This is a genomic window from Streptomyces sp. NPDC047880 (assembly GCF_040706515.1).
Classification (GTDB): Bacteria; Actinomycetota; Actinomycetes; order Streptomycetales; family Streptomycetaceae; genus Streptomyces.
In genome coordinates this window covers 169473-380350 of record NZ_JBEZOK010000003.1, presented here as the reverse complement: position 1 = coordinate 380350, position 210878 = coordinate 169473, and the positions used below count along the sequence as shown (strand labels likewise).

Below are 210878 nucleotides of genomic sequence, written 5' to 3'. Positions count from 1 at the left end.
AAGTACCAGCTCAGGCACCGCGACTGGGAGAACGCCGAACGTGAGGGCCGCACCATCGTCCCGCTGCTGACCCGGCTCAACACCATCCGGCGCGAACATCCCGCGCTGCACCACCTCAGGAACCTCCGCTTCCACCACACCGACAACGACACGCTCCTCGCGTACAGCAAACGCAGCGGATCCGATGTGGTCCTGGTGGTCGCCAACCTCGACCCGCACCGCACCCAGGAGGCCACGGTCTCGCTGGACATGCCGCAACTCGGCCTGGACTGGCACGAGTCGGTGCCGGTGCGCGACGAGCTCACCGGCGAGACCTACCACTGGAGCAGGAACAACTACGTGCGGTTGGAGCCGGGGCGGGCTCCCGCGCACGTCTTTCACGTCCAGTCCCCGCCCGCCGCGCACGCGAACGGAGGGGCAGGAACGTCATGACCGTGAACGAGCCCGTGCTGGACACCTTCGAGGACACTCCCGCGAGGGACCGGGACCCGGATTGGTTCAAGCGCGCCGTCTTCTACGAGGTGCTCGTCCGCTCCTTCCAGGACAGCGACGGCGACGGTGTCGGGGACCTGAAGGGCCTCACCTCCAAGCTGGACTACCTCCAGTGGCTGGGCGTCGACTGCCTGTGGCTGCCGCCGTTCTTCAAGTCGCCGCTGCGCGACGGCGGTTACGACGTCGCGGACTACACGGCCGTCCTGCCGGAGTTCGGCGACCTGGCCGACTTCGTGGAGTTCGTCGACGCCGCCCACCAGCGGGGCATGCGCGTGATCATCGACTTCGTCATGAACCACACCAGCGACCAGCACCCGTGGTTCCAGGAGTCGCGCAAGGACCCCGACGGGCCCTACGGCGACTACTACATGTGGGCCGACGACGACAAGGGCTACCCGGACGCCCGGATCATCTTCGTCGACACCGAGACCTCGAACTGGACCTTCGACCCGGTGCGCGGCCAGTACTTCTTCCACCGCTTCTTCTCCCACCAGCCCGACCTCAACTACGAGAACCCGCGCGTCCAGGAGGAGATCCTTGCCGCGCTGAAGTTCTGGCTGGACCTGGGCATCGACGGCTTCCGGCTGGACGCGGTGCCCTATCTCTACGCGGCCGAGGACACCAACTGCGAGAACCTGCCCGCCACGCACGCGTTCCTCAAGCGCGTCCGCCGCGAGATCGACGCCCAGTACCCGGACACCGTGCTGCTGGCGGAGGCCAACCAGTGGCCCGAGGACGTCGTCGACTACTTCGGCGACTACGCCGGCGGCGGCGACGAGTGCCACATGGCGTTCCACTTCCCGGTCATGCCGCGCATCTTCATGGCCGTACGCCGGGAATCGCGCTACCCCGTCTCCGAAATCCTCGCCAAGACCCCGGCCATCCCCTCGGGCTGCCAGTGGGGAATGTTCCTGCGCAACCATGACGAGCTCACGCTGGAGATGGTCACCGACGAAGAGCGCGACTACATGTGGGCCGAGTACGCCAAGGACCCCCGCATGCGCGCCAACATCGGCATCCGCCGCAGGCTCGCCCCGCTGCTCGACAACGACCGGCACACCATCGAACTGTTCACCGCGCTGCTGCTGGCCCTCCCCGGTTCGCCGATCCTGTACTACGGCGACGAGATCGGCATGGGCGACAACATCTGGCTCGGCGACCGCGACGCGGTGCGCACGCCGATGCAGTGGACGCCCGACCGCAACGCCGGCTTCTCCACCTCCGACCCCGGCCGCCTCTTCCTGCCGGCGATCATGGACCCGGTCTACGGCCACCAGGTGACCAACGTCGAGGCGTCCATGTCGTCGCCGTCGTCGCTGCTGCACTGGACCCGCCGCATGATCGAGATCCGCAAGCAGAACCCGGCCTTCGGACTCGGCTCGTACACCGAACTTCCCTCCTCCAACCCCGCGGTGCTGGCGTTCCTGCGGGAGTACGAGGACGACCTGGTGCTGTGCGTCAACAACTTCGCGCGGTTCGCACAGCCCACCGAACTCGACCTGCGTGAATTCGCGGGGCGGCACCCGGTGGAACTGTTCGGCGGGGTCCGCTTCCCCGCCATCGGCGAACTGCCGTACCTGCTGACCCTCGGGGGCCACGGCTTCTACTGGTTCCGGCTCACTCGAGTCGCATCCCGCATCGGCCGGCGACTGTGAGCCTGCGCCGAGACAAGGAGGCGTGACCATGCCGAAGACCGCATCCCTGCGCCCGGACCTCCCGCGCCTGGCCGAGCCCATGGAGTCGCTCGGCGGGCTGCTGCGCGACTGGCTGCCCCGGCAGCGCTGGTTCGCGGGCAAGGACCGGCCCGTCACCGAGCTCGGTCTGCTGTCGATGACCGAACTCTTCCCGGGCTGTCTGCATCTGCTGGTCTACGCCGGTCACGCCGGCCACACGGGGGTGCCCTCGCCCGGCGGGACTCCCCCAGCCGGCGACTGCTACCAGCTCCTGCTCGGCGTACGGGAGCGGCCGGCGCCGCGACTGGGGCGGGCCCTCATCGGGCGGGTGCAGGACGGGCCGCTGGCCGGTCTGACGGTCTACGACGCGCTGCACGACCCCCGCTCGGCCCAGCTTCTGCTGGACCGGCTGCGCCTTCCGGGCACCGCCGGGCCCCTGCGCTTCGACTGCGACCCGGACCAGCGGGTGCCCGCCGGACTGGTGCCGCGGCTGCTGGACGCCGAGCAGTCCAACTCCTCGCTGGTGTACGGCGACGAGTACATCCTGAAGGTCTTCCGGCGCATCCAGCCGGGCGTCAACCCGGACCTGGAGGTGCCGGGCGCGCTGGCCCGTCAGGGCTGTCACCGCGTGCCCGCGCCCGTGGCCTGGTTCCAGACGAACCATCCGTTCAAGGCCACCCTAGGCGTGCTCCAGCCGTATCTGCGGGACGCCTCCGACGGCTGGACGCTGGGGCTGAACGCGCTGGCCGCGGGGGACGACTTCACGGTCCAGGCCCGGGCGCTGGGCGCGGCCACGGCGGAGGTGCACCTCGCGCTGGCGTCGGCGTTCCCCGTCGGCGGGCCCGGGGAGAACGGGCGGACGGCGGCGGCGATGACCGAACGGCTGGACGCCGCGGCGCACTGCGTGCCCGCCCTGCAACCGTTCGTGCCGGGATTGCGGACCGCGTTCGCGGCCCTCACCGGCTGCGACCCCGGACCGCCCGCCCAGCGCATCCACGGTGACCTGCACCTCGGTCAGGTGCTGCGGGCCGGGCGCGAGTGGTTCGTCATCGACTTCGAGGGCGAGCCGTCCCGGCCGCTCTCCGAACGGCGCAGCGCCCACTCCCCCCTGCGGGACATCGCGGGGATGCTGCGCTCCTTCGACTACGCCGCCCGGCAGCGCCGCCCCTGGCGCCCGGAGTGGGCCCGCCGCTGCCGCGAGGCCTACTGCGCGGGCTACGCCGCCCGCGCCGGCTGGGACCCCCGCAAGAAGCACGGTCTGCTCCGCGCCTATGAGACGGACCGGGCCGTGTACGAGGTGCTGTACGAGGCACGGCACCGCCCCGACTGGCTGCCCGTACCGATGGCGGCGATCGAGCGCCTCGCCGTGAGAGGAGACTGAGCCGTGGCCCTGCGAGACACCTCAATCCCGGAGCCGTCCGGGCCGGTCCCGAGCACGACGGCGCCCGCCCTGAGCCCGGAGGACCGCGGGCGCCTGCTGGCGGGCGCCCACCACGATCCGCACGCGCTGCTGGGCGCCCATCCCGTACCCGGCGGCGTCGTGTTCCGGGCACTGCGCCCCTTCGCCCGCGCGGTGAGCGTGGTGATCGGCGGCAGGCGCACCGCCCTCGTCTCGGAGGGCGACGGCCTCTTCACGGGCGTGCTGCCGCTGGAGGCGATCCCCGCGTACACGCTGCACGTGGCGTACGAGGAGGGCGAGCAGGAGACGCACGACCCGTACCGCTTCCTGCCCGCGCTGGGCGAGCTCGACCTGCACCTGATCCGCGAGGGCCGCCACGAGCAGCTGTGGCAGGCGCTCGGCGCGCAGCCCATGACCCACGAGGGCGTGACCGGCACCCGGTTCACGGTGTGGGCGCCGAACGCGCAGGGCGTGCGGGTCGCCACGGACTTCACCCACTGGGACGGCACGCAGTTCCCGATGCGGTCCCTGGGCGCCTCGGGCGTGTGGGAGCTGTTCCTGCCGGGTGTCGGCGAGGGCACCGCGTACAAGTTCGAGATCCACTCCCGCTACGGGCACCGCTTCCTCAAGGCCGACCCGATGGCCCGCCGCTGCGAGGAGCCGCCCAACACGGCGTCGGTCGTGACGGCCTCCCACTACGAGTGGGGCGACGCCGCATGGATGGCGCACCGCGCCGACACGCCCGTGCGGGAGGCGCCGTTCTCGGTGTACGAGGTGCACCTGGCGTCGTGGCGGCCGGGACTGACCTACCGGCAGCTCGCCGAGGAACTCCCGGCATACGTCAAGGACCTGGGCTTCACGCACGTGGAGCTGATGCCGGTCGCCGAGCACCCCTTCCACGGGTCCTGGGGCTACCAGGTCACCGGGTTCTACGCACCGACGGCCCGGCTGGGCACGCCGGACGACTTCCGGTTCTTCGTCGACGCCTGCCACCGGGCCGGTATCGGCGTGATCATGGACTGGGTTCCGGCACACTTCCCGAAGGACGACTGGGCACTGGCCCGGTTCGACGGTGAGCCGCTGTACGAGCCCGGGGACGACCGGCGCGCGGAGCACCCCGACTGGGGCACCTACGAGTTCGACTTCGGCCGTACCGAGGTGCGCAACTTCCTGGTCGCGAACGCCGTGTACTGGTGCGAGGAGTTCCACATCGACGGGCTGCGCGTGGACGCGGTCGCCTCGATGCTGTACCTGGACTACTCGCGCGAGGACGGCCAGTGGGAGCCCAACGCCTACGGCGGCCGGGAGGACCTGGCGGCCATGCGGTTCCTCCAGGAGATGAACGCGACCGTGTACCGGCGCTCCCCCGGGGTGGTGACCATCGCCGAGGAGTCCACCGCCTGGGGCGGGGTGACCCGGCCCACCGACACGGGCGGGCTGGGCTTCGGCCTGAAGTGGAACATGGGCTGGATGCACGACTCGCTGGAGTACATCGCCCACGAGCCGGTGCACCGCAAGTACCACCACCACGAGATGACGTTCTCGATGGTGTACGCCTACAGCGAGAACTACGTCCTGCCCATCTCCCACGACGAGGTCGTGCACGGCAAGCAGGCCCTGGTGTCGAAGATGCCCGGGGACTGGTGGCAGCGGCGCGCCACCCACCGGGCCTACCTCGGCTTCATGTGGGGCCATCCCGGCAAGCAGCTGCTCTTCATGGGGCAGGAGTTCGCGCAGGGAGCCGAGTGGTCGGTGGAGCACGGCCCGGAGTGGTGGCTCCTCGACGACGGGTACCACTCCGCCGGCGACCACCGGGGCGTGCTCGACCTGGTCCGTGACCTGAACGCCGCGTACCGGGCGACGCCGGCGCTGTGGCAGTGCGACACCCGCCCGGAGGGCTTCCGGTGGGTCGCGGTGGACTCGGCCGACGACAACGTCTTCGCGTTCCTCCGGCACGACGCCGAGGGGAATCCGCTGCTGGCGGTGTCGAACTTCTCCCCTGTCGTCCGGCAGGACTACGGCCTGTGGGTGCCGGGTGACGCCGTCGCCTGGGAGGAACGCCTCAACACCGACGACACGCGCTACGGCGGCAGCGGCGTCACCAACCCGGATCCGGTCAAGCCGGAGGACGGATGTGTCCGGATCACGCTGCCTCCCCTCGCCACGGTGTGGCTGACGCCGACCGCCGTGTGAAGTCCCGTGGCCCCACCAGGTGTCCTGCCCGCCTGGAGGGGCACTGGGGGTCGTACCACCGGGAGCACCCGGTGGTGGGACGCGGCAGGGCACAGAAGGGCGGGCATCAGGTGCGCACCGTGGGTGTGGAGGAGGAACTCCTCCTGGTCGATCCGGAGACCGGGGAACCGCGGGCGCTGTCCGCAGCGGTGCTCGCCCGGGCCGAGAAGGACGACGCGGATCAGGACGTCTTCGAGAAGGAACTCCACGACCAGATGCTGGAGTTCGCCACCCATCCGCAGTCGTCCATGGAGAGCCTGCGCGAGGAGATCGTCCGCTGCCGCAAGGAGGCCGCCCGCCACGCGGGGGAGATCGGCTGCACCGTTGCGGCGCTCGCCACCTCACCGCTGCCGGTCAGCCCATCCGTAGGCGTCAACCGGCGCTACCAATGGATGGCGGACCAGTACGGCATCGCCACGCGGGAGCAGCTCGTCATGGGCTGCCACGTGCACGTGTCGGTCGAGTCCGACGACGAGGGCGTCGCGGTCGTCGACCGGCTGCGTCCGTGGCTGCCGGTGCTGCGGGCGCTCAGCGCGAACTCGCCGTTCTGGCAGGGCGAGGACACGGGGTACAGCAGCTACCGCAGCCGGGTGTGGCTGCGCTGGCCGTCGGCGGGGCCGACCGAGATCTTCGGCTCGCCCGAGCGGTACCACCGGCTGATCGCGGACATGGTGGCCACCGGCGCCCTGCTCGACGAGGGGATGATCTACTTCGACGCGCGGCTGTCCCCGCGGTACCCGACGGTGGAGCTGCGCGTCGCGGACGTGTGTCTGCAGTCCGGCACGGCCGTGCTGGTCGCCACACTCGTCCGCGGGCTGGTCGAGACCGCCGCGCGCGAGTGGCGGGCCGGCCGCGAGCCGCTCGGCCACAGCGTGAGCCTGCTGCGGCTGGCCGACTGGCAGGCCGCCCGGTCCGGGCTCTCGGGCGAGCTGCTGCACCCCGCGACCATGCGGCGCATGCCGGCCGAGGCAGTCGTACGTGCCCTGCTGGAGCACGTCGAGGAGGCCCTCGACGGCATCGGGGACCTGGAGCGGGCCCGCGCCGCCTGCGAAGAGCTGCTGCGGGAGGGCAATGGCGCTCAGGTGCAGCGCGCCCTGCTGGAGCGCACGGGCAGCCTGCGGGACGTCGTCACCGAGTGCGTCCGCCGCACACAGGCGTGAGGCGCCCCGGTATCGGGCCGGGGTTCAGAGGATCAGGACGAGGGCGTAGGCCAGGGAGAACGCCGCGATCAGCACCACGAGGACGATGATCACGGTCATCGGGCCCTTGGACCAGCCCTTGGCCGGACTGTGCGTCTCCCGGGGCAGCGTCTCGGGCATGCTGCTCTCGGCGGGCGGGGTCTCCCCCGGCGTACGCCGCCGCCGGGTTCCAGACCGGGGGTGCGTTCGGGTTCGGGATCGGGACTGATGTGAGCCATGCCCTCCGGGTCCCCCGATCACGGCGAGGTCACCAGGGTGTCGACTTCCGTATTTTCCGACCCCGAAGGGTTCCGACTCGACTACATTCGAGCACCGCCGATGACGGTACCCGTCGGCAATGTCACACCCCGTACATGTCAGGAGCAGTGCATGCGCGACCTCGCCCTCGCTCCCCCGGCCGTGGCGCCCCTGACCGGCGGGCTCGCCGACAGCGTCTTCGAGACGGCGGACCGCGAACCGACCAGGCTGCTGCTCGCCCGGCGGGCCGACCCTGCCTCCTCGGCGTGGGAGGAGGTGACGGCGATCGAGCTGCGTGACGAGGTGGTGGACGTGGCCAAGGGGCTGATCGCCTCGGGGATCGCGCCGGGCCACCGGGTGGCGATCATGGCCCGCACCCGGTTCGAGTGGACGATCCTGTGCTACGCGCTGTGGGCCGTGGGCGCCGAGGTCGTCCCGGTCTACCCGACGGCCTCGCGCGACCAGGTGGAGTGGATCCTGCGGGACGCCGGGTGCGTGGCCGTGGTCGTCGAGGACGAGCAGGGCGTCATGACCGTCGGCTCGGTGTGCGCCCAGCTGCCGTTGCTGCGCCACGTCTGGCAGCTGGACGCGGGCGCCCTCGCGGAGCTGACCGTGCGGGGGGAACTCGTCCCGATCGCCACGGTCGACTCGATGCGCCGCATCGTGCTGCCGGACTCCACGGCGGTCATCGCCTACACCTCGGGCACGTCCGGCCACGCCATGGGCTGCGCGCTCAGCCACCGCAACCTGGCCGCCCCCTGCGACACCCTGCTCGAGGGCTGGGGGCACACCGCGGCGCCGCGCGGGGAGCAGGGCTCCGTGCTCGCCTTCCTGCCCTTCTCCCACGTCTACGGGCTGATGATCCAGGGGCTGTGCGTGCGCGGCGGGCTGCTGATGGGCCACCAGGCCGATCTGGGCGGGGAGGCGCTGGCGTCGGCGCTGCGCTCGTTCCGGCCCACGCACCTCTACGTGGTCCCCTCGGTCCTGGAGAAGATCTACAAGAACTTCCTGCGCACGGCGCAGCAGGCGGGTCACGGCGCGCTGTTCGAACGGGCCGCCGGCACCGCCCGGGACTTCGCCGCGGCCCTGGAGCGCCAGCGGCTGGGCCGCGGCCGCGGACCCGGCTTCGACCTGCGGCTCCAGCACGCCCTGTACGAGCGCACGGTGTACCGCAGGCTGCGGGCGGCTCTGGGCGGACGGGTGCATCGGGCGACGTCCGGCGGCTCCCCCCTCAGCCGTGACCTCTCCCTGTTCTACGAGGGCATCGGCATCTACGTGCACGACGGCTACGGCCTGACGGAGACCGCCGGCGGGGTGACGATGCAGCCGCTGGGCCGGGAGAAGTCAGGGACAGTGGGTCAGGCGCTGCCGGGGACGGAGATCCAGGTGGCCGAGGACGGGGAGATCCTCGTGCGCGGACCGTCGGTGTTCCAGGGGTACGTGGGCGACCAGGCCGCCACCCGGGCCGCGCTGCGGGGCGGGTGGCTCGCCACCGGGGACCTCGGGCGGCTGGACTCGGAGGGCTACCTGACGATCACCGGCCGCAAGAAGGACATCATCATCACCAGCAGCGGCAAGAGCGTCGCCCCACTGGCCCTGGAGCAGCGGCTGCGGATGCATCCGCTCATCCACCAGGCGGTGGTCGTGGGGGACAACCGGCCCTGTGTCGGAGCCCTGATCACGCTGGATCCGGACTTCCTCGCCCACTGGCGGGCCGGGCTGGCGCTGCAGGGCGAGATGCGGGAGGCGCGGGAGGAGAACGCGCTGCGCGAGGAGGTCGCGCGGGCCGTGGCCGCGGCCAACAGCGTGGTGTCGCCCTCGGAGTCGATCCGGGTGTTCCGGGTCCTGCCGGAGGCGTTCGACGTGACCAACGGTCTGCTGACACCGTCGATGAAGCTGCGCCGGGACGAGATCGTGCGGCACTACGCTTCCGAGATCGACGCGATGTACCAGTCCCGTAGGCGTCCCGGGCGGCCGAGCCCTCAGGACGAACCGTCGAGCTGGGAGGATTCCGACAATGTGTTCCGCTGAGCGTGCGGCCGGACGCGTAGGCCACGTCCCCTCGGGAACACGCAACAGTGGCGACGCAAGAGAAAGGACGACAGCCCTGACGACAGCCCTAGCTGACGCCCGGGCCGGAAAGGCGATATGTCAACCGAGCCGCGTGGGGACGACGCCCTGACCTCCGAGGAGATCCCGAGCCGCACGAACAGCTTCGTGGGCGAGCCGCATGACGTAACTGGTGCGCGCTTGGCCGCGGAGGAGTTCCTGCGCGATCTGGCACGCTCCTCCCCGCCCTCTGCCCCCGAGTACTGGGACGACATCCTGCTGGTGGTGACGGAACTGGCCGCCAACGCGGTCCAGTACGCCCCGGGTCCGTTCGCGCTGCGGATGCGCCGGACCTTCGACGGGGTGCATGTGGTGCTGCGCGACACCAGCACCGCCGAGCCCGCCCCTCGCCCCTTCGATCCGCGCAGCGGTGGCGGGGGCATCGGCTGGCACCTGATCCACACACTGTGCGACCAGGTCAGCGTGGTGGCGGACGCCCGGGGCAAGGACGTACACGTGTTCATGCCCTGGTGAGCCGGGAGCGGCACGGGCGCGTCGCGCGCCCGTGACCGGCTCAGACCGTGGCCGTCTCGCGAGGCGGCAGCCGGTCGTAGTAGTAGTCACCCACGGCCCGGAGGTACTCCCGGTCCCTCGTCTCACTGTCGGTCTGGAAGCGGGGGGCCTCCTTGGCATCCGCCCTGCTGCAGGCCAGTGTGACCTTCCTCCCCTGTGTGTCGATACCGGTGACGACTCCGGCCGGCACCAGGACGCTGCGGCCGAACACCCACACGCCGGTGTCGACGACCAGGTGCCGCATGTCGTGCGGGGCGGCCTCCCGGTCCACGTGCCCGATCGTGCCGTCGGTCGCGGCGACCGCGAACCCGGTCAGGTCCTGCCCTTCGCTGTGACCGCTGTCCGGCGCGTACGACCAGATGCTGTCGATGGCCACGCTGTCCCATCCTCCCTGGCGATGTGCTGATCGCGATTCCTCCGGCGGACGCCCGTGCCCGCCCCGTTCCACAGCAGCAATTACCCTGCTGCCGCAAGCGCATTCGGCGCACACACCTGCTACCGCACGGGACTTCCGGCGGCCGGTCCCCGGTGAAGTTCGGACGAGGGTGCATGGAGGGTGGTTTCCGGGGTAATCGCGGGGGCGCGGTGACATCCGAAGCCCGTCAGCGAAGGGAGGCGCATGAGAAACGGCATTCGAGTCCGGAGAACGACCGGGACCCCCTCGCACCGCGGTCATCCCCAGAGGTGACCAGCCCAGGCCGTAGCACTTGTTGGAGGTATCCGTGCCCCTCGCCCAGAACCCGCTGTCCGTGGAAGTCGAACTGCCCCGGGAGGACGTGGCCCTGATCACGGTCGACGGCTACCTGGACGTCGACACCGCGACCGAGTTCCAGGCCCATCTGGCCAACCAACTCCACCACGGCCGACGGCACTTCCTGCTCGACCTCTCGTCCGTGCCCTTCATGGACTCGTCCGGGATGAACATCATTCTGCGGGTGTACCAGGAGACCCGTAAGACCGAGGGCAGTGTGCACGTCATCAATCCGACGCCGGCCGTGCGGCGCATCCTCGACCTGACCGGCGTCAGCATCACCGTGCCCATATCGGAGAGTGTCGACGAGGCCCTGGCCCGTGCCGACCAGGGGCCGGAGTACCCCGGGGAGCCGGGGGAACAGAGCGTCTGACCGTCACAGCGTCCCCCCGGGCCCGGCGCCGTAGATGCCCGGCGGCGCGGTCCCCCGCTCCGCCCTGCCCGAAACGACGGCTCACCCCTCGCACACCGGCGACGGCGGCGCCAACCGCCGTTGTCCCCGGACCGGATCGCTTGCGCCGGAGCCGGTGTCGTACGAGGTCGGCGCATGGTTAGAGTTGTCGCCCGGCAAGTGTCACATCGCCGTCTCGTTGCCAGAAGCGGGCTCGGTCGACGCAACGCGGATGAGGAGAGAACCAGGTGCCGGAGCACGAAGCGGACGGACAGCTCGCGACGCCCACCCACGAGGTCAGGGACTTCCTGCACCGCCGGCGTGAGCAGATCGCCCAGCGGTGGGCGGACGAGCCCCTGTTCCGCACCGTGTTCACCGTCTCGCGCGACGAGGCGGTGGAAGCGGGCAAGGCCGTCGTGGACGCGCTGGCCCAGGTGGCCGACTCGGATCAGGTGGAGGATCCCGACGCCGCGGGGTTCAGCACCGTGCGCGAGCAGCTGGGCCGGATGGGCGCGGCCCGTTCCCGTGCCGGGCTGAGCAACACTCAGGTCTCCAGCGAGCTGGCCGCCCTGCGCCCGCCCGTGGACAACCTGCTGGCCGCCGATCTGACGCAGGCGACGCCCGAGCACCTGCGGGCGTGTTCGACCGCGCTGACCGTGCTGATGGGAACCCTGCGGCTGGTGGCCATGCAGACGGCGCTCAGCGAGTGGCAGGCGCTCAGCGACCGGCAGCGGCTGCAGCTGATGGAGGTGGCCACGCCCGTCATCCGGCTGTGGGACGGCATCGTGGCCGTGCCGCTCATCGGCACGCTCGACAGCGCCCGCAGCCAGATCGTGATGGAGACGCTGCTGAACGCCGTCGTCGAGCAGCACGCGCGGTTCGCGATCCTCGACATCACCGGCGTCCCGACGGTCGACTCGCTGGTGGCGCAGCACCTGATGAAGACGGTCGCCGCGGCCCGCCTCATGGGCGCGGAATGCATCGTCTCCGGCATCCGCCCCGCCATCGCGCAGACCATCGTGCACCTGGGCCTGGACCTGGACGTGATCACCCGCGCGAGCCTCTCCGACGCGCTGGGGTACGCACTGCACCAGCTCGGCGCGGACATCGTCACCCCGGGTGCGGGTCAGCGGTGAACGACGCTCATCCCCGACCCGTGACCGGCCACGTGCCGGTGCTCCGGCTCGGCGACGTCCTGCTGGTCACGCTCCAGGGGGACCTGCACGACAGCACGGCGCAGCAGCTCCAGCAGGACCTCGCCGAGACCATCTCCCGTACCGGGGTGCGCGGGGTCCTCATCGACATCTCCGGTGTGGAGATCGTCGACTCCTTCCTCGGCCGGGTGCTGGCCGAGATCGCCACCCAGGCCAAGCTGCTGGCCGCGCGCACCGTGGTGGCCGGCATGCGCCCGGCGGTCGCCATCACGCTGGTCGAACTGGGGCTGACGCTGCCGGGGCTGAGCACCGCGCTCAGTACCGAGGCGGGGATGGAGCTACTCACGCAGCGGACCCCGGCGGCCCGTTACGGCAGCCCGCGTCAGGAGAGTCCGTGATGCACACCGCCTCGGGCGTGGAGGCCTGCCTGCCCATCCGGTCGGACATGGACCTGGTATGGGTGCGACAACACGTACGGCAGGCCGCTGCCCGGCTCGGCTTCGGACTGGTGGACCAGACCAAGCTCGTCACCGCGGCCAGCGAGCTGGCCCGCAACACCCTGGTGCACGGCGGTGGCGGACAGATGGAGGCGACTCAGGTCGGCAGTGCCGGTGCACGGGGGCTGCGGCTGGCCTTCACGGACGAGGGGCCGGGCATCGCCGACCTGGATCAGGCGCTGAGCGACGGCTACACCTCCGGTGGTGGTCTGGGGATGGGGCTGAGCGGTGCGCGGCGCCTGGTGCACGACTTCGACATCGACACCACGCCGGGCTCGGGCACCACGGTGCGGGTGACGTGCTGGGTGGGCCGGCCGCCGCGTCCGCGCGAGGAGGTCTGATGCCACGCGTGTGGGACGTGCCGGTGCGCGACTCGACCCGGGTGCGCGATGCGCGGGTCGCGGCGGAGGACGCCGCGGCGCTGGCCGGGCTGGACGAGCGGCGTACCGCGGCGGCCGCGCTGATCGCGACCGAGCTCGCCACGAACCTGCTGAAGCACGCCGAGGGCGGTCAGGTGCTCATCGATGTCGTCGCGGCGCCGGTGCCGCGGGAGGACCGGGCCGACGCACGGGTGGTGCAGATCGCCGCGGTCGACCACGGCCCGGGCATCCCCGACGTGCCCGCGGCGCTGCGCGACGGCTTCTCCACCTCCCGTTCCCTGGGCGCGGGCCTCGGCACGTGTCAGCGCCTCTCCGACGACTTCGCCCTGCACAGCGTCCCCGGCCGCGGCACGGTCGCGGTCGCCCGGGTGAGCTCGACGCCGCGCGGCATCGAAGGGCCGGCCGGACCCGGAGGCCGTGTCACCGCCGGGGGACAGTGGCCGGGCGGCGCACCGCCGTTCGGCACGGTGGCATGCGGCGGTCTGACGGGCCACGCGGCGGCTTCGGGCGGTGCGGCGGGCTCGGCCGGACATGCCCCGGGGGCTCCTGGCGGCCCCGCACATCCGGCTGGCGGTACGCAGGGGACCGATCACGGGCCCTACGGAGCGCCCGGCTACGGCCTCCCGGCCACCGTCGCACCGGCAGCACCGGCGACGCCGGGGGCACCGGTGAACGGCCCCGCGCACCCCGGGGCCCCGGAGAACGAGTCCGCCCACCGGACGGCACCGGCCCACGGTCCCGTCGATGCCGGCGCACCGTCGCACGATCCGGCTCGTGCGACGGAACCGGAGCGCCGTGCCGCGGACGGCGAGGTCGCGGACGGCGGCCCGCGGACCGGCCTGTGGGATCACCGCGGGACGCCGGTCCGCGGTCTCCCGGCCTCCGGAGCCACCGCGCAGAACCGTGCCTCGACCCTGTCCGGTGTGCGGGCCGGTGGGGTGAACATCCCCTACGGCGGAGCCGAGTACTCGGGGGACGCCTGGGCGTGGGTCCGGGCCGGGGACCGGGTGACGCTGATGCTGGCGGACGGTCTCGGGCACGGGCCGGAGGCCGCCCGTGCCTCGTCGGCCGCGGTCACGGCCCTGTACCGCTGGGCCGGCCTCTCCCCCGCCGAGTCGCTGCGGCGGCTGCACGACGCGCTGCAGGGCACGCGGGGCGCGGCCGTCGCCCTGGCCCAGCTCGACCTGACGGCCGGGCGGCTGCGGTTCGCCGGCATCGGCAACGTCGGGGCGCGGCTGCGCACCGACGGCACCTGGCGCCCTTTGCTGTCGCGGCCCGGCATCGTCGGGGTCCACCGGCCCGGCACCCTCCGGGAGGAGGAGGCCGCCTGGGTGGGCGACCCGGTGCTGATCCTGCACACCGACGGTCTGCCCAGCCGCTGGACGCCGCCGTCCGACCCCGGTCTGCACGCGGCCGACCCGGCCGTGACGGCCGCCGTGGCGATACGTGACGCCAGCAGTCCCGCCCGACCGGTGCGGGACGACACCGCCGTGGCCGTGCTGACCTCGAACCCGCCGGAACGCCCATGATGCGCACTTGGCAGATCACCACCGTCACCGACGCGGCCCGCGCCCGCATCTCGCTCGCGCGCCTGGCCGCCGCGTACGGTGTGCCTACCGTCGAACGGACCCGGCTCGCCGCCGGCCTCAGCGCCCACCTGCGGCAGTGCCTCACCAAGGGCGGGACCTGGCGGCTCACCATGGACCTGGCCGGCTCCCCCGTGGAGGAGGGTCTGCTGCACGTCACGGTGACCCCCTCGCCGGAGGCCTGCGCCGCCGGCGAGCCGCTCTGGGAGGTCACGGTCCCCTGCCCGGAGTCGGCCGAGGCCACCGAGGACGGCACCGTCGCCGACGACCCCGCCGCCCTGTCGGAGGCGCTGCTCGGCGCCGACGAGGACACGGCCGTCGTGCTGGACAAACTCGCCGAGCAGGAGGATCTGGTCCTCTTCCACCGTGAGGAGCTGCACCAGACCAACCAGGGCGTCCTGGCGCTGCACGCCGAGCTGGACGCGGCCGGACGGGCCCAGCGGGAGGCCTTCGCCGCCGAGCGCAGTGCCCGCAACGAGGCGGAGAGCGCCCGGCGCAGGCTGACGTTCCTCGCGGACGCGAGCGCCGTGCTGACGGCGTCGCTGAACCACGAGGAGATCGTGCGCCGGCTGCCGGACCTGCTGGTGCCGGAGTACGCGCGCAGCGTCGACGTCTGGCTGTTCGACCACGAGGAGGAGGAGCACCGGCCGGCGCATCCGGCGGCGGCTGTGGTCGCGGCCCGTACCGGGCGGCCCCAGTACGCCGCCGACCATCCGGGCAACCTGCCCGGCGTCGAGGACCAGCCGCCGTCGGCCCTGGACCCGGGACGGCCGCTGCTGTGCGTGCCGCTGCCGACGCGCCGGGCTCCGCTGGGGGTCCTGACGCTGTCACCGCCCGGGGAGCGCTGGGACCCGGACGACGCGGTGATGCTGATCGAGCTCACCCGGCGGGCCAGCATCGCGATCGACAACGCCCGGCGCTTCGAGCACAACCGGGACATCGCCGAGACGCTCCAGCGCGCCCTGCTGACGGATCTGCCGACCACGCCCGGCCTCAGTCTGGCGGCACGGTACCTTCCGGCCACCCACGGACTGAACATCGGCGGTGACTGGTACGACGCGTTCCCCCAGCGGGACGGCGGGCTCATCACCGTCATCGGCGACGTGACCGGCCACGGGCTGCACGCGGCGGTCATGATGAGCCAGCTGCGCACCGCGCTGCGGGCGTACGCCGTCGACGGCGACAGCCCGGGCCGGCTGCTGACGCGTCTGCACCGGTTCCTGCACCATCTCCAGCCGGACCTGTACGCCACCGCCGTCATCGCCCGGTTCCACCCGGACGAGCCCACGCTGACGTGGGCCGCCGCGGGGCATCCGCCGCCGGTGCTGCGCCTGCCCGACGGCACCGTGCGCACCCTCGACGCCAAACCGGGTGCGATGCTCGGCATCCCGCTCACCCAGGAGATCGCCGACCACACGGAGGAGCTGGAGCCCGGCTCGACCCTGGCGCTGTACACGGACGGGCTGGTGGAGCGGCGTGCGCAGGGCATAGACCCGGGCATCGGGCGGCTGGCATCGGCGCTCGGCGGGTTCCGGTCGGCGGAGCTGGACGCGGACCTGGAGGGGTCGGCGGACCGGCTGCTGCACCCGCTGCTCAGCGATTCCGAGCGGGACGACGACGTGTGTCTGTTGCTGTGTCATTTCCAAGGCCGCGTGGAGTCCTGACGGCGGATCCGGCCGGCCCGGTGTGCACGCGTTCTTCACTCCCGCCCGGTGCTTTTCGGCCACGGTGCGGGCATGGTGGTGATCGACGCGTTCGTCTGCCTGCCGCGTCCGGCTGGCGCGCCGGCCGGACACCCGCTGGGATCGAAAGGGTGCGAACCAGCGATCCAGGGGCAGTCGGAAGGCGTTCGAGGCAGACCGCCTGGAGCCGCAGAAAGGGATGAACACCGTGACACGACCCAGGATCCTGGTGGTTGGCGCAGGCTTCGCCGGCGTGGAGTGCGTCCGCCGTCTGGAACGGAAACTCTCCCCGGACGAGGCCGACGTCACTCTGGTGACGCCGTTCGCCTACCAGCTCTACCTGCCGCTGCTCCCCCAGGTCGCCTCCGGCGTGCTGACGCCGCAGTCGATCGCGGTCTCCCTGCGGCGCAGCAAGAAGTACCGCACGCGGATCATTCCGGGCGGCGCCATCGGCGTGGACCTGAAGTCCAAGGTCTGCGTGATCCGCACGATCACCGACGAAATCGTCAACGAGCCGTACGACTACATCGTGCTGGCGCCCGGCAGCATCACCCGGACCTTCGACATCCCGGGGCTGACGGACCACGCGTTCGGGATGAAGACGCTCGCCGAGGCGGCGTACATCCGGGACCACGTCATCTCGCAGCTGGACCTGGCCGACGCGAGCCAGGACCCCGTGGAGCGGGCCTCGCGGCTGCAGTTCGTGGTGGTCGGCGGCGGTTACGCGGGCACCGAGACCGCGGCGTGCCTGCAGCGGCTGACGCACGCGGCGGTCAAGCGCTACCCGCGCCTGGACCCGGGTCTGATCAAGTGGCATCTGATCGACATCGCGCCGAAGCTGATGCCGGAGCTCGGCGAGAAGCTCGGCAGCAGCGCGCAGGAGATCCTGCGCCGCCGGGGCATCGAGATCTCGCTGGGCACCTCCATCGCGAAGGCCGGCCCCGAGGAGGTCACCTTCACCGACGGGCGGGTCATCCCGACCCGCACGCTCATCTGGACGGCCGGTGTCGTCGCCAGCCCGCTGATCGCCACGCTCGGCGCGGAGACGGTCAAGGGGCGCCTCGCCGTCGCTCCCCAGATGAATCTGCCGGGCGAGGACGGGGTGTTCGCCCTCGGCGACTCGGCCGCGGTGCCCGATCTGGCCAAGGGCGACGGGGCCATGTGCCCGCCCACCGCGCAGCACGCCCTGCGGCAGGGCAGGCACGTCGCCGACAACGTCATCGCGTCGCTGCGCGGCCGGACGATGAAGCCGTACGTCCACAAGGACCTCGGGCTCGTCGTCGACCTCGGCGGCACCGACGCGGTCTCCAAGCCGCTCGGCATCGAACTGCGCGGCCTGCCCGCCCAGGCCGTGGCCCGTGGCTACCACTGGTCGGCGCTGCGCACCAACGTGGCCAAGACGCGGGTGATGACGAACTGGCTGCTCAACGCGGTCGCCGGTGACGACTTCGTACGGACGGGGTTCCAGGCCCGCAAGGCCGCGCGGCTGAAGGACTTCGAGTACACCGACGCCTATCTGACGCCGGAGCAGGTGCGGGCGCAGGTCGGGGGGTCCGGCGGGCCGGAGTAGGAACGGGCCGGACGGGAGCGTCCGCCCGGCGCATGTCATGCTGAGATACGGATCTTGGTGTGAGTCGGAAGAGAGTGCGGCGGCGTGAGGGCAGCGGGACGCGCGGTGCGGGCACGGCTGCGGGACCGGATCGCGGCGTCCGACCCCGGACTGCTGCGTCTGACGGCCGGGTTGCGGACGGTGGGCGCGATCGTCCTCACGCTGGCCGTGCTCTCCCTGCTGCGGGCCGATGTGCATCTGCTGGTGGCGGGGGCCATGGCGGCGATGGTCGCCACGTTCGCCATCCGGGAGAAGCAGCTCGGCGCGCAGGCGGTGACGCTCGCGCTGGGACTGCCGGTGGCCCTGGCCTCGGTGTCCCTGGGCGCGGTCCTCAACTCACGGCTCGTCGTCGGTGACGCGTTCTTCGTCGTCCTGATCTTCTGCGCGGTCTACGGCCGCCGGTTCGGCGACCGGGGCACGGCCCTCGGGCTGATCGGTTTCCAGATCTACTTCCTGTCCCTGTTCGTCGGCGCCACCGTCGACACCCTGCCGGAGCTGTGCGGTGCCATGGCGCTGGCGTTCTGCTCCAGCGCCCTGATGCGCTTCGCGGTCGTGCCCGCGACGCCCACGGGTGTGCTGATGCGGCTGCGTCTGGCCTTCCGGGCCCGGCTGGCCCAGCTGGTGTCCGCGCAGCTCGAACTCCTCGACGCCCGCGCGGACGAGATGGACAAGGCGCTGGAGGCCGTGCGCGAGGGGACCGCCCGGCTCCACGAGACGGCGATGATGATCCAGGGACGGCTGGAGGAGGGCACTCCGGACGAGTCGGCGGCGCGGCTGGTGCAGCGCAGGATCGCGGACGCCGAGATCGCCGCGGAGCGGCTCGGCCTGCTGCTGCTGACCGCCCGCACCGCCGAGCGGGCCGACACGCTGACCCTGCACCTGCCGGGCGCGCCCGCCCCGTCGCTCGCCGGGCCGCAGATGCCCGACGAGGCGGGCGCCACGCTGCGCCGCGATCTGCGGGCGCTGCACGCCCTGGTGCTGAGGGCCGGCAGCGGCGACACGGGCACCGGCCTGGCCCATGTGCGCAACCGGCTCCTCGGCTACCGGGACGAGGAGAACCTGCCGCCCGCGTCGGCCGCCCTCCAGGACGTCTTCCGCGGCATCGGCGAGTCCGCCCGTGCCGTGCTGGGGCTGCGGATCGCCCTGGACGGCCCGCAGGACGAGTCGGACGACACCCCCGCCACGGCCCGCTCCCGCGAGGAACTGGACGCCGAGGACGCCGCGATCGACGGCGGCGAGGACGCGGCGCAGGAGGAGCAGACCGGTCTGCGGCGGCCCACCACGCGTGCGGCCGTGCAGGTCGCCGTGGGCTCCTCGCTGGCCATCGTCGGGGGCGAGCTGCTGTCCACGCAGCGCTGGTACTGGGCCGTGCTGACGTGCTGGATCGTTTTCCTCAACACCGCGTCGACGGGCGAGATCCTGGTCAAGGGCTACCGGCGGCTGCTGGGCACGGTGTTCGGCGTGGTGGCCGGAATCGTCCTGGCGGGGCTGGTCGGCAAGCACACCTGGACGGCGTTCGCCCTGGTCCTGGTGCTGATCTTCGCGATGTTCTATACGGCGCCGCTGTCGTACACGCTGATGTCGTTCTTCGTCACCGCGATGCTCGGGCTGCTGTACACGCTGCTGCACACGTACAGCCTCGACGTGCTCGTGCTGCGCATCGAGGAGACGGCGCTCGGCGCGGCCTGCGGAGTGGTCGCGGCGGCGCTCGTCCTGCCGGTGCAGACGGACCGCCGTACGAACGAGCTGCTGGGGACCGTGCTGGACCGGCTGGCCGAGGTCACCGAGGCGGCGGTCGGTCAGCTCAGTGGCGGGCCGGCGGACGAGCTGCTGGACCGGGCGCGCGACCTGGACCAGGCGCTGGCCGATCTGCGGGCCGCCACGCAGCCGCTGATCCACCCGGTCACACCGCTGCGGACGCGGCGGCACACGGCCCGGTACGTGGTGGCGCTGCTGGAGACGTGCGCGTACCACGCGCGGACGCTGGCGGCGACCGCCGAGTTGCTGCCCACGCACCCCTCGATCGCGGCGGACCCGCGACTGCGCGGGGCCGCCGGGCGCACCGTTCGCAATATCGAGGCCATCGCCGCCCGGGTCGCCGACGAGCACGCGGGCGCGCGGGTCGAGACCGGGCCGAGCATCGCCTCGCTGCTGGGCTCCGACGCCGGCACGCCGCGCTACGGACGCATCACCGACCGCGTGCTGCGGCATCTGGAGCGGCTGGACGAGGCTGTCGTCGGCCTCGCCCGGCCGCTGGACGTGCCGGTGGCGGCGCCCAAGGGGTGAAACTCCCCGGGGACCGGGGAGCCACGTCCCCGTCCGGCCCGTCCGGTCCCCGGGCCTGGCAGCCGCTGCCCGTCAGAAGTCCGTGGGCAGTCCGCTCACCTCGGCGATGCCCCGGAGCTCCTCGGTCTGCTTGTGCCGGTCCCGGATGTAGTCGGCGATCTCGCCGAGGCGGACCGGGTCGGACGCGGTGGTGGCGTCCGTGACGATCCGGACCGGGCCGGTGTCGTCGACGTCTAGTTCGACCACTTCGTTGTCCAGGCGGCCGGTGACGGCGGTCGCGATGACGAGGGCCACCTCGTCACGGACCTCCTGGGGCAGTTCGTCGTCGGTCCCGGAGTCGAGCGCGAAGTCGAGGCTGGACAGGCGTTCCTCTTCGATTGCCTCGAGGACCGGTTCCACCGCGCGCATCAGGAGGCGGTAGTCCTCGGTGTCCATCCGGATGCGCAGGAGGTCCAGGTACATGTCCACGGGCCGGCCATCGCCATGCGGAATCTCGGAATCGCTCATTGGCATCGTGTTCCCCGCAGAACGCGGCTCAGACGCGCCGCCACCGGGCCATGGCGAAGGAAAACACTCCGAAGAGCACCAGTCCGGCGGCGACGCACACCAGCAGCCAGGGGCCGAGCGGGGTGTCGGCGAACGTCCGCAGGGTGTCGTCCAGGCCCTTGGCCTTGTCGGGTTCGTAGTCGACGGCCGCCCGGACGGCGAAGACACCGGCCACGGCGAACACCAGCCCGCGGGCCGCTCCGCCGGCCACGCCGGTGACGTCCACCAGCTGGCGCGTCCGGTGGCTCATCTGCCCCAGCCGGAGCTTGTCGTGGTACTTGCGCAGCACCGCGCGCACGGCGATCCAGCCGCCGGCCACGACGATGCCGATCCCCGCGGCGCCCACCAGCCACTGGCCGCCGGTTATCTCCAGGGCCCTGGCCGTGGCGTCCCGGGACTGCTGATCGCTGGATCCGCCACTCTGGTGGCGGCTGGCCGCGAACGTCAGCACCGAGTAGGCGACGAAGACGTAGAACGCGAAGCGGACCGTAGCCATCAGCCGCTTGCGTGCGCTGCGGCCGTCCTTGCCGATCGAGCCGAAGAGGGCTTCGGACAGCCGCCACAGGGCCATGCCGACGAGCCCGATGCCCAGCGCCCACAGCAGCACGGCGCCGAACGGCTTCTGCGCCAGTTCCTGCAGCGCTCCCCCGCGGTCGGCCTGCCGGCCGGTGTCGCCGAAGGCGATCTGCAGGGCCAGCGCTCCGACGAGCAGATAGATCACGCCCCGGGCGGCGAAGCCCGCCCGTGCCGCCCCCTCGGTCACCGAACCCTGCGCCATCCGCCGGGTCCGGAACCGACCGCCCTGTGCCATCGCACTCGTGTTCATGTCGACCTCCCGGCAATCCGGATGCCCCCGGGGGGCGTCCACACACCCGCGCAGTCCCCGGACCAGGGGATTCCGCTTGCAGTACCCTGCTCCTGGCGTCAGGACCACCGGAGCCCCGGCCCACCTTCCGTGGGCTCAGGACCACCCAGGCCCCGGCGGCTCCTCCGGGAGGTCAGGACCGCCGGAGCCGTGCTCCACGGCGGGCGCGGCCGAGGGCGTGCAGGTGCTCCAGGGCGTCCAGGACGACCGTCCGGTCGTGCCACGCGAGCCAGCGGCCCGCCTCGCCTCCCAGGGTGTCGAGGGCCTTGGTCTGGGCTGCCGTCAGCCCGCTCAGAGGCCGGTCCACATGGGCCGAGACCATGCCGACGCACAGACCGGACGCCGTCGTCAGGGGCACGCTGTGGCACCCCCGGCTGCCCGCCGCGAGGATGGCCCGCCGGGCCGGTTCGGTGAACACCGGATCGCTCTCCACATCACGCACGGTGACCTGGGCGAGGTCCCGGGCGGCCTGCGCGCAGGCCGTGCCGTCCTCGCCGACGTGGGCGAAGAAGTCGACGAAGTCGGCCGTGAGGCCGGTGTGCTCCTCGATGTTCAGCCCGCCCCGCGCCCGGTCCGTCAGCTGCACGTTGCCCATGTCGGTGCCGACCACCGTCAGAGTGGAGCCCAGGACGGCCTTCAGGACGGCACCGCGGCTGCCGGACCCGGACCGGTGCGCCCGGGTGAAGGTCAGGTCGGGCTCCGGCCCGCGCACGCGGCCGGGGAACCACGGGGCGTCCCGCGCCTCGGGGCGCGGCGCCGTCACCACCATCTCTGCCAGCGTGCGCAGCTTGACGTTGTACCGCTGGGACGCCCGCTGCATCAGTGCGAAGGCGCTCTCGGCGTCCTGCAGCGCGTACCGCTCCTGCAGGACGCCCTGCGCCTGCGAGATCAACGGGCGCACACGGGCGCGGGCCCGCAGTTCACGCACTTCGGCGCGCAGGCGTTCCAGCTCGCCGTCGGCGGCGGCCGCCTCCTGCCCCGTCGTGGACATGGAACTCCCTGGGTGTCGGTGCAGTGGCGCGAAGGGGCCCGGCCGCGGCTCGCGCCGTCGGCCGGGCCCTCGTTCGGCCTCGTCCTCCCCGCCGCTCAGCGGCGCGCGGGGGCTAGGCGGGTTCCGTGACCGCCATGCGGTGCCCCGCCGCCGGCACGGCGGGTCCGCGAACCGGTGCGGGTGCGGTCGCGAGCCACTGGTGAGCGGCCTCGAGGGCGCGCTCGACGCTCCGGGTGCCGGTGGACACGCACAGCGTGTACGCCAGGTCGCGGACCCGGGGGTTCTGCTCCGCCGGTCCGCCGGTGGCTTCGGCGGCGGCCAGGGCCTCGTATTCGTCGACGAGCCGGCGCAGCGCGGCGGGGTGGGGCCTCAGCATGGTGGGTTTCGCTCCTTGTGATGTCGGGTGGTCAGGCCGTCGTGGAGGGGCCGCCGGTGCCCCGGTTGCCCGTCCGCTGCCCCAGGACCTCGTCGCGCACCCGGGCGCAGCTGCGGCTGATGAGGCGGGAGACGTGCATCTGTGAGATGCCGAGGTGGTCGGCGATGCGGCTTTGGGTCATGTCCTCGAAGAAGCGCATGTAGAGGATGGCCCGTTCGCGCTCCGGCAGGCGGCGCAGCCCTTCCTTGGCGGACTCGCGGTCCACGACGACGTCGTAGGACGAGTCGGCCGCGCCGAGGGTGTCCGCGAGGCTGTAGCCGTCGTCGTCGGTGGAGAGTTCGGCGTCCAGCGACAGGGTGCTGAAGCTGTCGAGGGCCTCGAGCCCGGCGTTGACCTCTTCCTCGGTGAGGCCGGTGTGGCGGGCGAGATCCGCCACGGACGGCTCGGGGCTGCCCGGGTTCTGGGTGAGTTCGCGGCGTGCCACCCGCACCTTGTTGCGCAGTTCCTGCACACGGCGGGGCACTCGCAGGGCCCACATACGGTCCCGGAAGTGCCGCTTGACCTCGCCCGTGATGGTCGGGACGGCGTAACTCTCGAAGGCACCCCGGCTCGGGTCGAACCGGTCGATGGCCTTGACCAGGCCCAGGGCGGCGACCTGCCGGAGGTCCTCGATCGACTCTCCGCGGTCGCGGAAGCGGCCGGCGATGCGGTGGGCCATGGGCAGCCACAGGGTGACCAGTTCGTCGCGGACGGCCTCCCGCTCGGGGCCCTCCTCCAGTTCCGCCATACGGGCGAAGAGGGCGGCGGTGTCGGGGGCGTCGTCGTGACGCCGCCGGGAGGCGGGGGGCGTCTTTTCGGGCGTGCCGGGACGATGGGTGGGCGTTTCGATGAGCATGCGGATTCGCTCCTGAACGGTGGTATCAGGGACTGACCGCGGGAAGGACGCCGCCCGGATCCACTGGAGGCCTCCGGGGCGGTCATACCGCTCCCGCTGGGGCGCCTCCGGTCCGAAGCACGAAACTGCGTCTGCCCTGACCCCGGGGGAACAAACTCCGCTTTGCACTGCAATGTGTCCGGCGCCGGCTCACGGGTGTTCAGGACAGGGGTACGACAGCGGTGATGCACTTGCCCCCGGTGGGCAGGTCCGACACCCGCACGTCGCGGGCGAGCCGGCAGACGATGGGCCAGCCGTGGCCGCCGTGCCGCAGTCGTCCGTGCGGGTCGGTGCGGGGCACGGTCACGGGCAGGGCGTCACTGCGGTCGCTGACCGACACGCGGACGCCGGGGGCGTCGACGTCGACCTGGAAGTCGGTGACACCGCCACCGTGCAGTATCGCGTTGGTCGTCAGCTCCGAGGCGACGAGCAGTGCGTCGGACAGGGCGTCCGTGTCGCACGGGGTGTGGGTGGCCCGGCAGCGTTCGGCCACGGCGCGCTCCACCGCCCGGCGCGCCTCGGCGGGTTTGCACGGCCGGGCCCGGTGAGCACCGAGCGGCTCGCCTACGAATTCGATCATGTGCTCCTCGCACATTCTGCAGCTCCCTGTCGGCACGGACGGAAAGACCGGGTCCGGACCGGGTACCGTGGCCGCCCGCAGGGGCTGCCCGGGTCCTCGGACCCACTGCTCGCAACGCGCTCGCGGCGTTCGGGGCGCGCAACGCGTGACGCCGCGGTCTCCTTGTTCGGCTCACCTCTCCCCGCACCTGCAAACCTCCGGTCCGGCCGCAGGATCGGAAAACACCCCGAATGGCCGGGTGCCGGTGCCATCTCCGCGCGTTCGGCGGGTACGCGGTCTGCATGACGGATGTGGTGGATTCGGACGAGCTGCTGCGGCGCATCCAGCGTGCGAGGGAGTGCGCGGTGCAGGAGGAGCGGACGTGGCGGGCCAGGAGCGAGGAGCTGGACGCGACCGACCCGCAAGGGGCCCGGGACGCGACCGTGCGGCGGATGTCCTACGAGGCGGTGCTGCGGGTGCTGGACGAGATCGTGACTCCGGGCAGGCACGCATCGAAGGGCTGACCGGGCGGCCGGTGCGGGTACGGGCGGGTCCCGGTTTGCGCGGGCACACGCCGGCCGCCGGGCGGGTCGCCGCCGAGATGATCACGCCGTATCCGCCCGGCATCCCCGCCGTCCTTCCCGGCGAGCGCCTCACCGAGCCGGTGCTGGCGTACCTGCGGACGGGGCTGGACGCGGGCATGCACCTGCCCGACCCCGAGGACCCGGAGCTGGAGACGGTGCGGGTGCTCGCGCAGTGAGCCGGGAGTGAAACGGGTCACGCAACCCGGGCTCCGAGTGCGCGCCCGCCCCTCGAATGGTTTACCGTTCATTCATACGTGGTGACGGAGTCGACTCCTGGTCCTCCGTACATCACCGTGTGACGGCCCTGGCTGGTCTCCCCCGTCCAGCCAGGGCTTTTTCATGCCCGGGCGGCCTGTCGGAAGAAGTCGCGCACGCCGAGGTGCCCAAGGCCCCGGCAGCGGCTGAAATGGGTGAGGGACAGCACCGCAGTCGACCGCCCGGCGAGGAGCTCCGCGTCATGACCAAAGCGATCAAACTCCTGACCGCCCTGCCTCCGCCCCAGCGGCAGCGCCTGATGACGCTCGCCAGGGAGGTGTCCTTCCCCGAGGACGCCCGCATCTTCGAGGCGGACGGCAGGGCCGACCGCTTCTGGGTCATCCGCTCCGGCGCCGTCTCCCTGGACCAGCAGGTGAACTCCCTGCAACGGGTGACCGTGGCCAGCCTCGGCGCGGGCGACCTGCTCGGCTGGTCGTGGCTGTTCCCGCCGTACACCTGGGACTTCGGCGCGGTGGCGTTCAGCCCGGTGCGGGCCTACGAGTTCGATGCGGAGGCCGTGCTGCGGCTGTGCGGGGAGGACCCGGAGCTCGGCATGATGCTGGTGCGCAACGTCGCCGAGGTGCTCGCACACCGGCTGGAGATGACCCGCGGCAAGCTGATGGAGCAGTACACGCTGCACCGGCGCGGCGCCCTGTGAACCCTTCGGGCCCTCAGACGCGGTAGCGCCGTAGCGCCGGCACGGCGGCGGCGAGCACCAGCATCACCGCGACGACCAGCAGTCCGCCGCCCGCGACGGCGGTGCGGGGGCCGAAGGCGGATCCGGCGGTGCCGTGCAGCACGTCCGCCAGGCGCGGCCCGCCCGCCACGACGACCGTGAAGACGCCCTGCATGCGGCCGCGCATCTCGTCGGTCGCGGCGGACAGCAGGATCGCCCCGCGGAAGACCGTGGAGACCATGTCGGCCACGCCGGCGAGGGCGAGGAAGACCACCGCGACCCAGAGGTTGCCGCTCAGCCCGAAACCCGTGATGGCCACGCCCCAGACGACCACCGCCCCGATGACCATCAGGCCGTGCCGCCGGGCCCGGGAGAAGGTGCCCGAGAACAGTCCGCCCAGCACGGCACCGACGGGGATCGCCGCGAACAGCAGGCCCAGCGCGAGCCCTTCGCCGTACGGTGCGTAGGTCTGGGAGGCGAGCTGCGGGAACAGGGCGCGGGGCATGCCGAGGACCATGGCGACGATGTCGGCGAGGAAGGACAGCAGCAGCACGGTGTGCCCGGAGATGTAGCGGAAACCGGCGGCGATCTCCTTCACGCCCGCGCGTCGCACCGCCGTGCCGCCCAGGGGCGGCAGCGAGGGCAGCCGGTACACGGCCCACACCGTCACGCACAGCGCCAGCGCGTCGATGAGGTACAGCTCGGGCAGCCCGATGACGGGGATGAGGGCACCGGCGAGCAGCGGGCCGGCCACCTGGCCGGTCTGCATCACGGTCGAGCCGAGGGCGTTCGCGGCGGGCAGCTCGTCATCGGGGACCAGCCGCGCTGTGGAGGCGTTGCGGGCCGGGGCGTTCAGGCCCCAAAAGGCCTGCTGCACGGCGAGCAGCAGCATCAGCGTGGCCACCGACTCCAGGCCCGCGAAGGCCTGGAGCCAGAACAGCAGCGAGGTGACGGCGATGCCGCTGTTGGTGATCAGCAGCAGCTTGCGCCGGTCCATGGTGTCGGCGATCGCCCCGCCCCACAGCGCGAACACGATCAGGGGCACGAGGCCGGCCAGGCTCGCGGCGCCCACCCAGGCCGAGGAGCCCGTGATGTCGTAGATCTGCTTGGGGACGGCGACGGCGGTGAGCTGGCTGCCGACGGCCGTGACGGCGGTCGAGCCCCACAGCCGCCGGTAGGCGGGGCGGCGCAGGGGGCGGGTGTCCATGGCCCAGCGCCGCCGGCCACGCCGCCGGGGCGCCTCGGGTTCGCGTTCCCGCTCTGTGCCTGTGCTCTCGCTCGTGTCCACGCGCCGCTTCCTGGATGCTCGTTACATCTTTCGGGCGAGGATCACTATCGCACCGGCCCGGCGGCGGCCCGCGGCCGAAGGGTCAGCTGCCGGCGACGAGCACGGCACCGAGCACGATCATGGTGGCGGCGACCAGGCCGTCCAGCACGCGCCAGGCGGCGGGCCTGGCGAGGAAACGGCCCAGCAGGCGGGCACCGAACCCGAGGGCGGTGAACCAGCACAGGCTGGCCAGGACGGCGCCGAGGCCGAAGGTCCAGCGCAGCGGACCGTGGTCGGCGGCGACGGAGCCCAGCAGGAACACGGTGTCGAGGTAGACGTGCGGGTTGAGCCAGGTCATGGCCAGGCAAGTGAGCACGGCCCGGCGCGCCGATCCGGCCGCCTCCCCCTCGGTGCGCAGCGCGCCGCCGTCCTTCCGGAAGACCCGCCGGGCGGCCAGGGCCCCGTAGCACAGCAGGAACGCGCCGCCGATCCAGCCGACCACCGTCAGGGCACCCGGCCACTTCACCACCACCGCGCCGACACCGCCGACGCCGAGCGCGATGAGCGCGGCGTCGGACAGGGCGCAGATCCCGACGACGGCGATGACGGCCTGGCGGCGGATCCCCTGGCGCAGGACGAAGGCGTTCTGGGCGCCGATGGCGACGATGAGGGACAGTCCGGTGCCGAAACCGGCGGCGCCGGCGGTGAAGGTGCTGGTCATGGGCCCGACGCTACGGATGGCCACCGTACCGGGTCCAGCTAATGATTCTTACCTATCATTAGCTCACGTGATGATGAAGGATCTCCCCCTGGACCAGGTGCGGACCCTGCTCGCCGTCGTGGACGAGGGGACGTTCGACGCGGCGGCGGCCGCGTTGCACGTGACGCCGTCGGCGATCAGCCAGCGCGTGAAGGCGCTGGAGCAGCGCACGGGGCGGGTACTGCTGCTGCGGACCAAACCGGTGCGGCCGACGGAGTCGGGCGAGGTGCTGGTGCGGCTGGCCCGTCAGGTGGCCCGGCTGGAGCACGACGCCTGCGCGGAGCTCGGCCTGAGCGGTGCCGGGGAGCCGACCCGGGTGTCGGTGGCGGTGAACGCGGACTCGCTGGCCACCTGGTTCCTCCCGGTGCTCACCCGCGTTCCGCGGGAGCTGCGGCTCTGCTTCGAGCTGCGCCGCGAGGACGAGGACCACACGGCGGCCCTGCTGCGCGAGGGCGCCGTGATGGCCGCGGTGACCTCGTCGCCCGACCCCGTGCCGGGCTGCTCCGTGCGGTCGCTCGGGCGGATGCGCTACCTCCCCGTGGCCGCGCCGGACTTCGCCGGGCGCCACCTCGGCGGGCCCCTGGCGGAGGCGCTCGCGCGGGCGCCGGTGGTGGTCTTCGACCGGCGCGACGACTTCCAGGACGGTTTCGTCCGCGGGCTCACCCGGGGGCGCGTCGGCGCGAGCGCGCTGCGGCACTACGTGCCGACCTCGGAGGGCTTCGCCGAGGCCGTCGCCGCGGGGCTGGGCTGGGGCCTGGTGCCGGAAGCCCAGGCGGACCCTCTGCTGCGCGACGGCAGGCTCGTCGGCATCGCCCCGCGCCGCACGGTCGACGTGCCGCTGTACTGGCAGCAGTGGAAGCTCGACTCGCCGGCGCTCGCGCAGGTGGCGGAGACGGTGACCGCGACCGCGGCTGAGGCGCTGCGGGTCTGAGGCCTCAGTCCCGCACGGACTCCAGCCGGGCCGCCGCGCTGTCCAGCAGCATCTCCAGTGCCGTCGGGTAGGCGCTGGTCAGCATGCGGGTGGCGAGCTGGGGCGCCGCCTCGGCGATGCGGGGGTGGGTGGTGGCGGGCAGGCGGGCGTACGTCGATCGCCACATGTCCTCGTCGGCGTGCAGCGAGTCGCTGGGCAGGGCCAGCGAAGCGGCGTCCAGTGCGGCGAAGGCCAGGGTCTGGTCGATGAAGGCGTGATAGATGCGCACGGTGTCGGGCAGCGGGAATCCGGCCGTGCGCAGGACGTCCAGAACGGCTTCGTCGGCGGCCAGCTCGTGCGCCCGGCCCGTGACCCGGTTCGTGGTCAGCAGCGCGGCCTGCGGATGGGCGAGGTACGCGGCGTGGACGCGCAGCCCGAAGGCCCTGAGGTCCGCCCGCCACTCCCCCGTGCGCCGCCAGCCCTGGAGCGCCTGGCCGATGAGGGCGTCGCCGATGGCGAGGGTCAGGTCGTCCATGCCGCGGAAATACCGGTACAGCGTGCTCGGGTCGGCGTCCAGGGCGAGGCCCAGCCGGCGGGCGGTCAGTCCGGCGCTTCCGTGTTCGCGCAGCATGCGCAGCGCGGTCTCGACGATCAGTTCCTCGGACAGCACGGTGCCGCTCTTGGTGGGCCTGCGCCGGCGGCGTTTCCCCTCGGGCACCACGGGCTTGGGCACGGCGGGCTCCCTCCTTATGCCAACGCCATTGACCTTAAGGCACCGGGCGGCGTTTCATCACTGCAAGGGCGCGTCACGTTCTTCGCATATAGGGAGTTTTTGTCATGCGTGTACTGCTCGTGGGTGCTGGTGGTGTCGGTGGGGCGATCACCCGGATCGCGGCCCGGCGGCCGTTCTTCGAGGCCATGGTGGTGGCCGACTACGACCCGGACCGTGCGGAGGCCGCCGTCGGGGCGCTCGGCGGCGACGCGCGCTTCACCGCGGAGCAGGTCGACGCCGGCGACGAGAGCGCCGTGGCCCGCCTGCTCGACCGGCACCGCTGCGACGTCCTGCTCAACGCCACCGATCCCCGCTTCGTGATGCCGCTGTTCCGCGCGGCCCGCACCGCGGGCGCCACCTATCTCGACATGGCGATGTCGCTGTCCCGTCCGCATGCCGAGCGGCCGTACGAGGAGTGCGGGGTCAAGCTGGGTGACGAGCAGTTCGCCCAGGCCGCGGACTGGGAGAAGGAGGGGTTGCTGGCCGTCGTCGGCATGGGTGTGGAGCCGGGTCTTTCGGATGTGTTCGCGCGCTACGCCGCCGACGAACTCTTCGACGAGATCGAGGAGATCGGCATTCGCGACGGCGCGAACCTGGCCGTCGACGGCTATGACTTCGCGCCCTCGTTCAGCATCTGGACCACCATCGAGGAGTGCCTCAACCCGCCGGTCGTCTACGAGAGCGGGAAGGGCTGGTTCACCACCGAGCCGTTCAGCGAGCCCGAAGTCTTCGACTTTCCCGACGGCATCGGCCCGGTCGAGTGCGTGAACGTGGAGCACGAGGAGGTGCTGCTCGTCCCGCGCTGGGTCGACGCCCGCCGGGTGACCTTCAAGTACGGCCTGGGCCGGGAGTTCGTCGAGACGCTGCGGACGCTGCACCTGCTGGGCCTGGACCGCACCGACCCGGTGACCGTGCCGGGGCCGGACGGCCCGGTGAAGGTGTCGCCCCGGGACGTGGTCGCCGCGTGCCTGCCCGACCCGGCGAGGCTGGGCGAGCGGATGCACGGCAAGACCTGTGCCGGCACCTGGGTACGGGGCGTGAAGGACGGCGAGCCGCGCGAGGTGTACCTGTACCACGTGGTCGACAACCAGTGGTCGATGGCCGAGTACGGCTCCCAGGCCGTGGTGTGGCAGACGGCGATCAACCCCGTCGTCGCGCTCGAACTCATCGCGACGGGCGCCTGGTCCGGTGCCGGCGTGCTCGGGCCCGAGGCCTTCCCCGCCCGGCCGTTCCTGGACCTGCTGACGGACTACGGCTCGCCCTGGGGCATGCGGGAGCAGTGAACGGCTGTCTGGAACGGTCTGTTTCACCGGGCATCGACAGGTCACCCGAAAAGGAGTAAGCATCCGAGAGAGCACGCTTCTACTGCGATGCAGGTGACTTCGATGGACAACTGGCGAGACCACGCTGCCTGTCGGCACGAGGACCCCGAGCTCTTCTTCCCGATCGGCACCTCCGGACCGGCCCTGTTGCAGACGGAACAGGCCAAGGGGGTGTGCCGACGGCGCTGCCCTGTGCAGGAGCAGTGTCTGCAATGGGCCCTGGAGACGGGTCAGTCCATCGGCGTGTGGGGCGGGACGAGCGAGAACGAACGGCGTGCGCTGAAGCGCCGCGCCGCCGCCCGCCGCCGTTCCGGCTGACAACCGGCCACCACCCCTGGGGTCTCAGCTGCGTCGCAGCGGTCCCCAGGGGTTCGCCTGCCGGGCCACCTCCGCTCTCGCCTCGTCGATCACCCGCTGGTCGAGCCGGCACAGCGGGCGGACGTCGGTGACCAGCGGTTCGTTGTCGGGTCCGCGGGCGGCCTCCGTGCCGGTGAGCACCCAGGGGCGCACGCCCGGCCCCTTGTCGTGCGTAAGGTGCGCGTAGTCGTGCAGCCGGCGGGCCACCCACACCCGCACCGGCCGGTCCTCCCACCAGTCCTCGACGCCGAGCGGGCTGGCCGGCAGCCCCGGCAGGGACACACCTGTCAGGTCGTCGGTGCTGGACACCTCGCGGAGATCGGTCTCCGGGCCCCGCGACCAGCGGACGTACAGGCCCCGGTGCCGCTCGACGAGCCCGACGAGTTCGTCGAGGGTCCGCACGACCCGCAGACCGCCCTGTGCACTCATGTCATGACCCCCTTCCTCCTCCACCTGGTCAGGCGGACGGAGTACCCGCCCGGCCCGAGCGGAACCGGCCGTTCGGCGCCGGGCGGTGCGGGCATCCGGCCGGGGTTAGGCTCGCGGCACGCCCCTGTCGCCGCGAGGAGGAGCCGACCATGAGCGTGCGCCTGCGCCGTGTCTACGAGCCCGCCGAGCCCGAAGACGGTGCGCGGGTCCTGGTCGACCGGCTGTGGCCGCGCGGGCTGGCGAAGGAGGCGGCGCGGGTGGACGAGTGGCCGAAGGCCCTCACCCCGTCGACGGAGCTGCGGCGCTGGTACCACGCGGGCGAGGGCTCGTACGAGGAGTTCTCCGAGCGGTACGAGGCGGAACTCGCCTCCGAGGATGCGTCCGAGGCGCTCGACCATGTGCGCGAGCTGGTCCGTCGGGGCGACGTGACCCTGCTGACCGCGTCGAAGACGCCCGAGCAGAGCCACGCCGCGGTACTGGCCCGCCTCCTCGAAGCCTGAAGGCACCACCCGTCGCCGTCGGTCAGGCCGTCTGCTTCGCCGCCGCCCGGCCCGCCGCCCGGCCCGAGAAGAGGCACCCGCCGAGGAAGGTGCCTTCCAGGGCGTTGTAGCCGTGGACGCCGCCGCCGCCGAACCCGGCGACCTCGCCTGCCGCGTACAGCCCGTCGACCGGCTTGCCGTCGGTCCCGAGGGCGCGGGAGTCCAGGTCGGTCTGGATGCCGCCGAGGGTCTTGCGGGTGAGGATGTGCAGCTTGACGCCGATCAGCGGCCCGGCCGCCGGGTCGAGGATGCGGTGCGGGGTGGCCACCCGGCCGAGGCGGTCGCCGATGTAGCGGCGGGCGTTGCGGATGCCCTGCACCTGGGCGTCCTTGGCGTAGGGGTTGGCGATCTGCAGGTCGCGGGCCTCGATCTGGCGCTTGATCCCGTCCGAGTCGAGCAGCGGCTTGTCGGTGAGTTCGTTCATCTTCGCGACGAGCTGTTCGATGCCGGACGCGGTCACGAAGTCGGCGCCCTTGCGCAGGAACGCGTCGACCGGCCCCGGAGCGCCCTTGCCGAGGATGCGCTCCTTGAGGAAGCCGGCGCGGTCCTTGGCGGTGATGTCGGGGTTCTGCTCGGAGCCCGACAGGGCGAACTCCTTCTCGATGATCTTCTGCGTGAGGATGAACCAGGAGTGGCCGTACCCGGCGATGTCCTCGGTGGTGCGCAGGTGCTTCAGGGTGCCGAGGGTGTCGTAGCCGGGCAGGTACGGGCCGGGCAGGCGGCGGCCGAGGGCGTCGAACCACAGGGAGGACGGGCCGGGCAGGATGCGGATGCCGTGGCCGGGCCAGATGGGGTCCCAGTTCCGCAGGCCTTCGGTGTAGTGCCACATGCGGTCGCGGTTGACCAGCCGTACGCCGGCCTCGGCGCTGATGTCGAGCATCCGCCCGTCGACGTAGGCGGGGACGCCGGTGACCATCTCGCGGGGCGGGGTGCCGAGGCGTTCGGGCCAGTAGCGGCGGACGATGTCGTGGTTGGCGCCGATGCCGCCGCTGGTGATGACGACGGCCTGGGCGGTGAGTTCGAAATCGCCGATCGCCTCGCGGCTGGAGGCGACGCCCCGGGGCGCCGGGTCCTCGGCCAGGACCGTGCCGCGCACGCCCCGGGCGGTGCCGCCCTCGACGACGAGGGCGTCGACGCGGTGGCGGTGGTGGAAGGTGAGCAGGCCGTCGCGGGCGGCCTGTTTGACGTAGCGGACGAACGGTTCGACGACGCCGGTGCCGGTGCCCCAGGCGACGTGGAAGCGGGGCACGCTGTTGCCGTGCCCGTGCGCCGTGAGGTCGCCGCGCTCGGCCCAGCCGACGGTGGGCAGGAAGGTGATGCCGTGTCCGTCCAGCCAGGACCGCTTCTCCCCCGCGGCGAACTCGACGTAGGCGCGCGCCCAGCGCACGGCCCAGGAGTCCTCGTCCTCCAGCCGGTCGAAGCCCGCGCTGCCCCGCCAGTCGCTCCAGGCGAGCTCGAAGGAGTCCTTGATCCCCAGGCGCCGCTGCTCCGGCGAGCCGACGAGGAAGAGTCCACCGAAGGACCAGAAGGCCTGGCCGCCCAGGTTGTTGGCATTCTCCTGGTCGACGAGTGCGACCCGCCGGCCCCTGCTGGTCAGTTCGTGCGCCGCGACCAGTCCGGCGAGGCCCGCTCCGACGACGATGACATCGGCATCCATGGCGACCGTTCCCTTCTTCAGTTCTTCGAGTGAACGAGGGTGCCGCTGCCGTCGGTCAGCAGGGCCGTGAGCAGTTGCTTCAGCCAGGCGCGGGCGTGGTCCAGGTCCCGGTCCAGCAGCAGTTGCGTGGTGACGCCGTCGTACGCGGCGACCACCGCGTGGGCGGCGCCGTCGGCGTCACCCAGTACGGCGGGCAGCGCGGTGTGCCCGCGGGCCCGGGCGAGCCGGTCGGCGACGGCCCGCCGCAGCCGCGCGCGGTGTTCGAGCAGGCTGCGCGCCACCTCCGGGTCGCGGGCGGCGTGCACGAGGAAGTCCGTCTTCACCAGCAGCCAGTCGCGGTCGAGGAGCAGGACGTCGGTGACGCGGTCCACGGCGGCGGGCACGTCGAGGTCGGGACCGTCGAGAGCGAGGGCTCCGGAGACCTGCTCGGCGATCAGGTCGGCGCGCTCGCGGTAGAGGGCGAAGAACAGTTCGTCGAGGCTGGAGAAGTTGGAGTAGAAGGCGCCCCTGCTGTAGCCGGCGGCCTCGCAGACCTCCTCGATCGAGACGTGCCCGAAGCCCTTGGCCGCGAACACGGAGAACGCCGCTTCGAGGAGGTTGGCCCGCGTGTGGACCCGGCGCCTGGTCACACGCCCGGTGCTGCCTTCGACCGCCATGCCCGGCCTCCCTTCGAGCCTTTCGATACGTGACTGTATTGGATACACCGATGTATCGAAAGGCTGCCTGAGGCCCCCGTAGACATGAGACCCCCTTAGATACATGGAACATATTTTCGATCAAGGGGTACGCTGGCGGCATGCACCTCCAGGGCTCCCTCTTCGACCAGGCCGACGAACTGCGCCTCGGCCCGCTGGACGGGATCGGCCGTACCGGGCTCGGCTTCGGCGCCTGGCTCGACACGCTGCCCGGGTGGCTCAGCGGCTCGGACGATCTGTTCGAACGACTGGCGTCCGAGGTCCCCTGGCGGGCGGAGCGGCGCACGATGTACGACCACGTGGTCGACGTCCCCCGCCTGCTCGCGTTCTACGGCGTGGACGATCCGCTCCCGCACCCCGTGCTGGCCCAGGCGCGGGACGCGCTCAGCGCCCACTACGGCGAGGAACTGGGTGAGCCGTTCACCACGGCCGGGCTGTGCTACTACCGGGACGGCAGGGACAGCGTGGCCTGGCACGGCGACCGGATCGGACGCGGGGCGCGCGAGGACACCATGGTCGCGATCCTGTCGGTGGGAGCGCCCAGGGACCTCCTGCTGCGCCCGCTGCGCGGCGGCCGGGACACCGTGCGCCGCCCCCTGGGCCACGGCGACCTCGTCGTGATGGGCGGTTCCTGCCAGCGCACCTGGGAGCACGCGATCCCCAAGAGCACGCGGGCGGCGGGGCCGCGCATCAGCATCCAGTTCCGTCCGCACGGCGTGCGCTGAGTCGCCGCGAACGGCCCGGGCACACCCGCCCGTTGGGCCGGACCCCGCGGTTCCGCCTGCTCCCGGTTCTGCTTTCCTTGTGCCGTCGGGCCGGGAGCGGGACCACACGAGGCGGGACGATCATGCGCGCAGACGTACACCAGGTCGCGGAGGGCACCTATCTGGTGCACGGATCCAGCACGAACTGGGTGATCCTCAAGGAGGGCGACGCCGTCACCCTGATCGACACCGGCTACCCGGGCGACCGGGAGCAGGTCCTCGCCTCCCTCACGGAGGTGGGGGGCTCCCCCGAGGCCGTCGCCGCCGTGCTGATCACCCACGCGCACAACGACCACCTGGGCTCCGCCGAGTACCTGCGCGCCGCGTACGGCACGCCCGTGTACCTGCACGAAGCCGAAGGACCGCACGCCCGGCGGGAGTTCCTGCACCAGGTGTCCCTCGGGACGGTGCTCGCCAACGGCTGGCGGCCGGGTGTGCTGCCGTGGGCGGTGCACGCGCTGCGCTCCGGCGGCACGACGCACAACCCGGTCACGGCCCCCGAGCCGTTCCCGCGGGCCGGCGCCCTGGACCTGCCGGGACGGCCGGTACCGGTGCACACGCCGGGCCACACCGACGGGCACTGCGCCTACCACCTGCCGGGCACCGGTGTGCTGGTCTCCGGCGACGCCCTGGTCAGCGGTCACCCCACCTCACGCGTCGAGGGACCGCAGCTGCTGCCGGACATGTTCCACCACGAGCGCCCGCGCGCCCTGGCCTCCCTGGACGTGCTCGCGGAGCTGGAGGGCGAGCTGCTGCTCCCCGGGCACGGGCCGGTCCACCGGGGGCCGGTGCGGGACGCCGCTCTCCGGGCCCGGGAGCGGGCCCTCTAATCTGATGGGACGATCGGCGGCGAGACAAGGACACCCGGCCCATGGCACTGCAGATCAGCGCGACCAATCCGGAGCACCCCGCGCTCCTGCTGGAACTGCCGTGGGACGTACCTCTGGAGGAGTGGCCGGAGGAGTACCTGGTACCGCTGCCGCGCGGCATCTCCCGGCACGTGGTGCGCTACTCCCGCGCGGGCGACGAGGTGATCGCCGTCAAGGAACTGGCCGAGCGGCCGGCCCGGCGCGAGTACGACATGCTGCGGGACCTGGACCGGATCGGCATCCCGTCGGTGGACCCGCTGGCCGTGGTCACCGGCCGCACCGACGCGAGCGGCGCCCCCCTGGAGAGCGTCCTGGTCACCCGGCACCTGGGCGGCTCGATGCCGTACCGCTCGATGTTCGAGACGACCATGCGCCCGGCCACCATGCACCGGCTGATGGACGCGCTCGCCGTGCTCCTGGTGCGGCTGCACCTGGCCGGCTTCGCCTGGGGCGACTGCTCCCTGTCCAACACCCTCTTCCGGCGCGACGCGGGCGCCTACGCCGCCTACCTGGTGGACGCCGAGACCGGTGACCTGCATCCGCAGCTCAGCACGGGACAGCGCGAGTACGACCTCGACCTCGCCCGCGTGAACATCAGCGGGGAACTGCTGGACCTGGAGGCGTCGGGGGCGCTGCACCCGTCCGTGGACCCGATCGAGTTCGGCATGGAGATCTGCGCCCGCTACCGCGGCCTGTGGGACGAGCTGACCCGGGCCTCCGTGTATCCGGCGGGCAAGTACCACTACATAGAACGCCGCATCCGCCGCCTGAACGACCTCGGGTTCGACGTCGCCGAGATGCAGATCGAGCACGCCTCGACCGGCGACACGGTCAGCTTCGTGCCCAAGGTCGTCGACGCGGGCCACCACCAGCGCCAACTGCTGCGCCTGACCGGGCTGGACACGGAGGAGAACCAGGCCAGGCGGCTGCTGAACGACCTGGAGAGCTGGATGGCGACCCAGGACGACTACGCCCCCGGCGACCCCCTGGGAGCACGCCCGGAGGTTCTCGCCCACCGCTGGGTGCGGGAGGTCTTCCGGCCGACCGTGCGGGCCGTGCCCGTCGAAATGCGCGGTGCGATGGACCCGGCGGAGATCTACCACCAGCTCCTCGAACACCGCTGGTACATGTCCGAGCGGGCCCAGCACGACATCGGCCTCGACGCCGTGGTCGAGGACTACATCCGGAACATCCTGCCCACGGCCCGCAAGACGCTGCAGCCGACGGCGGAGTGAGGGGCCGGCGCCCTCAGGCGTGCGGCACCACCGCCACCGGGCAGTCGGCGTGGTGGAGCATCCCGTGGGCCACCGAGCCGATGCGGGCCCCGACGGCCGTACGGTGGGCCCGGCGCCCGACGACCATCAGCTGGGCCGTCCCGGCCACCGACAGCAGAACCTGGCTCGCGCTGCCCATCTCCACGTGCTCCTCGACCGGCACGTCGGGGAACCGTTCCCGCAGCGGCCGGACCGCCGCGGCCAGGCTCTTCTGCTCGTACGGCTCCAGTCCCCCCGCCTCGTCGAGGAGCTTCAGCGAGCCCGGGCTGTAGGCGAAGACGGGCGGCAGGCTCCAGGCCCGTACGACCCGCACGGTCGCCCCCCGCGCGGCAGCCGTCTCGAAGGCGAAGCGCAGCGCGTCGGCGCTGTCCTCCGGGTCGCCCTGCTGGCCCACGACGATCTCCCGCCCGGCGGCCTCGGACGAGGACTGGTCCCCCGCCCGCACGAGCACCACGGGCCGGTCGGCCTCGGCGATCACCTGCTGGCCGACCGAGCCGACCAGGAACCCCACGATGCGGCCGTGCCCGCGCGAGCCGAGCACCAGCATCTCGGAGTCGGCAGCGGCGGCGACCAGGGTGTCGGCGACGGCCCCCTCGATGACGTCCGTGGTCACTTCGAGGTCCGGGTGCCGTTGGGTGACGGTCCCGACGGCCTCGGTCACCGCGCTGTGCACCCACTGTGCCTGGCTGTCCGCGTCCGTGGCGACCGCGCTCTCGATCACTTCCGGCGTCTGCACCCGCCAGGCGTGCACCACGCGCAGCGGCCGGTCGCGCCGCACCGCCTCCCGCGCCGCCCAGGCGAGAGCCGCGAGGCTCTCCTCCGATCCGTCGACTCCTGCGGTGATCGGGCGTGTCATCCGGCTGCCTCCCTGTGGAACGTCACTGTGCCGCCCAGTCTTCACCACCGCCGCCCCTTGGCCGCTCTCGGGAGCCGATCTCCGTATCGGAGCGCCGCGCGGCGATCGAACATACGATGGGCGGAGGTCGGCGCGGTGCCCCGGGGACGCCGTGCCGTGAGTCGACCGCCCGGCGTGGGGGACGTATGGCACAAGCCGCCGATTCGGCGCGGACCGTCATCATGACCGTGGACGACGACCCGGGTGTCTCCCGGGCCGTGGCCCGGGACCTGAGGCGCCGGTACGGCGCGTCGTACCGGATCGTGCGGGCGGAGTCCGGCGCGTCCGCGCTGGACGCGCTGCGGGAGTTGAAGCTGCGCGGTGATCTTGTGGCCGTGATCCTGGCCGACTACCGGATGCCGCAGATGAACGGCATCGAGTTCCTCGAACAGGCCCTGGACGTCTACCCCGGTGCGCGCCGGGTGCTGCTGACCGCGTACGCGGACACGAACGCCGCGATCGACGCGATCAACGTCGTCGACCTCGACCACTACCTGCTCAAACCGTGGGATCCGCCCGAGGAGAAGCTGTACCCGGTCCTCGACGATCTGCTCCAGGCGTGGCGGTCCAGCGACTTCCGGCCCGTGCCCAGCACCAAGGTCGTGGGACACCGCTGGTCGTCGCGTTCCTCGGACGTGCGGGAGTTCCTGGCCCGCAACCAGGTCCCCTACCGCTGGTACTCCGCCGACGAACCGGAGGGGCGGCGGCTGCTGGCCGCGGCCGGCGAGGACGGGATGCGGCTGCCGGTGGTCATCACGCCGGACGGGACGCCGCTGGTCGAGCCGGAGCACGTCGACCTCGCCGCCCGGGTCGGGCTGGCGACGGCTCCGACGGCCGACTTCTACGACCTGGTCGTCATCGGTGGCGGCCCGGCCGGGCTCGGCGCGGCCGTCTACGGCGCCTCCGAAGGGCTGCGGACGGTGCTGGTGGAGCGGTCGGCGACCGGCGGGCAGGCGGGTCAGAGCTCACGCATCGAGAACTACCTGGGATTCCCCGACGGCGTGTCGGGGGCCCAGCTCACCGACCGGGCGCGGCGGCAGGCGGCGAAGTTCGGCGCCGAGATCCTCACCGCGCGCGAGGTGACGGCCCTGGAGGTCAACGGCGCCGCGCGGATCGTCCGCTTCTCGGACGGCTCGGCGGTCGCCGCGCACAGCGTGATCCTGGCGACCGGGGTGTCCTACCGGCAGCTGGCTGCGCCCGGCTGCGAGGAACTGACCGGTTGCGGGGTGTACTACGGGTCGGCCCTCACGGAGGCGCCCTCCTGCCAGGACCAGGACGTGTACATCGTCGGCGGCGCCAACTCCGCCGGGCAGGCGGCGATGTACCTGTCCCGGGGCGCCAAGTCGGTGACGCTGCTGGTGCGCGGCGAGTCACTGGCCGCGTCGATGTCGCACTACCTGATCCAGCAGATCGAGGAGTCGCCCAACATCCAGGTCCGGGCCCGCACGGTCGTCGAGTCCGCGCACGGCGACGGCCGTCTGGAGCGGCTGACCCTGCGCGACGTGGACAGCGGGCACACCGAACAGGTCGACGCGCAGTGGGTGTTCGTGTTCATCGGCGCGGCCCCGCTGACCGACTGGCTGGACGGGACGGTGCTGCGGGACGAGCGCGGGTTCATCCTCGCCGGACCGGACCTTACCCCCGACGGACGTCCGCCGGAGGACTGGGAGCTGGACCGGCCGCCGTACCACCTGGAGACGAACGTGCCCGGCGTGTTCGTGGCGGGCGACGCCCGCTCGGAGTCCGCGAAGCGGGTCGCGTCCGCCGTCGGAGAGGGAGCCATGGCCGTGATGCTCGTCCACCGGTACCTGGAGCAGTCATGAGCGGACAGGCGGTGCCCTGCAACCCGCAGGAGATCGGCGCGCTGTTCCTGTTCGAGAAGCTCACGCCCGAGCAGCTCGGCCGGTTGTGCGCCGAGGGGCGGGTGGAGCGGTTCGAGCCCGGACCGGTCTACACCGAGGGCGAGCCCGCGACCTGCTTCTACGTGATGCTCGAGGGCACCGTGGTGCTGTACCGGCGGGTCGGCGGGGACGACGTGGAGGTGACCCGGACCTCGCAGCGCGGGGTGTACGCGGGGTCCATGCAGGCGTACCTGGGCGACCGGGTGCGGCAGGTCTACAACAACTCCATGCGCGTCACGGAACCGACGCGGTTCTTCGTGCTGCCCGCCGACACCTTCGCGGAGATCATGCAGGAGTGGTTCCCGATGGCGGTGCACCTGCTGGAGGGGTTGTTCTTCGGTTCGAAGAGCACCCAGCGGGCCATCGGACAGCGTGAACGGCTGCTGGCGCTCGGCTCGTTGTCCGCGGGTCTGACGCACGAGCTGAACAACCCGGCCGCGGCGGCCGTGCGGGCGACGGCCACCCTGCGGGAGCGGGTCGGCAAGATGCGCCACAAGCTGGCGATCATCGCGCAGGGTTCGTACTCGCCCGAGGTCATGGCGAACCTCATCGACATCCAGGAGCGCACGGCCGAACGGGTCGCCAAGGCCCCGGCCCTGAGTCCGCTGGAGGCGTCCGACCGTGAGGACGCCGTGACCGACTGGCTGGACGACCAGGGCATCCCGGAAGGCTGGCGGATCGCGCCCACCTTCGTCCAGGCCGGTCTCGACGTGGACTGGCTGGACCAGGTCGCGGCGGCGGTGGACGAGGACATCCTGCCGAGCGCCATCGGCTGGCTCAACTACACCGTCGAGACCGAGCTGCTGATGGACGAGATCAACGACTCGACCACGCGCATCTCCCACCTGGTGGACGCGGCCAAGCAGTACTCGCAGCTCGACCGGGCACCCTTCCAGAACGCCGACGTGCACGAACTCCTCGACTCCACCCTGCTGATGCTGTCCGGCAAGATCGGCGAGCAGATCGAGGTCGTCAAGGACTACGACCGTACGCTGCCGAAGATCCCGGCGTACCCCGCGGAGCTCAACCAGGTGTGGACGAACCTCATCGACAACGCGGTCGCGGCGATGAACGGCGCGGGCGGGGAAGGGACGCTGACCGTGCGGACGGCGGCGGAACACGACCGGCTGCTGGTGGAGTTCCGGGACACGGGCGTCGGCATCCCGGCACAGGACCGGGAGCGGATCTTCGATCCCTTCTTCACGACCAAACCGGTGGGCGAGGGGACCGGGCTCGGACTCGACATCTCCTGGCGGATCGTGGTCAACAAGCACCACGGCACGATCCGGGTGGAGTCGGAGCCGGGCGACACGCGTTTCCAGGTACTGCTTCCGCTGACAGCGGCCGAGGAGGAGTCTGCATGACGGGCGTGAACGGGATCGACACTAGTGTGCCGCCGAGCGGCAGCGGGTGTGCCGAGTGCGAGGCGGCGGGGGGATGGTGGTTCCACCTGCGGCGGTGCGCGCAGTGCGGACACGTGGGGTGCTGCGACAGCTCGCCGGCGAAGCACGCGACGGGGCACTTCCGGGAGACCGGGCACCCGTTCGTGCAGAGCTTCGAGCCGGGTGAGGACTGGTACTGGAACTATGAGACGAACGAGTTGTACGAGGGCGGGCCGGAGCTGACCGCGCCGGTGAGCCATCCGGTGGATCAGCCCACGCCGGGGCCGGCCGGGCGGGTGCCCGTCGACTGGGCGAAGGTCCTGCGCGCCTGAGCACGCGGGGTTGCTGTCCGGTGGCGGCCGCGGGTCGTGTGGGGTTGATCGCGCCCACGCGGCGGGGCCGCACCATGTCGGCCTCCCGAGCCCCTGAAAAAGAAAGTTGGTTCCGTGCAGCAGGCTTCATCGGTCACGCCCGTCGTCGGGCGGGACGCCGAACTCACGCGCCTGGCCCGCGTGCTGGAGCACGCGCGCGGCGGTGAGGCCCGGGCCGTGCTGATCGCCGGGGACGCCGGGGTCGGCAAGACCCGGGTGCTCGACGAGGCCGGCAGGCAAGCCGCCGCGACGGGCATGACCGTGCTCACCGGACACTGCGTGGACCTCGGCGACGTCGGGCTGCCGTACCTCCCGTTCACCGAGGTCCTCGGGATGCTGGCCGCCGATGAGCGGTTTTCCGGTGCTCTCGCCGCCCACCCCGTGGTCGAGCGGCTGCTGGGGTCGGGGACGGACTCCGTGCGGGACGTGGACGGGCGGCTGCGTCTGTTCGAGGGGATGGCGGGGCTGCTGGCCGACGCCGCGGAGGTCGCGCCGCTGCTGCTGGTGCTGGAGGACCTGCACTGGGCGGATCAGTCGTCGCGCGACCTGCTGCGGTTCCTGCTGGGCCGGGGCGTGCTCCGGCACCGGCTGGCGGTGTTCGCCTCGTACCGGGCCGACGATCTGCACCGACGGCATCCGCTGCGGCCGCTGCTGGCGGAGCTGGTACGGCTGCCGCTCGTCGAGCGGCTGGAACTGCGGCCGCTGGCCGACCCCGACGTGGACCGGCTGGTGCGGGCCCTGGAGCCCCGGCCGCTGCCGGACGCCACGGTCCGGCGGATCGTGGAGCGGGCCGAGGGGAACGCCTTCTACGCGGAGGAGTTGCTCGCCGCCACCGACACCGAGTCGGGCGGGGTGCCCAGCGGGCTCGCCGATGTGCTGCTGATCCGCTTCGAGCAGCTCTCCGAGACCGCGCAGCAGGTGCTGCGGACCGCCTCCGTCGCCGGACGCCGGGTGGAGCACGACCTGTTGCGGGAGGCGGCCGGGCTGCCGGAGGCGGAACTGGAGTCGGCGCTGCGCGAGGCGGTCGGGCGGCAACTGCTCGTGGCCGGGGCCGACGACACGTACTCCTTCCGGCACGCCCTCGCCCGCGAGGCCGTCTACGCCGACCTGCTGCCCGGGGAGCGGGCCAGGCTGCACGGCGCGTTCGCACGGCTGCTCGCCGGGCGCGGGCACCCTGCCGAGAGTGCCGCGGAGCGGGCCCACCACTACCGGGAGAGCCACGACCTCGCCGAGGCGCTGGCCGCGTCCCTGGAGGCCGCCGATCACGCCCAGCGGGTCGGAGCCCCGGCCGAGGAGCAGCGGCACCTCGAAGCGGCCCTGGACCTGTGGCCGGCGGTCGGCCCCGAGGCCCGGCCCTCGGGCGGGGGTGCCGACCGGGTGACGCTGACACTGCGGGCGTCGGCGGCGGCCGCGCACGCCGGGGAGCTGCACCGTGCGGTCTCGCTGACCCGGTCCGCGCTGGCCGGCCTCGGTCAGGACGCCGAGTCCGAGCTGGCCGCACGGGTCCGCTACACCCTCGCCGGGAACCTGCTGAGCGTGGACAGCCTGACGGCGGCTTTCGCCTACAGCAGCGAGGCCCTGGCGATGATCCCTGAGGAGCCTCCGTCCCGTACCTGGGTGTGGGCGGCCGCGACACATGTCCTGGCCGCACGACACGTCGGGGAGAACGAGACCGCGCTGCGGGTCGCCCGCCGGGCCCTGGGAGTGGCGGAACGGCTGCGGGTGACCGACGCCCAGGCGGACCTGCTGATCTCGCTGGCCGTCTTCGACGGCGAGGGGCGGCGCGGCGCGGAGGGCCGTCAGCGGCTGATCAAGGCCCGGGACCTGGCGCGGAGTTCGGGCAACGCGCCCGTGGAGCTGCGTGCCCTGTTCAACCTGGCCATGGGCAGTTACGAGTCCGGGGCCCTGTCGGACTGCGTGCCCTGGCTGACGGAGGGCCTGGACCGGGCCCGGCGCGCCGGGCTGCTGTCGTCGCCGTACCCGCTGGAGATGCGCTATCTGCGGCTGCTGGTGCTGAACGTGCTGGGCCGCTGGGACGAGTGTGTGCGTGCGGCGGCGGCCGACGCCGACGTGCTGCCGGCCGCCGGCGGGTACACGATGGGTCCCGCGCTGTACGTGACGCTCGCACGGGGTGACTTCACGGCCGCCGACCGGGCGCGGGCCCTGCTGGAGGGGCCGTTCGACTGGATGGCCACGCTGGTCGCGGGAATCGTGCTGACCGAGGCGGCGGCGCTGCGCGGGGATCCGCAGGACGCGGTGCGGTGGACTCGGTCGACGGTCACGGCCCTCACCGACGAGACGGGCACCCGCCCGGACGTCGCGGTGCGGCTCGCCGCGCTGGCGTTGTCGGCGGTGGCCGACGCGGCCGTCGGGCTGCGGTCGGCCGGTGACGAGGCCGGTGCCGGCCGCTGGACGGACACCGCGACCGAACTGGTGGAAGTGGCGCGGGCCATGGCCGTCCGCGACGACGGCACGCCGCAAGGTCCCGAGGGGCAGGCGTGGCTGGCCCGGGCCGAGGCCGAGTGGCTCAGGGCGGCGTCCGGGCCGGACCCGGTGGCCGCCTGGGCGAAGGTGGTGACGGCGTTCGGCTACGGCGACGTCTACGAGCGGGCGCGGTGCCGGCTGCGCTACGCGGAGGCCCTGGTGGCGGCCGGGTGCCGGGAGGAGGCCGCGTCCGAGGCGCGGGCGGTGCGGGAGACCGCGGTCCGGCTCGGCGCCACACCGCTGCGCGAACAGGTGGACGATCTGATCCGGCGCGGCCGGCTGTCGGACAGGCCGGGCGGCGGCGGGGACCGGGCCGCCGTCCTCACCGCCCGCGAGCAGGACGTGCTGCGGCTCCTCGCCCTCGGCCGCAGCAACCGGCAGGTCGGTGAGGAGCTGTTCATCAGCGGCAAGACCGCGAGCGTCCACGTCTCCAACATCCTGGCCAAGCTGGGCGCGTCGAGCCGCGGCGAGGCCGTGGCGATCGCCTACCGCGAGGGCCTGATCGCCCCGGAGCCGTCGACGTCCGGCTGACCGGCGCCCGCCCCGGGCTCACGCCTGTCCCCTACCCCGTGGTGTCCTGGCGGGTCCCGCAGTCGAGGTCGGCGAGATCGACGGCGTCGGCCATCGCCCGCATCCCCTTGTCGTTGGGGTGCAGATGGTCGCCGCCGTCGAAGGCGGGCAGGAGCCGCTCGGGGTCGCGGGGGCTGCGCAGGACGCGGTCGAAGTCGGTGACGGCGTCGAACGCGCCGCTGTCGCGGATGAAGGCGTTGACCTGCCGTCGTACCGCCTCCCCGGCGGGATCCCACTCCTGCCAGCCCTTGTAGGGGGCGATCGTGGCGCCGACGACGCACTTCCCGGCCGCGTGCGCCCGGTCGATCAGCCGGCGGTACCCGGCGATCAGCCCCGCGCTCGTGGCGGCGGGCTCGGCCTTGATGTCGTTGACGCCCTGGAAGAGGAACACCGTGCGCACGCCCGGCAGCGAGAGCGCGTCCCGCTGCAGACGGTTCAGGGCGCTCTGCCCGGGTCCGTCGAGAAGCACCTTGTTCCCGGCGATGCCCGCGTTGGCCACGCCCTCGACCGAGCCGGCGGACGCGCCCAGGCGACGGGCCAGGTAGTCGGGCCAGCGGCGGTTGTGGCCGGTGGTGGAGTGCCAGCCGTCGGTGATGGAGTCGCCGAGGGCGGCCACGGCGCCCGCTGCCCGGCGGGGCCGCACCGTGACGGCGTCGAGGTAGAACCACGAGCCGATCCGTTGCTTCCAGCGGGCCGCGCCCTCCTCCGCCGCGTGGTCGCCGCGAGTGGTGTACGAGGTCTGCATCGCCAGCCAGTGCCCGGTGAGCGCGCCGCCCGCCCGGGGGACGTACAGGCTGACGGCGAGGGTACGCCCGGCGGGCACGCTGCCGGGCAGCGGATCGCTGTAGACGACGCCCCCCGCGGGGACGGTGACGGAGCGTGCGCCGCGGAAGGTCAGGCGCCTGTTGCTGCCGGGGACGAGCGCGGCACCGTCCCGTCGCAGGCCGGCGTGGACGTTCCGGAACGTCACCGGCCGGTCGCCGAAGGCGTTGGACAGCCGCACCCTGAGGTCGCTGCCGCCGACGCTGGTGTGCACCATCAGCCGGTAGCCGCGGCCGTCGGCCGCCTCACCGACGTGGCCGGCGGAGGAGGCCCAGGTGACCACACCGTGCCCGGCCGCCGTCGGAGCGGGGTCGGCCGGAGGGGTCGGCCGGTCCCCCGCGGGCTCCGCCCCGGTCCCGCAGCCCAGCGCCACACAGCAGGTGAGGGCGGCCAGGGCGGCACGGCAGCGGGAACGTACGGTGCGGGACATCTGCGGCGCTCCTTCGGCCGGTAGGTCGGGTGCGGGCGCAGGTCGTCCCGGCGTACGACACGGTAACGGTGCGGCCGGCGACGCCGCACAGGCGGGTTTGCCGGGCGTGCCGTCCCCGGCGGTGGGTGAAGTGGCGTGAGTTTCGGGTGTGCGAAGCGACCGTCTGCCCGATCTTGGCGGAGGGAAACGCTCCGGGCGAGGATGCCGGTATGAAGGGTGATCTCTTTTCCAGTGAGCACATGGTTCAGCCGGCCGTGGCGCCGGGCATGACCGTCGAGAACGCCAAGTGCATCCGCTACACGGTGAACGGCGAGATGCTCGCCCGGCAGGGAGCGATGATCTCCTACCGCGGCAACCTCCAGTTCGAGCGCAAGGGCCAGGGTGTGGGCGGCATGCTCAAGCGCGCGGTCACCGGGGAGGGCCTGCCGCTGATGGCGGTGCGCGGGCAGGGCGAGGCCTGGTTCGCGCACGAGGCGCAGAACTGTTTCGTCGTCGATGTCGAGCCGGGCGACGAGTTCACGGTCAACGGCCGTAACGTCCTGTGTTTCGACGCCACGTTGTCGTACCGCATCGCCACCGTGAAGGGCGCCGGCATGACCGGCGGCGGTCTGTTCAACAGCGTCTTCACCGGGCACGGCAAGCTGGGCCTGGTGTGCGAGGGCAACCCGCTCGTCATCCCGGTCTCGCCGCAGTACCCGGTGTACGTCGACACGGACGCGATCGTCGGCTGGACGGCGGGCCTGCAGACCTCGCTGCACCGCTCGCAGTCCATCGGGTCGATGCTGCGCGGCGGTTCCGGCGAGGCGGTGCAACTGCTGCTCCAGGGCGAGGGATACGTCGTCGTCCGGCCGAGCGAGGCGACTCCCCACAAGGCGGGGCAGCACTGAAAGCCTGTCAGGTGACGTGCGTCTCAGAGGCAACCCGGTCCGTTCCGCCGACGTCTTGATCGGCAGCAGGCGATGCCCCGGCCCTCGCGGCCGGGGCATCCTTCCACCCTTCTATACACCCCATGTATACGCTCCGTGTATACATCGTGGCTCTCCCTCGGGGGTGTACGGACCGAAAGGCATCGATGTACGGCAAGGCATTCGCCCCGGAGTACCAGGGCGCGCTCACCACCCTGTCCGTCAACTCCTCGCTGACCGACGTCCTGGCTGCCGGCACCGAGCAGCTGCGGGCGGCCGAGCGCGCCGGACAGCCCGCGGAGGCGGCGCGTTCCGGACTCGCCGTGGCCGAGGCGCACCGCCGGCTGGGCCGGGTCGAGGAGGCGGACCGGGCCTGGAAGGCGAGTTACCGCGCGGCCCGGCAGGCCGGGGACCTCGGGGCGATGGCCTGGGCCCTGTGGAGCGGCGGCACGCTGGCCCGGCAGCGCGGCGCGCTCCCGCTGGCCCGCAGGCTGCTCCGGCTCGCCGCCGACCTGGGCGAACAGGGCGAGGACATCGTCGTCCGCGGCTACTCGCTGGCCGGACTGGCCGAGACCGGCCGTATCCAGGGCGACTACGAGGCCGTCGGCCGCCTGCACGAGCAGTTGCTCGCCGAGGCCCGGCGGCGCGGGGAGGCACGGCACACGGTGTGGGCGCTGGAGGGCATCGCGCAGATGCACCGCAACACCGGCCGTTACGACACGGCGTACGCGCTCTTCGAGGAGGCCGCCGAGATCGCCGCTCGTGCCGACGACCGCCGCGGCCACGCCTGGGCGCTGCGCGGGCTGGCCGACGTGGTGTCCGTCCGCGACCAGGACACCGAGCGGGCCTTGGAGTTGCTGAGCGAGGCGGAGACGACGTGCCGCGCGATGCGGCTGTCCAGCGCGCTCGCCTACAACCACAAGATGCGCGGCAACGTCCTGTACCGGGCGGGGCGTTACGCGCAGGCGCGGGAGCTGTACGAGCAGGCGCTCGCGGAGTTCCGCGAGATGAGCGAGCCGCGCGGGGAGGCGCTGTCACGGCTGGGTCTCGCCAAGTCGCTGGCCCGCCTGGGACGCGACCGTGACGAGACGGCGGCCGAACTGGCCGACCTCGCCGGCCTGCTGGAGCGCATCGGTCTGCAGCACGCCCGCCGGATGGTGGCCCGGGCCCACGAGGAACTCGGCATACCGTCCGCCGAGCGGGAGACGGGGGCGGCCCTGTGACGGCGCTGCCGACGGCGGCGAACGCGGCGCGGCCCGCCTCGACGTCCCCCGCGCCGGTCACGCAGACGCCGCAGCCCGGTGGAGCCGGGCAAGCGGCACACCGGGGCACGACGGGCCCGGCACCAGCACCGGCGGGGTCGCCCCGGCAGGTCACGGCGGCCGGCCCCGCCGCCACGGCTCGGGCGGTACGACGGGACGAGCCGTACGACCGCGCGGCCGGCACCGGTGACGTCCCCCGGGTTCTCGACCGCTGCCGTGCCCTGGTCCGCCCGGCCCTGGAGGAAGCCGTGGGGCGGCTGCACCCCTGGGTGGGCGAGATGGCCGCCTACTCCTTCGGCTGGTGCGAGGTCGGCGGGGCACCGGCCGTGGCCTGCGGCGGCAAGGGCGTGCGGCAGGCGCTCGCGGTGCTGGGGGCGGAGGCGGCCGGTGCGCCGGGCCGGGCCGGGGTGTCCGCGGCGGTCGCGGTGGAACTCGTGCACACCTTCTCCCTGCTGCACGACGACATCATGGACGGCGACACGGACCGGCGCCGCCGCCCGACCGTGTGGAAGGCCTACGGCACGGGGCCGGCGGTGCTCGCGGGTGACGCCCTGTTCGCCCTGGCCGTCGAGACGCTGGCGGCGCAGCCGGGTGGTGCGCGGGGCGTGCGGACGCTGTCCGTGGCGCTGGGTGACCTGGTGCGCGGACAGGCGGACGACCTGCTGTTCACCGACCGCCCGTGGACGGGGCCGGAGCGGGTGCGGCCGGACGAGTACCGGGCGATGGCCGAGCACAAGACGGGTGCGCTGCTGGGCTGCGCGGCCGCGCTCGGTGCCGTGCTCGGCGGTGCCGGTCCCGAGACGGCCGCCGCGCTGGACCGGGCCGGCCGGCATCTCGGGGTCGCGTTCCAGATCGTCGACGACGTGCTGGGCATCTGGGGTGACCCCGGTGTCACCGGCAAACCGGTCCACGGTGACCTGCGCGAGCGCAAGAGGACGTTCCCGGTGCTGGTGGCGCTCGACTCCCCGATGGGTGGCCGCATCGCCGCACACCTGGAGTCGGGCGAGGCGTCCGGTACGGCGGCCGCGCTGATCGAGGAGGCGGGCGGCCGTGCGGCCGCCATGGCGGAGGCACGCCGGCACCTCGCCGCCGTCGAGAGCTCCCTGGCCGGGGCCCCGCTGGCGGCGAACGCCGTCACCGACCTGCGGTCGCTGCTGGAGTACCTGGTGCGGCGCGACGTCTGAGCGTCCGGCGCCGGATGCGCCCCGGGGCACCGGCGCCCGCCGCGCAACACGTGCGGAGCGTGCGCGCCCGCCGCGCAACACGTGCGGAGCGTGCGCGCCCGCCGTGTAACGCTTTGACCTCGCCCCCTCGGCGCGACAGGGTTCGACACGGCGCGTTTCGCGACCCCGCGCCGGAAGGACCACTGCCATGATCGGCATTTCGGAGATCGAAGCGGCGGCCGGGCGCATCGCCGGGCACGTCGTGCGCACCCCGACGGTGGACAGCCCGGGGCTGTCGGCGCTGCTCGGTGCACCGGTGACCGCGAAGCTCGAGCTGCTGCAGCGCACCGGTTCGTTCAAGGCACGCGGGGCGACGGTGAAGCTGCTGTCGCTGGGCGAGGCAGAGCGGGCCGCCGGGGTCGTGGCGGTCAGCGGGGGCAACCACGGGATCGCCGTCGCCGTCATGGCCGCGGCCCTCGATGTGAAGGCCACGGTCGTGATGCCCCGCTCGGCGCCCGCCCGTGCCGTGGAGATCGCGGAGGCAGCCGGCGCGTCGGTGCGGCTGACCGACGACATGGACGGCGCGTTCGCGCTGATGACACGGCTCCAGCAGGAGGGCCTGACCCTGGTCCACCCCTTCGACGACCCGGCCGTGATCGCCGGGCAGGGCACGGTGGGGCTGGAGCTGGCGGCCGACGCCGGCGAGCTCACCGACGTGCTCGTGAGCATCGGCGGCGGTGGCCTGATCGCCGGAGTCGCCGCCGCGCTGCGGGCCCGCCGGCCCGGCGTGCGGGTGTGGGGGGTGGAGACCGAGGGCGCACAGGCCATGTCCGAGGCGCTGACGGCGGGCGGCCCGCTGCCGGTCGCGCTGTCGTCGATCGTCTCCACCCTCAGTGCCCCGTCCGTGTCGCAGCTGACGTACGACCATGTCTCCGCCCTGGTCACCGAGGTCCTCGTGGTTCCGGACCGGGAGGCCGTGCGGGGCTCGCTGGAGCTGGCCGACCACGCCAAGGTCTGGGCCGAACCGGCGGCCGGGTGCCTGCTGCCCGCGGCCCGGCGGGTCCTGGAACGGGTCGGCGACGGGGCCCGGATCGGCCTGGTGGTGTGCGGGGGCAACGCGACGACGGACGACGTGTTCGCCTGGTCGCGCCGCTTCGGGCTGCGCTGACGTCGCGGCCCCTCTTGACGAATCCACCGCTAAATTCATCGGAGGGCTCGGAGTTCAGACGTCGTACACGTCCGCATTTACCGCCGGTTACCAGCAGGCCGGGGCCGAAATAGCCAATCAGCCGGGCCGCGGCGATCGAATTCCGCGCGACCGTCGCGGCCCGGCTGCCGAGGTGAGCCACGCCCGGACCCCCGAAAGACCGCTTTTCCTCGCACACTTGATCCCTTCTCTTGAACAAAAGACAGGATTGGGGCCGGAGTTGCGATCCGATTGAACGCAAGCCGCCTCACCCCCCGTACTTCTGGAAAAGTGAGAGCCAGGTTTCCAGCGAGGGATGGCCATGGGCAGGGCGCACGTCTCCACACACCAGTTGGTCGCCGGCCGGTACCGGCTGCTCGAGATCCTCCATCGCGAGACCAACCGCATCTGCTGGTACGCCGAGGACACCGGGGCCGGCGAGTTCCCGCGCCCCTGCCTCGTGACCCAGGTCGGGCTTCCCGAGGACCCGGGCGGGGCCGAGCGCCGGGCCGCAGCCCGGCTGCTGCGCACGACCGAGAGCATGGCGCTGGTGTGCCCCGGCCGGATCGCCGCGGTCGTCGACGCCGTCGAGCAGGGCGGTGCCCTGTGGACGGTCAACGAGTGGATCGACGGCACACCGCTCGCTGAACTCCTCTCCGAGCAGGGCACGTTCAACTACGTGCGGGCGGCGCGGATCGGCCTGGCCCTGCTCGACGTGCTGGACGCCGCGCACACCGAGGGCATCACGCACGGCGAACTCAGCCCCGGCCAGGTGTTCGTGCGCGAGGACCACTCGATCGTGGTCACCGGCTTCGGCCTGGCCGGCGCGACGCTCGCGCCCCGGCTCACGGCACCGGCGTTCGCCTCCCCGGAGCAGGCCCGCGACCAGCGCATCGGCCCCGCCGCCGACCTGTGGGCGCTGGGCGCGATCCTGTACACGACGGTCGAGGGCCGCCCGCCCTTCCGGGACCGGGGGCGCCCGGAGAACACACTGAAGGGCGTGGACCGGCTGCCGCTGCGCACGCCGATGCGCGCCGGGCCGCTCACGCAGGTCGTCCAGGGGCTGCTCCGCAAGGACGCACGGGAGCGGCTGACCCGCCCGGTGGTTCGTGAGGCGCTGACCCGCGCGCTCAGCGAGGATCCCGAGGCCGCCCTGGCCGCGGCGCCGGTCCCGCGGCTGCGCGGCGCCTACGCGGCGGTGTGGACGGGGAGCCCCGCGTGGAGCAGACGGACCATGGTGGCGGGAACGGCCCTGGCCGTCGTCACCGTCGCGGTCGCCGTGCTCGCCGCGACCCAGGGGCTGCCCGGCACGGACGGCGGCAGCGACGCGGCCGAATCGCCGGCCCGCCCGCCGGCCTCCGCCGCCACGCCGGGCGAGGGCACCGGCGACGGCGGCCCCGAACCGTCCGGGGCGCCCAGCCCGACCGAGTCCCCCTCCCCCACGCCCTCCGCGTCGTCCCCGGCGGGCAAACCCGCCCCCGCACCCACCCCCACGCCCTCCTCGCCGAGCACGGCCCTGCCGGCCGGCTTCCAGCTCTACCGCGCGCCGGAGGGCTTCTCCGTCGCGCTTCCGAAGGGTTTCGAGCGGCTGGACACCGACCGCGACGCAGCCGCCTACCGGGTCGTCTTCGGCGCCGAGGGCGACGACCGCACGCTGGCCGTCACCTACAGCGAGCAGGCGGGCCCGGACCCGGTGGCCGTGTGGCGGGACGACGTCGAGCCCAACCTCAAACAGGCGGACGACTACGACCGGATCGGCGCGATCCGCGCGACGACGTACCAGGGGCGCAAGTCCGCCGACATGGAGTGGACCGCGGACGTCGGCGGTACCCGCCTGCACACCTACGGCCGCGGCGTCCTGCTCGGCGGGGGCCGGAGCTTCTCGCTGCGCTGGACGACCCCGGACGCGGATTGGGAGACCGCGGCCAACCAGCAGGCGTTGCGCACCTTCTTCAAGACCTTCCGGCCGGACTCGGACTAGCCGCGCGGGGCGCGCAAGGTGGTGAGGCGACCGCCGTGCAGCGGCGCGGTGCGCCAGTGCGCGGTGAGCGTCCGGTCCGCCAGGGAGCAGGTCAGCGCCAGACGGTGCGGGGTCTCCAGGAACGCCACGTCCACGGCCAGCGTGCCGTCCTCGGTCCAGCCGCCGCTCACCGCGGCCGGAACGGGGCCCTCGGTGACCGTCCAGCCCGCCCGTCCGATCCGCAGGTCGATCCGGTCGGGACGGTCCGGCCCGTCTCCCACTCCGGTGAGGGTCAGCGTCCAGCCGTCCGCGCCGCGGGCGAGCCCGGCCGAGCGGACCGGTCCGGCCTGCACGGAGGACGTGAACGCGCCGGTCGACCAGTCCCGCTCCCGCCCGGGGGGTGCGGGGGCGCCCGGTGCGGGCGGCAGCGCGAGCCGGCCGAGGCGCTCGCGCAGCTCCGCGTCGGCGCCCTCGCGGCCGGTCAGCGGCTCGGGTCCGAAGGCGGGCAGCAGATGCGCCCAGACCAGGTTCAGGTACTCCTGCATCCGCTCGGTCGCGGAGGTCGCCGCGATCACCACGTCGTGCTCCGGCAGCACCAGGCAGAACTGGCCGTACGCCCCGTCCCCCCGGTAACCGTGCCGGGACGTCCAGAACCGATAGCCGTAGCCCCGGTCCCAGTCCTGCCGGTCCACCTCTCCCATGGCGCCGGCGGTCGGTGTGCGGGGGTGCGAGGCGCGGGCCGCCCATCCCTCGGGCAGCAGCCGCTCGCCCGCCCAGAGGCCGTCGCGCAGGTACAGCTGTCCGAGCCGGGCGACGGCGTCGGTGGTGGCGTGCAGGCCACTGAAGCCGAGCTCGCGGCCGGTGCGGTCCGTCAGCCAGGACACGTCACCGATGCCCAGCGGAGCCAGCAGCCGGGGCCGCAGGTACGCGGTGAGCGGTTGCCCGGTCACCCGCTGGACGATCGCGGCGAGCGTGTAGGTGGCGGGCTGGTTGTAGGCGAACACGGTGCCCGGGTCGGCGTCCGGGGGCAGCAGCAGGAACTGCCGGACGGGCTCGGTGACGTCCGGCCCGAAGACCTCGTCCACGGTGTCCCGCCGGTGGCCGCTCGCCATGGATGCGACGTGCCGTACGAGCATGCCCCGGCTGCGCGGATCGGTGATGCCGGCCTCGAACTCCGGGAAGTACGAGATCACGGGGGCGTCGAAGGCGAGCAGCCCCTCGGCCTCGGCCAGGGCCGCGGCGGTGGCGGTGAAGCTCTTGCTGAGCGAGTACAGCAGGTGACGGCGTCCGGCGGTGTACGGCGCCCACCAGCCGGCCGCGACCAGGTACCCGTGCCGCATGATCATCAGACTGTGCGGCTCGATGTCGGGCGCCGCTTCCAGGGCATCGAGGAAGGCCTGCACTCCGGAGGCGTCGACACCTTGTGCGGCGGGGCCGGAGGACGGCAGGGCGGAGGCACTCATGCACGCATCCTGCACCTGCCGGCGTCCTTGATCGAGCCCGTTTTCAAGTCCCGTGTCAGGGGACTCGCCGGTTATGGTGCAAATCGGATACACGATGATGACCGAGCAGGCCGGCCCCCGAGAGCTCGTCGACCACGTGGTGCGGGCCGAGGAGGCGGGCTTCGACTTCTCGGTGACCTCCGACCACTACTTCCCGTGGTTGCGCTCGCAGGGCCATTCGCCCTACGCGTGGGCGGTGCTCGGCGCGGCCGCCCAGGCCACGTCACGTATCCCGCTCATGACGTATGTGACGTGCCCGACGTTCCGCTACCACCCGGCGGTGGTGGCGCAGAAGGCCGCGACGCTGCAACTGCTGTCCGAGGGCCGGTTCCGGCTGGGCCTGGGTTCGGGCGAGAACCTCAACGAGCACGTGGTGGGCGGCGGCTGGCCGTCCGTCGATGTGCGGCACGAGATGTTCGAGGAGGCCGTGGAGATCATCCGTGCCCTCTTCAAGGGCGGCCACGTCAACCACCGCGGCACGCACTTCGACGTGGAGTCGGCCCGGCTGTGGGACCTGCCGGACGAGGCGCCGCCCATCGGCATCGCCGTCTCCGGGGAGCGGTCCTGCGAACTCGCGGGCCGGCTCGGCGACCTGGTGATCGCCACCGAGCCCAAGGCCGGACTGCTGGAGGCGTTCGACCGGCACGGCGGCGAGGGCAAGCCCCGCGTCGGCCAGCTCCCGGTCTGCTACGACCCCGACCGGGACGCGGCCGTCAAGCGGGCGCACTCCCAGTTCCGCTGGTTCGGCAGCGGCTGGAAGGTCAACTCGGAGCTGCCGCACCCGGATTCCTTCGAGGCGGCGACCCAGTTCGTCACGCAGGACGACGTCGCCGAGGCCATCCCGTGCGGTGACGACCCGGACGCGTTCGTCGAGGCCGTCCGCCCGTACGCCGAGGCCGGGTTCACCGAGGTCGCCCTGGTCCAGATCGGCGGCGAGTCGCAGCCCGCGTACCTGGACTGGTCGGAGAAGACCCTGCTGCCCGCGCTGCGGGACGCGTTCGGCTGAGACTCCCGGCCAGTTCCCCCACCGTCCGTTCGGCCGGTCGAGCCCTCCGCCGCGGAGGGCTCTTCTTCGCATCCTCGCGCAGCGGTACCCCGGGCAGACAACGGTTTCGGGCGGGCCGTGGGGACGGTGAACGGCGAGGTCAGCGGCTGCCGCTAGGCTTCCGTCCGCACCTCGTGCAGTCCGTCTGCCCCGCCCCAGGAGAGTCGTCCGTGACCGTAGCCATGACCCCGCCCGAGACGTCCCCCGTCGTCCCGGCGCCCCTCTCCGACCTGGTCGCGCGGGACGCGCGCGAGTTCGGCGCGTACGCCCGGACCGGAGGGTGGGCGTTCGGTCTGAAGGTGGCGCGCAGCGTGCGGCCCGGCGGGCAGGGCGCGGACGAGACGCCGAAGGTGTCCGCCAAGGAGTTCGCGGAGCTCGCCGGCTGCTCCCCGGAACGGGTCATGCGCTACTACAAGGCGTGGGACCGGGCGGCGGACGACGGGATGGTCCCGCAGTTCGAGGCGCTGACGCCGGGTCAGGAGGTGGACCTGCCGGACGCCGACGTGTGGCTGAGCTACTACGTCTCCCGCAACAGCGCCACGTCCGAGCGCGGCACCGCCATCTCCGAGGCCGCCGAGGCGGAGGGCATCCGGCCCACGAAGGCGCTGGAGGTCGCGGAGAACCCCACCGCCCTGCGCGCCGCGATCCTCGCCGACCCCTCCACCGCCCGGGCGGCCCGCCAGGCCCTGCTCGACCGGGTCCGTGAGGACCCGGATCTGCAGTCGGAGCTGGCCCGCGACGTCGTGCGCACCGACGAGCTGAAGAAGGCCGTCGCCGGTGAGAGCAGGGCGGCCGACCGGATCGGGTACGTGCGGCAGATCGCCGAATCGGGGCAGATCAAGACGCCCGCCGGGCAGACCGTCGAGGCGCCCGCCGAGCTCCGGCAGGAGGCCGAGCGGCACCTCTCGCTCATCGACGAGCTGGACGAGGGCGAGGACGCCGGCGAGTGGGCCGGCGAGGCCTACGACACCATGCGGGCGCTCGTCGTGGAGGCCGTGGAGGCGGACCCGGGGCTGCGGGTGCAGGAGCGGCGCACGAAGTTCTACAGCAGTCTGCAGAAGGCGACGAAGGTGTTCGAGGAGCTGACCTTCGACGACGCCGGTGAGTTCTACGAGGACGACATGGTGCAGCGCCTGGAGGAGCTCCAGCGGGCTGTGGCCGTCTGCATCGAGTCGCTGCGCGGTGCTCGGGGGAATCACCCGGTCGGCTGAGCATTTCACAGCAATCGGGGGTACTAGAGGGCTCTACATCGGTTCTTCCCGGAGGCCCCCTCGTGAACTCGTTCGTCCACAAGACCCTGGTGGTGCAGCTCCAGGCGGGCGACTCGGACCGTTTCTCCGTGCTCGCCCACCTGAGCTACGACGCCGCGGACCCGTTCGCCGTCACCGTGGTCTTCAGCCATGACGGCCGCGTTCTCGCCCGGTGGCAGCTGGACCGGGAGATGCTCGGTGACGCGCTGCGGCGTCCGGTCGGGGTGGGCGACGTGCGGATGCGCCCTCAGGCGCGGGGGATGTGGCAGGAACTGCGCATGGAGTTCCTCGGCGACGCCCGCCCCGACGGCGGCCGGCACCACGCGGTGGTGTTCGGGTGGGCGCCGGGGTTCGCCGCGTTCCTGCGCGAGACCCACGCGGTGGTCCCGCCGGGCCGCGAGGAGGTCCGGGTCGACGACTTCCTGGAAGGGGTCCTGGCCGGGGGCTGAGACGGGGACCGGTGCCCGGGCCCCTCACCTCGCCGTGTGGCGGTGCCGGGTCCACAGCGGCAGCACGAACCAGCACAGCAGATACCAGCCCACCACGCCGGCGACCAGGTACGGCACGAAGCCGTCGTGCGTCGCCACGCGCAGGATCAGCAGCAGCGAGGCCGTCGTGGTGGCGAGCAGCAGCACGAGGCCGAACAGGGTGAGGCGGGAGGCCAGCCGCACCGCCTGGGGTTTGACACGCCGCCCGGCGACGATGCGGTGCAGGGCCACCGGTCCGATGAGCGCACCGGTGGCGCAGGCGCCCAGGACGACCGTCACCAGATAGATTGTCTGGTCGGTGTCGGAGAGGTCCGCGTACTTCTCGGTGAAGACCACGGTGAGCAGGAAACCGAACAGGATCTGGACGCCCATCTGGGCCACCCGGACCTCCTGGATGAGCTCCTGCCACATCCGGTCCGCGCGCTCCTCCTCCGTCTCGTTGCGCCCCCGGCGCATGCCCCCGCCCTCTGCCGCGTCCGCCACTGTTCCTCCAGATGTGAGATCCGGGCCCTCCTCTTTCCCGGGTTCCCCGGAAGCGGCTCCTCGTCCCGGGGCGGGTGGCGGTTTGAGCGATCAGGGGACGGTTACACGGACGGCGCGAATGACGCAGAGCACCGAGGAGGTCGTGGACGCATGTCCGGTACGCAGCTCACCGTGACGCTCAGCGGCGGAGGCACCGACGACGCGCGAACGGTCGTCCGGGCCCTGGAGGGCACGTTCGGGGCGCCGGACGAACGTCCCGCCGACGGTAACGCGACGGTGCACACGGCGACCTTCGACGCGGACGGCGACGCGGCGTCCACCGGCGGCGGGGCAACGGGTCCGGGGCGGCTGTCCGCGCCGGTGACCGTCACCGTGCAGGGCAGCCCGGAGGCCGTGCGACGGGCGAGCGACACCCTCACACGGGCCTTCACGGCACGCGACGACGGTGCCGCCTCCGGCGACCAGGAGCAGGAGAGGCAGTTGCTCCTGGAGCCTTGAGTGCCGCTCTCACCAGCGCGATTCGACCTGCTCGCTGATGCGCCGGTCGTACAGGTCGCGGATCGCCGCCGTCGTCTCGCCGGGCAGCTCCGGGAGGCGGGCGGCGGCCGCGTTGGCCCGGGCCTGCTCGGGTGAGCGCGCGCCGGGGATCACGGTCGTGACGCCGGGCTGCTCGACGATCCAGCGCAGCGCCAGCTGGGCCGGGGTGTACCCCTCGGGGGCGAGTGCCGCGAACTCGGCGGCCGCCTCGACGCCCGTGGCGTAGTCGACGCCGGAGAAGGTCTCGCCCTGGTCAAAGGCCTCGCCGTGCCGGTTGTAGGTGCGGTGGTCGTTGTCCGGGAAGACGGTGTCCCGGGTGTACTTGCCCGAGAGCAGGCCGGAGGCGAGCGGCACCCGGGCGATGATGCCGACGCCCGCCTCACGGGCGGCCGGGAGCACCTCGCGCAGGGGCTTCATGCGGAACGGGTTGAGGATGATCTGCACGCTCGCCACGTTGGGCCGGGCGATCGCGGTCAGTGCCTCCTCGCAGGTCTCGACGCTGACGCCGTAGGCGGCGACGCGCTCCTCCTCGACCAGGGTGTCGAGGGCGTCGAACACCTCGTCCGTGGAGTAGACGGGTGTCGGCGGGCAGTGCAGCTGGACCAGGTCGATCCGGTCGACGCCGAGGTTGCGCCGGGAACGGTCGTTCCAGTCGCGGAAGTTGTCGAGCACGTAGTTGCCGGGGATCTGGTCGACCCGGCGGCCCATCTTCGTGGCGACCATGACGTGCAGGTCCGGTCGGCCGCTGAGGAACGCGGCGATGGTCTGCTCGCTGCGGCCGTCGCCGTACACGTCGGCGGTGTCGAAGAAGGTCACCCCGGCCTCCGCCGCGGCCTCCAGGACCGTGAGGGCTTCCTTGTCGTCGACGTCACCCCAGTCGGCACCCAGCTGCCAGGTGCCCAGACCGATGACGGAGGCGTGCTGACCCGACCTGTCGAATGTGCGCTCGTCCATGGGCGTCAGTGTGTCATCTGTCACGGCACGGCGCGGAACGTGTCGCTCCGGCCCGCCGACCCCCGCACCATTCACCCACACGAGTGAATCGGATGCGACAGGAACACGACACGTGTCAACCGGCCCCTAGCGTGGCCTCCCGTGATCACCGGTTCCGCGCACAACGACCCGTCGAACGCCACGCCATGGACGCGCCGGGGCTTAATTCGCGGGAGGCCAGTGCCCGCGCGTGCACCGTCCGCGCGACCTTCGGCCCCAGCCAGCGTTTGAAGCGGCGCAGCGACTCCAGCTGCCCGGCCGCCCGGTCGAGCCGGTAGTACAGCTGGGGCGGGACATAGGGCAGCAGCGGTGAGTGCCGCTGGCCGAGCAGGGCGAACATGCGCTCCGGCGGCAGATGCATGTAGCGCGGCAGGTTCTCGTACCACTGGGCGCTGTAGCGGGCCGCGCTCTGGACGGGCAGGAGGGCCGCCTTGCGTACCCGCTCGTAGCGGGCCAGGGCCTGCGGGAGGTCCGGCTGTTCCCGCAGCGCCGCCGCCAGGGCGATCGCGTCCTCCAGGGCGAGGGTGGTGCCGGCGCCGATGGAGTAGTGCGTGGTGTGGGCCGCGTCGCCGAGCAGGACGAGATTGCCGTGGTGCCAGGTGTCGTTCGTGAGGGTGCGGAATGTCTGCCACGGGGTACCGCCCGGTCGGCCCAGCAGGGCGTGGCCGTCGAGGACGTCGGCGAAGAGCTTCTCCAGCAGAGCGCGCCCGTCGGCCTCGCTCGCGTGGTCGAGGCCGAGCCCGGTCCAGGTCTCGGGTGTGCATTCGACGACGCAGGTGCTGCGGTCGGGGCCGTAGCCGTACCCGTAGCACCAGATCCAGCCGTGGGCGGTCTCGACGAAGGCGAAGGTGAAGGCGTCGAAGACCTTGGCGGTGCCGAGCCAGACGTAGCGATTGCGCCCGGGAGTGAGCTGTGATCCGAAGTGCGCGCGGTGGCGGGTGCGCAGGGCGCTGCGGACGCCGTCGGCCGCCACGACCAGGTCGGCATCACGGGGCAGGTCGCCGGCGGCGATCTCGCGCTCGTACTCCAGGCGGACGCCGAGCTCGCGGGCCCGGGCGGCGAGGATCTCCAGCAGCCGGTGGCGGCCGATGCCGTGTCCCTGGTCGCCGCTGTGCCGGGTCGTGAGGTCCCGCACGTGGGCGACGCCGTCGCTCCACCGGACGGAGTGGGCGTCGAGGGCGCGCGCCGACTCGGGGTCCTGCTCGTGGAGCCGGTCGAACAGTCCCCGCCAGTACGTCACGCCCCAGCCGTAGGTGCGCCCCTCCGGGTCGCGTTCGTAGACGGTGACGTCGTGGGACGGGTCCTGCCGCTTGAGCAGGATCGAGAGATACAGACCGGCGGGCCCGCCGCCGACACAGGCGACCTTCACACACACCCCAATGGTGACCGAGAGCTGTCGATTGCGGACGCAGAGTAGCAGTGCCGGGGCATGACCCACCGACCGCCGGATCGCGCCAGTTTCGCGGCGTGACGCGCACCACGGGCAACGGAACGCACAGGCAGAAACATCCGCCACGGCACCCCGCACGGGCGGAATTTCCCCTTCCGCACTCACGCGAAGGGCCGCCACAGCAAGATCATCTTGGTTCAATCTTGCATGGCAAAGGGGGAATTGCCCGGATCACAGCCAACCGGCTCGCGTGGATTTCTCCCGTTGACGGCCCGGCCGGTAGGTATGCGGGGTCATCAGCCGAAAGCCATCCAGGAGGTCCGTATGCCGGAACTCAGCCGTCGCAGCGCGCTCACCGCCGCGGCCGTCCTCGCCACGAGCGCGGGGACGTTGTCAGTCATCACCCCGGCGTCGGCCGCCGGGCACCACGACTCCCCCGGGGCCTTCGACGAGGTCTACAAGGGGCGCCGGATACAGGGCCGGCCGGCCGACGGGTCCGGTCACCACGGCCACCACGGGGCCGGCTACGCCGTGTTCGTCGACGGGGTGGAGCTGCACATGATGCGTAACGCCGACGGCAGCTGGATCAGCGTGGTCAGCCACTACGACCCGGTGGCCACCCCGCGCGCCGCGGCCCGCGCCGCGGTGGACGAGCTGCAGGGCGCGCCACTTCTGCCGTTCCCCGCCAACTGACCCGACTCGCAAGGCATCTGGAGCACCCGCACATGGCTGTCCGCAAGAACCAGTCCACCCTGACCGCCGACGAGAAGCGGCGTTTCGTCGCCGCGCTGCTGGAGCTGAAGCGCAGCGGCCGCTACGACGAGTTCGTCACGACGCACAACGCGTTCATCGTCTCCGACACCGACAACGGCGAGCGGACCGGGCACCGCTCACCGTCCTTCCTGCCCTGGCACCGCAGATTCCTCCTGGAGTTCGAGCGGGCGCTGCAGTCGGTGGACGCGTCGGTGACGCTGCCCTACTGGGACTGGACGGTCGACCGCACGCCGCGGGCCTCACTGTGGGCGCCCGACTTCCTCGGGGGCACCGGGCGGGAGCGGGACGGCCGCGTGACGGACGGGCCGTTCTCCGCCGCCGGGGGGAAGTGGCCGGTCAACGTGCGGGTCGACGGCCGTACCTTCCTGCGGCGCGCCCTCGGGGCGGGGGTGCGCGAGCTGCCGACGCGGGCCGAGGTCGACTCGGTGCTGGCGATGCCCACGTACGACATGGCGCCCTGGAACAGCGGCTCGGACGGCTTCCGCAATCACCTCGAGGGGTGGCGGGGCGTCAATCTGCACAACCGCGTCCACGTCTGGGTCGGCGGGCAGATGGCCACCGGGGTCTCCCCCAACGACCCGGTGTTCTGGCTGCACCACGCGTACATAGACAAGCTCTGGGCCGAGTGGCAGCGCCGCCACCCCGGCTCGGCCTACCTGCCCACCGCCGGTACGCCGAACGTGATCGACCTGAACGAGACGATGCGGCCGTGGCACGACATGAGCCCCGCGGACCTGCTGGACCACACGCGGTTCTACACGTTCGACGTCTGATCAGACGCTCGCGCCCGTGCGGCACTCCGGGTGGCCCCAGCCGCTGTCGTTCTTGGCGATGGACTCGCCGGCCGCGTAGGAACGCCCGCACTGGCAGCGGCCGGGGAACTTCGCCTTGATCGTGCGCGCGGAGCCCTTGCTCCCTGCGGCCCTGGGGGTGCGCGGGCGGGAGCGCGGGGCCTTGGCCGGGGTGTCCGGGGAAGGCGGCGGCTCGGGAGAGCCGAGACCGCTGCCGGCGGGCTCCTGGACGGTCGCGGCCTGGCTGGCGGCACGGTCGGCGAAGTCGTTGAGCCGGTCGCCGTCCACCTGGTGGGCGGGGACGTACCGGAACTCGACCGAGCGGCCGTCCAGGAGTTCGTCGATGCGCACGACGAGGTCCTGGTTGGCGACCGGCTTGCCGGCCGAGGTCTTCCAGCCGTTGCGCTTCCAGCCCGGCAGCCAGGTCGTCACGGCCTTCATCGCGTACTGCGAGTCCATCCGGATCTCGAGCGGCACGTCCGGGTCGGTCGCTGCCAGCAGGCGCTCCAGCGCGGTGAGTTCGGCGACGTTGTTGGTGGCCCTGCCGAGCGGCCCCGCCTCCCACCGCTCCGGCGTCTCGGAAGCGTCGGCGACGACCCAGGCCCAGCCCGCGGGCCCGGGATTTCCCTTCGAAGCCCCGTCACACGCGGCCACAACACGTTCAGGCATGCGCTCGATCATGCCATGGCCGCGGGGGCCGCCCGACCAGGAGGCCGGGAGGTCCGGGGAGGCCGCGGGTGTCTAGGCCACGTCGGTCAGCTTCGGCATCTCTCCCTCGGTCTTCGTGATGTCGATCACCGAGAAGTTCGCACCCTGCGGGTCGCTGATCGCGGCGAACCGGCCGAACGGGGTGTCCATCGGCCCGAACCGCAGCACGCCGCCCAGCCGGGTGGCCTTGGCGACGGCCGCGTCGCAGTCCTCGACCGTGAAGTAGACGTTGATGTACGGCTGCACCTCGGGCGGGAAGTCCTCGTCCATCTTCATCCGGCCCAGCACGCTGCGCTCGCCCAGGTCGTAGATCCGGAAGTCCATCTCGCCGTCCTCCATGTCCCGCTGCCGGTAGGAGAAGACGGCGGGGAAGAACGCGTCGGACTTGTCCGGCTCGCGGGTGAAGACCTCCGCCCAGGCGTAGGCGCCCGGTTCGGCCATGGCCTCGAAGCCCTGGTGGGTGCCCGCCTGCCAGACGCCGAAGACCACTCCGCCGGGGTCGCGGGCCAGGCACATGGTGCCGAAGTCGCCGACCTGCATCGGTTCCATCAGCACCTCGCCGCCGTGGTCCCGGATCCGGGCGGCGGTGGCGGCCGCGTCCTGGGAGGCGAAGTAGAGGCACCACTGCGACAGGCCCTCCTGGCCCGGCATGGGCGGTACGACTGCGGCTACCGCCTTGCCGTTCACGGAGGCCTGCGTGTAGTTGCCGAACTCCGCCGACGCCTCGGCGAAGGTCCAGCCGAGGACCTCGCCGTAGAAGCTCTTGGCCCCTTCGAGGTCGCCGAACATCGCGTCGGCCCAGCACGGGGCCCCTTCAGGTTGCACGGCCATGGCTACGGCCCTCTCCCCATGAGTGGATGCGTCCGTTTCCTCACGCTAGTCACCCGGGGGCGGACCCGCGCGCCGAGCGGGCCCGCACGTGACGCACGTCTTCCCCCCGGCGCCCGGTTGTGCTTGCCTGAGGGCCCTTTCGGTGGCCGGGGCGGGAGTTGCCGTATGCGCAAGCCGTGGGTGGGGGTACTGCTGGCCGGGGTGCTCCTCGGCGGGTGCGGGGATCCCGCTTCCGCGCCCGAGGAGCCGGCGCCGGCGGCACCGCGCGCGTCGGCCACCACCCACCAGCGCGCCCCCGTCTCCCCCGGCCCTGAGCCCCTGCGGGCGCCGACGGTGCTGTACCTCGGCGACTCGCTGGCGATGGAGAGCCGGACGGTCCTGGGCAGGGAGTTACACCGGGACCTGCAAGCGAAGTACACCGGCGCCCCGTACTCGGGCACCACCCTGTGCGACTACCTGGAGGGCACAGCCGAGCGGTCCCTGGTCCCGGCCGCCGACAAGGCCGCCGCGCTGGTGCGCAGGCTGCGGCCGGACTTCGTGGTCCTGCAGTTCTGGGGGAACTCCTGGGGCTACACGCCGTGCATGGACGGCATCACCTACGACAAGTCCCCGGCCCGGTACTTCAGCCGCTACGCAGCCGACGCGCGCCGGCTCACCGAGCAGATCACCGCGGCCGGGGGCGGCCACCGCCCGAGGATCGTCTGGGTGTCCCAGGGCCCGGATCCGGTCACGCCCGACCGGGTGCGCCGCGTCAACGCGCTCTACGCGAAGCGGGCCGCCGCCTCGGGCGGTCTGGTGGCGGACGCCGGGAAGGCCGTGAGCCCCGCCGCAGGCCGCTACACCTGGACGCAGTACCTGCCCTGCACGGCCTACGAGCGCGCCCACCCGGACTACTGCACCCAGCCCGGCCTCGACCGCACGGCCCTGCACCGCGACGACGACCACCTGCACTTCTGCCTGGCCCCCACGACGTCCAGGCCGAAGCCCTGCCCGGTCCGCTCCCCAGGGATCCTGCGCATCGCCCGGGAGATCGCCAAAACCGTTCGACAGGCGGTGCGTTGACCGCTCGAATGGGCTCATGGGTGCGGTGCGGATGCATGAGGACGAGCTGGAGATCGACGTGTCGCTCGTCGAGCGGCTGATCGCCGGACGGTTCCCGCGGTGGGCCGGGCTGCCGGTGTGGCGGCTGGAGTCCTCCGGGACGGAGAACGCCATGTTCCGCCTCGGCACGGACAAGGTCGTACGGCTCCCGAGGCACCCGCGTGCCGTGGAGGCCATCGCGCACGAGCTGCACTGGCTGCCCCGGCTGGGCCCGGCATTGCCCGTGGGCGCGCCCGAACCGCTCGGGCGGGGCGAGCCCGGCGACGGCTTCCCCTGGCCCTGGTCGGTGTACCGCTGGCTGGACGGCCGCAACCCGGTGCCCGGCAGGCTCGAGGAGCCCGCTCTGCTCGCCGAGGACCTGGCGGGGTGGGTCACGGCCCTGCGTCGCATCGACGCGTCGGAGGGACCTCTGGGCTACCGGGGAGTGCCGTTGGCGGACCGGGACCCCTTCATGCGGGAGGCGCTCGCGGACCTCGCCGGGCGGGTCGACACCGCCGCGGTGACGAAGGTGTGGGAAGCCGCCCTGCGCGCTCCGGAGCACACCGGGCCGCCGGTCTGGGCCCACGGCGATCTGATGGCCGGGAACCTGCTGGTCGCGGGCGGACGGCTCAGCGCCGTGATCGACTTCGGGACGGTGGGCGTCGGTGATCCGGCCGTCGACCTCATCGGCGCCTGGTGCCTGCTGCCGGCCGCGGCCCGCGGGGTGTTCCGCGAGGCCGTGGGCGCCGGCGAGGCCGAATGGGCACGGGCCCGGGGCTGGGCCCTGTCGATCGCGGTCATCGCGCTGCCGTACTACTGGGACACGAACCCGCCCGTCGCGGCGAACTCCCGGTACGTGATCGGTGAGATCGCCGCCGAGACGGCGTAGGGGCCGGGCCGGCACGGTGTGCGGGACGGCTCCGCCCCCGCGGGGGGCGCGTCACTGGCCGGCGTACGCCTTGTCCAGCGCGGCGATGTCGAACTTGCTCATCGCCATGAACGCCTGGGTGACGCGGGCGGCCTTCGCCGGATCCGGGTCGGTGATCATCGCGTCGAGCCGGTCCGGGACGACCTGCCAGGACACGCCGAACCGGTCCTTGAGCCAGCCGCAGGGGCCCGGCTCGCCGCCGTTCTCGGTGAGCCTGGTCCAGTAGTAGTCGATCTCCTCCTGGTTCTCGCAGAAGATCATGAAGGAGACCGCCTCGCTGAACGTGAACTCGGGTCCGCCGTTGAGGCCCAGGAACCGGTGTCCGTTGGCCGTGAACTCCACGGTCATCACGCTCCCGGCGGGCTGCGGGGCGCCCTCGGGGTAGCGGGCGATCTTGCCGACGCCGGAGTTCTTGAAGACCGAGACGTAGAAGTGGGCGGCCTCCTCGGCCTGGCCGTCGAACCAGAGGCAGGTGGTGAATCCGTCGGTGGTCATGAGTCCTCCCGGGTGCGTGGAACGCTGTCACCACTGTCGACCGGTACCGGCCCCGGAACTCATCGGCCGGGGGCGTCCGTCAATTCAGGTGGCCGTTACACCGTTCGGAACTAGCATCATGCTCATGACGTCCACGCCCGCCGGCAGCGGCATCCGTCCCTTCCGCATCGACGTACCGCAGACCGACCTCGACGACCTCCACGAGCGCCTCGACCGGACCCGGTGGCCCGACGAGCTGCCCGGAGTGGGCTGGACCTACGGCGTTCCCTCGGGCTATCTGCGCGAGCTGGTGCGGTACTGGAGGCACGACTACGACTGGCGGGCCGCGGAGGCGCGGCTGAACACGTGGCCGCAGTACGTCACCGAGATCGACGGCGCGCAGGTGCACTTCGCGCACATCCGCTCCCCCGAGCCCGACGCGACACCACTGGTCGTCACCCACGGATGGCCGGGATCGATCGTGGAGTTCCTCGACGTGGTCGGGCCACTGACGGATCCGGCCGCACACGGCGGCGATCCGGCCGACGCCTTCCACGTCGTGCTGCCGAGCATCCCCGGCTTCGGTTTCTCCGGCCCCACCCGGGAGACCGGCTGGGAGGCACGCCGGATCGCCGACGCGTGGGCCGAGCTGATGACACGCCTCGGCTACGAACGGTTCGGCGCGCAGGGCGGCGACTGGGGCGCGGCGATCACCCGCGAACTGGGCCGCGTCCATCCCGGCCGGGTCCTCGGCATCCATCTCAATCTGCTCCCGGGCGCCCAGGCGGCCACCGAGCCGACCGCCGAGGAGCTGCGGGCGCTGAGTCCGGCGGAGCGGGAGCGCACGCTCACCTCCTGGCGGCGGTGGACGCAGTGGTCCCGCGACGGCACGGGCTACTTCCACCTGCAGTCCACCCGGCCGCAGACCGTGTCCTACGCGCTCACCGACTCCCCCGTGGGACAACTCGCCTGGATCGTCGAGAAGTTCCAGGAGTGGACGGACTCCGAAGAGCTGCCCGAGGAGGCCGTCGACCGGGATCTGATGCTCACGAACGTGATGCTGTACTGGCTGACGGGCACGGCGGGCTCGTCCGCCCGGGTCTACTACGAACGGGCCCACGCCCGGGGCGAGCGGGTGGCCGCTCCGCAGGAGCCCTCCACCGCGCCGACGGCCGTGGCGTCCTTCTTCGGCGACCCGCAGATCCCGCTGCGGCACAGGGCCGAGCGCACGGAGAACATCGTCCGCTGGACGGAGTTCGACCGCGGCGGGCACTTCGCCGCTCTGGAGCAGCCGGACCTGCTGGTCGGTGATGTGCGGGCGTTCTTCCGCCAGTTGCGCGACAAGAGCTGAGCCGTCCGGGCTCCGCCGGTAGCGGATCTGCCGAGGGCAGAGAAACCGTTCACGGGCATCGTGCGAGGTCGACAGTGGAGTCGACGGCACATCCCCGACCTGTCGACGGCATGCGTTGCCGCGACGAGGAGAACCGATGACTCCACTCATGACGCTCGCCCCGCGGGCGGAGGAGGGCGACACCCCTCCGACCCGATTCGACGACCACCTGGCCGCCCAGCTGCTCGCGCAGCGCATCGTGCTGCTGGGCACCCAGGTCGACGAGGTCTCCGCCAACCGGGTCTGCTCGCAGCTGCTCATCCTGTCCGCGGAGGACGCCCACACCGACATCAGCCTGTACATCAACAGCCCGGGCGGCGCGGTGCACGCGGGCCTCGCCATCTACGACACGATGCGGCTCATCCCGAACGACGTCTCCACGCTGGCGATGGGCTTCGCGGCCAGCATGGGCCAGTTCCTGCTGAGCGTCGGCGCGCCCGGCAAGCGCTACGCCCTGCCGAACGCGCGGATCATGATGCACCAGCCGTCCGCGGGCATCGGCGGCACCACCGCCGACATCGAGATCCAGGCGGAGAACCTGGAGTTCACCAAGCGGACCATCGAGCGGATCACCGCCGAGCACACCGGTCAGAGCCAGGAGACCATCTCCCGGGACGGTGACCGGGACCGCTGGTTCACGGCCGAGGAGGCCAGGGAGTACGGCATGGTGGACCGGGTCGTGGAGTCCCTCACGGACGTCCGCCCCGCGGCGACCCGGCGCAGGATGGGGCTGCAGTGATGGGCTCGTACACGATTCCGAACGTCGTCGAGCGCACCCCGCAGGGCGAGCGGTCCTACGACGTGTTCAGCCGGCTGCTGTCCGAGCGGATCATCTTCCTCGGCACGGAGATCGACGACGGCGTCGCCAACGTCGTCATCGCCCAGCTTCTCCACCTGGAGTCCTCGTCCCCGGAGAGCGAGATCGCCGTCTACATCAACTCCCCGGGCGGCTCGTTCACTTCGCTCATGGCCATCTACGACACCATGACGTTCGTGCAGGCACCGATCTCCACGTTCTGTGTCGGGCAGGCGGCCTCCACGGCGGCCGTGCTGCTGGCCGGCGGGGACCCGGGGCGGCGGTTCGTACTGGAGCACTCACGAGTGCTGCTGGGCCAGCCGGCCAGCGGGGGACAGCGCGGCATGGTCTCCGATCTGGCGCTCCAGGCCAAGGAGATGGTGCGCATCCGCTCGCAGGTCGAGGAGGTGCTGGCACGGCACACCCACCACGACGTGGCGACCCTGAGGGCCGACATGGACCGCGACAAGGTGTTCACCGCGCGGGAGGCGGTGGAGTACGGACTGGCCGACGAGGTGCTCAGCCGGCGCCTCGTGAAGGTCTGAGGCGCCGGCCGGTACGGCGGCGGGTACGGCTCAGGCGGCCAGGCACATCCCGTCGTGCGACGGGGTGGCCACGCCGCGGCGGCGGCCGGCCGGGTGGCGCGACGTGAGGCGGGTCAGTTCGCCGTGCGCCCGCGTCAGCAGGTCACCGAGGTTCAGCCCGAGGGCGTGGGCGGCGGCCGCGAGGACCTCCGAGGAGGCCTCCTTGCGGCCGCGCTCCACCTCCGAGAGGTACGGCATGGAGATCCGCGCCTCGTCGGCGACGTCCTTCAGCGTGCGCTCCTGCGCGAGGCGTTCGCGCCGGAGGACGTCGCCCACCAGGTCCCGCCACAGCGGCTCCTTCGTGGTGGGGACCTGCGGCCCCTGGCGCGGCGGTGCGCCGGCGGGACGCGCGGCGTGCGGGCGCAGTGGGATGACTCGGGCGTCGTTCGGCGACTGGTTGCTCACTTCTCCAGCCTAGGAAGCCCGGCCGCCGGGGGAAGGGCCCGGCGTTCCGCCCTGGGTGGAATCACCGGGCGGGGGCCGACGGGACCACAGGCCGAAACATGACATTCCATTCATTTCGCCCATGGCAAAATCGAAGGGCATGGTGCGCCTCGACGCGGGTACCCGCAACTCGGGAGTACCTATGCAGATGTCCGCCGTGACGTTCGTGGGAGAGGTAATGGAGACCGCCGTGATCCGGTCGAAGGCACAGGCCGTCGAAGAGAACGCCGAGGCCAGCGCGGGTGACGGAGCACTGCCGGGCGTCGTGGACCCGCGGTCCGTGGCCCCGCGGGACGCGAGGCAGCTGTCCCGCCAGTTCTTCCAGCGCCTGACGGAACTCGAAGAGGGGACGCACGAGTACCAGTACGCGCGCAACACCCTGATCGAGATGAACATGTCGCTCGTGCGCTTCGCGGCCGGACGGTTCCGGGGCCGGGGCGACGACATGGAGGACATCGTCCAGACCGGCATGATCGGCCTGATCAAGGCCATCGACCGGTTCGAGCTCTCGCGCGAGGTCGAGTTCACCTCCTTCGCGCTGCCGTACATCGTCGGCGAGATCAAGCGGTTCTTCCGGGACACGACGTGGGCGGTGCACGTGCCCCGGCGGCTGCAGGAGCTGCGCGTGGAGCTGGCCAAGGCCCGCGAGGAGCTCGCCAGCCGCCTGGACCGCGAGCCGACGGTCGGTGAGCTGGCCACGCTGATGAACATCTCCGAGCGCGAGGTCGTGGAAGGGCAGATCGCGGCGAACGGGTACAACTCGTCGTCGCTGGACGCCGCGCTGACCGGCGACGGTCCCGAGGGCGGCGAGGCCGTCCTGGCCGACTTCATCGGAGTCGAGGAGGACGGGCTGCGGCTCGTCGAGGACTTCCACGCGCTCGCCCCGCTGATGGCGGAGCTGAGCGAGCGTGACCGGCAGATCATCCACATGCGGTTCGTGGAAGAGGCCACCCAGGCGGAGATCGGGGAGCGGCTCGGCTGCTCGCAGATGCACGTCTCCCGCCTGATCAAGCGGATCATCACACGGCTGCGCGAGGGCATGCTGGGCGAGCTGGGCTGCGCCTGACACCGTCGCCGACGAGCGGGTGCCGTCCCCCATGCGGGAGTGGGACGGCACCCGTGCACGTCGTGCGGTTCGCACAGGTCTCCTTGCCGGGCCCCGCTGTTCCTCGACCGGGCCGGGCACGGGAGTGACTCGTTCCGTCCGGGTGACACATCTCACCCGGACGACTCATCCGCTGGTTGCGCCGGAAAGCGGCAGAACGGCGCGTACCCGCTTGCCGACGGGCACACGTTCCACGCTGACCTGCTCCGCGAGCGCGTGGACGATCTCCAGGCCGTGCCGGCCGATGCGCTCGGGGTTGCGCGGGAAAATCCGGGGCAGTGCGGAGCTGCTGTCGTAGACCGACACCGTCACCGCGGTGTCGGTGCCGACGAGCTCCAGGATGTACGGACCGTTGCTGTGCCGGTCGGCGTTGGTGATCAGCTCGCTCACCACCAGCAGCACGGCACCGTCGACCCGCTCGTCGATGCGCGCACACCACTCGGTCCTCAGCTGGTCGAGAAAGAGCGCGGCGAAGGACCTCGCCTCGGCGATGCATCCCTGCTCACCGGTGTAGTGTGCCGCCCGCCGCAGCGGTTCCACGGGCACGTCGAAACCAGTCGTTATCACTGCCCCGTCCAGGTGGTCGATCATTCTTTTCTCTCTGGGAAGCCGGACTGGCCGGACGCTCTGCCCCAGTGCTCGTACCCCGAGCCGGGCTTCACAGTCCTCACGGATGCGGGCCCGGTCGTGGCCCAGGGCATTGTCCCCCGTTCGCGGGGCACCCGGAAAGAATAAGGACCGGCCGAGGGCGGCCGGTCCGGATCGCCGGAGGTGCGCGGTGGCCTGGTGGACATGGCTGATCGTGGTGATCGCGGCGCTCGCCGCCGTCCTGGCGGTGTCCCTCGCCGTGCAGGCGGGCCGCCGGTCGGGGACCGTCATCGCGGTCCGGCGCCGGCCCGGCGGGAAGGGTCTGCGATGAACGAGCTGCTTGCCGCGCGCAGCCTGACGACCCTGCCCGTCGTCACCCTGGGCGGCGACGCGGTCGCTCAGGTCAAGGACACCGTCTTCGACGCCGCCGGCGGCCGGATCACCGGATTCACGCTGAGCGGGCGCGGCCTGCTGAGCGGCCCGCTGAAGCAGAGCCTGCCGTGGCCGGCGGTGCACTCCCTGGGCCCCTACGCGGTCATGGTCCGCGATGCCCACGCCCTCCAGGACACCTCCGCGGTGGTGGCCCGCCGCGAGGCCCAGCAGGGCCGGGTGCTGCACGCGAAGGTGCTGACCGACGAGGGCGCCGAGGTGGGCACGGTGCTCGACGTGATCGTCGAGGGCGGAACCAGTGGGCGCGTCGTGGGGTTCCGGATCGCCGCGGGCAAGGCACTGGTGCAGGGCTCGCGACGCCGCCGGCACCGGGTGTACGTGCCGCGCGGCGACACGCTCGCCGTCTCGGGCCGCGCCCTGGTCATCCCGGCGGACGCCACCCGCTACGTCGCCGACGACCTGCCGGCCTTCGTCGCCCGGGTCGGTGCCTTCCGGGCCGGGCATGAGGGGTCGGCGCCATGATGCTGTTCTCCGAGGCACGGGGCCTGCCGGTGCTGACGCTGGCGGAGGCGGAGGACGTCGGCACCCTGCGGTCGCTGACGGTCGACGCCGAGTCCGGTGTGGTCACGCACGTCCGGGTGCGGGGCCGGCACTCCCGCAAGGAGACCGTGCTGGCCTGGGGCGCCCTGCACGCCATCGGCCGGGACGCGGTACTGGTCCGCTCGACCGCCGCGCCGGCCGAGGTGCCGCCGCACCACGAGCTGCCGGGCCTCAGGATCCTCACCGAGCGGGGCGACACGCTCGGCACGGTCCAGGACGTCGCGTTCGAACCCGGGACGGGCCGCGTCGACGCGGTCGTCACCGCCCACGGCGACATCCCGGCCGACCGGCTGCTCGGACTCGGCGACTACGCCCTGGTGGTCCGGGCCGCCTGAGCCGGCCGGGTCACGAGGCCGGGGCCTGGTCCGTCGTACCGGCGCCGGTGTCGCCCCCGGTGTTGCTGCCGGGCGGGGGCGGGGTGTCGGACGACGGCTCGTTCGTCGTCGGCCCGGGCGTGTCCGAGGTCGTGGGCGGTTCACTCGTGGGCGGTCCGGACGACGTCGAGTCCGTGGGTGCCGTGGGGGTGGTGACGCTCGCCGACGGGGACGGCTTGTCGGGCTTATGGGTCTTGTGGTCCTTCTTGCCCGTGTCACCCGCCTCGCGCTTGAACCACTCACCGTCGGGTTCGCACATCACGAAGACGTCGACGGGCTGCCGCGCGGGCGTCACCGTCACGACGTTCGACGACTTGTAGCCCGGCCACGCGGCGCCGGTCGTCTTGGGTGCGCTCTGCGTGGCGACCGGCGGGGACAGCGGGTTGCCGCACGCACACCGCACCCGGGGCACGCCGCGGTCGTCGACGAGGACGGCCGTGCCGGCCTGCATGACGGCCTGGTAACTGGTGGGGGCGCCGTTCCGGTAGCCGTGGTTGGTCACGCGGGTGTCCATGCGCAGTTGCACGGGAGTGAGCGAACGCAGGTAGGCGGGGACCTCGGACGGCTGGATCCGGACGACCGAGGCGAAAGCGCGCTCCTTGTCCGGGGCGTCCTCGAAGTACGCGATCTGCTTCTCCACGTCGCAGCTGGCGACGTTGCGGGTGCCGCCGTACAGGCCGGGCGCGCTGCCGGTCACACCCCGCACGGCGTTCTGCGGGGCCGATTCGGTGGCCCCCGAGGGCGTGACCGGGGAGGCGGAGCTGTCCTCCTGGGCCGTCGACTCGGTGAACTCGTCCGGGCCGGTGTCGGCCGCGGGCTGGAGGAACACCTCGCCGCTGGCGGTGCTGGTACCGCCGTCGGACGCGCCGGTGCCGCCGTTGTCGGGCCGGGAGAGCACCACGGCCAAGACCACCGCGGCCACCACGGCGGTGGCGACGATCGCGACCCGGGGCACGGACCCCCACCACGGGCGGCGGGGCTCCGGCTCCTTGCCGCCTCCGCTCGGCGGCTCCTCGGGCGGGCCGCCGCCACCCGGGGGCGGCTGGGAGGGACCCGACAGCGGGCCCGAGGGAGGTCCTGTGGGACGGCCGGACGACGGTGGATCGACGCTCACAAGTCTTCTCCCGCGTGGGTTCCCTGCGGCCTTCACACACCCGGAGACATTGATCCCGGTTCAGGCAGCTTCTTCCACTACGAGTTCATTGTGTGCCCCGGTCCCGTGCGCCCCGCAAGCCGACGCGGACGGACCTCTCCGGCAGGCGATCCGGGTGAGGCCTGCTTAGCGTGGCAGCGTGAGTTCGCGCACCCCCTCCGGTCAGGCACGCACCTCCGGCCAGCGGGCCGTCGCCCGCCATGGCTGGGTGCACGCCCTCGTCACGGTGCTCGGCGGGCTGCTCGCCATGGCGGTGGTCGCCGCGCTCGGCCTGTGGGCGGCCGGGGCCGGGGACCTGCCGGACGGATCCTTCGGCCCCGTCGTGGCGGCCGCCCTGGTCACCTCTGTCGGCGGCACGGTGAAACTCGCCGGAAGCGCCGGCGACCTGGCCGAGACGCAGGCGGCTTTGACGGTGATTCCGTTGTCGGTCACGCTCACCGGGGCGCTGGTGCTCGCCTGGGGGTTCCTGCAGCCGCTGAGGCACCGCGCGGTCGCCGGTGCGGCGGAGCTGGCCGGCTGGGCCGGCCGGGTGGCGGCCCTGTGGCTGCTCGCGCTGATCGGCCTGACGCTCGCCGCCCGTCACACCTTCGACATCTCCCTCGGGGACGCCGCGCTCGGCGAACTCGGCGATCTGTTCGGCGCGTCCCCGCAGCTCGGCTTCACCACCGACGTCCCCCTGTCCGTCTTCGTCGGCGTGGTGTGGCTGGCCGGTGTGCTGGTGCTGGCGCTGCTGGTGTCGCGCGGGGCACCGTTGCCCGCGGGACTGCTCCGCTTCCAGGCGTCGGTGCGGCCGGCCGCGTACGCGATGGTCGCTCTGCTGCTGGCGTGTGTCGTCATCGGCGTGGTCGTCGCCCTGGTCGTCGCCGCGACCCAGGGGAACGCGCGGGAGACGTTCGCGGTGATCCTGCTCGGCCTCCCCAACCTCGTGTGGCTGGCGTTCACGATCGGGCTCGGCGCCACCTGGAACGGCAGGGTGGAGGGGCCGTTCGGGCTCCCCATGCCGCATGTGCTCGACGAGGTGCTGCGCACCCCGGACGTGTCCGAGCTGAACCTGCGGACCCTCGCCGAGCACGACGGCCGGGTGTGGTGGCTGCTGGTCGTCGACGTCGTGCTGCTGCTGGCCGCCGGGTTCGTGATGGCAGCCCGGTCACCGGCCCGGGTGCGGGCCTGGCAGCACGCCCTGCACATGGCGGTCGCCCTGGGACTCACCGTGTTCACGATCTGCCTCGTCGGGCGCGTGTCCGCGCACTTCGGCCTGTCCGTGCTGGGCATCGGTGACCTGGGCGGCGGACTCGGAGGGGATCTGTTCCTGCGGCCCAAGTTGTGGGGTGCCGTGGGCCTGGCCATTCCGTGGGGGCTGGCGGCCGGGTTCACCGGGGCCCTGCTGGCGCGTCGCGTACGGAGGCGGGGCGAGGTGCGCACCGGCGGCGAGAGCTGACCGGGAGCTGACGCGGCGCCCTACCGCCGCTGCACGAAGACCGGTTCGGCCCAGCGCGGCGGTGGTTTGGGCCGCTCCTCCCCCGTGCCCGGCAGGTGCCGGTCCACCCATGGGGGCGTTCTCGGGGCGTCGGTCCCGCCACCGGTCGTCACGGCGCGCAGTGCGGCCACGAAGGCGAGGCAGGACGGGTAGCGGTCGTCGGGGCTCTTGGCGAGGGCCTGCGCGAAGACGGGGTCCACCCGCGGGTCGAGGTCGGGCCGGTCCTCGGTCAGCGGCGGCGGCTCGTCGTACTGGTGCGCCCAGAGCAGGGCCATGTCGTCGTCGCGGAGGAAGGGCGGATGACCGGCCAGGGTCTCGAAGACGACGCAGGCGAAGCCGTACACGTCACAGCGGGCATCGACCGGTTTGCCGGAGATCTGCTCGGGGGCGACGTAGTCGAGCGTGCCGACGAACTGGCCGACCGTGGTGAAGCCGGTCAGCGACAGCGACTTCTTCGTCAGGCCGAAGTCGGTGAGGTAGACGTGCTCGGGGTGGTCGCTGTCGGTGCCGCGGGCCACCAGGATGTTGCCGGGCTTGACGTCCCGGTGGACCAGTCCGTGGTCGTGGGCCGCGTCGAGCGCGGAGGCCACCTGGGCGGCGACGCGCACGGCGGTGACAGGCGGCATGGGGCCCTCGCGGTCGAGGACGTGCCGCAGGTCGCTGCCGGGGACGTACCGCATGGCGATGTACAGCACACCGTCCGTCTCACCGGCCTCGAACACCGGCACGATGTGCGGGTGGTCGATGGCTGCGGCGGCCCGTGACTCGTGGGTGAAGCGGCGGCGGAAGGTGTCGTTGCGGGCGAGTTCGGGGGCGAGGAGCTTGAGGGCCACGGTGCGTTCCAGGCGCAGGTCGCGGGCCCGGTACACGACGGCCATGCCGCCTCGCCCGATCTCCTGCTCGATCCGGTACCCGGCGATCTGCTGCCCGATCAGCTCGGAGGGACGCCCCGAGAACAGGCTCGTCTGGCGGTTCACCGGCCGTCACCCTCGGGCGGGACGACGCGGGTGGGCTCGTGCCCCACGACCCGCGTGGGCGGCGCCGCGGCCGGACGGTCTCCCTCACCCTCACTCTCGCCGGTGTCCTCCCGGTCCCCGGAGGTGATCAGGCGCGTGGGTTCGGGAGCATCGGGCGCCACCACGCGCGTCGGTTCGGGAGCGTCGGGCGCCACCACGCGCGTGGGCTCCAGAGGCCCGGCAGGGGCGGCCCGGGCGGCCCCCTTCGGCTCGGGCGTTTCCGGGGTCACCACCCGTGTGGGCTCCGGCGGCCCGGGGGACGCGACGCCCGCGGGTTCGGGGGCCTCGGGCGGTACCACCCGCGTAGGGGGATGCACTGGCGCTCCGGCCCGGCGGGACGCCGGTTCGGCTTGGTGGGACGCCGGTTCCGCTTCGGGTGTCTCGTCCGTGGCGTAGGTGTTCATCCGGCTGCCGTCGGCGTACACCCAGTGCCCGTGGGCGGAGTCGTAGAGCCACACGGACTCGCCGTCGACGACGACGCCGATCCGCATGCCGTGGGTGCGGGTGCGGAACGACTCGCGGTCGAGGCCCGCCGCGAGATCCTCCACCGCGGAGCGGTACCGCGCCAGGGCTTCCTGCGCCCGCCCCAGCAGCGGCCGCGGATCCGCCGCACGGGTGAGGGGCCCGTCCGCGGCGGGCGGGTCCTGCGGTACGGCGACCAGACGGCGGCCGTCGACCCAGGCGGACCAGCCGTTGAAGCACAGCACGTGCCCCCAGTCGCCCTGCCGCTCCAGCAGCTGCACCGGCAGCAGGGGGTCGAGGTCCACGGTGGGCCGGGCCGGGTCGGGGGCCTCCCAGGCGGGCATCCCGTGCTGCGGGACGACGTGCGTGGGCCGGAAGCCGGGAGTCGTCATCGGCGCTCCCTACTTCCGCATGACGGCCGGTTCGTGCCGGCGCAGCATGCGGGACACCAGGAACCCGAAGAGCACCGACAGCACGACCAGCATCCCCACGTCCAGCAGCCATGTGCCCGCCGAGTGCTCGAACAGCGGGTCCTTCGTCAGGTCGTCGGGCACGATCCGGCCCAGTCCGACGGTGCCGGCCATCGCGGCCAGCGCCCAGCGCGCCGGCACCAGCCAGCCCAGCTGCTCGAGGCCGGGTGTGTCCGCCAGCTTCAGCAGGGCCCCGCAGAACACGACCTGGACGATGGCGATGAGCACCAGCAGCGGCATCGTCACCTCTTCCTTGCGCACCAGGGCCGAGACGAGCAGGCCGAGCATCATCGCCGTGAACGCCAGCAGGGCGACGGCGACGGTGATCTCCACCAGGGGCGGCATCAGCACGCCTTCTCCACCCGGGGCGTTGAGGTCCACCCCGAGCAGGGCGACCAGGGTCAGCACCACCGCCTGGAGCACGGTGATGACGCCCAGGACGATGACCTTGGACATCAGGTACGCCGATCTGGACAGGCCCACCGCCCGTTCCCGCTGGTAGATCACGCGTTCCTTGACGAGTTCGCGGACGGCGTTGGCGGCGCCGGTGAGCACCGCGCCGACGCACAGGATGAGCAGCGCGTTCATCGCCGTGTCCTGCGTCAGCTTGCCGCCCGCCAGGGCGCGGGCCATCGCACCCATCACGAACGGCAGGGCGATCATGATGATCAGGAAGGTGCGGTCGGCGCTCAGCGCGGCCGCGTACCGGCGCACCAGCGTGCCGAGTTGGGCACCCCGGCTGCGCGGCCGGGGCGGGGCCGTGATGACGACGGGCTCGGACCGGGGCTGCTGGGGCTGGGCGGAGGCGTCGGCCACGTACCGTCCGTGGAAGGGCGAGGCGAGGTACTCCCCGGCCCAGTCACGTGCCGTGTCCCGGTCGAAGGCCTCGAAGGCCTCCGGCCACTCCTCGAAGCCGAAGTAGGGCAGGGCGTCCTCGGGCGGCCCGTAGTAGGCGATCTTCCCGCCGGGGGCGAGCACGAGGAGCCGGTCGCAGACGTCCAGGCTGAGCACGCTGTGAGTGACGACGATGACGGTCCTGCCGTCGTCGGCGAGGCCGCGGAGCATGTGCATCACCGAGCGGTCCATGCCGGGGTCGAGGCCGGAGGTCGGCTCGTCGAGGAACAGCAGCGACGGCTTCGTCAGCAGCTCCAGGGCCACGCTGACGCGCTTGCGCTGGCCGCCGGAGAGGCTGTGCACGGGCTGGTCGGCGCGCTGTTCCAGGCCGAGTTCGCGGATGACCTCGTCCACCCGGGCGCGCCGCTCGGCCTTGGCGGTGTCCTGCGGGAAGCGCAGTTCGGCGGCGTAGGAGAGGGCTTTGCGGACGGTCAGCTGCGCGTGCAGGATGTCGTCCTGCGGTACCAGGCCGATGCGCTGGCGCAGCTCGGCGTAGTCGCGGTAGAGGTCGCGGCCGTCGTAGAGGACGGTGCCGTGGTTCGCGGGCCGCTGGCCGGTGAGGGCGTTGAGGAGCGTGGACTTGCCGGCGCCGCTCGGGCCGACGACGGCGAGCAGGCACTTCTCCCCCACCGGGAAGGACACGTGGTCCAGCAGCGTCTTGCGGCCGCGGTCGACGCTGACGGCGAGGTCCTGCACGTCGAGGGAGACCTCGCCGGTGTCGACGTACTCCTGGAGCTGGTCGCCGACGAGGCAGAACGCCGAGTGTCCGATGCCGACGATGTCACCCTGGCCGACGGGGGCGCTGGTGACGGGGCTGCCGTTGAGGTAGGTGCCGTTGTGACTGCCCAGGTCGGTGATCTCGTAGGTGCCGTCGGGCAGGGCGCGCAGTTCGGCGTGCCTGCGGGAGACCACGAGGTCGTCGATGACCAGGTCGTTGTCGCCGGCGCGGCCGATGCGGACGGTGCGGGTGGGCAACGGCCGTACGGTCGTGGGCTGCCGGTAGGTGCCGGTGTGGGCGGGCATGGAGACGGCGGAGGGGCGTTCCACGCGGCGCGGGGCGGGGGCGGGGCGGCCGGTCAGGGTCATGCGGGGTCCGTCGGCCGGATTGCCGAAGCGGATGACGCTGCCGGGTCCGACGTTCCATGCGTGGATGCGCCGGCCGTCGGCATAGGTGCCGTTGGTGCTGTCCTCGTCCTCGATGGTCCAGTGGCCGTCCTCCGGCTTCAGCACCGCGTGGTGCCAGGAGACCCGGTCGTCGTCGATGACGACGTCGCTCAACGGGTCGCGCCCCACGTGGTAGTCGCGGCCCGGGATCATCACGGTGGTGCCCGTCTCCGTCTCCAGGACGAGCTCTGGTGCTACCGAGGGTTGCGCCATGGTCAAGATTCTACCGATTTGCCCTGGTCTGCGCCTGGGCGCAGCTGCGCAGGTCAGCCGACGGAAAGGCCGACGAAGGGGGCGGTGCGCTGCATCCGCAGGGCGTCGACGGACTCGGCGAGCAGTTCGTATTCGGTGGTGTCGTCACTGGTGGCGATGCGCACCAGCCGTCCGGCCGCCAACTCCTCGGCGACCCGCTCCTGCTGGGCGGGATCGGCGCACCAGGCGCGCAGCAGCCCGGGCACGTCGGGCACGGTGGGGGCGACCGGCACGAGCGCGCCCGGCGGTAAGTGCTCGTCATCGGGCCGGGGATCGAGGCGCTGGGCGATCCAGGAGGCGCGGTCGCGCAGCCACCACAGCGCGAGCGCGAGGGTCGGCGCCCGGTACGTTCCGAGGGGCACTCCGATGCGGCGGCCGTCGCAGACCCCGTACGCCGTGACGTGGCACAGGAACTCGTCGTGCACGTGACCCTCCCCCGTTGCCCTGCCCGTCCGCCGGCCCGGCCTGGCTTGGCCGGCGGCTCGCGTGCTGTGCGTGAGGGCGCCGTCGCTGGATGTGAAAAGCGCTCTCGCAGGTCAGTATGTTCACTACTGAACCACTGTCACCACGACTTTCCGGCCACTCTCCTGGCATATTCACCTCCCGAGTTGGCCGAAATGCGGCGAGGGGTCGCAGCGGCCGGGTGATCGACGCTCCCGGCAGGTGCGGGCAAGGTGGTCGTACCGGGTCCACCACGAGCGGAATCCGGGCCCTGACCAGCACGTACGACCCATTGGAGGCTGATCGCCCATGTCCGCAACCGCCCACCGTCACGAGGACGCCGTCGCCCGCTACTTCGAGGCCTGGAACGCCGAGGACCCGGCGGCACGCGCCACAGCGGTCGCCGCCGCCTGGACCGAGGAGGGCGGTTACACGGATCCGATGGCCGACGTCAGGGGTCACGAGGGGATCGCCGCGATGATCGCGGCGGCCCGGGAGCAGTTCCCGGGGTTCGAGTTCCGTCTCACCGGCGGGGTCGGCGGTCACCACGACATCGCCCGCTTCTCGTGGGAACTGGTGAGCACCGCCGACGGCTCCGCGCCGGTCGCCGGGTCGGATGTGATCACCCTGGACGGCCAGGACCGGATCAGGTCCGTGCTCGGGTTCCTGGACCGGGTGCCCGCCGGGGCGTGAGGCCGGCGCCGCGATGAGTTCTCCGGCCTCCGGCGGTCTGCACGAGGGAGAGGCCGCCGGCCACCGGAGGACGTCATGGCCACCACAGGAGACCTGGACGCGGAGTTCACCGCGGTCCTGCGCAAGAGCCCCGCCGAGGGCGGCTGGACCTATCTGGTCTGGCCCCGGTCCGTCGAGTTCTTCGGCACCCGCGGCCTGGTCAAAGTCCGCGGGACGATCGACGGGCACCCGTTCCGCAGCTCCTTCATGGCCCTGGGGGACGGCACGCACAAGCTGCCCGTGAAGGCGGACATCCGCAAGGCCATCGGCAAGGAGGAGGGCGACACGGTGACCGTGCGCCTCGAGGAACGGATCGGCTCGTGACCCGGTCCGCTCGTGGCCCGGATGCCCGGGGGTGGCTGCCCCGGGCGGGCGGAACCGCTACTGCTTGACGATGGCGTCGATCCGGGCCAGCTCGTCCGCGTCGAAGTCGAGGTTGCGGATGGCGCCGACGCTGTCCTCGATCTGCCGCGCGCTGCTCGCGCCGACCAGCGCGGAGGTGACCCGGCCGCCGCGCAGCACCCAGGCCAGGGCCATCTGTGCCAGCGTCTGACCGCGCGACGTGGCGATGTCGTTCAGGTCGCGCAGCCGGCCCACCAGGTCCTCGGTGAGCGCGTCCGAGTTCAGGAAGGGGCTGTCGCTCGCGGCCCGGGAACCCTCGGGGATGCCGTCGAGGTAGCGGGCGGAGAGCACGCCCTGCTCCAGCGGGGAGAAGACGATGGAACCGACCTCGAGCTCGTCGAGGGCGTCGAGCAGGCCTTCGTCCTCGGGGCGGCGGTCCAGCATCGAGTAGCGCGGCTGGTGGATGAGGAGCGGGGTGCCCAGCTCGCCCAGGATGCGGGCGGCCTCGCGGGTCTGCTCCGCGGAGTAGTTGGAGACGCCGACGTAGAGCGCCTTGCCCTGCTGCACCGCCGAGTGCAGGGCCCCCATCGTCTCCTCGAGCGGGGTGTCGGGGTCGGGGCGGTGCGAGTAGAAGATGTCGACGTAGTCGAGGCCCATGCGCTTCAGGCTCTGGTCGAGCGAGGACAGCACGTACTTCCGGGAACCCCACTCGCCGTAAGGGCCGGGCCACATCAGGTAGCCGGCCTTGGTGGAGATCACCAGCTCGTCCCGGTACGGCGCGAAGTCCTGCTTCAGGAACTCGCCCAGCGCGGACTCGGCGGCGCCGGGCGGCGGGCCGTAGTTGTTGGCGAGGTCGAAGTGGGTGACGCCGAGATCGAAGGCGCGGCGCAGGATGGCGCGCTGCGTCTCGACGGGCCGGTCCGGGCCGAAGTTGTGCCACAGACCGAGCGAGAGCGCGGGGAGCTTCAGACCGCTGCGTCCGGTGCGCCGGTAGGGCATGTCCGCGTAGCGGTCGGGGTGTGCGGTGTACAACGCGACTCCAGAGGGGTTGGCACGGTCGGGAGGAACCGGTGTCCACTCTCGCGTGACCTGCGCCCATGCGTCCAACAGAAGAATCCGATGGAATTCAGCGGCTAGGCTTCTCAGTCATGGAACTGCGTCACTTGCAGCACTTCGTCGCGGTCGCCGAGGACCAGCACTTCACCCGCGCGGCGGAACGCCTCCTGGTGTCCCAGTCGGGCCTGTCGGCGTCCATCCGGGCGCTGGAGCGGGAGCTGCAGACGCCGCTGTTCGTGCGCACGACCCGCCGGGTGACGCTCACCCCGGCCGGACGGGCGCTGCTCGGTGAGGCGGAGCGAATTCTGGCACAGGTGCGCTCGGCCCACGAGGCGGTGGCCGCGGTGCAGGGCGTGCTGCGCGGGATGCTCGCGCTCGGGTCGGAGCAGTGCATCGCCGGGGTGCATGTGGCGGGGCTGCTGGCGGCGTTCCGGCGGCGCCACCCGGACGTGGAGATCTGCCTGCGTCAGGCGGGCTCGGGGGCCCTCGCGGAGGAGGTCGCGGCCGGGCGCCTGGATCTGGCGTTCGCCGTGCGCACCGCCCAGGAGGACACCGACCAGCTGCGCGCCGTGCCGCTGACGAGCGAGCCGATGACGGTGCTGTGCCATCCGAGCCACCGGCTCGCCTCGGCCGGGGTCGCGGTGACTCCGGAGGACCTCGGCGGTGAGGTCTTCGTCGACTTCCATCCGGACTGGGGACCGCGGCGCACCACCGACGCCGCCTTCACAGCGGCCGGTGTCCGCCGGAGCGTCGCACTGGAGGTGAACGACGTGCACAGCCTTCTCGACCTGGTGGACGAGGATCTGGGCATCGCCGTGGTGCCGCGCCATTTCCGGCACAAGCGCGCCTCGCTGACCGCCCTGCCGGTGAAGGGTGCCGGGGACGCCGTGTACGAGACGGTGGCGCTGCTGCCGCCCGAGCAGGCGACCAGTCCGGCGGCCCGGGCGCTGATGACGCTGCTGGACGCAGGAGGCCCGGTACCGCCGCCGGAGGGTGCCCAGGCCGGCTGACCCTCCGGCGCGCGAGCCGCCCCGGCGATCATCGTTCCCCGTGGCAGAGGCTGGCCGGATCGCCGACGTGGCCGAGGCCGGCCGAATTGCCGACGTGGCCGAGGCCGGCCGGATCGCCGACGCGTGATCCCCGGCGATGCGCGATGGTGGAGCTATGCACGCGAAGGACATCCTCATCGACGGTTTCAACCGCATCCGCGAAGAAGTCCACGCCACCGTCGAGGGTCTCGGGCCGGACGAGTTGATCGCCCGCCCCTCCCCCGACACCAACTCGATCGCCTGGCTGGTCTGGCACCTCACCCGCGTCCAGGACGACCACATGGCCGACGCCTTCGGCCTCGAACAGGTGTGGCTGTCCCAGGACTGGGAGAAGCGCTTCGGTCTCGAGCTGCCCCGCCGCGACACGGGTTACGGCCACAGCCCCGCCAAGGTCGCACGGGTCCGGGTCGACTCCGGCGAGCTGCTGACCGGCTACCACGACGCCGTGCACGAACAGAGTGTGGGTGCCCTGCGGGGCCTCGCCGCCAAGGACCTGGAACGCGTCATCGACGAGCGCTGGGACCCGCCGGTCACCCTGGGCGTGCGGCTGGTCAGCGTCCTGTCCGACGATCTCCAGCACATCGGACAGGCCGCCTACCTGCGGGGGCTGCTTCAGAGCGCGGCGGCGTAACCGGGCAGCACCGCGTCCCGGATGAGGGCGTTCCGCTCGTCGAACGGGATGAACGCGCTCTTCAGGGCGTTGACGGTGACCGTGCGCAGGTCCTCCACTGTCCAGCCCGCCTGCTCGACCAGCAGGGACATCTCCCGGGTCATCGTCGTGCCCGACACCAGGCGGTTGTCGGTGTTGAGGGTGACGCGGAAGCCGAGGTCCTTGAGCGCGGTGATCGGGTGCTCGGCGATCGACGTGGCGGCGCCCGTCTGGAGGTTGGACGTCGGGCACATCTCCAGGGCGATGCGCCGGTCGCGCACCCAGCCCGCGAGCCTGCCGAGCTTGCCGGCCGCGAGGTCCGGGATGTCGTCGGTGATCCGCACGCCGTGCCCGATGCGCTGGGCGCCGCAGACCTGAAGGGCCTGGTGGATGCTGGGCAGGCCGTGCGCCTCACCGGCGTGGATGGTGAACGGCACGTTCTCGCGACGCAGGTGCTCGAAGGCCGCGAGGTGGTCGGCGGGCGGGAAGCCGTCCTCGGCGCCGGCGATGTCGAAGCCGACGACCCCGGCGTCGCGGAACGCCACGGCCAGGTCGGCCGCCTCGCGCACCCGGTCGAACATCCGCATCCCGCACAGCAGGGTGCCGACCCGCACCGGGGTGCCCGCGGCAGCCGCCTTCGCCATGCCCGCCGCAAGGCCCTCCTGGACCGTCTCCACGACCTCGGCCATGGTCAGTTCGCCGTTGGTGTTCAGCTCCGGGGCGTAGCGCACCTCGCCGTACACGACCCCGTCGGCGGCCAGGTCGAGCACGTACTCCTCGGCCGTGCGCAGCAGGCCCTCGCGGGTCTGCATCACGGCGAGGGTGTGCTCGAAGGTGGCTATGTAGCGCACCAGGTCGCCGGAGTTGGCGGCCTCGTAGTACCAGGCGGCGAGCTCGTCCGGGTCGGTGGTGGGCAGGGTGTGGCCGACCGCCTCGGCGAGCTCCACCACGGTGGCGGGGCGCAGGCCGCCGTCGAGGTGGTCGTGCAGCACGGCCTTCGGGAGGCGGCGGATCAGATCGGTGTCTACGCGCGTGGCAGTCATGGTGGGTCTTTCCTCGAGCGGGTGGTTCGAGCCGGCGGGTGCGAAGCGGCGGGGAAGGGGTCAGTCGGCGGGCTGGAGCAGGTCCCAGCGGTTTCCGTACAGGTCCTCGAAGACGGCGACGGTCCCGTACGGCTCGTGCCGCGGATCCTCCAGGAAGGTCACACCGGCGGCTGTCATCCGTGCGTGATCGCCGGCGAAGTCCTCGGTGTGCAGGAAGAACCCGACCCGTCCGCCCGTCTGGCTCCCGACCCGGGCGGCCTGAGCCTCCCCCTTGGCCCGGGCCAGCAACAGGCCGGGGCCGATACCCGGAGTGCCGGGTTCGACGACGACCCAGCGGGATCCGTCGGGCCGGGGGGCGTCCTCGGCGAGCCGGAATCCGAGGGCCTCGGTGTAGAAGCGGATCGCCTCGTCGTAGTCGTCGACGACGAGGGTGACCAGGGCGATACGTCTCATCAGGGCCTCTCGGGGCGGGCGGTTGACCGGTGAGGTTATACGTAAAACTCGGCCGATGGCAACTGCCCGGCGGGCTGAGCCGGCCTCCTGTAACTACTAGTATGTACAGTCCTCGCCCAACGCCCTGCCGGAGGTCCCATGCCTTTCGTCCGTATCGACACGCTCCGGGCCGGACCCGAGCGCCTCGCCGCACTGGGCCGGGCCGTGCACGACGCCCTGACCGAGACGATCGGCATACCGCCCGACGACCGGTTCCAGGTCCTGGTGGACCACGACGGCACGAGCGGCACCCTGCGCTGCGACGACCACCTCGGCGTGCACCGCGACGAGGGCATCGTCTACGTCGCGATCACCCTGCGCTCCGGTCGCACACCCGCGCAGAAGCGGGCCCTGTATCGCAGGACCGCCGAACTCGCCCACGCCTGCGCGGGCACCGAGCCGCGGAACGTGTTCATCGTGCTGACCGAGAACGGCCCGGCCGACTGGTCGCTGGGCGAGGGGGCGGCGCAGTATCTGGAGCCCTGGGGTCTGTCGTTCGGATCAGGCCGCAGGAAAGCAACGGTGCTGTCCGGTGCCGGTGAGCGAGGGCTGGTGCGTCAGCCGCAAGGCGGAGGAGGGAGTCGACGCGGAGCGTCGGCGACCGACGACGACGCCGCAGAGGTGCGTGCCGGCCCTCGCGTCTGCGGCGTGATCGGAACGACGGACCCCAGGCCGTGTCCGCGCAGTCCCGCCTGCCGCGCGACGCCCGGCACTCCCCCTGGCTCTTCGAGACAGGACCCCCACTCGCCGCACCGGGCGAAGCCCCGAGCACGTCCCGTACGAGGGTCTTCGCCCGGTGTGCCGGGAGGGCACCGCGTACTGGTGGTACTCGAGGGAGGGCGTCCGGGCCGTGCAGAGGCGCCTCAGCCGGCTTCGCGGCGCGGGGTGCCGAGCAGGTGCAGCTCCTCGCCGGTGAGGCGGATCGCGCCCGCTGCCACGTTCTCCGTGAGGTGGCCGGGGTCGCCGGTTCCCGGGATGGCGAGGACGTGCGGCCCCTGGTGCAGGGTCCAGGCGATGCGGATCTGGGCGGGGCTCGCGCCGTGGGCCCGGGCCACGGCGAGGACGTCCTCGTCGTGGGCGGTGACGGCGCCGAGCTCACCGGCCTCGCCCGCGACGGCGTAGAACGGCACGAAGGCGATGCCCTGTTCACCGCAGCGGCGGAGCACTTCATCGGCGTCGGGGTCGGGGCGGTCGAGGGCGTACCGGTTCTGGACGCAGACCACGGGGGCTATGGCCTGAGCCTCGGCGAGATGGCGGGCCGTGACGTTGGAGACGCCGAGGTGGCGGATCAGGCCGGCCTCACGCAGCTCCGCGAGTGCGCCGAAGTGCTCGGTGACGGATTCCCACGCGGGCATCCGGCGCAGGTTGACCACGTCCAGGTGGTCGCGGCCGAGCTGGCGCAGGTTCTCCTCCACATGGCCGCGCAGATCCTCGGGGCGGGCCGAGGTGGCCCACGTGCCGTCGTAGGCGCGACAGGGGCCCACCTTGGTGACGATGACCAGGTCGTCGGGGTAGGGCGCGAGGGCGCTGTTGATGAGTTCGTTGGCGGAGCGCAGGGACGAGAAGTAGAAGGCCGCCGTGTCGATGTGGTCGACGCCGAGGTCGATCGCCTTGCGCAGGACGGCGATCGAGCGGTCGCGGTCGCTCGGGGTGCCGTGGTGGAAGGCGGCGCTGCCCGTCAGCCGCATCGCGCCGAAGCCGACGCGGTGGACGGGCAGGTCGCCGAGTTGCCAGGTGCCCGCGGCGGCCGCGGTGATCGTCTGTGTGCTCATCGGCGGAGTCTCACACAGGACGCCCGGGCCGGCGCAGCCGGTTTACGGGTACGTGTACGTGTTCAGGGCGGTGACGGCGGAGGCGGGGTCGCCGCGGTCGTAGTGGTCCACGGCAAGGAAGTTGGGCTTCTTGCGGGCGGCGGGCTGACAGAACCTCCGGGCGCGGTCGGCGAGTTTGGTGTTGTCGGTACCTGCCGTGCCGGCGAGCGGGACGTCGCGGAAGTGGTTCATGACGAACAGCGGACGGAATCCGGGCTCGGTGCGGGTCAGCGGGACGTTGGTGTCGGGGCCGTACCAGCGGCTGTAGCAGGACCAGTCGGAGGAGCCGAGGCCCGGGCCCATCGACCAGTAGTTCTCGACGGTCCATTCGCGCTGGTACATGACGCCGAAGCTGTCCCGGGTCAGGCCCGCGGCCTGGTCGGCGGAGCGGCTGCGGTCGGTGAAGATCAGCAGCCGGTGGCCGGCGGCGGCCAGGTCCGCCATCGCCGGCCAGCCGCTCTGCCGCACGCCGGTGAGATCGGGCCGGTAGAGCACGTCCGACAGACCGTTGACACGGGCGAGTTCGGCGCGCAGGACGGCCGGATCGACGTAGTCCTCCAGGAAGACGGTGACGAACTGGTCGGGGTGGGCCTTCAGGAAGTCGACCATGCGCTGGAGGTCGACCCAGAGGGCCACGGGCCTGCTGACGAGGGTGCAGCTGTTGTGGCAGAGGATCGCGCCGTCGGGAGTCTGGTGGATGTCCAGCATGAATCCGCGGACCCCGTCGGCGAGTTGGCGTTCGATGCCGCGGGTCTGGTTGGGCACGAGATTGACGAAGGGCGGGGCGAAGCCACCGTCGACGCCGTTGGCGTAGGCGTTGTGCGTGGTGAGGAACGTGACCTGGTCCAGGGTGCGCCGGTCCTGCGGCGGCATCGGGGAGGTGGCCGCGTCGACCGGGGTGAGGTACCAGGCGGCGAGGTCGCCGGATGCGCCGAGGGCGAGCCTGGCGGGGTAGGTGGCGCCGGACGGCTTGGGTGCGACCGTGAGGTGGCGGGTGGTTCCCGGGACCTTGAGCGTGTAGCGGTCGGCGCCGATCGGGTCGATCTCCCACCCGGCGTCGGCACTCGCGCAGGCGACGGTCGCGGCCTGGTCCCCGCTGCGGCCGAGGCAACTGCCCGGCGCGACGGTGTTCTCCAGGAGGTACGAGGAGCCGCTCGGCGTCAGCCGCCACTGCTGGCGGTCCTCGTTGCCGCGGGGTCTGTGCTGCTCGACCGCCCCGCCGGTGTCGGCCGCGTTGAGGCCGGTGGTGGCGCTCTGGACGTAGTACGCGCCCGGAGCCGGAGCGGCGGCGGCAGCGGGCTGGGGTGCCACGACCGCGGCGGACAGTGCCGCGGCCGTGGCGAGCAGGGCGTGGGGGGTGCGTAGGCGCATGAGGGATGCCCTTCGGTCAACCGTCAGGTTCATGACATTCCGCATGACACCACGTCGCACGGCCCTGCGTCAGCAGTACAGGTTGCCCCCGGGTGACGTCCCGAGGATCTGTGTGAACCGCTGGTAGTTGTTCACACGGCTCTGCACCTGCGCCGGGTTCTTGCCGTCGCACTCCAGGGAGCCGTTGATGCTGCGGATCGTCTGGCCGAACCCGGCGCCGTTCACCATGGCGTTGTGCGGGGTCATGCTGCCGGGGCCGGTCTGGGTGTTCCAGTACCACAGGGCCGTCTTCCAGGCGACGGCCGAGTCGTTCTGCACCAGCCAGGGGTTGTTCAGCAGGTCGATGCCGAGCGCGTCGCCCGCGGCCTTGTAGTTGAAGTTCCAGCTCAGCTGGATCGGACCGCGCCCGTAGTAGGCGGCCTGCCCGGCCGGACAGCCGTAGGGCCGGCCCCAGTCGCAGTAGTGCGGGTAGTTGGCGGTGTTCTGCTCCACCACGTGCACCAGACCGCCGGTCTCGTGGCTGACGTTGGCGAGGAAGGCGGCGGCCTCCTGCTTCTTCACCGTGTCGCTGCCGGTGTCGGCGAAGCCGGGGTAGGCGCTCAGGGCCGCGGTGAGACCGCTGTAGCTGTAGAACGAATTCCGGTTCGGGAACATCTGGTTGAACTGCGCCTCGCTCACGACGAAGCGCGCGTTGGGCGTGCCCGGACCGCTGTCGCAGGCGTACGGCTCCCAGTACCAGGTGCTGATGACCGGGTCGTAGCCCGGATTGGCGTGCTCGGCGATGTACGCCTTGCCGTCGGTGTAGCGGACGATGTCGCCGGCGGCGTACGACTTTCCGGCCGTCCAGTTCGGGTAGCTGGAGCAGGCGGCGGCCGAGGCGTTCGAGGCGGGCAGGAGCACCGGCGCGGTGCCGGCGAGGGCGAGGGTGGCCAGGACTGCGGAGATACGGCGTCTCGACACGGGTTCAACTCCTTCGCGGAGCACGGCCGCACCCTGACGAGGGCAGGGCGAAGCGGGCCCTCGACCGCACGCACCGGGGGTCCGGTCACGGCGTGGGGGCGGCCGTGGTGGGGGGCTGTGGAGCCACACTCAACCGCGTTGGTCTGTACCAGTCAAGGGTGTAGACCAGTCAGGTACAGACCTGTCGCTTCCGCGCTGGTTGACGGCCCGTCATTCCCCGCCGGGCGCTCACATGTGTGCGGCGTCCTCCAGCGTCGCCGCCGGCCGTTCCAGCAGGGACCGGAGCAGGTCGTCGTCGCCGAACGGGGGCCGGCCGGCGCGGACCGCGCCATCGACGCGCCGCCAGTACTCCTGTCCGCGCGGGGTGAGACGGGCGAGGACGCGGCGCCGGTCGTAGGGATCGGCCCTGCGGTGCACGAGGTTCTGGTCGACGAACTGGTCGACCAGCTTGGTCAGCGTCGGAGGCGGCAGGAAGGCGGACTCGGCGAGCCCGGTCTGTGGTGCCCCTCGCCGTCGGACAGCCTTGCCAGCACCCGCCACGCGTCGAGCGTGCAGCCCTCCGCCTCCAGGGCCCGAGTGGTTCACGGCCGACGACGCCGTGCTCGGCGTGGCCCTCGTCTTCCCTGCGGGGGCCGGCCGGGATCTTCGGGCCCCCTGCGAGCTGTGCGCGCGACTGGCCGCCGCGGAGGTCAACCGGGACGGCGGCGTGCTGGGCAGGGAGCTGCGCCTGGTGCCGGTCGACGGCTCGGGCACGCCGCACGAGACAGCGGACTAGGTCGAGGCGCTGGTGGACCTGGGCGCCGTGGAGGGCGTCACCGGCTGGCACATATCCTCCGTTCGGCGGGCGCTGGCGCCGAGGATCGCGCACCGCGTCCCGTCCATGTACACCGCGCTGTACGAGGGCGGCGAGGACACGGCCTGGGTGTTCCTGACGAGCGAGACCCCGCGCGACCAGCTCCGGCCCGCGATGGAGCTGCCGGCGCGAACGGGGCGTGCGGCGCTGGTTCGTGGTGGGCAACCACTACGCGTGGCCGCGGCACACGGCCCGCTCGGCCCGCCACTACGCCCAGACAGCGGCGGACGCGTCGCCGGCGAGGTGTATCTCCCGCTCGGCACCGAGGACTTCGAGCCGGCGCTGCGCCACGTCGAACGCGCGGACGCGGTGCTGATGCTGCTCGTCGGCAGTGACGCGGTGCGCTTCAACCGGGCGTTCGCGGCACGCGGCCTGCCCACGCGCTGCCTGCGGCTGAGCACGCTGATGGACGAGAACATGCTCGTGGCGAGCGGCCCGGCGGCAGCCGAGGACCTCTACAGCACGGCCGGTTCTTCGCCTCGCTGGCCACGCGCGGCACGCTCGACCTCCACGGGCAGTATGCCGCCCGCTTCGGGGTCGAGGCTCCCGCCCTGGGCAGCCTCGGCAAGTCCTGCTACGAGGGTGTGCTGCTGCCGGCCGCGCTGCTGGGACGGGCCGGGACACTGGACGTCTCGGTGATCGGCGCGGCGGCGGGAGCCGGGGCCGTGTCGTACGACGGCCCGCGCGGACTGCTGCACCTGCGGGACGCCCACGTGCGCCGGCGGATCTATCCGGCTCGGGCCGACGGGCTCGACTTCGACGTGCTCACGGAGCTGGACGCGCGGCCCTGACGGCGAGGCGCCGGCCGACACACCCCCGGATCCCCGCCCCGCGCCGCCCGACCGCGAGAATTCCCCCATGACCACCACACCCCACCCCCTCGTCACCCACGCGCGGCGACTGGCGCACGAGCTCCTCGTCCCGCAGGCCGAACGCGTCGACCAGGAAGGGGTGCCGGCGAGCCATGTCGAGGCGGTGAAACGGGCCGGGCTGCTCGGCGTGGTGGCGCCGCGGGAGTACGGCGGGGCGGACGCGCCGGTGGCCGTGGCCCGGGAGACCGCGGAGATCCTGGCCGGGGCGTGCTGCTCCACCTGGTTCGTGCAGACACAGCACCACACACCGGTGAAGCTGCTCGCCACCTACGACTCGCCGGTCCGGGAGAAGCTGCTGCGTCCGCTGGCGGCCGGAGAGCTGATGGCCGGCATCGCCTTCGCCCATGTCCGCGCCTTCCCCCGGGTGCCGGTGCGGGCCGTTCCCCGGGAGGGCGGCTGGCGGTTCGACGGGAGGGTGCCCTGGTACACGGGCTGGGGTCTGAACGACGTGATGCTGCTGGCCGGGGTGACGGACACGGCCGAGGTGGTGTTCGTGTGCGTCGAGGCGCGCGAACAGCCGGGGCTGACGCCGTCGGCGCCGATGCGGCTCGCGGCCCTGAGCGCCGCCCGTACGGTGTCCCTGGAGCTGGACGGCCTGTGGGTTCCGGACGAGTCCGTCGTACTGCGCGCCCCTCAGGGGGAGTTCGCCCTGGTCGACCTCCCCCGGGCCGCCAACACCAGTCCGGCCGTGTTCGGGGTGGCGTACGCGGCACTGGACCTGGTGGCGCAGACCCCGGACGGCGAGGAGACGGCACGGTCGCTGCGGGCCCGGCTCGACGAAGTCCGCCGGGAGGCCTACGCCCTGGCCGACCGGCCCGCCCCGGCGGACTCCGTCCCGGAACGCCTGGCCGTGAAGACCCATGCATACGGCCTGCTGCGCGCGGCCACGACCGCGGCGATCGTGGCCGGGGGCGGCCGGTCCATGGACCTGGGCAGCCGGGCGCAGCGGCTGGCGCGCGAGGGGATGTTCCTGCTGGTGCAGGGCCAGACGGCCGAGGCGCGCAGGACGCACCTCGGCTCGCTGGCGTCCGGCTAGCCGAGACGGGGCACGGTGGACGCCCGGTCCTTCCGGGTCGGGACCTTCCCGCAGAATTCCGCTTCGATGACGTCCGTGTACAGGGAGGAGTCCGCCAGCCAGTCCCCGTTGACGTTGAAGGTGAGCTGGTGCTCGCCGTCCTGGGTGCCGACCATCGCGGACAGGGAGCCGTTCGTACGGCCGCTCTTGCCCACCACCTTCACCCCGCAGGAGAGCTTCGCGAACTCGACCCCGAGCCCGTACCCGATGCCGTGCCCGGCCGGGACCTCGTCGAACATCTCCTTCAACTGCCGCTGGGGCAGCAAGTGGCCCTTCACCACGGCGCGTTGGAAGCGGTTCAGGTCACCGCTGGTGGAGATGACGTCGCCGGCCGCGCCCAGCCAGGTCATGTTCTGCTCGGTGGCGTCGTGGATCTCGGCGTCGGGGGCGTCCTGGTGGAGCCGGGAGTAGCCGACGGGGTGGGGCTTCGGCATGTGGGGCTCCGTGCCGGGGAACGACGTCCCGCGCAGCTTCAGCGGCCGGAGGATGCGGCGGGTGATCTCCTGGGCGTAACCCTGGCCCGTGACCTTCTCGATGACCATGCCCGCGATGACGAAGTTGGTGTTGGAGTACGACGGTTCACGCTCCGGGCCCTGCGGTGCGCGCCGCAGGGCGATCGCCACGAGTTCCTCGGGCGTGTGGGTGTCGTACCGGTGCTCGGGGAAGCCGGGCCCCGCGCTGTCGTGGCTGAGGACGGGGTCGTCGGTGTAGTTGGCGATGCCGCTGGTGTGGTTGAGGAGTTGACGCAGTGTGACCTTGCCGCCGTCGTAGCCGTTGCCGTGCAGCAGGCCGGGCAGCCATCGCTCGACCGTGTCGTCCAGGTCCAGTCTGCCTTCCGCCTCCAGTTGGAGCAGGACGGTGGCGACGAACGTCTTGGTGATGCTGGCACCGCGGAAGTGATCACCGGCCGACCGCTCGCGGCCGGTGTGGGCGTCCGCGTAGCCGGCCCGGCCGAACCAAGTCCCCTTGCTGTCACGTGCCTTGGCCGCCACTCCGGGCAGCCCGCCCTTCTCGGCCAGTGCGCGTAACGCGGTCCGGGTGGCCTCGTGGCCATGCTGGTGATCCGCTGCCCGGGCCGCCGGGGCGAGTGCCGCCGTTCCGGCGCACAGCGCCACGGCCAGGGCGATCGGGACGGTGCGTGCGGAGCGCTGCTTCATGGGTCTGTGCCTCCTGGTCACCGAGGGGCGGTGCTGCCTCTCGGTGACCAGGACGCCCGCGCCCGGCTCCAGGGTTGATCTTCGGACGTCGCGGTGGCCCGGGTGCCGGCCCGCGACCGGCACGAAGGGTGCCGCGGCGGGCGGGTCAGCCCGCGACGGCCAGCAGCGGGGTGCGGCCGAGCGCCGCGGAGAACTGGTCGACCACCTGGCCGAGCGCCTCGGTGGCGTCCGGCGCGACGGTCAGCGAGCCGTCGTCATGGGCGGTGAGGTCCTTGTCGAGGGTGAACCAGCCCTGCACGATGTGGGCCGCGCCCATGGAGTTGAGGACCGGGCGCAGCGCGTAGTCGATGGCCAGGACGTGGGCGACGCTGCCGCCGGTGGCGAGCGGCAGCACGGTCTTGCCGGCGAGGGCGTACTGCGGGAGCAGGTCCAGCAGGGCCTTCAGGACACCGGAGTAGGACGCCTTGTAGACGGGTGTGCCGACGACGACACCGTCCGCCCGGGCGAACAACTCGGTGGCCTCGACGATGGCGGGGTGGCGGAAGTCCGCGCCGAGCAGGGCCTCGGCGGGGATGGTGCGCACGTCGAGCGGGATCACGTCGTGGCCCTGGGCCGCCAGCCGCCGGTCCAGATGGCGGAGCAGGCGGCTGGTGCGGGAGGAGGCGGAGGGGCTGCCGGAGACGGACAGGACGGTGGCCATGGGTTCTCATTTCCGGGAGAAGGCGCGAGTGCGCGGGGCACCGCCGCGTCCGGGACGTCGCGTCCCACGGGCGTGCCCGGGATGCCGGGTTCAGGGTGAGGGGAACGCACCGCACGGGATGAGCCGTCGGTACGGCACGGGCCGGCAGACGGCGGATACGGCGGCGGTGGGGAGAAGCGGCGGAGCCGGGAGACTCAGGCTGCGGCGCGACAGGAAGCGCTGGAGACGCGGGCGAGGTCGACGTGGCGTCGCCGCGTGAGGTCCAGTCGCATGGTCATGCCATGGATAGTGGCAGTGGCGGTCGTGGGCCGTCAAGGAATGCGCGGCTCATCTCGCATCCCGGACCGGCCGTTTCGGAAGTGCACTCCCGGAAACGCCGTGCGCGCCCGCTCGGTTCGGCATGATCCGAGCGGGCGCGTTCCGTTGCCGGGCGAACGGCGGCGGTCTCAGTCGTCCTCCGCGGGAACGACCACGAGGAAGGCGTCCGACTCCAGGTCCATCACGACGGTGGCCGGTTCGCCCTCGGCGCGGCGGCGTGCCGCGTACTCCTCAGCGGGCCAGGATCCGCGCGGAGACCCCGCCGGGAACCGCTCCAACACCTTCGCGCCGATGGCCGTGGTCACGTCCGCTGCCCTCCCTGTCCCTCGCCGCCCGGTGGGCGACGTCGCCGTCGCTGTCGTACACATCCGGATGCCCCCGATCCGCCCGGACATGTGCCGCGGGGCGGATTTCGCACGCTCCGCCGAGCTCTACACATAAAGGAGAAATAAGAGCAGAATGACACGTACGCGGCGATTACCGCACACCCCTCCAGAAGCGGTCGCCCTGCACCATGAAGGAGACGAGTCATGGCCAACGTCTCGCCCACCAGAGGTGACATCACCACCCACCCCGACGCCTCCGAGATGCGTGACCGCTACGCGCGCGTGCTCGGTGGCCGCGATGTGGCGCTCGTGGACGGACCGGTGTTCCTGCTCGGTCTGTACTGCGCCGCCTCCCCGTGGATAGTCCACTACACGACCAGCCAGCCGGCCCTCGTGACCCACAACCTGATCATGGGTATCGCGATCGGGCTGCTGGCGCTCGGGTTCACTCGCGCTCCCGAGCGCATGTACGGCCTGAGCTGGGCCATGTGCGCCCTGGGGGTGTGGATGATCGTCTCGCCGTGGATCGTCGGCGAGAGCCCGGACGCCGGTGTCGTGTGGAACAACATCATCATCGGCGCACTGGCCGTGATTTTGGGGCTCGTGTGTGCCGGGACGGCGGCGAAGGCCACGCCCAGGCCGTAGCGCCCGCCGGAAGGGAACCGAAGGCCGGTCCGCGCCTGGACCGGCCCGTTCTTGTCCGCCCTCCGGGTGCCGCGCCCGGGAACCACTGCGGCACGGGCCCTCAGTGGTGGCCGGCCGCCCGCATCGCGGCGAGCCCCTCACCGCTCGACGCGTAGCGGGACCTCCAGTGCAGTTCGCGTTCAGCCTTGGCGCAGGACAGGCTCAGCCGGGAGGCCAGGACGTGTACAGGTACGGCGTCGTGGTCGTCAGCGGCAGGAAGCCGAGTCGTTCCAGGATCGGCCGGCTCTGGTCGGAGGCGTCGACCTGGAGGTAGCGGTAGCCGCGGGCCCCGGCGGCCCGGGCTCGGTGGGCCACCAGGGAGCGGTAGATGCCCCGGCCGCGCCAGCCCCGCACGGTGCCGCCGCCCCAGAGGCCGGCGAAGGGGGTGCCGGGCACGAGTTCCATGCGGGCCGCGCTCACCGGTTCGTCGCCGGCCATCGCCACGACGGCGACGACGGCGTCCGGGGCTGCCGACAGCCGGGCGAGGAGCTGATGGCGCAGCCAGGAACTGTCCGCGCCGAACGCGTCCTCGTGGACGCGGGCCACGAGATCGACGCCCGCCGGGTCGGTGACCGGCTCGACGCGCACGCCCTCGGGCGGTTCGGCGTCGAGGGCGACCGCGGCGGCCTCGCCGATCATCAGCGTCTCCGCAGGCTCCGGCGTGAACCCGGCCGCGCGCAGCCGCCGTCCGAGGTCCGCCGGCCGGTCGTGCCCGTAGAGCTTCCACTCGAAGCCGAGACCGAGCCCCGTGTAGTGGCCGATCTGTGCGGCGATCGCCGCATCCGCCCCGGCCTCGTCGAGGTCGGACCACACGATGCCGTTCCAGTCCTGCGCGGCGGCGACCTGGCGGACGACGCCGCCGGTCCGCTCGACACGGGCGCCGGGGCCGTCCGGGCGCGCTCCCGCACGCACATCACGGTCGAAGAGCGCGAGCAGCTCGGCATGATCCATGCTCCCACCTCAGCAGGCACCGGGCCGGGCGGCAACGGGTTTTGCGGTGCGGCCACCGGCCCCCCACCTCGCCACCACCCCCGGCCCCGTTCCTTTCCCGCCGACGGCCGGCGCCATAGGGTCCTGTCGATCACGCCGTCTCGGGAAAGGCCTGCCGCATGGCCGTGAAGGACATGGAGATGCCGCACCTGCGCCGCTGCGTGGAGCTCGCGGCCGAGGCCCTGGAGGCCGGGGACGAGCCGTTCGGGTCGGTCCTGGTGGGCGGGGACGGCACCGTCCTCGGCGAGGACCACAACCGGGTGGCCTCGGGCGACCGCACCCGGCACCCCGAGTTCGAGCTGGCCCGCTGGTCGGCGGCGCACCTCACGCCCGCGGAACGGTCGGCCGCCACGGTCTACACCTCCGGCGAGCACTGCCCGATGTGCGCGGCCGCGCATGCCTGGGTCGGCCTCGGCCGGATCGTCTACGTCTCCTCGTCCGAGCAACTCGCCTCCTGGCTGGCGGAGTTGGGTGTCCCCGCACCACTGGTCCGGCCACTCCCCGTACACGAGGTGGCGCCCGCTGTAATCGTGGACGGCCCAGTTCCGGAACTCGTCGATCGCGTCCGGGAGTTGCACATCAGGTTCCACCACGGGCGCGGCTGAGGCCCGGCACGGGCCGGGGCGGGCACCTGTCCGAGATGCAGGGCAGCTCGGGCGAACCTACGATCGTTTTCAGTTGGACCATGCGTAAGACCAGGCGTACGCGCCGGTCTCCCCGACGGGGGGAGGCACATGTCCTCATTGCCGGCACGACGGCTCATGGCCGTCTACGTCGTGCTGGTCACGGTCACCACCGTCGTGTACATGACCGTGCCGGTGATGATCCCCGTGATGTGGGCCGTGATGGGGCTGGCCGGGGTCGCCGCCGTCCTGATCGGCACCCGCCTCCACCGGCCCGCCCACCCGTGGCCCTGGTGGGTCCTGGCGGCCGGCCTGCTGGTCTTCATCGCGGGCGACACGTACTACTTCGTGATGGAGCAGTATCTGGGGGCCTCCAACCCGTTCCCGTCCCCGGCCGACGCCTGCTACCTGGCCATGTACCCGCTCATCGCGCTCGGCCTGTCGGGGCTGGTGCGTCACCGGTGGGCCGGTCGCGACCTGCCGAGCCTGCTCGACGCGCTGATCGTCACCGCCGGCCTCGCACTGCCCGTGTGGGTCTACCTGGTGCAGCCGCTGACCGTGGTCGAGGGTGTGACCTGGCAGCAGCGGGCCATCAGCATCGCCTACCCCCTCGGCGACATCCTCGTCCTGGCCCTGCTGGTCCGGCTGCTCACCCCCAGCCCGGTCAACGGTTCCAATCGCGCCGTACGCCTGCTGGTCGCCGGCACGGTGACCCTGCTCGTCACCGACATCGGCTACGGGATCCTGCAGTTGAACGACGTGTGGGAGACCGGCAGCCTGCTGGACCTCGGCTGGGTCGCCTTCTACACCGCCTGGGGCCTGGCGGCGCTGCATCCGTCCATGGTCGAGCTGACGGCCTCCGTGCCCCAGCGGGAATCCCTGCTGCCGCCGCCGCGCCGGCTGGTCATGCTCGCCGTGGCCACGCTCATCGCCCCGGGGATCCTGCTCTGGGAGGGGCTGAGCGGCCAGACGCGGGACGCCGCCGTGATCGCGGCCTTCTCGGGCGTGCTGTTCCTCCTGGTGATCCTCCGGCTGGCGGGGATGGTCGTCGCACATCGCCGTGCGGTCCACAGGGAGCTCGCCCTGCGGGGGGCCGCCGCGTCGCTGGTCGCCGCCTTCCGTCAGGAGGAGGTGGACCAGTCCTGCCGAGCGGCGGTCGACCGGCTGATGGGTCCGGACGTACCGCACCGGACCATGCTGCTGCCGCGGGAGCGTGCGGCGGACCTGGGCGCCCGCGACACCCGGCTGGTGAGCCCGGCCGCCCTCGACCCCGGCATCTGCACCGGACTGAACGGCCTGCCGTCAGTCCTGGCCTGCCCCATGACCCAGCCCGACCGTCCCGCCGGGGCCGTGCCGGGCGTCCTGCTGGTCGCCGCCCCCGAGCGGCAGCTGAACGAGACCCGGAGCTCCCTGGAGATCCTCGCCTCGCACGCGGGTCTGGCCATGGAGCGGGTCGCGCTGCGGCAGGAAGTGGTCCGGCGGGAGAACGAGGCGTACTTCCGCACCCTCGTCCGCAACACCGCCGACGTGATCCTGATCCTGGAGGACGACGACACCATCCGGTACGCCAGCCCCTCGGCGCGGTCCGTCTTCGGCACCGACGACCTCGTGGGGGTCCCGCTGCCGGAGCTGGTGGATCCGGACGACCGGGACCGGGCCGCGCGGGGACTGACCGCCGTACGGGACCGGGGGCCGTGGGCGGGGCACGATCACTGGTGGGTGCGGCGCCGGGAGGGGCGCGTCGAGGTGGAGGTCCGGTTCAGCGACTTCCGCGACGAGCGCACCGTGTCCGGTCTGGTGGTGACCCTGCGGGACGTGACCGAGCAGCGGCGGCTCGAACAGGAGCTGACGCAGCGGGCCTTCCACGACTCGCTGACCGGTCTGCCCAACCGGACCCTGCTGCTGGAGCGGATCGAACGCGCCCTGCTCCGCGGGCGCCGCGAGTCGTCCCTGACCTGTCTTCTCTTCATCGACCTCGACGACTTCAAACTGGTCAACGACACGATGGGGCACGGCGTCGGCGACCATCTGCTGGTCGCGGTCGGCAACCGGCTGTCCCGGGCGCTGCGGCGCACCGACACCGCGGCCCGGCTCGGCGGTGACGAGTTCGCCGTGCTGATGGAGGACGCCAAACAGCCGCTGGACGCGGAACTGCTCGCGGCCCAGGTGATCCAGACGCTGAGCCGGCCCTTCGACCTGGCCGACGAGTCGGTGACGGTGTCCGCGAGCGTGGGTGTGGCCACCGCGCGCGACAGCACGGACGCGGAGGAGCTGCTCGGCCATGCCGACCTCGCGCTGTACGCGGCGAAGGCGGCGGGCAAGCGGCAGTGGCGCCGGTTCAAGCCGCTGCTGCGCAGCCGCATGGTGGAACGGCACGATCTGCAGTCCCAGCTGGCCCAGGCGATCGCCGACAAGGCGTTCGCGCTGCGCTACCAGCCCGTCGTGGACATCTCGGCGGGCGAGGTGGTGGGGTTCGAGGCGCTGGTCCGCTGGCCGCACGGGCAACGGCCGCCCGTCCTGCCGGACCAGTTCATCAGGCTGGCCGAGGAGACCGGGCACATCTCCTCGCTCGGCGCATGGGTGCTGGAGAACGCGGTCAGCGACATCGTGGACCTGCAGCGCCTGCCCGGGCCTGCCCGTCCTCCGTACGTCAGCGTGAACGTCTCCGCCCGCCAGTTCCGCGACGCCGGGTTCATCGAGCAGGTCGGTGAGGCGCTGAGCACACCGGGGCTGGAGCCGGGCTCGCTGCAGCTGGAGCTGACCGAGACGGTCCTGCTGCAACGCGACGACCGCCTGCAGACGGTGCTGAACACGCTCAAGGAGCTCGGGGTGCACATCGCCGTCGACGACTTCGGCACCGGCTTCTCCTCGTTGCGCTACCTGCGGGACTTCCCCATCGACGTGTTGAAGATCGACAAGTCGTTCATCGACGACATCGTGCGCGACGCCCAGCAGGTCGCCCTCGTCGAGGGCATCGTGCGGATCGCCGACACCCTGGGCCTCCAGGTCGTCGCGGAGGGTATCGAGGACGCGGCCCAGCGGGATCTGCTGGCCGGGATGGGGTGCCGGTTCGGGCAGGGGTACCTGTTCGCCCGGCCGATGACGGTGGAGCAGAGCGCGCGGGTGCTGCGGGAGCCGAGCGCCCGTCCGTTCTCGTCGCCGCCGGCGCGGCGGCCCCGGGTCGACGCCGCCCGGGGACGCCGGGAGGCACGCTGGGCGGATCTGGAGCATCTGCGGCGCACCAGCCCGATGAGCGACGCGGTCCTGGACGAGGTGCGCGGGCGGCACATCCGCAGCGGCGACCACTGGCTGATCGACTTCGCGTCGTGCAACTACCTGGGCTTCGACTGGGAGCCGGAGGTCATGGGGGCCGTCGAACCCGCCGTGCGCCGCTGGGGCACCCACCCCAGCTGGTCACGCCTGCTGGGCAGTCCGCGGCTGTACCCCGACATCGAGGAGCGGCTCGCCGCACTGCTGGGCGCGCCGGACACGCTGCTGCTGCCGACGCTGACGCTGGTGCACTCCTCGGTGATCCCCGCCATCGCCGAGGACGGGCACGTGTTCGTGGAGGCGAGCGCGCACCGCACGGTCTACGACGGCTGCGTGGTGGCCCGGGCCCAGGGCGCCACCCTGCACCGTTTCCACGCCGAGCGGCTCGACGAACTGCAGGCCCTGCTGGCCGGCGTGCCGCCGGGGACGCCGCGGCTGGTGTGCCTGGACGGCGTCAACAGCATGAGCGGCAACATCCCCGACCTGCCGGCGCTGGCGGCGGTGTGCCGCTCGCAGGGAGCGACGCTGTACGTCGACGACGCGCACGGCTTCGGCGTGATCGGGGAGCGCGGGCCGGACGAGCTGTGCCCCTACGGCATGCGCGGCAACTGCGTGGTGCGGCACACCGGGGAGTCGTACGACGGGATCGTGCTCGTGGGCGGCTTCTCCAAGGCGTACTCGTCCCTGCTGGCGTTCCTCGCGCTGCCGCCGGAACTGAAGAACCGGCTCAAGACCGCGGCGGCCCCCTATCTGTACTCGGGTCCGTCGCCGACGGCGTCACTGGCCACGGCCCTGGCAGGGCTGGACATCAACGACCGCAGGGGCGACGTGATCCGGGCCGATCTGTACCGCAAGACGGTCCGGGTACTCGACCACCTGGAGGGCATAGGAGTGTACAGCCTGAACTCGGACCGGCTGCCGATCGTGGAGGTACCGCTGGCGAACCCCGCGGACCTGGACGCGGTCGCCGCGTTCCTGTGGGAGGAGGGCATCTACGTGACCCTGGCCGCCTACCCGCTGGTCCCGCGGGACCGGGTGGGTTTCCGTGTCCAGCTCACCGCCCTCAACTCCGACGAGGACATCGACCGTCTCAACGCGACGATGACCCGGTTGTCGGCACGTTTCCCGCTGCGGCTGAAAGGCTAGAGGGCCATGACGACGCACAACGACGACGTGGACTGGGACCGCTGGCCGGTCGCCGACTACCTCGCGGAGAACTACCGCGAGGTGCACGCGTCGGACGCTGCGGTCATCGCGCACCACTCGGCGTTCTACCGGAGGCTTCCCCCCGGCGGCATCGCCCGGTCGGTGGAGTTCGGGGCGGGCCCGAACCTGTATCCGCTGATGCTCGCCTCGGCCGCTTGCCGCAGGATCGACGCCGTGGAGGCCGGGGCGAGCAATGTCGCCTACCTCGAGGACCAGATCTGCCACCGTCTCGACGCGAGCTGGCTGCCCTTCCACGCGCTGTGCCGGAGCCTCAATCCCTCGGTGCCCCCGACGCTGGCGGGGGCGCTGGCCCCGGTGAACGTCGTCCACGCCGATGTCCGGTCCCTGCCGCCGGGCACGTACGGACTGGCCTCCATGCACTTCGTCGCCGAGAGCGTCACGGAGGACTTCGCCGAGTTCGCCGACTTCTGCCGCACCTTCGTCCGCACGGCCCGGCCGGGCGGCCACCTGATCGCCGCGTTCATGGAGAACATGCCGACCTACCGGATCGGGCCTGCCTCCCGCTGGCCGGGCTGCCCGGTGAACCCGGCGACCGTCACGGAGGTCTTCGCACCGCTGACCCGGGACCTGGACGTGACCCACATCGACATGGACCCGACCCTGCCGGACTACGGTGATTCGGGGATGGTGCTGCTCACGGGGGTGGCGGAGGCGGCGTGACCGCTGCCGGTCAGCCGTCCGCCCCGGGCCGGAACCTCCGGCGCAGCACCACTCCCCCGGCGACCAGCGCCGCGCCCGCCGCGACCGACTGGAGGGCGTGATCCGTGCCCGTGTGGGCCAGGTCGCCCCTGGCGTGCGGAACGGTGCGCGGGGCCGGTTCCGGGGCGGGGTGGGTCCGGGGCGGCGCGGCCGGCTCCGGCTCCGGCTCCGGCTCCGGCTCCGTAGGGTGCCGGGGGCGGACCGGGTCGTGGTCGCCGGGGCCGTTCGAGGACGCGTTGCCGGTCGCCGGGTTGCCGATGCCCACCACGTTCACCGGGTTGCCCGTGACGTTGGCGGGGAGGTCGACCGGCAACCGCACGCCGTTGCCGGAGACCACTCCGGGGGAATCCTTTCCGCTGCCCTCGGCGACCGCGCCGCCCGGCCGCCCGGCCCGCCCGTCGTCCTTCTCGGCGCAGCCGTTGCCGGCGGCGGGATTCAGGAGCCCCACCACGTTGACGGTGTTGCCGCACACGTTCACCGGGATGTGCACCGGCAGCTGGAGGGTGTTGCCGGATACCGTTCCCGGCGAACCGGACGCCGAGCCGTCCGCACCGGAACCGGCGTACGCGGGGACGGTCACGGCCATCGCGCCCGAGGCGGCGGCGACGGCGATCACTCCGTTTCGGGTAACCCTTCGCATGGGACCCCTGCCTTCCAGACATCGTCGGCGGGCACTCACCCGCATCGGGGAGAACGCCGGGCTCCCGGTCCGAGTTATGGCTTATCCGCCTTTCACTCCATCGAGCGGGCAGGTTGTCGAACTAGCGGTAAAGCCCTTCGTACGCGGGTTTCGCGCACGGAGGGCACAGGGGCGGCGGACCGGGCGCGCGGCTCGCCGCACGGTGCCGTCCGCCCGGAGGCGAGGCTTCCGGGGCGCGCTTATGGTGAGCGAGGGCACCGATCCGGTCCGCTGCGGGACGTCCCGCGTACCTGGAGGCATCGATGCTGGCCAAGCTGTCCACGCGCCCCTCGATACGGCGCTGCGCGGTCACCGGCACGGCCGGGCTGGCCCTGCTCGGCACGGCCTTGCCGGCCGCCGACGACCCGCCGCCCGGCCTCACCCGCTTCTACGACCAGAAGGTCACCTGGTCGAGATGCCCAGGCATGGACATGCCCAAGGACCTCCAGTGCGGGAAGGTCACCGTCCCGCTCGACTACGCCAAGCCGGGCAAGGGGACCCTCGACCTCGCCGTCGCCCGCTACCGGGCCACCGGCAAGTCCCGGGGCTCGCTCCTGCTGAACTTCGGCGGCCCCGGCGGCCAGGGGGTGGCCCAACTCGCCATGGGCGGCAAGGACTTCATGGGCCTGACGAACGGCTACGACGTCGTCTCCTTCGACCCCCGCGGCGTCGGCCGCTCCTCGCCCGTCAGCTGCGGAAACGCCTCGGACAACGCCCTGGACGCGACGGACGGCAACGCCGACGTGACCGACCCCCAGGCCGTGCTCGAAGAGCTCCGGGCGGCGGCCACCGAGTGCACCGAGCACTCGGGTCCGGTCCTGCCCCACATCGGCACGGTCAACGCCGCCCGCGACCTGGACGTCATGCGGGACGCCCTCGGCGACGACAAGCTCAACTACCTGGGCTTCTCCTACGGCAGCCGGCTCGGCGCGGTGTACGCGGCCCAGTACCCCGAGAAGGTCGGCAGGATGGTGCTGGACGGCGTCGACACCCTGACCGAACCGCTGACCGACCAGGGGGTGGCGAGCGCCCAGGGGCAGCAGACGGCGCTGGAGAGTTTCCTGACCTGGTGCACCGAGGACATCGCCTGCCCGTTCGGACGGAATCCCCGAGAGGCCCGGGAACACGTCGTGGAGGTGGTCGAGTCGCTCGACAAGGACCCGCTGCCGACCGATTTCGGTGAGACGTTCACCGGTCAGGACTTCGCGGGCGCCCTCGGGCAGGGCCTCTACAGCAGGGAGCTGTGGCCCTCGCTGCAGCGGGCCGTCGGCCAGCTGCTCGAGGACGGTGACACCCGCGGCCTGGAGGCGTTTCTGTCCGGCGGCTTCACCCTGCCGCTGCGGCGCACCCCGCACGCCGGACTCACCAACCCGGCGGACATCCCCCTCGACAACCTGCCGGCGGCGCTGATGGCGGTCAACTGCGCCGACGATCCCGACCGCCCCTCCGCCGCGCAGGTCACCGAGGACCTCGGCCGGCTGCGCGCCCGCTACGAGCAGGCGTCACCGGTGTTCGGCCAGTACCGGCTCACCCAGGTACTGATGTGCTACGGGCGCCCCAGAGGCACCGACTACATCCGCGACGACGTCAAGGACGTCGAGACGCCGCGGATGCTGCTGGTCGGTACCCGGGGCGACCCGGCCACGCCGTACCGCTGGACAGTGGAGACGGCCAGGCGGCTCGGATCGTCGGCGGTGGTGCTCGACAACCGGGGCGAGGGCCACACCGGCTACGGCTCGTCCAAGTGCGTGCACGGAAAGGTCGACGCCTTCCTGCTGTACGGGACCCTGCCGCCGGACGGCAGCTCCTGCGGCTCCGACCGCGACGACGAATGAGATCGTTCACCCCAAATGCCCCCATGCCGAATTCGCTCTATCGTTCTGTCATGGAGCACGTTCTGAGTCCCGCGACCCTGTCCGAGCTGCGGCGCCCGCGCCCCTACCCCGCGGTCTCCGTGCTGACCCCGACACACCGGCGTGATCCCTACAGCGCCCAGGACCAGGTCCGGCTGCGCAACGTGGTCGCCGAGGCCAAGCGGCAGCTGGAGGCCGATCCGGCCGTCACCCGCGAGCGACGCACCGAGGTCGCCGGGCACCTCGACCGGGCGCTGGCCGAGGTCGACCTGGCCCATGCCGAGGACGGCCTGGTGATCTTCGCCGCCCCGGGCGAGCACCAGGTGTGGTCGCTGGCCCGGCCCGTCCCCGAACGGGTGGTGCTCTCGGACACCTTCCTCACCCGCAACCTGGTCTCCGCCCAGACGGCCGGGCGGCCGTTCTGGGTCCTCTCGCTCGCCGCGGACCGCGTCACGCTGTGGAACGGCGGCGTCGACCGGGTCTCCGCCGCCCGCGTCGGCGGCTTCCCGCTGACCCGGCGCGTGGAGAACTTCGACCCGGAACGGCAGCAGCGGATCGGCGACATCCCGAGCGCCTTCCGTGAGGAGCGCACGCGCCAGTTCCTCCGCGAGGCCGACATCGCGATGGGCGCCGTGCTGCGCGACCACCCGAGAAGGCTCTACGTCACCGGTGAGCCGGCCGCCCTCTCCCTGCTGGAGGAGGTCGGCGTCAACGCCCGGGGTGCGGTGCACGTCCCGCACGGCGGCCTCGCGCACGGGACCCCCGAAATGGTCTGGCAGGCCGTGCGGCCGGTGGTCGAGGCGGAGGCCCGCAGGAGCACGGACGCCGTGACCCGGGCCCTCGAAACGGCCCGCGGGCGGCGGGAGTTCGCGGCCGGTGTCGACGAGCTGTGGCAGAGCGCCCGGGAGGGCCGCGTCCGGCTGCTGGCCGTCGAGGAGAACTACCGGGTGACGGTTCGCGACGCCGGGGACCATCTGATCCTCGCCGAGTCCGGCGACCTCGACTCCCGGGAGGACATCGTGGACGAGATCGTCGAGCAGTGCCTGGAGACCGGGGCGGACGTCCGCTTCGTACCGGACGGCACGCTCGGTGATGCGGACGGGATGGCCGGGGTGCTGCGCTACTGACTTATGACCCGCCCGGCAGACCCGCCCGGCGGACCCACGCCGCAGACTCGAACAGAGTACCGTCGAACATCCGAATCAACCTCGCACCGATGCCCCGACGGGTCATCAAATCCCGTGTGTACTCTACGACTTGGACCTCCGAGCAGTGACCTCGGAGCCTACCTCGGAGTAACTCCGCGAGACGGTGGCATATGCCAGAAGCACCACCGTATCGTGTGTCGCCGAATCCCTTACAGGGCGTCGCGGGCTGTGCAACAGTCGTAACGGTCCCTCCGTCAGCCTTGGTCGTACCGTCCCCGCATCGGAGTGCGTCATGCCGTCCCACCTCTCCGCGGACCGCCCAGCCGCCCAGCCGCCCCCGCGCGGCTCGGTCGACGCGCTCATCTCGCAGACGCGGCGGCTCAAGGGCGACGTGGACGCGGTGCGCCGCGATTCCGAGGAGGAGGGAGCCGATCACCCGCGCGTGCGCTGGCAACGCGCCCTGTACGACCTGGCGCTGCACCAGCTCAACGATCTCGACGAGCACCTGGCCCAGCTGCGGGACGGCCCCCTGCCCACGGCCGCCGGCCCGGAACCCGCCGCGGCAGCACCGGGTTCGCTGCTCAGCCGGGTCGGCAGCGCCGAGTGGAACCTGCTGACGGACCAGGCGAGTTGGTCCGGGGAGCTCTACCAGATCCTGGGCCGCGCCCCGGCCACTCCCCCGCTCACCCTCGACGAGCTGCCGTCGCTGGTGGTGGAGGAGGACCGGCCGAAGCTGACGGCGATGGTCACCAGCTGCCTCGTGGACGCCAGGCCCATCGACGGCGAGTTCCGCATCGCCCGCCGAAGCGGCGACGTAAGGACCCTGCACATGATGGGCGAACCGGTGCTCGACGCCGACGGCAGCACCGCCTCCATGTGGGCCGTGCTGCGCGACGTCAGCGAACTGCGCCGCAGCCAGCGGGTGGTGAGCGAGACCCGTGACTCGCTCCGCCACCGGCAGCGGGCCGCGCGGAGCGAGCAGCGGCTCGCGGTCGAGCCGCAGGAGGCCGCACTGCCACCGTGGCGCGGCTCCCTGCGGCTCCCGCACCGCGGCCCCAGGACCCTCGACCTCGCCTCCCGCCACCTGCCGGCCTCCACGGCCACCCTCATCGGCGGCGGCTGGTACGACGCACTCGAACTGACCGACGGCGAAACGCTCCTCAGCGTCGGCGATCTCACCGGGCAGGGTGTGGGCGTCACATCGGACATGACCATGCTGCTCGGCGCGGTACGCGGCATGGCGATGGCCGGCGCACAGCCGGGGCAGTTGATGGCCTGGCTGAACCAGTTACTCGACGCCACCGTGCAACCCGCCTTGGGCAGCGCCGTCTGCTGCCGGTACCGGCCCGCGACCCGGGACCTGGTGTGGGCACAGGCCGGACACCCCGCCCCGCTGCTGTTCCGCGACGGGACGGGGCGGGTGCTGAACGCCCCGGACGGCGTCCTGCTCGGCACCACCTCGGGCGCCGTCTACGGGCAGGCCGAGGAGACACTCGAACCGGGCGACCTGCTGCTCCTGCACACCGACGGACTGGTGCCCGGGCACACGGGGCCGGCGGCCGCACGGCTGCTCCTCGGCCTGGCACCCCGTCTGACCGGGAACCGCACCGCGGAGGAGTGTCTGCGGAGCGTGGTCGAGGAGTTCGGCGAGGGCGAGCGCGAGGACAACGCCTGTGTGCTGATGGTCAAGGTCACGGCGTAGGAACTCAGGCCTGTGCGTGGTTGCCGCCCCTGCCCTTCGGCTTCGGCAGGGCGAGTTTGATCTCCTCCCGCAGCTCCTGGATCCTCGGGTAGCCGGAGTACTCGGCCGTGAGCCGGTACATCTGGCGCAGCCGGTCCCAGGTGCGGTGGGAGGAGTTCGATCCCATCGACACCAGGGCCAGGCGTGCGTACCGGTCGGCCTGTTCGGGGTCGTCCGCGATGAAACAGGCCGACGCCATCGACAGGTAGTCGAAGATCTTCGACCGCTGCCTGCCGTCGACCCGCAGGGCGAGGGCCTTCTCCGCGTAGTGCTGGGCGTGTGCCGCCGCGCCCGGCTCGAACTCGGCGAGCGTGCGGTACGCCAGGGCCTGCATGCCGTACAGGTCCTCCTCCTTGAAGGTCTGCATCCAGTCCGGCGGCGGGACGTCGGCCTTGTCGGAGACGAACAGATCCTCCGCCCGCCCCAGTGTGCGGCGCATCGCCTGGCCCTTGCCCATCGACGCCTGCGCCCATGCCTCGATGGTGCAGAGCATCGCCCGGGTGCGGGGCAGCACCTCGTCACCCGAGCCGGACGTGGCGAGCCTCATCAGCTCGAGGGCGTCGTCCGGCCTGCCCAGGTGCACCATCTGGCGGGCCGCGCGGGACAGGGCCTCGCCCGCGCGGGGCCGGTCCCCGCCCTCTCTGGCCGCGTGCGCGGCGATGACGAAGTACTTCTGGGCCGTGGGCTCCAGGCCGACGTCGTGCGACATCCAGCCGGCGAGCACGGCGAGGTTGGCGGCGACGCCCCACAGGCGCCGCTGGAGGTGGGGTGGGTGACGGTAGGCGAGCATGCCGCCCACCTCGTTGAGCTGGCCCACCACGGCCTTGCGCTGGAGCCCGCCGCCGCGGGCCGCGTCCCAGGCGCGGAACACCTCGACCGAGCGCTCCAGTTCCTCGATCTCCTGCGACCCGATGGGGGCGGCCTCGTAGCGGTCGAACCCAGCGGGGTCGGCGCGCAGGGGATGGTCGAGGTCGGGGGCGTCGACAGCCAGGGAAGGGTCGGTGTGCAGCCAGTCGTACATGGCGCTGCTGAGTGCGGATCCCGCGGCGAGCGCGGCGCCCGCGCCCACCAAGCCGCGTCGGTTGAGCATGAGGTCCATTCCCGTGAATTCGGTGAGGACCGCAGCCGTCCGCTCGGGCGCCCACGGCACGCCGTCGGGAGCATCGGCGCTCCCGCCGCCCTGCCGTTTCCCCGCACGCCCGTGCCGGACCAGACCGAGGTCCTCGATGGTCACGACACGGCCGAGACGCTCGGTGAACAGAGCCGCCAGCACCCGCGGCACCGGATCGCGCGGGATCTCTCCCGTGTCGATCCACCGCCGCACCCGGGAGGTGTCGGTCGACAGCTGGGGATGGCCCATGGCCGCCGCCTGCCGGTTGACCAGCCTCGCGAGTTCGCCCTTGGACCAGCCGGCCAGGCCGAACAGGTCCGCGAGCCGGGTGTTGGGTTGTCCGCTCACGTCAAGCCCCCAGGTTCTCGGCTGAGTTGACAGTAGCCCGGGGAGACTTGCCGGGCGACTATTCGCCAGGGTTCGCCAGGGTGCGCCAGATGGTGTGCCACGGGCCGTCCGGTGTCAGGTAGGAACGCGCCACCCCGCCCCGGTCGCCAGGGACACTCCCCAGGGTCCTCCCGGGTGTCCGGGCCGGGTGATGCGCTGTCGTCGCAGGCACACGAAGGGATCTGTTTCGCCCATGTACGCAGCATCGTCCTCCGTGTCCGCACCGCCCCGGTCGCTGCACCCGCGTCCCACGGACAGCGGCCCCTACCTCGCCCCCGCGCGGTCGGCGGCTCCCGTGCTCGGTGCGGGGCGGGCTCGGCGCGGCGCGGTCCTCGGCACCCAACCGCTCAGCGGGAGAATCGACTTGTCCGGCCCCCAGGGCGCGCAGCTGCGCACGGCGATCGCGTCCGTGCACCGCATCTGCCCGGAGTTCGCCCCGGTGCAGGTGCTGCGCCGCACCGGACGGTCCGTGCTCCTGGTCGGCACGACCGGTCGCAGCACGGCTGTCGCCAAGTGTTTACTGGACCACTCGCCCGCCTGGTCCGAGCGGATCCGCCACGAGATAGCGGCGTACCGCTCGTTCGTCCGGCACCGCCCACCCGTGCGGGCGCCGAGACTGATCGCGGCGGACCCGGACAACTGCACCCTGGTGATCGAGCGGATGCCGGGCCGGGTGGCGGCGCTCCAGCGGCACCCGGCGGAGGCGCCGCCCCGGGCGGACATCAGAGCGGCGCTCGGCGCGATCTGCCGGCTGAACGCCTGGCGGCCCCCGGCGGGTACGTTCGACGCGCCGCTCGACTACGCGGCCCGGATCTCCCGGTACCACGAGCTGGGCCTGCTCACCGACCGGGACCTGGGTGATCTGCAGAAACTGCTGCACGGGATCGCGCAGGCCTCCGGACGGCAGGGCATGGGCCAGTTCTGCCACGGCGACGCACTGCTGTCGAACATGCTCCTGTCACCGGCCGGTCCAGTGCTGGTGGACTGGGAGCACGCGGGCTGGTACCTGCCGGGATACGACCTGGCGACCCTGTGGTCGGTGCTCGGGGACGCACCGGTCGCCCGTCGTCAGATCAGCCAGATCGCGCAGTCGGCGGGGCCTGCGTCCAGGGACGCTTTCCTGGTGAATCTGATGCTGGTGCTGACCCGTGAGATCCGCACCTACGAGACGGCCGTGCAGCGTTCGATGCACGATCCGGCCCCGGCGGCACCGGGCACGGCCCACCCGGGTGCTGCGCCGACCGGCGAGGAGCAGAGGCTGCTGCTGCGGCGGCTGCACGACGACTGCCAATTGGCCCGGCGCGCCGTGCGCGCGGCGGTCGGCACTCGCTGACGGGGACGAAGGGGCCGTTGTCCACCTGTTCAGGTGGACAACGGCCCCTTCCTGTGCGGCCGGTCGGGCTCAGCCCTGCTGGAAGAGCTCCGCGGGGAGCGGTTTGAGAAGGGCGTAGAGGTCGTCCGTGATGGGGCGGTCCCAGGCGGCGATGGTCACCAGGACGTTGTCGCTGCGGTCGAACTGCACGCAGGAGATCCGGCTCTCGGAGAGCTTGACGCGGCGCACGATCAGCAGGTTGTCGCCCTGCATCACCGGGACGTCCTCGGTGCCGACGACGGTGACCTCATCGTCGTTCTCCAGCGCCAGGAGCAGCTGGGCCACCTCGAAGGGGACCTGTCCCTCGGGGACCTCACGGGCCGGGGAGCCCTCCGGCAGATTGCCGATGATCATCGCGGGGCCGCGGCCGCCGAACAGGTCGTAGCGCAGGAAGACACCCTGGCAGGTGCCGTCGGGCGCGGGCAGCAGTCCCGCACCCAGGTTGCCGGGCCAGTCACCCGGGTCCATGGCCAGTACGTCGAAGTCGGGCCCGGCGGGAGTGGCGCTGCGGCGGCGGAGGAACGACATGTCGCCCATGGTACGTGCCCCGGCCTGCGAAGCGCGGGGCGGGCGGCGGCCCGGGGGCCGGGTGGACGCCCTGTGCGGGGGGGGTGGTGACGGGGCACCCCGCCAGGTGCCGGCCGCCCGGGCGGTCGCCTCGTGCCGGGTGTGGTGACGGGCCACCTGCACGGCGCCGGCCGGTCCAGGCCGTCTCCGTGTACCGGTGTGCTGCCGGGCCGCCCGCGTGGCGCCGGTCGGTCTAGGTGGTCGCCTTGTGCCGCTGGTGGTGCCGGGCCACCCGGGCGCGGTTGCCGCAGGACGGCTTGCACCACTCCTGGCGCGGGTGTTCCTTGAGGAAGTACCGCACGCAGCGCGGCGCGTGGCAGGCCCGCAGCCGGTCGCGGTCGGGACTCGCCAGAAACGCGATCACGGCGTGGGCGAGGGCCGCGGTCAGGTCGTCACCGGCACCGACGGGTCGCCGGCGCACTTCCGGGGTCGCGCCCTCGTGCCAGTCCAGCAGCGGCACGGTGGGGGTGCGGGCGGCGGCCTCGTTCAGTCGCCGCACCGCTTCCGGCAGCGGCAGGAGCCGGGCCGCGTCCGCGGGGCTCGGCTCGCCGGGGCGCACGGCCCGGGCGAAGAGCGCGCGGACGGCGGCCCGCAGCTCGCGCACGGCGGCGAGTTGCGCGGCGTCGGCGGTGAGCGCGGCACCGTCGCCGTCGGCCGGCCGCTGTGCCGCGATCCGGCCGTCGGCCGTGTCGCCGCCGACGGCCGGCAGGGCATCGCGATGGGCCCGGACCCACGCGGTCAGGCCTGCCACGTCGGTCAGGTCGTCGGCGACGCCGCCGCTGCCGTCGTGCCGGATGGTGAGGGCCAGGTCCAGGGCGAGCCGGGCGTCCCCGCTGATCGGTTCCCGCATGCGGCTAATGATAGGCCCGGCCGTATCCATTACCTCGAGCTCAGGTCGCCGAAGGCGACGGCGGCACGACGGCGACCGGGCTCACCGCGTGCAGCAGGACCGCGTGGGTGACCGAGCCCATCATGCGGACGGGTGACAGCAGACGCCGCTGGTGACGTCCCACCACGACGAGGTCGGCGTCCAGGGACGCCGCGACGAGGTGGCCCGCCGCGTCGCCCGCGGACGGGAGGATGTCGACCGGGACTTCCGGGTGCCGCTCGCGGTAGGGGGCGAGGAAGCCGTCGGCGAGGACCCGGGTCTCGTCCTCGATGACGTCCTGGTCGACGACCGGCGGGGGCATCTCGCCGGGCATCATCCAGGGCTGCGCGGGCCACGGATAGGCGGCGACCGCCTGGAGCCGGGCATCGCGCCGGGCGGCCTCGGCGAAGGCGAACCCGAGTGTGGCCTCGTCGGGGCCGTCGGCCTTCAGGCCGACGACCACGCGCGAGCCGGGACCGCCTGACACCTCGCCGTGGGCCTCGCGCCCGGGCCGGGGCACCACGACGACGGGGCATTCGGCGTCCCGGGCGGCGGCCATGCTGGTGGAGCCGAGCAGCAGGCTGGCGAAGCCGCCCCGGCCGCGGGAGCCGAGCACCAGCAGTTGCGCACCGGCTCCCAGTCCGGGCAGGACGGCGCCGGCCGCGCCGTCCAGGCCGACGTACTCCGTGTCCGGCTGGTCCGCGCGCCCCGCCAGGTGAGTGCGGACCTGGTCGATGACGGGATCGTCCTGCGGGTCCGTCTGCAGGGCCGCCAGCACGTCGGACTGTGCCCAACGGGCGTGCTGGCGGACATGCACCACGCGCAGGGATGCCGCGCGCCGGCGGGCGGCGTCGACGGCCCATTCCAGGGCGCGCAGGCTGTCGTCCGAACCGTCGACCGCCGCGACGACGGGCAGGGTGCTCATGGGTTCCTCATTTCCGGGATCCGACCGTCCCCTCCCTGGGCCAGCCTGACTCAGGCGGCGGCTCCGGGAAGATGCCTCCGGTCGCGTGTCCGGAAATGCGGGCGGAACACCCCCGGATCGGCCGTCGGGCCGCGGCCGTCCGGAACGGTTCGCCCCGTCGTCAGGTGAGGTCGAACTCCCCCTCCCGCGCTCCTGACACGAACGCGCCCCACTCGGCGGGGGTGAAGATCAGCGATGGGCTCTCCGGGCGGGCACTGTTCCGCATGGCGATGAAGCCCTCCACGAAGGCGATCTGCACATCCCCCCGCCCTCGGCTGCTGGACTGCCACTGTGCGTCCGTGAGGTCAAGCTCCGGCTTGTCCCAGCCTGCGAGCGGGCGCTGCTGGGTGGTGGTCTCGGCCACGTCGGTGCTCCTCCCGATTCGTCGTCCGCGGCCAGCCTAGCGATCGTGTCCCACGGCCAACAGGGCATGTGAGGGGGACCTTTCAGGACTCCGGGGGACGGTCGCCCACGAGCCACATCGAGAAGAACTGCGATCCGCCGCCGTAGGCGTGGCCGAGGACCCGGCGGGCCCCGTCCACCTGGTGTTCTCCGGCCTGCCCCCGCACCTGGAGCGCCGCCTCCGCGAAGCGGATCATGCCCGAGGCGCCGATGGGGTTGGCGGAGAGCACACCGCCCGACATGTTGACGGGCAGGTCCCCGTCCAGCTCGGTCACGCCCGCCTCGGTGAGTTTCCAGCCCTCGCCCGCGTCGGCGAACCCGAGGTTCTCCAGCCACATGGGTTCGTACCAGGAGAACGGCACGTAGATCTCGGCGCCGTCGATCTCGCGGCGGGGGTCGGTGATGCCGGCCTGCCGGTAGACGTCGGCCGCGCAGTCCCGGCCGGCCTGCGGGGAGACGAAGTCCTTGCCGGCGAAGAGGGTCGGTTCGCTGCGCATGGCACCGCCCAGCATCCAGGCGGGTGGTCGCGGTGCCCGGGCCGCGCCCGCACGGTCGGTGAGGATCATGGCGCAGGCGCCGTCGGAGGAGGGGCAGGTCTCCGAGTAGCGGATCGGGTCCCACAGCATGGGCGAGGACATGACCCTGTCGAGGGTGATGTCGTGTTCGTGCAGGTGGGCGTAGGGGTTCTTGAGCGCGTTGCGGCGGTCCTTGTAGGCGACGCGGGCGCCGATCGTCTCGGGTGCGCCGCTGCGGCGCATGTAGGCGCGGATGTGCGGTGCGAAGAAGCCCCCGGCCCCGGCGAGCAGGGGCTGCTGGAAGGGGATGGGCAGGGACAGGCCCCACATGGCGTTCGACTCGGACTGCTTTTCGAAGGCGAGGGTGAGGACCGTGCCGTGGACGCGGGCGGCGACGAGGTTCGCCGCGACGAGCGCGGTGGATCCGCCGACGGAGCCTGCGGTGTGGACGCGGAGCATGGGTTTGCCGACGGCGCCGAGGGCGTCGGCGAGGTAGAGCTCCGGCATCATGACGCCCTCGAAGAAGTCGGGCGCCTTGCCGATCACGACGGCGTCGATGTCGGCCCAGGTCGACTCGGCGTCCTGGAGGGCGCGTTGCGCCGCCTCCCGGACCAGTCCGGCGAGGGACACGTCCCGGCGTGCCGCGACGTGCCTGGTCTGGCCGATGCCGACGACGGCCACGGGCTCCTTGCTCATCGTGGTTCCCCTTCGAGTACGGCGACCAGGTTCTGCTGGAGGCAGGGGCCGGACGTGGCGTGGGCGAGGGCGCGGTCGGACGCGCCGCGATGGATGCGGGCGGCGGCCTCGCCGATGCGGATGAGCCCGGCGGCCATGATCGGGTGGGCGGCGAGCGCTCCCCCGGACGGGTTCACGTCCACGTCCTCGCCCAGCCGGAGGGCCTTGCGCAGGACGATCTCCTGCGCGGTGAAGGGCGCGTGCAGTTCCGCGGTGTCGACGGGGCGCTCGAACGCTCCGGCGCGCTCGGCGGCCAAGCGGGCGGACGGCGAGTCGGTCAGGTCGCGCACACCTATGGCGTGGGCCTCGATGCGGTGGTCGATGCCGCGGATCCAGGCCGGGCGTGCACACAGCTCACGGGCCCGGTCCCCCGCCGCGAGGACCACGGCGGCGGCCCCGTCGCCGATGGGCGGGCAGTCGCCGGTGCGCAGGGGCTGGACGAGGTAGTCGCCCTGCGGCACGGGGCCGCGCAGCTGTGCGTGCGGGTTGGTGCTCGCCGCCGCGCGGTTGCGGGAGGCGACGGCGGCGAGGGCGGTCTCGTCGGCGTCCCCGGCGTCGATGAGGGCCTGCGCCTGGAGGGCGGCGAGGGCCACGGAGTCGGGCCACAGGGGTGCCACGTAGTAGGGGTCGAGCTGGCGGGTGAGGACGTCGCGGACCGAGCCGGGCGAGGACTTGCCGTACGCGTAGACGAGGGCGGTGTCGGCGTCGCCGGTGAGGAGTTTCGTCCAGGCCTCGTACAGGGCCCAGGCGCCGTCCATCTCGACGTGCGACTCGGAGATCGGGGGCCAGGCGCCGACACCGTCGAGGGCGAGGGTGAAGGAGAAGGCGCGGCCGGCGAGGTAGTCGCTGGAGCCGGAGCAGGTGAAGTCGATGTCGGCGGTCTTCAGACCGGTCCGGTCCAGGACCTCGTGCAGCACCGGCATCAGCATCTCCACCTCGGAGAGGTCGTCGCTGGTGCGCCGGTGGTCGGTCTGGGCGAAGGCGACGACGGCGATCTCGCGGTCCGGCGGTGGGCTCGTCACAGCAGCTCCTTGTAGGTGTCGTAGTCCGCGTCGGGTTCGCCCGTGGGCCGGTAGTGGTCGGGGTAGCGGGCTCCCTCGGTCCACACGGGCTCGACCCGCAGCCCCATGCGGACCTCGCCGTACGGGATGCCGCCGATCCGGCCGTGCAGGGCCAGACCGGCGCCGTCGAGGGCGATGTGGGCGTAGACGTACGGCACCTCGATGTCGAGGTTCTTCGCCTTGATGTTGACGATGCAGAACGTCGTCACGGTGCCGCGCGGACCCACCTCGACCTGTTCGGACGTGGTCACGCCGCAGGTGGGGCACGCGCCCCTCGGCGGGACGTACACCTGGCGGCAGGACGGGCAGCGCTCGCCGACGGTCCGCCGTCCGGAGAGGGCGTTGATGTAGGCGGTCTGGGCGCGGCCGGGCGAGTAGGTGTAGTCGAGGCGCGCGGCGGCGACGATGCCGGTGACGGGGTCCTCGAACTCACCGGTGTGACCTGCCGGTTCGGCCCGGCGGCCGTCGTGGGGCTCGAAGCAGGCGATGTCGGTGATGGCGCCGGTGCGTTCGTCCGCCCAGCGGACGCGGACCGGCATGCCGGTGTGCACGGCCGCGGGGCCGGGGGCGTCGAGGGCGTGCAGGAGGGCGGTGTCGGCGCCGTCGAGGCGGACCAGGACCCAGGCGAAGGGGGTGGTGAGGGGCTGGCCGCGACGGGGGACGGGGTTCCAGGCCCAGGTGGTGACGGTGCCGGTGGGGGCGACCTCGACGAGGTCGCGCAGTTCGTCCGCGGTGACGGGGTCGTACTCGACGGGCGGGACGAGGACCCGGTCGTCGCGGGTGCGGACGCCGAGGACGACGCGTTCGCGCAGGCCGGTCAGGAAGGCGCTCTGGACGGGCCCGAGGGAGCGGGTGAAGGGAAATTCGACGACGAGCGGCGCCTTGAGAACTGCGGACATCGAGGGCCTGCCTCCTTCGGGATCGGCGTGCACGGGGCGTGCCCCCTCAGGGGCGCGGGGAACTGCGCGTCGGCCGCCGACGCCCGCAGCCTGGGACCGGCCACGGCCGGCGCGGGGCTACGCGCGCCTGTAGACGGGGGGTCGCTTCTCGGCGAAGGCGCGGGCGCCCTCCTTGGCGTCGGCGGTGTCGAAGACGGGCCAGCCGCGGGTGAGTTCGGCGGCGAGGCCGTCGGACTCGGTCATCTCGGCGCTCTCGTACACGGAGGCCTTGACGGCTTCCACGGCCAGCGGGCCGCAGGTGTTGATCCGTTCGGCGATCTCCAGCGCCCTCTCGCGTGCCGTGCCGTCGGGGACGACATGGCCGATCAGGCCGATGGCGAGGGCCTCGCGGGCGCTGTAGGGGCGGCCGGTGAGGAGCATCTCCAGGGCATGGGTGCGCGGGATCTGGCGTTGCAGGCGGACGGTGGAGCCGCCGATGGGGAACAGGCCGCGCCGTACTTCGAACAGGCCGAAGGTCGCGGACTCGGCGGCGACGCGGATGTCGGTGCCCTGGAGCATCTCGGTGCCGCCCGCGACGCAGTGCCCCTCGACGGCGGCGATGACCGGCTTGCGCGGGCGGTGGTGGCGCAGCATCGCCTTCCAGTGCAGGTCCGGGTCGGCCTCGAGCCGGTCCCGGTACTCCTCGCCCGCCATGCCGTTTCCGGCGAGCGCCTTGAGGTCCATGCCGGAGCAGAACGAGCCGCCCGCGCCGGTGAGGACGATCGAGCGGACCGAGTCGTCAGCGTCGGCCTCCAGCCACCCGTCGTGGAGGCCGACGAGCATCGGCAGTGAGAGCGCGTTCCTGGCTTCGGGTCTGTTGAGCGTGAGCACCAGTGTGGCGCCTTCGCGCTGCACGGTGAGGTGTTCCGTCCCGCCCATGGCGAACTCCCCTCTCAAGGAACGAGAACAGGTTGCAGTAGTGCGGGAGGCACTTCAAGGGTTTTCTGACATACAGTCAGATTCTTTCGCGCGGACCCTTCCCAGTTGGCCCGCCCTTTGCTCTGATGACCGGCGAACCGTCCGATGCCAGGCACGCCCGGGGTCAGGAGGAGCGGTGGAGTACAACCTTGCCGACCTGTTCGAGTCGGTCGTCGACGTCGTCCCCGGCCGTGAGGCGCTGGTGTACGCCGACCACCCCGGCACGGGCGCCGAGCGCCGCCTGACGTACGCCGAGCTGGACGCCGCGGCCAACCGTGTCGGTCACCACCTGCTCGACAGCGGGATACGCCCCGGGGAGCACCTCGGGCTGCACCTCTACAACGGCGTGGAGTACCTGCAGACGGTACTGGGGTGCCTGAAGGCGCGGATCGTGCCCGTCAACGTCAACTACCGTTACGTGGAAGAGGAGTTGGTGTACCTCTACCGGGACGCCGACCTGGCGGCGCTGGTCTTCGACGCCGAGTTCACGGACCGGGTGGCGGCGGCACGGCCGCGGGCGGAGAAGCTGCGGCAGCTGATCCGGGTGGGTCTTCCGGCACAGGGGGCCGCGGAGCTGCCCTGCGCGGAGTTCGCGCAGGTGGAGTCCGCGGGATCGGGCGAGCGGGGTTTCCCGGCCCGCTCGGGCGACGACCAGTTCATCATCTACACCGGTGGCACGACCGGGATGCCCAAGGGCGTGATGTGGCGGCAGGAGGACCTGTTCTTCGCGGGGCTCGGCGGGGGCGCCCCGACCGGGGAGCCGGTGAAGAAGCCGGAGGAGCTCGCCGAGCGGGTCGCGGCCGGCGGGGCGGGGATCACGTTCTTCCCGACGGCTCCGCTGATGCACGGCACGTCCACCCTGACGGCTTTCATCGGCTTCAACTTCGGGCAGCGGGTGGTGATCCACCGCAGGTTCGTGCCCGAGGAGGTGCTGCGGACCGTGGAGAAGGAGAGGGTCAGCAGCATCTCGCTGGTGGGGGACGCCATGCTGCGGCCGCTGGTCGACGCGCTGAGCGGGCCCCTGCGGGACATCGACCGCTCGTCGCTGTTCAGCGTGTCCTCGTCCGGCGCGATCATGTCGGACACGGTGCGCCGGCAGTTCCGGGAACTGGTGCCCAACGCCATGCTGCTGAACAACTTCGGCTCCTCGGAGTCGGGATTCAACGGCACGGCGACCGAGGACTCCGGGCCCGAGCGGGGCTTCCGGGTGCGGGTCAACGCCCGTACCCAGGTGGTCGACCCGGTCACGTACGGGCCGGTGGCGCCCGGCGAGGTGGGCCGGATCGCCCAGTGCGGACACGTGCCGCTCGGCTACTACAACGACCCTGCCAAGACCGCCGCGACCTTCTTCGTCAGGGACGGCGTGCGGTGGGTGCTGCTCGGCGACATGGCCACCGTCGACGAGGAGGGCGTGGTCACCGTGCTCGGCCGCGGCTCGCAGTGCATCAACACCGGCGGCGAGAAGGTGTACCCGGAGGAGGTCGAACAGGCCCTCAAGTCCCACCCCGACGTCTACGACGCGCTGGTGGCCGGGGTGCCGGATCCGCAGTGGGGTCACCACGTGGCGGCCGTGGTGCAGTTGCGCCGGGGGGCGGCGCGGCCGTCGCTGGAGGACATCCGGACGCACTGCCGCGACCGGCTGGCCGGCTACAAGATCCCGCGTCAGCTGGTGATCACCGAGTCGATCCGGCGGTCGCCGAGCGGCAAGGCGGACTACCGGTGGGCGCGGGAGGTGGCGGTGACGGCGGACGGGTGATTCTCCGGCCGGAACATTGAACTGTCGGTGACGTGCGGACGTACTGGTGGTGGCAGGCCCGGTCTCCGGGCTCTGTTCGTCATGCATGCAAGACCGCACGGAAGGACCACCGGGTGTCGCTCTTCACTCGCTCCCGTCAACTCCCGGACGACACGGCCGAGAGCAGGGCGAATCCGGACGAGGACACCGGCGCGGCGGATCCGGAGGGCGGCGCCGCCCCGGACGACGCCTGCGGGGGCAGCGCCCCTGACGACACCCCCGGGAACACCGCCTCGGACGACGACCCCGGGGGCAGCGGCCCGGCGCCGGAATCCCCCGCGGAGCAGCCCCCGGCGACGAAGCCCGGCTGGTTCGGCTGGCGGCACCGCTGCCCCCGTACGGCACGGGGCGTCTCCCTCGGTACGACGGTGCTGGCCGGGGCCCTGGTGCTGTTCGCACTGCTGGTGCCGAACCGCATCGAGCGCATCGAGTTCGCGTCGTTCGTGCGCATCCCCGCCGAGGGCGTGCTGCTCGCGGGCCTGCTGCTCGCTCTGCCGCCGAAGCCCCGGCGGATCACGTCGGTGGTCACGGGCGCGTTCCTCGGGCTGCTCACGGCCCTGAAGTTCGTCGACATGGGCTTCTACCAGATCCTGGCCCGGCCGTTCGACCTGGTTCTGGACTGGATCCTGATCCAGAACGGCACGGACTTCCTGAGGGAGACGTTCGGGCGCACCGGCCAGGTGCTGGCCGTGGCCGGGGTGATCGTGCTGCTCGTCGCGCTGCTCGTGCTCACCACCCTCGCGGTGGTGCGGCTGACGAACCTGATGGTGCGGCACCGGCCCGTCGCCGGCCGTACGATCCTGATCCTCGGCACGGCGTGGATCACCTGCATGACGCTGGGGGTGCAGATCGGCACCGTGCCGGTCGCCACCAAGGGCAACGCCGAGTTCGTGGGCAACCGGGTGGACCAGGTGCGCGCCGGGCTGCGGGACGCCCGGGTCTTCGAGAAGCAGGCCGCGGTGGACGCCTTCGCGAAGACACCGCCCGACCAGCTGCTGACCGGGCTGCGCGGCAAGGACGTTCTGTTCACGTTCATCGAGAGCTACGGCCGGGTCGCGATCGACGACCCGGCGATGGCCGAGCAGACCGACGCCGTGCTGAAGGAGGGCACCGGCAGGCTGAAGGCGGCCGGTTTCGAGTCGCGCAGCGGCTGGCTGCAGTCGCCGGTGACGGGCGCGGGCAGCTGGCTCGCCCACTCGACGTTCCTGTCCGGGCTGTGGATCAAGAACCAGCAGCGGTACCGCAGTCTGACCACGAGCGACCGGATGACGCTGACGAAGTACTTCGGCAAGACCGGCGCCTGGCGGACCGTCGGCGTCGTGCCGGGAGTGCGGCGGGCCTGGCCGGAGGGGAAGTACTTCGGCCTGGACCACATCTACGACTCCGAGCACCTCGGCTACCACGGCCCGTACTTCAGCTGGACGCCCGTGCCCGACCAGTTCAGCATGGAGGCCTTCGAGCGGCTGGAGCACGGCAAGAAGGACCGCGAGCCGATCATGGCGGAGATCATCCTGGCCTCCAGCCACAACCCCTGGTCTCCCATCGCCCACATGATCGACTGGAACGACCTCGGCGACGGCTCGGTGTTCCACCGGATCAAGAAGGAGGGCACCGACCCCACGGAGGTCTGGAAGGACCCGGAGAAGGTGCGCGCCGAGTACCGCAAGGCCATCGAGTACTCGATCCGCAGCCTCACCGAGTGGGTCGAGCGCTACGGCGACGACGACACCGTGCTGGTGTTCCTCGGCGACCACCAGCCGGTGCCGACCGTCCTCGCCGGGGACACCGGCAGGGACGTGCCGGTGACGATCGTCGCCCACGACAAGAAGGTCCTGGACCGGGTCGCCGACTGGGGCTGGACGGACGGCCTCAAGCCGGCCGAGGACGCGCCCCGGTGGGGCATGGACCGGTTCCGCGACCGCTTCATGACGGCGTACGGTCCGCAGGGCTGAGGAACTCCTCGACGGCCGCGAGGAACTCCCGCGGCCGGGTCTCGTGCACGAGGTGCCCGGCGTCCACGGTGATGTGCCGGGCGCCGGGCAGCAGCCCGGCGAGCGCGGCGATCTGCTCCTGCGGGATCGGGCTGCTCGGTCCCCCACCGATCAGCAGCGTGGGCATGGTGATCCGCCCCATGTGGTGCCACCACACGGGGTTGGGGGTGTTGCGCTGTTCATCGGTGGCGAGGATCATCGCCCAGTCGTACGGCAGGTCTCCGGCGGGCCGTTCGGCGGGCGGGCGCGGAGGGTCCAGCGGGAAGGGCGCGGGCACGTCCTCCAGGACGAGTCGCCGTACCAGCCCCGGACTGTGCTGGGCGAGCAGGTAGGCGACGGCGCCGCCCAGCGAGTGGCCCACGACGTCGGCCCGGTCGATGCCGAGCGCCCCGAGAAGGGCGTGGATGTCGTCGCGCATGGTCTCGTACGCGTACCCGCCGGGCCAGTCGGTGCGGCCGTGCCCGCGCAGGTCGGGAGCGAACACCCGGCGGGGGGCGGCGGCCAGGGCGGGGGCGGTCTCCGCCCAGTCGGCGCCGTCGGCCCCGCGGGCGTGCAGGAGCACCAGGGGTGGCGCGTCCCGCGGCCCCTGCACGCGGTAGGCCTGGGTGATGCCGTTCGCCCGTACGGTACGCAGTGGTGTGTCCATGTCGGGCACGGTAGGCGCGGGGCGCTGCCGGCCCGGGGGCGCTCTGCCGGCAGCAGAAGCGGTGGGCCGCGGGGGTCAGGAGAAGAAGGCGGAGACGCGGTGGGTGAACCACTGCGGGTCGTCGAGCCAGGGGTAGTGCCCCGCATCCGGCTGCACCACGAACTCGGCCTTCGGGAAGACGTCGGCGACACGGCGGGCGAGGGCCGGGACCGGGCCGCCGTCGGCCCCGCCGGCCAGGACGAGCACCCGGGCCGTCACCCGGGCCAGTGCGCTGCGCGTCGCCTCCGGATCGTAGGCGCCCTCGGCACCGTACGCGTCCGCCGCGGCGTCGTTGGTCTCGGCCTCCTCACGGTCGGTGTGGGCCCGGGCGGTGTCGTCCCAGCGGCCGTAGAAGAACGGGAGGAACACCGGGTCGAAATCTCCCGAGCCGTCGAGCCAGGCCTCGAACGCCGGGAAGGCGTCCGCGAACCAGGGTTCCGAGGACCGCGACCGGGCCGCCGCCAGCCGGTCCTCGGCCGTCGCCGGCCACCCCAGCGCCCACGGAGTGGCGGTGACCAGCGCCAGCCGCCCCACCCGCCGTGGATACCGCGCCGCGTACAGCATGGCGAGACTCCCGCCCGCCGAGTGCGCGATCAGGTCCATCCGCTCCAGGCCCAGATGCCGTCGCAGCGCCTCGACGTCGTCGACGAGCCGGTCACAGCGGTACGTCGCCGGATCCGCCGGCGTCCCGGACTCCCCCGTACCCCGCAGGTCGAGCAGCGCCAACTGCCGGTGTGCGTCCAGACCGCCCAGGGTGCCCAGGTAGGCGGAGGCCCGCATGGGCCCACCGGGCAGCGCGACGAGGGGCTCGCCCTCGCCGCGCAGGTGGAAGGCGAGCCGGGTACCGTCCGGGGCACGGAAGATCGGCATGCCGTCGATCCTGGGGGCCGGGGCCGGTCCGGCACAACCGGGTTTTCCGGCCCGTTTGCGCTAGCCGTTCCCGAGGTCGTTCCGCAGTTCCCGCTTGAGGATCTTCCCGCTGGCGTTGCGCGGGAGTTCCGTCACGAACACGACCCGCTTCGGGGCCTTGAAGGGGGCGAGGTGCTCGCGGACGTGGGCGATCAGTTCCGCCTCGGAGACGTCGCCGCGGGGGACGACGACGGCCGTCACCGCCTCGATCCAGTGTTCGTCCGGCAGTCCCACGACCGCGGCTTCGGCCACCTGGGGGTGGGTGTACAGCGCGTCCTCGACCTGGCGTGAGGCGATGACGACACCACCGGAGTTGATGACGTCCTTCACCCGGTCGACGATCGTGTAGTAGCCGTGCGCATCGCGTACGGCGAGGTCGCCGGAGCGGAACCAGCCGTCGCGGAAGGCCGCCGCGGTCTCCTCGGGCTTGTCCCAGTAGCCCTCGCACAGTTGGGGAGAGCGGTAGACGATCTCGCCGGGGGTGCCGTCGGGTACGTCCTTGCCGTCCTCGTCGACCACGCGGGCGTCGACGAACAGGACGGGCCGGCCGCAGGAGTCCATGCGCCCCTTGTGTTCGTCGGGCGCGAGAACCATGGCCAGAGGACCGATCTCGCTCTGGCCGAAGCAGTTGTAGAAGGCCAGTTCCGGCAGGCGCTCGCGGAGGCGTTCGAGTACCGGGACCGGCATGATCGACGCCCCGTAGTAGGCCTTGCGCAGGCCGCTGAGATCGCGGGTGGCGAAGTCGGGGCGGTTGGACAGGGCGATCCATACGGTGGGCGGCGCGAACAGGCTGTCCGCGCGGCCCGCTTCGATCAGGTCGAAGAGCCGGTCGCCGTCGGGTGCGTCGAGGATGATGTTCGTCGCGCCGACGGCGAGGCACGGCAGCAGGAACACGTGCATCTGCGCCGAGTGGTAGAGCGGCAGGGAGTGCACGGGGCGGTCCCCCGCGCTGAGGTCGAGGGCGGTGATCGCGCTGAGGTACTCGTGCACCAGGGCCCGGTGCGTCATCATCGCGCCCTTGGGCAGGGCGGTCGTCCCCGAGGTGTAGAGCAGTTGCACCAGGTCGTCGGTGCGCGGCTCGGGATTGTCGTGGACCGGCGCCCCGGGCAGCCGTGCGAGCAACGACTCGTCGGCGTCGCGCAGGGGCAACGTCCGTACCCCGCCCGGCAGTCGATCGGCCAGGTCGGGATCGGCGAGGACCAGGGCGCATCCGGACTGGCCGACGATGTAGGCGAGGTCGTCGCCGCTCAGGTTCTGGTTGACGGGCACATGCACCAGACCCGCCCGGGCGCAGGCCAGGAAGGCGATCAGATAGGCGTCGGAGTTGTGACCGTAGGCGCCGACCCGGTCCCCGGGGGCCAGGCCCTCGCCGAGGAGGACGCTCGCCGCACGGGAGACCGCGGTGTCGAGTTCGTCGTACGTCCAGGTCCGCTCGGCGTACTCCACGGCGACGCGCGCCGGTGTGCGCCGGGCGCTGCGCCGCAGGACTCCGTCGACCGTGCTGCCATGTCCGGGCGTCGTCATGACACATGATCCTCGGTTCACCGCCCGGGGAGGTCAAGGACCCCCGGGCGGTCGGGGCCCGGGTCCGCTCGGGTCCGGGCGCGAGCGGCTCTGCCGCCGCCGACGGTGCGGCGCGGCTCACACCGGTCGGGTCCGGCCCTCCCAGTAGGGCTCGCGCAGCCGCCGCTTGTACAGCTTGCCGTTGGGATCGCGAGGCATCTCGGTGATGAAGTCGACGCTCCTGGGCCGTTTGTACCCGGCGAGCCGGTGGGCGCAGTGGTCGAGGAGGTCGGCCGCGAGGGCGGGCCCCGGCCGGTGCCCGGGGGCCGGTTCCACGACCGCCTTGACTTCTTCGCCCCAGTCATCGTGCGGGATGCCGAAGACGGCGGCGTCCGCGACGGCCGGGTGGGCGAGCAGGGCCGATTCGATCTCGGCCGGGTAGATGTTGACGCCGCCCGAGATGATGAGGTCGATCTTGCGGTCGCGCAGGAAGAGACAGCCGTCCTCGTCCAGGTGCCCGAGGTCGCCGACGGTGAAGAAGTCACCGATGCGGTTCTTGCGGGTCTTGGCCTCGTCCTTGTGGTACGAGAAGCCGCCGGTGTTCATCTTCATGTAGACGGTGCCGAGTTCACCCGGCGGCAGCCGGTTGCCGTCGTCGTCGAAGATCGCGAGTTCGCTGATGGGCCAGGCCTTGCCGACGGTGCCGGGTTTCTTCAGCCAGTCCTCGGCAGTGGCGAAGGCGCCGCCGCCCTCACTGGCCGCGTAGTACTCCTCCACGCAGGGACCCCACCAGTCGAGCATGGCCCGCTTCACGTGGTCCGGGCAGGGGGCCGCACCGTGGATGGCGTGCCGCATGGAGGAGACGTCGTAGCGGTCCTTCACCTCGTCGGACAGGGCCAGCAGGCGGTGGAACTGGGTGGGGACCATATGGGTGTGGGTGCAGCGGTGGGCGTCGATGAGCCGGAGCATCTCCTCGGGCGTCCACTTGTCCATGAGGACCAGCCGGTGGCCGATGTGCAGGGACGCGCCGGCGAACTGCAGGACGGCCGTGTGGTAGAGCGGCGAGCACACCAGGTGCACGTTGTCGTCGAACGGCCGGATGCCGAAGATGCCGAGGAAACCCCCGAGGTACGCCTCCTCCGGTGGTTTTCCGGGCAGCGGGCGGCGGATGCCGCGGGGGCGGCCGGTGGTGCCCGAGGTGTAGTTCATGACCCAGCCGAGCGTGCGGTCGGCGGGCGCCGACTCCGGTTGACCGTCCAGGAGTTCCGCGTACGGACGGAAACCCTCGAACGAGCCGACGGCGTACCGGTGGGTGCCCGGCAGGCCGGCCTCGTCGGCGGCGGCGCGGGCCGCGTCGGCGAAGCGCTCGTGGGCGAGGAGCACCTTGGCGCCGGAGTCGGAGACGATCCAGGCGATCTCCGGTCCGACCAGGTGGTGGTTGACGGGGACGAGGTAGAGACCGGCCTGGCTGGCGGCGAGGTACGCGGTGAGGAACTCGACGCCGTTGGGCAGGACCACGGCGAAGGTGTCGCCCCGTTCCAGTCCGGCCGCGCGCAGGCCGTGCACGAGCCGGTTGGCGGCGGCGTGCAGGCGTCCGGCGGACCACTGCTCGCCGTCGGGTGCGACGAGCACCGTACGGCCGGGGTCCTCGGTTGCCTGGGCCCAGAAGCCCACGGGGGGTGTACTCACGACGGTCCGCTCCTTCCGGCGACGCGGTTGACGCGGTCCACGGCCTCCTCGAAGCCGCGGGTGAGGTCGTCGAAGACGGCCTGGACGCTGCGTTCGCTGTTCATCCGGCCGACGATCTGGCCGACCGGGGTTCCGAGCAGCGGGTCGATCTCGTACTTCTGGATGCGCGAGACGGCCTCGGCTACCAGCAGCCCCTGCAGCGGCATGGGCAGGGTGCCGGGCCCGGCCGGATCGTCCCACGCGTCGGTCCACTCGGTGCGCAACTGGCGTGCGGGCTTGCCGGTCAGGGCACGGGAGCGCACGGTGTCGCCGGAGCCGGCCGCGAGCAGCTTGCGGGTCAGGGCGGGTGAGCTGAGGTCGGCTTCCGTGGTGGTCAGCCACAGGGAGCCCAGCCACACACCTTGAGCGCCGAGGGCGAGCGCGGCGGCCACCTGTTGTCCGCTTCCGATGCCGCCGGCGGCCAGGACGGGCAGCGGGGACACGGCGTCGACGACTTCGGGGATGAGCACCATGGAGGCGATCTCGCCGGTGTGGCCGCCCGCCTCGTAGCCCTGCGCCACGACGACGTCGATTCCGGCGTCCCGGTGCTTCTCGGCGTGCCGGGCGCTGCCCGCGAGGGCGGCGACGAGGACGTCCCGGTCGTGAGCGCGGGCGATGACGTCGGCGGGCGGGGAGCCGAGAGCGTTGGCGAGGAGCCGGATCGGATAGCCGAAGGCGACGTCGAGCTGGCTGCGGGCGACCTGCTCCATCCAGCCGGTGATGCGCCAGCCGGACGCCTCGCCCTCGGCGAGTTCCGGGACGCCGTGCCGGGCGAGGGTGTCGCGGACGAACCGGCGGTGCCCCTCGGGGATCATCGCCTCGACGTCCGCCTCGGTGACGCCCTCCACTTTCTTCGCCGGCATCACGACGTCCACCCCGTACGGCCTGCCGTCGACGTGTGCCTCGATCCAGTCCAGGTCGCGTTTGAGCTCGTCGGGGGCGGTGTAGCGGACCGCGCCGAGCACGCCGAAGCCGCCCGCCCGGCTGATGGCCGCGGCGACGGCGGGGAACGGCGTGAAGCCGAAGACGGCGTGCTCGATTCCCAGGGTCTGGCTCAGCTCCGTCTGCATGGGCGCAGGATGCCGGAGTCCTCCGGAGGACGGAAGGGGTTTTCTGATGCTCCGTCAGATTCAATACCCGGTTGGTCCCTGCGTGCGGTCTATGGGCGGGGGCGGGTGGCGGACATACTTCACGGGACATGCGAGCCGGCAGAGGCGAAGGGGTACGCGGTGACCGACGAAGCGGCGAACAGCGGACCGACCCGGCGTCAACTGGGCAGAGCGGGGCTGGCCCTGGGCGGTGCGCTGGCCCTCGCGCCGCTGCCCGCCGGACCCGCCGAGGCGGCCCGGGCTGCGACCGGCCGCCGCCCCACCCTGCGGCACGGCTCCGCGGCACGCGCCGGGCTGCTCCCCTCCCACCTGCGCCGGCTCGCCGCCGATGCGGAGGCCTTCCTCGGCCCCTCCCCCAAGCACCCCTGGTACGCGGGCGCCGTCCTGCTCGCCGGCCGCGGCGGCACCGTCGCCCTGCACCGGCCCATCGGCATGGCGGTGCGCTACCGGGCCTACGACGAGAAGACCGACACGGGCGTCGAGTTCCCGCCGGGCGAGCAGATCGCCATGGCCGAGGACACCGTCTTCGACCTGGCCTCGGTGTCGAAGCTGTTCACCTCGATCCTGGCCGTGCAGCAGATCGAGCGGGGCGCACTGGAGCTGGAGGCGAAGGTCGCCTCGTACCTGCCGGACTTCGCACGCGCGGGCAAGCACGACATCACGATCCGTCAGCTCCTCACCCACACCTCGGGGTTCCGCGCCTGGATCCCGCTGTACAGCGCGCCCACCCACGAGGACAGGCTCCAGCTCATCTGGAACGAGAAACCGGTCAGCGCGCCCGGCACGGCGTACCTGTATTCGGACCTGAACCTCATCTCGCTGCAACTCGTGCTGGAACGGATCACGGGCCGCGCCCTGGACACCCTGCTGCGCGACGAGGTCACCGGACCGCTCGGCCTGCGCCGCACCCGGTACAACCCGCCCGCGTCCTGGCGGCCGAAGATCGCGGCCACGGAGGACGCCCGCGCACCGTGGTCCGGGCTCGACCGCGGTCTGGTGTGGGGCGAGGTGCACGACGAGAACGCCTTCGGCATGGGCGGCGTCGCCGGCCACGCGGGGGTGTTCTCCGACGCCTGGGACCTCGCCGTCCTCGGCCGTACGCTGCTCAACGGCGGCTCGTACGGACGGGCCCGGATCCTGAGACCTGAGTCCGTGGAGCTGATGTTCACCGACTTCAACACCGCCTTCCCCGGGGACGAGCACGGTCTCGGTTTCGAGCTCTACCAGCACTGGTACATGGGCGCGATGGCCACGCCGCGCACGGCCGGGCACACCGGTTTCACGGGGACCTCGCTGGTGCTCGACCCGACGACCGATTCGTTCCTGATCGTCCTCGGCAACTCGGTTCATCCGGTGCGGAGCTGGCGCTCCGGGTCGGCGCCCAGGGTCGCCGCGGCGAACACCATGGCGCGGGCCGTACCGGTCCGGCCCGTGCGGGGCCGCACGGCCTGGTTCTCCGGCATGGCCCTCTCCACGACGGCGACGCTCACGCTCCCCGCGCTCGGCACGTCCGCCGGCCGGGCGCGGCTGCGCTGCGCGCTGTGGTGGGACACCGAGCCGTCAGCCGACCTGCTGGCCCTGGAGGCCTCGACCGACGGCGGCACGGAGTGGCGGCCCGTGCCCTTCACGACGTCCCGCCGCGGCCAGGCCCCCGAGCAGCACCCGTCGGGCTCGGTCAGCGGCTTCTCCGGCCGCGTCTGGCACAGGCTCACCGCCGACCTCCCGGCCGCACGGGACCTCGCCCTGCGCTGGCGTTACGCGACGGACCGGCTGTACGCCGGGCGTGGCTGCTACGTCGACGGGCTGCGGGTGGAGAGCGCCGGGGACGTCCTGTTCGACGAGCGAAGCCCGTCGGACGCGGCGCGCCTCCAGCCAGTGGGGTGGACGCGCGAGGCCGACTGATCGGTCACCCTCCGGTGTTCTCCAGCACGGCCATGGCCGCGTTGTGCCCCGGTACGCCGCTCACCCCTCCCCCGCGCACCGCGCCCGCCCCGCACAGCAGTACGTTCCCGTGCCCGGTCTCGACACCCCAGCGGCCGGTGCCCTCCTGGGCGTAGGGCCAGCTCAGCTCACGGTGGAAGATGTTGCCGCCGGGCAGGCCGAGGTCCCGCTCCAGGTCCAGCGGTGTCCTGGCCTCGATACAGGGGCGGCCGTCGGCGTCGGTGGCCAGGCAGTCGGCCAGGGGCTCGGCCAGGTGGGCGTCGAGCTGGGCGAGCGTGGACTTCAGCAGTTCCTCGCGCACGGCGTCGTTGTCCCGCTCGAACAGACGGGCCGGGGTGTGCAGGCCGAAGAGGGTGAGCGTCTGGTAGCCCTGCTCGGCCAGGTCGGGGCCGAGGATGGTCGGGTCGGTGAGTGAGTGGCAGTAGATCTCGGAGGGCGGCGCGGCGGGCAGGTGGCCGGCGGCCGCCTGGGCGTGGGCGGTGGCCAGTTGTTCGTAGCCCTCGGCGATGTGGAAGGTGCCGGCGAAGGCCTCGCGCGGGTCGACGGAGCTGTCGCGCAGCCGCGGCAACCGCTCGAGCAGCATGTTGACCTTGAGCTGGGCGCCCTCGGCGGGCGCCGGGACAGGGTCGCCGGTCAGGTCCGCCAGGGCCTGGGGTGAGGCGTTCACCAGGACATGCCGGGCGGCGACGGTGTCCTCGCCGCCCGCCGTGCGATAGGTGACCTCGGCGGTCCGGCCGTCCGTGGCGACGCGCACGGCCTCGTGACCGGTGGCCAGGACCGCGCCCGCCGCGCGTGCCGTGTCCGCGAGGGCGTCGGTGAGCGCCCCCATGCCGCCGACCGGTACGTCCCAGTCGCCGGTGCCCCCGCCGATCACGTGGTAGAGGAAGCAGCGATTCTGCTTCAGGGAGGGGTCGTGGGCGTCGGCGAAGGTGCCGATGAGGGCGTCGGTGAGGACGACGCCGCGCACCAGGTCGTCGTCGAAGTGCTCCTCCACGGCCGCACCGATGGGCTCCTCGAACAGCATCCGCCAGGTGTCCTCGTCGTCGAGGCGGCGGCGCAGCTCGTCGCGCGCGGGCAGCGGCTCCGTGAGGGTGGGGAAGATCCGCTGGGCGGCGCGGCCGGTCCTGCCGTAGAACTCCTGCCAGGACCGGTACGCGCGGTCGGAGCCGGTGAGCCGGGCGAACGCCTCGCGGGTACGCCGTTCCCCGCCGCCGACGAGGAGTCCGGTGGCACGGCCGTCGCGTTCGACGGGTGTGTAGGAGGAGACGGTGCGGGTGCGGACCCGGAAGTCCAGTCCGAGGTCCCGGACGATCTTCTTGGGCAGCAGGCTGACCAGGTACGAGTAGCGGGACAGCCGGGCGTCGACCCCGGCGAAGGGCCGGGTGGACACCGCCGCGCCGCCCGTGTGGTCGAGCCGCTCCAGGACCAGCACGGAGCGGCCGGCCCGGGCCAGGTAGGCGGCGGCGACCAGGCCGTTGTGGCCGCCGCCGACGATGACGGCGTCGTACGTCCGGTTGGCGCGGGGTCCCTCGGGTGCGGTCATGGTTCTTGGTAACACGGGGTGATCCGGATCGGCCAGACGGCGCCCGCCCGTCCTGGCGGGTCAGAGGCCGGCCGCGGCCCGCTGCTCCCGCAGGGCCGCGACCCTCCGGTACAGGGCCATGGCCTCTGCGTCGCGGCCGAGCTGTTCCAGGCAGTGGGCTTCGTCGTTGCGGCTGGCGAGGGTGTCGGGGTGGTCGCTGCCGAGGACGCGTTCGCGGGCGGCGGCCACGTGCCGGTACTCGGTGAGCGCGTCGGGCCAGCGGCCCAGCCAGCCGAGACCGACGGCGACCTCACGGCGGCTGACCAGGGTGTCGGGGTGGTCCGGGCCCAGGACCTGCTCGCGGAGCGCGGCCACGTCGCGGGACTCGGCGAGGGCCTCCTCCCAGCGGCCGAGCCGGCCGAGGTTGACGCAGCGCCCGTGGCGGGCTCGCAGCGTCTCCGGGTGGGTGGCGCCCTGGCTGCGGGTGCGGTCCGCGACCAGGCCGGTGTAGAGGTCGAGGGCTTCCGCGCCACGGCCGAGGCGGCCCAGGCTGATGCCGGTCTCGTGCCGGGCGGCGAGCGTGTCGGGGTGGTCGGGGCCGAGAGCGCGGCCACGGGCCTCGGCGACGTCACGGTAGATCTCCAGGGCCTCCCGCCAGCGGCCCAGCTGCCCGAGGGTGTAGGCGACTTCGTACCGGGTGACGAGCGTGTCGGGGTGGTCCGGGCCGAGCACGCGGGCACGGGCGGCGGCCACCTCGCGGGCCGTCCGGTACGAGTCCTCCAGACGGCCGAGACGGCTGAGGTTGAAGGCGAGGTTGTGGCGGCAGCGCAGGGTGTCGGGATGGTCGGGGCCCATGAGGTGCTCGCGGGCGGTGAGCACCGACGTGTAGACGCGGTGGGCGTCGAAGGGCCGGCCCAGCTGGCCGAGCACGTACGCCATCTCCTGGCGGGCGGCGAGGGTGTCGGGGTGATCGGCGCCGAGCGTGCGGATCCTGGCCCCCGTGACGTACTTGTACTCGCGCAGGGCGTCCGCGGCACGGCCGGTGCGGCTGAGGGTGAAGGCGACCTCGTAGCGGCTGGCGAGGGTGTCGGGGTGGTCCGGTCCGAGGAGGTGCTCGCGTTCGGCCGCGACGGCCCGGTGCACCTCGCCCGCCTCCGTCCAGCGGCCGAGCCGGCCGAGACTCAGGCCCGCGTTGTGCCGGCCGTCCAGGGCTGCCAGGACCTCCGTGGGCGGGGCGGGCCGCCGCGCGGGAGCGGGTTCCGCGACGACGGGGCCGGTGGCGGGCCGTGCGATCCACTCGCCGGACAGTCCCGCCGCGGGGTCCGGCGGTGCGGAGCGCAGTGCCGTGCCGGTCGCCTTGCGGCCGGTGGTCATGCCGTGCGTCCAGGACGGCAGCCGGGCCGCGCCGGCCGGCACGCCGGCCGGCACGCCGGGTGCCGGGCGGGCCGCCGCGGCGGGCACGTACGCCGGCGCGACCCGGTGGGCGCTGATCCGCCGGGCCAGCTCGCGGGCGTCGCCGGGGCGTTGCCCGGGTTCCTTGGCGAGCAGGCCGAGGATGACCTGCTCCAGGTATTCCGGCAGGTCGGGCCGGTGCTCGCGCGGCGGGCGGGGCGGGGTGTCACGGTGGCCGACGAGGATGGCCCAGGCGTCGCCGAGGTCGAACGGCGGTACGCCGGTGGCGATCTCGTACAGCACGCAGCCGAACGAGTACAGGTCGCTGCGCCGGTCGACCTCGGTGCCGCCGATCTGCTCCGGGGACATGTAGTGCGGAGTGCCCATGGCGATGCCGGTGCCGGTCAGCCGGGAGGTGAAGCCGATGTCGTGGCCGAGTCGGGCTATGCCGAAGTCGCAGATCTTCACGGTGCCGTCGCCGAGCCGCATGATGTTGGCGGGCTTCAGGTCCCGGTGGACGATGCCCTGTTCGTGGCAGTAGGCGAGGGCGGCGGCGACCTGCTCGGCGATGTCCTCGACGTCCGCGACCGGCAGCGGGTGCTGTCTGTTGTCCTCCAGGAGCTGGCTGAGGTTGCGGCCGTCCAGCAGCTCCATCACGAGGTGGAGGACGCCGTCGGACTCTCCGAAGTCGTGCACGACGGTGATGCCCCGGTGCTGCAGCGCGGCGGCCACCCGGGCCTCGCGGCGGAACCGCTCCCGCAGCACCCGGGTGAAGGCGTGGTCGTGGTTCGGGCCGAGCGGTTTGAGGCACTTGACGGCGACGTGCCGGCCCAGGGACTCGTCCTGTGCCCGCCACACCTCGCCCATGCCACCGCGCCCGATCAGATCGAGCAGCCGGTACCGGCCCTGGATGAGCCTGCTGTCCCCCATCTCGCGCGACGCTCCCCCCGGTAGCTGTCCGCCCGCCCCTCGGCCCACCCAGTATGGCGGCCTACCGTCCGAGTGTGCACGGTGCCGGACGCGCGTCGGGGCCGAGCCGCGCCATGGCCCGCAGAATGTGTTTGGGCGGGAGTTGCCAGCGCACACGTGCGGGAACGCGGCGCAGCAGGAGGCCCGTGAGGCGCAGTCGGCGGGTGACGGTGGCGGGCGCGGGGGCGGGTCTGCCGTACAACTCGTGGGCGTACGGCGGCAGGGAGTCGTACGCCAAGTGCGCCACTCGCCGCCACAGCACCTCGCGCGCCGGTACGAGGAGGGGGTGCGTCGGCGGTCGGAGGAGGAAGTCGTCCACCTCGCGTGCCTCGGGTCCCGCGGCCAGGTCGGGGCGCACCTTCCCGAAGTACGCGGCCATCTCGGCCCGGTTGCCCGGTACGGCGTCGGGGTCGAGGCCCACCAGGCGTGCGCTCTGCCGGTGTTCGGCGATGTAGCGGTCGGCCTCGGCGTCGGTGAGCCGGAACCCGGACCGGCGCGCGACGTGCAGGTACGAGTCGATCTCGGCGCAGTGCACCCACAGCAGCAGGGCGGGTTCGTCGAGGCCGTAGCGCTCACCGGTGTCCGGGTCGGTCGCGCTCAGCGTGCGGTGGATCCTCCGGACGCGGGCACCGGCGCGCTCGGCCGCCTCGGTGGTGCCGTACGTCGTCGTTCCGACGAAGCCCGCGGTACGCATCAGCCGACCCCAGGCGTCGCGCCGGAAGTCGGAGTTCTGTATGACTCCGCGGACGGCGCGGGGGTGCAGGGCCTGGAGGTGGAGCGCCCGGACGCCCGCGATCCACATCATGGGGTCGCTGTGGAGCTGCCAGGTCACCGATTCCGGACCGAACAGTCCGGGGTCCGCGCCGTTCACGTGCCTCACCTCCGCCCGGCGCACACGATGGCACAGCTCGAACAGCGGGTCGAGAGGCTCTCCTTGGCGGCTCGGCGGTCCGGTCGCCGGGCTTTCTCGCCCCGCTCGTCCTGATCACGCTGTGCCGTCTGCTCGACCCGCCCGCCGTTCGGACGGAGGTGCATCCTCGACCACGTACCCTCGCCGCTTGTCGACGACGTTGCGCAGGGGGCGGCCCTCGATGCGGCAGGTGAGGTCGGGACCGCCCGGTCGTGGCAGGAGGCCGAGCAGACGGCCGAGGCCATCACACCGGCGTCCCCGGAACGGTGGTTCTACGTCCCCGCGGACGTCGAACTGCCGGAACTCCTCGGGGTCCTGCGCGCGGACACCCGCCTCCAGCGGTACGCGGAACGGCAGCTGACCCGTCTCATCGAACACGACGACCGCAACGGCGGCGACCTGCTGCCGGCGCTGCGCGCCCATCTGACGGCAGCCGGGAACAAGTCGGTCGCGGCGAACCCGGCCGGCATGTCCCGGCAGGCCTGCTACCAGCGCCTCCACACCATCGGACGGCTCCTCGGCTGCGATCTGGAATCGGGACTGCAGCGCACGTCGCTGCACGTCGCCGTGCTGGTCCTGGACGCGTACGCGGGCGCCGTACCCGGCACGTCGCCGGTCGCCCGGGAGTAGCCTGACGGCAGCCGGCGCACCAGGGAGACGCATTGCGTACGTTCGTCGTGTTCGACCTCGAGTTCACGTCATGGCAGGGGGCGCTGGAACAGGACTGGGGGGCGCCGGGGCAACTGCGCGAAATCGTGCAGATCGGGGCCCTGCGGCTGCGCGAGGACTTCTCCGTCGCCGAGGAGTTCGAGGCACTGGTGCGGCCCGTGACCAATCCGCGGCTGTCGGCGTACTTCACCGGGCTCACCGGCATCGACCAGGAGCGCGTGGACCGCGAAGGGCGTCCCCCGGCCGAGGCGCTGGGCGATTTCCTCGGATTCTGCCGGGGGCAGTCCGTCCTCTCCTACGGGAACGACATGATCGTGCTCGGGGAGAACCTCGGCTGGGCGCGCGCCCGTGGCGAAGAGGTCGGCAACGGCTTCCTGCCCGCCCACTTCCTCAACATCCGTCCCTGGCTGAACTCCCTCGCGCCGCGGACGGAGACGGTCAACGTCGGCCGCCTGTGGCAGGTGCTCGGCCTGGACCGGCCGGCGGCCGGGCAGGAACACTCGGCGCTCTTCGACTGCCGTTCCTTCGCGGCGGCCATCGAGCACCTGTGCGGCACCGGCGCCGATCTGCCCGAGGGGTGTCTGCGGCGCCCTTGAGGGGCGTGCGTACGGGCGTTCTCACCGGTCCGTGAGAGCCACGCGGCGCGTCCGGTCTGCCGTCACGCGAGCGGCTCCCGCGAGACCCCTTGGGGCACCACGGCCACCGGGCACGCGGCGTGGTGCAGCAGCGTGTGGGCCACCGTGCCCAGCTGGAGCCCGAAGTGCCCCTGCCGGCGTCGTGCCCCGACGACGACCAGGTCGGCGGCGGCCGAGCGGTGCACGAGCACCTTGCGGGCCGGGCCCTCGACCGCGCTGTGGTGCACCCGGACTCCGGGATGCTCGGACATGGCTACGGCGAGCAGTTCCTCGAACTCCGCGCCGGCCTGCTCCTCGTGGTTCCGGCCGGGCGCATCGGGGGGCGCGTGCGCGGCGCGGCGCCAGGCCCGGACCACGTCCAGGACACCGTCTCGGGCCTCGGCCTCACGGAAGGCGAAACGCACCGCCTCTCCACTGGTGGACGGGCCGCCGGCGCCGAGGAGGATCCGCTGGTGGGTGCCCGCCAGGCCGGCCTTGTCACCGCGGACCACCACGACCGGGCAGTGGGCGCGCGCCGCGACGGTCAGACCGACGGAACCGAGCAGCAGCCCCTTCAGTTCGCCGCGGCCCCGCGAGCCGGTGATCAGCGCGGTGGCGTGGTCGCCCGCACGCAGCAGGGCGTCCGTCGCATCGGCGAGGAGGACGTCGGTGGAGACCTTCACGTCGGGGTCGCGCCGCACGGCGCGTTCCGCGGCGGACGCGACGATGTGGTCGGCCCTCACCTGCCCGGCGGGGCGGTCCAGGCCGACCGAGGGGGTGCGGCCCTCGTACCGTTCCCACAGGGAGCCGTGGACCAGCCGCAGAGGAAGCCCGTGGCGGGCCGCCTCGTCCACCGCCCAATCGACCGCCGGCAGACATCCGTCGGATCCGTCGACACCCACCACCAGGGGAAGTCCCGTCGTCATCGTTCCCACCGCCTCGTTCACGGCATGGTGCCGATCCGCTCTCACCGTCACATCGGGTACAGCCGGACGCGAGGGGCGGTTGGGCCCCCGTCCGGGGCCGTTCGGCCCGTGGTGCGCCGCCGGCGCCGGGCACAGGCTGAAGTCGGCAGACCACGGGCTTGAAGGGAGCCGAGCGATGACCTCCACCACCAACCTGGCCGCGGGCCTCACGGCCGGGCACCGCGAGCGGCTGATGCAGGTGGCCCGCGAGGTGTCCTTCGACACGGGCACACGCATCTTCGACGAAGGGATGCGCGCCGACCGGTTCTGGATCGTGCGCACCGGGACGGTCGCGCTCGACCTGCACATCCCGGGCCGGCGCGCGGCCGTGGTCGAGTCCCTGGGGCACGGCGAGCTGGTCGGCTGGTCCTGGCACTTCGCGCCGTACGTGTGGCATCTGGGCGCGGAAGCAGTGAGTCCGGTTCGTGCTCACGAGTTCGACGCGGATGCCGTACGGACGATGTGCCTCCGGGACCCCGAGTTCGGCCGTGCGATCGCGGACTGGGTCGGCCGGGTGGTCGCCCACCGGCTGCACGCGACGCGGGTCCGGCTGCTCGACCTGTACGCCCCCTACGGCAGCGGCAGCGGGCTGTGAGCGGCCGGGGCGCGCACGCGTTCAGACCACGCTGATCCGTCGCCCGGTGACGGCGACGGGTTCGATACGCAGCCACAGGTCGCGCCGGCCTCCCGCCCAGGGTGTGCTGTACGCCTGCTCCGCGAGACGGGCGACCTCGTCCGGATCCGTCACGGCCGTCGCGGGCCCTCGCACCAGTACGCTCCAGCCCTCGCTGAACGCCTCGTCGATGCGGTCGGCCTCGAAGGCGACCCGTTGGCCGTCCGCCTGTGCGGGGGCCGTTCCGGGCTCCGTGCGGAAGACGATCCCGCCGTCGACGACGCTGTAGTTGACCGGTACGACGACCGGCCCGGAGTCCGCGGGCACGGCGAGGCGTCCCACCCCGTGTGTGGAGAGCAGGGAACGGCACTCCGCTTCGGTGAGTTCCCGGAACCGGGGTGTGCGGGCGGCCCGGCCGAGGCCGGGTGGCAGTTCGGTGTCCCCACCGGTCAGGTGCCACACCGTGGTCTTCAGTGCACCGGCCAGCCGGAGGAGGGTGCCCGCGCCCGGGTCGGCCGGCGGTCGCTCCTCCAGGTACTGCAGGTAGGCCGGTGACATACCCGCCCGTGCGGCCGTCTCCTGCCGGCTCAGGCCGAGTTCGGTACGCCGCTGGGTGATCCGCCGCCCGAGGTCGCCCTTCGGGCTGCCTTCCGCGGCGTGCGACGAGGCACGTTCGGTCATGACGCGTCACCTCTCTCGGTCGTCGGGCCGCCCGGGCCGGGGACGGCTGTCCTCGTGCGGCTCCTCGCCCGGCACGTCACCGGGCGGGCGATGTGCGGGTGTGCACACCAGTTCCAGCTTCGCGCGGATCGGCCGGAAGCGCTCGGGCCGGTCGGCCCCGGGCACCCTCCGACGGGGCGCTGAGAGGCGTACGGCCGGGACCGCGCACCCCGCGAGTCCTTCCGGCCCCCGTCTGCCGGGGCCGATCGGCCCTACCGTGCCCCCGCCCGCCAGGCTTTGCTCGGACCATGCATGACGACCGCGGCATGTCCGCACCACCGCCTCGGAAGCACACGACGCGCGTCGTGACGCTGCACGGCGAACTCGACCTGCTCACGGCACCTGCCCTGCGGGCCGACCTCGACAGGGCGACCGCCGATCCCTGTCCCGACCTGGTGCTCGATCTGCGTCCGGTGTCGTTCATCGACTGCGCGGGGCTCGGAGTCCTGTGCCGGGCGCGGAACCGCGTGCGGGCGCGGCGCGGCCGGCTGCGACTGGTCATCGGCGGCACCTTCCTCCCGCGCCTCCTGCGGCTCTCCGGTCTGGCCGGGGTCTTCGAGGTGCTCCCCGGCATGCCGGCGGGCGTGTCCGGGGCGCCCGCCGCGGACCCTGTCCGACAGTGTGGCCCGGTGACGGCGTCACACGAACCGACCGGCTCGGACGAACCGACCGGCTCGGGCGAACTGGCCGGTCACAAGCGCTGACCGCGTCACACGGGAGCCAGCTCGTTTCCGATCCTCGTCGCCCATGCCTCGATCTGCTCGAAGTCGCGGAAGTCACCGCCCTTGCCGTTGCGGAGGATCATGCGGGCGACCCAGCCCTTCGCGCCCTCCCGCAGGCAGCCGCCGAAGGTGACGTGCTCCCTCACGTCGAGCCGGATCATGGCCCGCTTCACCCAGGGCACGGGCGGGATGTCCCGCTCCGAGGCCGAGGGGTCGAGCGGGCCACTGCTGAAGAACCACAGCGGGCGCTCGGCCAGGGCCGTGCGGTGACGGCGGACGAAGCGGCGGGCGTCCTTGTGCCAGCGACCGGCGTACAGGCCGCCACCGACCACGACGGCGTCGTACTCCGCCACGCTCGGCAGGACACCGGCCGGGAGGGCCTCGGCGGTCAGCCCCTCCTTGCGCAGGACCCTGGCTATCGTCTCGGCGATCTCCTCGGTCGATCCGTTCGTCGTTCCGTAGGCGACGAGCACGTTCGTCGGCATGATGGTCCGCCTCCTCTCACAGTTCGCGCGGCCGGTCGTCGGCCACGTCGTGCAGCAGTTGTTCGTCCGTCCGCGGGCGCGTGTCGTCCGGTCGCCGGGCCGCCTGATGCCTCCTCCTCGGCCGCCTCGGCGGGCTCCCGACTCGGCGGAGCCGGGGGCCGGTCCGGCACATCGCGCGTCATGGCGGTCTCCCCGGACCTCCTTCTTCAAGCATCCGTCGGACGAGGGCGCCGGCGCATGGGCTGTCCGGGGCCGGCGGGGGTCCGACCGGCCCGGGCCGCAATTCACGCCTGCTCGGGGACGACCGCGACGGGGCAGGCCGCGTGGTGCAGCACGGCGTGCGTGACACGGCCGATGTGGAGGCCGAGGCGTCCGTGGGGCTGCCTGGCGCCGATCACGAGCAGGGCGGCACCGGCCGAGGCGTCGAGCAGCACGGCCCGGGCCTGCCCTTCGACGATCCGCCGGCGTACCTCGACGTCAGGATGTTCCTCGGACGGCGTGCGCAGACCGGTGTCCAGCGCTTCGACGGCCCGCTGCCGGTGCACCCGCGCGGTTTCGCCGGTGGACCGGGAGCGGTCGGTGACTTCGTACGCCGGGCGATGCCAGGCCCGTACGGCCTCGACCGGCGCCCCGCGCCGGGCCGCTTCCCCTACGGCGAAGCGCACCGCCTCCGAATCCGCCGGCTTGTCGGGGGCCCCGACGACGACGGGGCGGCCCCGCCCGGGCCCGGGCCGGTTGTCGTGATCGCCGCGCACCACGATCACCGGGCCGTCGGCCCGCCCGGCGACGGCGAGGCCGACCGAACCGAGCAGTGCCTCGGACGTGCTGCCGCGGCCACGCGAGCCGACGACGAGCGCCGTGGCCCTGCCCGCCGCCCGGCGGAGTACGGGAACGGGCCCCTCGGGCACGACCTCGGTGGTGACCTCCAGGCCGGGAACGCGCGCCCGTGCCCGCTTGGCCGCGGTCACCGCGAGGACGTCGGCGAGCAGCCGTTCCGACGCAGGCTGCCGGCCGGCGGGGAAGACCGCCTGCTCGTAGCGCTCCCACAGCGAGGCGTGCACCACGTGCAACGGGACCCCGCGCAGCGCGGCCTCGTCGGCCGCCCAGTCCACGGCGCGCATGCTCGCCTCGGAACCGTCCACGCCGACAACCAGCGGCTGGTCCATCGGTCCTCATTTCCTCGGGACGTCGGGTGCGGGTGGCCCGGCCGATCGTGGAGGCGTTCGCCGGCCACGGGCCCCGCTCCGGCCCACAGCGCCGCGTCCGGGGGGCCGCCGGACGGGCGCGTCAGGCGTGCGCCACCACGGCCACGGGAGCGACGGCGTGGTGCAGTACGGCATGGGTGACGGGGCCGATGTGCGCACCGAACCGGCTGCGCCGTATCCGCCGGCCCACGACGACGAGCGACGCATAGCGGGAGGAACTCACGATCTGGTCCGCCGCGCTGCCGGCGCGAGAGGCCTCGATCAATTCGACGGCCGGGTGCTTGTCCCGCCAGGGGCGCAGTGCCTCGGTGAGTTCGGCCGCGTTCTCCCCGGCGAGTTCGTCGTACACGCTCACGTGGTCGGACAGGCCGTAGATGTTGTAGGGCGGAGGGGTCCAGGCGTGCAGGACGCGCAGGGAGGTGCCACGGCGGGCAGCCTCCTCGAACGCGAACGCGATGACCGTGTCGTCGGGGCTGCGGGTGTCGAGCCCGAGCAGCACCGGACGGAACCGCGTCGCCGCGGACGGTATGCCCGCCGGGTCCATGGCGTGCTCGTCCGCCGCCTGCTCTCCGGACCGCACCACGACCACCGGTACCTCGGTACGCGCGATGACGGCCTGGCCCACGGAACCGACCAAGAATCCTGCGATCCCGCTCAGTCCCCGGGAGCCCAGGACCACCAGCTCGGCGTCCCTGGCGGCGTCCACCAGTTCACGGGCCGGTACACCGGTCAGCTGGACCGCTGTCACCTCCACGCCCGGGTGTCGCGCCCGCAGCCCCTCGGCGGCATCGCGCGGGATCCGCTCGCTCCAGTGCTTCAGGGTCTCCGTGCCGAGCATCGGTGCCTGCGCCGTCGGCTCCGGGACGGGCTCCCACACGTGCACCAACCGCACGGACAGCCCACGCAACGTCGCCTCACGGGCCGCCCACTCCGCGGCCGCGCGGCTCTCGGCGGAGCCGTCGAGGCCCACCAGGATCGAGCGCGTCATGCCGTCCACCTCCCGAATCGGTATCCGTCTTCCAGGTTCGCGCCGGGCAGCGGTCACGATGCAGAGGCCGCAGGTCCTGGATCGAGGCCGTTCGGCCCTCCCGTCACGGGGCCGGGACGGCCAGTTCGTCGTGGGGCTGTCCGCCCAGTACGACTTTGAGTGCGCCGGTGTCGGCGGCGTGCGCGAAGACCTCGTACGCCTCCTCCATCCGGTCCAGGGCGAAGGTGTGGGTGACCAGTGCCTCGGTCGGCACCCGGCCGGAGGCCGCCATCCTCAGCAGCGTGGGCGTCGAGGACGTGTCGACCAGGCCGGTGGTGATGGTCACGTTCTTGATCCACAGATCTTCGAGGTGCAGGGTCGCTGGCTTGCCGTGGACACCGACGTTGGCCACCCGTCCGCCGGGCCGCACCATGCGGGTGCACATCTCGAAGCTCTCCGGCACGCCCACCGCCTCGATGACGACGTCGGCGCCCATACCGTCGGTGAGATCGTCGACGAGCTGCTCCGGCTGGTCGCGCACGGGAGCGACGGCGTCGGCACCGAACCGCCTGGCGGCCTCGAGCCGGGAGTCGGCGAGATCCACGGCGATGATCCGCTCCGGTGAGTACAGCCGTGCGGTGAGGATCGCGGCGAGCCCGATCGGGCCGGCGCCGACGACGGCGACGGTGTCACCGGGCCGCACACCTCCGTTGAGCACGCCCACCTCGTAGGCGGTCGGGAAGATGTCGGCGAACAGCACGGCGTCCTTGCTCGCCAGCCCGCCCGGCAGCGGATGCACGGACAGGTCGGCGTGCGGCACACGGACGTACTCCGCCTGCGTGCCGTCGATCAGATGGCCGAGGATCCAGCCTCCGCCGCCCCGGCACTGGCCATAGGCGCCGTCCCGGCAGAAGCGGCAGCGGCCGCACGCGGTGATGCAGGAGGCCAGGACCCGGTCGCCCGGCCGGACGGTGCGCACGTCGCTGCCGGCCTCGACGATCTCGCCGACCGCCTCATGGCCCAGCACCGTCCCGGAAGGCACCTCCGGGACGTCGCCCTTGAGGATGTGCAGGTCCGTTCCGCAGATGGTGACGGCGTCGACCCGGACGATGGCGTCGGTGGGGTCCTTGACGGCCGGATCCGGGACGTCCTCCCAGGCGGACTGCCCGGGTCCGTGGAAAACGAAGCCTTTCATGGCCGTTCCTCCTCGGTCTCCGGCCCATCGTTTCGTCGTGGCGGATCGCCGGGGCGGGCACGGAGCGCATCGGAGATGCCCCTCGGTTCCATCTTCGGCCAGAGCGGCGCCCTTCGCTTGGTCCGGGTGTCCCCCGGGGCAAGGCTGTGCGTCCCCTTCCGCGGCCCGTCACGCGGGAACGCGTGCCTCACGCATGCCCGTCGGCCAGCAGCAGCCGGCTCGTCTCCCCGGGGCCGACGCAGACGGTCCGGTCGGGGAGCCGCACGACGATCGGCTGGCCGCCGGAGGACGGGACGGCGATCTCCAGCCGGCCGCTCTCCAGCCGGACCCGCACACCCCAGTGCCCCTGGTACTGCAGGGAGAAGCCGTACGACGACAGCTCCGGCAGCGGCACCGGATCCAGCCACAGCGCCCCTTGACGCGTCTCCAGGCCGGTCAGCCCGCGTTGAACCAGGTCGAGGGTGCCTGCCATCGCGCCGAGGTGGATGCCCTCGCCGGTGGTTCCGCCCTGGAGGTCGGCCACGTCGCCCCTGAGGGCCTCCTGGCAGAACGACCAGGCCTCGCCGCGCCGGGCGCGCGCGAGGATCCAGCCGTGGACGAGACCGCTGAGGGTGGAGCCGTGGCTGGTGCGCGCCAGGTAGTAGTCGACGGTCCGCGCCCAGCCCTCCTCGTCCAGGCGGTGGCCCAGGCGACCGAAGAGGTCCTGGAGTTCGCCGGGCGAGAAGAGGTAGCCGAGCATCAGCACGTCCGCCTGCTTGGAGGCCTTGTAGCGGTTGACGCTGTCGCCCTCCGCCTCCAGGATCCGGTCCAGGCGCCGGATGTCGTCGTACCGCTTCCGGTAGTCGTGCCAGTCGAGTTCGGCGAGGTCGCCGTACCCCTCGAACTGGCTGATGACCCCGTCGTGGAAGGGGACGTGGAGGGTGCGGGAGACCTCCTCCCACCGCTCCAGCTCCGCGGCGCCCAGCTCAGCGCGCTCCGCGAGTTCACGGCGGCGGGGGGCCGGGAGATCGCGCAGCACCTCCAGGGTCCGGGCGAGTACCCAGGCCGCCGAGACGTTGGTGTACGCGTTGTCGTCCAGGCCCGGCCGCTCGGCACCCGGGTAGGCGTCGTGGTACTCGTCGGGGCCGACCACGCCCCGGAGGCGGTGCCGCCCCAGGTGCTCGTCCCAGGTGGCCGAGTCCGCCCAGAAGCGCGCGATCTGCACCAGCATCTCGGCACCCTTGGTGTGCAGGAACTCCGCGTCCCCACTGGCCTCGCAGTACTGCCACACGTTGTGTGCGATCGCCGAACCGACGTGGTGCTGGAGGTGGGTGTGGTCGGGAAGCCAGCGGCCCGAACGGGGATTGAGGTGCAGCCGCTGGGTCTCCTCGCGTCCGTCGCTGCCGCTTTGCCACGGGTACAGCGCGCCCCGGCGTCCGGCGGCCCGGGCGGCGGCGCGGGCCCGGTCCAGGCGCCGGTGGCGGTAGTGGAGCAGGGCCCGGGACACCTCTGGGAAGTGCAGGTTCAGGTACGGCAGGACGAACAGCTCGTCCCAGAAGACGTGCCCGCGGTAGGCCTCGCCGTGCAGCCCGCGGGCCGGCACACCCACGTCCAGTTCGGCCGTGTGCGGGGACAGGGTCTGGAGGACGTGGAAGAGGTGCAGGCGCAGGATGGCACCCGCCTCTCCGGGGACGTCGATCCCGGCCCGGCGCCACAGCTGCTCCCATGCGGTTCGGTGCGGTGCCAGCAGGCCGTCGAAGCCCGGGGCCCCGCTCACCCGGTCAACGGCTGCCTGCAGCGGGTCGCTGATCGCCGGATCGTGAGAGGTGTGCAGAGCGATGGTCTTGTCGACGGTGACGGTACGGCCGGGGGCCAGGGAGAGCGTCACACGCTGGACGGCGCGTGGGGGTTCGTGCGCCTCCGAGACCGGCTCCGGGGCCGTCAGCCGGGCCGCCATGGCGATCCGGATGTCCGACGTGCGGGTCCGGCAGCGCAGCCACACCGTGCCGGGCGCGGCGGTGCCGGTGTGCACATGGGTCAGGTGGCGGCCTTCCAGGCCGCTGTAGCGCTGCACTCCGCTGTTGGTCACTCCCCCGTCCAGCGCCGCATCCACCTCCAGCTCCGCCGGGTCCCCCGCCAGGGTGAACTCGGTCCGCAGGGCCGCCAGGCAGGGATCGGCCATGTGGACGAGCCGCACCTGGCGTACGGACAGGACTTGTCCGGTGTCCAAGCGGTATGTGGTCACGCGTTCGAGGAGACCCGCGTCCAGGTCCACGGACTGCCGGTGGGCGAGCACCGGCGGGGTGTCCGGTGTGAGCCACGCACCGCCCGGGCGCCGGAAGCGCAGCGGCAGCCAGTTCGGGAGGTTGACCATGTCCTCGTTCTCGACCCGGCGTCCCGCGACGAGGGAGGTGATCCGGTTGTAGCAGCCGGCCGCGTAGGTGCCCGGATAGTGCACGTCGTCGGCGGCACACTCCGGCAGGGCGCCGCGCGTGGCGAAGCGCCCGTTGCCCAGCGTGCAGAGCGCCTCCCTCAGCCGCTCGTCCGCGGGGTCGTACCCCTCGTACTCCCAGGTTCGGGCCGTCATACGGCTGCCCCTTTCACGGACGGGAGGTCGGGTGCTCCGGACGAGACTCCGCATGACCAGTGTTGCCCGGCGCGGCGTCCCGCGGAACGAGCAGGTGCGAGTCGCGGGACGCCGGGGGTGCACCTGGGCACCTGGCCGGCCCGGACCGTCATCAGGGCCGATCGGCCCTTACCCGCACAGGGGGAGGGCGGCGAGGCTGGGAGGCACGGGAGGCGTCGCATCGACCGTGCCTGACGCCCGGAGGAGGACATCATGCGCATCAGTCCGCACCTCGTCAGCGACGTCATGACTCACACCGTCGTGGCGGTGGGCCGTGACGCCCCGTTCAAGGACATCGTCACGCTCATGCAGGAGTGGAAGGTCAGCGCCCTGCCCGTACTGGAGGGCGAGGGCCGGGTGATCGGCGTCGTGTCCGAAGCCGATCTGCTGCTCAAGGAGGAGTTCCGCGACAGCGACCCCGACCGGCTCACCCAGATGAACCGTCTGTCCGACCTGTCCAAGGCGGGAGGCATGACCGCCGCGGACCTGATGAGCACCCCGGCCGTCACCGTCCACCCGGACGCCACCCTCGCACAGGCCGCCCGCGTCATGGCCCAGCGCAAGGTCAAACGACTGCCCGTCGTCAACGACCAGGGCCTCCTCGAAGGCGTGGTCAGCCGCGCCGACCTGCTCAAGGTCTTCCTGCGGACCGACGACGAGATCGCCGAGGAGATCCGCCGGGAGATCCTCGTACCCCTCTTCCCCACGCCTGGGGAGCCCGTACGAGTACACGTCACCGACGGCGTCGTCACCCTGACCGGCCGGGTCGGAAACACTTCCTTGGTGCCGATCCTCGCTCGCATGGTGCGCTCCGTCGAAGGCGTCGTCGACGTCGACCTGGCCCTGTCCGGCGGCATGCGGGCGACGGGCCCCGGATGAGCCGAAGGTCCCTCAGTTCAGGGACGTGCAGCCCCCCTCGCTCTGCGCGAAGGCCCAAGCCCTGCACCTCGTCCGGGGAGCAGGCTGAAGGTGAGTGGCCATGTGCGACCGCCGGGCCGACGCCCACAGCGGTCGCTCGCAGACCGAAGGGAGGCGCGTCATGCAGCACCGCACGATCGGAGACCTCATGACTCGTGACGTCGTACGGGTACGACCCGACACGCCGTTCAAGGAGGTCGTCGGACTGCTGGCCGACCACGGCGTGACGGCCCTGCCCGTGGTCGACGAACTCGACCAGCCGGTGGGAGTGGTGTCGGAAGCCGACCTGCTCCGCACCGTCGCGGCCCGGCCGGATCCCAGCGGACTGCCGCCGTCGAAGGGCCGCTCGAACGGGGCACACCCCGTGGGCGAGGGCAGCACGGCGGGGGAGCTGATGACGGTTCCCGCGGTCTGCGCGCGCCCGGAGTGGACGGTCGTCGAGGCGGCACGCCTGATGGACGGCGAAGGCGTCAAACGGCTTCCCGTGACCGATGAGGCCGGCGCGCTGATCGGCATCGTCAGCCGTGGTGATCTTCTCCGGGTCTTCCTGCGCCGGGACGAGGCGCTGCGCGACGAGATCACCCTTGACGTCCTGACCCGGACTCTCGGTCTCGCCCCGACCGACGTGGCCGTGGACGTGCGGCAGGGCCGGGTGAGGCTGAAGGGCCGGGTGGAGTCCGGTCGGCTCGTCCCGGTCATCGAGCGGCTGTGCCGCGGGGTCGACGGGGTCGTGTCGGTGGAATCGGATCTGACCTGCCGTGTCGACGGCCCGCCTGAAGCCGGGCTTCCCGGCTGAGGCGGGACAGCGGCAGCGGAAGCCGGAGGCGAAGCACGATGAGCTCGAGCGCGACCGTCCGGCGCTCGCCCCTGTGGCACTGGCGCCGCAACCCGCTGCGCCGCCGTGAAGACGTATGGGAAGCCTGGATCCTGCTGGTTGCCTGGTTCGTCGTCATCGTGGCCGGTCCTGTCGCGGGTGTGCTCGGCGCGCAGGCCACGGTGGACCGGCTCGCGCAACGGCGTGCGGAACGGCACCCCACCACCGCGACGCTGCTCGGCGACTCGTCCCGGAGCACTGTCAGCGGTGAGGTCACGATCGATCGCGTGATCGCGCCGGTGCGGTGGACTGCTGCGGACGGCACCTCGCGCACGGGCAGGGCGCAGGTGGAGGCCGGCCGGAAGGCCGGTGAACGGGTCGTGGTGTGGCTGGATCAGAAGGACCGGCTCACCGAAGAGCCGCAGACTCCGGGCGACGCGAACGTCGAGGCGGCCTTCATGGGTGCCGCCTCCTTCGGCGCCGTCACCGTCGCGGCCGCCGCAGGTGTCCACGGCGCGCGCATGGCCCTGGACCGCCGCCGCAGCCGCGCGTGGGACGCGGAATGGCGGAAGCTCGGACCCCAGTGGGGCCGAACCGCCGACTGAGTCCGCCGACCCGTCAGCCTGCCGGCGACCGGCGGAGGCCGGCGTCGCAGCCGCCACCCTCACCCGCGGCACCAGCGCCTGGACCCAGCTCGGTCACGACGTCCACCGCCCCGCCGACACCCGCGCTCCCTGACCGAGTCAGTCATGTCGTGGTCGAAGCGGAGCCGTTCACGGGCCGGAGGAACCGGGACATGGCCACCCTGCTCGGCGGCAAGGCCTCCGGCCTGGCCGAGACGACACGGATCGGCCTTCCCGTGGCTCCTGGCTTCGCGGTCACGACTGGCGCGCGGTGCCTTCGCCGTGCAGGGCCGTCAGGGCCGCGTCGAACGCCGGCCGGCGCGTACGGCCCGCCCTGCCCTGCACGCGGGCGGTCCGAACCGCTGATGAGGGCCGTTCGGCCCTGGGCACGGGGACCAGGACGGGCGCAGCGTGGACTCATGGGGACGCATACGCGGATCGCTGTCATCGGCGTCGGAAACGAGTTCCGGCGGGACGACGGCGTGGGCTGCGCCGTCGCCGCGCGGCTGCTCGAGCGGGCCGAGAGCCGTGCGCTCCCACCCGGCACCGTGGTCGCGACCTGCGACGGTGATCCTGCCCGCCTGATCGGGCTGTGGGAAGGCGCCGGTCTGGCCGTGGTCGTGGACGCGGCACACGCAGAGCCCGGGCATCCAGGCCTGGTCCACCGGATCGATCTCGGCGCCGAGCGTCTCGCCCGGCCGCCTACCACCAGCTCGCACGGACTCGGACTCGGTGAGGCCGTCGAGCTCGCCAGAGTGCTGGGCCGGTTGCCCGGGCACCTCGTCGTGTACGCGATCGAGGGAGCCGACACTTCCGTGGGCGTCGGCCTGTCACCTGCCGTCGCGGGCGTCGTGGAGCCGCTCGTGGCCTCAGTCGAGGACGAGATCGTCAACCATCGCGTCGCCAGGGCGAGGGGTCCGTCATGAGCGTCCGGCGCTTCCTGGTTCTCGGGACAGTGCAGGGTGTCGGCTTCCGGCCCTTCGTGTACCGCACCGCCGTCAGCCTGGGGCTCGATGGCTGGGTGGCGAACGCGGACGGTCACGTCGAGGGCGAGGTCGCGGGTGACCTCCGGGCCATAGACGAGTTCGCCGCCCGCATCCGCACCGGGGCGCCGCCCCTGGCACACGTACGGCTGGTCGGCTTGTCCACCGCGCACTCCGTCCCCCGCCGGGGCTTCCACGTCCGGCGCAGCTCCCCGGGACACGCGCGGGCGGCGGCCCGCGACGTCCCGCCCGACGCGGCCGTCTGCGACGCCTGCCTGCGGGAGCTGTACGACCCCGCCGACCGGCGCCACCGCTACCCGTTCATCAACTGCACCGACTGCGGACCGCGGGTCACGATCATCGAGGGCCTCCCCTACGACCGTGCGCGCACCACCATGCGTCTCTTCCCCCTCTGTCCGGCATGTGCGTCCGAGTACGCCGACCCGGGAAACCGCCGCTTCCACGCCGAGCCCGTCGCCTGTCCCGTCTGCGGCCCCCGACTGGCCTGGGCCGGCCTGCGGGGCGAGGACGCGCTGCGGGCGGCGGCGAAAACGATCGCCGACGGCGGCATCGTCGCTGTGAAGGGACTGGGCGGCTACCAGCTGGTGTGCGACGCGGACAACGCTGACACCGTGTCCGAGCTGCGGCTGCGCAAGCACCGTCCTGCCAAACCGTTCGCGGTCATGGTCAAGGACATCGAAACGGCGGCGCGCCTCGCGCGCGTCGGCTCCACGGAACGGGCGGTGCTCACCTCACCGGCCCGCCCCGTGACGCTGCTGGCGAGGCGTCGACGGCACTCCCTCGCCCCACAGGTCGCTCCCGGAGTCCCACGGATCGGCCTCTTCCTGCCCACGACCGGCCTGCACCATCTCCTGCTGGACGTAGCGGCCCGGCCGTTGGTGGTCACCAGCGGCAACCTCAGCGACGAACCGATCGCCATCGCGGACGACAGGGCACATCGCGATCTCGCTCGCGTCGCGGACGGATTCCTCACCCACGACCGGCCGATCCGGGCCCGCTACGACGACTCGGTGGTCCGGATCGCGGATCGCACCCGGATCACCGTCCGCCGGGCACGCGGCCTGGCACCCGCGCCTTTGCCGCTCGCGGTCACGGTGCCACTGGCCGGAATCGGAGCCCAGCTCAAGCACACGTTCACGCTCGCCGGGGACGGCCGGGCGTACCTGGGCGCGCACACCGGCGATCTGTCCGACGTGGCGACGTACGACGCCTTCCGCCGTTCCTACGACGACCTGAGACGGCTCACAGGCATCGAACCGGAGATCCTCGCGCACGATCTCCATCCCGGCTATCTGTCCACGCAATGGGCGCTGGACCGGCCCCTGCGCCGGATCGCTGTCCAGCACCACCACGCGCACGTGGCCGCGGTCGCCGCGGAGCACGGGGTGCGGGGCCCGTTCCTCGGCGTCGCCTACGACGGCCTGGGACTCGGGGACGACGGCACCCTGTGGGGCGGCGAGATCCTCGTCGCCGATCTGAGCGGCTACCGCCGGGTGGGCAGGTTCGCGACCGCGCCCCTGCCCGGCGGTGACGCGGCGGTACGCCATCCTTCCCGCACGGCCCTCGGTCATCTGCTGGACGCCGAAGCCCTGGGCACGCCCCGCCCCTCCCCCGGGCTCGTCGGGCGCTTCACCGATCTCCTCGCCCCGGCCGAGGTCTCGGCCGTGCGCGCCATGGTCACGCGCCACGTGAACTGTCCCCGTGCCTCGAGTGTGGGACGTCTGTTCGACACCGCCGCCGCCCTGCTCGGGCTCGCGGATACCGTCGGCTACGAGGGTGAAGCGGCCGTGCGCCTGGAGGCGGCCGCCGGGACGACGCACTCCGTACCCCTTGCCCACAAGATCGTCCGGAGAGGCGGTCTGTGGGTGTACGACTCGACGCCCACGGTGACCGACCTGCTGGAGCGGCGGGCGAGCGGGGAGCCGGTGCCGGAGCTCGCGGCCGCGTTCCACCTCACCCTCGCGCACGCCACCTCCGACCTCGTCGCACGGGCCGTCGAGGAGGGCGCGCCACGCACCGTGTGCCTGGGCGGGGGCTGTTTCGTCAACGGCCGGCTGCTCGTCGAGGTGCGTCGGCGGCTGCGCGCTCAGGGGTTGCGGGTCCTCGTGGGAGGCGAGGTCCCGGTCGGTGACGGCGGCATCAGTTACGGGCAGGCCGCGGTGGCCGCCGCCCGGGTCGCGAAGGAGAGGTGAGCGGTCATGTGCCTGGGCATTCCGGGCCAGGTCCTGGAGATCCGTGACGACGCCGGGCTGCGCATGGCCACCGTCGACTTCGGGGGTGTGCGGCGCGAGGTCTGCCTCGACTACACCCCCGGTGCGGGTGTCGGAGCGTACGTCATCGTGCACGTCGGTTTCGCGATCACCGAGGTCGACGAAGCCGAGGCGCGGCGCACGCTCGACGTCCTGCGGGCGATGGCGGACGCCGTGGAGACGGAGCTCGGCGAGCCACTGCCGTGAAGGCCGGCCCGGGACCGTCGGGCCTACCGCCGTGCCCGATCGGCCCATCGGCCCACCGCTCCGCGAGGACGAGGCTGAGAGTGCAGATCTGCCGACGAGAGGCACACGATGACCGCCATCCCGGCATCCGGCGAACGGGTGCACGCCCTCCTCACCGACGGCACGACGGTGTGCGTACGGCCTGCGGGACCGGACGACCAAGAGGCCGTCCTGCGGTTCTACACGGAGATGTCGGACGCGAACCTGCGGCTGCGCTTCTTCTCCGTGAGCCGGCGCTCCGCCGAGCAGGCAGCCGCCCGGGTCGCCCGGCCGGCCGGCTCCGGCCACCGGACGCTCGTCGCCGAGCACGGCGGCCGGATCATCGGCATCGCCGAGTACGAGAGCGACGACACGAAGACGCCCGGCAGCGCCGAGATCGCGCTCGCCGTCAGCGACGGCCGCCATCACCGTGGAGTGGGGACCCTGCTGCTGGAGCACCTGATCTCCGCGGCCCGCGCACAGGGCATCACGACGTTCACCGCGGACGCGCTCGCCGAGAATCACGCGGTGCTCAAGGTCTTCGCCGACCTGGGACTGCGCGCCGAACGGCACTTCGAGGGGCCGGAGGTGCGCTGCGTGATCCCGCTGCATGACACGGAGGACTACCGCGCGAGCGTCGAGCACCGCGGGCAGGCCGCGGATGTGGCCAGTCTGACGCCGCTGCTGCGGCCCCGGTGCGTCGCCGTCGTCGGCGCCGGACGCAGGCCCGGCTCGGTGGGCCGGGCCCTGCTGCACAACGTGGCCACGGGCCGGTTCACGGGCCATCTGTACGCCGTCAACCCGGCGGCGCAGTCGATCCTGGGCATCCGCGCCTACCCGGCCGTGCATGCCCTGCCCCGGGTCCCCGACCTGGCCGTGATCGCCGTACCGGCCGACGGTGTCGCACACGTCGCGCAGGAATGCGGGCAGTTCGGTGTCCGTGCCCTGCTGGTCGTCTCCGCCGGGCTCGACGCCGGGCAGTCCAGGGCACTGCTGGCAGCCTGCCGTGATCACGACATGCGCCTCGTCGGCCCCAACTGCCTGGGCATGGCCAACACCGAGGACCGGATCCGCCTCGACGCCACCTTCGCCGCCGCCCACCCCGCGCCGGGCAGTGCCGGCGTCGCCGTGCAGTCCGGCGGGGTCGGCATCGCACTGCTCGGCGGTCTGGAGCGGCTCGGCATCGGCGTGTCCAGCTTCGTCTCGCTCGGCGACAAGTACGACGTCAGCGGTAACGACATGCTCCAGTGGTGGGAGTCCGACGGGCGCACCGACCTGGCGCTGCTGCACCTGGAGTCCTTCGGCAATCCGCGCGCCTTCTCCCGTACCGCGCGCCGTGTCACCCGCCGCATGCCCATCCTGACCGTCGACGCGGGCCGCACCGAGGCGGGCCGTCGTGCCGCCGCCTCGCACACCGCCGCTGCCGCCACGACGACCATGACCCGGCGTGCGCTCTTCGCCCAGGCCGGGATCACCGCCACCCGCACGATCCCCGAACTGCTGGAGACGGCAGCGCTGTTGCACTCCCAGCCGCTGCCCGCAGCAAGCCGGGTCGTCGTGGTGACCAACGCGGGTGGCGCCGGCGTGCTGGCCGCGGACGCCTGCGCGGAGGCCGGGCTGGACCTGCCCGCGCTGCCGCCGGGCGTGGTCGAGGATCTGCTGGCCGTGCTGCCGCGGGGCGCGAGCACCGCCAACCCCGTCGACGCGACGGCGGCGGTCTCCGAGGAGCATCTGCGTGCCTGTCTGGACCGGCTCGCCGCCCATGACGGCATCGACGCGGTACTCGTCGCACTCGTGCCCACCGCCGTCGCGGCCGCGACCGGCGACGTCCTGGTCAAGGCTCTGACCCACGCCCCGGAACGCCGCTCCCGCACCATCGCCGCCGTCCTCCTGGACCAGGACGTCCCGGTGCGGCTGCTGTCCTCGGACACCGGCCGGGTGCCGGCGTACGCGGACCCGCAGGCTGCGGCGCGGGCACTCGCCCATGCCGCCGAGCGTGCCCGTTGGCTGGCCCGCCCGCCCGGCACCGTCCCGGCTCCGGAGGGCATCGACACCGCGCGCGGCCGGGCCGTGGCCGACCGGTTCCTCACGAGGCATCCCGATGGGGCGTGGCTCGACCCGCGGACCTGCGCCGAGCTTCTCGACTGCTACGGCATCCCCCAGTCGCCGTGGGCCTGGGTGGAGACGGAGGACGAGGCGGTGTGGGCCGCCGACCGGCTCAAGGGGCCGGACGGGCGTGTGGTGCTCAAGGCCCACTGGCCGGGGCTCGTGCACAAGACCGCCCGGCGCGCGATCCACCTGGACCTGCGCGGCGACGCACAGGTGCGCGCGGCCTTCCGGGACTTCGATGTCCGCTTCGGTCACCTCATGACGGGGGCCGTGGTCCAGCCGCTCGCCCCGCGCGGCATCGAGTTGTTCGCGGGTGTGGTCCAGGACGAGGTGTTCGGGCCGCTGATCCTGTTCGGGCTGGGCGGTACGGCGACCGAGGTTCTGGCCGACCATGCGGCCCGGCTGGCCCCGCTCACCGACCAGGACGTGCACGATCTGATCACCGCGCCGCGCTGCGCGCCGCTCCTTCTCGGGGGTGACGGCACCGGCCCGGTCGATCTGGCGGGGCTGGAGCAGTTTCTGTTGCGGCTGTCGCAGATGGCCGGTGACCTGCCGCAGTTGGCGGAGGCGGATTTCAATCCGCTGCTCGCCCTGCCCGAGCGCGTCACCGCCCTCGACGCCCGGATCCGGCTGCTGCCACGCCGTACACACGATCCCTATCTGCGCCGGCTCCGATGAACGCGCGCAGCACGGAAGGAAGGCGGGACACCATGAAACACGGCAAGGTCGGTGCCCTGATGACGTCCGACGTCGTCCGCGCCGAGTACGGCACGCCGTTCAAGGAGGTGGCCCGGCTGCTCGCCGAGCACCGGATCAGCGGCCTGCCGGTGGTGGACGACGACGAGAAGGTCCTCGGCGTGATCTCCGAGACGGATCTGATGACGAGGCAGGCCGACGCTCCCGGCCCACCCGAGCCGCATCATCGGTTCCACCGGCTCGGGTGGACGCCGGGATCGCGCGCTCGCCGTACCAAAGCACGGGCGCGTACGGCCGGACAGCTCATGTCCAGCCCGGCCATCACGGTCCACAGCGACGCGACCGTCGCCGAGGCGGCCCGCGTCATGGCACGCCGCCGCGTCGAACGACTCCCGGTCGTCGACGACGAGGAGCGGCTCGTCGGCATCGTCACCCGCCGCGATCTCCTCCAGGTGTTCCTGCGCCCCGACGCGGAGATCCGTTCGAGCATCCGCAGCGATGTCCTGGTCCGGGCGCTGTGGCTGACCCCCTACTCCGTCGATGTGGACGTACACGAGGGCGTGGTCACGCTCACCGGGCAGTTGGAGCGGCGCAGCGAGTGCGCCATGGCGGTGGAGATGTGCCGCCAGACGGACGGCGTGGTCGCGGTCGTCGACCACCTCACCCACCGCTTCGACGACTCCTGGCGCCAGCCGGACGAGCCGGCCCCGCAGGGGATCACCGGGAACTGGCTGCGCAAACTGTGAGGAGGTGCAGCATCCGGCTTCCGAGGCATCTGCCCTGCCGCCGGCACCGTCAGCCGCGATGTCATGGTCGGGGACCCACGCGACGGTCACCGCTTCGGACGGACCGAGGTGAGCCATGAATTCCTTCATCCGCAGAGCCCGGCTCGGCCGCCTTGCATCGGCGGCCTCGCTGGAACCTGCTCTTCTGGTCGTCACCGCGGCGGCGGTGACCGCCGGCGGCATCGCATGGCTCGTCGGTGCCGGCGGACTCGCCGATCTCCTGTGGGGCCTTGGCACCGTGTCCGCGGTCGTGCCCGCGGTGGGGTGGGTGTGGTCGGCGCTGCGGCACCGGCATGCCGGCGTGGACGTGATCGCCGTGCTGGCTCTCGCGGGCACCCTGGCCGTCGGCGAGTACCTGGCCGGTGCCCTAATCGGGCTGATGCTCGCCACCGGCCGCACCCTGGAAGCAGCCGCCCGGCGGCGCGCCTCCCACGACCTGCGTGCCCTGCTGGAACACGCCCCGCGCTCGGCTCGTCGCCGCACGGAGAACGGGGTGCGCTCCGTGCCGCTTTCCGAGATCGCCGTCGGCGACCTGCTCGTGGTCGGCCCCGGCGAGGTGGTCCCCGTGGACGGCACCGTGGAGAGCTCGGCGGCCGTCCTCGACGAGTCCGTGCTCACCGGCGAGCCCCTCCAGGCCGAACGGCCCCGAGGCACCGGAGTGCGCAGCGGCGTCGTGAACGCCGGGCGCGCCTTCGAACTGCGAGCGACCGCGACCGAGCAGGACAGCACGTACGCCGGGATCGTGCGGCTGACCCGGCAGGCGGGCGCGGAGAGCGCGCCCGTCGTACGGCTGGCCGACCGCTACGCGGCCTGGTTCCTGCCGCTGTCCGTCGCCGTCGCGGGACTGGCCTGGCTGATCAGTGGCTCCGCGGTCCGGGCGGTAGCGGTCCTGGTCGTCGCCACTCCGTGCCCGCTGCTGCTCGCCGCGCCGGTCGCCATCGTCTCCGGTCTCTCCCGTGCCTCACGCCTGGGTGTGGTCGTCAGGGACGGTGGCGCACTGGAGAATCTCGGCCGGTCCCGCACCCTGCTGCTGGACAAGACCGGCACCCTCACCCGCGGCCGTCCCCGCGTCGTCGACGTCACCGCAGCACCCGGCTGGACACCCTCGGAAGTGCTCCGCCTGGCCGCAGCGGTCGACCAGTACTCGCCCCACGTGCTCGCCCGGGCGATCACAGACACCGCACGGGAACGCAAGCTGGATCTGCCGATTCCCGCCGACGTCACCGAGGAACCCGGCCGGGGCGCCACCGGAACGGTGGACGGACACCGCGTCGCCATCGGCCGCGCCGACTCCGGCGAGGCCCGTCCGGCCTGGGCCGGGGCGGTCGACAACCGTGCCCTCCTCGACGGGGCGGCCGTCGCCTGGCTCACCGTCGACGGGAAGCCGGCCGGCGCCGTCCTCCTGCGCGACCCCTTGCGCCATGACGCCCCACGTACCCTGCGCCACCTGCGTTCGGCGGGCATCGACCGGGTGCTGATGCTCACCGGGGACCGCGCCGAACCAGCCCGCGAGGTCGCCGCCGTCCTGGGCCTGGACGACGTACGCGCCGAGCTCGGGCCGGCGGAGAAGGTCGCCGCTGTGCGCGCCGAGCGGGACCGTGCGGTCACCGTGATGGTCGGCGACGGCGTGAACGACGCCCCCGCCCTCGCCGCCGCCGATGTCGGCGTCGCCATGGGCGCCCGGGGCTCCACCGCCACCTCCGAAGCGGCCGACATCGTCCTCACCACCGACCGCGTCGACCGGCTGGCCGACGCCGTCACCATCGCCGTACGCGCCCGGCGCATCGCTGTGCAGAGCGCCCTCGGCGGCATGCTGCTGTCCCTCGCCGCGATGGCCGCAGCGGCGGCCGGGCTGCTCCCGCCGGCCGTCGGTGCGCTGCTCCAGGAGGGCATCGACGCCGCCGTCATCCTCAACGCGCTGCGCGCCCTGCGCGTGGACCGGGCCATGCGTCCCGCCCTCACGCCGGACACCGAGGCGCTGATCCACCGCTTCGCCGCCGAACACGACGACCTTCAGGATGTCCTCGAAGCCGTGCGCGCCGCCGCCGACCGGCTGTCCGACGCCCCGGGCCCCCAGGCCCTCGCGACGGTCGAGGAAGCACACCGGCTGCTCACAGAGCGGCTGCTGCCGCACGAGGACGCCGAGGAACACCGGCTCTACCCCGCCCTGGCTCCCGCTCTCGGCGGCCCCGAGGCCACCGCCACCATGAGCCGTGCCCACGCGGAGATCGAGCGTCTCTCCCATCGCGTCGCCACCCATCTGCACCTCGCCCACGTCGCCGGTGGCCTGGCCCCCGAGCAGCTCGACGACCTCCGCTCCTGTCTGTACGGCCTGAACACCGTGCTGCGCCTGCACTTCACGCAGGAGGAGGAGAGCTACTTCTCCTTGGCGCCGTGAGTGCCGCGGGAGGGCCGTTCGGCACTGGTGCGGCCGTCCGTCGGCGCGCAGGGTGGGAGCAAGGAGCGGCTCCGGTACGGAAGTGATCACCATGGAAGCCAAGCAGTGGACCGTGCAGATCTACATCTCCGAGGAGGGCGACAGCACACATGCGCGCGCCGTGCTCACCACACGGGACACGTCGACCGTGACGGGCAGGGGGACGGCCCGGCGCAACCCGATCGACAGGCCTGTGCCGGAGATCGGCGACGAGCTCGCCGTGAGCCGGGCTCTGGAGGACCTCGCCATCCGGCTGCACGATGTGGCGGCCGACGACATCGTCATGCTGACGGGGCCGGTACAGGCCTGAGTGCCTGCTGCGGCTGCCCCCTTCGCGGCTCGGAGGCCGGGTGCCCTGGAGGAATGACCCTGCCGGGCCCGGTGTAGCCCGGGCGGACAGCGCCTCGGCTTCCCGCGACGCGAGCGTGGCGCGCGAAACCGGGGCGTCCGACTGCCCGGTTCAGGCCGTCAGGCGGTCATGTCCGCTGGGGCACGACCGAGACGGGGCAGTCCGCGTGGTGCAGCAGGGTGTGGCTCACCCGGCCCAGCTGGAGGCCGAAGTGGCCGGTCCGGCGCCGGGCGCCCACGACCACGAGGTCCGCGGCAGCCGAGCGGTTCACCAGCACCCTGCGTGCCGGTCCCTCGACCGCGGCCCGGCGCACCCGCACGGCCGGGTGGTCGGCCATGACGCCGGCCACCAGCTCGTCCACGAGGTCCGAGGCCCGCTCCTCGTGCTCGTACACGGGAGCCTCGGCCGGTGCCGGGGGGTCGGCGCCTTCGTTCATCGGAAGGCGCCACGCGCGGACGACGTCGAGTTCGCACCCACGGGCCTCGGCCTCCCGGAACGCGAACCGGACGGCTTCGCCGCTCGTGTCCGGGTCCCCCGCCCCGAGCAGGATCCGGCCGTGCGTACCGGCCGTGCCGCCCCGGACCACGACGACCGGGCAGTACGCGCGGGCCGCGACAGCGAGGCTCACCGAGCCCAGCAGCGCTCCCTTCAGCTCTCCACGACCGCGCGACCCGGTCACCAGGGCGGAGGCGTTGTCTCCCTCGCGCAGGAGGGCGGACACCGCTTCGGCGGCCACCGCCTCGCCCGTCACCTTGAGGTCGGGGCTGAGGCGCCGAACGCGTTCCACGGCAGAAGCCACGATGTGGTCCGCCATCACCCGCTCCGAGGGACGCTCCCGGCCCAGCGACGGCAACGCACCTTCATAGCGCTCCCACAGGGAGGCATAGACCAGCCGCAAGGGCAGACCATGGCGGACGGCCTCGTCCACCGCCCAGTCGATGGCCAGGATGCTGCCGTCCGATCCGTCGACGCCCACGATCAAGGGCAGTTCCATGATCCCCACCGCCTATCTCTCGGGCTGCCATCACGTGCAGCAAAGGGTCTCCCTTAAACGGTCCCACTCAGGCTCCGTCGGCGGCAGGGACGGCCGGGCCCCGGCCGAGGACGTTCGGCCCACCAGGGTCGCCCCATACCGAACCGTCGGCGCTCCAAGGTCCGCACCCATGACCTTTCCGGACGGACCGGGGCCGGCCGGCCCTGGTGGGGGGACCGGACACGTGGTGTGCTGAGGGTGACGGGAAGGACGAGAGCAAGACGCGCAGAAGCGGTCACGGGCGCGCGCCGCGCAATCCGGATCCGCGAGAAGCGGATGTCCTTCCCGTTGTTCATGCGCCTTGTTCATGCGCCTTGTTCATGCGCCGAGCCGCCCCGCGCCGTCCCGTCGCGACCGACCGCCACATCGAGGCCGAAGGTCCCCATGACCGTGCCCGGGCGGCCCGTGGTGTCGCGCCCCCTGGAGGAACAGACTGACAACAGGGACCCGCACGGATGCGGAGGGCGACGATGACGAACAGCCCGACGAACGGCGTCCTGGACCGGGACGGGCTGAGTGCCCTGGTCCAGCTCCTGGCTGCGCGGGGGCGCACGGTCATCGGCCCCACGGTCCGGGACGGTGCCGTCGTCCTCGACGAGATAGCGTCGGCCGACGACCTGCCCTTCGGATGGGGCACGGAGGTCGAGGCCGGTCGCTACCGCCTCGTGCCGCGTGCCGACGGTGCCGTGTTCGCCCACACGGCCGGCCCTCAGTCGTGGAAGACGTTCCTGCACCCGCAGCGTGAGAAGCTCTGGAGTGCCGAGCGGACGCCGGACGGCCGCCTGTCGGTCACCGAGGAGAACCCCGGGCAGCCGTCGTACGCCTTTCTGGGCGTACGCCCCTGCGATCTGCGGGCGATCGCGATCCAGGACCGGGTCCTGGCCGGCGGCCGGTACCGGGACAGGGGCTACGAGGAACGGCGGACGGGAGCCTTCCTGATCGCCGCCGAGTGCACCGAACCGGGTGCCACGTGCTTCTGCGTCTCCATGGGCGGCGGCCCGGCGGCGGACGCCGGGTTCGACCTCGCGCTGACCGAGGTCCTGGACGAGACCGGTCACCGGTTCCTCGTCCGAGCGGGCAGCGAGGCCGGGCAGGAAGTCCTGGCGCATGTCTCCCCTCGGCCGGCCGACCCGGCGACGGAGCACGCGGCCCGTTCCGCGGTCGACGCCGCCCGGGACCGGATGGGACGGGCCATGCCGCCCGTGGACCTGCGGACCCTGATGGGCGAGAGCCTGGAGGCCGACCGCTGGGACGACGTCGCGGCCCGCTGCCTGACCTGCGGCAACTGCACCATGGTGTGCCCCACCTGCTTCTGCACCACCACCGAGGAGGTCACCGACCTCACCGGCGACCACGCCGAGCGGTGGCTGCGCTGGGACTCCTGCTTCGACGTCGACTTCTCCCACCTGCACGGCGGGGCCGTGCGGTCCTCGGCGCGCAGTCGCTACCGCCAGTGGCTCAGCCACAAACTCTCCACCTGGTACGAGCAGTTCGGCAGCTCCGGCTGCGTGGGCTGCGGACGCTGCGTCACCTGGTGCCCGGTCGGCATCGACATCACCGAGGAAGCCACGGCGTTGCACGACGAACTCGCCGGCCGGCTGCGGCGCGAGAAGCAGAGGGAGACGGAACGATGACCTCCACCACCACTCTTTCCATGGCTCTCCCGGTCGAGCACCGCGATCGGCTGATGGGCCTCGCCCGCGAGGTCTCCTTCGAAGCCGGGAAACGGCTCTTCGAAGAGGGGCGCAAGGCCGACCGGTTCTGGATCATCCGGACCGGAACGGTCCTCCTGGACCTGCACGTACCCGGCCGTCGCGCCGCCGTCATCGAGTCCCTGGGACATGGCGAGCTGCTCGGCTGGTCCTGGCACTACGCACCGTTCGTGTGGCAGCTGGGTGCCGAGGCACTCAGCCCCGTACGTGCCTGGGAATTCGACGCGAGGGCCGTACGGGCCGCGTGTGCGCAGGATCCCGAGTTCGGCAGGGCGATCGCGACCTGGGTGGGGCGGGTCGTGGCTCACCGGCTGCAGGCCACGCGCATCCGCCTGCTGGACCTGTACGCGCCCCACGGCGGCGGGAGCGAGCGATGACGGATCTCCCCGTCCCGTACAGGGTGAACCGCGTGCGGCGCGAGACGGCCGACACGGTCAGTCTCACGCTCACGCCCACCGGCGACGCGGCGCTCGGGCCCTTCGCCCCGGGGCAGTTCGCCATGGTGTATGCCTTCGGGGTCGGGGAGATCCCCGTCTCGGTGTCCCGTATCGGGCAGCGGGAGCTGGTCCACACGATCCGTTCGGTGGGCGCGGTCTCGGCCGCGCTGTGCGCGCTCCGGCCGGGCGCGGAGGTCGGCGTGCGCGGCCCTTTCGGCACCGGCTGGGAACTGGAGCGCGCGGCCGGTCAGGACGTCGTGGTCGTGGCGGGCGGGATCGGTCTCGCGCCGCTGCGGCCTCTCGTGCTGGCCGCACTGGCGGCTCGGCCGGCCTACGGGCGGCTGAACGTGCTCGTCGGCACGCGCTCTGCCGACGATCTCCTGTTCGCCGAGCGGATACGCACCTGGGCCGCCTCGTCCGGCCCGCCGCACTGCCGGGTCACGGCCGACCGGCCGTCCCCGGCCTGGTGGGGCCATGTCGGGCTGGTCACCACGTTGCTGAACACCGCCCGTTTCACAGCGGAGAACACCACGGCGTTCGTGTGCGGCCCCGAGGCCATGATCCGGGCCACCGCCCGCGACCTGTTCCACCGCGGAGTGCCCGCGCACCGGATCCGGGTCTCGCTGGAGCGGAACATGCGCTGCGCCACCGGGCACTGCGGCCACTGCCAGCTCGGTGGTGTGCTGCTGTGCCGCGACGGTCCCGTGATCGGCTGGGACCGGGCCGAATCCCTGCTCTCGGTGAGGGAGTTGTGACATGACCGTCCCCACGCTCGCAGTGTTCAAGCTCGCGTCCTGCGACGGCTGCCAGCTCACGCTCCTGGACTGCGAGGACGAGCTCCTCGCACTCGCCGGGAAGGTGCGCATCGTCCACTTCCTGGAGGCGTCCAGCGCGGTGGCACCCGGTCCGTACGACCTCACCCTCGTCGAGGGGTCGGTCACCACGCACGCCGACGCCGAGCGGGTCAGGGAGATCCGCGCGCAGTCCCGCTTCCTCGTGACCATCGGCGCCTGCGCCACCGCCGGGGGCATCCAGGCGCTGCGGAACTTCGCTGACGTCGAGGAGTTCACCCGCACCGTGTACGCACGGCCCGACTACATCGACACCCTCGCCACCTCGACCCCCGTCTCCGACCACGTGGACGTGGACTTCGAGCTGCGCGGCTGCCCCATCGACCGCAGGCAGCTCATCGAGGTGATCACGGCCTTCCTGGCCGGCCGCAAGCCGGACGTGCCGAACCACAGCGTGTGCTTCGCATGCAAGCGCCGCGGCACGGTGTGCGTCACCGTGGCTCACGGCACCCCCTGCCTCGGCCCCGTCACGCACGCCGGGTGCGGGGCGATCTGCCCGGCGTACGGGCGCGGCTGTTATGGCTGCTTCGGCCCCTCGGGCTCGCCGAACCTGCGCGCGCTGATCCCGCTGCTGCACCGCGACGGCCTGGACGACCGCGACGTCGAACGCCTCCTGCGCACCTTCAACGCGACCGATTTCGACAAGGAGGCGCGGTCATGACCCACCGTGGCTCCCGCGTCCTGCGCGTCGGGTCCCTCGCCCGCGTGGAAGGGGAGGGAGCCCTGCACCTGCGCGTGGTCGGCCGCAGGGTCGAGGAGGCGCGGCTGCGGATCTACGAACCGCCGCGCTTCTTCGAGGCGTTCCTGCGCGGCCGCTCGTACACCGAACCGCCCGACATCACCGCGCGGGTGTGCGGGATCTGCCCCGTGGCGTACCAGATGAGCGCCTGCCGGGCGATCGAGGACGCCTGTGGAGTCGAGGTCGACCGCCCGATCCGCGCACTGCGACGACTGCTGTACTGCGGCGAGTGGATCGAGAGCCACGCCCTGCACATCTACCTCCTGCACGCCCCGGACTTCCTCGGCTGCGACAGCGCCGTCGATCTCGCCCGCACCCGGCGCGCCGACGTGGAGCGGGGACTGCGGCTGAAGCAGGCGGGCAACGCGATCCTCGAACAGCTCGGTGGCCGTGCGATCCACCCGGTCAACGTCCGCCTCGGCGGGTTTCACCGGGCGCCCACCCGGGCCGAGCTGCGGCCGTTGCGGGAGCGCTTGCGCCGGGCCGCCGACGACGCGTGGGACACGGTCCGCTGGACCGCGGGCTTCGACCTCCCGGACGCCGCCCTTGACGCCGACTTCCTGGCCCTGGCCTCTCCGGCGACGTACGCCGTCGAGGACGGCGTGCCGACCGTGCTGCGCGGCGACGGTGGACGGGCGGAGTTCCCGGTCCGCGCCTTCCTCGATCACGTGCGCGAGGAGCAGGTGCCCCACTCGACCGCACTGCACTCCCGGCTCGACGGCCGACGCCATCTCACCGGGCCCCTCGCCCGGTTCGCGGTCGGCGGCGGCAGGCTCTCGCCCACGGCGCGGGAGGCCGCCGTCGAGGCGGGGCTGGGTGATCCCGCTCAGGGAGCGGTGTGCCGCAACCCGTACCGGTCGGTGCTGGTGCGGGCCGTGGAGGTGGTCCACGCGATCGACGAGGCACTGCGGATCATCGAGGCGTACGAGCCCCCGGGCCGTCCCCACGTCGACGTTCCCCCCGTCGCGGGCACCGGCCATGGCGCCACCGAGGCACCCCGCGGACTGCTCTACCACCGCTACGGGCTGGACGCCGAGGGGACCGTCACCGACGCGTGCCTGGTGCCGCCCACCGCGCAGAACCAGGGCGCCATCGAGGACGACCTGGTCCGGACGGTCGAGCGGCTCCTCGCCGAGGGCGATCCGTCCGACGAGGAGTTGAGGCACCTGTGCGAACGGGCCATCCGCAACCACGACCCGTGCATCTCGTGCTCCACGCACTTCCTGGACCTGACCATCGACCGTGCCTGACGCCCGCAGGAGAACACCATGCGCATCAGTCCGCACCTCGTCAGCGACGTCATGACTCACACCGTCGTGGCGGTGGGCCGTGACGCCCCGTTCAAGGACATCGTCACGCTCATGCAGGAGTGGAAGGTCAGCGCCCTGCCCGTACTGGAGGGCGAGGGCCGGGTGATCGGCGTCGTGTCCGAAGCCGATCTGCTGCTCAAGGAGGAGTTCCGCGACAGCGACCCCGACCGGCTCACCCAGATGAACCGTCTGTCCGACCTGTCCAAGGCGGGAGGCATGACCGCCGCGGACCTGATGAGCACCCCGGCCGTCACCGTCCACCCGGACGCCACCCTCGCACAGGCCGCCCGCGTCATGGCCCAGCGCAAGGTCAAACGACTGCCCGTCGTCAACGACCAGGGCCTCCTCGAAGGCGTGGTCAGCCGCGCCGACCTGCTCAAGGTCTTCCTGCGGACCGACGACGAGATCGCCGAAGAGATCCGCCGGGAGATCCTCGTACCCCTCTTCCCCACGCCTGGGGAGCCCGTACGAGTACACGTCACCGACGGCGTCGTCACCCTGACCGGCCCGGTCGGAAACACCTCCTTGGTACCGATCCTCGCCCGCCTCGTGCGCTCCGTCGAAGGCGTCGTCGACGTCGACCTGGCCCTGTCCGGCGGAGTACGAGTGAGGGAACCCGGATGAAGTACCTCGACGAATACCGTGACCCGGCACTCGCCCGAAGTCTGCTGGACGAGCTGCGCCGCACCGCGTCCACGCCCTGGCGGATCATGGAGGTCTGCGGCGGCCAGACCCACACCCTCGTCCGCCAGGGCATCGACGAACTGCTGCCCGCCGGCATCCGCATGATCCACGGCCCGGGGTGCCCGGTGTGCGTCACCCCGCTGGAGACCCTGGACCGGGCGATGGCCATCGCCGGCCGCCCCGGCACGATCCTCACCAGCTTCGGCGACATGTTGCGGGTTCCCGGTACGGACACCGACCTGCTGTCGCTGCGGGCGCGCGGCGCGGATGTACGGGTCGTGTACACGCCGATGGACGCGGTGCGCATCGCCACGGACTGCCCGGAGCTCCAGGTCGTCTTCCTCGCCGTCGGGTTCGAGACGACCGCTCCGGCCAACGCCATGGCGGTGCTGCACGCCGCACGCCTGGGGCTGGCCAACTTCTCGATGCTGGTCAGTCACGTCCTGGTGCCGCCCGCCATGACCGCCCTGCTGGAGGACCCCGGCTGCGAGGTCCAGGCCTTCCTCGCGGCGGGGCACGTCTGCGCGGTGATGGGCTGGCGCGAGTACGAACCGATCGCCGCCCGCTACCGCGTGCCCATCGTGGTCACCGGCTTCGAACCGCTCGATCTGCTGGAGGGCGTCCTCATGGCGGTACGCCAGCTGGAACAGGGCCGCTACGAGGTCGAGAACCAGTACGTGCGGGCCGTGCGCCGCTCGGGCAACAGCGAGGCGCAGGACGCGGTCCGCACCGTGTTCCGTGTCACCGACCGTGCCTGGCGCGGCATCGGCGAGCTGCCCGGCAGCGGCCTGGAACTCACCGGCATGTACGCGCGTTTCGACGCCGCGCGGCGGTTCGACGTCGGCGGTCTTCGCACCGTCGAGGACCCCGAGTGCATCGCCGGCGCCGTACTCACCGGTGCCCGGCTGCCCACGGACTGCCCGGCATACGGCACCCGCTGCACGCCCCGCCATCCGCTCGGCGCACCGATGGTGTCCGCCGAGGGCACCTGCGCGGCCTTCCACGCCGCCGGCCGCACGAAGGAAGTGCATGCGCCATGACCCCCGACTGCCCCGTCCCCCACCACGAGGACGACGTCGTCCTGCTCGGTCACGGCGCGGGAGGGCGGCTGACCGCCGAACTCCTCGACACACTGGTGCTGCCCGCCCTCGACGGGCACCAAGGGCCTCTGGAGGACGCCGCCCTGCTGCCCGGCCGCCCGGACCTCGTGATCAGCACCGACAGCTTCGTCGTCAGCCCGCTGTTCTTCCCCGGTGGCGACATCGGTTCCCTGGCCGTGCACGGCACCGTCAACGACCTCGCCATGCGTGGAGCGCGGCCGATCGCGCTGTCCGTGGCCCTGATCGTCGAAGAGGGTCTGCCGCTCACCGAACTGCGCAGCGTGGTCAAGTCGTTGGGCAAGGCAGCTCGTGACGCCGGGGTACCCGTCGTCACCGGCGACACCAAGGTCGTGGGCCGTGGCGCCGTGGACAAGATCTTCATCAACACCACGGGCGTAGGACACCGGCACCTGGGGCTGCGCCCGTCCGCCGCGCTCGCCCGGCCCGGGGACGCCGTGCTGCTGTCCGGCCCGATCGGGCTGCACGGCACGACCGTCCTGTCCACGCGCGAAGGTCTCGGCTTCGAAAGCGGCATCGCCTCGGACAGCCGCCCGCTGCACCGCCTGGTCGACGCCCTCGCGCCCCTCGGCGGCCATGTGCACAGCCTGCGCGACCCGACCCGCGGCGGACTGGCCGCGGCCCTCAACGAGATCGCCCGCGACTCGAACGTGACCGTCCACATCGACGAGAGTGCCGTCCCGGTGCCTCAGGCCGTCGGCGCCGCCTGCGATCTGCTCGGCCTCGATCCCCTGGCCGTCGCCAACGAGGGCTGTCTGGTGGCTTTCGTCGCGGCGACGGCGGCGGACGAGGCGCTCACCGGTCTGCGCTCCCTTCCCGAGGGACGACAGGCGGTGCGCATCGGAGAGGTGTCCCCCCAGGGGCCGGACGGCTGGGTCATCCTGCGCACCCTGGTCGGCGCCCGGCGGGTGGTGGACATGCCCCTGGGCGAGCAACTTCCGCGCATCTGCTGAGACATCAAGGGCATCCGGGGTCCGGACGGCGTGTGCGCGGCCGGTGTCACACCGGCCGCGCACACGGTGGTGATGCGGACGCCCGCCGCTCTCAGGCGTGCCGCACCGGGATGGCCCTGGTTCCCGTCTTCTCCTCCGGGACCGGGACCGTGATGGTCAGGACACCGTCCTCGTACTCGGCGGTCGCGTCGTCGCCCCGCGCACCGGCGGGAAGCCGGACGGCACGGGCGAAGGTGCCGTAGCGGAACTCGGTGCGGTGCTTCTCGGTGGTCTGCTCGGTGCGCTCGGCGCGCAGCGTCAGCAGCCCTTCTCCGACGGTGATCTCGACGTCCTTGTCGGGGTCGACACCGGGAAGTTCGGCCCGCACGACGTACGTGCCGTCCCCGAGGTGCTCCTCGATACGGATGCCGTGCAGCCCTGGGGCGACGTGCGCCCCGGGGAGCCCCGTCTCCACCCAGCCGAACAGGTCGGGCCAGCCCGGCAGTCGCTCCAGCACGCTGGTCATGTCACCCTCCTTCCTACAGGTCCAGTCTCCGTCCGCCGAGTGCGGGTGACGAGGGCCGAACGGCCCTGGCCCACAGGGCTGCGCGGCCCGTCGCTCGCAGGACGCTCATGCCCTCGGCCGCGGCGTGGTCCGCCGCCCTTCCTCCTGCGCCAGGTCCGGTTCGAGGGCGGGACGGTGCGGGGGTCCGGTGAACTCGGGGCGTACGTCCACCACTCCCTCGACGGCCCGCACGAGACGCACGGCCAGCGGTACGACGGAGGTGTCGGGCACGCGGCCGGTGAGTGTGACGACGCCCTCGTTCACTTCGACGCGGACCGCATCGATTCCGTCGGGCAGCCGGCCGGCCAGGACGTCGTGCCGGATCTCCTGTGCGATGTCGTGATCAGGCCGCAGAAACACCCGCAGCAGATCCGAACGGCTCACGATCCCGCGCAGCACACCGTCGTCGTCGACGACCGGCAGCCGCTTGATCTTGCGCCGGGCCATGACACGGGCGGCCTGGGCGAGGGTCGCGTCGGGGTGGACGGTGACGGCCGGGAAGGTCATCAGATCGGCCGCGGTGATCGCCTGCGCCTTCTCGAGCCCTTCCGGGGGCCGGGCCCGAGGTCCCCGGTCGGGGGCACTCTCGCGGAACTCCTCCTTGCGCAGCAGATCTGCCTCGGAGACGACACCGACCACCCGTTTCCGGTTGTCGACGACGGGCAGTGCACTGATCCGCCGCCCTTCCACGGTCCGCACGATCTCCTTGAAAGTCGCCCCGGAGGCCAGAGCGACCACGGTGCGGGTCATCACATCGCTCACTGTGTACACAGAGCCGTGCATGACGTCCTCCACTGCCTGGGAAGGTCTCCCGACGCTTCCAGGCTCGCCCATACCCCCCGGGACGTCATGGGCCGAACGGCCCGGACCGTCCCCGGCCCCGGTGGCCCGACCAGGGCCGGTCGGCCCTTCCGCCGGTGCGCCGATCCGGGCAGCGTGGAGTACGGGGACAGACACTGCTGAGTGAGGTCACCATGCAATCCGAACCAACTCCACGGGTGGTCGTGGGCGTGGACGGGTCTCCCGCCTCCCACGCCGCGTTGCGGTGGGCGGTGCATCACGCACGGATGGTCGGCGGCGCCGTCGAGGCGATCTATGTCTGGGACACTCCGTCCGCGCGGGGCTGGAGCGGACCGGCTGCCGACCCGGACTTCGATCTGGAGCAGGCACGGGAGCGGTTCGCGCAGGAGTTGCGCGCCGTCCTTCCGGGTGAGCCTCCGCCACGGCTGCAGGAGCACCTTGTCCGGGGCGACCCTTCGGAGGCGCTGATCCAGGCCTCCGAGGGGGCCGAACTTCTCGTCGTGGGCCGCAGGGGAATCGGCGGCTTCGCCCGGGCGATGCTGGGGTCCGTCAGCCAGCGATGTGCCCAGCACGCGGCATGCCCGGTCGTGGTGGTCCGTCAGGGGAAGGACCCCGCCGACTGATCGTGGGCCCGCGCTCCCCTTCACCGGACGGCCGGGACGTCCCCGGCCGTCCGGCTCCTGCCGCACTGGCTGCGAACGCGGTGCGCGGCGCAAGGTGTCGCCGAGTTCCGCGGACTTCTTCTCGGTGGCTTCGGTCGCGAGAACGAGCAGCACTCGGAGAGGCTTCAGACGGGCAGGGAGGCGAGCCAGTCGGTCAGGAGCCGGTTGATCTCGGCGGGGCGCTCTTGCTGGGTCCAGTGGCCGCAGCCGTCGAGGATCTGGGAGGAGACCAGGCCGGGCAGGGTGGTGGGGTATGCCTTGATCGCGTCGGCCATCCAGGTGGTGGAGGCGTCCAGGCTTCCACCGATGAACAGGGAGGGCTGTGTGAGGGGGGCGCCGTCGAAGTCGGCGAGATCTTCCCAGTCTCGGTCCATGTTCCGGTAGCGGTTGAGCGCCCCGCTCACGCCGGTCCGCTCGAACTCCCCGGCGTAGACGTCCAGGTCGTTCTCGCTGAGCCAGACGGGCAGCCGGCCGGTAGGAAAGCGGTCGCGCAGCCTCCCGCCCCGGCTGACGAAGTGCGGGCCGGGTGCGTCGGGCGCGGGCATGGTGCCGGAGGACAGGGCGGCGTAGAAGCCCGCGAGCCAGCCGCGCACGTCGGGCTCGATCTCGGCCTCGGCCCGGCCGGGCTCCTGGAAGTAGGAGACGTAGAACTCCTCGTCCCCGCCCAACTGCGCGAAGACCTTGCTGGGCCGCGGCCCGCCGCGCGGAGTGTAGGGGACACCGAGCATCCCCACCGCGCGGAAGACGTCCGGTCTGAGCAGGGCGGAGTTGGCGGCGATGGCCGATCCCCAGTCGTGGCCGACGATCACCGCGGACTGTTCCCCCAGGGCGTGGACCACGGCGGCGTTGTCCTCCACCAGGTCCAGCATCCGGTACGCCTCGGTGGCGGCGGGCTTGGACGAACGGCCGTATCCGCGGACATCGATGGCGGCCGCGCGGTACCCGGCTGCGGCCAGGGCCGGCAATTGGTGGCGCCAGGAGTACCAGGATTCCGGGAAGCCGTGCACGAGCAGCACCAGCGGCCCCGTGCCCTGCTCCACCAAGTGGATCCGGCCCGCGGGCGAGGAGACCAGCCGGGACGTGACCGCTGCGGCGTGCTTCGACATGACTCCTCCAGGATTCTCGATCTGCCATGCGCCGAGATCGGTACCCGATCATGCGAGCAACGGCGCGGGGGTGGCGAGCCTTGTTGCCGGTTCGGCAAAGCGGCTCTGGACGGTCCGCCTCAGGCGTTCCGATGTTCCTCACGGTCCTGAGCCGTGAGAAGCCGTCCCGGGGCTTGCTCTCCTTGCGCTTCGGTCCTCGCCGGCCTGCATTCGGTACCTCTGCCGGGTAGGCGCTGAATGGCCCACTGGTTCTGGGCCGTCCGGCCCCAGACCGCCGCCCGCTTGCAGAGGGATGATGCAGATGAAGACGGGAAAGTCCCTGGGGAGCCCGTCCGGCCCCCCCGATCGCCGACAAGCCGAAGCGGGTGAGTGGCGATGATGTTCTGGTACGACCACGACGTCAGCGGCTGGGGCTGGTTCGCGATGTCGGCCGGCATGATCCTTTTCTGGGCTCTGATCATCACAGTCGTCGTGCTGCTCGTCCGCGCCCTCGGCAGCCCCCACCAGCACACCCACGCCCCCGTCGCGTCCACGCCCGAGGACATCCTTCGTGAGCGGCTGGCCCGGGGAGAGATCGACGAGGAGGACTACCGGCGCCGCCTGAACGCGCTGCACCCCGGCCCTCCCACCAAGACGACGCGACCACCTACCAGCGAGGCATGAGCACCCTCGCCCATGCCCATCTCACGCACCGGCCCGGCGCAGACGTCGCCCGTTCCGGAGTGCCCGGCAAGAGTCTGTGGCCACAGCCTCCGTGCGCTGCCTGCCAAGGATTCTCGACACAGCGGTACAGGGACTTCTGCCCTGGACGGCAAGAGACGCTTCTGAACCCTCCGAGTCGTGCGGGAGGAGTGGTTCGGGTCAACCGGAGCCCGTCAGCGCTATGCCGTTCACGGGTGTCCGCATCCGGCAGCATGTCCGTGGGTCGCGCGACGTGGCACGTTCCTTCATGGTGGTTGTACGGGGCCGGTCCCTTCCCGGGAGGAGACCACCATGAGCGAACAAGGGCCGCTCGCCCCTCCTGAGGCATGGCGGGCTGTCGCCGGATGTATCCTTGCCTCCTGGATGCTGCTCGCCCGGCGCCGGGTCCACCTGCCGAGAGAACGAGTGGGAACGCGCATCCGCTTCACCGACGGCACGTCGGCCCGGGTGTACCGCGAGACCCGCCTCGGCAGCGGACTGGCGCAGCGTCCGTGCACGCTGGTGGTCGCCTTCCGGTTGCGCTTGGTCCACGGTCCCGGGCACGCGCTGTTCCGGGCGGAGAGCCTGCTGAACACTCCGCTGTTCGTCGGTTTCCCCGGCTTCGCCTCGAAGTTGTGGCTGGCCCACGACGAGGACGGCCGTTACCGCGGCTTGTACGAGTGGGACGATCCCCAGCGCGCCGAGCACTACGCCCGTTCTCTGTGGCGGATACTGGCCCTTGTCTGTGTGCCCGGCTCCATCAGCTACATCGTGCTGCCCGGGCTGCGCCGCGACGACGTCCTTGCGGACCCCGGGCTGCTCCAGGGCCCGGCGCGGGACGACGCCCCTGACTGGTGGCGCGTGACTGCCGGGACGCGGCAATGACGGTGGACATCCTGGTCGTCGGGGCCGGTCCGACCGGCCTCGCCCTGGCGCTGGAGGCCCATGACCACGGGGCACGGGTCCGGATCGTCGAGCGGCGGCCCGAGCCCTTCCGGCCCTCCCGCGCCCTCATCCTCCATCCACGCTCCCTTGAGGTGCTGCGCCCCCTCGGGGTCACCGACGCCGTGCTGGAGCGGTCGGACACCGCCCCGGCGGCAGTTCTCCGGCTCGGCTCCCGCGTGGTCGAGACCAGGCTGGCCGGCTTCGCACTGCCCGAAACGGCGTTCCCGTATCTGTCCCTCGTGCGGCAGACGGACGTCGAGGACGTGCTGACGCGGGCGCTCGCCGAGCGCGGGGTGCGCGTGGAACGGGGGACCGAGCTGATCGCCGCCCGCGACAGCGGCCGGAACGCGTCGGCCGTCCTGCGATCCCCGCACGGCACGGAGGAGATCCACTGCCTTTTCGTCGCGGGCTGCGACGGCCCGGCCAGTACCGTGCGTGCCTGCGCCGGCATCGGGTGGCACAGCAGGCCGTACGCCGTGGAGGTGATCCTCGCCGACCTCGACCTGGCGAACGTCTGCGGACATCCCGGCCCTTCCGGTGCTCAGGTGTTCGCCGGGCGCGACGGGCTGGTGTTCCTCTTCCCGCTCGGCGAGCAGGCCACCTGGCGGCTGCTGGCCACACGGGCGGCCGACGGCGGGGCCGGGCGGGACTTCGGCCAGCCCGGCCCCGCCGTCCCGCAGGCCGAGCTCCAGCGACTGCTGAGCGACGCGGGGATGCCGGCGCTGATCGAGCGCCTGGCGTGGTCCGCTCGGGTACCGCTGCGCTGCGGCCTCGCTCGGCGGTTCCGCGGGGGCCGGCTCTTCCTCGCCGGGGACGCGGCACACAACTACTCACCTGCCACCGGCCAGGGCATGAACGCCGGCATCCAGGATGCGGTGAACCTCGGCTGGAAACTCGCCTTCGTGGCAGGGCGTGCCGGGGTCGTGCCACCGGCCGGGCCCGGTGACGATGTGCTGCTGGACTCCTACGAAGGGGAGCGCAGGCCGGCTGCCCACCGCCGGCTCCTCCTCACGCACACGGCGTTCTGGGCGGAGGCGTCGACCGGGCGGATCCCCTCCTGGCTGCGTGGGGTGGCCGCCCCGTGCGCGGCCCCGCTCGTGCCCGCCCTGCTGGAGCGGCGTCGGCTGGTCGCCGAGGCCGTCCGTGTCGTCTCCCAGCTGCGGGTGAACTACCGGCACAGCCCCCTGTCCGTGCAGGGGACACCTCCCTTGCGGGGCGCCCCCCGCCCGGGGGACCGGCTGCCGGACGCGACCGTCAGCATCGGAGCGGCCCCGCAGCGGCTGCACCGGCTGCTGGCCGGCCCGGGTGTGCACCTGCTCGTGCAGCGCGACGCCGATCCCCCGCCACAGGCGGCGACCGGCGCCCTGGTCACCGTCCTGCGACTGGCGAACAGTCCGGGCCGAGGTCTGGTGGCGGTCCGTCCGGACGGGCATGTCGGCTTCCAGTGCGGGGCCGCCGACCCCGTCGGGCTGCTCGGCTGGCTGACGTTGGTCGGCGCGGCGCCTCCTTCTCCCGTCCGGGCGTGATCACAAGCCACTGACACGAGCGCGGTCGTCGCCGGCTCACTCGGGGCCCACCAGCGCCGCCCTGCGTGTCAACGCCCTTGGCACGGCGAGCCGCCGGCCATCCCCCTCCCGGAATACCCCCCCGGGTATTTCTGTTACGGTGAGAAACAGATACCCCCCGGGGTACACAGTCCCTAGAGGAGTCGTAGCCGTGTTCTTCGTCGACACCCTGGAAATCGAGGGCCTGGGCAACCGCAGCTACCTGGCCGGAGGCCCCGAGGCCGCGGTCGTGGTGGATCCCCCGCGCGACATCGATCAGGTCATCGCAGCCGCCGCCCGCCGTGGGGCACACATCGCGTATGTGGCCGAGACCCATGTACACAACGACTACGTCAGCGGCGGCCTGGAGCTGGCCCGCACGACCGGGGCCCGCTACCTGGTGCCGGCCGGGGCCTCGGTGTCCTTCGACCGCACGCCCGTCGCCGACGGCGACGCGATCGCGGTGGACGAGGGCCTGCGACTGCGCGCCATGGCCACCCCCGGTCACACACCGCACCACACGTCCTACGTCCTGGAGGAGGACGGGCGGCCTGTGGCGGCCTTCACCGGCGGATCGCTGCTGATCGGCAGCGTCGGACGGCCGGACCTGGTGGAGCCACGGCTGACCGAGCGGCTGGCCCGCGCCCAGCACGCCTCCGCACATCGGCTGGCGGACACCCTCGACGACGACGTGCGAGTGCTGCCCACGCACGGCTTCGGCAGCTTCTGCTCCTCGTCACAGGCCGAGGGAGACACGACGACAATCGGCGCGGAGCGCAAGAACAACGACGCCCTGACCATGGACGTCGACACGTTCGTCGCGGAGATCCTCGCCGGCCTGGACGACGTGCCCGCGTACTACGCACACATGGGCCCGGCCAACGCCTCCGGCCCCGCCCCCGTCGACCTCACCCCGCCCCGGTCGGCCGACGCCGAGGAGATCGCCTCCCGGCTGACGGCCGGAGAGTGGGTGGTGGACCTGCGCAACCGTGTCGCCTTCGCCGAGGGGCATGTGGCCGGCTCGTTCAACTTCGAGGGCGAGGGCAAACTGGCCACCTACCTGGCGTGGCTGATCCCCTGGGGCAAGCCCGTCACCCTCCTGGCCTCCACACCGGAGGAGATCACCGCGGCGCAGCGGGAACTTTCCCGCGTGGGCATCGACCGTCCGGCAGCCGCCGCCACCGGAGAGGCGCATACCTGGCTCCGCGAAGGCGAGCGACTGGCTTCGTTCCGTCGCGCCCGCTTCGCCGATCTCGCCGAGGCCCGCGAGAAGGGCGAGCAGGTGGTGGTGCTGGATGTGCGCCGCGCTTCCGAGCGGGCCGGCGGGTTCGTCGACGGCTCGGTGCACATCCCCGTCCACGAGCTGCACGGCCGACTCGGTGAGGTGCCCGCAGGTGTGGTGTGGGTGCACTGCGCCGGCGGGACGCGCGCGGCGATCGCCGCCTCCCTTCTGGACGCCGCCGGCCGTGAGGTGGTCGCCGTCGACGACGCCTTCACCGCCGCCACCGAAGCCGGGCTGCCGGTCACCGGGCCCGTCGCCACCGGCTGAACCGCATCGCACCTTCGTAACGGAGACGCACCATGTCGTCCTTCTTCCGACGCGGCTCGGGCCGCATCACCCCGGAACAGGCCCACCGGTTGGTAGCCGACGGGCAGGCCGTCCTCCTCGACGTCCGCGAGACGCAGGAGTGGAACGCCGGGCACGCCCCCGGGGCGCTGCACCTGCCTCTCACCCGGCTGATGGCGGGGACCCCTCTCCCCACCGCCGCGCGAGGCAAGCGGGTGGTGGCCATCTGCCGCTCCGGGAACCGCTCCCGCACGGCCGCGGACCTGCTGACCGCCGCCGGCCTGGAGGCCACGGACGTCACCGGAGGCATGGCCGCCTGGGCCCGGCAGGGACTGCCGGTCACCGGTGTGAACGGCAGCGGCGGTGTCATAGCGTGAGCGAGCTGATCCTGGCCCTGATCGCAGGAGGGGTGGTGGGGCTGGCGCTCGGCGCGCTCGGTGGCGGCGGCAGCGTCCTGGCGGTGCCCGCGCTGATCTATCTGCTCGGTTTCACCCCGGGGGCAGCCACCACGACCGCCCTGCTCATCGTCGTCGCCACCTCACTGACCGCCCTGTACGGCCACGCCCGCGCCAGGAACGTGCGGTGGCGGACCGGTGCCTTGTTCGCGGCGGCGGGGCTGCTGCCCGCCGCCGTGGCCGGAGCCCTGGCAGGGCGTCTGCCGCAGCCGCTGCTGACCGCCGCGTTCGCCGCCGTCGCCGCTGCCGCGGGCGTCCGTATGCTGCGCCCCGCCCGGTGCCTTCCCGCGGGGCCCCAGGACGCACGGCCGGGCCGGGCCGCCGGAGCCGGCGCGGGGCTGGGGGCGCTGACCGGACTGCTCGGTGTCGGCGGGGGCTTTCTGGCCGTGCCCGCCTTGGTCACGGTGCTGGCGTTCGAGATGCAGGCCGCGATCGGCACGAGCCTGCTGGTCATCTCCGCGAACTCCCTCGCCTCCCTTGCCACCCGGGGCGCCACGACGGCGGGCGTCGACTGGACGGTGATCGCGCCGTTCACCGGCGCCGCGATCCTGGGCGCCTGGGACGGGAAGAGGCTGGCAACCAAGATCTCCGGCCCCCTGCTGCAACGCGCCTTCGCCGTCGTACTGCTGGCCGTGTCCGCCTTCATGCTCACCGACGCCCTGACATGACCGGGCAGCCAGGGCAGAGCGGGGTCGGCACGCCTCCCTCAGGCCAGCGAGAGGAAGAGCTTCTCCAGCCGCGCCCTCATCACCTCACGATCCTCGGAGGCCGCCATGTCCTCGCTGGTGAGGCACTGCTGAAGGCCGGTGGCGATGATCGCGAAGCCCGCCTTGTCCAGTGCTTTGGACGCCGCCGCGAGCTGGGTGACCACGTCCTCGCAGTCCCGTCCCTCCTCGATCATCTTGATCACACCGGCGATCTGGCCCTGCGCCCGGCGCAACCTGTTGACCACCGTCCTCAGATCCTCAGCCGCCATCGCCAGTTCCACGACCCACACTCCTTCGGATACCCCCACGGGTATCGTACCGAAGGGGTGACGCACAGAGAGCAAAGGAAATTCCCGTGGCACACACCGCCCTCACGGCCGACCAGGCCAGTGCCCGCCTGCACGAGCTGACCGTCATCGATGTTCGCACCCCCGGCGAATACGCGACCGGCCACCTGCCGGACGCCCACAACATCCCCCTCGACCACCTCGACGCGGCCCTGCCCGCCCTCAGGACGTCCGCCGAGCGTGGCGACCTCCTGGTCGTGTGCGCTTCGGGTGCCCGTTCCGCCGAAGCCTGCCGGCGGCTGGCGGAGGCCGGCATCGCAGCCGCCACCCTCACCGGCGGCACCAGCACCTGGACCCAGCTCGGTCACGACGTCCACCGCCCCACCGGCACCCGCGCTCCCTGGCCGATGGAACGCCAGGTCCGCCTGACCGCAGGGTCCCTCGTGCTTGCGGGCCTGCTCGCCGGACGGCTCCGGCCGGGCGCGCGCTGGATCTCCGCCGGAGTCGCCGGCGGCCTGGTCTTCTCCGCGCTCACCGACACCTGCGGCATGGCCCGCGTGCTCGCCAAACTCCCGCACAACCGGCCCAAGGCGACCGACCTCGACGCCACTCTGGCCGCGCTGACCGGCTGAGGTGCCTGTCCTCCGCACAGGCCACCGGTGGAGCGGCGCGGCCGCTCCTGCTGATCACCGCAAGTCTTCCTCGCCGACTGCAGGTTGCCGGGCGTCCCGGATCGCCGCACGGCCCGTCTGCTCGGTCCATGTGCCGGGTTGCCCGCCGATCACCGTCCACTGCCGCCGTTTCGGGAGGCGGTGAAGCGTCGCCAGGGTGGACCTGTAAGTGCACAGCTGTCGGTATCTGCCCGAAGGATCACAGTGAGTGGTCTTGTCGTCGTGTACGTGGATGGTTCGGCGTTTCGCCGCGGTGGAGCGGTGACGCGAGATACACGATCGCGCGGGGCCGGGCTGCGTGTGATGTGTGCGTTCGTCTCGCCCGCGACGCATGTCCGGGCGGGCCGTCGCCGCTGGGGCCGGCGGAGGGCGAGCCGGCGAACACGGTCGATCACTCGTGGGCGAGGCGCCCCGGCGGTGAGGGCCTGGCACGGCTCGTGCCCTGTGCTGGTCGTGCGCGAGTCACCGGACGTCTCACACGGGGACGACGGCCGTCGGCACCGAGCCGCCTGGCGGCCTCGAACCGGGAGTCGGCGAGATCCACGGCGATGACCGCTCAGGCGAGTACGGCAGGGCGGTGAGGATCGCGGCGAGTCCGATCGGCGCGGCCCCCGACGACGACCGTGTCTCCGATCGCACAAGGCCGAGGGCAGGGCCGGACGGCCTGCGACCGCCTCCGTGACGACGAGCCGGTCAAACCCCACGGGGGTATATTCGCAAACAGTGAGCCCTGCCACGGGGCGTTGCGGAGACAAGTCCGAGCGGAGGCGATGGCGATGGCGACAGTTCGCGCCCACGCCATGCGCTGCGCAGGCGGCGCCGTCATCGCCCTGCTCGCCTCCCTGGCCGTACTGATCCACCACGAGACGGCCGCTGCCTTGGACGCACCGGCCCAACACGCCACGCACTCCACGCACTCCACGCACATCGGGCATGCGTCCTCGTCGGCTGCAGCGACACGTCAGGTCTGCGGCCTCACTCACGCGGAGAGGTTCAGTACCCCCGCCCCCGCGCACGGCGTCGACGGCAGCACCTGCGCCGTTCCGTGCATACAGCACTGCACCACCGGAAACATCGAGGTACTCAAGCTCCCCGTGCCGCCGCAGGGCACTCCGATGCCGGCCGACCCGTACCGGGCTCAGCCCGGCCCACAGCCCACCGACACGGCCGGCCGCGCGCCACCAGACCTGTCGGTCCTCTCCCGACTGCGCATCTAGGCCGCGGCCACGGCACCCGTGTGCCGTCCTCGCCACGCCCCATGCCAGTTTGAAGAAGAGGACTCACATCGTGAACAGCATCAACCGCCGTTCCTTCCTGCTCGCCGGAATCGGCGCCGCCGGCGCGGGCGCACTCGCCGCCTGCACCAAATCCGGCAGCGCCCCTGCCCTGGTCAGCCCATCCGGTTCCGCTGTCGCCGCCGCGGAGAAGAGGCGGGGCGGCACCGGCGAGCAGCGCAAGGTCGCACTGACCGCCTCGCCCGCCAGGGTCGACCTGGGCGGCGGCGTCAAGGCCAACACCTGGGCCTTCGACGGCCGCACCCCGGGCAAGGAGATCCGGCTCTCCGCCGGGGACACCCTGGTCGCCGAACTCGCGAACCAGCTGCCGGGCAAGACCACCACCTCGATCCACTGGCACGGCATCGCCCTGCGCAACGACATGGACGGCGTGCCCCCGGCCACCCAGGCCGCCGTCCGCCCCGGCTCCACCTTCACCTACCGGTTCGTGGCCGACGCCCCGGGCACGTACTTCTTCCACCCGCATGTCGGCGTCCAACTCGACCGCGGCCTGTACGCCCCCCTGATCGTCGAGGACCCGCGCGAGCCGCTGGCGTACGACGACGAATGGGTGGTCGTCCTGGACGACTGGGTCGACGGTGTCACCGGCACCCCCGACGAGGTGTTCGCCGAATTGGAGCAGGGAATGGGCGGCATGGACATGGGCGGCGACTCCGGCTCCGGCACGGAGGGCCACGACATGCACTCCATGGGGAAGGCCGGCGGCGATCCGTCCCCGCCCGTCTCAGCCTCGTCGGGCGGGATGTTGTCGACATTCATGCTCATGGGCGCGGAGAGCGATCTGCTGGGCGGCGATGCCGGCGACGTCAAGTACCCCTACCACCTGGTCAACGGCCGCGTGCCGGGCGACCCGGAGGTCTACACCGGCAAGCCCGGCCGCAGGGTGCGACTGCGGATCATCAACGCGGGCAGCGACACCGCCTACCGGGTCGCCCTCAGCGGCCACAAGATGACCGTCACCCACACCGACGGCTTCCCCGTCCAGCACCAGCAAACAGAGGCGCTCCTGATCGGCATGGGCGAGCGCTACGACGTGCTGGTCACCCTTGGTGACGGCGTCTTCCCCCTGGTCGCCCTGGCCGAGGGGAAGAACATCAGCGGGCTCGCCCTCGTGCGCACAGGCTCCGGCCGCGCGCCCACCGCCGCCGTGCGCCCGAGGGAACTCGACGGCACGGTCATGACCGCGTCCCGGCTTCGCGCGGCCGACGACGTGCGACTGGAGTCCGCCGCGGCCGACGTCGCGCACCGGATCGAACTCACCGGCGGCATGATGCACTACAACTGGGCCATCAACGGCAAGCCGTTCGACATGGCCGATCCGGACGGCAATGCCATCCTGGTCGAGGAGGGTCGGCGAGTCCGGCTGGACTTCGTCAACACCACCACCATGTGGCATCCGATGCACCTGCACGGCCACACCTTCCAGCTCGGCCGCTTCGGCCCCCGTAAGGACACCGCGATCGTGCTGCCCAAGAAGAAGCTGTCCGTGTTCTTCGACGCCGACAACCCCGGCCAGTGGATGCTGCACTGCCACAACGCCTACCACGGCGAAGCCGGGATGATGACGAATCTCGCCTACCGAGCATGACCCCCAGTGGCCGGACGGCGCGCCGCTCACGTGTCGTCCGGCCACATCAGTAGCCGTAGTCGTCGCGACAGAACTCCACGGGCGTATCGCTGCGTCAGGGGTCGGCGCCCAGCAGTTCCCGTACGTCCTGCCGGCCTTCAGCGAAGGCACCGCCGTCGATGCCGGCGAAGCGAACCGAATCCGCTCGGGTCGCAGCGAAGTTGACGGCCGCCTCGGGGCAGGCCCACCGGGGGCCGGGCAGTGAGCTGACGGTTGGGCTCCGATCGGCCGCGCATCACCGTCACCCCGGGATGAGGCCCTCGTCGGAGAGCAGCTCCCGCACCTGTGTGAGGCTGGTGTCCTCGTCGGGCAGGACCAGGTCGGACGGCGTGATCGTTTCGGCCGGCAGGGGGGTGCCGTAGCTGCGTACCGCGTCCAGCAGAGCTGACAGAGCGGTGGCGAACAGCAGGTCGTCGTCGGCGTCGGCCGCGGACTGCAAAGCGGCATCCAGCTCGTTGAGCCGGTCGAGGTGATCTTCCTTGATCTCGTACTGGCCCTCGCCGAGAATCCGCATGATCATGATGTCCCCTCCTGGTCCGGCGGGCCCTGCTCGGCGCTCTTGCCCTCCACGGCCCGCGGGGTGGCGGACGTGGGGAGCTGGGCTTTCATCCGGGCCAGTTCCCTGTCCACGTCCTGGCCCGCGGTGACCCGTTCGAGTTCGGCCCGGATGTCGTCGCGGCCGGCAGGGACGGTGGCGTCCTCCAGGGCGCCGGAGGCGAGAAGTTCATCCAACGCACCAGCGCGGGCTTGCAGTTGCTCGGTCTTGTCCTCGGCGCGCTGCATGGCCAGGCCGACATCGCCCATCTCCTCCCCGATGCCGGTGACCGCCTCGGTGATGCGGGTCTGGGCCTCCGCCGCGGTGTATCGGGCCTTGATGGACTCCTTGCTGACGCGGAAGGTGTCCACCTTCGCCTGGAGACGCTGTGAGGCCAGAGTGAGTTTCTCCTCCTCGGCCTGCAGCGTTGCCTGCTGAGTCTGAAGGTCCGTGAGCTGGGAGGCCACGGCGGTGCGTCGGCTCAGGGCTTCGCGGGCGAGGTCCTCGCGCCCGGCGGCGAGCGCCTGCCGGGCCTGCCCCTCCAGCTTGCCGTCGGACTGGCGCAACTGGCTGATCTGCAGATCGATGCGCTTGCGGCTGGTGGCCACATCCGCCACACCACGCCGTACCTTCTGCAGCAATTCCTGCTGCTGGGTATAGGAGTGGTCCAGTACCTCGCGAGGGTCTTCGGCCTTGTCGAGAGCTTTGTTCGCCTTGATCCGGAAAAGGGCGGCTATGCGGTGGGCGATGCTGGTCACAGCGGCCTGCCTCCTCTCGATCGATGAGGAATCTGCCAGGCCATGCCTCGTATGCGGGACACTTACAGACTCCGGCGGCGTGGTCCCATCCGCAAACCGGTCGCGGTCGCACCTCTCCCGCTCGCGCTTGGCGGGTCGATGATGGAGGTGAGCCGCAAAGGAGGTGACCGGCGATGCCACCGCACTGTGATTCTCTTGACGGTCCCGTCGTCACGGCCGCGCGCAAAGCCCTGGAGGGCAAGGATGTCGACCAGATTCTGCCCTACGTGCCGGCAGAAGGGGAACCAGAGGTCCGTGAGGCGTTCGTTCTCGCGGCCAAGGCGCGCATGTCCGGCCGGGAGGCGCAGGACGTGGCGGACCGCTGGTTCTTCGAGACGGTCGTCCGCGTACACCGTTCCGGAGAAGGCGCTCCCTTCACGGGACTCAAGCCGGCCGGGCTCGATGTCGGGCCGGTGATCCCGGTTGCCGAGCATGCCCTCGACGTCGGCTCCCCGGACGAACTGACCGAGGCACTCTGCGGGATCATCCGTGAGCAGGTGGAAGAGCGTCACAGCCGGGCCATGGCGCTCAAGGAGCATGCCGCGGAGGGGGTGGCTGCCGCTCGCGCATTCGTGGAGGCCGGCCTCGGCGTGCAGGTGTGGGCGCACCACGTGTACAAACAGGCGACCGCCGTCCCGCACGCACCGACCCGGCACTCCTGACGAACGACAGTCCGGTTCCCGCCCGCTGAGTCCGGCGCGGAGGAGGGCGCGCGTCTCGCGTGTTCCACGAGGACCCGCGCGCGGTCGATCCTGCGTCATCCCCGGGTTCATGCCGCCGCACCGACACGCGCGCGCAAGTTGTGGAACTGACGGGTCTGCATGATCAGGTGGGCGGGCTCCCAGAACAGCATGTCCATGGTCCGGGTGAGGGGCCGCGGGCGGCTGCGACCCCTCGCGCGGACGATGAGCCGGGTCCTTCCGCCGGGCTCCGGCCGGAGGTGGAAGCCCCATGTCGAGTCGATGTACGCCTTGGGCAGCGGCTCGTACCGCACGTCGAAGGGGCGTCCCGAGGGCAGTTTCGTCTGCGAGCGCAGCACCAGGGTCCGCTCCGGTTCCAGGACCGCGACGGTGAACCAGGCGTCGCCGCTCGGCAGGGAGTCCAGGTGCTGGTCCTGCTCCAGGCGCTGCCACGCCGGGACGATGCGTTCCGCGCTCGGGCGTCCGCCGTTGTCCAGGCGATCCCAGCTGTACCAGCCACCGCGGTTGCAGCCCATCTGTGCCAGCCAGGGCCAGACCTCTTCGGGCGGCGCCGGCAGGGTCGTGGCCATGGTCGAGGTGCCGTCGGCCTCGGGGATGAGGCCATCGCCGGGGAGGTCGCGGTCGACTTCGTCGTGTGTCGTGCCCCAGGTCAGCACCCGTGGCCGCAGGAACACTCCGTACAAGGCCAGCGCGGCGGCCGCCACACCGAGTGGGCGTCGCCCGGCCCCGGGCCGGTGCTCGCTCATGTCTTCAGCGTCGCAGCTCCCTGTCAGTCCCACCACAGGAACGCGGCACCGCCGCCCCCGGAGCCCGACCTCATCTGAGTGCCGTCAGTTCACGAACGGCACGTCGTCGGCGTCTCAGGCTCAGTCGGCGGGAGTCAGGGCGCTGGGCGGGCCGACGGTGACGCCGCCGTCCAGGACGAACTCCACGCCGGTCGAGAAGGTGGCCTCGGTGGCGATGAAGAGGACCATACGGGCGACTTCCCCGGGTTCACCGAACCGCGGGAGGGGCTGGCCGGCGGTGAACGAGTCGTCGAAGTCGGCCGTCATCGCGGTGCGCACCGCACCGGGATGGACCGAGCAGACACGGATCCCGTCCGGGGCCAGTTCCAGAGCCGCGGCCTTGGTCAGCCCGCGCAGTGCCCATTTGCTGGTCACGTACGCTCCGATGTCGGCGTAGCCAGTCAGGCCGGCGATCGAGGAGACGTTCACGATCACGCCTCCGCCGGCCCGGCGAAGAGACGGTGCCGCAGTACGCATGCCCAGCCAGGCGCCTTGGACGTTGACGTCGATGACCCGCCGGAAGGATTCCAGGCTCTGTTCCTCGACGGTCCCCCACTCGAGGATCCCGGCGTTGTTGACCAGCACCGAGACCGGGCCGAGGTCCCGCTCCGTCTCCGCGACCACCGTCTGCCAGCCGTCCTCGGTGCTGACGTCCAGGTGCGCGAAGCGGGCTGGGCCACCGAGCTCCGCCGCCAGCTTCTCCCCCTCGGCGTCGAGGACATCGGCGACCACCACGGCTGCGCCCTCTGCCACGAACAGCCGTGCGACAGCGGCACCGATCCCCCTGGCCCCGCCGGTGACGATCGCCACCCGCTCGTCGAGACGTCCCATCATGGCCTCCTGAACCTGCCTGGCAAAGGCGTGAGTGCGGCGGCAGCGACCGACTCGGCGGCACGACAGGTCTGGTCTCGAGGACCGCATGCCGAACTACAGAGGTCGCTCAAGGGGCCGCGCAGATGACCTCGGCGACGAGGCTCACCCAAGCCGGTGCCCCTCCAGATCAGTGTGGATTCCTCACCTCCCGTGCGCATGCCGGGAACAGGCGCCCACGTCACTCAGGGCGGCCGCCACGAGCAGGACCAGGATCAGCGGATCGCGCAGCCGCTGCAGCACCCGCCGCCACACCGGGGTCCGCGGCTCCGCGGGGATCTCGCCGGGCCCGTGGAGCTCCAGCCGCCGCGTGGCCTCCTCCGGCGACAGCCCTGGAGCCGTGCCCCCGAGCAGCCCGACCTCCGCGGTGGGCCTCCGGGTGCCTTCCCGCCGTTTCATGTCCGTGACAGGGCCACGTCCGGACGGTTCCGTGTATGGGCTGCCATCCACCGCTCCCGTCGTGTACCCGGCCACCGGCCCACGGGACGTACCTCCCGTGCACCCTGGTTCAAGGCTGCGCGCGGCTGCGGCCGTGGTCGTCGGCGTACGCGGCGAACACTTCCGTCGACGTTCCGCCCGTATGGAGGAAGCGCTGGTCAAGGATGGCGGCGAGGTCTCTCAGCGCACCCGCGAGCAGGTCACCGGCCAGTCGCACCTCCGGCCGCCGCGCCGCCTGCCCGCGTCGGGCGAGGGCATCGGCGTAACCGACCATGGCCGCCAGCGACGAGTGGTCCTCCCCGTCATGGAAGTAGTACGCCTCGGCGTACTGGGTGAAGTCGATACGAACGCGTACGACCTCGGTGGCCAGGCTGTCCAGCAGTAGCGCCCCCGCCGTGCAGTCGATCTGCTGCGTCGTCGGGTCCGAGTCGTTCAGCAGCGCCAGGCGGATGGCCAGGACCCTCCTGCGAGTCAACGCCGGGTAGATCTCCAGTACCCAGGAGACCGTGGCCGTCAGGAGGGCGAAGCCGACGAGGGCTTCCAACGGTGAGACAAGGCGAAGCCAGCTCTCAGCGGGTGCGATGTCCCCCAGGCCCAGGGTGGCGACCGTGACGAGCGACAGGTACACGGAGTCGAGCAGCGCCGGCTCCTGCGCCGCCTCGGAACCGGGCGAGAAGGCGAACGCCTCAGGCATGTGGGGCCAGTAGACGATGGCCCAGCCGAGGATGACGGTGACGGCCCACATACTCACCACCGTCACCATGGCGAGCGGTCCCACGAGCCCGACCACCCGCCTACGCACACGGAAGCGGCGGGCCAGTCGCCACAGCGCCGTCATGACGAGGCGGCTCAGGCCACCGTGGCGGGTGGGGTGCCAGAGGGTGTGGAACAGGTCCCGCAGAGTGATCATGACGAGTCCGGCACCGACCAGCGAGACCAGCCACTTCATCCACGTCTCCCACGGCCCTCGTCGCCTGAAGCGGAACCCGCTTTCTCGGAGCCTATGGCCTGTGTGGTGGATCCCGCCGCAGCCTCGGGGCCCGGCACGCCCAAGTGCGCTGAAGAATTCATCGACAGCTCGAGCGTGCAGGTCTCCCCGGGCGCGACGGTCACAGCCCGGTCGGCCAGCACCACGCGGATCGGCGATTCCTCCGAGTCGGGCACACCGATTTCCAACTGTCCTCTGCGGCGCCGTACGGCGACACCCCAGTGACCGCGGTAGCGCAGCGAGAATCCGTACTCGGACAGTGCCGGGAGGGGGACGGGGTCCAGCCACAGGGCGTCCTCGCGCGTCTCAAGTCCGGTCAGACCGCGCTGGACCAGGTCGAGGGTCCCGGCCATGGCCCCGAGATGGATGCCCTCGCCGGTCGTGCCGCCCTGGATGTCGGCGATGTCCGCCTCCAGTGCTTCCTGGACGTACTTCCATGCCTCGGCCCGTCTTGCGCGGGCGAGAACCAGGCCATGGACGAGCCCGCTGAGAGTGGAGCCGTGGCTGGTGCGCCGGAGGTAGTAGTCGACGGTCCTGCGCCAGACCTCGTCGTCCAGGCCGTATCCGAGGCGCCGGAACAGATCCCGCAGCTCGGCGGGCGAGAAGAGATAGCCGAGCATGAGGACGTCGGCCTGCTTGGACGCTTTGTAGCGAGTGACCGTGTCGCCCTCGGCCTCCAGGATCCGGTCCAGGCGCCGGATGCTGTCGTAGCGCGCCCGGTAGGCGTCCCAGTCCAGCTCGGCAAGGTTGTCGTAGCCCTCGAACTGGCTGATGACGCCCTGGTGGAACGGCACCCGCAACCGCCGGGAGACCTCCTCCCACTTCGGGAGTTCGTCGCCGCCCAGCCGGACGCGTTCGAACAGTTCCTCCCGGCGCCAGGCGGGAAGGCGCCGCACGAGGTCCAGGGCACGGGTGAGGACCCAGGCGGCGGTGACATTGGTGTACGTGTTGTCGTCCAGGCCCGGCGTGGTGGCACCCGGGTAGCCGTCGTGGTATTCGTCGGGGCCGACGACGCCCCGGATGCGGTAACGGCCCGTGCCGTCGTCGAAGTCGGCGAGGTCCGCCCAGAAGCGGGCGATCTGCAGCAGCATCTCAGCGCCCTTGGTGTGCAGGTACTCCGTGTCGCCGGTCGCCTCGCAGTACTGCCAGACGTTGTAAGCGACCGCCGAGCCCACGTGGTGCTGAAGCCGGGAGTTGTCGGGCAGCCAGCGCCCCGAGCGCGGGTTGAGATGCCATACCTGCGTCTCCTCGCGGCCGTCGCTGCCGCTCTGCCACGGGTACATCGCCCCGGCCCGGCCGATGGCGGCGGCTGCCCGGCACGCTCGCGGGAGGCGTCGGTGGCGGTAGTCCAGCAGCGCCCGGGAGACCTCGGGAAAGTGCAGGTCGAGATACGGCAGCACGAACAGTTCGTCCCAGAACACATGGCCGCGGTACGCCTCACCGTGCAGGCCCCGGGCCGGCACTCCCACGTCCAGGTCCGCGGTGTGCGGCGAGAGCGTCTGCAGGACGTGGAAGAGATGCAGACGCAGGACACGGCCGGCCCGGCCTGGCACCTGGACGTCCGCGCGCCGCCACAACCGATCCCACGCGGCGGCGTGGGAGTCCAGCAGGGCCGAGAAGTCCGCCGCCGTGGAAACCCGGTCGACTGCTGCCTCGAGCGGGTCGCTGATCGCCGTGTCGCGGGAGGTGAACAGCGCCACGGTCTTCTCCACATCGACCGGCCTGCCCGGAGCGATCGGGACCACCAGGCGGTGGACGGCACGGCGCCTGCGGGGACGAAGCTCCGAAGAGGCCGCAGACCGGCCGGCGACGAGCGTCCGGGTGGCCATGGCGACACCGATGCCCGAGCTGCTGGTGCGGCAGCTCAGCCAGACCGTGTCGGGCTCCCGTGCCCCCGTCCGCACACGGGTCAGATGGCTCCCGTTGAGGGCCCGGTAGCGGTGCACATTGCCGTTGATCACGTCACCGTCGAGGCAGGACTCGATCTCGATCTCCCCCGACCAGTCCTCGGGCGTGAAGACCGTCCGCAGGGCCGCCAGGTGAGGGTCCCCCATGTGTACCAGGCGGGTCTGCCGGACACCGAGCACACCCACATCGTCGTCCCGGAAGCGAAGCACCCGGGTGAGCTTGGCCCGGCGCAGGTCCAGGACTTGCCGGTAGTCCAGCAGTGCGCTCTTGTCCGGGGTGAACCACGGACACCACGCTCCCCCGGCGCGGCGCACACGGAACCGCAGGAGCAGCCAGTTCGGGAGGTTGACCAGATCCTCGTTCACCACGTGCCGTCCCGCCACGGTCGACTCCAGGCGGTTGTAGCACCCGGCGGCGTAGGTTCCCGGGTAGTGCACCAGGCCCGCCCGGCACTCGGGCGCCGCGCCACGCGTGGCGAAGTAGCCGTTTCCCAGCGTGCAGAGTGATTCACGCAACCGCTCGGCCGTGGGGTCGCAGCCCTCGTACTCCCATGTCCAGTCCGACATTCGTGCCCTCCCCTTCTCACTCGACGAGATGTGCGGGAGCGTGAGACGCGCGCCGGATCAGGCCCGCTGCGGGACGACGGCCACCGGGCACGCGGCGTGATGCAGCAGGGCGTGGGCGACCCTGCCGAGTTGCAGACCGAAGTGACCGTGCCGCCTCAGTGCGCCCACGACCACCAGGTCGGCCTCGGCCGAGGAATCGAGGAGGACCTTGTGTGCGGGGCCTTCGACCGCTCGGCGATGCACATCGACCTCGGGGTGCTCCCGTAGGGCGTCGCGCAGCGCGTCGGTGAGGAGCGAGGAGGCCCGTTCCTCGCGGGCACCGGCGGCACCGTCCGCGACCAGAGGATGGTCCACGTGCTCATGGGCGGGGCGACGCCAGGCCCGTACCGCGTGCAGGGCGCAGCCGCGCGCCTCGGCCTCGCGGCAGGCGAATCGCACCGCGGCCGAGCTCTCCGCCGCATCGCCGACGCCGACCATGACCTTGCCGAAGGCGCCCTGTCGGTTCCGCTCCCCGCCGCGGACCACGAAGACCGGGCACACCGCACGGGCGGCCACCGCGAGGCTGACCGACCCCAGCAGCAACCCGGCGACCTCGCCGCGGCCACGGGAGCCCATGACCAGGGCGGAGGATTCATGAGCCGCGTGCAGGAGCGCGGACACGGCGTCGTCGGGCAGCACGACGCTCGACACCTTCACCTGTGGGTTGCGCAGCTGGGCGCGTTCCGCGCAGGACGCCGCGATGTGCTCGGCCAGAACCTTCTCGGTCGGACGGTCGGTACCGAAGGAGGGGAGGCGCCCCTCGTACCGCTCCCACAAAGCGGCATGGAGGAGCCGCAGGGACAGCCCGTGCCGCGCCGCCTCGTCCACCGCCCAGTCCACGGCCTGCAGGCTGGAGTCCGATCCGTCGACACCCACGACCAGCGGGAGTTCCATGGTCACCAACACCTTCCTGCCCCGGGCGCTGCGGGGAGTCCCTGTCAATACGGTCGCACCGCCCTGGGCCCGTCGCGACACAGGGACCGACTCTCGGCATGGTGCCTCGACCCAGGTTGCACAGCGCCGATTTGCGACGATTGTGGAGTCAGATGACCTGGGCGGCGAACGAGGAGCCGCTCCTCGCGTCTCCGCTGCCGTCGCATCGGCCGTGTACGAGCCCATCCGCTTCAAGGTCATGGTGAAGGGAAGGCGACCGTGGTTGCGAGGACCGGCGCTTTCGGCGCCTTGCCCAAACAGCATCAGGAGCTGCTCATGTCGCTCGCTCGTGAAGTGTCGTTCGCGATCGACGAGCGCATCTTCAACGAGGGTGGCAAAGCCGACCGCTTCTGGATCATCCACACGGGCACCGTCGCTCTCGACGTTCATGTTCCCGGCCGCCGGGCAGCGGTCATCGAGACGCTCGGTGCCGGGGAACTGCTGGGCTGGTCCTGGCTGGTCCCTCCCCATCACTGGCACCTTGGGGCCCAGGCCACCAGCCCGGTCCGTGCCTACGAGTTCGACGCGGCCGCAGTCCGTGAGCTGTGCGGGAACGACCAGGGACTGAAGCAGGAACTGCTGGCCTATGTCGCCGGGGTGATCGCGGAGCGGCTCAGGTCCGCGCGGGTGCGGCTGCTCGACCTGTACGCGCCCTACGGCGCGGGCGAGGTGCCCTGACGAGGCAAGACGAGGTTGCCGGTGCTGGAGGGGGAAGGGCGCGTCATCGGCGTCGTGTCCGAGGCCGACCTGCTGCCCGAGGAGGAGTTTTGCGACAGCGACCCGAGCCTCTTCGAGCTACGCCGGCGCCTGTCCGACATCGCCAGGGCCGGGGGCCTGACGGCGGAGGAGCTCATGAGCAACCCCGCTGTCACGGTCCACCCGGGAGCCGGCATCTCAAGCGGCTGCCCGTGGTCGACCAGGTGAGCATGCTCCAGGGCATCGTCAGCCGTGCCGATCTGCTGAAGGTCTTCCTGCGGTCGGACGAGGGCATCGAGGAGGAGGTCCGCGCACCGTGGTGTCCTACCCCTTCCCGGCCTTCGGCCACGCCATCCACGTGGACGTGCACGAGGGGGTCCTCACCCTCCGCGGACACATTCACGACACCTCGCTCATCTCGGTCGCCGTGCGCCTCGTGCGCGCCGTGGAGGGCGTGGTGGACGTCGAGCCGCAGCTCATCACCGGGCAGTCAGCCGGTCCGGACGGGCCCGAGGACGGTCAGTGACGCGTGCGCCGGGCGCCGCCCGGCACCGACGCGCCGCGGTCCTCGGACAAGGTGGTCAGGGCTGGATGTCGAGTACCTCCGCCACTGGCCGGCGAGGTGTGCGGGGGCCTTCGGGGCCGTGTCCCAGGCGCAGCAGCATCTGCGTGCAGCCCGTCCCGGTGACCGCATCACGCAGCCGCCGGCGCAGGTCCGTCCATTCGAGGGGCTGGGTGGCGAAGGAGCTGGACAGACCCTCAAGGGTGGCCAGCAGCAGGACGCGTTCCATGGCCTGGCCGGCGCGCAGCCAGTCCTCCGGGCGGTCATGGCTCGTACTGACGAGGGCCACCTGAGGGGTCTGTTCGAAGTCCGCGGCGTCCCGTCCCGCCACTGGCCGCGGGCCCGCGAAGTCCCGCAGGGGAGCCTTGCCTCCGCGCTTGCGCGGCCCGAAAGCGTAATCGGGGACTCCGTCGTCGGTCATGTTCACCGACGGAGGGTCGAGACGGGTCCATTCGGCCAGGTCCTGGGCGCTGCCGCGGTCGGTGAGGTTGCGTGCCTCGGCTTCCTGGACCACCTCCAGCACCTCCCGCAGATGCCATGAGGTGGGGAACGTCAGCACGGCTCCCTCACGCCGGGCGGCCTCGCTGAGTGCCTCCCGCACGGCATGGGGCATCTCCGTCTCGTCGAACGGGAAGCGGCTGCTGTGCCGTTCGTGGATCGCCGGATACAGCGCGCCGAGGTCGTTCTCCCCGATGCCGGGTGCGGTCAGCCGCACGCTCGCGAGGAGCGCCGGATCGGACGGGTCGTGCAGCAGCCGGGTCTCCGGATGCCAGCCCTCGTGGGCCACGGCGACCCGCAGGTTCAGCAGGGCGGCGCCGCAGCCGATGTGCAGGCCGCGGGTCCGTGGGTCGGAGCGGGGCATGGCACGTTCGAAGTCGGCGCGCATCTCGAACGTGCGGCTGCGCCGGACGTAGCGGAAGCTCCAAGGCTGTGCGTTGTGCATCGACGGGGCGGCGGCAGCGTCGTGGACCAGGTCCGTCAGGCGCTCGTCGGACGGTTCTTGTCCGCTCACCGGAGTCTCCTCTCGCGAGCCGGCCAGCAGGCCAGGAGGGGGCCAGTACTGTGGTGGCTCACTCGTCGGCAGGGGTGATGCGCCTGCCCGTGAGGCTCGCGGGCCGGATCGATACCCACATCTCGCGTTCACCGCCTGCCCAGGGCGTGGTGTGGGCGCGTCGGGTCAGCTCCCGCACGGCATCGGGCTCCGTGACGACGCGCGCCGGGCCGACTGCCAGCACACTCCAGCCCTGGCTCATGGCCTCGTCCACGTGGTCCACCTCGAAGGCGACCTCCTTCCCCACGGCCGCCGCCGGCACCGAGCCGGGCGCGGTCCGGAAGACGATGGCGTCGTCGACGACCTCGTAGTTGACCGGGATCACCGCCGGGCGACCGTCGGACGCCGGGACCGCGATGCGCCCCACACCGTGCGTGGAGAGCAAGGTGCGGCACTCCTGCGGGCTGAGATCCCTCAGCTGCGGGTGCAGTAGCGCCTGGCCTTGGCCGGGGGGCAGATCGATGCCGCCCCCGCGCAGGGCGGCGACGGTGGTGCCCAGCGCGTCCGCCAGCCTGATGAGAGTCCCCACACTCGGGTCGGCGGGCTGTTCCTCCAGGTACGCCAGGTAGTCGGGCGACATGCGGGCGCGGCGGGCCGTTTCCCCCAGACTGAGCCCGCTCCTGTGGCGCTCCACGGCCACGCGCCGGCCGATGTCACCGGGGTTGGGGATCTCCGTCGGCGGGGGTGCCGCGGAGACCGATCCCGGCTCGACCGTGTCCGGCTGGGAAGCCCCCTGGGTGGTCCCGGGCTGCTGTCCGTGCTCGAGGTGGCGGAGGTGCGCGTCGGGCCCCGGGAACACGAGCGTCACTTCGTCCGTGTCCGACCAGCGCACGTCGTACGGAGGTGTTCCGTCCTCGTGGTGGAGTCCGACGATCTCGCCGTCGCGCCGGGTGGCGCCTGTCGCCGGGCTTTCGATGACGAGTTGGTCGCCGAGGTGAGCTCGCATGATCGCCGCCCTCTCCTCAGAATGGTGTTGTAACCAACGTGCCACGCGCGACAGGCCACCGCATGGGCCGACCGGTCCCCATCTGCAGGGTGGGCCGGGATGACTGACTGTCACGTACCGGATGGGAGCCGGCGTGCGCCACCGAACGGTCGTGGAAGTCATGACCCGGGACGTCGTCCGGGCGCGGCGTGACACGCCGTTCCAGGAGATCGCCAGGCTGCTGGCGGAGAACGACGTCACCGCCGTACCTGTCGTGGACGATCTGGACCGTCCCGAGGGAGTGGTGTCGGAAGCCGATCTGCTGCCCGAGAGCGCCGACCAGGCCGACCCGTCCGGTCGCAGCCCGGTTCCACACCTTGAGGTGATGGAGGCCCATCACCTCAAGCGGCTGCCCGTGGTGGACGAGACGGACCGGCTGCTGGGCATCGTCAGCCGTGGTGACCTGCTGGGATCTTTTGCGCCGGGACGACGCCATCCGCGACGAGATCACCGAGGACGTGCTGGGGCGCACGATGGGCCTTGCCCCTTCGGAGGTGACGACCGAGGTGCGCGACGGTCGGGTCGAACTCGGCGGCTGCGTCGAGTTCAGGAGTCTGATTCCCGTCATCGAGCGGCTGTGCGGGAGCGTCGACGGCGTGGTCTCGGTGGCCGGGCACATCGACTACCGGAACGACGACGCCCGCCCTTCATCCGCCGGCGGCTGAGCCCCGCGGAAGTCGGGCGGAGGGCCGGCGCCCGAACCGCCGGCCCTCCGGAAACAAACGGGCACCTCCGGCCCCCGGACGCGTCCCGGTGACCGGCCCCGCAGCCGGCTCAGCCCGTGATCTCGATGCGGTGTGCCTTCCCCTGCTCGGTCTTCGGGACGCGCACCGTGAGGATCCCGTTGGTGAGATCCGCGCTGATGTGCTCGGTGTCCGAGTTCGGCGGCAGCGTCGTGCGGTAGTCGAACTCCCCGATGCGGCGGGTGTGCCTGCGTACCACCCCGGTGTGTTCCTTCTCCTTGATCTCTCCGTGGATGTCGAGTTCGCCCTCGCCCACCTCCACGGTGATCTGGTTCTTCTCCACTCCGGGAAGCTCGATTTCCACCAGGTAGGCATCCTCGGTGTCCTCGATGTCGGCCAGCGGCGCCCAGGGCTCGGCCGCGCCGAACTCGGAGGTGCCGCCACCCGGGAAGGCGGCGTGCATGAGCTGGTCGACCCTGGTACGGAGGTCCTCCAGCTCACGCAAGGCTGCCGGAAGCCCGCCCCTGCCGTGTCGTGCCGGATGCGTCATGAGCGATCCTCCTTGACTTGCTTGCCGCCGTCGGTCACAAGCGCCAGCCGACGGCCTGACGGGTGCTCGGCCTGGACGCCCCCACGCCCTCGATGTCGCGCTCGGCGATGTCCAGCAGTTGCTTTGCGAGTTCTCGCATGGCCCGGCCCGCCGCCAGTTCGTCGCCGATCTCCGGCACGTTCGGGTCCGCCGGATGACGGTGCGCGGTTCCGCGGCCGGTGAGTGTCGTGGTACCGGTGTCCAGCACCACGTGGGCCTTCGTCGCTCCCTCGTCGTCCTCGAAGAGGTGGAGACGAACCTTCCATTCCGCCGTGTGTGGCATCGTTTTCCTCCTCACTGCGATCCGGATGCGGCCCGTCATGGGTCCGCGGGCCGTGCGTAGGGAGCCGACGTCTGCTCGTCGATGCGGCGCCGTACGCGGCGGGCGAGTGCGCTCAGGTGCTCGGAGGCCGTCGCGCGGGGCGCGACCGGGTCCCGTATCCGGCGGGCGGCCGGTGGCAGACCGGCCAGGTCGGCGGCGAGTCTCTCCCGGCACGCGTCGAGCGTGGCCCTGCCGCCGGTGCGCTGCCCATCGCGCATCACCGTCTCCAGCAGCGGGCCGCCGTCGCCGGGCGACTGCTCGTCGGCGAGACGGATCACGTCGGCGTATGCCGTGCGGCGGAACACCTGCTTGGGGCCGGGGGCGGTCACTTTCGCCGACGACAGCTTCATCACCGGGCGCCCGTCGTACTCCACCATCTTGTACGCGGAGTCCAGGTACGGGGCGTCGGCCGAGACCCCGACCCGGGTCCCGACGGCGTAGGTGTCGATCGGCGCGCCGGAGCGGACCAGGTCGTCCACGGCGTACTCGTCGAGCCCCCCGCTGGCGACGATCCGTACGTCGGGCAGACCCGCGGTGTCGAGGATGGAGCGTGCCCGGGCCGCCAGGGCGCCGAGGTCGCCGCTGTCCAGCCGTACGGCCGAGCCGGGACCGCGGTCCAGATCCCGCAGGACACGTGCCGCGACGCGGACGCCCTCCACGGTGTCGTAGGTGTCCACCAGCAACGTCACGGGGCCGGGGTGGCAGCGTGCGAACGCGCGGAACGCCTCTTCCTCCGTGGCGAACGCCTCCACGTAGGAGTGGGCCATCGTGCCGACGGCGGGGATGCCGAGGGCCGTGGCCGCGGCCACGTTGCTGGTGCCGGCGAAGCCGGCCATCGCACCGAGCCGGGCGGCCTGGAACCCGGCCTGCGGGCCGTGGGTGCGCCGCAGGGAGAAGTCCAGGACCGGATGCCCGGCCGCCGCGAGGACACAACGCGCGGCCTTCGACGCGATGGCCGTCTGGTGGCTGAGCTGGCTGAGCACGTACGTTTCGACCAGCTGCGCCTGTGGAAGCGGCGCGTTCACCTCCAGCAGCGGCTCTCCCGCGAGCACGATCCGGCCCTCCGGTACGGCCCGCACGTCACCCGTGAACTCCAGGCCGAGCAGGGGTTGAAGATCCCGCGGGGACCGGTGCAGCGCGGAAGCGAAGGCGTCGACGTCCTCGGGGCGGACTCGGAGGCCGGACAGGTAGTCCAGGGCCGACTCCAGCCCCGCGGCGACCAGGAAGCCCCGCTCACGAGGAAGATCGCGGACGAAGAGGCTGAAGGTGGCCGGGCCGGTCATCCCCTCCCGCAGGTAGGACATGGCCATCGTCACCTCGTACAGATCCGTGGTCGTCGCTTCGGACATCGGCGTCGTCTCCTCGTGCGCGTCCGGTCTCTGCCGGTCACCGCCGGAAGCGCGCGGACCACAGGGGCTCCACCAGGTCCCACTCGGCGTCCCACTGCGCGTGCCTTCTCCGGTCCAGCACGCGGCGCGTGCCTCCACGCAGCGCGTAGAACCCACTGACCGCTCCGACCGCGGCCATGCCGCCCACGAACCAGCCGTTGGTTGTCGCGGTGAGCGTGGTCATCGGCGCGCTTGTGATGGTTCCCTCCCGGTCCAGCCACACCGGCACGGTGGCTCCCTCGGGTGTTCCTGACTTCACGAGGGTCGTTCCCGTCCGGACCTTGCCTTTGTCGTCGGTCCAGCGGACCTGCGCCTGTTGCTTCCCGTCCGCGGTGGCGCCCTTGACGCTCGACGTCAGCCGGGCGGTGACCTCCTGCCGTTCCGCCGACTGGGCTTGCACGGTGCGCATCGACGACTCGTACGCCGTCAGCCCCGCGCTGAGAGCTGCCACGGGCAGTCCGAGGACCAGGACGAGCATCAGGAAGCGGCGGATCCAGGATTCGAGCGTGTCGGACGGACGGATCAGGGGATTCGTCCCCTTGGGCGACGGTTCCCTGCGCGACGGGGACGGACCTGACGCGTACGGCGAATTCTGTGCACTCATGAGTCGGCCTCCAGCAGGTCGCTGGTCCCGTTTCCTCACCGTTCGGTCCCACCATCGGACAGCAGCGGGCTTCGGTCACAGGGCCGAAGGTCCCTGTCGGCCGGCTTCCGGCCTCGATGAGGCCGGCCCGTCGACGTGGTCCGTCCCCGCCGATCACGGTCATATCCGGGGAACGACCGCGATCGGGCACGGCGCGTGATGCAGCAGCGCGTGGTTGGTGAGGCCCAGTTGCAGGCCCAGGTGCCCCTGCCGTCTTCGGGCCCCGACGACCAGCAGGTCCGCCTCCGACGCGGCTTCCAGGAGTGCCTGGCGTGTCGGTCCCTCGACCACCCGTCGGCTCACCCGGGCTTCGTGGTACTGCTCCTCCGAGGTGCGCAGGGCGTCCTCGAGTACCTGTGCCGGCGAGCGGCGGTGGGCTTCCAGGGCGTACCACGAGGCGGCCTGAGGCGTGGTGAGGGCACCCGGCTGTGCGCTCCAGGCATGTACAGCGACGAGCAGGCAGCGCCGCACCTGAGCCTCGCGGAGGGCGAACTGCACGGCCGTGCTGCTGCCCTCGCCCTCCTCGACGCCGACGGCCACGCTTCCGAACCGGGCATTCCGGTGCTCCACCGCGCCGCGGACGACGACGACCGGGCAGTCCGCGCGTGCCGCCACGGCGAGGCTGACCGACCCCAGGAGCATCCCGGCGAGGTCTCCGAGCCCCCTGGAGCCGAGCACCAGAGCAAAGGCGTTGCGTCCCCTGTCGACCAGGGCGGAGGCCGCGTCGTCGTGCAGCACCTCGCTCGACAGCCGCACCGCGGGCGCCCCCTTGACGGCACGTTCCGAGGCGTGACCGATGACGCCGGACACGTCGTGATCCCGCGGCGTCGCGTGCAGGAGGTGGAGCGGCACTCCGTGCCGGACCGCCTCGTCGGCGGCCCAGTCCACCGCCTCCAGGCTCGCCTCGGACCCGTCGACGCCGACCACCAGGGGAATCGTCATCGCCCCTGCCTCCTCTCCGGCCGGCCCGCCTCCGGCCCCCTCCCTTGCGGGTGCACATGCGCCGCGGAAGGGATTGGGGTACTCCTCGAATGAGGAACGCGCCGCGCTCGGCATGTCGGCACCATGCGAACAGTCCGGCAATCAGACTCGTCAGCCGTCATTTCCAGCTTGCTATGAGACGGAGGCCGGTGCCATGCAACCAGTCCTCACCGTGGGCCTCGACGGTTCACCCGAGAGCCTTGCGGCCGCCCGCTGGGCGGCCGACGAGGCCGAGAAGCGCAAGCTCACCCTGCGCCTGCTGCACGCGTGGCCGCTGCTGGCGCCGGAACCGGCCCGCGTCCCCTCCGAAGTCGATCAGAACTACTGGGCGAAGCGTCTCGTCCACACCGCACAGGCGGAGCTCCAGGCGCGCCATCCGGGCTTGTCCGTCATCGGGAGCCTGGTCCCCGAAGACGCCCAGGACGCCCTGCTCCAGGCTGCCTCGGAGTCCGAGGCTCTCGTGCTCGGTTCACGAGGGCTGGAGTCCATCGCGAGCTACTTCCTGGGCGACGTCAGCATGCCGGTCGTGGCACGGGCCCAGCGGCCGGTGGTGCTGGTCCGCGCCGGCACCGGGGAGGAGGGGCCGGTCCCGGCACCCGGGAGCCGCGTGGTCGTGGCACTGAAGTTGCGCGATTCCTCGGAAAGTCTTCTCGACTTCGCCTTCCACACGGCTGCGGCCAGGGGCGTGTCTCTTCTGGCCGTCCACGGCCGAAGTGTGCCACTCCATGCCCGCGTGCCCTGGGGTGTGGACCACGACGTCACCGAGGAGATGAAGCGGGACGCGCAGACGCACCTGAGCAAGGCGCTCCGTCCCTGGCGTGAGAAGTATCCGCAGGTGGACGTGGCCGACAGCATCCGTTTGGCAAGCCCGGCCAAGGCCGTCGTACAGGCTGCCGAAGGTGCCGTGCTGCTGGTCGTCGGCCGCCGCGAACACCGTCCGGGGCCGGCGCCGCACTTGGGTCCCGTCGCCCAGGCCGCCATCCACCATGGGCGCTGCCCCGTCGCCGTCGTCCCTCATGACTGAACCTGGCCTCAGCGGGACATCGGTTCGGTCGGTGTCGCCGGACGACGCGTCGGTGCCCCGCTCCGGTGCCCGGCATCATGGCGAGCCGCTGCCGCGCGCGGAGGTGTGCGAGACGCACACCTCCGTCGTGTTCTTCGTCGGCGACCACGCCTACAAGCTCAAGAAGCCGGTGGATCTGGGATTTCTTGACTACACCGCGCTGGCGTCCCGCCGAGCCGCGTGCGAACGCGAAGTCACTCTCAACCGCCGCTTCGCCCCCGACGTCTACCTGGGTCTGGGCGAGATCCGCAGCCCCGACGCGGAAACGCCCGAACCGCTCGTGGTGATGCGCCGCATGCCCGCGGATCGCCGCCTCTCCCGACTGGTGCGGGAAGGGACCGTCGTCGACGACATCCTGCGGGGCCTCGCCCGGCAGGTCGCGACGTGGCACGCGGAGGCCCCCCGCGGCCGGGACGTGGACGAACAGGGCACGCGGGATGCGCTGTCGTCCCGTTGGGAGGCCAGTTTCGAGCAGGTCCGCGCACTGGCTGCCGACGGCTTCGTGCCCGAGGGCGTTGCGGAGGTGGAGCGGCTCGTGCGCCGCTATCTCGCCGGGCGCGAGCGCCTGTTCGCCTCCCGTATCGAGCAGGGGCGGGTGGTGGACGGTCACGGTGATCTGCTCGCCGAGGACGTCTTCAGCCTCGACGACGGTCCTCGCGTCCTGGACTGCCTGGAGTTCGACGACCATCTGCGCTACGTCGACGGTCTCGACGACGCCGCCTTCCTCGCCATGGACCTGGAACAGCTCGGCGCCCCGGAGGCCGCGGCGTACTTCCTCGCCCAGTACAGCGAGTACTCCGGCGACCCCGCACCCCCTTCCCTGTGGCACCACTACGTCGCCTACCGCGCCTTCGTCCGCGCCAAGGTCTCCCTGATCCAGGCACGCCAGGGCGCGCCGGACGCGGAGACGGCGTCACGACGGCTGGTCTCGACGACGCTGCGCCATCTGCGTACCTCCGCCGTGGGTCTGACGCTCGTCGGCGGGCTGCCGGGCAGCGGGAAATCCACCCTCGCCGGAGCTCTGGCCGACCGGCTGGGGGTCACGCTGCTCAGCAGCGACCGTATTCGCAAGGAGCTGGCGGGCATCCCCGCCGAGCAGCCTGCGTCCGCCGACTACGGCGAGGGCCTGTACACCCCCGAGTGGACGGCCAGGACCTACGCCACCCTGCTCGATCGCGCGTCCGCCCTGCTGTCCTGCGGCGAGTCCGTCGTGCTGGATGCCACCTGGCATGACGCGGCACAGCGCGAAGCGGCCCTCCACCTGGCCGAACGCACCAGCGCTGACCTGGTGGCCCTCCACTGCCACGTGCCGGGCGACGTGACAGCCGCCCGCCTGACGACGCGCGCCTCCGGAATCTCCGACGCCGGCCTCGGCATCGCCGCCGCCATGGCGGCCGGGGAACCGCCGTGGCCGAAGGCCGTAGCGGTCGACACCAGCGGCCCGTTGGAGTCCGCGGTCGCCCGGGCGCTGACAGCCGTACGCCCGTGGGGTTCCGGCCAGGCCCCGGTCTTCCGCCGCCCCTACATGGAGCCGGACTGAATGTGAGGGCAGGCCCGCGCATATCCGGGACCGGCCGCCGGGCGCCAGAGGTGCGCGGGATGTCGCGCCGTCACGCCGGCCGTGCTGGCGGGCCGGCTCTCACTGATCGGCGCAGCGGCAACTCCACCCGTGCAGTCATGAGCACCGGCGAACGGAGACGACGGAGCCCGCCGTGCCAACGGTCCAACGGTCCAACGGGCTGATGATCCCGGTTGCCCCTGAATCCCTCGGGAGTGACCGTGGAGGGGGGAGCGAGGGAGTGAGTATCGTGCGAGCGCTCGTCTACCACGGCCCCGGACAGATCTCCTGGGACCCCGCGATCGAGGAGCCGACCGACGCGATCGTGCGTGTCGACGCCGCCACCGTCTGCGGCAGCGACCTGCGCATCCTGCGGGGCGATCTCCCCGAGGTGAAGCCGGGTACGGTCCTCGGGCACGAGGCCGTCGGCGAGGTTCTGGAGGTCGGACGCGACGTCCACCACGTGCGCTCCGGGGACCAGGTGATCATGTCGGCCGTCTCGGCCTGCGGTCGCTGCGGGGAATGCCGTGACACCAGGCTCGGGCAGTGCAGCAGGGGCGGCGGATGGCTTCTGGGCAATCTGATCAACGGAACCCAGGCCGAGCTGGTGCGGATTCCCTTCGCCGACCACTCCACCCACCGGCGGCCGTGGAACATCCCACTCAAGGAAGCGGTCCTGCTCGCCGAACTCCTCCCCACGGCCTACGAGGTCGGGGTACGGAACGGCCACGTGAGCCCGGGGGACACCGTGGTCGTGGTCGGGGCGGGTCCCGTCGGTGTCGCCTCGGTGGTCATCGCGCGGCTGTACTCGCCCCGGCGGATCATCGTGGTGGACCTGTCCGCCGCGCGGCTCGAAGCCGCCGCCGGTGTGGGGGCGGACGCCGCCGAAGTGCCCGGGAAGATGATCGCCGAGCTGTCCGAGGGACCGGGTGCCGACGTGGTCATCGAAGCATCGGGCGAACCGGACGGCTTCGTTCTTGCCACGCGCGCCGTCCGTACCGGAGGGCATATCGCCAACATCGGGGTGCACGGCAAGCCGGTGACGCTGCATCTCGAGTCCCTGTGGCGCAAGAATCTGACCATCAGCACCGGCCAGGTGGACACGTCCTCCACACGGTGGCTGCTGGAGCTGGTGCGGTACGGAGACCTGCCCATCTCCGGGCTGGTCACCCACACCCTCCCCCTCGGCCGGATGGAGGACGCCTACGAGGCGTTCGCCGGTGGCACCACCACGGGCGCTCTCAAGGTCGTACTGCACCGCGAGTGACGGGCCGGCCGACAGGGGCCAGAACGGACCGACCGGTCCCCAGGCCAGGGCCGTCCGGCCCTACAGTACGCCGGTGATGGGTGGTGCCATGGAATTGAGCCGAGGGCCACAAGGAGACACGGAGTAACGGAGCAGAGCCGCGCACCGTGTGATTCGGGCCCGCAAGAAGCGGGCGGCCCCCGGCTCCATGACGTCGGCCCCAGGTCGGCGCCCGCCCTTTCGGACCGTGTCCTTCCGCCGAAGTGCAGCGCGGGCCGGGCTCGGCGACTCTGGTAAGCGGGGGCAGTGCCGGGAGGAGCACCGATGCACTGGGAAACCATTCACAAGGACGCCCCACCGGTCGTCCCGCCCCGTCTCACCGACTACGACCGGGCCCGCACGGCCTTCAGCTGGTCACAGGCGCGCACCGACCTGGCCGGGCTTCCCGGGGGCGGCCTCAACATGGCCCACGAGGCGGTCGACCGACACGCGGCGTCCGATCACGGTGACAGGGCTGCGCTCCGCTGCATCGCCCGGGACGACTCCGTCTCCACCGTCACCTACGCGGAACTGGCCCACCGTACTGCCCGCTTCGCGAACGTCCTGCGCTCCCTCGGCGTCGGCCACGGGGACCGGGTGTTCACGCTGCTGGCCCGCTGTCCCGAGTTGTACACCACGGTGCTGGGCACGTTGAAGAACACCAGTGTGCTGTGCCCGCTCTTCTCCGCCTTCGGCCCCGACCCGGTCGAGCAGCGGCTGCGGTTGGGCGACGCGCAGGTCCTGGTGACCACCGCAGCCCTCTACCGGCGCAAGGTCGCCGGTCGCCGCGCATCCGTTCCCGGACTGAAGCACATCCTGATCGTCGGGCCCGGCGCGGAGGACCTGCCCGGCACAGCATCCTTCGACGACCTGATGTCCGCCGCCCCGGACATCTTCACCACCCCGCCGACGTCCCCCGAGGACATGGCGCTGCTGCACTTCACCAGCGGAACCACCGGAACCCCCAAAGGCGCGGTCCACGTCCACGAGGCTGTGATCGCCCACTACGCCACGGCCGCTTACGCGCTCGACCTGCACCCCGAAGACGTGTACTGGTGCACCGCCGACCCCGGCTGGGTCACCGGCATGTCGTACGGCATCATCGCCCCACTCGTCCACGGTGTGACGGTCGTCGTCGACGAGGGCGACTACGACGCCCGGCGCTGGTACCGGATCCTCGGCGAACAACGGGTCACCGTCTGGTACACCGCCCCTACGGCTCTGCGCATGCTCATGCGCGCAACTCCGCGACACGGCCCGTACGGCCTGCCTCGCTCCTACGACCTGTCGGCCCTGCGCTTCATCGCCTCCGTCGGCGAGCCCCTCAACCCGGAGGCCGTCGTGTGGGGCCGGGACGTGCTGGGACTGCCGGTGCACGACAACTGGTGGCAGACGGAGACCGGCTGCATCATGATCGCGAACTTCGCGGCCTGCGAGATCCGCCCCGGTTCGATGGGGCGGCCGCTGCCCGGCGTCGAGGCGACCGTGCTGAAGCAGGGCGAGGACGGCCGGGCGCTGGTCGCCGATGGAAGGGTCACGGAGGTAAAAGACCCCGGCGTCGAAGGCGAGTTGGCGCTGCGGCCTGGCTGGCCGTCGATGTTCCGCGGCTATCTGCACGACAAGGAGCGTTACGACGCCTCGTTCGCGGACGGCTGGTACCTGACCGGGGATCTGGTGCGGCGGGACGCGGACGGCTGGTACTGGTTCGTGGGACGCGCCGACGACGTCATCAAGTCGGCCGGGCATCTGATCGGCCCGTTCGAGGTGGAGAGCGCGCTGATGGAGCACTCGTCGGTGGCCGAGGCCGGGGTGATCGGGCGGCCGGACCCGGTCGCCGGGAACGTCGTCAAGGCGTTCGTGTCGCTGCGGCCGGATGTCGAGCCGACCGCGGATCTGGAGCGGGAGCTGCTGGCGTTCGGCCGCCGCAAGCTGGGTCCCGCCGTCGCTCCCAGGGAGATCGCGTTCGACCAGAACCTGCCCAAGACCCGCAGCGGGAAGGTGATGCGCCGTCTCCTGCGTGCCCGTGAACTGGGCTTGCCTGCCGGCGACTTGTCGACCTTGGAGGGATCCACATGAGCGTGGCCCGCCCCGCCCGTACGCGGAAGGACCCGGCGCACCCGAAAGCCGGCAAGAAGGCCGCGACGGCCAAGTCGGCCCAGCGGAAAGTGAACACCGGGCCTCCGACCGGTCGAACGGGCCCAGAACACCGGACGGATCTGCTGGAGGCGATGCTGCGCATCCGGCGCTTCGAGGAGCGGTGCGTCGAGCTGTACAGCGCAGCGAAGATCCGCGGCTTCGTCCACCTCTACATCGGCGAGGAGGCCGTCGCCATCGGCGTCAACGAGGCACTGACACCCGAGGACGCGGTCGTCTCCACGTACCGCGAACACGGCCACGCCCTGGCCCGTGGAATCACGGCCGAGGCCGTCATGGCCGAGATGTACGGCAGGACGACGGGGTGCAGCGGCGGCCGCGGCGGATCCATGCACCTGTTCGACGCGAGCCGCCGCTTCTACGGCGGCAACGCCATCGTCGCCGGCGGACTCCCCCTGGCCGCCGGCCTCGCGCTCGCCGACCGCATGCGCGAACGGGCCAATGTCACCTGCTGCTTCTTCGGTGACGGAGCCTTCGCCGAGGGCGAGTTCCACGAGACCGCGAACCTGGCGGCCCTGTGGAAGCTGCCCCTGCTGCTCGTCTGCGAGAACAACCTCTACGCCATGGGCACGGCCCTGGAGCGGCACGAGGCACAGACCGACCTGGCCATGCGCGCCGCCTCCTACGGCATGGTCTCCTGGGCCGTGGACGGCATGGACGCCGAAGCCGTCGAACATGCCGCCCGGCGGGCCGTCGAGGGCATTCGGGCCGGCACCGGACCGCACTTCCTGGAACTGCGCACCTACCGCTTCCGCGCCCACTCGATGTACGACCCTGACCGGTATCGCCACAAGGGGGAGATCGAGCAGTGGAAGTCCCGGGACCCGGTCAGCCTGCTCATGGACCGCATGCGTGAGAACGGTGAGCTGGGCGACAAGGAGCTCGCCCGCATCGAGCAGCGGATCGCCGGCGAGATCGACCACGCCGTCGAAGCGGCCGAGCAGGCACCCGAGGAGCCGGTCGGGCACCTGCTCCGCCACGTCACCAGTTCCTCTGCGGAGGCGGGGAGTTGACCATGGGCGCCGACACGACGCAGGGCGCGAGGACGACCTACCGCGAGGCGATGCGCGAGGCGCTCCGGGAGGCGCTGAGCTCCGACGACCGCGTCTTCCTCATGGGCGAGGATGTCGGCCGGTACGGCGGATGCTTCGGCGTCAGCCTCGGCCTGCTGGAGGAGTTCGGCCCCGAGCGCGTCCGCGACACCCCGCTGTCGGAGTCCGCGTTCGTGGGCGCCGGCATCGGCGCCGCCCTGGCCGGGCTGCGGCCCATCGTCGAGATCATGACCGTCAACTTCAGCCTGCTCGCCCTCGATCAGATCCTCAACAACGCCGCCACCCTGCTGCACATGTCGGGCGGCCAGTTGCCCGTGCCGCTGGTCATCCGCATGACCACGGGCGCCGGACGGCAGCTCGGCGCCCAGCACTCCCACAGCCTGGAAGGCTGGTACGCGCACATCCCCGGCATCCGCGTCCTCACCCCCGCCACCCTGGAGGACGCACGCCACATGCTCGCGGCGGCGCTCGCCGACCCCGATCCCGTACTGATCTTCGAGCACGGCAGCCTCTACAACGTCTCCGGCGAACTCCTGCCACCGACCGAACCCGTGGACCTGGACCACGCCGCGATCCGCCGGCCCGGCACCGACATCTCCCTGATCACGTATGGCGGTTCGCTGTCCAAGGCCCTCGCGGCGGCGGACGAGCTGGCGGCCGAGGGCATCAGCGCGGAAGTGATCGACCTGCGCACGCTCCGTCCTCTTGACGAAGCGGCCATCAGCGCTTCCGTGGCCCGGACTCACCGTGCCGTGGTCGTCGACGAGGCATGGCGCACGGGAAGCCTCGCCGCCGAGGTGTCCGCACGCATCACCGAAGGGTCGTTCTACGACCTGGACGCTCCCGTCGAGCGGGTGTGCAGCGCGGAGGTGCCCATGCCGTACGCCCGGCAACTGGAGGAGGCCGCTCTGCCACAGACCGCCGACATCGTCGCGGCCACGCACCGGGCGGTGGACTGATCATGTCCGAGTTCACCATGCCGTCCCTGGGCGCGGACATGGATGAGGGCACGCTCCTGGAATGGCTGGTAGGGCCCGGTGACACTGTGCACAAGGGCGATCCGGTCGCGGTCGTCGAAACCGCCAAGTCGACGATCGAGGTGGAGTGCTTCGAAACCGGGACCATGACGGAGCTGCTCGTCGAGCCCGGTACGACGGTGCCGGTGGGGACGCCCCTGGCGCTCATCGGGCCGAAGGGGGAGAAACCCGGGAAGCCGGAGGCACCCGAGAAGCCGGCGAAGCCCCGAAAGGCCGGGATTCCGGGGAAAGCCGAGGAGCCCGAGAAGCGACGACCGGTCCGTGGCACACCGAGAACCGGGCCGGCTTCCGAACGCCCCTCCCCGCCACCCGAACCCGCCCCGGTCCCAGAGCCGTCCGCCGTACGCCCGAGCGGCCACAGCGAGGCGGGTCCCCTGGTCCGGCATCTCGCGGAGCACAGCAACATCGACCTGGAGACACTGCACGGCACCGGACCAGGAGGCCGTGTCACCCGGACCGACGTCGAGCATGCGGCAGCGGCTCGCGCAGGCAGCAAGGCACCGCGAGTGCGGGCCACTCCCCTCGCCCGGCGCCTCGCCGCCGAACTGGGCGTGGATCTGGCCACGGTGACGGGGACGGGCAGGGAGTCGGCCGTCCGTGCGGTGGACGTGCGTCAGGCAGCCCCGGGCCCGGCGGCCCCGGCCCCGCCCGCACACGCGGGCGTCACCCCGGTACGTCCTTCGCCCGTACGGCCCTCTGCCGCCCGTCCCTTTGAAGACCGGGCGGTGGCCATGCGCCAGGCGATCGCCGGCCTGATGACCCGCGCCAACCGGGACATCCCCCACTACTACCTCTCCACCACTGTGGACATGGCCGCCGCGATGGTCTGGCTGCACGAGCACAACCGACGCAGCCCGGTCGGTGAACGGCTGCTTCCCGCCGCCCTGTTGCTCAAGGCGGCGGCCTTGGCGGCCAGTGAGGTCCCGCAGTTCAACGGCTTCTGGACCGACGGCCACTTCACGGCGGGCGAGGGCGTGCACCTCGGCGTGGCCGTGTCCCTGCGCGGCGGAGGGCTCGTCGCGCCCGCACTGCGCCACGCCGACACCCTGGCGCTCCCGCAGCTGATGAGCGCTCTGAAGGACCTCGTCACCCGGGCCCGTACCGGCAGGCTGCGCGCTTCCGAGGTGTCCGACGCCACCATCACGGTCACCAACCTCGGCGATCAGGGCGTGGAGACCGTCTTCGGTGTGATCTACCCGCCGCAGGTGGCCCTGGTCGGGTTCGGGCGGGTGGTCGACCGGCCGTGCGCCGTCGACGGCCTGCTGGGCGTACGCCCCGTGGTCACGGTGACCCTCTCGGCCGACCACCGGGCGACGGACGGGGCCGTCGGCGCCCGCTACCTCACGGCGGTGACCCGCCTCCTGCAGAATCCGGAGCAACTATGAACATGAACCGGACGGATGCACTGGACATGGTCAGGGAATCGATCTCCACCGTCATCCCCGGCGCCGACGTCACCTCTCTCGGGCCCGACGACGCGTTCCGCGACATGCTGGAGATGGACTCGCTGGACTTCCTGAGTTTCGTCGAGGTCCTCAGCGAACGGTCCGGCGTCCGCATCGACGACGAGGACACGACCCGGCTCACCACGCTGGCCGGCAGCGCCGACTTCCTCGTCACCCGCACGCAGTAGCGGGCCACGCGCGGTGACACGCGTCCCGTGAGCGACTACGGCTCAGACCGCTTCCGTGTCGTCGACGACATCGACCACGTCGTCGATCTCCCGCACCGATGCGAGCAGTTCGGGGACAGGAACCTTGTCCGGTCTCCCCTCCATGGTCACCACGCCGTACTCCACGATCACCTCGACCAGCTCGTGGATCCGGCAGCTGCGGGCCGACCAGGGACTCGGCCTCGGCCCGGATCTCGGCGTCGTCACGGATCAGGGCAAGCAGCAGCTCGCGCCGGCTCACCACACCGACCGGCCGACCGCGGCGATCGGTCGCGGGGAGCCGCTTCAACCGCGCGTGGGCGGCGGTCCACGCGGCACTCGCCGTGGCTCCTCTCGTACAGGTGGTGCTGCCGCAGCCCGCCGACAGGTCCGTGAGCTCGCCGGCCGCCAGGAGTGCTACCCGGGTGTGCCGATGGAACACAACGTGGTTCACGGCGGGACCCGCGAGTCGCTGTTCGAGGCGAGCCGGGCCGGTCCGGGGCTGATCGGGGCGCAGCGGTGAGTGCTGCCGCGGTCGCAGCGGTGCCGGTCAGCGCAAACCCGCCGACAGCCGGTGCCCGGGCAGCCGGCGACGGGTGACTCGGACCACCGAGGTGTGTGACCGTGCCGGATACTCCGCCTCCGGGCCCGGCTCACTGGAACGCCGCGTGGATCTCCTGCTCGGTCGCGGAGTGCGAGACGAGGAGGAGTTCGTCCCCGGCACGCAGCCGGATCGCCGGATCCGGCACGGTGGGCTGTCCGTCGCGGACGATCGTGGCGACAACCGTCCCTTCGGGCAGTCGGATTTCGCCCAGGGCCCGGCCCATTGCACTGGACTGCGGCGTGATCGCCGTTTCGATGACGTCGACGCCGGCCTTGCTGAGCCGCAGCAGGGCGACCGTGTCGGTGGCCCCGGTGGCCTCCTCGACGAGGGAGATCAGCGGGGTGGCGGCGGGGACGGCGACGTCGACACCCCATCGCGCGTCGAACAGCCAGGCGTTGTCGGCGTCGTTGACGCGGGCGGCCACGCGAGGCACCGAGAACTGCTGTTTGGCGAGCAGGCTGATGACGAGGTTGTCCTCGTCGTCCCCGGTGGTGGCGATGACTACGTCGGCGGTCAGCGCACCGGCGTGTTCCAGGAGGGCCGGTTCGCACGCGTCCCCGGCGACCAGCAGCACGCCCGGAATGCGGCCCTGAAGTTCGGCCACGCGGTCGTCGTCGCTGTCGATCAGCGTGACCTTGCTGCGGGCCGCGGAGAGCACCTGGGCGATCTGGGTGCCGAGGCGTCCCGCTCCGGCGATGAGCACGTTCACGTCCCCAGCTCCTTGTCGAGAAAGCCGCGCAGCCTGCCGAGCGCGGTGGCGGCGACGGCGAAGGTGACCAGGTCGCCCGCCTGCGCGGACGTGCTGTGCGCGGGGATCAGGGAACGGCCCGCCCGGGTGACCTCGACGACGCGGATCTCGCCGTCGACGTCGAACTCGGTCAGCCGCCGGCCTACGAGGTAGTCGGGCAGATCGGAGCGGATGAGCAGGGTCTCTCCGTTGCCGAAGCTGAGTTCGGGGCTCAGATGGCGGTGCAGCAGCATCCGGTGGATCTGGTGCACGGTCCAGCGGACGCTGGCGATGGTGGGGATGCCGAGTTCGCGGTAGATCTCGGCACGCCGGGGATCGTAGATGCGGGCGAGGACGATCGGCACCCGGTAGGTCTCCTTCGCCGTCCGTGCGCTGACGATGTTGCTGTTGTCGCCCGAGGTGACGGCGACGAAGGCGTCCGCGTGCTCGATCCCGGCGGTCTGGAGCACCGCGCGGCTGAAGCCGTTGCCCTCGTGGAAACGGATGCGAGTGCTGTCGGGCAGCCGCCGGGCCGCTTTGGGACGCCGGTCGACGACCCGCACGTCGTGCCCTTCCGCTGCGAGCAGACCAGCGAGGGTGGCGCCCACCCGTCCGCAGCCGACGACGATCACCTTCACCGTGGGCCTCCCTTCGGGCGGTCGGCGCGCCGGCGCAGCCACGCCTTGCGGGCTTCGTCCGCGAGCAGGGGCAGGGTGCCCAGCCCGGCCAGGACCGCCCAGTCGGCGGCGTCGAGCGGGGCGGTGTTGAAGACGGCCTGCAGCGGCGGCAGACAGCTGATCGCGACCATGACGGCGACACCGAAGCCGCCCGCCGCCAGCAGGGCGGGATTGGTCAGCAGTCCCACTTTCAGGATGCTCTGGCGGTCGCTGCGCACGGTGAGCGCGTTGAAGAACTGGCTGAGCACGATCCCGGCCTGGACCATGGTGACCGCCTCCTGGTAGGCGAGAGTGTCCTTGGTGAAGTCGTCGAACGGGATGCCCGAGGATCCGACGTGCCAGAAGAACACGGCGCTCACGCAGGCCGCCTGGATGCCGCCGAGGAACAGAATCCGTCCCACCACGGCGGCTGAGAACAGCCGCGCACGTCGGGAGCGCGGCGGGCGGTCCATCACGTCGGGTTCGGGTGGCTCCGCTCCCAGGGCCAGCGCGGGCAGTACATCGGATCCCAGGTCGATCGCCAGGATCTGCACCGCGCTGATGGGGACCAGGGGGAATCCGGCGAAGGTCGCCGCCAGGATGGGGATGAGCTCCCCGATGTTGTGACTGAAGAGGTACACGAGGAACTTGCGGATGTTCTGGTAGACCGCCCGGCCGAGCCGTACCGCCGTAGCGATGGACGCGAACGAGTCGTCCAGCAGCACCATCGAGGCCGCCTCCCGGGCGACGTCGGTGCCCGACGCGCCCATCGCCACGCCGATGTCCGCGTGCTTGAGCGCCGGGGCGTCGTTCGCGCCGTCCCCGGTGACCGCCACCACCTCGCCCCGCCGCTGGAAGGCGGTGACCACGCGCATCTTGTGCTCGGGGCTGACCCGGCACAGCAGCAGCTCGGACGGCTCGGCGAGAAGCGAGTCGAGCGCCTGGTCGTCCATCGCGTCGAGCCGGGCGCCCGTCACCACGACCGGGTCCGGCCGCAGTACGATCCCGACCCGGCGGGCCACGGCCTCCCCGGTCAGCGGGTGGTCGCCGGTGACCATGACGACCCGGATGCCGGCCCGGCGGCAGGCGGCGACCGCGTCGGTGACCTCCGGACGCGGCGGATCCAGCATGCCGACCAGTCCCAGCAGCGTCAGCCCGGCCTCGGCCTCCTCCTGTGCCGGGCGGGGCCCGTCCAGCGCTTGCCGCGCGACGGCCAGCACGCGCAACCCCTGCGACGCCAGCGCGTCACCCGCCGCGACGACCGCCGTCCGGTCCGCCGCAGTCAGCAGCCCAGGCCGCCCGTCCCACTCCACGTCGGTGCACCGCGCCAGCAGCTCTCCCGGCGCTCCCTTGACGCACGCCTGGTAGCCCGCGCCGGTCTTGTGCACCGTGGTCATCAGCTTGCGGTCCGAGTCGAAGGGGAACTCCGTCACCCGCGGCGCCGCCGCCTCCTCCGCGCCCAGATCCAGACCGGCCTTGGCCGCGACGACGAGCAGCGCTCCCTCCGTGGTGTCGCCGAGCACCCGCCAGTGCTCCCGGGGGCCCGTTGGTGGAACAAGCCGGGCGTTGCAGCACAGGCCCGCCACCCTCAGCAGCTCGCGCACCGGCGTGACGTCGGCGACCTCGCCGCTCGGCTCGTACCCCACCCCGCTCACCGGGTGCGGCGCACCTCCGGCCCACACTTGGGTGACGGTCATCTCCGCCTGGGTGAGCGTTCCGGTCTTGTCGGTGCACACGACCGTGGTCGACCCGAGCGTCTCCACTGCCAGCAGCTGTTTGATCAGGGCATGGCGGCGTGCCATGCGCCGTACGCCGATCGCCAGCGACACCGACAGCGTCGCCGGCAGCCCTTCCGGCACGAGCGCCACCATCACACCCAGTGCGAACACGAACAGGGTCACCGCGGATTCGCCGGTGGGCAGCCGCACGGCGAACATCAGGGCACCGATCGCCAGGGCCGCCCCCGCCACCCGCCGCGCCATGGAGGCCACCTGGAGCTGCAGCGGGGTCTTCTGCCGCGGGGCGGCCGCGGCCAGCCGGTAGATCCGTCCGAACTCGGTCGCCGAACCAGTGGCGAAGACCACGGCCCGCCCGGAGCCGGCGACGATGTCGGTCCCCATGAACACGCAGTTGCGGGCCTCCAACGGCGGCCCGTCCGCCACCGGATCGGCCGTGCGGCCCACGGCGTTGCTCTCCCCGGTCAGCGGCGCGTTGTTCACCGCCAGCTCGTGCGCCTCCACCATCCGGCAGTCCGCCGACACGGCGTCCCCGGCCTCCAGCACCACCACGTCACCCGGCACCAGCTCCCGGGCGGGCAGCTCCAGCCGTTCACCGCCGCGCAGCACCCGGCAGGTGTGGGGGACCATCGCCTCCAGGGCCTGAGCCGTTCGTTCGGCCGAGTATTCCTGGGCGAAGCCGATGGCGGCGTTCAGCAGCACGACACCCAGGATCGCCACCGCAAGCTGGAAGGTGCCGATGTCACGCGGCTCCTCCAGCCCGTACGCCAGGAAGGTGATCCCCGAGGCGACGATCAGCACCACCGCGAAGAGATCCGTGAACTGCGCACCCAACTGCCGCCACACGGCCCGGCGCCCGGCGCGCGGCAGTTCGTTGGACCCGTACTTCTCCAGCCTGGCCCGTGCCTGAGCAGCCGGCAGGCCGCGCCGTGAGGTCCCCAGCGCGGAGAAGACCTCACCAGCGGGGAGATCCAGTACCAGCGGATCCGTGCTCGCCTGTTCGCCGCTCATGAACGGCGGCGCTCTCTCGTCGTGTGACGGGCCGGCCGGCGAGGACTGGGCCTTCCGGGAGACCGGTCCAGGGCCGTTCTCAGCCTCACGCCGGGACCGTGATGACGGGGCAGCGGGCGTGGTGCAATACACCCTGGCTCACCGAGCCCAGCAGCATGCCGGTGAACCCTCCGTGCCCCCTGGTTCCCACGACCAGGCCAAGGGCGTGTTCCGAGGCTTCCGTCAGAACCTGCACCGGGTGTCCGCGGACGACCTCGTGGTGCAGCTCCACCTCCGGGTGCGTCGCGGTGCGGCCCGCGACCGTCTCCGAGAGCACCCGGCGGCACTCCTGTACCGCGGCTTCCTCATCGAGGACACCGAGGAGCGGCGGATGCCACACGTACAGGGCCCGCAGGAGCGCTCCGCGCAGGGCAGCCTCCTCGAACGCCACATCCACCGCCGCGGCCGAATGCGGACTGCCGTCGACGCCGACCACGAAGTACGCGGGCTGCTGGGTGACGTGCTCCGGCTCCGGCAGGACCGCGACCGGGCAAGGAGCGTGGGCGGTGAGCGGGAGGACCACAGAAGCGGAGGAGAACATCTCGCGCCGCCTGCTCAGATGCCAGGAGCCCACCACGACCAGGGCGGCGCCCCGAGCCTCCTCGCTCAGGACCCACGCCGGCTCTCCCTCCGCCAGCAGCGTCGACACCTCCACCGCCGGGCGTCTGGACTCGGCAAAGGCGACCGCGTCCTTGATAACCTGATCACCCAGCCCGTGCAGCGCCCGGTTCCACTCCTCCCAGGACGGCCTCGCCTCCCCCGACCGGTATCCGCCGGTCGGCACACCCTGGGCGTGGACGAGCCGCAGCGGCAGGTGACGTCGGTCCGCCTCGTCGGCGGCCCAGGCGAGCGCCGACCGCTTCGAAGGGTCGGGGTCGACGCCCACCACGATCGGCCGACGCCGGTCCGCACCAGTCATGGCACCTCCAGGGGTCTCCCCGCTGCCCCGTCCATTCACTGTTCTTCCAGCCTCACCCCTGCCGCCGGGTGCCGCCACGCCACGGCTTCGCAGGCGCGTGGCCTGGTGGCACCGGCCGGGCCGGCCTTGTCGCCCGGGACCGCGAACTGCCCGCCGACCTCGTGCCAGGTGACCTGATGGTGCGCCGGTCCTTCACGACGGTCTGCGTGCCGTGGTCGGGGGAGCTCTCGTCCCGGACCGCTCCCGGTCGTCCCCAGGCGATCAGCTCGGAGCGGAAGTGGGCGGGCCCCGTCGTGATCAGGTCGCCGGGCCGCGGGGTGACGACGGTACTGACGTGCGCGAGGGCGGTGGCGACGTCGAAGAGCAGTTCCGAAGTGTTCGCCTTCTGCGTCACGTGCCCGTCGACGAGGCAGGTCGTCG

202 protein-coding genes and 8 pseudogenes (1 of these 210 only partly in view) are annotated in these 210878 nt (G+C 72.2%); 116 read left to right on the top strand and 94 right to left on the bottom strand.

Annotated features, from left to right (window positions below; genetic code table 11):
* The 5 genes from AB0937_RS07745 to AB0937_RS07725 all read left to right on the top strand — a co-directional run.
* Positions 1–432: alpha-glucosidase C-terminal domain-containing protein (locus AB0937_RS07745; RefSeq protein WP_366710212.1), on the top strand; the 432-nt coding region annotated here is incomplete at its 5' end.
* Positions 429–2147 (top strand): maltose alpha-D-glucosyltransferase, encoded by a 1719-nt coding sequence (gene treS, locus AB0937_RS07740; RefSeq protein WP_366710211.1) that lies wholly within the window; start codon positions 429–431, stop codon positions 2145–2147. The genes AB0937_RS07745 and treS, both read left to right, overlap by 4 nt.
* A gap of 28 nt (positions 2148–2175) precedes the next feature.
* Positions 2176–3546, top strand: coding sequence for a maltokinase (locus AB0937_RS07735; protein WP_366710209.1), 1371 nt, complete (start codon positions 2176–2178; stop codon positions 3544–3546).
* Positions 3547–3549: 3 nt separating this feature from the next.
* Positions 3550–5757, top strand: coding sequence for a 1,4-alpha-glucan branching protein GlgB (gene glgB, locus AB0937_RS07730; protein WP_366710208.1), 2208 nt, complete (start codon positions 3550–3552; stop codon positions 5755–5757).
* A 110-nt stretch (positions 5758–5867) separates the two neighbouring features.
* The gene (locus tag AB0937_RS07725; protein WP_366710247.1) at positions 5868–6956 is read left to right on the top strand and encodes a glutamate--cysteine ligase; all 1089 of its coding nucleotides are present in this window, start codon (positions 5868–5870) and stop codon (positions 6954–6956) included.
* Positions 6957–6980: 24 nt separating this feature from the next.
* Here AB0937_RS07725 and AB0937_RS07720 read toward each other — a convergent pair.
* Positions 6981–7213 (bottom strand): annotated as a pseudogene (locus tag AB0937_RS07720) (DUF6480 family protein).
* A 151-nt stretch (positions 7214–7364) separates the two neighbouring features.
* On the opposite strand from AB0937_RS07720, the gene AB0937_RS07715 reads away from it, so the two are divergent.
* Both AB0937_RS07715 and AB0937_RS07710 read left to right on the top strand, forming a co-directional pair.
* Entirely contained in the window at positions 7365–9263 is a 1899-nt protein-coding gene (locus AB0937_RS07715) for an AMP-dependent synthetase/ligase (RefSeq protein ID WP_366710207.1), read from the top strand.
* Between the two features lie 117 nt (positions 9264–9380).
* The gene (locus tag AB0937_RS07710; RefSeq protein ID WP_366710206.1) at positions 9381–9815 is read left to right on the top strand and encodes an ATP-binding protein; all 435 of its coding nucleotides are present in this window, start codon (positions 9381–9383) and stop codon (positions 9813–9815) included.
* 40 nt (positions 9816–9855) lie between these two features.
* Here the strand turns inward: AB0937_RS07710 and AB0937_RS07705 are convergent, their stop codons facing one another.
* Complete coding sequence (locus AB0937_RS07705; protein ID WP_366710205.1) at positions 9856–10230, bottom strand: PRC-barrel domain containing protein; 375 nt, start codon at positions 10228–10230, stop codon at positions 9856–9858.
* A 346-nt stretch (positions 10231–10576) separates the two neighbouring features.
* Here AB0937_RS07705 and AB0937_RS07700 point away from each other — a divergent pair, with 346 nt between their 5' ends.
* The 9 genes and pseudogenes from AB0937_RS07700 (at position 10577) to AB0937_RS07660 (ending at position 20190) form a co-directional block, all read left to right on the top strand.
* Positions 10577–10978, top strand: coding sequence for an STAS domain-containing protein (locus AB0937_RS07700; RefSeq protein WP_366710203.1), 402 nt, complete (start codon positions 10577–10579; stop codon positions 10976–10978).
* A gap of 266 nt (positions 10979–11244) precedes the next feature.
* Positions 11245–12132: an STAS domain-containing protein gene (locus tag AB0937_RS07695; protein WP_366710201.1), complete on the top strand. Its 888-nt coding sequence runs from the start codon at positions 11245–11247 to the stop codon at positions 12130–12132.
* Positions 12129–12548, top strand: coding sequence for an STAS domain-containing protein (locus AB0937_RS07690; RefSeq protein ID WP_366710199.1), 420 nt, complete (start codon positions 12129–12131; stop codon positions 12546–12548). Before AB0937_RS07695 ends, AB0937_RS07690 begins: the two co-directional genes overlap by 4 nt.
* Positions 12548–12988 (top strand): anti-sigma regulatory factor, encoded by a 441-nt coding sequence (locus AB0937_RS07685; RefSeq protein ID WP_366710245.1) that lies wholly within the window; start codon positions 12548–12550, stop codon positions 12986–12988. The genes AB0937_RS07690 and AB0937_RS07685 overlap by 1 nt, the downstream gene beginning before the upstream one ends.
* Positions 12988–13398, top strand: a pseudogene (locus tag AB0937_RS07680) (anti-sigma regulatory factor); the annotation flags it as partial. The gene AB0937_RS07685 and the pseudogene AB0937_RS07680, both read left to right, overlap by 1 nt.
* 552 nt (positions 13399–13950) lie before the next feature.
* A pseudogene (locus AB0937_RS07675) lies at positions 13951–14556 on the top strand (SpoIIE family protein phosphatase); the annotation flags it as partial.
* Positions 14553–16277 carry a SpoIIE family protein phosphatase gene (locus AB0937_RS07670; RefSeq protein WP_366710198.1) on the top strand — a complete coding sequence of 575 codons (1725 nt, stop codon included), beginning with the start codon at positions 14553–14555 and terminating at the stop codon, positions 16275–16277. The pseudogene AB0937_RS07675 and the gene AB0937_RS07670, both read left to right, overlap by 4 nt.
* Before the next feature lie 217 nt (positions 16278–16494).
* Complete coding sequence (locus AB0937_RS07665) at positions 16495–17865, top strand: NAD(P)/FAD-dependent oxidoreductase (protein ID WP_366710196.1); 1371 nt, start codon at positions 16495–16497, stop codon at positions 17863–17865.
* A gap of 84 nt (positions 17866–17949) precedes the next feature.
* The gene (locus tag AB0937_RS07660) at positions 17950–20190 is read left to right on the top strand and encodes an FUSC family protein (protein ID WP_366710195.1); all 2241 of its coding nucleotides are present in this window, start codon (positions 17950–17952) and stop codon (positions 20188–20190) included.
* 72 nt (positions 20191–20262) lie between these two features.
* Here AB0937_RS07660 and AB0937_RS07655 read toward each other — a convergent pair whose 3' ends face one another.
* The 6 genes from AB0937_RS07655 to AB0937_RS07630 all read right to left on the bottom strand — a co-directional run bounded on the left by AB0937_RS07655 (position 20263) and on the right by AB0937_RS07630 (position 24497).
* Positions 20263–20697 carry a hypothetical protein gene (locus AB0937_RS07655; protein ID WP_366710193.1) on the bottom strand — a complete coding sequence of 145 codons (435 nt, stop codon included), beginning with the start codon at positions 20695–20697 and terminating at the stop codon, positions 20263–20265.
* Between the two features lie 28 nt (positions 20698–20725).
* The gene (locus tag AB0937_RS07650; RefSeq protein WP_366710191.1) at positions 20726–21562 is read right to left on the bottom strand and encodes a DUF1206 domain-containing protein; all 837 of its coding nucleotides are present in this window, start codon (positions 21560–21562) and stop codon (positions 20726–20728) included.
* A gap of 172 nt (positions 21563–21734) precedes the next feature.
* Complete coding sequence (locus AB0937_RS07645) at positions 21735–22592, bottom strand: ANTAR domain-containing protein (protein WP_366710189.1); 858 nt, start codon at positions 22590–22592, stop codon at positions 21735–21737.
* 112 nt (positions 22593–22704) lie between these two features.
* Positions 22705–22968 carry a DUF5133 domain-containing protein gene (locus tag AB0937_RS07640; RefSeq protein WP_366710187.1) on the bottom strand — a complete coding sequence of 88 codons (264 nt, stop codon included), beginning with the start codon at positions 22966–22968 and terminating at the stop codon, positions 22705–22707.
* 31 nt (positions 22969–22999) lie between these two features.
* A complete protein-coding gene (locus tag AB0937_RS07635; RefSeq protein WP_366710185.1) occupies positions 23000–23863 on the bottom strand; it encodes a SigB/SigF/SigG family RNA polymerase sigma factor in 864 nt (287 codons plus the stop codon).
* Between the two features lie 199 nt (positions 23864–24062).
* The gene (locus tag AB0937_RS07630; protein ID WP_366710184.1) at positions 24063–24497 is read right to left on the bottom strand and encodes an ATP-binding protein; all 435 of its coding nucleotides are present in this window, start codon (positions 24495–24497) and stop codon (positions 24063–24065) included.
* Between the two features lie 266 nt (positions 24498–24763).
* On the opposite strand from AB0937_RS07630, the gene AB0937_RS07625 reads away from it, so the two are divergent.
* The 3 genes and pseudogenes from AB0937_RS07625 to AB0937_RS07615 all read left to right on the top strand — a co-directional run bounded on the left by AB0937_RS07625 (position 24764) and on the right by AB0937_RS07615 (position 25958).
* Entirely contained in the window at positions 24764–24985 is a 222-nt protein-coding gene (locus tag AB0937_RS07625) for a hypothetical protein (protein WP_366710182.1), read from the top strand.
* A 53-nt stretch (positions 24986–25038) separates the two neighbouring features.
* A pseudogene (locus tag AB0937_RS07620) lies at positions 25039–25221 on the top strand (ornithine decarboxylase); the annotation flags it as partial.
* A gap of 281 nt (positions 25222–25502) precedes the next feature.
* On the top strand, positions 25503–25958 hold the full coding sequence (locus tag AB0937_RS07615) for a cyclic nucleotide-binding domain-containing protein (protein ID WP_366710180.1): 456 nt from the start codon (positions 25503–25505) through the stop codon (positions 25956–25958).
* A 13-nt stretch (positions 25959–25971) separates the two neighbouring features.
* Here the strand turns inward: AB0937_RS07615 and AB0937_RS07610 are convergent, their stop codons facing one another.
* Together AB0937_RS07610 and AB0937_RS07605 are read right to left on the bottom strand one after the other, a co-directional pair.
* On the bottom strand, positions 25972–27264 hold the full coding sequence (locus AB0937_RS07610) for an MFS transporter (RefSeq protein WP_366710178.1): 1293 nt from the start codon (positions 27262–27264) through the stop codon (positions 25972–25974).
* A gap of 82 nt (positions 27265–27346) precedes the next feature.
* The gene (locus AB0937_RS07605; protein ID WP_366710176.1) at positions 27347–27964 is read right to left on the bottom strand and encodes a LysE/ArgO family amino acid transporter; all 618 of its coding nucleotides are present in this window, start codon (positions 27962–27964) and stop codon (positions 27347–27349) included.
* 70 nt (positions 27965–28034) lie between these two features.
* Between AB0937_RS07605 and AB0937_RS07600 the strand changes: the two genes are divergently transcribed.
* The gene (locus tag AB0937_RS07600; protein ID WP_366710174.1) at positions 28035–28934 is read left to right on the top strand and encodes a LysR family transcriptional regulator ArgP; all 900 of its coding nucleotides are present in this window, start codon (positions 28035–28037) and stop codon (positions 28932–28934) included.
* Positions 28935–28938: 4 nt separating this feature from the next.
* Here the strand turns inward: AB0937_RS07600 and AB0937_RS07595 are convergent, their stop codons facing one another.
* The gene (locus AB0937_RS07595) at positions 28939–29646 is read right to left on the bottom strand and encodes a TetR/AcrR family transcriptional regulator (RefSeq protein ID WP_366710173.1); all 708 of its coding nucleotides are present in this window, start codon (positions 29644–29646) and stop codon (positions 28939–28941) included.
* 104 nt (positions 29647–29750) lie between these two features.
* Here AB0937_RS07595 and AB0937_RS07590 point away from each other — a divergent pair, with 104 nt between their 5' ends.
* Both AB0937_RS07590 and AB0937_RS07585 read left to right on the top strand, forming a co-directional pair.
* On the top strand, positions 29751–30968 hold the full coding sequence (locus AB0937_RS07590; RefSeq protein ID WP_366710172.1) for a saccharopine dehydrogenase C-terminal domain-containing protein: 1218 nt from the start codon (positions 29751–29753) through the stop codon (positions 30966–30968).
* Positions 30969–31070: 102 nt separating this feature from the next.
* On the top strand, positions 31071–31325 hold the full coding sequence (locus AB0937_RS07585) for a WhiB family transcriptional regulator (RefSeq protein WP_366710171.1): 255 nt from the start codon (positions 31071–31073) through the stop codon (positions 31323–31325).
* A 24-nt stretch (positions 31326–31349) separates the two neighbouring features.
* Here the strand turns inward: AB0937_RS07585 and AB0937_RS07580 are convergent, their stop codons facing one another.
* Entirely contained in the window at positions 31350–31793 is a 444-nt protein-coding gene (locus AB0937_RS07580) for a DUF6098 family protein (RefSeq protein WP_366710170.1), read from the bottom strand.
* A gap of 149 nt (positions 31794–31942) precedes the next feature.
* Here AB0937_RS07580 and AB0937_RS07575 point away from each other — a divergent pair, with 149 nt between their 5' ends.
* Positions 31943–32293 (top strand): DUF488 family protein, encoded by a 351-nt coding sequence (locus AB0937_RS07575; protein ID WP_366710169.1) that lies wholly within the window; start codon positions 31943–31945, stop codon positions 32291–32293.
* Between the two features lie 22 nt (positions 32294–32315).
* On the opposite strand, the gene AB0937_RS07570 is transcribed toward AB0937_RS07575, so the two are convergent.
* Positions 32316–33989, bottom strand: a complete 1674-nt coding sequence (locus tag AB0937_RS07570) for an FAD-binding dehydrogenase (RefSeq protein WP_366710167.1) — start codon at positions 33987–33989, stop codon at positions 32316–32318.
* Positions 33990–34006: 17 nt separating this feature from the next.
* Complete coding sequence (locus AB0937_RS07565; protein WP_366710166.1) at positions 34007–34645, bottom strand: TetR/AcrR family transcriptional regulator; 639 nt, start codon at positions 34643–34645, stop codon at positions 34007–34009.
* Between the two features lie 140 nt (positions 34646–34785).
* On the opposite strand from AB0937_RS07565, the gene AB0937_RS07560 reads away from it, so the two are divergent.
* The 3 genes from AB0937_RS07560 (at position 34786) to AB0937_RS07550 (ending at position 37552) form a co-directional block, all read left to right on the top strand.
* Positions 34786–35409 carry an alpha-ketoglutarate-dependent dioxygenase AlkB gene (locus AB0937_RS07560; RefSeq protein ID WP_366710165.1) on the top strand — a complete coding sequence of 208 codons (624 nt, stop codon included), beginning with the start codon at positions 34786–34788 and terminating at the stop codon, positions 35407–35409.
* A 122-nt stretch (positions 35410–35531) separates the two neighbouring features.
* Entirely contained in the window at positions 35532–36278 is a 747-nt protein-coding gene (locus AB0937_RS07555) for an MBL fold metallo-hydrolase (RefSeq protein ID WP_366710164.1), read from the top strand.
* 41 nt (positions 36279–36319) lie between these two features.
* Positions 36320–37552: a DUF4032 domain-containing protein gene (locus AB0937_RS07550; protein WP_366710163.1), complete on the top strand. Its 1233-nt coding sequence runs from the start codon at positions 36320–36322 to the stop codon at positions 37550–37552.
* A 13-nt stretch (positions 37553–37565) separates the two neighbouring features.
* On the opposite strand, the gene AB0937_RS07545 is transcribed toward AB0937_RS07550, so the two are convergent.
* A complete protein-coding gene (locus AB0937_RS07545) occupies positions 37566–38447 on the bottom strand; it encodes a universal stress protein (RefSeq protein ID WP_366710162.1) in 882 nt (293 codons plus the stop codon).
* Between the two features lie 185 nt (positions 38448–38632).
* Here AB0937_RS07545 and AB0937_RS07540 point away from each other — a divergent pair, with 185 nt between their 5' ends.
* From AB0937_RS07540 to AB0937_RS07525, 4 genes are all read left to right on the top strand, one after another.
* Positions 38633–40309 (top strand): FAD-dependent oxidoreductase, encoded by a 1677-nt coding sequence (locus AB0937_RS07540; protein WP_366710160.1) that lies wholly within the window; start codon positions 38633–38635, stop codon positions 40307–40309.
* The gene (locus AB0937_RS07535) at positions 40306–41751 is read left to right on the top strand and encodes an ATP-binding protein (protein ID WP_366710159.1); all 1446 of its coding nucleotides are present in this window, start codon (positions 40306–40308) and stop codon (positions 41749–41751) included. The genes AB0937_RS07540 and AB0937_RS07535 overlap by 4 nt, the downstream gene beginning before the upstream one ends.
* Positions 41748–42101 carry a UBP-type zinc finger domain-containing protein gene (locus AB0937_RS07530; RefSeq protein WP_366710157.1) on the top strand — a complete coding sequence of 118 codons (354 nt, stop codon included), beginning with the start codon at positions 41748–41750 and terminating at the stop codon, positions 42099–42101. The genes AB0937_RS07535 and AB0937_RS07530 overlap by 4 nt, the downstream gene beginning before the upstream one ends.
* Positions 42102–42215: 114 nt before the next feature.
* Complete coding sequence (locus AB0937_RS07525; protein WP_366710156.1) at positions 42216–45155, top strand: AAA family ATPase; 2940 nt, start codon at positions 42216–42218, stop codon at positions 45153–45155.
* A gap of 31 nt (positions 45156–45186) precedes the next feature.
* On the opposite strand, the gene AB0937_RS07520 is transcribed toward AB0937_RS07525, so the two are convergent.
* Positions 45187–46446 (bottom strand): SGNH/GDSL hydrolase family protein, encoded by a 1260-nt coding sequence (locus tag AB0937_RS07520; protein WP_366710154.1) that lies wholly within the window; start codon positions 46444–46446, stop codon positions 45187–45189.
* Between the two features lie 209 nt (positions 46447–46655).
* Here AB0937_RS07520 and AB0937_RS07515 point away from each other — a divergent pair, with 209 nt between their 5' ends.
* The 5 genes from AB0937_RS07515 to AB0937_RS07495 all read left to right on the top strand — a co-directional run bounded on the left by AB0937_RS07515 (position 46656) and on the right by AB0937_RS07495 (position 52943).
* Positions 46656–47333, top strand: a complete 678-nt coding sequence (locus tag AB0937_RS07515; RefSeq protein WP_104786322.1) for an AIM24 family protein — start codon at positions 46656–46658, stop codon at positions 47331–47333.
* Positions 47334–47518: 185 nt separating this feature from the next.
* The gene (locus AB0937_RS07510) at positions 47519–48574 is read left to right on the top strand and encodes a tetratricopeptide repeat protein (protein ID WP_366710152.1); all 1056 of its coding nucleotides are present in this window, start codon (positions 47519–47521) and stop codon (positions 48572–48574) included.
* Positions 48571–49797, top strand: coding sequence for a polyprenyl synthetase family protein (locus tag AB0937_RS07505; protein ID WP_366710151.1), 1227 nt, complete (start codon positions 48571–48573; stop codon positions 49795–49797). Before AB0937_RS07510 ends, AB0937_RS07505 begins: the two co-directional genes overlap by 4 nt.
* A 187-nt stretch (positions 49798–49984) precedes the next feature.
* Positions 49985–50944: a threonine/serine dehydratase gene (locus AB0937_RS07500; RefSeq protein ID WP_366710150.1), complete on the top strand. Its 960-nt coding sequence runs from the start codon at positions 49985–49987 to the stop codon at positions 50942–50944.
* Positions 50945–51284: 340 nt separating this feature from the next.
* On the top strand, positions 51285–52943 hold the full coding sequence (locus AB0937_RS07495) for a serine/threonine-protein kinase (RefSeq protein WP_366710149.1): 1659 nt from the start codon (positions 51285–51287) through the stop codon (positions 52941–52943).
* Here the strand turns inward: AB0937_RS07495 and AB0937_RS07490 are convergent.
* A complete protein-coding gene (locus AB0937_RS07490) occupies positions 52940–54385 on the bottom strand; it encodes a serine hydrolase domain-containing protein (RefSeq protein WP_366710147.1) in 1446 nt (481 codons plus the stop codon). The two genes, AB0937_RS07495 and AB0937_RS07490, sit on opposite strands and share 4 nt — an antisense overlap.
* Positions 54386–54458: 73 nt before the next feature.
* Here AB0937_RS07490 and AB0937_RS07485 point away from each other — a divergent pair, with 73 nt between their 5' ends.
* The 3 genes from AB0937_RS07485 to AB0937_RS07475 all read left to right on the top strand — a co-directional run bounded on the left by AB0937_RS07485 (position 54459) and on the right by AB0937_RS07475 (position 57168).
* Complete coding sequence (locus AB0937_RS07485; protein WP_366710146.1) at positions 54459–55430, top strand: LLM class F420-dependent oxidoreductase; 972 nt, start codon at positions 54459–54461, stop codon at positions 55428–55430.
* 221 nt (positions 55431–55651) lie between these two features.
* On the top strand, positions 55652–56680 hold the full coding sequence (locus AB0937_RS07480; protein WP_366710244.1) for a hypothetical protein: 1029 nt from the start codon (positions 55652–55654) through the stop codon (positions 56678–56680).
* Between the two features lie 62 nt (positions 56681–56742).
* Positions 56743–57168, top strand: a complete 426-nt coding sequence (locus AB0937_RS07475) for an SsgA family sporulation/cell division regulator (RefSeq protein WP_366710144.1) — start codon at positions 56743–56745, stop codon at positions 57166–57168.
* Positions 57169–57192: 24 nt separating this feature from the next.
* Here AB0937_RS07475 and AB0937_RS07470 read toward each other — a convergent pair whose 3' ends face one another.
* A complete protein-coding gene (locus AB0937_RS07470; RefSeq protein ID WP_366710242.1) occupies positions 57193–57663 on the bottom strand; it encodes a DUF6328 family protein in 471 nt (156 codons plus the stop codon).
* A 177-nt stretch (positions 57664–57840) separates the two neighbouring features.
* Between AB0937_RS07470 and AB0937_RS07465 the strand changes: the two genes are divergently transcribed.
* Positions 57841–58188 carry a hypothetical protein gene (locus AB0937_RS07465; RefSeq protein WP_366710142.1) on the top strand — a complete coding sequence of 116 codons (348 nt, stop codon included), beginning with the start codon at positions 57841–57843 and terminating at the stop codon, positions 58186–58188.
* A 9-nt stretch (positions 58189–58197) separates the two neighbouring features.
* On the opposite strand, the gene AB0937_RS07460 is transcribed toward AB0937_RS07465, so the two are convergent.
* A complete protein-coding gene (locus tag AB0937_RS07460) occupies positions 58198–59181 on the bottom strand; it encodes an aldo/keto reductase (RefSeq protein WP_366710140.1) in 984 nt (327 codons plus the stop codon).
* A 145-nt stretch (positions 59182–59326) separates the two neighbouring features.
* On the bottom strand, positions 59327–60595 hold the full coding sequence (locus AB0937_RS07455; RefSeq protein WP_366710138.1) for an FAD-dependent monooxygenase: 1269 nt from the start codon (positions 60593–60595) through the stop codon (positions 59327–59329).
* A 339-nt stretch (positions 60596–60934) separates the two neighbouring features.
* On the opposite strand from AB0937_RS07455, the gene AB0937_RS07450 reads away from it, so the two are divergent.
* The gene (locus AB0937_RS07450; protein WP_366710137.1) at positions 60935–61303 is read left to right on the top strand and encodes a tyrosinase cofactor; all 369 of its coding nucleotides are present in this window, start codon (positions 60935–60937) and stop codon (positions 61301–61303) included.
* A 32-nt stretch (positions 61304–61335) separates the two neighbouring features.
* Positions 61336–62157: a tyrosinase family protein gene (locus AB0937_RS07445; RefSeq protein ID WP_366710136.1), complete on the top strand. Its 822-nt coding sequence runs from the start codon at positions 61336–61338 to the stop codon at positions 62155–62157.
* Here the strand turns inward: AB0937_RS07445 and AB0937_RS07440 are convergent, their stop codons facing one another.
* Complete coding sequence (locus AB0937_RS07440; protein ID WP_366710135.1) at positions 62158–62856, bottom strand: ribonuclease H; 699 nt, start codon at positions 62854–62856, stop codon at positions 62158–62160.
* A 60-nt stretch (positions 62857–62916) separates the two neighbouring features.
* A complete protein-coding gene (locus AB0937_RS07435) occupies positions 62917–63714 on the bottom strand; it encodes a VOC family protein (protein WP_366710134.1) in 798 nt (265 codons plus the stop codon).
* Positions 63715–63879: 165 nt separating this feature from the next.
* On the opposite strand from AB0937_RS07435, the gene AB0937_RS07430 reads away from it, so the two are divergent.
* Both AB0937_RS07430 and AB0937_RS07425 read left to right on the top strand, forming a co-directional pair.
* Positions 63880–64776 carry an SGNH/GDSL hydrolase family protein gene (locus tag AB0937_RS07430; RefSeq protein ID WP_366710133.1) on the top strand — a complete coding sequence of 299 codons (897 nt, stop codon included), beginning with the start codon at positions 63880–63882 and terminating at the stop codon, positions 64774–64776.
* Positions 64777–64792: 16 nt separating this feature from the next.
* The gene (locus AB0937_RS07425) at positions 64793–65683 is read left to right on the top strand and encodes an aminoglycoside phosphotransferase family protein (RefSeq protein ID WP_366710132.1); all 891 of its coding nucleotides are present in this window, start codon (positions 64793–64795) and stop codon (positions 65681–65683) included.
* Positions 65684–65734: 51 nt separating this feature from the next.
* On the opposite strand, the gene AB0937_RS07420 is transcribed toward AB0937_RS07425, so the two are convergent.
* Positions 65735–66217, bottom strand: a complete 483-nt coding sequence (locus AB0937_RS07420) for a VOC family protein (protein ID WP_366710131.1) — start codon at positions 66215–66217, stop codon at positions 65735–65737.
* Between the two features lie 124 nt (positions 66218–66341).
* On the opposite strand from AB0937_RS07420, the gene AB0937_RS07415 reads away from it, so the two are divergent.
* The 3 genes from AB0937_RS07415 (at position 66342) to AB0937_RS07405 (ending at position 68927) form a co-directional block, all read left to right on the top strand.
* A complete protein-coding gene (locus AB0937_RS07415) occupies positions 66342–67547 on the top strand; it encodes an epoxide hydrolase family protein (protein ID WP_366710130.1) in 1206 nt (401 codons plus the stop codon).
* 136 nt (positions 67548–67683) lie between these two features.
* Positions 67684–68325 (top strand): ATP-dependent Clp protease proteolytic subunit, encoded by a 642-nt coding sequence (locus tag AB0937_RS07410; protein ID WP_366710129.1) that lies wholly within the window; start codon positions 67684–67686, stop codon positions 68323–68325.
* Positions 68325–68927, top strand: coding sequence for an ATP-dependent Clp protease proteolytic subunit (locus AB0937_RS07405; protein ID WP_366710127.1), 603 nt, complete (start codon positions 68325–68327; stop codon positions 68925–68927). Before AB0937_RS07410 ends, AB0937_RS07405 begins: the two co-directional genes overlap by 1 nt.
* 30 nt (positions 68928–68957) lie before the next feature.
* On the opposite strand, the gene AB0937_RS07400 is transcribed toward AB0937_RS07405, so the two are convergent.
* A complete protein-coding gene (locus tag AB0937_RS07400) occupies positions 68958–69371 on the bottom strand; it encodes a helix-turn-helix transcriptional regulator (RefSeq protein WP_366710125.1) in 414 nt (137 codons plus the stop codon).
* A gap of 217 nt (positions 69372–69588) precedes the next feature.
* On the opposite strand from AB0937_RS07400, the gene AB0937_RS07395 reads away from it, so the two are divergent.
* Positions 69589–70476: an RNA polymerase sigma factor SigF gene (locus tag AB0937_RS07395; RefSeq protein ID WP_366710240.1), complete on the top strand. Its 888-nt coding sequence runs from the start codon at positions 69589–69591 to the stop codon at positions 70474–70476.
* A 165-nt stretch (positions 70477–70641) separates the two neighbouring features.
* Here AB0937_RS07395 and AB0937_RS07390 read toward each other — a convergent pair whose 3' ends face one another.
* On the bottom strand, positions 70642–71106 hold the full coding sequence (locus AB0937_RS07390; RefSeq protein ID WP_366710123.1) for an ATP-binding protein: 465 nt from the start codon (positions 71104–71106) through the stop codon (positions 70642–70644).
* 187 nt (positions 71107–71293) lie between these two features.
* Between AB0937_RS07390 and AB0937_RS07385 the strand changes: the two genes are divergently transcribed.
* From AB0937_RS07385 to AB0937_RS07375, 3 genes are read left to right on the top strand one after another with little or no spacing between them, the layout of a single operon-like run.
* Positions 71294–71434 carry a hypothetical protein gene (locus AB0937_RS07385; protein ID WP_366710121.1) on the top strand — a complete coding sequence of 47 codons (141 nt, stop codon included), beginning with the start codon at positions 71294–71296 and terminating at the stop codon, positions 71432–71434.
* Positions 71431–72015 (top strand): PRC-barrel domain-containing protein, encoded by a 585-nt coding sequence (locus tag AB0937_RS07380; protein WP_366710119.1) that lies wholly within the window; start codon positions 71431–71433, stop codon positions 72013–72015. Before AB0937_RS07385 ends, AB0937_RS07380 begins: the two co-directional genes overlap by 4 nt.
* Positions 72012–72428, top strand: a complete 417-nt coding sequence (locus tag AB0937_RS07375) for a PRC-barrel domain-containing protein (RefSeq protein ID WP_366710118.1) — start codon at positions 72012–72014, stop codon at positions 72426–72428. The genes AB0937_RS07380 and AB0937_RS07375 overlap by 4 nt, the downstream gene beginning before the upstream one ends.
* Positions 72429–72438: 10 nt before the next feature.
* Here AB0937_RS07375 and AB0937_RS07370 read toward each other — a convergent pair whose 3' ends face one another.
* On the bottom strand, positions 72439–73581 hold the full coding sequence (locus AB0937_RS07370; RefSeq protein ID WP_366710117.1) for a DUF6777 domain-containing protein: 1143 nt from the start codon (positions 73579–73581) through the stop codon (positions 72439–72441).
* Between the two features lie 178 nt (positions 73582–73759).
* Here AB0937_RS07370 and AB0937_RS07365 point away from each other — a divergent pair, with 178 nt between their 5' ends.
* Positions 73760–75058 (top strand): streptophobe family protein, encoded by a 1299-nt coding sequence (locus tag AB0937_RS07365; RefSeq protein WP_366710116.1) that lies wholly within the window; start codon positions 73760–73762, stop codon positions 75056–75058.
* 20 nt (positions 75059–75078) lie between these two features.
* On the opposite strand, the gene AB0937_RS07360 is transcribed toward AB0937_RS07365, so the two are convergent.
* From AB0937_RS07360 to AB0937_RS07345, 4 genes are read right to left on the bottom strand one after another with little or no spacing between them, the layout of a single operon-like run.
* A complete protein-coding gene (locus tag AB0937_RS07360; RefSeq protein WP_366710114.1) occupies positions 75079–76074 on the bottom strand; it encodes a serine/threonine-protein kinase in 996 nt (331 codons plus the stop codon).
* The gene (locus AB0937_RS07355) at positions 76071–76967 is read right to left on the bottom strand and encodes a hypothetical protein (protein WP_366710112.1); all 897 of its coding nucleotides are present in this window, start codon (positions 76965–76967) and stop codon (positions 76071–76073) included. Before AB0937_RS07355 ends, AB0937_RS07360 begins: the two co-directional genes overlap by 4 nt.
* A 9-nt stretch (positions 76968–76976) precedes the next feature.
* Entirely contained in the window at positions 76977–79316 is a 2340-nt protein-coding gene (locus AB0937_RS07350) for an FHA domain-containing protein (protein WP_366710111.1), read from the bottom strand.
* A 53-nt stretch (positions 79317–79369) separates the two neighbouring features.
* A complete protein-coding gene (locus AB0937_RS07345) occupies positions 79370–79780 on the bottom strand; it encodes a hypothetical protein (protein ID WP_366710109.1) in 411 nt (136 codons plus the stop codon).
* A gap of 325 nt (positions 79781–80105) precedes the next feature.
* Here AB0937_RS07345 and AB0937_RS07340 point away from each other — a divergent pair, with 325 nt between their 5' ends.
* Positions 80106–80489 carry a nuclear transport factor 2 family protein gene (locus AB0937_RS07340; RefSeq protein ID WP_366710108.1) on the top strand — a complete coding sequence of 128 codons (384 nt, stop codon included), beginning with the start codon at positions 80106–80108 and terminating at the stop codon, positions 80487–80489.
* A 75-nt stretch (positions 80490–80564) separates the two neighbouring features.
* Positions 80565–80852: a DUF1905 domain-containing protein gene (locus tag AB0937_RS07335; RefSeq protein WP_366710106.1), complete on the top strand. Its 288-nt coding sequence runs from the start codon at positions 80565–80567 to the stop codon at positions 80850–80852.
* Between the two features lie 57 nt (positions 80853–80909).
* Here AB0937_RS07335 and mgrA read toward each other — a convergent pair whose 3' ends face one another.
* Positions 80910–81902, bottom strand: a complete 993-nt coding sequence (gene mgrA, locus AB0937_RS07330; protein ID WP_366710105.1) for an L-glyceraldehyde 3-phosphate reductase — start codon at positions 81900–81902, stop codon at positions 80910–80912.
* A gap of 116 nt (positions 81903–82018) precedes the next feature.
* On the opposite strand from mgrA, the gene AB0937_RS07325 reads away from it, so the two are divergent.
* Together AB0937_RS07325 and AB0937_RS07320 are read left to right on the top strand one after the other, a co-directional pair.
* Positions 82019–82936 carry a LysR substrate-binding domain-containing protein gene (locus AB0937_RS07325; protein WP_366710104.1) on the top strand — a complete coding sequence of 306 codons (918 nt, stop codon included), beginning with the start codon at positions 82019–82021 and terminating at the stop codon, positions 82934–82936.
* Positions 82937–83090: 154 nt separating this feature from the next.
* Complete coding sequence (locus AB0937_RS07320; protein ID WP_366710103.1) at positions 83091–83606, top strand: DUF664 domain-containing protein; 516 nt, start codon at positions 83091–83093, stop codon at positions 83604–83606.
* Here AB0937_RS07320 and AB0937_RS07315 read toward each other — a convergent pair.
* Both AB0937_RS07315 and AB0937_RS07310 read right to left on the bottom strand, forming a co-directional pair.
* On the bottom strand, positions 83588–84667 hold the full coding sequence (locus AB0937_RS07315; RefSeq protein WP_366710101.1) for an adenosine deaminase: 1080 nt from the start codon (positions 84665–84667) through the stop codon (positions 83588–83590). The two genes, AB0937_RS07320 and AB0937_RS07315, sit on opposite strands and share 19 nt — an antisense overlap.
* A gap of 60 nt (positions 84668–84727) precedes the next feature.
* Entirely contained in the window at positions 84728–85120 is a 393-nt protein-coding gene (locus tag AB0937_RS07310; RefSeq protein WP_366710099.1) for a VOC family protein, read from the bottom strand.
* 138 nt (positions 85121–85258) lie between these two features.
* Between AB0937_RS07310 and AB0937_RS07305 the strand changes: the two are divergent.
* Positions 85259–85639: pseudogene (locus tag AB0937_RS07305) on the top strand (tautomerase family protein); the annotation flags it as partial.
* A gap of 383 nt (positions 85640–86022) precedes the next feature.
* Here the strand turns inward: AB0937_RS07305 and AB0937_RS07300 are convergent.
* The 4 genes from AB0937_RS07300 to AB0937_RS07285 form a co-directional block, all read right to left on the bottom strand.
* Entirely contained in the window at positions 86023–86931 is a 909-nt protein-coding gene (locus AB0937_RS07300; protein ID WP_366710097.1) for an oxidoreductase, read from the bottom strand.
* A 42-nt stretch (positions 86932–86973) separates the two neighbouring features.
* The gene (locus AB0937_RS07295; protein ID WP_366710095.1) at positions 86974–88341 is read right to left on the bottom strand and encodes a phospholipase; all 1368 of its coding nucleotides are present in this window, start codon (positions 88339–88341) and stop codon (positions 86974–86976) included.
* Between the two features lie 69 nt (positions 88342–88410).
* A complete protein-coding gene (locus AB0937_RS07290) occupies positions 88411–89301 on the bottom strand; it encodes a glycoside hydrolase family 19 protein (protein WP_366710094.1) in 891 nt (296 codons plus the stop codon).
* A 228-nt stretch (positions 89302–89529) separates the two neighbouring features.
* Positions 89530–89841 carry a MarR family transcriptional regulator gene (locus AB0937_RS07285; protein ID WP_366710092.1) on the bottom strand — a complete coding sequence of 104 codons (312 nt, stop codon included), beginning with the start codon at positions 89839–89841 and terminating at the stop codon, positions 89530–89532.
* 67 nt (positions 89842–89908) lie between these two features.
* On the opposite strand from AB0937_RS07285, the gene AB0937_RS07280 reads away from it, so the two are divergent.
* The 4 genes from AB0937_RS07280 (at position 89909) to AB0937_RS07265 (ending at position 92062) form a co-directional block, all read left to right on the top strand.
* Entirely contained in the window at positions 89909–90076 is a 168-nt protein-coding gene (locus AB0937_RS07280) for an ABC transporter substrate-binding protein (protein WP_366710091.1), read from the top strand.
* Positions 90077–90088: 12 nt separating this feature from the next.
* Positions 90089–90793: an ABC transporter substrate-binding protein gene (locus tag AB0937_RS07275; protein WP_366710090.1), complete on the top strand. Its 705-nt coding sequence runs from the start codon at positions 90089–90091 to the stop codon at positions 90791–90793.
* Positions 90790–90945, top strand: coding sequence for a hypothetical protein (locus AB0937_RS07270; protein WP_366710089.1), 156 nt, complete (start codon positions 90790–90792; stop codon positions 90943–90945). Before AB0937_RS07275 ends, AB0937_RS07270 begins: the two co-directional genes overlap by 4 nt.
* Positions 90946–91012: 67 nt before the next feature.
* Entirely contained in the window at positions 91013–92062 is a 1050-nt protein-coding gene (locus tag AB0937_RS07265; RefSeq protein WP_366710087.1) for an acyl-CoA dehydrogenase family protein, read from the top strand.
* On the opposite strand, the gene AB0937_RS07260 is transcribed toward AB0937_RS07265, so the two are convergent.
* The 4 genes from AB0937_RS07260 to AB0937_RS07245 all read right to left on the bottom strand — a co-directional run bounded on the left by AB0937_RS07260 (position 92059) and on the right by AB0937_RS07245 (position 94581).
* Positions 92059–93258, bottom strand: a complete 1200-nt coding sequence (locus AB0937_RS07260) for a serine hydrolase domain-containing protein (protein ID WP_366710086.1) — start codon at positions 93256–93258, stop codon at positions 92059–92061. The genes AB0937_RS07265 and AB0937_RS07260 overlap by 4 nt on opposite strands.
* Before the next feature lie 145 nt (positions 93259–93403).
* Positions 93404–93958 carry an NADPH-dependent FMN reductase gene (gene ssuE, locus AB0937_RS07255; RefSeq protein ID WP_366710084.1) on the bottom strand — a complete coding sequence of 185 codons (555 nt, stop codon included), beginning with the start codon at positions 93956–93958 and terminating at the stop codon, positions 93404–93406.
* A gap of 194 nt (positions 93959–94152) precedes the next feature.
* The gene (locus tag AB0937_RS07250; RefSeq protein ID WP_351405193.1) at positions 94153–94230 is read right to left on the bottom strand and encodes a putative leader peptide; all 78 of its coding nucleotides are present in this window, start codon (positions 94228–94230) and stop codon (positions 94153–94155) included.
* Between the two features lie 174 nt (positions 94231–94404).
* Positions 94405–94581: a hypothetical protein gene (locus tag AB0937_RS07245; RefSeq protein WP_366710083.1), complete on the bottom strand. Its 177-nt coding sequence runs from the start codon at positions 94579–94581 to the stop codon at positions 94405–94407.
* A gap of 225 nt (positions 94582–94806) precedes the next feature.
* Between AB0937_RS07245 and AB0937_RS07240 the strand changes: the two genes are divergently transcribed.
* Positions 94807–95247, top strand: a complete 441-nt coding sequence (locus tag AB0937_RS07240; protein ID WP_366710081.1) for an SPW repeat protein — start codon at positions 94807–94809, stop codon at positions 95245–95247.
* 201 nt (positions 95248–95448) lie between these two features.
* Here the strand turns inward: AB0937_RS07240 and AB0937_RS07235 are convergent, their stop codons facing one another.
* Positions 95449–96237 carry a GNAT family N-acetyltransferase gene (locus tag AB0937_RS07235; RefSeq protein WP_366710079.1) on the bottom strand — a complete coding sequence of 263 codons (789 nt, stop codon included), beginning with the start codon at positions 96235–96237 and terminating at the stop codon, positions 95449–95451.
* Between the two features lie 158 nt (positions 96238–96395).
* On the opposite strand from AB0937_RS07235, the gene AB0937_RS07230 reads away from it, so the two are divergent.
* From AB0937_RS07230 to AB0937_RS07220, 3 genes are all read left to right on the top strand, one after another.
* Positions 96396–96881, top strand: coding sequence for a nucleoside deaminase (locus tag AB0937_RS07230; protein WP_366710078.1), 486 nt, complete (start codon positions 96396–96398; stop codon positions 96879–96881).
* A gap of 156 nt (positions 96882–97037) precedes the next feature.
* Positions 97038–101315 (top strand): aminotransferase class I/II-fold pyridoxal phosphate-dependent enzyme, encoded by a 4278-nt coding sequence (locus AB0937_RS07225; RefSeq protein ID WP_366710238.1) that lies wholly within the window; start codon positions 97038–97040, stop codon positions 101313–101315.
* A 6-nt stretch (positions 101316–101321) separates the two neighbouring features.
* Entirely contained in the window at positions 101322–102056 is a 735-nt protein-coding gene (locus tag AB0937_RS07220; RefSeq protein WP_366710076.1) for a class I SAM-dependent methyltransferase, read from the top strand.
* Between the two features lie 10 nt (positions 102057–102066).
* On the opposite strand, the gene AB0937_RS07215 is transcribed toward AB0937_RS07220, so the two are convergent.
* Complete coding sequence (locus AB0937_RS07215; protein WP_366710074.1) at positions 102067–102735, bottom strand: chaplin; 669 nt, start codon at positions 102733–102735, stop codon at positions 102067–102069.
* A gap of 302 nt (positions 102736–103037) precedes the next feature.
* Between AB0937_RS07215 and AB0937_RS07210 the strand changes: the two genes are divergently transcribed.
* From AB0937_RS07210 to AB0937_RS07200, 3 genes are all read left to right on the top strand, one after another.
* Entirely contained in the window at positions 103038–104609 is a 1572-nt protein-coding gene (locus AB0937_RS07210) for an alpha/beta hydrolase (protein WP_366710072.1), read from the top strand.
* A gap of 50 nt (positions 104610–104659) precedes the next feature.
* Positions 104660–105754, top strand: coding sequence for a chemotaxis protein (locus AB0937_RS07205; RefSeq protein WP_366710071.1), 1095 nt, complete (start codon positions 104660–104662; stop codon positions 105752–105754).
* Between the two features lie 313 nt (positions 105755–106067).
* Positions 106068–107477 carry a SpoIIE family protein phosphatase gene (locus AB0937_RS07200; RefSeq protein ID WP_366710070.1) on the top strand — a complete coding sequence of 470 codons (1410 nt, stop codon included), beginning with the start codon at positions 106068–106070 and terminating at the stop codon, positions 107475–107477.
* A gap of 4 nt (positions 107478–107481) precedes the next feature.
* On the opposite strand, the gene AB0937_RS07195 is transcribed toward AB0937_RS07200, so the two are convergent.
* Positions 107482–108975: a hypothetical protein gene (locus AB0937_RS07195; protein ID WP_366710069.1), complete on the bottom strand. Its 1494-nt coding sequence runs from the start codon at positions 108973–108975 to the stop codon at positions 107482–107484.
* Positions 108976–109207: 232 nt separating this feature from the next.
* On the opposite strand from AB0937_RS07195, the gene AB0937_RS07190 reads away from it, so the two are divergent.
* Positions 109208–110347, top strand: a complete 1140-nt coding sequence (locus AB0937_RS07190) for an aminoglycoside phosphotransferase family protein (protein WP_366710067.1) — start codon at positions 109208–109210, stop codon at positions 110345–110347.
* 69 nt (positions 110348–110416) lie between these two features.
* Here AB0937_RS07190 and AB0937_RS07185 read toward each other — a convergent pair whose 3' ends face one another.
* From AB0937_RS07185 to AB0937_RS07150, 8 genes are all read right to left on the bottom strand, one after another.
* Positions 110417–110914 (bottom strand): hypothetical protein, encoded by a 498-nt coding sequence (locus AB0937_RS07185; protein ID WP_366710065.1) that lies wholly within the window; start codon positions 110912–110914, stop codon positions 110417–110419.
* A 232-nt stretch (positions 110915–111146) separates the two neighbouring features.
* Entirely contained in the window at positions 111147–111803 is a 657-nt protein-coding gene (locus tag AB0937_RS07180) for an ABATE domain-containing protein (protein ID WP_366710064.1), read from the bottom strand.
* A gap of 40 nt (positions 111804–111843) precedes the next feature.
* Complete coding sequence (locus AB0937_RS07175) at positions 111844–112746, bottom strand: universal stress protein (RefSeq protein WP_366710063.1); 903 nt, start codon at positions 112744–112746, stop codon at positions 111844–111846.
* A 160-nt stretch (positions 112747–112906) separates the two neighbouring features.
* Complete coding sequence (locus AB0937_RS07170) at positions 112907–113149, bottom strand: DUF397 domain-containing protein (RefSeq protein ID WP_234848283.1); 243 nt, start codon at positions 113147–113149, stop codon at positions 112907–112909.
* 82 nt (positions 113150–113231) lie between these two features.
* On the bottom strand, positions 113232–114398 hold the full coding sequence (locus tag AB0937_RS07165; protein WP_366710062.1) for a thiolase domain-containing protein: 1167 nt from the start codon (positions 114396–114398) through the stop codon (positions 113232–113234).
* Complete coding sequence (locus tag AB0937_RS07160; RefSeq protein WP_366710061.1) at positions 114395–115459, bottom strand: thiolase domain-containing protein; 1065 nt, start codon at positions 115457–115459, stop codon at positions 114395–114397. Before AB0937_RS07160 ends, AB0937_RS07165 begins: the two co-directional genes overlap by 4 nt.
* Complete coding sequence (locus tag AB0937_RS07155) at positions 115456–116397, bottom strand: OB-fold domain-containing protein (RefSeq protein ID WP_366710060.1); 942 nt, start codon at positions 116395–116397, stop codon at positions 115456–115458. The genes AB0937_RS07160 and AB0937_RS07155 overlap by 4 nt, the downstream gene beginning before the upstream one ends.
* 117 nt (positions 116398–116514) lie before the next feature.
* On the bottom strand, positions 116515–117315 hold the full coding sequence (locus AB0937_RS07150) for a crotonase/enoyl-CoA hydratase family protein (RefSeq protein WP_366710059.1): 801 nt from the start codon (positions 117313–117315) through the stop codon (positions 116515–116517).
* A 175-nt stretch (positions 117316–117490) separates the two neighbouring features.
* Between AB0937_RS07150 and AB0937_RS07145 the strand changes: the two genes are divergently transcribed.
* Positions 117491–119110: an acyl-CoA synthetase gene (locus tag AB0937_RS07145; protein ID WP_366710058.1), complete on the top strand. Its 1620-nt coding sequence runs from the start codon at positions 117491–117493 to the stop codon at positions 119108–119110.
* A 113-nt stretch (positions 119111–119223) separates the two neighbouring features.
* The gene (locus tag AB0937_RS07140; RefSeq protein ID WP_366710056.1) at positions 119224–121101 is read left to right on the top strand and encodes a sulfatase; all 1878 of its coding nucleotides are present in this window, start codon (positions 119224–119226) and stop codon (positions 121099–121101) included.
* On the opposite strand, the gene AB0937_RS07135 is transcribed toward AB0937_RS07140, so the two are convergent.
* The 5 genes from AB0937_RS07135 to AB0937_RS07115 form a co-directional block, all read right to left on the bottom strand.
* Entirely contained in the window at positions 121073–121786 is a 714-nt protein-coding gene (locus AB0937_RS07135; RefSeq protein WP_366710055.1) for an alpha/beta hydrolase, read from the bottom strand. The genes AB0937_RS07140 and AB0937_RS07135 overlap by 29 nt on opposite strands.
* Before the next feature lie 75 nt (positions 121787–121861).
* A complete protein-coding gene (locus AB0937_RS07130) occupies positions 121862–122695 on the bottom strand; it encodes an alpha/beta hydrolase (RefSeq protein WP_366710054.1) in 834 nt (277 codons plus the stop codon).
* Between the two features lie 60 nt (positions 122696–122755).
* Positions 122756–124258: an acyl-CoA synthetase gene (locus tag AB0937_RS07125; protein WP_366710053.1), complete on the bottom strand. Its 1503-nt coding sequence runs from the start codon at positions 124256–124258 to the stop codon at positions 122756–122758.
* 117 nt (positions 124259–124375) lie between these two features.
* On the bottom strand, positions 124376–125926 hold the full coding sequence (locus AB0937_RS07120) for an acyl-CoA synthetase (RefSeq protein WP_366710052.1): 1551 nt from the start codon (positions 125924–125926) through the stop codon (positions 124376–124378).
* Positions 125923–127035, bottom strand: coding sequence for a nitronate monooxygenase family protein (locus AB0937_RS07115; RefSeq protein ID WP_366710050.1), 1113 nt, complete (start codon positions 127033–127035; stop codon positions 125923–125925). The genes AB0937_RS07120 and AB0937_RS07115 overlap by 4 nt, the downstream gene beginning before the upstream one ends.
* Before the next feature lie 159 nt (positions 127036–127194).
* Between AB0937_RS07115 and AB0937_RS07110 the strand changes: the two genes are divergently transcribed.
* Positions 127195–128976: a serine hydrolase gene (locus tag AB0937_RS07110; RefSeq protein ID WP_366710048.1), complete on the top strand. Its 1782-nt coding sequence runs from the start codon at positions 127195–127197 to the stop codon at positions 128974–128976.
* A gap of 4 nt (positions 128977–128980) precedes the next feature.
* Here the strand turns inward: AB0937_RS07110 and AB0937_RS07105 are convergent, their stop codons facing one another.
* The 4 genes from AB0937_RS07105 to AB0937_RS07090 all read right to left on the bottom strand — a co-directional run bounded on the left by AB0937_RS07105 (position 128981) and on the right by AB0937_RS07090 (position 134231).
* Complete coding sequence (locus tag AB0937_RS07105; RefSeq protein WP_366710047.1) at positions 128981–130558, bottom strand: NAD(P)/FAD-dependent oxidoreductase; 1578 nt, start codon at positions 130556–130558, stop codon at positions 128981–128983.
* A gap of 60 nt (positions 130559–130618) precedes the next feature.
* Positions 130619–132859: a serine/threonine-protein kinase gene (locus AB0937_RS07100; RefSeq protein WP_366710045.1), complete on the bottom strand. Its 2241-nt coding sequence runs from the start codon at positions 132857–132859 to the stop codon at positions 130619–130621.
* A gap of 61 nt (positions 132860–132920) precedes the next feature.
* A complete protein-coding gene (locus AB0937_RS07095) occupies positions 132921–133769 on the bottom strand; it encodes an oxygenase MpaB family protein (RefSeq protein ID WP_366710043.1) in 849 nt (282 codons plus the stop codon).
* A 114-nt stretch (positions 133770–133883) separates the two neighbouring features.
* On the bottom strand, positions 133884–134231 hold the full coding sequence (locus AB0937_RS07090) for a hypothetical protein (protein WP_366710041.1): 348 nt from the start codon (positions 134229–134231) through the stop codon (positions 133884–133886).
* Between AB0937_RS07090 and AB0937_RS07085 the strand changes: the two genes are divergently transcribed.
* Both AB0937_RS07085 and AB0937_RS07080 read left to right on the top strand, forming a co-directional pair.
* Complete coding sequence (locus AB0937_RS07085) at positions 134124–134438, top strand: helix-turn-helix domain-containing protein (protein ID WP_366710236.1); 315 nt, start codon at positions 134124–134126, stop codon at positions 134436–134438. The two genes, AB0937_RS07090 and AB0937_RS07085, sit on opposite strands and share 108 nt — an antisense overlap.
* Positions 134439–134470: 32 nt before the next feature.
* Complete coding sequence (locus AB0937_RS07080; RefSeq protein ID WP_366710039.1) at positions 134471–135073, top strand: 3'-5' exonuclease; 603 nt, start codon at positions 134471–134473, stop codon at positions 135071–135073.
* Between the two features lie 62 nt (positions 135074–135135).
* Here the strand turns inward: AB0937_RS07080 and AB0937_RS07075 are convergent, their stop codons facing one another.
* Positions 135136–136017, bottom strand: coding sequence for a universal stress protein (locus AB0937_RS07075; protein WP_366710038.1), 882 nt, complete (start codon positions 136015–136017; stop codon positions 135136–135138).
* Between the two features lie 175 nt (positions 136018–136192).
* Here AB0937_RS07075 and AB0937_RS07070 point away from each other — a divergent pair, with 175 nt between their 5' ends.
* Positions 136193–136651: a cyclic nucleotide-binding domain-containing protein gene (locus AB0937_RS07070; protein WP_366710037.1), complete on the top strand. Its 459-nt coding sequence runs from the start codon at positions 136193–136195 to the stop codon at positions 136649–136651.
* Between the two features lie 21 nt (positions 136652–136672).
* On the opposite strand, the gene AB0937_RS07065 is transcribed toward AB0937_RS07070, so the two are convergent.
* Positions 136673–137350, bottom strand: a complete 678-nt coding sequence (locus AB0937_RS07065; protein ID WP_366710036.1) for a pyridoxamine 5'-phosphate oxidase family protein — start codon at positions 137348–137350, stop codon at positions 136673–136675.
* Positions 137351–137637: 287 nt separating this feature from the next.
* On the opposite strand from AB0937_RS07065, the gene AB0937_RS07060 reads away from it, so the two are divergent.
* Entirely contained in the window at positions 137638–138093 is a 456-nt protein-coding gene (locus tag AB0937_RS07060) for an STAS domain-containing protein (RefSeq protein ID WP_366710035.1), read from the top strand.
* A 5-nt stretch (positions 138094–138098) separates the two neighbouring features.
* Here the strand turns inward: AB0937_RS07060 and AB0937_RS07055 are convergent, their stop codons facing one another.
* The 5 genes from AB0937_RS07055 to AB0937_RS07035 form a co-directional block, all read right to left on the bottom strand.
* Positions 138099–138596, bottom strand: coding sequence for a flavodoxin domain-containing protein (locus tag AB0937_RS07055; protein ID WP_366710033.1), 498 nt, complete (start codon positions 138594–138596; stop codon positions 138099–138101).
* 284 nt (positions 138597–138880) lie between these two features.
* Positions 138881–139762 carry a universal stress protein gene (locus AB0937_RS07050; RefSeq protein WP_366710032.1) on the bottom strand — a complete coding sequence of 294 codons (882 nt, stop codon included), beginning with the start codon at positions 139760–139762 and terminating at the stop codon, positions 138881–138883.
* A gap of 121 nt (positions 139763–139883) precedes the next feature.
* The gene (locus AB0937_RS07045) at positions 139884–140789 is read right to left on the bottom strand and encodes a universal stress protein (protein WP_366710030.1); all 906 of its coding nucleotides are present in this window, start codon (positions 140787–140789) and stop codon (positions 139884–139886) included.
* Positions 140790–140892: 103 nt separating this feature from the next.
* Entirely contained in the window at positions 140893–141963 is a 1071-nt protein-coding gene (locus AB0937_RS07040; RefSeq protein WP_366710029.1) for a zinc-dependent alcohol dehydrogenase family protein, read from the bottom strand.
* A gap of 187 nt (positions 141964–142150) precedes the next feature.
* Entirely contained in the window at positions 142151–144529 is a 2379-nt protein-coding gene (locus AB0937_RS07035; protein WP_366710028.1) for a glycosyl hydrolase family 65 protein, read from the bottom strand.
* A 252-nt stretch (positions 144530–144781) separates the two neighbouring features.
* Between AB0937_RS07035 and AB0937_RS07030 the strand changes: the two genes are divergently transcribed.
* The 11 genes and pseudogenes from AB0937_RS07030 to AB0937_RS06980 all read left to right on the top strand — a co-directional run bounded on the left by AB0937_RS07030 (position 144782) and on the right by AB0937_RS06980 (position 156738).
* Positions 144782–145447, top strand: coding sequence for a CBS domain-containing protein (locus AB0937_RS07030; protein ID WP_366710026.1), 666 nt, complete (start codon positions 144782–144784; stop codon positions 145445–145447).
* 160 nt (positions 145448–145607) lie between these two features.
* Positions 145608–146282, top strand: coding sequence for a CBS domain-containing protein (locus AB0937_RS07025; RefSeq protein ID WP_366710024.1), 675 nt, complete (start codon positions 145608–145610; stop codon positions 146280–146282).
* A 38-nt stretch (positions 146283–146320) separates the two neighbouring features.
* Positions 146321–146905 carry a hypothetical protein gene (locus AB0937_RS07020; protein WP_366710022.1) on the top strand — a complete coding sequence of 195 codons (585 nt, stop codon included), beginning with the start codon at positions 146321–146323 and terminating at the stop codon, positions 146903–146905.
* 16 nt (positions 146906–146921) lie between these two features.
* Positions 146922–147035, top strand: a pseudogene (locus AB0937_RS07015) (transporter); the annotation flags it as partial.
* 307 nt (positions 147036–147342) lie between these two features.
* Entirely contained in the window at positions 147343–147849 is a 507-nt protein-coding gene (locus tag AB0937_RS07010; protein ID WP_366710020.1) for a hydrogenase maturation protease, read from the top strand.
* Positions 147846–150119 (top strand): carbamoyltransferase HypF, encoded by a 2274-nt coding sequence (gene hypF, locus AB0937_RS07005; RefSeq protein ID WP_366710018.1) that lies wholly within the window; start codon positions 147846–147848, stop codon positions 150117–150119. Before AB0937_RS07010 ends, hypF begins: the two co-directional genes overlap by 4 nt.
* A 6-nt stretch (positions 150120–150125) precedes the next feature.
* Positions 150126–150383 carry a HypC/HybG/HupF family hydrogenase formation chaperone gene (locus tag AB0937_RS07000; RefSeq protein WP_221754803.1) on the top strand — a complete coding sequence of 86 codons (258 nt, stop codon included), beginning with the start codon at positions 150126–150128 and terminating at the stop codon, positions 150381–150383.
* A gap of 108 nt (positions 150384–150491) precedes the next feature.
* A complete protein-coding gene (locus tag AB0937_RS06995; protein ID WP_366710017.1) occupies positions 150492–153188 on the top strand; it encodes a bifunctional GNAT family N-acetyltransferase/acetate--CoA ligase family protein in 2697 nt (898 codons plus the stop codon).
* 32 nt (positions 153189–153220) lie between these two features.
* Complete coding sequence (locus AB0937_RS06990; protein ID WP_366710015.1) at positions 153221–153952, top strand: CBS domain-containing protein; 732 nt, start codon at positions 153221–153223, stop codon at positions 153950–153952.
* Positions 153953–154067: 115 nt separating this feature from the next.
* On the top strand, positions 154068–156389 hold the full coding sequence (locus tag AB0937_RS06985) for a heavy metal translocating P-type ATPase (RefSeq protein WP_366710013.1): 2322 nt from the start codon (positions 154068–154070) through the stop codon (positions 156387–156389).
* A gap of 91 nt (positions 156390–156480) precedes the next feature.
* Positions 156481–156738: a DUF1876 domain-containing protein gene (locus AB0937_RS06980; protein ID WP_221754823.1), complete on the top strand. Its 258-nt coding sequence runs from the start codon at positions 156481–156483 to the stop codon at positions 156736–156738.
* A gap of 166 nt (positions 156739–156904) precedes the next feature.
* On the opposite strand, the gene AB0937_RS06975 is transcribed toward AB0937_RS06980, so the two are convergent.
* The gene (locus AB0937_RS06975) at positions 156905–157771 is read right to left on the bottom strand and encodes a universal stress protein (protein ID WP_366710012.1); all 867 of its coding nucleotides are present in this window, start codon (positions 157769–157771) and stop codon (positions 156905–156907) included.
* A 509-nt stretch (positions 157772–158280) separates the two neighbouring features.
* On the opposite strand from AB0937_RS06975, the gene AB0937_RS06970 reads away from it, so the two are divergent.
* The 8 genes from AB0937_RS06970 to hypE are packed head-to-tail and all read left to right on the top strand — an operon-like array spanning position 158281 to position 165614.
* Positions 158281–159444 (top strand): 4Fe-4S dicluster domain-containing protein, encoded by a 1164-nt coding sequence (locus AB0937_RS06970; protein ID WP_366710010.1) that lies wholly within the window; start codon positions 158281–158283, stop codon positions 159442–159444.
* Positions 159441–159899, top strand: a complete 459-nt coding sequence (locus tag AB0937_RS06965) for a cyclic nucleotide-binding domain-containing protein (protein WP_366710008.1) — start codon at positions 159441–159443, stop codon at positions 159897–159899. The genes AB0937_RS06970 and AB0937_RS06965 overlap by 4 nt, the downstream gene beginning before the upstream one ends.
* Positions 159896–160714 (top strand): FAD/NAD(P)-binding protein, encoded by an 819-nt coding sequence (locus tag AB0937_RS06960; RefSeq protein WP_366710007.1) that lies wholly within the window; start codon positions 159896–159898, stop codon positions 160712–160714. The genes AB0937_RS06965 and AB0937_RS06960 overlap by 4 nt, the downstream gene beginning before the upstream one ends.
* A 1-nt stretch (position 160715) precedes the next feature.
* Complete coding sequence (locus tag AB0937_RS06955; protein ID WP_366710006.1) at positions 160716–161471, top strand: oxidoreductase; 756 nt, start codon at positions 160716–160718, stop codon at positions 161469–161471.
* Positions 161468–162799: a nickel-dependent hydrogenase large subunit gene (locus tag AB0937_RS06950; RefSeq protein ID WP_366710005.1), complete on the top strand. Its 1332-nt coding sequence runs from the start codon at positions 161468–161470 to the stop codon at positions 162797–162799. The genes AB0937_RS06955 and AB0937_RS06950 overlap by 4 nt, the downstream gene beginning before the upstream one ends.
* Positions 162800–162817: 18 nt before the next feature.
* Positions 162818–163483, top strand: a complete 666-nt coding sequence (locus AB0937_RS06945) for a CBS domain-containing protein (protein WP_366710004.1) — start codon at positions 162818–162820, stop codon at positions 163481–163483.
* A complete protein-coding gene (hypD, locus tag AB0937_RS06940) occupies positions 163480–164583 on the top strand; it encodes a hydrogenase formation protein HypD (RefSeq protein ID WP_366710003.1) in 1104 nt (367 codons plus the stop codon). The genes AB0937_RS06945 and hypD overlap by 4 nt, the downstream gene beginning before the upstream one ends.
* Entirely contained in the window at positions 164580–165614 is a 1035-nt protein-coding gene (hypE, locus tag AB0937_RS06935; protein WP_366710002.1) for a hydrogenase expression/formation protein HypE, read from the top strand. Before hypD ends, hypE begins: the two co-directional genes overlap by 4 nt.
* 91 nt (positions 165615–165705) lie before the next feature.
* Here the strand turns inward: hypE and AB0937_RS06930 are convergent, their stop codons facing one another.
* Together AB0937_RS06930 and AB0937_RS06925 are read right to left on the bottom strand one after the other, a co-directional pair.
* The gene (locus AB0937_RS06930) at positions 165706–166119 is read right to left on the bottom strand and encodes an Hsp20/alpha crystallin family protein (RefSeq protein ID WP_366710000.1); all 414 of its coding nucleotides are present in this window, start codon (positions 166117–166119) and stop codon (positions 165706–165708) included.
* A 105-nt stretch (positions 166120–166224) separates the two neighbouring features.
* On the bottom strand, positions 166225–166941 hold the full coding sequence (locus AB0937_RS06925; RefSeq protein WP_366709998.1) for a CBS domain-containing protein: 717 nt from the start codon (positions 166939–166941) through the stop codon (positions 166225–166227).
* Between the two features lie 191 nt (positions 166942–167132).
* On the opposite strand from AB0937_RS06925, the gene AB0937_RS06920 reads away from it, so the two are divergent.
* On the top strand, positions 167133–167582 hold the full coding sequence (locus AB0937_RS06920; protein ID WP_366709996.1) for a universal stress protein: 450 nt from the start codon (positions 167133–167135) through the stop codon (positions 167580–167582).
* 164 nt (positions 167583–167746) lie between these two features.
* Here the strand turns inward: AB0937_RS06920 and AB0937_RS06915 are convergent, their stop codons facing one another.
* Positions 167747–168727, bottom strand: a complete 981-nt coding sequence (locus tag AB0937_RS06915; RefSeq protein WP_366709994.1) for an alpha/beta hydrolase — start codon at positions 168725–168727, stop codon at positions 167747–167749.
* 375 nt (positions 168728–169102) lie between these two features.
* On the opposite strand from AB0937_RS06915, the gene AB0937_RS06910 reads away from it, so the two are divergent.
* The 6 genes from AB0937_RS06910 (at position 169103) to AB0937_RS06885 (ending at position 174587) form a co-directional block, all read left to right on the top strand.
* Complete coding sequence (locus AB0937_RS06910) at positions 169103–169390, top strand: SHOCT domain-containing protein (protein ID WP_366709993.1); 288 nt, start codon at positions 169103–169105, stop codon at positions 169388–169390.
* Between the two features lie 402 nt (positions 169391–169792).
* The gene (locus AB0937_RS06905; protein WP_366709992.1) at positions 169793–170293 is read left to right on the top strand and encodes a hypothetical protein; all 501 of its coding nucleotides are present in this window, start codon (positions 169793–169795) and stop codon (positions 170291–170293) included.
* Positions 170290–171879 carry an FAD-dependent monooxygenase gene (locus AB0937_RS06900; protein WP_366709990.1) on the top strand — a complete coding sequence of 530 codons (1590 nt, stop codon included), beginning with the start codon at positions 170290–170292 and terminating at the stop codon, positions 171877–171879. Before AB0937_RS06905 ends, AB0937_RS06900 begins: the two co-directional genes overlap by 4 nt.
* 190 nt (positions 171880–172069) lie before the next feature.
* Entirely contained in the window at positions 172070–173446 is a 1377-nt protein-coding gene (locus tag AB0937_RS06895) for an MBL fold metallo-hydrolase (RefSeq protein WP_366709989.1), read from the top strand.
* 32 nt (positions 173447–173478) lie between these two features.
* Positions 173479–173841: a rhodanese-like domain-containing protein gene (locus AB0937_RS06890; RefSeq protein ID WP_366709988.1), complete on the top strand. Its 363-nt coding sequence runs from the start codon at positions 173479–173481 to the stop codon at positions 173839–173841.
* Positions 173838–174587, top strand: coding sequence for a sulfite exporter TauE/SafE family protein (locus AB0937_RS06885; RefSeq protein ID WP_366709987.1), 750 nt, complete (start codon positions 173838–173840; stop codon positions 174585–174587). Before AB0937_RS06890 ends, AB0937_RS06885 begins: the two co-directional genes overlap by 4 nt.
* Positions 174588–174625: 38 nt before the next feature.
* Here the strand turns inward: AB0937_RS06885 and AB0937_RS06880 are convergent, their stop codons facing one another.
* On the bottom strand, positions 174626–174907 hold the full coding sequence (locus AB0937_RS06880) for a metal-sensitive transcriptional regulator (RefSeq protein ID WP_366710234.1): 282 nt from the start codon (positions 174905–174907) through the stop codon (positions 174626–174628).
* A 74-nt stretch (positions 174908–174981) separates the two neighbouring features.
* Here AB0937_RS06880 and AB0937_RS06875 point away from each other — a divergent pair, with 74 nt between their 5' ends.
* From AB0937_RS06875 to AB0937_RS06865, 3 genes are all read left to right on the top strand, one after another.
* Positions 174982–175545: a rhodanese-like domain-containing protein gene (locus tag AB0937_RS06875; RefSeq protein WP_366709986.1), complete on the top strand. Its 564-nt coding sequence runs from the start codon at positions 174982–174984 to the stop codon at positions 175543–175545.
* Between the two features lie 815 nt (positions 175546–176360).
* Entirely contained in the window at positions 176361–176801 is a 441-nt protein-coding gene (locus AB0937_RS06870; protein ID WP_366709985.1) for a hypothetical protein, read from the top strand.
* A gap of 70 nt (positions 176802–176871) precedes the next feature.
* Positions 176872–178467, top strand: coding sequence for a multicopper oxidase family protein (locus AB0937_RS06865; RefSeq protein WP_366709984.1), 1596 nt, complete (start codon positions 176872–176874; stop codon positions 178465–178467).
* 280 nt (positions 178468–178747) lie between these two features.
* Here AB0937_RS06865 and AB0937_RS06860 read toward each other — a convergent pair whose 3' ends face one another.
* Entirely contained in the window at positions 178748–179026 is a 279-nt protein-coding gene (locus tag AB0937_RS06860; RefSeq protein WP_366709983.1) for a hypothetical protein, read from the bottom strand.
* Complete coding sequence (locus tag AB0937_RS06855) at positions 179023–179799, bottom strand: PspA/IM30 family protein (protein WP_366709982.1); 777 nt, start codon at positions 179797–179799, stop codon at positions 179023–179025. The genes AB0937_RS06860 and AB0937_RS06855 overlap by 4 nt, the downstream gene beginning before the upstream one ends.
* Before the next feature lie 173 nt (positions 179800–179972).
* Here AB0937_RS06855 and AB0937_RS06850 point away from each other — a divergent pair, with 173 nt between their 5' ends.
* Positions 179973–180500, top strand: coding sequence for a DUF6448 family protein (locus AB0937_RS06850; protein WP_366709981.1), 528 nt, complete (start codon positions 179973–179975; stop codon positions 180498–180500).
* 107 nt (positions 180501–180607) lie between these two features.
* Here AB0937_RS06850 and AB0937_RS06845 read toward each other — a convergent pair whose 3' ends face one another.
* From AB0937_RS06845 to AB0937_RS06820, 6 genes are all read right to left on the bottom strand, one after another.
* Entirely contained in the window at positions 180608–181285 is a 678-nt protein-coding gene (locus AB0937_RS06845) for a hypothetical protein (protein ID WP_366709980.1), read from the bottom strand.
* Between the two features lie 120 nt (positions 181286–181405).
* Complete coding sequence (locus tag AB0937_RS06840) at positions 181406–182155, bottom strand: glucose 1-dehydrogenase (protein WP_366710232.1); 750 nt, start codon at positions 182153–182155, stop codon at positions 181406–181408.
* A 183-nt stretch (positions 182156–182338) separates the two neighbouring features.
* Entirely contained in the window at positions 182339–182593 is a 255-nt protein-coding gene (locus AB0937_RS06835) for a cation-transporting P-type ATPase (RefSeq protein ID WP_366709979.1), read from the bottom strand.
* A gap of 109 nt (positions 182594–182702) precedes the next feature.
* On the bottom strand, positions 182703–183581 hold the full coding sequence (locus AB0937_RS06830; RefSeq protein ID WP_366709978.1) for a potassium channel family protein: 879 nt from the start codon (positions 183579–183581) through the stop codon (positions 182703–182705).
* Positions 183578–186094, bottom strand: a complete 2517-nt coding sequence (locus AB0937_RS06825) for a glycosyl hydrolase family 65 protein (RefSeq protein WP_366709977.1) — start codon at positions 186092–186094, stop codon at positions 183578–183580. The genes AB0937_RS06830 and AB0937_RS06825 overlap by 4 nt, the downstream gene beginning before the upstream one ends.
* A 57-nt stretch (positions 186095–186151) precedes the next feature.
* Positions 186152–187027, bottom strand: a complete 876-nt coding sequence (locus AB0937_RS06820; protein WP_366709976.1) for a universal stress protein — start codon at positions 187025–187027, stop codon at positions 186152–186154.
* 315 nt (positions 187028–187342) lie between these two features.
* Between AB0937_RS06820 and AB0937_RS06815 the strand changes: the two genes are divergently transcribed.
* Together AB0937_RS06815 and AB0937_RS06810 are read left to right on the top strand one after the other, a co-directional pair.
* Positions 187343–187744, top strand: coding sequence for a cyclic nucleotide-binding domain-containing protein (locus tag AB0937_RS06815; RefSeq protein ID WP_366709974.1), 402 nt, complete (start codon positions 187343–187345; stop codon positions 187742–187744).
* 15 nt (positions 187745–187759) lie between these two features.
* Positions 187760–188288, top strand: a pseudogene (locus AB0937_RS06810) (BON domain-containing protein).
* A 55-nt stretch (positions 188289–188343) separates the two neighbouring features.
* Here AB0937_RS06810 and AB0937_RS06805 read toward each other — a convergent pair.
* Positions 188344–189336 carry a nitroreductase family protein gene (locus AB0937_RS06805; RefSeq protein WP_366709972.1) on the bottom strand — a complete coding sequence of 331 codons (993 nt, stop codon included), beginning with the start codon at positions 189334–189336 and terminating at the stop codon, positions 188344–188346.
* Positions 189337–189394: 58 nt separating this feature from the next.
* A complete protein-coding gene (locus tag AB0937_RS06800; protein ID WP_366709970.1) occupies positions 189395–190321 on the bottom strand; it encodes a pyridoxamine 5'-phosphate oxidase family protein in 927 nt (308 codons plus the stop codon).
* 133 nt (positions 190322–190454) lie between these two features.
* On the opposite strand from AB0937_RS06800, the pseudogene AB0937_RS06795 reads away from it, so the two are divergent.
* A pseudogene (locus AB0937_RS06795) lies at positions 190455–191025 on the top strand (CBS domain-containing protein).
* Between the two features lie 109 nt (positions 191026–191134).
* Here the strand turns inward: AB0937_RS06795 and AB0937_RS06790 are convergent.
* The 5 genes from AB0937_RS06790 to AB0937_RS06770 all read right to left on the bottom strand — a co-directional run bounded on the left by AB0937_RS06790 (position 191135) and on the right by AB0937_RS06770 (position 194927).
* Positions 191135–191593, bottom strand: coding sequence for an Hsp20/alpha crystallin family protein (locus AB0937_RS06790; protein ID WP_366709968.1), 459 nt, complete (start codon positions 191591–191593; stop codon positions 191135–191137).
* Between the two features lie 34 nt (positions 191594–191627).
* Positions 191628–191915, bottom strand: coding sequence for a dsRBD fold-containing protein (locus AB0937_RS06785; protein WP_358960053.1), 288 nt, complete (start codon positions 191913–191915; stop codon positions 191628–191630).
* A 35-nt stretch (positions 191916–191950) separates the two neighbouring features.
* Positions 191951–193303 carry a nicotinate phosphoribosyltransferase gene (locus AB0937_RS06780; RefSeq protein WP_366709967.1) on the bottom strand — a complete coding sequence of 451 codons (1353 nt, stop codon included), beginning with the start codon at positions 193301–193303 and terminating at the stop codon, positions 191951–191953.
* A 37-nt stretch (positions 193304–193340) separates the two neighbouring features.
* Positions 193341–193946: a hypothetical protein gene (locus tag AB0937_RS06775; RefSeq protein WP_366709966.1), complete on the bottom strand. Its 606-nt coding sequence runs from the start codon at positions 193944–193946 to the stop codon at positions 193341–193343.
* Between the two features lie 159 nt (positions 193947–194105).
* Complete coding sequence (locus tag AB0937_RS06770) at positions 194106–194927, bottom strand: universal stress protein (RefSeq protein WP_366709965.1); 822 nt, start codon at positions 194925–194927, stop codon at positions 194106–194108.
* 193 nt (positions 194928–195120) lie between these two features.
* Between AB0937_RS06770 and AB0937_RS06765 the strand changes: the two genes are divergently transcribed.
* The 8 genes from AB0937_RS06765 (at position 195121) to AB0937_RS06730 (ending at position 204748) form a co-directional block, all read left to right on the top strand.
* Positions 195121–195990 (top strand): universal stress protein, encoded by an 870-nt coding sequence (locus AB0937_RS06765; RefSeq protein WP_366709963.1) that lies wholly within the window; start codon positions 195121–195123, stop codon positions 195988–195990.
* A gap of 103 nt (positions 195991–196093) precedes the next feature.
* Complete coding sequence (locus AB0937_RS06760; RefSeq protein ID WP_366710230.1) at positions 196094–197569, top strand: AAA family ATPase; 1476 nt, start codon at positions 196094–196096, stop codon at positions 197567–197569.
* Between the two features lie 268 nt (positions 197570–197837).
* On the top strand, positions 197838–198854 hold the full coding sequence (locus AB0937_RS06755) for an alcohol dehydrogenase catalytic domain-containing protein (RefSeq protein ID WP_366710228.1): 1017 nt from the start codon (positions 197838–197840) through the stop codon (positions 198852–198854).
* Between the two features lie 303 nt (positions 198855–199157).
* Entirely contained in the window at positions 199158–200948 is a 1791-nt protein-coding gene (gene acsA, locus AB0937_RS06750) for an acetate--CoA ligase (protein ID WP_366709962.1), read from the top strand.
* Positions 200945–202039, top strand: coding sequence for a pyruvate dehydrogenase (acetyl-transferring) E1 component subunit alpha (pdhA, locus tag AB0937_RS06745; protein ID WP_366709961.1), 1095 nt, complete (start codon positions 200945–200947; stop codon positions 202037–202039). The genes acsA and pdhA overlap by 4 nt, the downstream gene beginning before the upstream one ends.
* A 2-nt stretch (positions 202040–202041) precedes the next feature.
* Complete coding sequence (locus tag AB0937_RS06740) at positions 202042–203037, top strand: alpha-ketoacid dehydrogenase subunit beta (protein WP_366709959.1); 996 nt, start codon at positions 202042–202044, stop codon at positions 203035–203037.
* A 2-nt stretch (positions 203038–203039) separates the two neighbouring features.
* Entirely contained in the window at positions 203040–204500 is a 1461-nt protein-coding gene (locus tag AB0937_RS06735; protein ID WP_366709958.1) for a 2-oxo acid dehydrogenase subunit E2, read from the top strand.
* A gap of 2 nt (positions 204501–204502) precedes the next feature.
* Positions 204503–204748 carry a phosphopantetheine-binding protein gene (locus AB0937_RS06730; RefSeq protein ID WP_366709956.1) on the top strand — a complete coding sequence of 82 codons (246 nt, stop codon included), beginning with the start codon at positions 204503–204505 and terminating at the stop codon, positions 204746–204748.
* Positions 204749–204790: 42 nt separating this feature from the next.
* Here the strand turns inward: AB0937_RS06730 and AB0937_RS06725 are convergent, their stop codons facing one another.
* The 6 genes from AB0937_RS06725 to AB0937_RS06700 form a co-directional block, all read right to left on the bottom strand.
* Complete coding sequence (locus AB0937_RS06725; protein ID WP_366709955.1) at positions 204791–204994, bottom strand: hypothetical protein; 204 nt, start codon at positions 204992–204994, stop codon at positions 204791–204793.
* A gap of 425 nt (positions 204995–205419) precedes the next feature.
* The gene (locus tag AB0937_RS06720) at positions 205420–206079 is read right to left on the bottom strand and encodes a TrkA family potassium uptake protein (protein WP_366709953.1); all 660 of its coding nucleotides are present in this window, start codon (positions 206077–206079) and stop codon (positions 205420–205422) included.
* Positions 206076–206735 carry a TrkA family potassium uptake protein gene (locus tag AB0937_RS06715; RefSeq protein WP_366709951.1) on the bottom strand — a complete coding sequence of 220 codons (660 nt, stop codon included), beginning with the start codon at positions 206733–206735 and terminating at the stop codon, positions 206076–206078. The genes AB0937_RS06720 and AB0937_RS06715 overlap by 4 nt, the downstream gene beginning before the upstream one ends.
* Positions 206732–209500, bottom strand: coding sequence for a cation-transporting P-type ATPase (locus tag AB0937_RS06710; RefSeq protein WP_366709949.1), 2769 nt, complete (start codon positions 209498–209500; stop codon positions 206732–206734). The genes AB0937_RS06715 and AB0937_RS06710 overlap by 4 nt, the downstream gene beginning before the upstream one ends.
* A gap of 85 nt (positions 209501–209585) precedes the next feature.
* On the bottom strand, positions 209586–210458 hold the full coding sequence (locus tag AB0937_RS06705) for a universal stress protein (protein WP_366709947.1): 873 nt from the start codon (positions 210456–210458) through the stop codon (positions 209586–209588).
* A gap of 52 nt (positions 210459–210510) precedes the next feature.
* Positions 210511–210878, bottom strand: the 3' portion of a protein-coding gene (locus AB0937_RS06700; RefSeq protein ID WP_366709946.1) for a fumarylacetoacetate hydrolase family protein. 37 nt of this gene lie beyond the right edge of the window; only the last 368 of its 405 coding nucleotides appear in the window; its start codon lies off the right edge, out of view — the gene reads right to left on this strand; its stop codon occupies positions 210511–210513.

Bases quoted from the DNA above. Each gene is read 5' to 3' on its own strand.
- treS (WP_366710211.1), top strand. From the start codon at position 429: ATGACCGTGAACGAGCCCGTGCTGGACACCTTCGAGGACACTCCCGCG.
- AB0937_RS07735 (WP_366710209.1), top strand. From the start codon at position 2,176: ATGCCGAAGACCGCATCCCTGCGCCCGGACCTCCCGCGCCTGGCCGAG.
- AB0937_RS07715 (WP_366710207.1), top strand. From the start codon at position 7,365: ATGCGCGACCTCGCCCTCGCTCCCCCGGCCGTGGCGCCCCTGACCGGC.
- AB0937_RS07710 (WP_366710206.1), top strand. From the start codon at position 9,381: ATGTCAACCGAGCCGCGTGGGGACGACGCCCTGACCTCCGAGGAGATC.
- AB0937_RS07685 (WP_366710245.1), top strand. From the start codon at position 12,548: ATGCACACCGCCTCGGGCGTGGAGGCCTGCCTGCCCATCCGGTCGGAC.
- AB0937_RS07670 (WP_366710198.1), top strand. From the start codon at position 14,553: ATGATGCGCACTTGGCAGATCACCACCGTCACCGACGCGGCCCGCGCC.
- AB0937_RS07665 (WP_366710196.1), top strand. From the start codon at position 16,495: ATGAACACCGTGACACGACCCAGGATCCTGGTGGTTGGCGCAGGCTTC.
- AB0937_RS07655 (WP_366710193.1), bottom strand. From the start codon at position 20,697: ATGAGCGATTCCGAGATTCCGCATGGCGATGGCCGGCCCGTGGACATG.
- AB0937_RS07650 (WP_366710191.1), bottom strand. From the start codon at position 21,562: ATGAACACGAGTGCGATGGCACAGGGCGGTCGGTTCCGGACCCGGCGG.
- AB0937_RS07645 (WP_366710189.1), bottom strand. From the start codon at position 22,592: ATGTCCACGACGGGGCAGGAGGCGGCCGCCGCCGACGGCGAGCTGGAA.
- AB0937_RS07640 (WP_366710187.1), bottom strand. From the start codon at position 22,968: ATGCTGAGGCCCCACCCCGCCGCGCTGCGCCGGCTCGTCGACGAATAC.
- AB0937_RS07635 (WP_366710185.1), bottom strand. From the start codon at position 23,863: ATGCTCATCGAAACGCCCACCCATCGTCCCGGCACGCCCGAAAAGACG.
- AB0937_RS07630 (WP_366710184.1), bottom strand. From the start codon at position 24,497: ATGTGCGAGGAGCACATGATCGAATTCGTAGGCGAGCCGCTCGGTGCT.
- AB0937_RS07625 (WP_366710182.1), top strand. From the start codon at position 24,764: ATGACGGATGTGGTGGATTCGGACGAGCTGCTGCGGCGCATCCAGCGT.
- AB0937_RS07615 (WP_366710180.1), top strand. From the start codon at position 25,503: ATGACCAAAGCGATCAAACTCCTGACCGCCCTGCCTCCGCCCCAGCGG.
- AB0937_RS07605 (WP_366710176.1), bottom strand. From the start codon at position 27,964: ATGACCAGCACCTTCACCGCCGGCGCCGCCGGTTTCGGCACCGGACTG.
- AB0937_RS07600 (WP_366710174.1), top strand. From the start codon at position 28,035: ATGATGAAGGATCTCCCCCTGGACCAGGTGCGGACCCTGCTCGCCGTC.
- AB0937_RS07590 (WP_366710172.1), top strand. From the start codon at position 29,751: ATGCGTGTACTGCTCGTGGGTGCTGGTGGTGTCGGTGGGGCGATCACC.
- AB0937_RS07585 (WP_366710171.1), top strand. From the start codon at position 31,071: ATGGACAACTGGCGAGACCACGCTGCCTGTCGGCACGAGGACCCCGAG.
- AB0937_RS07580 (WP_366710170.1), bottom strand. From the start codon at position 31,793: ATGAGTGCACAGGGCGGTCTGCGGGTCGTGCGGACCCTCGACGAACTC.
- AB0937_RS07575 (WP_366710169.1), top strand. From the start codon at position 31,943: ATGAGCGTGCGCCTGCGCCGTGTCTACGAGCCCGCCGAGCCCGAAGAC.
- AB0937_RS07570 (WP_366710167.1), bottom strand. From the start codon at position 33,989: ATGGATGCCGATGTCATCGTCGTCGGAGCGGGCCTCGCCGGACTGGTC.
- AB0937_RS07565 (WP_366710166.1), bottom strand. From the start codon at position 34,645: ATGGCGGTCGAAGGCAGCACCGGGCGTGTGACCAGGCGCCGGGTCCAC.
- AB0937_RS07560 (WP_366710165.1), top strand. From the start codon at position 34,786: ATGCACCTCCAGGGCTCCCTCTTCGACCAGGCCGACGAACTGCGCCTC.
- AB0937_RS07555 (WP_366710164.1), top strand. From the start codon at position 35,532: ATGCGCGCAGACGTACACCAGGTCGCGGAGGGCACCTATCTGGTGCAC.
- AB0937_RS07550 (WP_366710163.1), top strand. From the start codon at position 36,320: ATGGCACTGCAGATCAGCGCGACCAATCCGGAGCACCCCGCGCTCCTG.
- AB0937_RS07545 (WP_366710162.1), bottom strand. From the start codon at position 38,447: ATGACACGCCCGATCACCGCAGGAGTCGACGGATCGGAGGAGAGCCTC.
- AB0937_RS07540 (WP_366710160.1), top strand. From the start codon at position 38,633: ATGGCACAAGCCGCCGATTCGGCGCGGACCGTCATCATGACCGTGGAC.
- AB0937_RS07535 (WP_366710159.1), top strand. From the start codon at position 40,306: ATGAGCGGACAGGCGGTGCCCTGCAACCCGCAGGAGATCGGCGCGCTG.
- AB0937_RS07530 (WP_366710157.1), top strand. From the start codon at position 41,748: ATGACGGGCGTGAACGGGATCGACACTAGTGTGCCGCCGAGCGGCAGC.
- AB0937_RS07520 (WP_366710154.1), bottom strand. From the start codon at position 46,446: ATGTCCCGCACCGTACGTTCCCGCTGCCGTGCCGCCCTGGCCGCCCTC.
- AB0937_RS07515 (WP_104786322.1), top strand. From the start codon at position 46,656: ATGAAGGGTGATCTCTTTTCCAGTGAGCACATGGTTCAGCCGGCCGTG.
- AB0937_RS07510 (WP_366710152.1), top strand. From the start codon at position 47,519: ATGTACGGCAAGGCATTCGCCCCGGAGTACCAGGGCGCGCTCACCACC.
- AB0937_RS07500 (WP_366710150.1), top strand. From the start codon at position 49,985: ATGATCGGCATTTCGGAGATCGAAGCGGCGGCCGGGCGCATCGCCGGG.
- AB0937_RS07495 (WP_366710149.1), top strand. From the start codon at position 51,285: ATGGGCAGGGCGCACGTCTCCACACACCAGTTGGTCGCCGGCCGGTAC.
- AB0937_RS07490 (WP_366710147.1), bottom strand. From the start codon at position 54,385: ATGAGTGCCTCCGCCCTGCCGTCCTCCGGCCCCGCCGCACAAGGTGTC.
- AB0937_RS07485 (WP_366710146.1), top strand. From the start codon at position 54,459: ATGGTGCAAATCGGATACACGATGATGACCGAGCAGGCCGGCCCCCGA.
- AB0937_RS07480 (WP_366710244.1), top strand. From the start codon at position 55,652: ATGACCCCGCCCGAGACGTCCCCCGTCGTCCCGGCGCCCCTCTCCGAC.
- AB0937_RS07470 (WP_366710242.1), bottom strand. From the start codon at position 57,663: ATGCGCCGGGGGCGCAACGAGACGGAGGAGGAGCGCGCGGACCGGATG.
- AB0937_RS07465 (WP_366710142.1), top strand. From the start codon at position 57,841: ATGTCCGGTACGCAGCTCACCGTGACGCTCAGCGGCGGAGGCACCGAC.
- AB0937_RS07460 (WP_366710140.1), bottom strand. From the start codon at position 59,181: ATGGACGAGCGCACATTCGACAGGTCGGGTCAGCACGCCTCCGTCATC.
- AB0937_RS07450 (WP_366710137.1), top strand. From the start codon at position 60,935: ATGCCGGAACTCAGCCGTCGCAGCGCGCTCACCGCCGCGGCCGTCCTC.
- AB0937_RS07445 (WP_366710136.1), top strand. From the start codon at position 61,336: ATGGCTGTCCGCAAGAACCAGTCCACCCTGACCGCCGACGAGAAGCGG.
- AB0937_RS07440 (WP_366710135.1), bottom strand. From the start codon at position 62,856: ATGATCGAGCGCATGCCTGAACGTGTTGTGGCCGCGTGTGACGGGGCT.
- AB0937_RS07435 (WP_366710134.1), bottom strand. From the start codon at position 63,714: ATGGCCGTGCAACCTGAAGGGGCCCCGTGCTGGGCCGACGCGATGTTC.
- AB0937_RS07430 (WP_366710133.1), top strand. From the start codon at position 63,880: ATGCGCAAGCCGTGGGTGGGGGTACTGCTGGCCGGGGTGCTCCTCGGC.
- AB0937_RS07425 (WP_366710132.1), top strand. From the start codon at position 64,793: ATGGGTGCGGTGCGGATGCATGAGGACGAGCTGGAGATCGACGTGTCG.
- AB0937_RS07420 (WP_366710131.1), bottom strand. From the start codon at position 66,217: ATGACCACCGACGGATTCACCACCTGCCTCTGGTTCGACGGCCAGGCC.
- AB0937_RS07415 (WP_366710130.1), top strand. From the start codon at position 66,342: ATGACGTCCACGCCCGCCGGCAGCGGCATCCGTCCCTTCCGCATCGAC.
- AB0937_RS07410 (WP_366710129.1), top strand. From the start codon at position 67,684: ATGACTCCACTCATGACGCTCGCCCCGCGGGCGGAGGAGGGCGACACC.
- AB0937_RS07405 (WP_366710127.1), top strand. From the start codon at position 68,325: ATGGGCTCGTACACGATTCCGAACGTCGTCGAGCGCACCCCGCAGGGC.
- AB0937_RS07395 (WP_366710240.1), top strand. From the start codon at position 69,589: ATGGAGACCGCCGTGATCCGGTCGAAGGCACAGGCCGTCGAAGAGAAC.
- AB0937_RS07390 (WP_366710123.1), bottom strand. From the start codon at position 71,106: ATGATCGACCACCTGGACGGGGCAGTGATAACGACTGGTTTCGACGTG.
- AB0937_RS07380 (WP_366710119.1), top strand. From the start codon at position 71,431: ATGAACGAGCTGCTTGCCGCGCGCAGCCTGACGACCCTGCCCGTCGTC.
- AB0937_RS07375 (WP_366710118.1), top strand. From the start codon at position 72,012: ATGATGCTGTTCTCCGAGGCACGGGGCCTGCCGGTGCTGACGCTGGCG.
- AB0937_RS07355 (WP_366710112.1), bottom strand. From the start codon at position 76,967: ATGACGACTCCCGGCTTCCGGCCCACGCACGTCGTCCCGCAGCACGGG.
- AB0937_RS07350 (WP_366710111.1), bottom strand. From the start codon at position 79,316: ATGGCGCAACCCTCGGTAGCACCAGAGCTCGTCCTGGAGACGGAGACG.
- AB0937_RS07340 (WP_366710108.1), top strand. From the start codon at position 80,106: ATGTCCGCAACCGCCCACCGTCACGAGGACGCCGTCGCCCGCTACTTC.
- AB0937_RS07335 (WP_366710106.1), top strand. From the start codon at position 80,565: ATGGCCACCACAGGAGACCTGGACGCGGAGTTCACCGCGGTCCTGCGC.
- AB0937_RS07325 (WP_366710104.1), top strand. From the start codon at position 82,019: ATGGAACTGCGTCACTTGCAGCACTTCGTCGCGGTCGCCGAGGACCAG.
- AB0937_RS07320 (WP_366710103.1), top strand. From the start codon at position 83,091: ATGCACGCGAAGGACATCCTCATCGACGGTTTCAACCGCATCCGCGAA.
- AB0937_RS07315 (WP_366710101.1), bottom strand. From the start codon at position 84,667: ATGACTGCCACGCGCGTAGACACCGATCTGATCCGCCGCCTCCCGAAG.
- AB0937_RS07310 (WP_366710099.1), bottom strand. From the start codon at position 85,120: ATGAGACGTATCGCCCTGGTCACCCTCGTCGTCGACGACTACGACGAG.
- AB0937_RS07300 (WP_366710097.1), bottom strand. From the start codon at position 86,931: ATGAGCACACAGACGATCACCGCGGCCGCCGCGGGCACCTGGCAACTC.
- AB0937_RS07295 (WP_366710095.1), bottom strand. From the start codon at position 88,341: ATGCGCCTACGCACCCCCCACGCCCTGCTCGCCACGGCCGCGGCACTG.
- AB0937_RS07265 (WP_366710087.1), top strand. From the start codon at position 91,013: ATGACCACCACACCCCACCCCCTCGTCACCCACGCGCGGCGACTGGCG.
- AB0937_RS07260 (WP_366710086.1), bottom strand. From the start codon at position 93,258: ATGAAGCAGCGCTCCGCACGCACCGTCCCGATCGCCCTGGCCGTGGCG.
- ssuE (WP_366710084.1), bottom strand. From the start codon at position 93,958: ATGGCCACCGTCCTGTCCGTCTCCGGCAGCCCCTCCGCCTCCTCCCGC.
- AB0937_RS07250 (WP_351405193.1), bottom strand. From the start codon at position 94,230: ATGCGACTGGACCTCACGCGGCGACGCCACGTCGACCTCGCCCGCGTC.
- AB0937_RS07240 (WP_366710081.1), top strand. From the start codon at position 94,807: ATGGCCAACGTCTCGCCCACCAGAGGTGACATCACCACCCACCCCGAC.
- AB0937_RS07235 (WP_366710079.1), bottom strand. From the start codon at position 96,237: ATGGATCATGCCGAGCTGCTCGCGCTCTTCGACCGTGATGTGCGTGCG.
- AB0937_RS07230 (WP_366710078.1), top strand. From the start codon at position 96,396: ATGGCCGTGAAGGACATGGAGATGCCGCACCTGCGCCGCTGCGTGGAG.
- AB0937_RS07225 (WP_366710238.1), top strand. From the start codon at position 97,038: ATGGCCGTCTACGTCGTGCTGGTCACGGTCACCACCGTCGTGTACATG.
- AB0937_RS07220 (WP_366710076.1), top strand. From the start codon at position 101,322: ATGACGACGCACAACGACGACGTGGACTGGGACCGCTGGCCGGTCGCC.
- AB0937_RS07215 (WP_366710074.1), bottom strand. From the start codon at position 102,735: ATGCGAAGGGTTACCCGAAACGGAGTGATCGCCGTCGCCGCCGCCTCG.
- AB0937_RS07210 (WP_366710072.1), top strand. From the start codon at position 103,038: ATGCTGGCCAAGCTGTCCACGCGCCCCTCGATACGGCGCTGCGCGGTC.
- AB0937_RS07205 (WP_366710071.1), top strand. From the start codon at position 104,660: ATGGAGCACGTTCTGAGTCCCGCGACCCTGTCCGAGCTGCGGCGCCCG.
- AB0937_RS07200 (WP_366710070.1), top strand. From the start codon at position 106,068: ATGCCGTCCCACCTCTCCGCGGACCGCCCAGCCGCCCAGCCGCCCCCG.
- AB0937_RS07190 (WP_366710067.1), top strand. From the start codon at position 109,208: ATGTACGCAGCATCGTCCTCCGTGTCCGCACCGCCCCGGTCGCTGCAC.
- AB0937_RS07185 (WP_366710065.1), bottom strand. From the start codon at position 110,914: ATGTCGTTCCTCCGCCGCCGCAGCGCCACTCCCGCCGGGCCCGACTTC.
- AB0937_RS07180 (WP_366710064.1), bottom strand. From the start codon at position 111,803: ATGCGGGAACCGATCAGCGGGGACGCCCGGCTCGCCCTGGACCTGGCC.
- AB0937_RS07175 (WP_366710063.1), bottom strand. From the start codon at position 112,746: ATGAGCACCCTGCCCGTCGTCGCGGCGGTCGACGGTTCGGACGACAGC.
- AB0937_RS07165 (WP_366710062.1), bottom strand. From the start codon at position 114,398: ATGAGCAAGGAGCCCGTGGCCGTCGTCGGCATCGGCCAGACCAGGCAC.
- AB0937_RS07155 (WP_366710060.1), bottom strand. From the start codon at position 116,397: ATGTCCGCAGTTCTCAAGGCGCCGCTCGTCGTCGAATTTCCCTTCACC.
- AB0937_RS07150 (WP_366710059.1), bottom strand. From the start codon at position 117,315: ATGGGCGGGACGGAACACCTCACCGTGCAGCGCGAAGGCGCCACACTG.
- AB0937_RS07135 (WP_366710055.1), bottom strand. From the start codon at position 121,786: ATGGACACACCACTGCGTACCGTACGGGCGAACGGCATCACCCAGGCC.
- AB0937_RS07130 (WP_366710054.1), bottom strand. From the start codon at position 122,695: ATGCCGATCTTCCGTGCCCCGGACGGTACCCGGCTCGCCTTCCACCTG.
- AB0937_RS07125 (WP_366710053.1), bottom strand. From the start codon at position 124,258: ATGACGACGCCCGGACATGGCAGCACGGTCGACGGAGTCCTGCGGCGC.
- AB0937_RS07115 (WP_366710050.1), bottom strand. From the start codon at position 127,035: ATGCAGACGGAGCTGAGCCAGACCCTGGGAATCGAGCACGCCGTCTTC.
- AB0937_RS07105 (WP_366710047.1), bottom strand. From the start codon at position 130,558: ATGACCGCACCCGAGGGACCCCGCGCCAACCGGACGTACGACGCCGTC.
- AB0937_RS07100 (WP_366710045.1), bottom strand. From the start codon at position 132,859: ATGGGGGACAGCAGGCTCATCCAGGGCCGGTACCGGCTGCTCGATCTG.
- AB0937_RS07090 (WP_366710041.1), bottom strand. From the start codon at position 134,231: ATGGGCGCGCAGCGCCGGCAGCAGGTCGCCGCCGTTGCGGTCGTCGTG.
- AB0937_RS07075 (WP_366710038.1), bottom strand. From the start codon at position 136,017: ATGACGACGGGACTTCCCCTGGTGGTGGGTGTCGACGGATCCGACGGA.
- AB0937_RS07070 (WP_366710037.1), top strand. From the start codon at position 136,193: ATGACCTCCACCACCAACCTGGCCGCGGGCCTCACGGCCGGGCACCGC.
- AB0937_RS07065 (WP_366710036.1), bottom strand. From the start codon at position 137,350: ATGACCGAACGTGCCTCGTCGCACGCCGCGGAAGGCAGCCCGAAGGGC.
- AB0937_RS07060 (WP_366710035.1), top strand. From the start codon at position 137,638: ATGCATGACGACCGCGGCATGTCCGCACCACCGCCTCGGAAGCACACG.
- AB0937_RS07055 (WP_366710033.1), bottom strand. From the start codon at position 138,596: ATGCCGACGAACGTGCTCGTCGCCTACGGAACGACGAACGGATCGACC.
- AB0937_RS07050 (WP_366710032.1), bottom strand. From the start codon at position 139,762: ATGGACCAGCCGCTGGTTGTCGGCGTGGACGGTTCCGAGGCGAGCATG.
- AB0937_RS07045 (WP_366710030.1), bottom strand. From the start codon at position 140,789: ATGACGCGCTCGATCCTGGTGGGCCTCGACGGCTCCGCCGAGAGCCGC.
- AB0937_RS07040 (WP_366710029.1), bottom strand. From the start codon at position 141,963: ATGAAAGGCTTCGTTTTCCACGGACCCGGGCAGTCCGCCTGGGAGGAC.
- AB0937_RS07035 (WP_366710028.1), bottom strand. From the start codon at position 144,529: ATGACGGCCCGAACCTGGGAGTACGAGGGGTACGACCCCGCGGACGAG.
- AB0937_RS07030 (WP_366710026.1), top strand. From the start codon at position 144,782: ATGCGCATCAGTCCGCACCTCGTCAGCGACGTCATGACTCACACCGTC.
- AB0937_RS07025 (WP_366710024.1), top strand. From the start codon at position 145,608: ATGCAGCACCGCACGATCGGAGACCTCATGACTCGTGACGTCGTACGG.
- AB0937_RS07020 (WP_366710022.1), top strand. From the start codon at position 146,321: ATGAGCTCGAGCGCGACCGTCCGGCGCTCGCCCCTGTGGCACTGGCGC.
- AB0937_RS07010 (WP_366710020.1), top strand. From the start codon at position 147,343: ATGGGGACGCATACGCGGATCGCTGTCATCGGCGTCGGAAACGAGTTC.
- hypF (WP_366710018.1), top strand. From the start codon at position 147,846: ATGAGCGTCCGGCGCTTCCTGGTTCTCGGGACAGTGCAGGGTGTCGGC.
- AB0937_RS07000 (WP_221754803.1), top strand. From the start codon at position 150,126: ATGTGCCTGGGCATTCCGGGCCAGGTCCTGGAGATCCGTGACGACGCC.
- AB0937_RS06995 (WP_366710017.1), top strand. From the start codon at position 150,492: ATGACCGCCATCCCGGCATCCGGCGAACGGGTGCACGCCCTCCTCACC.
- AB0937_RS06990 (WP_366710015.1), top strand. From the start codon at position 153,221: ATGAAACACGGCAAGGTCGGTGCCCTGATGACGTCCGACGTCGTCCGC.
- AB0937_RS06985 (WP_366710013.1), top strand. From the start codon at position 154,068: ATGAATTCCTTCATCCGCAGAGCCCGGCTCGGCCGCCTTGCATCGGCG.
- AB0937_RS06980 (WP_221754823.1), top strand. From the start codon at position 156,481: ATGGAAGCCAAGCAGTGGACCGTGCAGATCTACATCTCCGAGGAGGGC.
- AB0937_RS06975 (WP_366710012.1), bottom strand. From the start codon at position 157,771: ATGGAACTGCCCTTGATCGTGGGCGTCGACGGATCGGACGGCAGCATC.
- AB0937_RS06970 (WP_366710010.1), top strand. From the start codon at position 158,281: ATGACGAACAGCCCGACGAACGGCGTCCTGGACCGGGACGGGCTGAGT.
- AB0937_RS06965 (WP_366710008.1), top strand. From the start codon at position 159,441: ATGACCTCCACCACCACTCTTTCCATGGCTCTCCCGGTCGAGCACCGC.
- AB0937_RS06960 (WP_366710007.1), top strand. From the start codon at position 159,896: ATGACGGATCTCCCCGTCCCGTACAGGGTGAACCGCGTGCGGCGCGAG.
- AB0937_RS06955 (WP_366710006.1), top strand. From the start codon at position 160,716: ATGACCGTCCCCACGCTCGCAGTGTTCAAGCTCGCGTCCTGCGACGGC.
- AB0937_RS06950 (WP_366710005.1), top strand. From the start codon at position 161,468: ATGACCCACCGTGGCTCCCGCGTCCTGCGCGTCGGGTCCCTCGCCCGC.
- AB0937_RS06945 (WP_366710004.1), top strand. From the start codon at position 162,818: ATGCGCATCAGTCCGCACCTCGTCAGCGACGTCATGACTCACACCGTC.
- hypD (WP_366710003.1), top strand. From the start codon at position 163,480: ATGAAGTACCTCGACGAATACCGTGACCCGGCACTCGCCCGAAGTCTG.
- hypE (WP_366710002.1), top strand. From the start codon at position 164,580: ATGACCCCCGACTGCCCCGTCCCCCACCACGAGGACGACGTCGTCCTG.
- AB0937_RS06930 (WP_366710000.1), bottom strand. From the start codon at position 166,119: ATGACCAGCGTGCTGGAGCGACTGCCGGGCTGGCCCGACCTGTTCGGC.
- AB0937_RS06925 (WP_366709998.1), bottom strand. From the start codon at position 166,941: ATGCACGGCTCTGTGTACACAGTGAGCGATGTGATGACCCGCACCGTG.
- AB0937_RS06920 (WP_366709996.1), top strand. From the start codon at position 167,133: ATGCAATCCGAACCAACTCCACGGGTGGTCGTGGGCGTGGACGGGTCT.
- AB0937_RS06915 (WP_366709994.1), bottom strand. From the start codon at position 168,727: ATGTCGAAGCACGCCGCAGCGGTCACGTCCCGGCTGGTCTCCTCGCCC.
- AB0937_RS06910 (WP_366709993.1), top strand. From the start codon at position 169,103: ATGATGTTCTGGTACGACCACGACGTCAGCGGCTGGGGCTGGTTCGCG.
- AB0937_RS06905 (WP_366709992.1), top strand. From the start codon at position 169,793: ATGCTGCTCGCCCGGCGCCGGGTCCACCTGCCGAGAGAACGAGTGGGA.
- AB0937_RS06900 (WP_366709990.1), top strand. From the start codon at position 170,290: ATGACGGTGGACATCCTGGTCGTCGGGGCCGGTCCGACCGGCCTCGCC.
- AB0937_RS06890 (WP_366709988.1), top strand. From the start codon at position 173,479: ATGTCGTCCTTCTTCCGACGCGGCTCGGGCCGCATCACCCCGGAACAG.
- AB0937_RS06870 (WP_366709985.1), top strand. From the start codon at position 176,361: ATGGCGACAGTTCGCGCCCACGCCATGCGCTGCGCAGGCGGCGCCGTC.
- AB0937_RS06860 (WP_366709983.1), bottom strand. From the start codon at position 179,026: ATGATCATGCGGATTCTCGGCGAGGGCCAGTACGAGATCAAGGAAGAT.
- AB0937_RS06850 (WP_366709981.1), top strand. From the start codon at position 179,973: ATGCCACCGCACTGTGATTCTCTTGACGGTCCCGTCGTCACGGCCGCG.
- AB0937_RS06845 (WP_366709980.1), bottom strand. From the start codon at position 181,285: ATGAGCGAGCACCGGCCCGGGGCCGGGCGACGCCCACTCGGTGTGGCG.
- AB0937_RS06840 (WP_366710232.1), bottom strand. From the start codon at position 182,155: ATGGGACGTCTCGACGAGCGGGTGGCGATCGTCACCGGCGGGGCCAGG.
- AB0937_RS06835 (WP_366709979.1), bottom strand. From the start codon at position 182,593: ATGAAACGGCGGGAAGGCACCCGGAGGCCCACCGCGGAGGTCGGGCTG.
- AB0937_RS06830 (WP_366709978.1), bottom strand. From the start codon at position 183,581: ATGAAGTGGCTGGTCTCGCTGGTCGGTGCCGGACTCGTCATGATCACT.
- AB0937_RS06825 (WP_366709977.1), bottom strand. From the start codon at position 186,094: ATGTCGGACTGGACATGGGAGTACGAGGGCTGCGACCCCACGGCCGAG.
- AB0937_RS06820 (WP_366709976.1), bottom strand. From the start codon at position 187,027: ATGGAACTCCCGCTGGTCGTGGGTGTCGACGGATCGGACTCCAGCCTG.
- AB0937_RS06815 (WP_366709974.1), top strand. From the start codon at position 187,343: ATGTCGCTCGCTCGTGAAGTGTCGTTCGCGATCGACGAGCGCATCTTC.
- AB0937_RS06800 (WP_366709970.1), bottom strand. From the start codon at position 190,321: ATGCGAGCTCACCTCGGCGACCAACTCGTCATCGAAAGCCCGGCGACA.
- AB0937_RS06790 (WP_366709968.1), bottom strand. From the start codon at position 191,593: ATGACGCATCCGGCACGACACGGCAGGGGCGGGCTTCCGGCAGCCTTG.
- AB0937_RS06785 (WP_358960053.1), bottom strand. From the start codon at position 191,915: ATGCCACACACGGCGGAATGGAAGGTTCGTCTCCACCTCTTCGAGGAC.
- AB0937_RS06780 (WP_366709967.1), bottom strand. From the start codon at position 193,303: ATGTCCGAAGCGACGACCACGGATCTGTACGAGGTGACGATGGCCATG.
- AB0937_RS06775 (WP_366709966.1), bottom strand. From the start codon at position 193,946: ATGAGTGCACAGAATTCGCCGTACGCGTCAGGTCCGTCCCCGTCGCGC.
- AB0937_RS06770 (WP_366709965.1), bottom strand. From the start codon at position 194,927: ATGACGATTCCCCTGGTGGTCGGCGTCGACGGGTCCGAGGCGAGCCTG.
- AB0937_RS06765 (WP_366709963.1), top strand. From the start codon at position 195,121: ATGCAACCAGTCCTCACCGTGGGCCTCGACGGTTCACCCGAGAGCCTT.
- acsA (WP_366709962.1), top strand. From the start codon at position 199,158: ATGCACTGGGAAACCATTCACAAGGACGCCCCACCGGTCGTCCCGCCC.
- pdhA (WP_366709961.1), top strand. From the start codon at position 200,945: ATGAGCGTGGCCCGCCCCGCCCGTACGCGGAAGGACCCGGCGCACCCG.
- AB0937_RS06740 (WP_366709959.1), top strand. From the start codon at position 202,042: ATGGGCGCCGACACGACGCAGGGCGCGAGGACGACCTACCGCGAGGCG.
- AB0937_RS06735 (WP_366709958.1), top strand. From the start codon at position 203,040: ATGTCCGAGTTCACCATGCCGTCCCTGGGCGCGGACATGGATGAGGGC.
- AB0937_RS06730 (WP_366709956.1), top strand. From the start codon at position 204,503: ATGAACCGGACGGATGCACTGGACATGGTCAGGGAATCGATCTCCACC.
- AB0937_RS06710 (WP_366709949.1), bottom strand. From the start codon at position 209,500: ATGAGCGGCGAACAGGCGAGCACGGATCCGCTGGTACTGGATCTCCCC.
- AB0937_RS06705 (WP_366709947.1), bottom strand. From the start codon at position 210,458: ATGACTGGTGCGGACCGGCGTCGGCCGATCGTGGTGGGCGTCGACCCC.